At 54.1% G+C, this 230,148-nt stretch carries 203 protein-coding genes, 6 tRNA genes, 9 pseudogenes and 2 CRISPR repeat arrays; of the genes and pseudogenes, 131 read left to right on the top strand and 87 right to left on the bottom strand.

Annotated features, from left to right (window positions below; translation table 11 throughout):
* Positions 1-112: 112 nt before the first annotated feature.
* Together ACUTQ5_RS10140 and msrA are read right to left on the bottom strand one after the other, a co-directional pair.
* A complete protein-coding gene (locus ACUTQ5_RS10140) occupies positions 113-1,444 on the bottom strand; it encodes a hemolysin family protein (protein WP_445651158.1) in 1,332 nt (443 codons plus the stop codon).
* A gap of 176 nt (positions 1,445-1,620) precedes the next feature.
* Positions 1,621-2,262 carry a peptide-methionine (S)-S-oxide reductase MsrA gene (gene msrA, locus ACUTQ5_RS10145; RefSeq protein ID WP_445651159.1) on the bottom strand — a complete coding sequence of 214 codons (642 nt, stop codon included), beginning with the start codon at positions 2,260-2,262 and terminating at the stop codon, positions 1,621-1,623.
* Positions 2,263-2,549: 287 nt separating this feature from the next.
* On the opposite strand from msrA, the gene tamA reads away from it, so the two are divergent.
* From tamA to ACUTQ5_RS10160, 3 genes are read left to right on the top strand one after another with little or no spacing between them, the layout of a single operon-like run.
* A complete protein-coding gene (tamA, locus tag ACUTQ5_RS10150; protein WP_445651160.1) occupies positions 2,550-4,286 on the top strand; it encodes an autotransporter assembly complex protein TamA in 1,737 nt (578 codons plus the stop codon).
* Positions 4,283-8,101: an autotransporter assembly complex protein TamB gene (gene tamB / locus ACUTQ5_RS10155; RefSeq protein ID WP_445651161.1), complete on the top strand. Its 3,819-nt coding sequence runs from the start codon at positions 4,283-4,285 to the stop codon at positions 8,099-8,101. Before tamA ends, tamB begins: the two co-directional genes overlap by 4 nt.
* A gap of 2 nt (positions 8,102-8,103) precedes the next feature.
* The gene (locus tag ACUTQ5_RS10160; protein ID WP_061807503.1) at positions 8,104-8,451 is read left to right on the top strand and encodes a gamma-glutamylcyclotransferase family protein; all 348 of its coding nucleotides are present in this window, start codon (positions 8,104-8,106) and stop codon (positions 8,449-8,451) included.
* A gap of 52 nt (positions 8,452-8,503) precedes the next feature.
* On the opposite strand, the gene ppa is transcribed toward ACUTQ5_RS10160, so the two are convergent.
* Positions 8,504-9,034: an inorganic diphosphatase gene (ppa, locus tag ACUTQ5_RS10165; protein WP_153858279.1), complete on the bottom strand. Its 531-nt coding sequence runs from the start codon at positions 9,032-9,034 to the stop codon at positions 8,504-8,506.
* A 256-nt stretch (positions 9,035-9,290) separates the two neighbouring features.
* Between ppa and ACUTQ5_RS10170 the strand changes: the two genes are divergently transcribed.
* Entirely contained in the window at positions 9,291-10,844 is a 1,554-nt protein-coding gene (locus tag ACUTQ5_RS10170; protein WP_445651162.1) for a methyl-accepting chemotaxis protein, read from the top strand.
* A gap of 36 nt (positions 10,845-10,880) precedes the next feature.
* On the opposite strand, the gene fbp is transcribed toward ACUTQ5_RS10170, so the two are convergent.
* Positions 10,881-11,885 (bottom strand): class 1 fructose-bisphosphatase, encoded by a 1,005-nt coding sequence (gene fbp / locus ACUTQ5_RS10175; protein WP_445651163.1) that lies wholly within the window; start codon positions 11,883-11,885, stop codon positions 10,881-10,883.
* Positions 11,886-12,053: 168 nt separating this feature from the next.
* Here fbp and mpl point away from each other — a divergent pair, with 168 nt between their 5' ends.
* The gene (gene mpl, locus ACUTQ5_RS10180) at positions 12,054-13,433 is read left to right on the top strand and encodes a UDP-N-acetylmuramate:L-alanyl-gamma-D-glutamyl-meso-diaminopimelate ligase (protein WP_445651164.1); all 1,380 of its coding nucleotides are present in this window, start codon (positions 12,054-12,056) and stop codon (positions 13,431-13,433) included.
* A 191-nt stretch (positions 13,434-13,624) separates the two neighbouring features.
* On the opposite strand, the gene yhcN (ACUTQ5_RS10185) is transcribed toward mpl, so the two are convergent.
* From yhcN (ACUTQ5_RS10185) to argR, 3 genes are all read right to left on the bottom strand, one after another.
* Positions 13,625-13,888 (bottom strand): peroxide/acid stress response protein YhcN, encoded by a 264-nt coding sequence (gene yhcN, locus ACUTQ5_RS10185; protein ID WP_445651165.1) that lies wholly within the window; start codon positions 13,886-13,888, stop codon positions 13,625-13,627.
* A gap of 123 nt (positions 13,889-14,011) precedes the next feature.
* Positions 14,012-14,275, bottom strand: a complete 264-nt coding sequence (gene yhcN / locus ACUTQ5_RS10190) for a peroxide/acid stress response protein YhcN (protein ID WP_012004928.1) — start codon at positions 14,273-14,275, stop codon at positions 14,012-14,014.
* A 405-nt stretch (positions 14,276-14,680) separates the two neighbouring features.
* Complete coding sequence (gene argR / locus ACUTQ5_RS10195; protein ID WP_174354050.1) at positions 14,681-15,151, bottom strand: transcriptional regulator ArgR; 471 nt, start codon at positions 15,149-15,151, stop codon at positions 14,681-14,683.
* Between the two features lie 467 nt (positions 15,152-15,618).
* Between argR and mdh the strand changes: the two genes are divergently transcribed.
* Entirely contained in the window at positions 15,619-16,557 is a 939-nt protein-coding gene (mdh, locus tag ACUTQ5_RS10200) for a malate dehydrogenase (RefSeq protein WP_174354051.1), read from the top strand.
* 68 nt (positions 16,558-16,625) lie between these two features.
* Here mdh and ACUTQ5_RS10205 read toward each other — a convergent pair whose 3' ends face one another.
* Positions 16,626-16,886, bottom strand: a complete 261-nt coding sequence (locus ACUTQ5_RS10205; protein WP_153858274.1) for a helix-turn-helix domain-containing protein — start codon at positions 16,884-16,886, stop codon at positions 16,626-16,628.
* 181 nt (positions 16,887-17,067) lie between these two features.
* Between ACUTQ5_RS10205 and ACUTQ5_RS10210 the strand changes: the two genes are divergently transcribed.
* On the top strand, positions 17,068-17,418 hold the full coding sequence (locus ACUTQ5_RS10210) for a DNA-binding protein (RefSeq protein ID WP_445651166.1): 351 nt from the start codon (positions 17,068-17,070) through the stop codon (positions 17,416-17,418).
* Between the two features lie 49 nt (positions 17,419-17,467).
* Here ACUTQ5_RS10210 and ispB read toward each other — a convergent pair whose 3' ends face one another.
* The gene (ispB, locus tag ACUTQ5_RS10215; protein WP_012004932.1) at positions 17,468-18,439 is read right to left on the bottom strand and encodes an octaprenyl diphosphate synthase; all 972 of its coding nucleotides are present in this window, start codon (positions 18,437-18,439) and stop codon (positions 17,468-17,470) included.
* A 269-nt stretch (positions 18,440-18,708) separates the two neighbouring features.
* Between ispB and rplU the strand changes: the two genes are divergently transcribed.
* From rplU to cgtA, 4 genes are all read left to right on the top strand, one after another.
* Positions 18,709-19,020, top strand: coding sequence for a 50S ribosomal protein L21 (rplU, locus tag ACUTQ5_RS10220; protein WP_012004933.1), 312 nt, complete (start codon positions 18,709-18,711; stop codon positions 19,018-19,020).
* Between the two features lie 17 nt (positions 19,021-19,037).
* Positions 19,038-19,295, top strand: a complete 258-nt coding sequence (rpmA, locus tag ACUTQ5_RS10225) for a 50S ribosomal protein L27 (protein WP_004933559.1) — start codon at positions 19,038-19,040, stop codon at positions 19,293-19,295.
* A gap of 105 nt (positions 19,296-19,400) precedes the next feature.
* A complete protein-coding gene (locus ACUTQ5_RS10230) occupies positions 19,401-20,372 on the top strand; it encodes a DMT family transporter (RefSeq protein WP_445651167.1) in 972 nt (323 codons plus the stop codon).
* Positions 20,373-20,388: 16 nt separating this feature from the next.
* Entirely contained in the window at positions 20,389-21,561 is a 1,173-nt protein-coding gene (cgtA, locus tag ACUTQ5_RS10235; RefSeq protein ID WP_012004935.1) for an Obg family GTPase CgtA, read from the top strand.
* Between the two features lie 41 nt (positions 21,562-21,602).
* Here the strand turns inward: cgtA and pmrB are convergent, their stop codons facing one another.
* Genes pmrB through dacB form a run of 3 tightly spaced genes read right to left on the bottom strand, consistent with a single transcriptional unit; the run spans position 21,603 to position 24,765 of the window.
* Complete coding sequence (gene pmrB, locus ACUTQ5_RS10240; RefSeq protein WP_445651168.1) at positions 21,603-22,664, bottom strand: two-component system sensor histidine kinase PmrB; 1,062 nt, start codon at positions 22,662-22,664, stop codon at positions 21,603-21,605.
* Entirely contained in the window at positions 22,661-23,323 is a 663-nt protein-coding gene (gene pmrA, locus ACUTQ5_RS10245; RefSeq protein WP_012004937.1) for a two-component system response regulator PmrA, read from the bottom strand. The genes pmrB and pmrA overlap by 4 nt, the downstream gene beginning before the upstream one ends.
* Positions 23,324-23,331: 8 nt before the next feature.
* On the bottom strand, positions 23,332-24,765 hold the full coding sequence (dacB, locus tag ACUTQ5_RS10250; protein ID WP_445651169.1) for a serine-type D-Ala-D-Ala carboxypeptidase: 1,434 nt from the start codon (positions 24,763-24,765) through the stop codon (positions 23,332-23,334).
* Between the two features lie 256 nt (positions 24,766-25,021).
* Here dacB and greA point away from each other — a divergent pair, with 256 nt between their 5' ends.
* Complete coding sequence (gene greA / locus ACUTQ5_RS10255) at positions 25,022-25,498, top strand: transcription elongation factor GreA (RefSeq protein ID WP_012004939.1); 477 nt, start codon at positions 25,022-25,024, stop codon at positions 25,496-25,498.
* Between the two features lie 114 nt (positions 25,499-25,612).
* Here the strand turns inward: greA and yhbY are convergent, their stop codons facing one another.
* Positions 25,613-25,906: a ribosome assembly RNA-binding protein YhbY gene (gene yhbY / locus ACUTQ5_RS10260; RefSeq protein WP_004933536.1), complete on the bottom strand. Its 294-nt coding sequence runs from the start codon at positions 25,904-25,906 to the stop codon at positions 25,613-25,615.
* A 144-nt stretch (positions 25,907-26,050) separates the two neighbouring features.
* Here yhbY and rlmE point away from each other — a divergent pair, with 144 nt between their 5' ends.
* From rlmE to yedF, 19 genes are all read left to right on the top strand, one after another.
* On the top strand, positions 26,051-26,680 hold the full coding sequence (gene rlmE / locus ACUTQ5_RS10265) for a 23S rRNA (uridine(2552)-2'-O)-methyltransferase RlmE (protein ID WP_012004940.1): 630 nt from the start codon (positions 26,051-26,053) through the stop codon (positions 26,678-26,680).
* A gap of 56 nt (positions 26,681-26,736) precedes the next feature.
* A complete protein-coding gene (ftsH, locus tag ACUTQ5_RS10270; RefSeq protein WP_041415851.1) occupies positions 26,737-28,668 on the top strand; it encodes an ATP-dependent zinc metalloprotease FtsH in 1,932 nt (643 codons plus the stop codon).
* A 92-nt stretch (positions 28,669-28,760) separates the two neighbouring features.
* Positions 28,761-29,594 carry a dihydropteroate synthase gene (folP, locus tag ACUTQ5_RS10275; RefSeq protein ID WP_261092208.1) on the top strand — a complete coding sequence of 278 codons (834 nt, stop codon included), beginning with the start codon at positions 28,761-28,763 and terminating at the stop codon, positions 29,592-29,594.
* 7 nt (positions 29,595-29,601) lie between these two features.
* Complete coding sequence (gene glmM / locus ACUTQ5_RS10280; RefSeq protein ID WP_445651170.1) at positions 29,602-30,939, top strand: phosphoglucosamine mutase; 1,338 nt, start codon at positions 29,602-29,604, stop codon at positions 30,937-30,939.
* Positions 30,940-31,190: 251 nt separating this feature from the next.
* A complete protein-coding gene (gene secG / locus ACUTQ5_RS10285; RefSeq protein ID WP_012004944.1) occupies positions 31,191-31,526 on the top strand; it encodes a preprotein translocase subunit SecG in 336 nt (111 codons plus the stop codon).
* Between the two features lie 78 nt (positions 31,527-31,604).
* Positions 31,605-31,691, top strand: a tRNA-Leu gene (locus ACUTQ5_RS10290).
* 60 nt (positions 31,692-31,751) lie between these two features.
* Positions 31,752-31,828, top strand: a tRNA-Met gene (locus ACUTQ5_RS10295).
* 217 nt (positions 31,829-32,045) lie between these two features.
* Positions 32,046-32,498, top strand: a complete 453-nt coding sequence (rimP, locus tag ACUTQ5_RS10300) for a ribosome maturation factor RimP (RefSeq protein ID WP_012004945.1) — start codon at positions 32,046-32,048, stop codon at positions 32,496-32,498.
* A gap of 21 nt (positions 32,499-32,519) precedes the next feature.
* On the top strand, positions 32,520-34,028 hold the full coding sequence (nusA, locus tag ACUTQ5_RS10305; protein WP_112347918.1) for a transcription termination factor NusA: 1,509 nt from the start codon (positions 32,520-32,522) through the stop codon (positions 34,026-34,028).
* Positions 34,029-34,052: 24 nt separating this feature from the next.
* On the top strand, positions 34,053-36,740 hold the full coding sequence (gene infB / locus ACUTQ5_RS10310; RefSeq protein ID WP_261110114.1) for a translation initiation factor IF-2: 2,688 nt from the start codon (positions 34,053-34,055) through the stop codon (positions 36,738-36,740).
* 70 nt (positions 36,741-36,810) lie between these two features.
* Complete coding sequence (gene rbfA, locus ACUTQ5_RS10315; protein WP_085119479.1) at positions 36,811-37,221, top strand: 30S ribosome-binding factor RbfA; 411 nt, start codon at positions 36,811-36,813, stop codon at positions 37,219-37,221.
* Positions 37,221-38,165 carry a tRNA pseudouridine(55) synthase TruB gene (gene truB, locus ACUTQ5_RS10320; protein WP_445651171.1) on the top strand — a complete coding sequence of 315 codons (945 nt, stop codon included), beginning with the start codon at positions 37,221-37,223 and terminating at the stop codon, positions 38,163-38,165. The genes rbfA and truB overlap by 1 nt, the downstream gene beginning before the upstream one ends.
* 123 nt (positions 38,166-38,288) lie before the next feature.
* A complete protein-coding gene (gene rpsO / locus ACUTQ5_RS10325) occupies positions 38,289-38,558 on the top strand; it encodes a 30S ribosomal protein S15 (protein ID WP_012004950.1) in 270 nt (89 codons plus the stop codon).
* A gap of 255 nt (positions 38,559-38,813) precedes the next feature.
* On the top strand, positions 38,814-40,931 hold the full coding sequence (gene pnp / locus ACUTQ5_RS10330) for a polyribonucleotide nucleotidyltransferase (RefSeq protein WP_261110112.1): 2,118 nt from the start codon (positions 38,814-38,816) through the stop codon (positions 40,929-40,931).
* Between the two features lie 128 nt (positions 40,932-41,059).
* On the top strand, positions 41,060-41,944 hold the full coding sequence (nlpI, locus tag ACUTQ5_RS10335) for a lipoprotein NlpI (protein WP_445651172.1): 885 nt from the start codon (positions 41,060-41,062) through the stop codon (positions 41,942-41,944).
* A gap of 247 nt (positions 41,945-42,191) precedes the next feature.
* On the top strand, positions 42,192-42,266 hold the full coding sequence (yrbN, locus tag ACUTQ5_RS10340; RefSeq protein ID WP_223499600.1) for a protein YrbN: 75 nt from the start codon (positions 42,192-42,194) through the stop codon (positions 42,264-42,266).
* The gene (locus tag ACUTQ5_RS10345) at positions 42,256-44,211 is read left to right on the top strand and encodes a DEAD/DEAH family ATP-dependent RNA helicase (RefSeq protein ID WP_445651173.1); all 1,956 of its coding nucleotides are present in this window, start codon (positions 42,256-42,258) and stop codon (positions 44,209-44,211) included. The genes yrbN and ACUTQ5_RS10345 overlap by 11 nt, the downstream gene beginning before the upstream one ends.
* A gap of 293 nt (positions 44,212-44,504) precedes the next feature.
* Positions 44,505-45,719, top strand: a complete 1,215-nt coding sequence (gene yedE, locus ACUTQ5_RS10350; RefSeq protein ID WP_445651174.1) for a selenium metabolism membrane protein YedE/FdhT — start codon at positions 44,505-44,507, stop codon at positions 45,717-45,719.
* A complete protein-coding gene (gene yedF / locus ACUTQ5_RS10355; protein WP_012004955.1) occupies positions 45,716-45,955 on the top strand; it encodes a sulfurtransferase-like selenium metabolism protein YedF in 240 nt (79 codons plus the stop codon). Before yedE ends, yedF begins: the two co-directional genes overlap by 4 nt.
* A gap of 81 nt (positions 45,956-46,036) precedes the next feature.
* Here yedF and ACUTQ5_RS10360 read toward each other — a convergent pair whose 3' ends face one another.
* Positions 46,037-47,050, bottom strand: coding sequence for a luciferase-like monooxygenase (locus tag ACUTQ5_RS10360; RefSeq protein WP_445651175.1), 1,014 nt, complete (start codon positions 47,048-47,050; stop codon positions 46,037-46,039).
* A gap of 225 nt (positions 47,051-47,275) precedes the next feature.
* Between ACUTQ5_RS10360 and ACUTQ5_RS10365 the strand changes: the two genes are divergently transcribed.
* The 4 genes from ACUTQ5_RS10365 (at position 47,276) to ACUTQ5_RS10380 (ending at position 51,760) form a co-directional block, all read left to right on the top strand.
* Positions 47,276-48,247, top strand: a complete 972-nt coding sequence (locus tag ACUTQ5_RS10365) for an HlyD family secretion protein (protein ID WP_445651176.1) — start codon at positions 47,276-47,278, stop codon at positions 48,245-48,247.
* Positions 48,229-49,383, top strand: a complete 1,155-nt coding sequence (locus ACUTQ5_RS10370; RefSeq protein ID WP_445651177.1) for an ABC transporter permease — start codon at positions 48,229-48,231, stop codon at positions 49,381-49,383. Before ACUTQ5_RS10365 ends, ACUTQ5_RS10370 begins: the two co-directional genes overlap by 19 nt.
* Positions 49,380-50,519, top strand: coding sequence for an ABC transporter permease (locus ACUTQ5_RS10375; protein ID WP_445651178.1), 1,140 nt, complete (start codon positions 49,380-49,382; stop codon positions 50,517-50,519). Before ACUTQ5_RS10370 ends, ACUTQ5_RS10375 begins: the two co-directional genes overlap by 4 nt.
* A 101-nt stretch (positions 50,520-50,620) precedes the next feature.
* The gene (locus tag ACUTQ5_RS10380; protein WP_445651179.1) at positions 50,621-51,760 is read left to right on the top strand and encodes a ribosomal protein uL16 3-hydroxylase; all 1,140 of its coding nucleotides are present in this window, start codon (positions 50,621-50,623) and stop codon (positions 51,758-51,760) included.
* Positions 51,761-51,828: 68 nt separating this feature from the next.
* On the opposite strand, the gene ACUTQ5_RS10385 is transcribed toward ACUTQ5_RS10380, so the two are convergent.
* Positions 51,829-52,707, bottom strand: coding sequence for a U32 family peptidase (locus tag ACUTQ5_RS10385; RefSeq protein ID WP_445651180.1), 879 nt, complete (start codon positions 52,705-52,707; stop codon positions 51,829-51,831).
* 11 nt (positions 52,708-52,718) lie between these two features.
* Positions 52,719-53,714: a ubiquinone anaerobic biosynthesis protein UbiU gene (ubiU, locus tag ACUTQ5_RS10390; protein WP_261092220.1), complete on the bottom strand. Its 996-nt coding sequence runs from the start codon at positions 53,712-53,714 to the stop codon at positions 52,719-52,721.
* A 222-nt stretch (positions 53,715-53,936) separates the two neighbouring features.
* Between ubiU and ubiT the strand changes: the two genes are divergently transcribed.
* Together ubiT and ACUTQ5_RS10400 are read left to right on the top strand one after the other, a co-directional pair.
* Positions 53,937-54,458 carry a ubiquinone anaerobic biosynthesis accessory factor UbiT gene (ubiT, locus tag ACUTQ5_RS10395; RefSeq protein ID WP_135314875.1) on the top strand — a complete coding sequence of 174 codons (522 nt, stop codon included), beginning with the start codon at positions 53,937-53,939 and terminating at the stop codon, positions 54,456-54,458.
* The gene (locus ACUTQ5_RS10400; RefSeq protein WP_261132270.1) at positions 54,452-54,955 is read left to right on the top strand and encodes a GNAT family N-acetyltransferase; all 504 of its coding nucleotides are present in this window, start codon (positions 54,452-54,454) and stop codon (positions 54,953-54,955) included. The genes ubiT and ACUTQ5_RS10400 overlap by 7 nt, the downstream gene beginning before the upstream one ends.
* Here ACUTQ5_RS10400 and ACUTQ5_RS10405 read toward each other — a convergent pair.
* A complete protein-coding gene (locus ACUTQ5_RS10405) occupies positions 54,942-55,247 on the bottom strand; it encodes a GIY-YIG nuclease family protein (RefSeq protein ID WP_445651181.1) in 306 nt (101 codons plus the stop codon). The two genes, ACUTQ5_RS10400 and ACUTQ5_RS10405, sit on opposite strands and share 14 nt — an antisense overlap.
* Before the next feature lie 387 nt (positions 55,248-55,634).
* Positions 55,635-56,742: direct repeats of the CRISPR family, unit length 28 nt; unit sequence GTTCACTGCCGTACAGGCAGCTTAGAAA.
* A 183-nt stretch (positions 56,743-56,925) separates the two neighbouring features.
* Between ACUTQ5_RS10405 and ACUTQ5_RS10410 the strand changes: the two genes are divergently transcribed.
* The 10 genes from ACUTQ5_RS10410 to ACUTQ5_RS10455 all read left to right on the top strand — a co-directional run bounded on the left by ACUTQ5_RS10410 (position 56,926) and on the right by ACUTQ5_RS10455 (position 69,337).
* Positions 56,926-57,237, top strand: a complete 312-nt coding sequence (locus tag ACUTQ5_RS10410; protein WP_445651182.1) for a type II toxin-antitoxin system HigB family toxin — start codon at positions 56,926-56,928, stop codon at positions 57,235-57,237.
* The gene (locus ACUTQ5_RS10415) at positions 57,234-57,677 is read left to right on the top strand and encodes a helix-turn-helix domain-containing protein (RefSeq protein ID WP_445651183.1); all 444 of its coding nucleotides are present in this window, start codon (positions 57,234-57,236) and stop codon (positions 57,675-57,677) included. Before ACUTQ5_RS10410 ends, ACUTQ5_RS10415 begins: the two co-directional genes overlap by 4 nt.
* A gap of 338 nt (positions 57,678-58,015) precedes the next feature.
* A complete protein-coding gene (gene cas1f, locus ACUTQ5_RS10420) occupies positions 58,016-58,996 on the top strand; it encodes a type I-F CRISPR-associated endonuclease Cas1f (RefSeq protein ID WP_445651184.1) in 981 nt (326 codons plus the stop codon).
* Entirely contained in the window at positions 58,993-62,250 is a 3,258-nt protein-coding gene (gene cas3f, locus ACUTQ5_RS10425; protein WP_445651185.1) for a type I-F CRISPR-associated helicase Cas3f, read from the top strand. The genes cas1f and cas3f overlap by 4 nt, the downstream gene beginning before the upstream one ends.
* Before the next feature lie 29 nt (positions 62,251-62,279).
* A complete protein-coding gene (gene csy1, locus ACUTQ5_RS10430; RefSeq protein WP_445651186.1) occupies positions 62,280-63,644 on the top strand; it encodes a type I-F CRISPR-associated protein Csy1 in 1,365 nt (454 codons plus the stop codon).
* The gene (csy2, locus tag ACUTQ5_RS10435; RefSeq protein WP_445651187.1) at positions 63,632-64,555 is read left to right on the top strand and encodes a type I-F CRISPR-associated protein Csy2; all 924 of its coding nucleotides are present in this window, start codon (positions 63,632-63,634) and stop codon (positions 64,553-64,555) included. Before csy1 ends, csy2 begins: the two co-directional genes overlap by 13 nt.
* A 12-nt stretch (positions 64,556-64,567) precedes the next feature.
* Positions 64,568-65,569, top strand: a complete 1,002-nt coding sequence (csy3, locus tag ACUTQ5_RS10440; protein ID WP_445651188.1) for a type I-F CRISPR-associated protein Csy3 — start codon at positions 64,568-64,570, stop codon at positions 65,567-65,569.
* A gap of 10 nt (positions 65,570-65,579) precedes the next feature.
* Positions 65,580-66,134, top strand: a complete 555-nt coding sequence (gene cas6f, locus ACUTQ5_RS10445; protein ID WP_445651189.1) for a type I-F CRISPR-associated endoribonuclease Cas6/Csy4 — start codon at positions 65,580-65,582, stop codon at positions 66,132-66,134.
* 129 nt (positions 66,135-66,263) lie between these two features.
* A CRISPR array of direct repeats spans positions 66,264-67,853; the repeat unit is 28 nt; unit sequence GTTCACTGCCGTACAGGCAGCTTAGAAA.
* Between the two features lie 162 nt (positions 67,854-68,015).
* Positions 68,016-68,450 (top strand): YhbP family protein, encoded by a 435-nt coding sequence (locus ACUTQ5_RS10450; RefSeq protein ID WP_445651190.1) that lies wholly within the window; start codon positions 68,016-68,018, stop codon positions 68,448-68,450.
* Between the two features lie 248 nt (positions 68,451-68,698).
* Entirely contained in the window at positions 68,699-69,337 is a 639-nt protein-coding gene (locus tag ACUTQ5_RS10455; RefSeq protein ID WP_445651191.1) for an NAD(P)H-binding protein, read from the top strand.
* Here ACUTQ5_RS10455 and phnP read toward each other — a convergent pair.
* The 11 genes from phnP to phnF all read right to left on the bottom strand — a co-directional run bounded on the left by phnP (position 69,288) and on the right by phnF (position 77,726).
* Positions 69,288-70,070 carry a phosphonate metabolism protein PhnP gene (phnP, locus tag ACUTQ5_RS10460; RefSeq protein ID WP_445651192.1) on the bottom strand — a complete coding sequence of 261 codons (783 nt, stop codon included), beginning with the start codon at positions 70,068-70,070 and terminating at the stop codon, positions 69,288-69,290. The genes ACUTQ5_RS10455 and phnP overlap by 50 nt on opposite strands.
* Before the next feature lie 150 nt (positions 70,071-70,220).
* A complete protein-coding gene (locus tag ACUTQ5_RS10465) occupies positions 70,221-70,823 on the bottom strand; it encodes a DapH/DapD/GlmU-related protein (RefSeq protein WP_445651193.1) in 603 nt (200 codons plus the stop codon).
* A complete protein-coding gene (gene phnN / locus ACUTQ5_RS10470; protein ID WP_445651194.1) occupies positions 70,820-71,389 on the bottom strand; it encodes a ribose 1,5-bisphosphokinase in 570 nt (189 codons plus the stop codon). The genes ACUTQ5_RS10465 and phnN overlap by 4 nt, the downstream gene beginning before the upstream one ends.
* Positions 71,389-72,525, bottom strand: a complete 1,137-nt coding sequence (gene phnM, locus ACUTQ5_RS10475) for an alpha-D-ribose 1-methylphosphonate 5-triphosphate diphosphatase (RefSeq protein ID WP_445651195.1) — start codon at positions 72,523-72,525, stop codon at positions 71,389-71,391. Before phnM ends, phnN begins: the two co-directional genes overlap by 1 nt.
* Positions 72,525-73,229 carry a phosphonate C-P lyase system protein PhnL gene (phnL, locus tag ACUTQ5_RS10480; protein WP_445651196.1) on the bottom strand — a complete coding sequence of 235 codons (705 nt, stop codon included), beginning with the start codon at positions 73,227-73,229 and terminating at the stop codon, positions 72,525-72,527. Before phnL ends, phnM begins: the two co-directional genes overlap by 1 nt.
* Before the next feature lie 16 nt (positions 73,230-73,245).
* Positions 73,246-74,034, bottom strand: a complete 789-nt coding sequence (gene phnK / locus ACUTQ5_RS10485) for a phosphonate C-P lyase system protein PhnK (protein WP_445651197.1) — start codon at positions 74,032-74,034, stop codon at positions 73,246-73,248.
* Positions 74,034-74,894, bottom strand: coding sequence for an alpha-D-ribose 1-methylphosphonate 5-phosphate C-P-lyase PhnJ (locus ACUTQ5_RS10490; RefSeq protein WP_174354078.1), 861 nt, complete (start codon positions 74,892-74,894; stop codon positions 74,034-74,036). Before ACUTQ5_RS10490 ends, phnK begins: the two co-directional genes overlap by 1 nt.
* Positions 74,887-75,972 carry a carbon-phosphorus lyase complex subunit PhnI gene (locus ACUTQ5_RS10495; RefSeq protein WP_261152822.1) on the bottom strand — a complete coding sequence of 362 codons (1,086 nt, stop codon included), beginning with the start codon at positions 75,970-75,972 and terminating at the stop codon, positions 74,887-74,889. Before ACUTQ5_RS10495 ends, ACUTQ5_RS10490 begins: the two co-directional genes overlap by 8 nt.
* Positions 75,972-76,553 (bottom strand): phosphonate C-P lyase system protein PhnH, encoded by a 582-nt coding sequence (gene phnH, locus ACUTQ5_RS10500; RefSeq protein ID WP_445651198.1) that lies wholly within the window; start codon positions 76,551-76,553, stop codon positions 75,972-75,974. Before phnH ends, ACUTQ5_RS10495 begins: the two co-directional genes overlap by 1 nt.
* A 3-nt stretch (positions 76,554-76,556) precedes the next feature.
* Positions 76,557-77,000 carry a phosphonate C-P lyase system protein PhnG gene (gene phnG / locus ACUTQ5_RS10505; protein WP_012004979.1) on the bottom strand — a complete coding sequence of 148 codons (444 nt, stop codon included), beginning with the start codon at positions 76,998-77,000 and terminating at the stop codon, positions 76,557-76,559.
* The gene (gene phnF, locus ACUTQ5_RS10510; protein WP_445651466.1) at positions 77,001-77,726 is read right to left on the bottom strand and encodes a phosphonate metabolism transcriptional regulator PhnF; all 726 of its coding nucleotides are present in this window, start codon (positions 77,724-77,726) and stop codon (positions 77,001-77,003) included.
* 226 nt (positions 77,727-77,952) lie between these two features.
* Here phnF and ACUTQ5_RS10515 point away from each other — a divergent pair, with 226 nt between their 5' ends.
* On the top strand, positions 77,953-79,011 hold the full coding sequence (locus ACUTQ5_RS10515; RefSeq protein ID WP_445651199.1) for a permease: 1,059 nt from the start codon (positions 77,953-77,955) through the stop codon (positions 79,009-79,011).
* 50 nt (positions 79,012-79,061) lie between these two features.
* Here the strand turns inward: ACUTQ5_RS10515 and nrdG are convergent, their stop codons facing one another.
* The 3 genes from nrdG to ACUTQ5_RS10530 form a co-directional block, all read right to left on the bottom strand.
* Positions 79,062-79,526 (bottom strand): anaerobic ribonucleoside-triphosphate reductase-activating protein, encoded by a 465-nt coding sequence (nrdG, locus tag ACUTQ5_RS10520; protein ID WP_445651200.1) that lies wholly within the window; start codon positions 79,524-79,526, stop codon positions 79,062-79,064.
* A gap of 230 nt (positions 79,527-79,756) precedes the next feature.
* The gene (nrdD, locus tag ACUTQ5_RS10525) at positions 79,757-81,895 is read right to left on the bottom strand and encodes an anaerobic ribonucleoside-triphosphate reductase (RefSeq protein ID WP_445651201.1); all 2,139 of its coding nucleotides are present in this window, start codon (positions 81,893-81,895) and stop codon (positions 79,757-79,759) included.
* Between the two features lie 272 nt (positions 81,896-82,167).
* On the bottom strand, positions 82,168-83,076 hold the full coding sequence (locus ACUTQ5_RS10530) for a LysR family transcriptional regulator (RefSeq protein ID WP_445651202.1): 909 nt from the start codon (positions 83,074-83,076) through the stop codon (positions 82,168-82,170).
* 104 nt (positions 83,077-83,180) lie between these two features.
* Here ACUTQ5_RS10530 and ACUTQ5_RS10535 point away from each other — a divergent pair, with 104 nt between their 5' ends.
* Complete coding sequence (locus tag ACUTQ5_RS10535) at positions 83,181-83,705, top strand: NAD(P)H-dependent oxidoreductase (RefSeq protein ID WP_445651203.1); 525 nt, start codon at positions 83,181-83,183, stop codon at positions 83,703-83,705.
* A gap of 27 nt (positions 83,706-83,732) precedes the next feature.
* Here the strand turns inward: ACUTQ5_RS10535 and treC are convergent, their stop codons facing one another.
* Positions 83,733-85,397, bottom strand: coding sequence for an alpha,alpha-phosphotrehalase (gene treC / locus ACUTQ5_RS10540; protein WP_445651204.1), 1,665 nt, complete (start codon positions 85,395-85,397; stop codon positions 83,733-83,735).
* Between the two features lie 45 nt (positions 85,398-85,442).
* Complete coding sequence (gene treB / locus ACUTQ5_RS10545) at positions 85,443-86,858, bottom strand: PTS trehalose transporter subunit IIBC (RefSeq protein WP_445651205.1); 1,416 nt, start codon at positions 86,856-86,858, stop codon at positions 85,443-85,445.
* A 347-nt stretch (positions 86,859-87,205) separates the two neighbouring features.
* Here treB and ACUTQ5_RS10550 point away from each other — a divergent pair, with 347 nt between their 5' ends.
* Positions 87,206-87,592 carry an Exc2 family lipoprotein gene (locus ACUTQ5_RS10550; RefSeq protein ID WP_445651206.1) on the top strand — a complete coding sequence of 129 codons (387 nt, stop codon included), beginning with the start codon at positions 87,206-87,208 and terminating at the stop codon, positions 87,590-87,592.
* Between the two features lie 154 nt (positions 87,593-87,746).
* Here the strand turns inward: ACUTQ5_RS10550 and ACUTQ5_RS10555 are convergent, their stop codons facing one another.
* The 3 genes from ACUTQ5_RS10555 to treR form a co-directional block, all read right to left on the bottom strand.
* Positions 87,747-88,019: a colicin immunity domain-containing protein gene (locus ACUTQ5_RS10555; protein WP_445651207.1), complete on the bottom strand. Its 273-nt coding sequence runs from the start codon at positions 88,017-88,019 to the stop codon at positions 87,747-87,749.
* Complete coding sequence (locus tag ACUTQ5_RS10560) at positions 88,019-89,326, bottom strand: S-type pyocin domain-containing protein (RefSeq protein ID WP_445651208.1); 1,308 nt, start codon at positions 89,324-89,326, stop codon at positions 88,019-88,021. Before ACUTQ5_RS10560 ends, ACUTQ5_RS10555 begins: the two co-directional genes overlap by 1 nt.
* Positions 89,327-89,541: 215 nt before the next feature.
* Positions 89,542-90,489, bottom strand: a complete 948-nt coding sequence (treR, locus tag ACUTQ5_RS10565; RefSeq protein ID WP_445651209.1) for a trehalose operon repressor TreR — start codon at positions 90,487-90,489, stop codon at positions 89,542-89,544.
* 421 nt (positions 90,490-90,910) lie between these two features.
* Between treR and mgtA the strand changes: the two genes are divergently transcribed.
* Positions 90,911-93,619 carry a magnesium-translocating P-type ATPase gene (mgtA, locus tag ACUTQ5_RS10570; RefSeq protein ID WP_445651210.1) on the top strand — a complete coding sequence of 903 codons (2,709 nt, stop codon included), beginning with the start codon at positions 90,911-90,913 and terminating at the stop codon, positions 93,617-93,619.
* A gap of 516 nt (positions 93,620-94,135) precedes the next feature.
* Here the strand turns inward: mgtA and ACUTQ5_RS10575 are convergent.
* The 7 genes and pseudogenes from ACUTQ5_RS10575 to ACUTQ5_RS10605 form a co-directional block, all read right to left on the bottom strand.
* A pseudogene (locus tag ACUTQ5_RS10575) lies at positions 94,136-94,639 on the bottom strand (hypothetical protein); the annotation flags it as partial.
* Positions 94,640-94,979: 340 nt separating this feature from the next.
* Positions 94,980-95,147: pseudogene (locus ACUTQ5_RS10580) on the bottom strand (peptidase); the annotation flags it as partial.
* 406 nt (positions 95,148-95,553) lie between these two features.
* Positions 95,554-95,940, bottom strand: a complete 387-nt coding sequence (gene ridA, locus ACUTQ5_RS10585) for a 2-iminobutanoate/2-iminopropanoate deaminase (RefSeq protein WP_012004999.1) — start codon at positions 95,938-95,940, stop codon at positions 95,554-95,556.
* Between the two features lie 276 nt (positions 95,941-96,216).
* Positions 96,217-96,681, bottom strand: a complete 465-nt coding sequence (gene pyrI / locus ACUTQ5_RS10590; protein ID WP_445651211.1) for an aspartate carbamoyltransferase regulatory subunit — start codon at positions 96,679-96,681, stop codon at positions 96,217-96,219.
* 12 nt (positions 96,682-96,693) lie between these two features.
* Positions 96,694-97,629 carry an aspartate carbamoyltransferase gene (gene pyrB, locus ACUTQ5_RS10595; RefSeq protein ID WP_445651212.1) on the bottom strand — a complete coding sequence of 312 codons (936 nt, stop codon included), beginning with the start codon at positions 97,627-97,629 and terminating at the stop codon, positions 96,694-96,696.
* A gap of 303 nt (positions 97,630-97,932) precedes the next feature.
* A pseudogene (locus ACUTQ5_RS10600) lies at positions 97,933-98,082 on the bottom strand (iron chelate uptake ABC transporter family permease subunit); the annotation flags it as partial.
* A gap of 158 nt (positions 98,083-98,240) precedes the next feature.
* The gene (locus ACUTQ5_RS10605; protein WP_445651213.1) at positions 98,241-99,482 is read right to left on the bottom strand and encodes an amino acid deaminase; all 1,242 of its coding nucleotides are present in this window, start codon (positions 99,480-99,482) and stop codon (positions 98,241-98,243) included.
* A 192-nt stretch (positions 99,483-99,674) separates the two neighbouring features.
* Here ACUTQ5_RS10605 and ACUTQ5_RS10610 point away from each other — a divergent pair, with 192 nt between their 5' ends.
* Genes ACUTQ5_RS10610 through ACUTQ5_RS10620 form a run of 3 tightly spaced genes read left to right on the top strand, consistent with a single transcriptional unit; the run spans position 99,675 to position 102,432 of the window.
* Positions 99,675-100,538, top strand: coding sequence for a MurR/RpiR family transcriptional regulator (locus tag ACUTQ5_RS10610; RefSeq protein WP_445651214.1), 864 nt, complete (start codon positions 99,675-99,677; stop codon positions 100,536-100,538).
* A 38-nt stretch (positions 100,539-100,576) separates the two neighbouring features.
* Positions 100,577-102,016: an N-acyl-D-amino-acid deacylase family protein gene (locus tag ACUTQ5_RS10615; RefSeq protein ID WP_445651215.1), complete on the top strand. Its 1,440-nt coding sequence runs from the start codon at positions 100,577-100,579 to the stop codon at positions 102,014-102,016.
* Positions 102,017-102,033: 17 nt separating this feature from the next.
* Entirely contained in the window at positions 102,034-102,432 is a 399-nt protein-coding gene (locus ACUTQ5_RS10620; RefSeq protein ID WP_445651216.1) for a RidA family protein, read from the top strand.
* A gap of 275 nt (positions 102,433-102,707) precedes the next feature.
* Here the strand turns inward: ACUTQ5_RS10620 and ACUTQ5_RS10625 are convergent.
* Together ACUTQ5_RS10625 and argF are read right to left on the bottom strand one after the other, a co-directional pair.
* Positions 102,708-103,163: pseudogene (locus ACUTQ5_RS10625) on the bottom strand (ABC transporter substrate-binding protein); the annotation flags it as partial.
* A gap of 137 nt (positions 103,164-103,300) precedes the next feature.
* Complete coding sequence (gene argF / locus ACUTQ5_RS10630; protein ID WP_445651217.1) at positions 103,301-104,320, bottom strand: ornithine carbamoyltransferase; 1,020 nt, start codon at positions 104,318-104,320, stop codon at positions 103,301-103,303.
* 163 nt (positions 104,321-104,483) lie between these two features.
* On the opposite strand from argF, the gene rraB reads away from it, so the two are divergent.
* Together rraB and miaE are read left to right on the top strand one after the other, a co-directional pair.
* A complete protein-coding gene (gene rraB / locus ACUTQ5_RS10635; RefSeq protein ID WP_135314920.1) occupies positions 104,484-104,912 on the top strand; it encodes a ribonuclease E inhibitor RraB in 429 nt (142 codons plus the stop codon).
* Positions 104,913-104,955: 43 nt separating this feature from the next.
* Positions 104,956-105,720 (top strand): tRNA isopentenyl-2-thiomethyl-A-37 hydroxylase MiaE, encoded by a 765-nt coding sequence (miaE, locus tag ACUTQ5_RS10640; protein WP_445651218.1) that lies wholly within the window; start codon positions 104,956-104,958, stop codon positions 105,718-105,720.
* A 23-nt stretch (positions 105,721-105,743) separates the two neighbouring features.
* Here the strand turns inward: miaE and ACUTQ5_RS10645 are convergent, their stop codons facing one another.
* Entirely contained in the window at positions 105,744-107,351 is a 1,608-nt protein-coding gene (locus ACUTQ5_RS10645) for a GMC family oxidoreductase (RefSeq protein WP_445651219.1), read from the bottom strand.
* A gap of 351 nt (positions 107,352-107,702) precedes the next feature.
* On the opposite strand from ACUTQ5_RS10645, the gene ACUTQ5_RS10650 reads away from it, so the two are divergent.
* The gene (locus ACUTQ5_RS10650; protein ID WP_445651220.1) at positions 107,703-108,707 is read left to right on the top strand and encodes an acyltransferase family protein; all 1,005 of its coding nucleotides are present in this window, start codon (positions 107,703-107,705) and stop codon (positions 108,705-108,707) included.
* Between the two features lie 47 nt (positions 108,708-108,754).
* Here the strand turns inward: ACUTQ5_RS10650 and ACUTQ5_RS10655 are convergent, their stop codons facing one another.
* The 4 genes from ACUTQ5_RS10655 to pepA form a co-directional block, all read right to left on the bottom strand.
* Positions 108,755-109,258 carry a GNAT family N-acetyltransferase gene (locus tag ACUTQ5_RS10655; RefSeq protein ID WP_445651221.1) on the bottom strand — a complete coding sequence of 168 codons (504 nt, stop codon included), beginning with the start codon at positions 109,256-109,258 and terminating at the stop codon, positions 108,755-108,757.
* A 446-nt stretch (positions 109,259-109,704) separates the two neighbouring features.
* Positions 109,705-112,581, bottom strand: a complete 2,877-nt coding sequence (locus tag ACUTQ5_RS10660; RefSeq protein WP_445651222.1) for a valine--tRNA ligase — start codon at positions 112,579-112,581, stop codon at positions 109,705-109,707.
* A gap of 13 nt (positions 112,582-112,594) precedes the next feature.
* A complete protein-coding gene (locus ACUTQ5_RS10665) occupies positions 112,595-113,044 on the bottom strand; it encodes a DNA polymerase III subunit chi (protein WP_445651223.1) in 450 nt (149 codons plus the stop codon).
* A 210-nt stretch (positions 113,045-113,254) separates the two neighbouring features.
* Positions 113,255-114,766, bottom strand: coding sequence for a leucyl aminopeptidase (gene pepA / locus ACUTQ5_RS10670; protein ID WP_445651224.1), 1,512 nt, complete (start codon positions 114,764-114,766; stop codon positions 113,255-113,257).
* Between the two features lie 280 nt (positions 114,767-115,046).
* Between pepA and lptF the strand changes: the two genes are divergently transcribed.
* Positions 115,047-116,141 carry an LPS export ABC transporter permease LptF gene (lptF, locus tag ACUTQ5_RS10675; RefSeq protein ID WP_445651225.1) on the top strand — a complete coding sequence of 365 codons (1,095 nt, stop codon included), beginning with the start codon at positions 115,047-115,049 and terminating at the stop codon, positions 116,139-116,141.
* On the top strand, positions 116,141-117,211 hold the full coding sequence (lptG, locus tag ACUTQ5_RS10680) for an LPS export ABC transporter permease LptG (protein ID WP_445651226.1): 1,071 nt from the start codon (positions 116,141-116,143) through the stop codon (positions 117,209-117,211). Before lptF ends, lptG begins: the two co-directional genes overlap by 1 nt.
* Before the next feature lie 66 nt (positions 117,212-117,277).
* Here lptG and ACUTQ5_RS10685 read toward each other — a convergent pair whose 3' ends face one another.
* The 3 genes from ACUTQ5_RS10685 to ACUTQ5_RS10695 are packed head-to-tail and all read right to left on the bottom strand — an operon-like array spanning position 117,278 to position 120,444.
* Positions 117,278-118,666, bottom strand: a complete 1,389-nt coding sequence (locus tag ACUTQ5_RS10685) for a GntP family permease (protein ID WP_445651467.1) — start codon at positions 118,664-118,666, stop codon at positions 117,278-117,280.
* Positions 118,666-119,631 carry a D-erythronate dehydrogenase gene (denD, locus tag ACUTQ5_RS10690; protein WP_445651227.1) on the bottom strand — a complete coding sequence of 322 codons (966 nt, stop codon included), beginning with the start codon at positions 119,629-119,631 and terminating at the stop codon, positions 118,666-118,668. The genes ACUTQ5_RS10685 and denD overlap by 1 nt, the downstream gene beginning before the upstream one ends.
* Positions 119,632-119,676: 45 nt before the next feature.
* Positions 119,677-120,444, bottom strand: coding sequence for a DeoR/GlpR family DNA-binding transcription regulator (locus tag ACUTQ5_RS10695; RefSeq protein WP_445651228.1), 768 nt, complete (start codon positions 120,442-120,444; stop codon positions 119,677-119,679).
* A gap of 436 nt (positions 120,445-120,880) precedes the next feature.
* Here ACUTQ5_RS10695 and ACUTQ5_RS10700 point away from each other — a divergent pair.
* Positions 120,881-120,965 (top strand) — tRNA-Leu (locus ACUTQ5_RS10700).
* Positions 120,966-121,129: 164 nt separating this feature from the next.
* Positions 121,130-122,375 (top strand): annotated as a pseudogene (locus tag ACUTQ5_RS10705) (tyrosine-type recombinase/integrase).
* Between the two features lie 49 nt (positions 122,376-122,424).
* On the opposite strand, the gene ACUTQ5_RS10710 reads toward ACUTQ5_RS10705, so the two are convergent.
* Positions 122,425-124,797, bottom strand: coding sequence for a S8 family peptidase (locus ACUTQ5_RS10710; RefSeq protein WP_445651229.1), 2,373 nt, complete (start codon positions 124,795-124,797; stop codon positions 122,425-122,427).
* Positions 124,798-124,815: 18 nt separating this feature from the next.
* Positions 124,816-125,784 carry an AAA family ATPase gene (locus ACUTQ5_RS10715; RefSeq protein ID WP_445651230.1) on the bottom strand — a complete coding sequence of 323 codons (969 nt, stop codon included), beginning with the start codon at positions 125,782-125,784 and terminating at the stop codon, positions 124,816-124,818.
* A gap of 1,250 nt (positions 125,785-127,034) precedes the next feature.
* On the opposite strand from ACUTQ5_RS10715, the gene ACUTQ5_RS10720 reads away from it, so the two are divergent.
* The 10 genes and pseudogenes from ACUTQ5_RS10720 (at position 127,035) to ACUTQ5_RS10765 (ending at position 133,328) form a co-directional block, all read left to right on the top strand.
* Positions 127,035-128,531 carry an alanine/glycine:cation symporter family protein gene (locus tag ACUTQ5_RS10720; protein WP_445651231.1) on the top strand — a complete coding sequence of 499 codons (1,497 nt, stop codon included), beginning with the start codon at positions 127,035-127,037 and terminating at the stop codon, positions 128,529-128,531.
* 271 nt (positions 128,532-128,802) lie between these two features.
* Positions 128,803-129,038, top strand: a pseudogene (locus ACUTQ5_RS10725) (CopG family ribbon-helix-helix protein).
* Positions 129,039-129,168: 130 nt separating this feature from the next.
* Entirely contained in the window at positions 129,169-129,804 is a 636-nt protein-coding gene (locus tag ACUTQ5_RS10730; RefSeq protein WP_020825036.1) for a carbonic anhydrase, read from the top strand.
* 300 nt (positions 129,805-130,104) lie between these two features.
* Entirely contained in the window at positions 130,105-130,287 is a 183-nt protein-coding gene (locus ACUTQ5_RS10735) for a hypothetical protein (protein ID WP_445651232.1), read from the top strand.
* Positions 130,288-130,322: 35 nt separating this feature from the next.
* Positions 130,323-130,904 carry an RNase A-like domain-containing protein gene (locus tag ACUTQ5_RS10740; RefSeq protein WP_445651233.1) on the top strand — a complete coding sequence of 194 codons (582 nt, stop codon included), beginning with the start codon at positions 130,323-130,325 and terminating at the stop codon, positions 130,902-130,904.
* Between the two features lie 31 nt (positions 130,905-130,935).
* Complete coding sequence (locus ACUTQ5_RS10745; protein WP_445651234.1) at positions 130,936-131,229, top strand: contact-dependent growth inhibition system immunity protein; 294 nt, start codon at positions 130,936-130,938, stop codon at positions 131,227-131,229.
* Positions 131,230-131,655: 426 nt separating this feature from the next.
* A complete protein-coding gene (locus tag ACUTQ5_RS10750; protein WP_445651235.1) occupies positions 131,656-131,973 on the top strand; it encodes a hypothetical protein in 318 nt (105 codons plus the stop codon).
* A 202-nt stretch (positions 131,974-132,175) separates the two neighbouring features.
* On the top strand, positions 132,176-132,556 hold the full coding sequence (locus ACUTQ5_RS10755) for a putative T6SS immunity periplasmic lipoprotein (RefSeq protein ID WP_445651236.1): 381 nt from the start codon (positions 132,176-132,178) through the stop codon (positions 132,554-132,556).
* Positions 132,517-132,993 carry a putative T6SS immunity periplasmic lipoprotein gene (locus ACUTQ5_RS10760; protein ID WP_445651237.1) on the top strand — a complete coding sequence of 159 codons (477 nt, stop codon included), beginning with the start codon at positions 132,517-132,519 and terminating at the stop codon, positions 132,991-132,993. The genes ACUTQ5_RS10755 and ACUTQ5_RS10760 overlap by 40 nt, the downstream gene beginning before the upstream one ends.
* Positions 132,994-133,079: 86 nt before the next feature.
* Positions 133,080-133,328 carry a helix-turn-helix domain-containing protein gene (locus ACUTQ5_RS10765; protein WP_261119227.1) on the top strand — a complete coding sequence of 83 codons (249 nt, stop codon included), beginning with the start codon at positions 133,080-133,082 and terminating at the stop codon, positions 133,326-133,328.
* Positions 133,329-133,441: 113 nt separating this feature from the next.
* On the opposite strand, the gene ACUTQ5_RS10770 is transcribed toward ACUTQ5_RS10765, so the two are convergent.
* A complete protein-coding gene (locus ACUTQ5_RS10770; RefSeq protein ID WP_445651238.1) occupies positions 133,442-134,656 on the bottom strand; it encodes a hypothetical protein in 1,215 nt (404 codons plus the stop codon).
* A 318-nt stretch (positions 134,657-134,974) separates the two neighbouring features.
* Here ACUTQ5_RS10770 and ACUTQ5_RS10775 point away from each other — a divergent pair, with 318 nt between their 5' ends.
* The 5 genes from ACUTQ5_RS10775 to ACUTQ5_RS10795 all read left to right on the top strand — a co-directional run bounded on the left by ACUTQ5_RS10775 (position 134,975) and on the right by ACUTQ5_RS10795 (position 145,429).
* The gene (locus tag ACUTQ5_RS10775) at positions 134,975-137,338 is read left to right on the top strand and encodes a type I restriction-modification system subunit M (protein WP_445651239.1); all 2,364 of its coding nucleotides are present in this window, start codon (positions 134,975-134,977) and stop codon (positions 137,336-137,338) included.
* Entirely contained in the window at positions 137,338-138,702 is a 1,365-nt protein-coding gene (locus ACUTQ5_RS10780) for a restriction endonuclease subunit S (RefSeq protein WP_445651240.1), read from the top strand. Before ACUTQ5_RS10775 ends, ACUTQ5_RS10780 begins: the two co-directional genes overlap by 1 nt.
* Positions 138,699-141,947: a type I restriction endonuclease subunit R gene (locus ACUTQ5_RS10785; RefSeq protein WP_445651241.1), complete on the top strand. Its 3,249-nt coding sequence runs from the start codon at positions 138,699-138,701 to the stop codon at positions 141,945-141,947. The genes ACUTQ5_RS10780 and ACUTQ5_RS10785 overlap by 4 nt, the downstream gene beginning before the upstream one ends.
* A 115-nt stretch (positions 141,948-142,062) precedes the next feature.
* Positions 142,063-144,138: an McrB family protein gene (locus ACUTQ5_RS10790; RefSeq protein WP_445651468.1), complete on the top strand. Its 2,076-nt coding sequence runs from the start codon at positions 142,063-142,065 to the stop codon at positions 144,136-144,138.
* The gene (locus ACUTQ5_RS10795) at positions 144,131-145,429 is read left to right on the top strand and encodes an McrC family protein (protein WP_445651242.1); all 1,299 of its coding nucleotides are present in this window, start codon (positions 144,131-144,133) and stop codon (positions 145,427-145,429) included. Before ACUTQ5_RS10790 ends, ACUTQ5_RS10795 begins: the two co-directional genes overlap by 8 nt.
* 45 nt (positions 145,430-145,474) lie before the next feature.
* Here the strand turns inward: ACUTQ5_RS10795 and ACUTQ5_RS10800 are convergent, their stop codons facing one another.
* Both ACUTQ5_RS10800 and ACUTQ5_RS10805 read right to left on the bottom strand, forming a co-directional pair.
* Positions 145,475-146,593, bottom strand: a complete 1,119-nt coding sequence (locus ACUTQ5_RS10800; RefSeq protein WP_445651243.1) for an HNH endonuclease — start codon at positions 146,591-146,593, stop codon at positions 145,475-145,477.
* 243 nt (positions 146,594-146,836) lie between these two features.
* Positions 146,837-147,313 (bottom strand): ash family protein, encoded by a 477-nt coding sequence (locus tag ACUTQ5_RS10805; protein ID WP_445651244.1) that lies wholly within the window; start codon positions 147,311-147,313, stop codon positions 146,837-146,839.
* Positions 147,314-147,713: 400 nt separating this feature from the next.
* Between ACUTQ5_RS10805 and ACUTQ5_RS10810 the strand changes: the two genes are divergently transcribed.
* Both ACUTQ5_RS10810 and ACUTQ5_RS10815 read left to right on the top strand, forming a co-directional pair.
* The gene (locus tag ACUTQ5_RS10810; protein ID WP_445651245.1) at positions 147,714-148,271 is read left to right on the top strand and encodes a type IV secretion protein Rhs; all 558 of its coding nucleotides are present in this window, start codon (positions 147,714-147,716) and stop codon (positions 148,269-148,271) included.
* Between the two features lie 2 nt (positions 148,272-148,273).
* Positions 148,274-148,693, top strand: coding sequence for a putative T6SS immunity periplasmic lipoprotein (locus tag ACUTQ5_RS10815; RefSeq protein WP_445651246.1), 420 nt, complete (start codon positions 148,274-148,276; stop codon positions 148,691-148,693).
* A 49-nt stretch (positions 148,694-148,742) separates the two neighbouring features.
* Here ACUTQ5_RS10815 and ACUTQ5_RS10820 read toward each other — a convergent pair whose 3' ends face one another.
* On the bottom strand, positions 148,743-150,173 hold the full coding sequence (locus tag ACUTQ5_RS10820) for a 6-phospho-beta-glucosidase (protein ID WP_445651247.1): 1,431 nt from the start codon (positions 150,171-150,173) through the stop codon (positions 148,743-148,745).
* Between the two features lie 226 nt (positions 150,174-150,399).
* Positions 150,400-151,842, bottom strand: a complete 1,443-nt coding sequence (ascF, locus tag ACUTQ5_RS10825; RefSeq protein ID WP_445651248.1) for a PTS cellobiose/arbutin/salicin transporter subunit IIBC — start codon at positions 151,840-151,842, stop codon at positions 150,400-150,402.
* Between the two features lie 400 nt (positions 151,843-152,242).
* Between ascF and ACUTQ5_RS10830 the strand changes: the two genes are divergently transcribed.
* Positions 152,243-153,265: a LacI family DNA-binding transcriptional regulator gene (locus ACUTQ5_RS10830; RefSeq protein ID WP_445651249.1), complete on the top strand. Its 1,023-nt coding sequence runs from the start codon at positions 152,243-152,245 to the stop codon at positions 153,263-153,265.
* Positions 153,266-153,279: 14 nt separating this feature from the next.
* Here ACUTQ5_RS10830 and ACUTQ5_RS10835 read toward each other — a convergent pair whose 3' ends face one another.
* The 7 genes from ACUTQ5_RS10835 to ACUTQ5_RS10865 all read right to left on the bottom strand — a co-directional run bounded on the left by ACUTQ5_RS10835 (position 153,280) and on the right by ACUTQ5_RS10865 (position 160,491).
* Positions 153,280-154,011 (bottom strand): Fic/DOC family protein, encoded by a 732-nt coding sequence (locus ACUTQ5_RS10835; protein WP_445651250.1) that lies wholly within the window; start codon positions 154,009-154,011, stop codon positions 153,280-153,282.
* Complete coding sequence (locus tag ACUTQ5_RS10840) at positions 154,008-154,271, bottom strand: hypothetical protein (RefSeq protein ID WP_208905170.1); 264 nt, start codon at positions 154,269-154,271, stop codon at positions 154,008-154,010. Before ACUTQ5_RS10840 ends, ACUTQ5_RS10835 begins: the two co-directional genes overlap by 4 nt.
* 254 nt (positions 154,272-154,525) lie before the next feature.
* The gene (gene yjiA / locus ACUTQ5_RS10845) at positions 154,526-155,488 is read right to left on the bottom strand and encodes a GTPase (protein WP_445651251.1); all 963 of its coding nucleotides are present in this window, start codon (positions 155,486-155,488) and stop codon (positions 154,526-154,528) included.
* Positions 155,489-155,500: 12 nt separating this feature from the next.
* A complete protein-coding gene (locus tag ACUTQ5_RS10850; RefSeq protein ID WP_004953088.1) occupies positions 155,501-155,704 on the bottom strand; it encodes a YbdD/YjiX family protein in 204 nt (67 codons plus the stop codon).
* A gap of 215 nt (positions 155,705-155,919) precedes the next feature.
* On the bottom strand, positions 155,920-158,100 hold the full coding sequence (locus tag ACUTQ5_RS10855) for a carbon starvation CstA family protein (protein WP_445651252.1): 2,181 nt from the start codon (positions 158,098-158,100) through the stop codon (positions 155,920-155,922).
* 243 nt (positions 158,101-158,343) lie between these two features.
* Positions 158,344-159,054 (bottom strand): trehalose-6-phosphate synthase, encoded by a 711-nt coding sequence (locus ACUTQ5_RS10860; RefSeq protein ID WP_445651253.1) that lies wholly within the window; start codon positions 159,052-159,054, stop codon positions 158,344-158,346.
* A 63-nt stretch (positions 159,055-159,117) separates the two neighbouring features.
* Positions 159,118-160,491, bottom strand: a complete 1,374-nt coding sequence (locus tag ACUTQ5_RS10865) for a glutamine synthetase family protein (RefSeq protein ID WP_445651254.1) — start codon at positions 160,489-160,491, stop codon at positions 159,118-159,120.
* A 194-nt stretch (positions 160,492-160,685) separates the two neighbouring features.
* On the opposite strand from ACUTQ5_RS10865, the gene ACUTQ5_RS10870 reads away from it, so the two are divergent.
* Entirely contained in the window at positions 160,686-161,015 is a 330-nt protein-coding gene (locus ACUTQ5_RS10870) for a hypothetical protein (RefSeq protein WP_445651255.1), read from the top strand.
* A gap of 281 nt (positions 161,016-161,296) precedes the next feature.
* On the opposite strand, the gene yncE is transcribed toward ACUTQ5_RS10870, so the two are convergent.
* Complete coding sequence (gene yncE, locus ACUTQ5_RS10875; protein WP_445651256.1) at positions 161,297-162,373, bottom strand: 7-bladed beta-propeller protein YncE; 1,077 nt, start codon at positions 162,371-162,373, stop codon at positions 161,297-161,299.
* A gap of 339 nt (positions 162,374-162,712) precedes the next feature.
* Positions 162,713-163,495, bottom strand: coding sequence for a hypothetical protein (locus tag ACUTQ5_RS10880; RefSeq protein ID WP_445651257.1), 783 nt, complete (start codon positions 163,493-163,495; stop codon positions 162,713-162,715).
* Here ACUTQ5_RS10880 and ACUTQ5_RS10885 point away from each other — a divergent pair.
* Positions 163,492-163,779, top strand: a pseudogene (locus tag ACUTQ5_RS10885) (SDR family oxidoreductase); the annotation flags it as partial. The gene ACUTQ5_RS10880 and the pseudogene ACUTQ5_RS10885 sit on opposite strands and share 4 nt — an antisense overlap.
* Here ACUTQ5_RS10885 and ACUTQ5_RS10890 read toward each other — a convergent pair.
* Complete coding sequence (locus ACUTQ5_RS10890) at positions 163,772-164,590, bottom strand: AraC family transcriptional regulator (RefSeq protein WP_445651258.1); 819 nt, start codon at positions 164,588-164,590, stop codon at positions 163,772-163,774. The pseudogene ACUTQ5_RS10885 and the gene ACUTQ5_RS10890 overlap by 8 nt on opposite strands.
* A 123-nt stretch (positions 164,591-164,713) precedes the next feature.
* Here ACUTQ5_RS10890 and ACUTQ5_RS10895 point away from each other — a divergent pair, with 123 nt between their 5' ends.
* The 8 genes from ACUTQ5_RS10895 to ACUTQ5_RS10930 all read left to right on the top strand — a co-directional run bounded on the left by ACUTQ5_RS10895 (position 164,714) and on the right by ACUTQ5_RS10930 (position 173,970).
* Complete coding sequence (locus ACUTQ5_RS10895) at positions 164,714-165,592, top strand: helix-turn-helix domain-containing protein (RefSeq protein ID WP_445651259.1); 879 nt, start codon at positions 164,714-164,716, stop codon at positions 165,590-165,592.
* A gap of 289 nt (positions 165,593-165,881) precedes the next feature.
* Entirely contained in the window at positions 165,882-166,802 is a 921-nt protein-coding gene (locus ACUTQ5_RS10900) for a L,D-transpeptidase family protein (RefSeq protein ID WP_174354148.1), read from the top strand.
* A 575-nt stretch (positions 166,803-167,377) separates the two neighbouring features.
* The gene (locus tag ACUTQ5_RS10905) at positions 167,378-168,322 is read left to right on the top strand and encodes an Rpn family recombination-promoting nuclease/putative transposase (RefSeq protein ID WP_445651260.1); all 945 of its coding nucleotides are present in this window, start codon (positions 167,378-167,380) and stop codon (positions 168,320-168,322) included.
* 296 nt (positions 168,323-168,618) lie between these two features.
* Positions 168,619-169,026, top strand: a complete 408-nt coding sequence (locus ACUTQ5_RS10910) for an ExbD/TolR family protein (RefSeq protein ID WP_135314976.1) — start codon at positions 168,619-168,621, stop codon at positions 169,024-169,026.
* 1 nt (position 169,027) lies between these two features.
* A complete protein-coding gene (locus tag ACUTQ5_RS10915; RefSeq protein ID WP_445651261.1) occupies positions 169,028-169,774 on the top strand; it encodes an energy transducer TonB family protein in 747 nt (248 codons plus the stop codon).
* Positions 169,775-169,813: 39 nt separating this feature from the next.
* Entirely contained in the window at positions 169,814-172,057 is a 2,244-nt protein-coding gene (locus tag ACUTQ5_RS10920; RefSeq protein ID WP_445651262.1) for a TonB-dependent receptor family protein, read from the top strand.
* A 19-nt stretch (positions 172,058-172,076) separates the two neighbouring features.
* Positions 172,077-172,727 (top strand): MotA/TolQ/ExbB proton channel family protein, encoded by a 651-nt coding sequence (locus ACUTQ5_RS10925; protein WP_445651263.1) that lies wholly within the window; start codon positions 172,077-172,079, stop codon positions 172,725-172,727.
* Positions 172,720-173,970 (top strand): phospholipase D-like domain-containing protein, encoded by a 1,251-nt coding sequence (locus ACUTQ5_RS10930; RefSeq protein WP_445651264.1) that lies wholly within the window; start codon positions 172,720-172,722, stop codon positions 173,968-173,970. The genes ACUTQ5_RS10925 and ACUTQ5_RS10930 overlap by 8 nt, the downstream gene beginning before the upstream one ends.
* 34 nt (positions 173,971-174,004) lie before the next feature.
* Here the strand turns inward: ACUTQ5_RS10930 and ACUTQ5_RS10935 are convergent, their stop codons facing one another.
* From ACUTQ5_RS10935 to ACUTQ5_RS10945, 3 genes are read right to left on the bottom strand one after another with little or no spacing between them, the layout of a single operon-like run.
* Positions 174,005-174,133 (bottom strand): hypothetical protein, encoded by a 129-nt coding sequence (locus ACUTQ5_RS10935; RefSeq protein ID WP_445651265.1) that lies wholly within the window; start codon positions 174,131-174,133, stop codon positions 174,005-174,007.
* Positions 174,134-174,136: 3 nt separating this feature from the next.
* Complete coding sequence (locus ACUTQ5_RS10940; RefSeq protein ID WP_445651266.1) at positions 174,137-175,645, bottom strand: CoA-acylating methylmalonate-semialdehyde dehydrogenase; 1,509 nt, start codon at positions 175,643-175,645, stop codon at positions 174,137-174,139.
* Positions 175,646-175,660: 15 nt separating this feature from the next.
* Positions 175,661-177,001, bottom strand: a complete 1,341-nt coding sequence (locus ACUTQ5_RS10945; protein WP_445651267.1) for an aspartate aminotransferase family protein — start codon at positions 176,999-177,001, stop codon at positions 175,661-175,663.
* 135 nt (positions 177,002-177,136) lie between these two features.
* Between ACUTQ5_RS10945 and ACUTQ5_RS10950 the strand changes: the two genes are divergently transcribed.
* Positions 177,137-178,066 (top strand): LysR family transcriptional regulator, encoded by a 930-nt coding sequence (locus ACUTQ5_RS10950; protein WP_445651268.1) that lies wholly within the window; start codon positions 177,137-177,139, stop codon positions 178,064-178,066.
* Positions 178,067-178,200: 134 nt separating this feature from the next.
* Here ACUTQ5_RS10950 and ACUTQ5_RS10955 read toward each other — a convergent pair whose 3' ends face one another.
* Positions 178,201-179,328, bottom strand: a complete 1,128-nt coding sequence (locus tag ACUTQ5_RS10955; protein WP_445651269.1) for an iron-containing alcohol dehydrogenase — start codon at positions 179,326-179,328, stop codon at positions 178,201-178,203.
* A gap of 265 nt (positions 179,329-179,593) precedes the next feature.
* Here ACUTQ5_RS10955 and ACUTQ5_RS10960 point away from each other — a divergent pair, with 265 nt between their 5' ends.
* Positions 179,594-179,728: a hypothetical protein gene (locus ACUTQ5_RS10960; RefSeq protein ID WP_445651472.1), complete on the top strand. Its 135-nt coding sequence runs from the start codon at positions 179,594-179,596 to the stop codon at positions 179,726-179,728.
* A 70-nt stretch (positions 179,729-179,798) separates the two neighbouring features.
* A pseudogene (locus ACUTQ5_RS10965) lies at positions 179,799-179,945 on the top strand (FAD-dependent oxidoreductase); the annotation flags it as partial.
* Between the two features lie 118 nt (positions 179,946-180,063).
* Here ACUTQ5_RS10965 and hpaR read toward each other — a convergent pair.
* A complete protein-coding gene (gene hpaR, locus ACUTQ5_RS10970) occupies positions 180,064-180,519 on the bottom strand; it encodes a homoprotocatechuate degradation operon regulator HpaR (protein WP_445651270.1) in 456 nt (151 codons plus the stop codon).
* Positions 180,520-180,878: 359 nt separating this feature from the next.
* Here hpaR and ACUTQ5_RS10975 point away from each other — a divergent pair, with 359 nt between their 5' ends.
* From ACUTQ5_RS10975 to hpaC, 11 genes are all read left to right on the top strand, one after another.
* Entirely contained in the window at positions 180,879-181,511 is a 633-nt protein-coding gene (locus ACUTQ5_RS10975) for a fumarylacetoacetate hydrolase family protein (protein WP_445651271.1), read from the top strand.
* Complete coding sequence (locus ACUTQ5_RS10980) at positions 181,508-182,272, top strand: fumarylacetoacetate hydrolase family protein (RefSeq protein WP_445651272.1); 765 nt, start codon at positions 181,508-181,510, stop codon at positions 182,270-182,272. Before ACUTQ5_RS10975 ends, ACUTQ5_RS10980 begins: the two co-directional genes overlap by 4 nt.
* The gene (gene hpaE / locus ACUTQ5_RS10985) at positions 182,269-183,723 is read left to right on the top strand and encodes a 5-carboxymethyl-2-hydroxymuconate semialdehyde dehydrogenase (RefSeq protein ID WP_445651273.1); all 1,455 of its coding nucleotides are present in this window, start codon (positions 182,269-182,271) and stop codon (positions 183,721-183,723) included. Before ACUTQ5_RS10980 ends, hpaE begins: the two co-directional genes overlap by 4 nt.
* Before the next feature lie 357 nt (positions 183,724-184,080).
* Complete coding sequence (gene hpaD, locus ACUTQ5_RS10990; protein ID WP_445651274.1) at positions 184,081-184,938, top strand: 3,4-dihydroxyphenylacetate 2,3-dioxygenase; 858 nt, start codon at positions 184,081-184,083, stop codon at positions 184,936-184,938.
* Between the two features lie 9 nt (positions 184,939-184,947).
* Positions 184,948-185,334, top strand: a complete 387-nt coding sequence (locus tag ACUTQ5_RS10995; protein WP_445651275.1) for a 5-carboxymethyl-2-hydroxymuconate Delta-isomerase — start codon at positions 184,948-184,950, stop codon at positions 185,332-185,334.
* Positions 185,335-185,344: 10 nt separating this feature from the next.
* Positions 185,345-186,148, top strand: a complete 804-nt coding sequence (hpaH, locus tag ACUTQ5_RS11000) for a 2-oxo-hept-4-ene-1,7-dioate hydratase (RefSeq protein WP_445651276.1) — start codon at positions 185,345-185,347, stop codon at positions 186,146-186,148.
* 10 nt (positions 186,149-186,158) lie between these two features.
* Complete coding sequence (gene hpaI / locus ACUTQ5_RS11005) at positions 186,159-186,953, top strand: 4-hydroxy-2-oxoheptanedioate aldolase (RefSeq protein ID WP_445651277.1); 795 nt, start codon at positions 186,159-186,161, stop codon at positions 186,951-186,953.
* A gap of 30 nt (positions 186,954-186,983) precedes the next feature.
* On the top strand, positions 186,984-188,354 hold the full coding sequence (gene hpaX, locus ACUTQ5_RS11010; RefSeq protein ID WP_445651278.1) for a 4-hydroxyphenylacetate permease: 1,371 nt from the start codon (positions 186,984-186,986) through the stop codon (positions 188,352-188,354).
* A 141-nt stretch (positions 188,355-188,495) separates the two neighbouring features.
* On the top strand, positions 188,496-189,404 hold the full coding sequence (hpaA, locus tag ACUTQ5_RS11015; RefSeq protein ID WP_445651469.1) for a 4-hydroxyphenylacetate catabolism regulatory protein HpaA: 909 nt from the start codon (positions 188,496-188,498) through the stop codon (positions 189,402-189,404).
* A gap of 180 nt (positions 189,405-189,584) precedes the next feature.
* A complete protein-coding gene (gene hpaB / locus ACUTQ5_RS11020; RefSeq protein ID WP_445651279.1) occupies positions 189,585-191,147 on the top strand; it encodes a 4-hydroxyphenylacetate 3-monooxygenase, oxygenase component in 1,563 nt (520 codons plus the stop codon).
* A gap of 17 nt (positions 191,148-191,164) precedes the next feature.
* Positions 191,165-191,680, top strand: coding sequence for a 4-hydroxyphenylacetate 3-monooxygenase, reductase component (gene hpaC, locus ACUTQ5_RS11025; protein ID WP_445651280.1), 516 nt, complete (start codon positions 191,165-191,167; stop codon positions 191,678-191,680).
* A 39-nt stretch (positions 191,681-191,719) separates the two neighbouring features.
* Here the strand turns inward: hpaC and ampH are convergent, their stop codons facing one another.
* Complete coding sequence (ampH, locus tag ACUTQ5_RS11030) at positions 191,720-192,862, bottom strand: D-alanyl-D-alanine-carboxypeptidase/endopeptidase AmpH (RefSeq protein ID WP_261431783.1); 1,143 nt, start codon at positions 192,860-192,862, stop codon at positions 191,720-191,722.
* Between the two features lie 160 nt (positions 192,863-193,022).
* Positions 193,023-193,781 (bottom strand): FadR/GntR family transcriptional regulator, encoded by a 759-nt coding sequence (locus tag ACUTQ5_RS11035; protein ID WP_445651281.1) that lies wholly within the window; start codon positions 193,779-193,781, stop codon positions 193,023-193,025.
* A gap of 235 nt (positions 193,782-194,016) precedes the next feature.
* Here ACUTQ5_RS11035 and ACUTQ5_RS11040 point away from each other — a divergent pair, with 235 nt between their 5' ends.
* The 7 genes from ACUTQ5_RS11040 to fucP all read left to right on the top strand — a co-directional run bounded on the left by ACUTQ5_RS11040 (position 194,017) and on the right by fucP (position 200,300).
* Entirely contained in the window at positions 194,017-194,757 is a 741-nt protein-coding gene (locus tag ACUTQ5_RS11040; protein ID WP_445651282.1) for an SDR family oxidoreductase, read from the top strand.
* 165 nt (positions 194,758-194,922) lie between these two features.
* The gene (locus ACUTQ5_RS11045) at positions 194,923-195,768 is read left to right on the top strand and encodes a fumarylacetoacetate hydrolase family protein (RefSeq protein WP_445651283.1); all 846 of its coding nucleotides are present in this window, start codon (positions 194,923-194,925) and stop codon (positions 195,766-195,768) included.
* Positions 195,769-195,781: 13 nt separating this feature from the next.
* Positions 195,782-197,059: an L-fuconate dehydratase gene (locus ACUTQ5_RS11050; RefSeq protein WP_445651284.1), complete on the top strand. Its 1,278-nt coding sequence runs from the start codon at positions 195,782-195,784 to the stop codon at positions 197,057-197,059.
* Positions 197,060-197,073: 14 nt separating this feature from the next.
* Positions 197,074-197,937, top strand: coding sequence for an amidohydrolase family protein (locus ACUTQ5_RS11055; protein WP_445651285.1), 864 nt, complete (start codon positions 197,074-197,076; stop codon positions 197,935-197,937).
* Positions 197,915-198,691, top strand: a complete 777-nt coding sequence (locus ACUTQ5_RS11060) for an SDR family oxidoreductase (protein WP_445651286.1) — start codon at positions 197,915-197,917, stop codon at positions 198,689-198,691. Before ACUTQ5_RS11055 ends, ACUTQ5_RS11060 begins: the two co-directional genes overlap by 23 nt.
* Positions 198,688-199,047, top strand: a complete 360-nt coding sequence (locus ACUTQ5_RS11065; protein ID WP_445651287.1) for an L-rhamnose mutarotase — start codon at positions 198,688-198,690, stop codon at positions 199,045-199,047. The genes ACUTQ5_RS11060 and ACUTQ5_RS11065 overlap by 4 nt, the downstream gene beginning before the upstream one ends.
* A 23-nt stretch (positions 199,048-199,070) precedes the next feature.
* Positions 199,071-200,300, top strand: coding sequence for an L-fucose:H+ symporter permease (fucP, locus tag ACUTQ5_RS11070; protein WP_445651288.1), 1,230 nt, complete (start codon positions 199,071-199,073; stop codon positions 200,298-200,300).
* 17 nt (positions 200,301-200,317) lie between these two features.
* On the opposite strand, the gene ACUTQ5_RS11075 is transcribed toward fucP, so the two are convergent.
* Positions 200,318-201,391: a GGDEF domain-containing protein gene (locus ACUTQ5_RS11075; protein ID WP_445651289.1), complete on the bottom strand. Its 1,074-nt coding sequence runs from the start codon at positions 201,389-201,391 to the stop codon at positions 200,318-200,320.
* A 262-nt stretch (positions 201,392-201,653) separates the two neighbouring features.
* On the opposite strand from ACUTQ5_RS11075, the gene ACUTQ5_RS11080 reads away from it, so the two are divergent.
* A complete protein-coding gene (locus ACUTQ5_RS11080) occupies positions 201,654-201,938 on the top strand; it encodes a DUF1435 domain-containing protein (protein ID WP_037424165.1) in 285 nt (94 codons plus the stop codon).
* An 83-nt stretch (positions 201,939-202,021) separates the two neighbouring features.
* Here the strand turns inward: ACUTQ5_RS11080 and ACUTQ5_RS11085 are convergent.
* From ACUTQ5_RS11085 to ACUTQ5_RS11100, 4 genes are all read right to left on the bottom strand, one after another.
* Positions 202,022-202,108, bottom strand: a tRNA-Leu gene (locus ACUTQ5_RS11085).
* A 43-nt stretch (positions 202,109-202,151) separates the two neighbouring features.
* Positions 202,152-202,238, bottom strand: a tRNA-Leu gene (locus ACUTQ5_RS11090).
* Positions 202,239-202,272: 34 nt separating this feature from the next.
* Positions 202,273-202,359: transfer RNA gene (locus tag ACUTQ5_RS11095), tRNA-Leu, on the bottom strand.
* A gap of 72 nt (positions 202,360-202,431) precedes the next feature.
* On the bottom strand, positions 202,432-203,376 hold the full coding sequence (locus tag ACUTQ5_RS11100) for a LysR family transcriptional regulator (protein ID WP_445651290.1): 945 nt from the start codon (positions 203,374-203,376) through the stop codon (positions 202,432-202,434).
* 130 nt (positions 203,377-203,506) lie between these two features.
* Between ACUTQ5_RS11100 and ACUTQ5_RS11105 the strand changes: the two genes are divergently transcribed.
* Positions 203,507-204,499, top strand: a complete 993-nt coding sequence (locus ACUTQ5_RS11105; RefSeq protein ID WP_445651291.1) for an aldo/keto reductase — start codon at positions 203,507-203,509, stop codon at positions 204,497-204,499.
* Between the two features lie 62 nt (positions 204,500-204,561).
* Here ACUTQ5_RS11105 and rsmC read toward each other — a convergent pair whose 3' ends face one another.
* Complete coding sequence (rsmC, locus tag ACUTQ5_RS11110) at positions 204,562-205,605, bottom strand: 16S rRNA (guanine(1207)-N(2))-methyltransferase RsmC (RefSeq protein WP_445651292.1); 1,044 nt, start codon at positions 205,603-205,605, stop codon at positions 204,562-204,564.
* Between the two features lie 281 nt (positions 205,606-205,886).
* On the opposite strand from rsmC, the gene ACUTQ5_RS11115 reads away from it, so the two are divergent.
* The 13 genes from ACUTQ5_RS11115 (at position 205,887) to deoD (ending at position 218,514) form a co-directional block, all read left to right on the top strand.
* Complete coding sequence (locus ACUTQ5_RS11115) at positions 205,887-206,324, top strand: DNA polymerase III subunit psi (RefSeq protein ID WP_445651293.1); 438 nt, start codon at positions 205,887-205,889, stop codon at positions 206,322-206,324.
* Positions 206,269-206,712 carry a ribosomal protein S18-alanine N-acetyltransferase gene (gene rimI / locus ACUTQ5_RS11120; protein WP_445651294.1) on the top strand — a complete coding sequence of 148 codons (444 nt, stop codon included), beginning with the start codon at positions 206,269-206,271 and terminating at the stop codon, positions 206,710-206,712. Before ACUTQ5_RS11115 ends, rimI begins: the two co-directional genes overlap by 56 nt.
* A 167-nt stretch (positions 206,713-206,879) precedes the next feature.
* Entirely contained in the window at positions 206,880-208,469 is a 1,590-nt protein-coding gene (gene prfC / locus ACUTQ5_RS11125; protein ID WP_445651295.1) for a peptide chain release factor 3, read from the top strand.
* 677 nt (positions 208,470-209,146) lie between these two features.
* Entirely contained in the window at positions 209,147-209,761 is a 615-nt protein-coding gene (osmY, locus tag ACUTQ5_RS11130; protein ID WP_445651296.1) for a molecular chaperone OsmY, read from the top strand.
* A 157-nt stretch (positions 209,762-209,918) separates the two neighbouring features.
* On the top strand, positions 209,919-210,080 hold the full coding sequence (locus tag ACUTQ5_RS11135; protein WP_004857650.1) for a DUF1328 domain-containing protein: 162 nt from the start codon (positions 209,919-209,921) through the stop codon (positions 210,078-210,080).
* 58 nt (positions 210,081-210,138) lie between these two features.
* The gene (locus ACUTQ5_RS11140) at positions 210,139-210,324 is read left to right on the top strand and encodes a CsbD family protein (RefSeq protein ID WP_012005108.1); all 186 of its coding nucleotides are present in this window, start codon (positions 210,139-210,141) and stop codon (positions 210,322-210,324) included.
* A 10-nt stretch (positions 210,325-210,334) separates the two neighbouring features.
* On the top strand, positions 210,335-211,456 hold the full coding sequence (locus tag ACUTQ5_RS11145; RefSeq protein WP_445651297.1) for a patatin-like phospholipase family protein: 1,122 nt from the start codon (positions 210,335-210,337) through the stop codon (positions 211,454-211,456).
* Positions 211,453-212,229, top strand: a complete 777-nt coding sequence (locus tag ACUTQ5_RS11150; RefSeq protein ID WP_445651298.1) for a TatD family hydrolase — start codon at positions 211,453-211,455, stop codon at positions 212,227-212,229. The genes ACUTQ5_RS11145 and ACUTQ5_RS11150 overlap by 4 nt, the downstream gene beginning before the upstream one ends.
* 200 nt (positions 212,230-212,429) lie before the next feature.
* Positions 212,430-213,707: a NupC/NupG family nucleoside CNT transporter gene (locus ACUTQ5_RS11155; RefSeq protein WP_445651299.1), complete on the top strand. Its 1,278-nt coding sequence runs from the start codon at positions 212,430-212,432 to the stop codon at positions 213,705-213,707.
* 371 nt (positions 213,708-214,078) lie between these two features.
* Positions 214,079-214,858: a deoxyribose-phosphate aldolase gene (gene deoC, locus ACUTQ5_RS11160; RefSeq protein WP_445651300.1), complete on the top strand. Its 780-nt coding sequence runs from the start codon at positions 214,079-214,081 to the stop codon at positions 214,856-214,858.
* 69 nt (positions 214,859-214,927) lie between these two features.
* Positions 214,928-216,253, top strand: a complete 1,326-nt coding sequence (gene deoA / locus ACUTQ5_RS11165) for a thymidine phosphorylase (protein ID WP_445651301.1) — start codon at positions 214,928-214,930, stop codon at positions 216,251-216,253.
* A 194-nt stretch (positions 216,254-216,447) separates the two neighbouring features.
* Positions 216,448-217,671 carry a phosphopentomutase gene (gene deoB / locus ACUTQ5_RS11170; RefSeq protein ID WP_445651302.1) on the top strand — a complete coding sequence of 408 codons (1,224 nt, stop codon included), beginning with the start codon at positions 216,448-216,450 and terminating at the stop codon, positions 217,669-217,671.
* Positions 217,672-217,782: 111 nt separating this feature from the next.
* Positions 217,783-218,514, top strand: coding sequence for a purine-nucleoside phosphorylase (gene deoD / locus ACUTQ5_RS11175; RefSeq protein WP_012005116.1), 732 nt, complete (start codon positions 217,783-217,785; stop codon positions 218,512-218,514).
* 62 nt (positions 218,515-218,576) lie between these two features.
* On the opposite strand, the gene ACUTQ5_RS11180 is transcribed toward deoD, so the two are convergent.
* Complete coding sequence (locus ACUTQ5_RS11180; protein ID WP_445651303.1) at positions 218,577-219,269, bottom strand: YtjB family periplasmic protein; 693 nt, start codon at positions 219,267-219,269, stop codon at positions 218,577-218,579.
* A gap of 103 nt (positions 219,270-219,372) precedes the next feature.
* Between ACUTQ5_RS11180 and serB the strand changes: the two genes are divergently transcribed.
* The 3 genes from serB to nadR all read left to right on the top strand — a co-directional run bounded on the left by serB (position 219,373) and on the right by nadR (position 223,264).
* Complete coding sequence (serB, locus tag ACUTQ5_RS11185; RefSeq protein ID WP_261166102.1) at positions 219,373-220,350, top strand: phosphoserine phosphatase; 978 nt, start codon at positions 219,373-219,375, stop codon at positions 220,348-220,350.
* Between the two features lie 212 nt (positions 220,351-220,562).
* Entirely contained in the window at positions 220,563-221,948 is a 1,386-nt protein-coding gene (radA, locus tag ACUTQ5_RS11190) for a DNA repair protein RadA (protein WP_012005120.1), read from the top strand.
* A gap of 56 nt (positions 221,949-222,004) precedes the next feature.
* The gene (gene nadR / locus ACUTQ5_RS11195) at positions 222,005-223,264 is read left to right on the top strand and encodes a multifunctional transcriptional regulator/nicotinamide-nucleotide adenylyltransferase/ribosylnicotinamide kinase NadR (protein WP_174354206.1); all 1,260 of its coding nucleotides are present in this window, start codon (positions 222,005-222,007) and stop codon (positions 223,262-223,264) included.
* Between the two features lie 36 nt (positions 223,265-223,300).
* Here the strand turns inward: nadR and ACUTQ5_RS11200 are convergent, their stop codons facing one another.
* The gene (locus tag ACUTQ5_RS11200; protein ID WP_445651304.1) at positions 223,301-224,302 is read right to left on the bottom strand and encodes a zinc-binding alcohol dehydrogenase family protein; all 1,002 of its coding nucleotides are present in this window, start codon (positions 224,300-224,302) and stop codon (positions 223,301-223,303) included.
* Positions 224,303-224,399: 97 nt separating this feature from the next.
* Here ACUTQ5_RS11200 and ACUTQ5_RS11205 point away from each other — a divergent pair, with 97 nt between their 5' ends.
* Positions 224,400-225,311: a LysR family transcriptional regulator gene (locus ACUTQ5_RS11205; RefSeq protein ID WP_445651305.1), complete on the top strand. Its 912-nt coding sequence runs from the start codon at positions 224,400-224,402 to the stop codon at positions 225,309-225,311.
* Between the two features lie 268 nt (positions 225,312-225,579).
* On the opposite strand, the pseudogene ACUTQ5_RS11210 reads toward ACUTQ5_RS11205, so the two are convergent.
* Both ACUTQ5_RS11210 and ACUTQ5_RS11215 read right to left on the bottom strand, forming a co-directional pair.
* Positions 225,580-225,945, bottom strand: a pseudogene (locus ACUTQ5_RS11210) (IS3 family transposase); the annotation flags it as partial.
* A gap of 253 nt (positions 225,946-226,198) precedes the next feature.
* Positions 226,199-226,447, bottom strand: a complete 249-nt coding sequence (locus ACUTQ5_RS11215) for a bacteriocin (protein ID WP_445651306.1) — start codon at positions 226,445-226,447, stop codon at positions 226,199-226,201.
* A 215-nt stretch (positions 226,448-226,662) separates the two neighbouring features.
* On the opposite strand from ACUTQ5_RS11215, the gene ACUTQ5_RS11220 reads away from it, so the two are divergent.
* Positions 226,663-227,943 (top strand): HlyD family secretion protein, encoded by a 1,281-nt coding sequence (locus ACUTQ5_RS11220; RefSeq protein ID WP_445651307.1) that lies wholly within the window; start codon positions 226,663-226,665, stop codon positions 227,941-227,943.
* Positions 227,936-230,044, top strand: coding sequence for a peptidase domain-containing ABC transporter (locus tag ACUTQ5_RS11225; protein ID WP_445651308.1), 2,109 nt, complete (start codon positions 227,936-227,938; stop codon positions 230,042-230,044). The genes ACUTQ5_RS11220 and ACUTQ5_RS11225 overlap by 8 nt, the downstream gene beginning before the upstream one ends.
* The last annotated feature ends 104 nt before the right edge of the window (positions 230,045-230,148 follow it).

Here is a 230,148-nt window from a genome sequence, read left to right on the forward strand (position 1 = left end):
GAGCTGGCCGCCTAGCCGCAACTCGAAATTCATAGGGTAATAGTTAGAGCACCTGCAAAAGCTAAAATAATTGCGGCCCCGTTTGGGGCCGCTGATGTTTTACCGGTTGAGATCAGGCCGCGGAGGTTTCTTCCGGCGCCTTCGGCAGTACCGATGCCGGTTTGTCGCTCAACCGGGTTACCAACAGCTGGTCAATCTTGTAGCTGTCGATATCCACCACTTCAAACTTGTAACCGGCGTATTTGACGAAGTCGGTCCGTTTCGGGATCTTGCGCAGCATATACATCATAAAGCCGCCGATGGTTTCGTAGTTGCCCGCCTGCGGGAACTCATCAATGTGCAGCACGCGCATTACATCTTCAATCGGCGTACCGCCTTCAATCAGCCATGAGCTTTCATCACGCGCTACGATCTGCTCTTCCTGGCCCTGGCCTACCAGATCGCCCATCAGCGTGGTCATCACGTCATTGAGTGTGATGATCCCCACGACCAAGGCATACTCATTAAGAATAACCGCAAAGTCTTCACCGGCGGTTTTAAAGCTTTCCAGTGCTTCAGAGAGCGTCAGGGTATCCGGCACGATCAGCGCCGAGCGGATCTGCACGCCGCTGCTCAGCACTAGGCTCTGATTGCCCAGCACGCGGTTCAACAGGTCTTTGGAGTCCACGTAGCCGACGACTTGATCGATATTGCCATCACACACCAGGAACTTGGAGTGCGGATGGGTTGAGACCTTCTCGATAATGCTTTCTTCGGTCTCACGCAGGTCAAAGTAAACCACGCTTTCGCGCGAGGTCATCGATGAAGGGACGGTGCGAGACTCCAGTTCAAATACGTTTTCGATCAGCTCATGTTCCTGTTTGCGCAGCACGCCCGCCAGGGCACCGGCTTCAACCACCGCATAGATATCGTCGGAGGTGATGTCGTCTTTGCGCACCATCGGCAGTTTGAACAGGCGGAAGATCAGGTTTGCCATGCCGTTGAAGAACCACACCAGCGGCCGGAAAATCATGATCGAGAAACGCATCGGGTTGATGATCCGGACGGCAAACGTCTCTGGTGCAATCATACCGATGCGCTTCGGGGTCAAATCTGCAAACAGGATAAACAGACTGGTTACCAGCACGAATGAACAGACGAAGCTGGCCTGCTCTGCCAGTTCAGATGACAGAAAGCGATCGAACAACGGTTGGAAAGTAGGAGAAAAGGCTGCATCGCCGACGATACCGCCGAGAATGGCTACGGCGTTCAGGCCAATCTGTACCACGGTAAAATACAGCCCCGGGGTTTCCTGCAGTTTGAGGACTTTGGCGGCATTGACGTTACCTTCGTCAGCCATCATTTTCAGTTTAATCTTGCGTGACGCGGCCAGAGATATTTCCGACAGTGAGAAGAACGCACTCACTGCGATCAGAAAAAGAATCAGTAAAATACTGTTTAACATAATCTATCCATACGTGCCGACGGGATGACGGCGCTCTTGAGGAAGGGTAGTACATTGTAAAAAAAGTAGCGATAACAACCAGAAAGGAGGTTATCAGGCCGCAGATGCGGCCCGCACAGTATAGCAGCAGCTCTACCGGGGCCGCCAGTGGTTAAAAATTACCGCCAACCTGCGACTTAGCCCTGTGGGGGTAAACAAACACCTATGCCCCCCAGGCCACAGTATCCTTCGGGGTTTTTGTACAGGTACTGTTGGTGGTCGTCCTCGGCATAGTAGAACGGCAGTGCCGGTGCGATTTCGGTGGTGATGGTGCGTTTATCGCCAGCCTGGTCCATCGCCTGTTGGAAACGCTGCAGGCTGCTTTCCGCTTCGGTCTGCTGCTCTGGCGTCAGCGTATAAATCGCCGAGCGGTACTGAGTACCGACGTCGCCGCCCTGCCGCATGCCTTGCGCCGGGTCGTGGTTCTCCCAAAACACCTGCAGCAACTGTTTATAGTTGATGATTTTCGGATCGAATACTACTCGCACCACTTCAGTGTGGCCCGTTTGGCCGCTGCACACTTCGCGATAAGTCGGGTTTGGCGTATAGCCACCGCTGTAGCCTGCTGCGGTGCTGTAAACCCCTTGCTGCTGCCAGAACAAGCGTTCCACTCCCCAGAAACACCCCATGGCGAAGATCGCTACCTCCATGCCGTCCGGCACCTGGGTCATTGAGTGATTGGTGACCACGTTAAGCGTGGCAACCGGCATGGGCGTGGTGCGGCCAGGCAATGCGTTTGCCCGGTCGACGGTTTGTGTTTTATCAAAGAATGGCACCACGGTTGACTCCTGTTGTCACAGTAAGAATTGGCCTAAGAGGCGGCAGTTAAGTTGTATCTAACCGCAACTTTGCCCACAATAAGCTACATATTGAGATTATGTCTCAGATTAACGCAGTATTTAGAGCGCCAAAAGATAAGAATGCGCCAGTTTACTGCGGCAGTAAAACCGTAACATGCAGCGTCTGGAATAATGCTGAAAAGGGCCGCCGTCCTGATAGCGCGGAGTAGGCCCTGGCCCCAGAGTGAGTGTTATTTCAGGAAAGTAAAATAAATTAAGGAGAACACGTGCCACGATACCGTGCCCTGTGCTTTGTGTGTGCGCTGCTCGCCACGCCTGCGGCTTATTCGGCGAATGTGCGCCTGCAGGTTGAAGGACTTAGTGGGGAACTGGAAAAGAACGTCCGGGTGCGTTTGTCCTCCATCACGCCGGAAGAGGTCAGTACGAATGGCCGTTTTCGTGCCCGTGTAGATGAAGCGGTCCGCCAGGGGCTGCGAGCACTCGGCTATTATCAGCCAACCATCGAATTTACGCTCGATGACCGGCCAGGGCTGACTCGCCCGGTGCTGCACGCCAAGGTTAACCCTGGCGAACCGGTGCGAATTGCCAGTGCCAATATCGTGCTGGAAGGCGGCGCAAAAACCGATGAGGACTATCTGTCGTTAGTCAAAAAAGGCAAGCCGACGATAGGCGAGATCCTCAATCACGGCAAATACGACAGTTTTAAAGGTTCGCTGACCGGTCTGGCACTACGTAAGGGCTATTTCGATGCCGATATGACCAAAAGCCAGCTCGGCGTGGCCGAAGATCTGCACAAGGCCTATTGGGACATTGATTTCAACAGTGGCCAGCGTTATCGCTTTGGCCAGGTGAAATTCACCGGTTCGCAAATTCGTGAAGACTATCTGCAAAATCTGGTGCCCTTTCATCAGGGGGATTATTACAGTTCGGAAGATCTGGCCGAACTGAACCGCCGTTTATCCGCCACTAACTGGTTTAACTCGGTGGTGGTGTCCCCTGATTTCCAAGATGCCAAAGAGAACAAGATTTTGCCGTTAGATGCGTTGGTCACGCCGCGCACGCGTAACACCATCGAAACCGGTGTTGGTTATTCCACCGATGTCGGTCCCCGGATCAAAGGCACCTGGAAAAAGCCGTGGCTTAACGACCGTGGCCACAGTCTGGAAACCAGTGCCAGCATTTCGGCTCCGGAACAGCAGCTCGATTTGACCTATAAAATCCCGTTATTGAAAAATCCACTGGAGCAGTACTACCTGCTGCAGGGTGGTTTCAAGAACGTTGATCTCAACGATACCAAGTCCGTCACCTCAAAAGCGGTGGTTTCCCGCAACTGGGATCTCTCCAGCGGCTGGCAGCGGGCACTCAACCTGACTTGGCGTCTTGACCACTTTACTCAGGGTAACGTTACCAACACCACCATGCTGCTGTATCCCGGCGTTAGTGTTAACCGCACCCGTTCACGCGGTGGCCTGATGCCCACCTGGGGTGACAGCCAGCGCTATTCTATTGATGTGTCCGACAGCACCTGGGGATCTGACGTGGACTTTGCGCTGATGCAGGCGCAGAACGTTTGGATCCGCACCCTGGCCGACAAACACCGTTTTGTCGCGCGTGGGCAGGTGGGCTGGATTGAAACCAACGACTTTGAAAGAGTGCCGCCGGACCTGCGATTTTTCGCCGGTGGCGATCGCAGCATTCGTGGCTACAAGTACAAGGGCATTTCACCCCGCGACGACGACGGTAAGCTGACTGGCGCTTCCAAAATGCTGACCGGCTCGCTGGAGTATCAATATAACGTGACCGGTAAATGGTGGGGCGCGGTGTTTGTCGATTCAGGCGAAGCGGTGAACGATATCAAGCAGAGCGACTTTAAGACCGGTGCCGGCTTCGGCGTGCGCTGGCAGTCACCGGTTGGCCCGGTGAAGCTCGATATCGCCGCCCCGGTTGGGGATAAAGACACCCACGGGGTGCAGTTCTATATTGGTTTGGGGCCTGAACTATGAGCCTGATAAAAAAGATTTGCCTGGGTTTCCTGATTGTCCTGCTGTTGCTGATCGGCGGCGTGGCATACCTGCTCGGGACCACCAGTGGTCTGCATTTGGTTATCAACAGTGCGGCACGCTGGGTGCCGGGGCTGGATATTGCCAGCGTCACTGGCGGCTGGCGTGACCTGACGCTGAAAGGCGTGAAATACCAGATGCCGGGCGTGACGGTAAATGCCGGGCAGTTCCATCTGTCGCTCGATCTGGCCTGTTTTAAAAACAGCTCGCTGTGCGTTAACGCCCTGACCGCGCAGGACGTGGATGTAGTGGTGAAAACCAAAGAAATGACGCCGTCCGCACCGGTGGCAGAAACCAGCGAGCCCACGACCAACCTGAGCACGCCGTACCCTATCACTTTGCGCCTGCTGGCGTTGAACAACGTTAAGGTCAGCGTCGACGATACGGCCATTTCTCTTGGCGAGTTCCGTACTGGCGCACAGTGGCAAGAACGTGCTCTGACCCTGCTGCCAACTAAAATCAGCGGCTTGCTGATAGCCCTGCCGAAAACGCCGCAGAACCCACTGCCGGAGGCGGTGCAACCGGTGGTTGAGGTGGCGAAAAAGGTTGAGGAAAAAGCCAATCACCCCGAGAAGCCGGCCCCTCAGCCGGAAGAGAAGCCGCTGGGCGAAACCCTGAAAGAACTGTTTGCCAAGCCGCTGCTGCCGGATCTGCCGGACATTCGCCTGCCGCTGGATATCACCGTCAAGGAGATCAGCGGTGAACAGCTGCGACTGACCGGTGATACCGACATGTTGATTACCAGTCTGCTGCTGCAGGCCAGTACTCTGGATCAGCATATCCAACTGGACAACTTTGATGTGAAATCTCCGCAGGGCACACTGTCGGCTCAGGGGCAAGCTACGCTGACCGGCAGTTGGCCGGTGGAAATGGTGGCCAACAGCACGTTGAACATCGATCCATTGAAAGGCGAAAAGGTAAAGCTGAACATTGGCGGCGGGCTGCGTGAAGAACTCAAGGTAGCGCTCAACCTGTCCGGCCCGGTCGGCGCGCAGCTTGATCTGCAAACCCGGTTAGCCGAAGCCGGTTTACCGCTGGTATTGACGCTGCAAAGCAAACAGCTGAAATGGCCGCTGAGCGGTGAGTCGCAATACCAGATTAACGATTTCCGCCTGCGCTTCAATGGCAAGGCAACCGACTATGCGTTATCGACCCGCGCCAATATCAAAGGCAAGGACTTGCCCCCGGCGGTGCTGACGCTGGACGGCAAAGGAAATGTTGAACAGTTCAAACTGGATCGCCTGCGGTTGGCGGCCTTGCAGGGTAATACCGACCTGACTGCGCTGGTGGACTGGAGCAAGGCCATCAGTTGGAATTCACAGCTGACGCTGAGCGGCATCAATACCGCCAAACAGTGGCCTGAGTGGCCAGCTACGCTTACCGGCAAGATCACCACTCGCGGCAGTTTGCACGGTGGCAGTTGGCAATTACAGGTACCGGTGCTGCAGCTCGACGGTAACGTGAAGCAAAACAAGGTCACCGCGCGCGGTACGCTTAGCGGCAACGCTGCCGGCCAATGGAAAATTCCGGGTATCGATCTGACCCTGGGACGCAACCAGCTGAACGTCAAAGGGCAACTGGACGAGAAGAGCTGGAATCTGGATGCGAACATTGATGCACCACGTCTGGACGGCGCTTTACCTGGACTGGGCGGTACGGCGAAAGGCCTGCTTAAACTACGTGGCAACATGCAGGCGCCTCAGTTGCTGGCTGATCTGACCGCTTCTGGCCTGCAGTGGCAGGCATTGCGCCTCAACCGGGTGAAAATTGACGGCGACGTGCGTTCCAGTGACCAGATCCAGGGGCAACTGGCAGTACGTGTCGAACAGCTGAAGCAAGATGCGTTGGACATCAACTTGCTTCAGCTTACTGCCAAAGGCAGTGAGAAACAGCACCAACTGCAGCTGAAAATTGACGGCAAACCGGTCTCTGGCCAGTTGGCGCTGCAGGGCAGTTTCGATCGCGAGCAGCAACGCTGGCGCGGCAACCTGAGTAATACTCGCTTCGATACTCCGGTGGGCGAATGGCGGTTAACCCGCGCTATCGCACTCGATTATCTGAATACCGCACAGAAAATCAGTATCGGGCCGCACTGCTGGCAGAACCCGAATGCCGAGCTCTGCGTACCGAAAACCATCGAAGCCGGGCAGAGCGGACAGGCCAGCGTGGTGCTGAACCGCTTTGATCTGGCGATGATCAAGCCTTTCCTCGGGCCGGAAACGGCGCTGAGCGGCGTGTTCACCGGGCGGGCGGACGTTAGCTGGAAACCTGGCGGTGCGCTGCCGGAGGCGAAAGTCTCACTGGTGGGCAATGGGGTGAAGGTGGTACAGCGGGTACAGGGCAATGCGCTACCGATCGCCTTCGACAAGCTAAACCTTAACGCCGGGCTGACCAATGGCCGTGCGCAGGCCGACTGGTTGATCAAGCTGACCAATAATGGTCAGTTTGACGGTAACGTACAGGTTGCCGATCCGCAGGTGCGCCGCAATATCAGCGGTAACGTCAACATTACCAATATTTCACTGGCGATGATTAACCCGGCGCTGATGCAGGGAGAAAAAGCGGCGGGTATGTTGAACGCCAACCTGCGTCTGGGCGGTAGTGCTCAGAAACCTTTGGTTTATGGCCGCATGGCGTTGGACAAGGTCGATATTGACGGTCACTGGATGCCGTTCGACATGACCAACGGTCGTCTGGTGATGAACTTCGACGGTATGACCTCAACGCTGGAAGGACTGGTCAGCACCACCCACGGTCAGCTTAATCTGTTCGGTGATGCGGATTGGCGTGATATCAATGCCTGGCGTGCACGCATTACCGCCAAGGGCGATAAATTGCGGGTGACGGTGCCGCCGATGATCCGCATCGACGTTTCACCGGATCTGGTGTTTGAAGCCACGCCGCAGCTGTTCTCACTCAATGGTTCAGTAGACATTCCGTGGGCGCGTATTACGGTACAAGAGCTGCCGGAAAGCGCGGTCGGTGTCTCTTCCGACGAAGTGATGCTGGATGATCAACTTAAACCGATAACGCCGAAAACCGCAGGGATCCCGATCAACAGCAACCTGATGATCCACGTTGGCAACGATGTGCGGCTGGATGCCTTTGGCCTGAAAGCGCGGTTGAAGGGCGATCTGAAAGTGGTGCAGGATAAGAACGGCTTGGGCCTGAACGGTCAGATTGACATCCCTTCCGGTCGCTTCCATGCTTATGGTCAGGATTTGATTGTCCGCAAGGGCCAGTTGATGTTCTCGGGTCCGCCGGACCAGCCGTTGCTGAATCTCGAGGCGATCCGTAATCCGGACTCGACCGAAGATGATGTTACCGCTGGGGTACGCGTCACCGGGTTGGCGGATGCACCGAAGCTGGAAGTGTTCTCGGATCCGGCCAAATCTCAGCAGGAAGCGCTGTCTTATCTGCTGCGTGGCCAGGGATTGGGCAGTTCCGGTGCCGATGGCAACGCAATGACCTCAATGTTAATTGGGATGGGGGTTGCACAAAGTGGTCAACTTGTGGGTAAAATCGGCGAGGCATTTGGCGTAAGCAACTTGGCCCTGGATACTCAGGGGGTTGGCGACAGTTCCCAGGTTGTCGTCAGCGGTTATGTTCTCCCTGGCTTACAAGTAAAATATGGGGTGGGCATTTTCGACTCATTGGCCACACTGACGTTGCGTTACCGCCTGATGCCTAAATTGTATCTTGAAGCGGTGTCTGGTCTCGACCAGGCATTAGATTTGCTCTATCAGTTTGAGTTTTAGCGATGCGAATAATTGTCTACGGCAGTTTACGACGCAAACAGGGAAACAGCCATTGGATGACTAACGCCCAATGGTTAGGCGAGCATGAGCTCGAAGGCTATCAGATTTATAATCTGGGTCATTACCCGGCGGCGATCCCTGGAGAGGGCACGGTACATTGTGAGGTGTATCGCATCAACTCATCGATTTTGGCTGAGCTGGACGAACTGAAAAGCAACACCAAGGACTATAAGCGCGAGCTGATTCAGACGCCTTATGGAAGTGCGTGGATCTACCTGTATAAACACAGTGTGGACGGTTATCCGCGGATCAACAGCGGTGACTGGCTGAGGCGTCTCGACGAAAAGTAAAAAAAAACACCGCTCACTGAGCGGTGTTTTTTTATCGGACGGCGGCTAAGAATTACTTCTTGGCTGCACGTTCGAAAGAGGCAACGATTTCAGCTTTGGCAGCGGCAGCGTCTGCCCAGCCTTCCACTTTCACCCATTTGCCTTTCTCCAGATCTTTGTAGTGCTCGAAGAAATGAGAGATCTGGGCTTTCAGCAGTTCTGGCAGGTCGTTCACATCTTTGATGTGATCGTACTCTTTGCTCAGTTTGCTGTGCGGAACGGCAACCAGTTTCGCATCTTCACCGGCTTCGTCGGTCATCTTCAGGACGCCCACCGGACGGCAGCGGATCACTGAGCCAGGCTGCAGCGGGTATGGCGTTGGTACCAGCACGTCAACCGGATCACCGTCCAGAGACAGGGTGTGGTTGATGTAACCGTAGTTGCACGGATAGAACATCGCGGTGGACATGAAACGGTCAACAAACAGCGCGCCAGTGTCCTTGTCGATTTCATATTTGATTGGATCGGCATTGGCCGGGATTTCGATAACTACGTAGATGTCTTCTGGCAGGTCTTTGCCAGCAGGGACGTTAAGCAAGCTCATGTCGGTTTCCTTTAATCAAACCAGAAATGGAGTGGCGGCTATTATAGCGGACTCTTTTGTGATTTCCTGCCCTTTTCATCACCCAAGTCCCGGCAGACAGTCATCCACTGAATTTCCAGATTAATCCTCCAACGACGTTAAGTTTTCCCCGCGGTTGCCGATAACGTCATCAAATAATAATGAGTCGGCGAAGTCTGGCTCTGCGTTTTACCTCCTCTACGTTAGAACTCACTATTTCTGAAGCCGAGAAGAACTCATGTTAAAAAAGATTACGGTCAAGGCCGGGCTGATTGCCTTGCTGAGCCTGATGACGCTGCTGTTGATTATGGTCAGCACCATCGGCATCAATGCCATTAATGAAGGGTCGCGATCGTTACACACCCTGAACCAGATTTTAGGGCAAGAACTTGGGTCGCTGGCCAGTAGCTCCAACCTGACGCTACGCGCCAGAACGGCGGCCTCACTGGCGGTGCGCCAGCGTGAAATCGGCCAGCTCGAGGTGTCCGACGCCACTGTGGGGCGCATTTATGATTACCTCGCACAGTCGAAGCAGGAAATGGCGCGCTTTGTCAGCGTCGGCACTGTGACCGAACGTGGCCGCGAACTGTCCACTCGCCTGCAAAACAGTTACCGCGCCTATCTGGAACAGGGCGTCAGGCCGATGGCCGATGCCATCAAGGCCGGCAAAGTTGATGACTATTACGACATCCAGGAAACCAAAATCTCTGCATTGAGCATCGCCTTCGAAAAAGACCTCAGCGACTTCCACAGCTTTGCCATGAATATCGGCCAGCAGCGGGTGAACGAAGCGGAAAGCAACGCCAGTACCAAGATTACCCTGATCCTGATCGCCGGCCTGCTCAGCGTGTTGCTGGCGGTATTGGCCTGGTTCGCGCTGCGAGTGATCATTCTGCGTCCACTGGATGAATCTATCGCCCAGTTGGAATATATCGCCGGGGGCGACCTGACGCACGACATCACCGGCGAAGGGGAAACCGAAATGGGTCGTCTGATCCGTGCGATGCAGCGGATGCAGCAGGCGTTGGTCAGTTCGGTCAGCAAGGTTCGTGATGCCAGCAGCCAGATTGACACTGGTTCACGCGAGTTGGCCGCCGGCAACCTGCATCTGGCGCAGCGCACCGAAGAGTCGGCCGCTTCGCTGGAGGAAACCGCCGCCAGCATGGAACAGCTGACCTCGACGGTGAAAATGAACGCCGAGAATTGCGAGCAAGCTAATCAGCTGGCGCTCAGCGTCTCTGATATTGCCAATCAGGGTAGCGAGGTGGTTAGCCAGGTGATGGACAAGATGCAGGCCATTACCGATAGCTCACGCCGCATCGCCGATATTATCAGCGTGATGGACGGTATTTCGTTCCAGACCAATATTCTGGCGCTGAATGCGGCGGTAGAAGCGGCACGCGCGGGTGAACAAGGACGCGGCTTTGCTGTGGTAGCGGGTGAGGTTCGCAGCCTGGCTCAGCGTAGCGCTCAGTCAGCCAAGGAGATCAAAGGGTTGATCGAAGCGTCGCAGAACCGGGTGCAGGAAGGCGAGCAGATGGCCGAGTCCGCGGCGAAAACCATGAGTGGTATTACCGGTGAGGTAGGGCGTGTGACGGCGTTGATGCGGGAAATTTCTGCGGCTACACGTGAGCAAAGCAGCGGCATTGAGCAGGTCAATCTGGCGGTGGCACAGATGGATCAGGTGGCGCAGCAAAATGCGGCCTTGGTCGAGGAGTCGGCGGCGGCAACGCGTTCGCTGGAGGATCAGGCCCAGTTGCTGGCCCAGAGTATGGCGGCGTTCAAACTATAATGCAGGGGGCGACAGGCGCCCCCCACAAGGAACCTGTTATTCGTCCGGGTTCTCGGCGATAAAGCGCTCGGCGTCTTCCACCATGGATTTGGTGCCGACGAAGAACGGTGCACGCTGGTGCAATTTCACCGGGGTAATGTCCAGAATACGGTTTTTACCGTCGCTGGCTTTACCGCCTGCCTGTTCCGCCAGGAACGCCATCGGGTTGCATTCATACAGCAGGCGCAGCTTGCCTTGCGGGTGGCTGGCGGTGCTTGGATAAATATAGATGCCGCCTTTGAGCAGGTTGCGGTGGAAGTCGGCAACCAGCGAACCGATGTAGCGGGAGGTATAAGGGCGCTGAGTGGCTTCGTCCTGTTCCTGACAATATTTGATGTATTTCTTCACACCGCGCGGGAACTTGATGTAGTTACCTTCGTTGATGGAATACATATTGCCGGTAGCCGGGAAGCGGACTTTCTCGTGGGAAAGGCAGAACACACCCAGAGACGGATCGTAGGTAAAGGCATGCACGCCATAACCGGTGGTGTACACCAGCATGGTCGAGGAACCATAAACTACGTAGCCGGCTGCAACCTGGGCGCTGCCTGGTTGCAGGAAATCTTCTTCGGTCACGGGAGTGCCGACCGGGGTGATGCGACGATAGATAGAGAAAATCGTACCGACCGAGACGTTGACATCAATGTTGGACGAACCGTCCAACGGATCCATCAACACCACATACTTACCATTTTCAGCCCGCTCGCCGTCGAATATCACGATTTCATCTTCTTCTTCAGAAGCGATACCCGCAACTTCACCGCGCGCTTTCAATGCCGCTTTCAGCTTTTCATTGGCATACAGGTCCAGTTTCATCTGGACTTCACCCTGTACGTTGGAAATGCCGCTGGTACCGAGGATATCAACCAGACCCGCTTTGTTGATGTCGCGGTGGATGATTTTGGCGCCCAGTTTAATTGCAGAAAGTAACGCTGTCAGCTCGCCGGTGGCGTGAGAAAAGTCGTGCTGTTTCTCGACGATAAATTCGCCTAACGTTTTCATGACACAATCCCTGAATCTACGGATGGGTAGCGGTTTGTTAACAAACCGCCAACGTATTCGCGAGCAGTGTAGCCCAAAGATGAACGCTATTCATAGGCAAATCCATTTCTTCTGGACGATTCTGAGCGTTAGAATGTGCCAACATTCGACGTACTCTATGAGAAAACTATGCGCATTCACATTCTTGGGATCTGTGGCACCTTTATGGGCGGGCTGGCGGCGCTGGCTCGTTCGCTAGGGCATGAGGTGACCGGCTCTGACGCTAATGTCTATCCGCCGATGAGCACGCTGTTGGAGAAAGAAGGGATCGAACTGATCCAGGGTTACGATCCGGCTCAGTTGGATCCCGCACCGGATCTGGTGATCATCGGTAACGCCATGACGCGCGGTAACCCGTGTGTTGAAGCAGTACTGGAGCTGGGTATCCCTTACGTTTCCGGCCCACAGTGGCTGCATGATTATGTGCTGCGCGATCGCTGGGTACTGGCTGTTGCCGGGACCCACGGCAAGACCACCACTGCCGGCATGGCAACCTGGATCCTGGAAGCCTGCGGCTACCAGCCGGGCTTTGTTATCGGTGGCGTGCCGGGCAACTTTGACGTTTCTGCCCGCCTGGGGGGCAGCCCGTTCTTTGTCATCGAAGCCGATGAATATGACTGCGCGTTCTTCGACAAGCGTTCCAAGTTTGTGCATTACAGCCCGCGTACGCTGATCCTGAATAATCTGGAGTTTGATCACGCCGACATCTTCGACGATCTGAAAGCGATTCAGAAACAGTTCCACCATCTGGTGCGTTTGGTGCCAGGCAAGGGCAAAATTATTTTGCCTGACAACGACAGCCACCTGAAGCAGGTGATGGCGATGGGCTGCTGGAGTGAGCAGGAGCTGGTTGGGGAAGAAGGCGTATGGCGTGCACAGAAGCTGACGCCGGACGCCAGCCATTATGCGGTATTCCTTAATGGTGAGCAGGTGGGCGAAGTCAAGTGGTCGCTGGTCGGTGAACACAACATGCATAACGGTTTGATGGCCATTGCCGCCACGCGTCATGTTGGTGTGTTGCCTGAGGATGCCTGTCGTGCGCTCGGCGACTTTATTAATGCCCGCCGTCGTCTGGAGCTGCGTGGTGAAGCCAATGGCGTCACGGTATATGACGACTTTGCCCATCATCCAACGGCAATTCTGGCGACCCTGGCCGCGTTGCGTAGCAAGGTGGGCGGCACTGCCCGCATTCTGGCGGTGCTCGAACCGCGCTCCAACACCATGAAAATGGGCATCAGCAAGAACGATCTGGCCCCGTCGCTGGGCCGTGCCGATGAAGTCTTCCTGTTCCAGCCGCACCATATCCCCTGGCAGGTGGCGGAAGTGGCGGAAGCCTGCGTACAGCCAGCTCACTGGAGCGCCGATCTGGATACGCTGGTGGACATGATTGTGAAAACGGCCCAGCCGGGCGACCATATTCTGGTGATGAGTAACGGCGGCTTTGGGGGGATTCACGATCGGCTGCTGGAGGCGTTGGTCAATAAACCGGAGCCAAAAGCCACCTATTGATTTCCTGCTTTGTCAGCAATCCAAGGGCCGATAGCGGCCCTTTTTTACGCCCAGAAAAAAGCCCTCGCGAGCGAGGGCAACGGGGTTCGTCGGATAGGACGACGAATTCTTCAGAGAATTAATGCTTACGACAGAACTCGGCAGTGGCAGTGACGAGGGTAATCAGTTCGGTAAGCATGTCCTCTGAATTGTTATTTATAGATTTCGGCGGTCGCGTGCCAGTTGCCGTTTTCGTAGGCTTCGATCACGCGGTAGGCTTTAGCACCTTGTTTGTCGGCCTTGTCAGACAGGGCCTGACGAATGTCGGAAGGCGCGCCGGTAATGCCGCTGGCGGTAATGGTTCCGACAGACTGAAGATTGGTCGCTTGGTCATTAGTGATTAACGTAGCGGCAGAAGCCCCTAAAGAAACGACTGACAGCAGGCTAAGTGCGGCGAGGGTAGTTTTCATGCTCATGATATTAAGTCCTGTTGTGATAACCGCCTGGAAGGGCTTTTTCAGCGTTTTTATACTTGAAGGCCGTTATCGGGGTATTGGGTTCCAGAGTTTTATTGCCCGTTGCCGGGTAACGCCTTGTACTTATTTGTAAATTTCTGCGGTAGCGTGGAAGTTGCCTTCGTTGCGCGCTTCAATCACACGATAAGCGGTTGCCCCTTTGGCATCGGCTTTTTCAGACAGTGCCTGACGGATGTCTGAAGGTGCACCGGCAACGCCGCTGACGGTGATAGTGCCTGCAGACTGCATATTTGCAGCCTGATTTGCATCAACAGATTGTGCTGCAAATGCGCCGAAGGAAAGCATGGATAGAACGCTCATGGTTGCGATGGTAGCTTTAATTTTCATGTTCTCACCTTTTCGTATTCTTTTATCAGTTCCAATGAACTGTGATTTACGTCACGGAAATGAGTATACATCTAGTAACGCTAAAAATTAATAGTTAGCTAACAGTTCCTTGTGAAACTTTATTATGGCGTTCCTTATTTTTAATAACCAGATGGAATAAAAAACGCTTATAAAACGATCTTTCGATGTTAAATTTATGTAATTTCAATAAGGTAAGTGCTTTTGACCAAAAGTGCGGAAGATAACAGTAGCTATTACTGGTTACGGACCAATGTCATTGAAATGTGCTGCAGCACGACGAGATTCTGGTTTTAAACGTGGCAAGGAATGAGGGAAGGGTAAGGATAGGGTTAAAGAAGCGCTAACAAAACGCGACCGTTAGCCGTATTTTGTTAGCGCACTGCATCATAACTCTTGTTCGAACAGCGATAGGATGGCTTCGTATAACTGACGAGCGCTAAAGCTGCTGGCCGGGGTAACGAAAATAGTGTCGTCACCGGCGATGGTGCCGAGAATACCTTCTGATTTACCCAGCGAGTCCAGCAGGCGGGCAATTAACTGTGCGGCGCCGGGGCTGGTGTGGATCACCACTACGGCATCGTTATGATCGACATCCAGCACCAGGTTCTTCAGTGGGCTGGTAGTGGTAGGCACGCCGAGTTCGGCTGGAAGGCAATACACCATTTCCATTTTGGCATTACGCGTCCGCACCGCGCCGAACTTGGTCAGCATGCGCGATACTTTGGATTGGTTGATGTTTTCGAAGCCTTCTTCTTGCAGCGCCAAAACGATCTCGCCTTGAGAACTGAATTTTTCTTCTTTCAATAACGCTTTAAACGCCTTGATCAGATCTTCCTGCTTTGCGGGATTACGCATTTTGCACCGTGGAATGTTGACAATAGAAGTCATTATTATGCATATAAATGAATTTTTATGCAATAAAAGGACGTCCGGAAAAAATAATAATGGCCGGACAATGGGGAAAGGGCGACATTTTAACAAAATCTGTATCCCATGAATATGCCCTTTCCATGACCGAAGGATCCGTCCATGGTGGTAAAGAAAATGTTATTAAAATGATGTTGTTCTGATGTTATGTAAGGGTGTAATGTAACCGCCGGTTAACTTGCTCGTGAATAACCTCGCAGTATTTTTGATTAGTGTGCGCTATGCCCTTCATGAGTAAGCGATTTAATCTAAGATATGCGCTCGATATCGGCCGCTTTATTGCACCAGCTCTCAAACGGACTGTTAAGGGATTGTTTTTAAAGGTGTAATAATTTAAGGTCCGTACCCACATATTCACGGCGCTTTATATATTTAAGATAATAAAGGAGTATAGGATGAAAGTTGCAGTTCTCGGTGCTGCTGGCGGTATCGGCCAGGCCCTCGCCCTTCTACTCAAAACCCAGCTTCCTTCAGGTTCTGAACTCTCTCTCTACGACATTGCCCCCGTTACCCCAGGCGTTGCCGTCGACTTAAGCCACATCCCAACCGCAGTTAAAATCAAAGGCTTCAGTGGCGAAGACGCTACTCCAGCTCTGCACGGTGCAGACGTGGTACTGATCTCTGCCGGTGTTGCACGTAAACCAGGCATGGATCGTTCAGACTTGTTCAACGTGAACGCGGGCATTGTGCGTAATCTGATCCAGCAAGTGGCAACAACCTGCCCGAAAGCCTGCATCGGCATTATTACCAACCCGGTAAACACCACCGTGGCTATCGCAGCAGAAGTGCTGAAGAAAGCCGGCGTGTATGATAAAAACAAACTGTTCGGTGTGACCTCGCTGGACATTATCCGTTCCAACACCTTCGTGGCCGAGCTGAAAGGCAAGCAGCCGGAAGAGTTGAACGTACCGGTTATCGGTGGGCACTCTGGCGTGACTATCTTGCCGCTGTTGTCACAGATCCCGGGCGTAAGCTTCACTGACCAGGAAGTCGCTGATCTGACCAAGCGCATTCAGAATGCGGGGACCGAAGTGGTTGAAGCTAAAGCTGGTGGCGGGTCTGCAACTCTGTCAATGGGCCAGGCGGCGGCGCGTTTCGGTTTGTCTCTGGTTCGTGCGCTGCAGGGCGAAAAAGGCGTGGTGGAGTGTGCTTACGTGGAAGGCGATGGCAAATATGCCCGCTTCTTCGCACAGCCTCTGGTGCTGGGTAAGAACGGCGTTGAAGAACGCAAAGATATCGGTACTTTGAGCGCATTCGAGCAGAAAGCGCTGGAAGATATGCTGGATGTTCTGCACAAAGATATCGAACTGGGCGAAAAGTTTATCAATAACTGATCATTCAGTAGTGCATGAGTATGCATAGGCCGCCGGACAGTGTACCGGCGGTTTTTTTATGCCTGTAGCTATGTGCGGATGCGGGCTTTTCGATCCAGCAGGTTATGGGTATATGGGTCGAAATAACGGCTTGGCCAGATCTCCGCAGGATGAATGTTAAGGGCTTCAGCAATTAACCATTCCCCTTTTGGCCAGGGGCGCGACAGCGCGTTTGCTAGCGTTGACGAGCTAAGCCCTGCTTTGCGCGAAACCGCCGCCAGTGTTGTTCCCTTCTTACGTAGTGCCGCAATGATATCCGCCGGATGCCAGTCCTTGTTCCTTGAGTTCATGTTTACATTCCTTTTTTGATTAGCGAAAGTTCTGTTAGTGGTATAACTAACAGGTCAAGATTAATCGTTTGAACAACATGAAGCGCTTATACGGAAACTAGGATACCACCAAATTTCTAAAAAAATATCCAATAAATTTCCAAAAAAAGATATTTGCCGACTTTTCCCAGAGAACATGGCTATGAAAAAAGAGTGGTTTGCCGCCAAGGAACTGACAGGCGTGGCAGGATTACCCTCCTCACCACAGGGAATAAATTTGATGGCACGTCGTGAAGGCTGGATCAGCCGTCGGCGTAAAGGTGTGCAGGGGAAAGCGCTGGAATACCATATTGACAGCTTGCCTACGGGGACGCGTAATTTACTGGTATTAAAAGAAGAACCTGCGAGATATCAGGTTGAACGCAAGGATCCGCTGGCCGTGTGGATTGAGTACTACTACCACTTGACAGAGAGTGAACGTGAGAAGGTATTGGCGTTCCTGGCGCGAGAAGGGATCGCTAGCTTGCTGGCGCGTATTTCAGCACAGAAATGATCAGACCCGCAGTGCGGGTCTGTGGAAATAATAATAGGCTTTTAGTTTCTTAAAAATCGCGTTGAACCGCAAGGTGCGCTAATCCTTCCAGCGCGGAGCGATGTGGCGATTCCGGCAGAACCTGCAACGCGGCAATGGCCTTGTCAGCCTCTTCCTCAGCCCGTTGGCGGGTATATTCCAGTGAGCCGCATTGCTGCATGGCTTGCAACACCGGTTCCAGCAAATGACGGCCGTTACCCTGTTCAATCGCCCCGCGGATCATGGCTTTCTGCTCGCCTTCGCTGTTATGCATGGCGTGCAGTAGCGGTAATGTCGGCTTCCCTTCATTGAGATCGTCACCGGTATTTTTACCCAGGGTACTGCCGTCAGCGCTGTAATCGAGTAGATCGTCGATCAACTGGAAAGCGGTGCCGAGATAGCGACCGTAATCCTGCAGTGCTTTTTCTTCTGCAACGCTTGCGTCTGACAGGATCGCCGAAGATTGCGCCGCCGCTTCAAACAGGCGTGCGGTTTTGCTGTAGATCACCCGCATGTAGCTTTCTTCGGTAATGTCCGGATCGTTGACGTTCATTAACTGCAACACTTCACCTTCGGCAATCACGTTGACCGCCTCAGACATCAGTGCCAGCACGCGTAGCGATTCCAGACTGGTCATCATCTGGAAAGCACGCGTATAGATGAAGTCGCCGACCAGGACGCTGGCGGCATTGCCGAAGGCGGCATTGGCGGTGGCCTTGCCACGGCGCATATCTGATTCATCCACCACGTCATCATGCAGCAGGGTAGCGGTGTGAATGAATTCGATCAGCGCGGCAACGGTAATGTGCTTATCACCCTGATAATGCAGCGCCCGCGCCGCCAGAACGGCGATCATCGGGCGGATGCGTTTACCGCCACCACTGATAATGTAATAGCCAAGCTGATTGATGAGCGTGACATCGGAATTCAGCTGTTCGAGAATTGTTGCGTTCACGGCCGCCATATCTTGCGCGGTTAACTCGGTAATTTGCTCTAGGTTCATTGTATTTTTTTCAGCTGTGTTTCTCTTCACCGCGTTGAGATCGCTGCTCACATCGGTACATGGCGGTAACTGTCCCCCTGATTGTACTTGAAAAACGGCTCAGATAAACGCCATGAAAGGAACTGTGTTTTTTTTCTTCTTTTTTCTGCTTCTGGTCTTATTCTGCTCTTGTCATACGCTGGATTATTGCGTAGAATTCGCGCCCTATTGTGAATATTTATAGCGCGCTCTGTACTAAACAGTTGGGCACGCGGAAAGCGGAGTTTTATATGTACGCGGTTTTCCAAAGTGGTGGTAAACAACACCGAGTAAGCGAAGGTCAAACCATTCGCTTGGAAAAGCTGGACATCGCAACTGGTGAAGCAGTTGAGTTTGACCAGATTCTGATGATCGCTAATGGCGAAGATATCAAAATCGGCGTTCCTTACGTCGATGGCGGTAAGATCAAAGCTGAAGTCGTTGCTCACGGTCGTGGCGAGAAAATTAAGATCGTTAAGTTTCGTCGTCGTAAGCACCATCGTAAGCAGCAGGGCCACCGTCAGTGGTTCACTGACGTTAAAATCACCGGCATCAGCGCTTAAGTTAGGGGAGCAGATTAATGGCACACAAAAAGGCTGGCGGCTCGACTCGTAACGGTCGCGATTCAGAAGCTAAACGTCTGGGCGTAAAACGCTTTGGCGGCGAAGCAGTACTGGCAGGCAGCATCATCGTTCGTCAGCGCGGCACTAAATTCCACGCTGGTACCAACGTGGGTTGCGGCAAAGACCACACTCTGTTTGCTTTGAAAGACGGTAAAGTCAAATTCGAAGTTAAAGGCCCGAGCAATCGTAAATTTATCAGCATCGAAGCTGAATAATTTTTCGAGCCTTACTAAATAGATGTAAGCCCCGCAATTCGTTGCGGGGCTTTTTACATTTATGGGCTGCTCATGCATCGGCTCGTCAGCGCTGGCAAAGGTAAGATGGAAACAAAACAGCAGGTCGGAATTGGCATTTCTCTGGCGGTGACTACGGCAGTTTGCTGGGGTGCATTGCCGATTGCGATGAAAGAAGTGCTGGTAGTGATGGATCCGTTTACCATCGTTTGGTATCGATTTACCATGGCTGCACTTGGGTTGGGGCTGATTTTGGCCGTGCGCGGCAAGTTGCCGCCGGTGACCCTGTTCCGTCAACCGCGCTGGTTGTTGATGCTGGTCATCGCCACCGCAGGCCTGCTGGGGAATTTTATTTTCTTCAGCTCTTCGCTGCAGTATCTCAGCCCGACAGCATCACAGGTGATCGGCCAATTATCGCCGGTCGGCATGATGTTTGCCAGCGTGCTGATTTTAAAAGAGCGGATGCGTATCACTCAGGTGATTGGCGCGCTGATGCTGATCTGCGGGTTGCTGTTGTTTTTCAACGTCAGCCTGATTGAGATTTTCACCCGCCTGACAGATTACACTCTTGGGGTGTTGCTGGGGGTGTGTGCGGCAATGGTATGGGTCACTTATGGCGTTGCGCAGAAAGTGTTGCTGCGTCGATTAGCCTCGCCGCAAATTCTGGTAATGTTGTACACTTTATGTGCAGTGGCGTTATTTCCTTTGGCTAGGCCGGAGGGGATTTTTCAGCTCAGCGGCTGGCAATTAGCCTGTTTGCTGTTCTGTGGTGCCAACACGCTGATTGGTTATGGTGCGCTGGCTGAAGCAATGGCGCGCTGGCAGGCGGCACAGGTGAGTGCGTTAGTTACGCTGACACCGCTGTTTACCCTGCTGTTTTCAGATTTATTGGCGCTGGCCTGGCCACAGGTATTCGCCACCCCGACCTTAAATGTCGTTGGCTATGTCGGTGCTTTCGTGGTGGTAGCGGGCGCTATGTTTTCCGCAATTGGTCACCGTTGGTGGCCGCGACGGGCAGAACCCCGCCTGGTTGCTCCTTTGAAGCAACCCGGTGAATGATTTACGGAGACGGTAAATGAAGTTTGTAGATGAAGCAGCGATCTTGGTCGTTGCAGGTGACGGTGGTAATGGTTGCGTCAGCTTCCGTCGCGAAAAATATATCCCGAACGGCGGGCCTGATGGGGGTGACGGCGGCGATGGCGGCGACGTCTATCTGTTGGCGGACGAAAACCTCAACACGCTGATCGACTACCGCTTTGAGAAATCTTTCCGCGCTGAACGTGGCCAGAATGGTCAGAGCCGTGACTGTACCGGTAAGCGTGGCAAAGATATTACCATCAAGGTTCCGGTCGGTACTCGCGTGCAGGATCAGGGCACCGGCGAGATCCTCGGCGACATGACCCGTCACGAGCAGCGTCTGATGGTGGCGAAGGGCGGTTGGCACGGTTTGGGCAACACCCGTTTTAAATCATCCGTTAACCGTGCTCCGCGCCAGAAAACTCTGGGCACCGCCGGTGAGGCTCGTGACATCCTGCTGGAGCTGCTGCTGCTGGCAGATGTAGGTATGCTGGGCCTACCGAACGCCGGCAAGTCGACCTTTATCCGTGCAGTGTCTGCTGCAAAGCCGAAAGTTGCCGACTATCCGTTTACCACTCTGGTGCCAAGCCTTGGTGTGGTACGTATGGATCACGAGCAAAGCTTCGTGGTTGCCGATATCCCGGGGTTGATCGAAGGTGCCTCCGACGGCGCTGGCCTGGGGATTCGCTTCCTGAAGCATCTGGAGCGCTGCCGCGTGCTGTTGCACCTGGTGGATATTGCCCCGATCGATGAATCTGATCCGGTAGAAAATGCCAAAGTCATCATCAACGAGTTGAATCAGTACAGCGAGAATCTGTCGCAGAAGCCACGCTGGCTGGTTTTCAACAAGATTGATGTGATTGGTGAGGAAGAAGCTGCCGAACGTGCCAAGGCGATTGCAGAGGGCATGGGTTGGGAAGGCAAGTACTACATGATCTCCGCGGTCAATCGTGAAGGCGTCAACGCGCTGTGCTGGGACGTGATGAAGTTTATCAACACCCAACCGAAAGCGATGGCCATTGAAGAAAGCGCGCCGGAGAAAGTCGAGTTCATGTGGGATGATTATCACCGTGAACAGATCGCTGAAGTGGAAGCTGAAGCGGATGACGACTGGGATGACGACTGGGATGAAGAGGACGACGAAGGCGTCGAAATCATTTACCAGAAGTAATCTTGTGAAGATAGGGGCTCAGTTAACACTGGGCCCTTTTTTTATTTCAGGACGTTTTCCGGTAACCAGCATTGCGCCTTGAGTCCGCTGGTATCCTGACGGTTTTCCAGTGTTAAACGGCCCTGATGCAGTTGCACAATGCGAGTTACGATATTCAATCCCAACCCACTGCCGCCATAGCGTTGATCCATACGGCGGAAGGCCTGAGTGAGTTCACCCGCTATTTTCTCTTTGACGCCCGGACCTTCATCGATCACCTGTAGTCGGTAACCGTGTTCCTGCGCAGAAAGTTCTACCTGGATCCTACTGCCCTCAGGGCTGTACCTATGGGCATTCTCAACCAGGTTACGCAGCAGCAGGCGTAACAGTACCGGGTCACCATGTACCGGGGCAGCGGCAGGAAGGTGCCATTGCAAACTTTGCCCGCGTTGTGCGGCCAACTCCTCGAGCTCATCCCGCAGCGGTTGGATCACGTCGCTTACCCAATCGAAGCGTTGATAATGTCCACTGGCAAAATCTTGCCCGGCGCGTGCAAGCATCAGCAATTGTTCGACGGTGTGCATCAGTTGGTCAATGCGCTTAATCAGTGGCCCACTTTGCGGAACCCCCTGTTTTTCCATTAATTCCAGATGCAGGCGGATCCCTGCCAGAGGCGTGCGTAGCTCATGGGCGGCGTCGGCAGTAAACAGCCGCTCCTGCTGGATGGTGTTGTCCAGGCGTGAGAAAAGCTGATTGAGTGCGGTGGTGACCGCTTTCATTTCCAGGCTGTCACTGTTAAGAGGGAGCGGAGTCAGGTTATCGGCGGAACGTTTCTCCAGCCGCTGTTGCAGCTGATTGAGCGGGCGGATAATCCAGCTTATTGCCCAAAATGAGGCGAGCAGCGTCACGATCATCATGATCAATGAAGGGGCGAGCAGTGAGGCTATCGCTTCGGCGATTTCCGTATCGACACGCTCGGTGCGGACCTTGGCCGATAGCGTTTCATCCACCAGGAAACTGATTTGCTCCTGGCTTTCATGCCACAACCAAAAGGCACTGATAAGCTGGGTGACCAAAAGGATCAGCGCCAGCATCAACAACAGACGGCGGCGCATGCTGATCATGATGAGGACTCCAGGCGATAGCCGATACCGCGAACGGTGCGGATGCGATCTTTACCCAATTTGCGGCGCAGGTTATGGATATGCACTTCCAGCGTGTTGGAGCCCAAATCGTCCTGCCAGGTATAGAGATCCTGTTGCAGCAGCTCACGATTGACCGTTTGTCCGGCGCGCATCATCAGACGTGACAGGATGGCGAATTCTTTCGGGGTAACTTCCACCGGCTGTTGTTGAACATACACCTGCTGGCTGGAGAGGTTGAGTTGGAGATCATCCAACTGCATGAGATTGTCACTATGGCCCTGATAGCGACGGATCAGCGCGCGTACGCGCGCCTGCAGTTCAACTAACGCGAAGGGTTTCACCAGGTAATCGTCGGCGCCGGCATCCAGCCCATCAACACGGTCTTCAAGCGCATCGCGAGCGGTCAGGATCAGCACCGGTAGCTCGACTTGCTGACGGCGCCATTGCCGAAGCAGGCTGGCGCCGTCCATGTCCGGCAGGCCCAGATCGAGGATAATCATGCTGTACTGACTGGTAAGGAGCAGAGCATTGGCCTCCGCCGCCGTAGCGGCGCAGTCGCAGGCATAGCCCTCCCCAGCTAATGCCAGGGCCAGGCCTTGTTGCAGGAGCTCATCGTCTTCAACAATCAGCAGTTTCATCGTAACCCTCAGTTATTCTGGTAAATATCCCGGTACAGACGGCTTTCGAAACGCACCAGTGGGGCACGGCGCTGTTTCTGATCTTCCGGCGGTACGGCATAACCCGACAGATACTGTACGAATGCAAAACGCTGACCGCTGGCGGTAGTGATAAACCCGGCCAGGTTATACACGCCTTGCAGCGCCCCGGTTTTAGCGGAAACCTTCCCGTCGACACCGGCTTCATGTAGGCCACCACGGTAACGTAAGGTACCGTCGTAGCCAGACAGCGGCAGCATTGAAATAAAGTTCAGCTCACTGTCATGCTGCGCGATGTACTGCAACGCCTGCATCATGGTTGCCGGGGCCAGCAGGTTATGGCGTGACAGGCCTGAGCCGTCCACCACGATGCTGTTGCCCAAATCGACACCGGCTTTCTGACGAAGTACCTGACGCACGGCATCGGCACCGGCACGCCAGGTGCCCGGCACGCCAAAACGTTCATGGCCGATAGTGCGGAATACGGTATCGGCGATCATGTTGTCCGATTTCTTCAGCATGATCTTCAGCAACTCGTGCAGCGGCGCTGATTGAGCCTGTGCGATCACCGTTCCCTTCAGGCCTGGTTGGGTCTGACGCTTCAGGTGGCCGTCGAGCTGAATACCGGCCTGCTTCAGCTCATCTTTCAAAATAGCCCCGGCATAGCTGGCACCATCCTGAATGGCGAAGGCCAGCGGCAGCGGATCGCTGCGTTGGGTCAGACAGCCGGTCAGGGTAAAGCGATTCAACTCGCCCGGCACCACATCCAGCTCACAATATTGGGTATCTGCGGAGCCTTTGGCCAGTGTGCGCACCTGGCTGAACATATTGACCGGGTAATACGAGGCCACGCGGATAAAGGCCATATCGCCCGGATTTGGCGCGCTGTACAACGAAACTGAGAAGCAGTTACGATCGACTATCGCCGCCGCCGGTGGTGCGCTGAAGCACTGGGTCAGGTCGTTCCACGGCCAGCCGGGGGCTTTGTCATGGCTGGCGAATACTGAAGTATCAACCAGCACATCGCCGGTGATCTGGCGTACACCCTGCTTTTTCAGGATCGCCACCATGTTGCGCAGGCTTTGGCGCTTAAAAGTCGGATCGCCGCTGAAGCGGGCAATCAGGTTGCCTCGCAGCACGCCGTCACTGATATCACCCTGGCTTTCCAGCGTGGTGGTGAAGCGATAGTCGGGGCCGAGCTGCAATAATGCAGCCAGCGCGGTCAGCACTTTCTGGGTACTGGCCGGCAACGCCATTTGCTGAGAGTGATAATCGATGGTCGGTGCGTCTGCGCCGATCTTCTGAACTACCAGGGCAAGGTTGGCCCCATCAGGCAAATATTGTGTGTAATCTTCAACCGGGGCCGCATTCGCATTTAGAACAAATGCGCAAGCCAATGCACTGACAATTCGTGAAAAACGCATAATCTCGGGATAACAGCTGGATAACGTGCCGTCATACTACGGTGCATTCAGGGAAAAAGTAAACGATGACCCTCAAGGAACTCTAGGCTAAAATGCGTATCAAAATGCAAAATCGATCCTGACTTGGGCAACTGTTCCGAGTCAGGCTTCTTTTGTTTGTCGCCTGGATGCGGGGGGCATGTAGCCACCGTTTTTTCATTCGAACACGTCAGGATGACGGTTATTTGAACAGGAAAGATTTAGAGGTATTTAGCTTATGAAACAGATTCCGATGACCTTGTTTGGCGCTGAAAAACTGCGCGAAGAACTCGAATATTTGAAAGGCGTGCGCCGTCCGAAAATCATTGCGGATATCGCTGACGCCCGTGAACACGGCGATTTGAAAGAAAATGCAGAGTACCACGCCGCTCGTGAGCAGCAGGGTTTCTGCGAAGGGCGTATCCAGGAAATTGAAGCCAAGTTGTCCAACGCGCAGGTGATCGATATCACCAAGATGCCTAACAATGGCCGCGTGATTTTTGGCTCCACCGTATCGGTGATGAACCTCGATAGCGAAGAAGAAGTGACCTACCGCATCGTTGGCGACGACGAGGCCGATTTCAAGAAAAATCTGATTTCGGTGAATTCGCCTATGGCGCGCGGTTTGATCGGTAAAGAAGTTGATGACGTGGTAGTGATAAAAACCCCGGGTGGCGATGTCGATTATGAGATCTTGAAGGTTGATTATCTCTGATCGCTCTGCATTCGTTCAGAAAATCGCCAGGGTTTTGTAAAGAAAGGAAAAAGGCCGCACGCGGCCTTTTATCTGAATCAGGTGCATGGCACCTTTTCGTTAACCCAATGCTTATTAACGCGGTAGACTGATCTTGCGCTCTTTAGAAGGGCGGTAAAGAATAAGCGTACTGCCGATGACTTGCACGTTGCAGGCACCCGTTTCACGCACGATAGCGTCGGCGATCAGGGTTTTGGTTTCGCGATCTTCAGCAGCGATTTTTACCTTGATCAGCTCATGATGCTCCAGAGCCTGTTCAATTTCAGCCAGCACCCCTTCGGTGAGACCGTTATTACCCAGCATGACAACCGGTTTTAACGGATGCGCCAGGCCTTTCAGGTGCTGTTTTTGTTTATTATTCAGATTCATTGTCTTTTTTGCTTAAGTTGGGATTGAAAACGGTACATTCTACCGCCATCTCATGTATATCACCAAATCGGTCTTCACCGGTGTGAGTCTACGTGAGCTGCGAACCTGACATTAAGACTCTTTTTATGATAGTTGGAAAACGAGATGGCTAATAAAAAGCGTTCTGCTAGCTCCAGTCGCTGGTTACAAGAACACTTTAGCGATAAATATGTTCAACAGGCGCAGAAAAAAGGGCTGCGTTCGCGCGCCTGGTTTAAACTTGATGAAATACAGCAGAGTGACAAACTGTTTAAACCCGGCATGACCGTAGTGGACTTAGGTGCGGCACCGGGTGGTTGGTCGCAATATGTCGTGACCCAGATCGGCGGTTCCGGCCGCATCATCGCCTGTGATATTTTGCCAATGGATCCTATCGTTGGCGTTGATTTCCTTCAGGGCGATTTTCGTGATGAACTGGTGCTCAAGGCTCTGTTGGAACGAGTAGGTGAAAGTAAGGTTCAGGTGGTTATGTCTGACATGGCCCCGAATATGAGTGGCACCCCGGCCGTCGATATTCCAAGATCGATGTACCTGGTGGAATTAGCACTAGGAATGTGTCGTGATGTCCTCGCACCAGGCGGAAGTTTCCTGGTGAAGGTGTTCCAGGGAGATGGTTTTGACGAGTACCTACGGGAAATTCGCTCCCTGTTTACGAAGGTTAAGATTCGTAAGCCAGACGCTTCCCGCGCACGTTCGCGCGAAGTGTACATTGTAGCGACAGGGCGCAAGCTGTAGTACCCTAACGCTGTTTGTTAACACAGTTGTAATATGAGGTTAATCCCTTGAGTGACATGGCGAAAAACCTAATTCTCTGGTTAGTCATCGCGGTAGTGTTGATGTCTGTATTCCAGAGCTTTGGGCCCAGCGAGTCGAATGGCCGTAGGGTGGATTACTCTACCTTCATGTCCGAGCTGACCCAGGACCAGGTTCGCGAAGCGCGAATCAACGGACGTGAAATTAACGTTACCAAGAAAGACAGTAACAAATACACGACCTACATCCCTGTCAACGATCCGAAATTGCTGGATACGTTGTTAACCAAGAATGTGAAAGTTGTTGGTGAACCGCCTGAAGAGCCGAGCTTGCTGGCTTCTATCTTTATTTCGTGGTTCCCAATGCTGTTGCTGATCGGGGTTTGGATCTTCTTTATGCGGCAAATGCAGGGCGGCGGCGGCAAGGGCGCGATGTCCTTCGGTAAGAGCAAGGCCCGCATGCTGACGGAAGACCAGATCAAAACCACTTTTGCCGACGTTGCTGGTTGTGACGAAGCAAAAGAAGAAGTAAGCGAACTGGTGGAATACCTGCGTGAGCCGAGCCGTTTCCAGAAGTTGGGCGGCAAGATCCCTAAAGGTGTGCTGATGGTTGGCCCTCCAGGGACCGGTAAAACGCTGTTGGCGAAAGCTATCGCCGGCGAGGCTAAAGTGCCGTTCTTCACCATTTCCGGTTCCGACTTCGTGGAAATGTTCGTGGGTGTTGGTGCTTCTCGTGTGCGTGACATGTTCGAACAGGCCAAGAAAGCGGCACCGTGCATCATCTTTATCGATGAAATCGACGCCGTCGGTCGCCAGCGTGGCGCCGGCCTGGGTGGCGGTCACGATGAACGTGAGCAAACGCTGAACCAGATGCTGGTTGAGATGGACGGCTTTGAAGGCAACGAAGGCATTATCGTCATTGCTGCGACCAACCGTCCGGACGTGCTTGACCCGGCCTTGCTGCGTCCAGGCCGTTTCGACCGTCAGGTTGTTGTTGGTCTGCCAGACGTACGTGGTCGTGAGCAGATCCTGAAAGTGCACTCCCGTCGCGTGCCTTTGGCGCCGGATGTTGATGCTTCAGTACTGGCTCGTGGTACTCCGGGCTTCTCCGGTGCTGACCTGGCCAACCTGGTCAACGAAGCGGCACTGTTTGCCGCCCGTGGCAACAAACGCGTGGTGTCGATGGTTGAGTTCGAAAAAGCCAAAGACAAGATCATGATGGGTGCGGAACGTCGCTCGATGGTGATGACCGAAGCGCAGAAAGAGTCGACCGCGTATCACGAAGCTGGCCACGCCATTATCGGCCGTCTGGTTCCTGAGCACGATCCGGTACACAAGGTAACCATTATTCCTCGTGGCCGCGCGTTGGGGGTCACCTTCTTCCTGCCTGAAGGCGATGCAATCAGCGCCAGCCGTCAGAAGCTGGAGAGCCAAATCTCTACTCTGTACGGTGGTCGTCTGGCAGAAGAGATCATTTACGGGCCAGAGAAAGTCTCTACCGGTGCGTCGAACGACATTAAAGTGGCGACCTCGATTGCCCGCAACATGGTGACCCAATGGGGCTTCTCAGAGAAGCTGGGGCCATTGCTGTATGCGGAAGAAGAGGGCGAAGTGTTCCTGGGCCGTTCCGTGGCCAAGGCGAAACACATGTCGGACGAAACTGCGCGCATCATCGACCAGGAAGTTAAATCCCTGATCGAACGCAACTACATCCGTGCGCGAGCGTTGCTGATGGAAAACATGGACATCCTGCATTCGATGAAGGATGCACTGATGAAGTATGAAACCATCGATGCGCCTCAGATCGACGATCTGATGAACCGCAAAGACGTGCGTCCGCCAGCGGGTTGGGACGATGCGAGCAAAGGCAGCAACTCCGACAATGGCGGCACACCGAAAGCCCCTACGCCGGTAGATGAGCCACGCACGCCAAACCCAGGCAATACCCTGTCTGAACAGCTAGACAAGTAACTTTGGCTGTGTAATAACATCGAACCCCGGCATGCCGGGGTTTTTTATTGTCCGGCGGGCAGTGAACCAGACAACAGTAAGGTGGATTAGTAATGCAGTTAACCGTGCGAGACACGACTTTCGATCTTTCCCATCCGCGGGTGATGGGGATCCTCAACGTAACCCCGGATTCTTTTTCTGACGGCGGCCAACACAACACTCTAAATCAGGCGTTGTTACATGCCCATGCACTGATTTCGGCCGGTGCGACCATGATTGATGTGGGTGGCGAGTCGACCAGACCGGGAGCGGCAGAGGTTAGCGAAGACGAAGAGATCGCACGCGTAGTGCCTGTGGTGGAAGCCATTGCCCGGCGTTTTGAAGTCTTTATCTCGGTAGATACTTCGAAAGCCGGGGTGATCCGCGAGTCGGCTCTGGCCGGAGCGCATTTGATCAATGACGTTCGCTCGTTGCAGGAGCCGGGCGCGCTGGCTGCCGCCGCAGAAAGCGGGCTACCGGTGTGTCTGATGCATATGCAGGGTGAACCGCGTACCATGCAGCAGGCGCCGCACTATGATGACCTTATTGGTGATGTTAACGCCTTTTTCCAGCGACATATTGAGCGCTGTAATGCCGCCGGTATTACAAATCAGAAATTGCTGCTCGACCCAGGATTCGGTTTCGGTAAGAATTTAGCGCACAATTATCAGCTTCTGGCCAGATTGTCAGAGTTTCATCACTTCGGCCTGCCGTTGTTGGTGGGGATGTCGCGTAAGTCGATGATTGGACAACTGCTGAACGTGCCCCCCGATCAGCGGGTCATCGGCAGCGTGGCCTGTGCGGTGATCGCCGCCATGCAGGGCGCACAGATCGTCAGAGTGCATGACGTTAAAGAAACCGTCGAGGCGATGCGTGTCGTCGAGGCAACACTTTCAGCTAAGGGATGATAGAGACATGAGTGAACGCAAATATTTTGGTACCGACGGCATTCGTGGCAAGGTCGGTGATAGTCCTATTACCCCTGAGTTCGTTCTGAAGCTGGGCTGGGCGGCGGGTAAGGTACTGGCACGTCACGGCTCTCGTAAAATCATTATCGGTAAAGATACCCGTATTTCCGGCTATATGCTGGAGTCTGCGCTAGAAGCCGGGCTGGCCGCTGCGGGGCTGTCAGCTTCGTTTACTGGCCCGATGCCGACGCCGGCGGTAGCGTATCTGACGCGTACCTTCCGTGCTGAAGCCGGTATTGTGATTTCGGCATCACATAACCCATTTTACGACAATGGCATCAAGTTCTTCTCGATCGACGGCGCTAAGCTGCCGGATCACGTGGAAGAAGCGATCGAAGCCGAGATGGAAAAACCACTGACCTGTGTGGAGTCCGCCGAGCTAGGCAAAGCTAGCCGTATTATCGACGCTGCCGGTCGTTACATTGAGTTTTGCAAAGGCACCTTCCCGAGCGAATTGAGCCTGAAAGGGTTGAAGATCGTAGTCGATTGCGCCAACGGTGCCACTTACCACATCGCACCGAGCGTACTACGTGAACTGGGTGCCACGGTGATTGCCATCGGTGTTGAGCCGGACGGCATGAATATCAATGAAAAGTGCGGCGCGACTGATGTTCGTCAATTACAAGAGCGCGTACTGCAGGAAAAAGCCCATGTCGGCCTGGCATTTGACGGTGACGGCGACCGCGTGATGATGGTTGATCACCTTGGCAACAAGGTCGATGGCGACCAAATCCTTTATATCATCGCTCGTGAAGGACTGCGTCAGGGCCAGTTGCGCGGTGGCGCGGTTGGCACGCTGATGAGCAACATGGGGCTGGAATTGGCACTCAAGCAGTTGGGTATCCCATTTGCACGTGCGAAAGTCGGTGACCGCTACGTGCTGGAGAAGCTACAGGAACTGGGGTGGCGTATTGGTGCGGAAAACTCCGGCCACGTGATCCTGTTGGACAAAACCACCACGGGTGACGGCATCGTTGCCGGCCTGCAGGTGCTGACGGCGATTGTTCGTAACAGTATGAGTCTGCACGACCTGTGCAGTGGCATGAAATTGTTGCCGCAAATTCTGGTCAACGTGCGCTTTGCCGGCGAGCATAACCCGCTGGAATCCGAAGAGGTGCGCAAAATCACCGAGCAGGTTGAGGTGGAATTGGCCGGTCGTGGCCGCGTTCTGCTGCGCAAATCCGGTACCGAACCGCTGATCCGCGTGATGGTGGAAGGTGAAGATGAGCAGCAGGTGACTGCGTTGGCACATCGCATCGCCGATGCGGTGAAATCCGCTGGTTAATTGGCCATTGATGAGTTCGGGGGCGGCAGTTGCCCCCTAAAATCACAGCCTGCGAATTTTATTGGTGTTTTTTTCCGCAAACGCGCCGGTGGCTGCAAATTGCCCTTGCGTGGTTTGGCACCTTTGGTTAGTATTCACACCCGCTTCAGTGGGCAGTTTGGTATAACGCCTGCGACTTCTTGTTAGAAAAGAAGCCTATGGGGTGTGAAGCATTTGGCACGCGGTGAAGCCGCAAGGATACAGGTACAACTATGTACGAAGCTCTTCTGGTAATTTTCCTGCTGATCTCAATCGGGCTGGTAGCTCTGATTATGCTGCAGCAAGGTAAAGGCGCTGATATGGGAGCCTCATTCGGAGCAGGTGCATCTGGCACATTGTTCGGTTCGAGTGGTTCCGGCAACTTCATGACCCGCATGACGGCTGTGCTGGCGACGTTGTTCTTCGTCATCAGTCTGATCCTTGGCAATCTGAGCACCAACCAGACCAAGAAGGGCAGCGAGTGGGAAAACCTGGGTCAGCCAGTGAAATCTGAGCAGACTACCGCGCCGGCAGCACCAACCAAGCCGAGCAGCGATATCCCACAGTAAGCGCTAAGTAGTAACAGAGTTTGAAAACGGTTGTTGTTACCTCGATATAAATAACAACCGTTAGCAGTAAGAATCAGTACCGAGGTGGTGGAATTGGTAGACACGCTACCTTGAGGTGGTAGTGCCCTAACGGGCTTGTGGGTTCGAGTCCCATCCTCGGTACCAAATCCCAGAGATAACTTGCTATTTTGCGATTATCGGCGTAATATTTGCCACGTTTTCGGACGCGGGGTGGAGCAGCCTGGTAGCTCGTCGGGCTCATAACCCGAAGGTCGTCGGTTCAAATCCGGCCCCCGCAACCACTTTCCTTTAAGTGTTTATTTTCAAATACACTTTTCGATTGAAATCCGCTTTTCTCGATCAACATTTGAAAATGACACTTGCTAGAAAGTTGCACCGAAGCCGCTTAGCGGCAAACAGGGTCCAGTTGCATAAAGCCCCGAATTTTCGGGGTTTTTTGTTATTTGGCAACAGAATCACTGGGCTATTAGGCCCTTTTTTTATGTCTTGGGGGTGGGCTTGTCCACATTAGAGCAAAAATTAACAGAGATGCTTTCGGCACCGGTAGAAGCGTTGGGCTTTGAACTTGTAGGCATCGAATTTATTCGTGCGCGCCAATCGACGCTCCGTATCTATATTGATAGTGAAAACGGCATCAATGTTGACGATTGTGCTGATGTCAGCCACCAGGTCAGCGCTGTATTGGACGTTGAAGAGCCAATCACAGTCGCTTACAACTTGGAAGTCTCCTCTCCTGGCCTTGATCGCCCGATGTTCACCGCCGAGCACTATACTCGTTTCCTCGGTGACGAAGTCAGCCTGGTCTTGCGCATGGCCGTACAGAACCGTCGCAAATGGCAGGGCATCATCAAGTCTGTCGATGGCGAGATGATCACTGTTGCTGTGGAAGGGAAAGATGAAGTGTTCGCGCTGAGCAATATCCAGAAAGCGAACCTGGTACCCCACTTTTAAAGTTTGGATGAGGCAACTAGGATGAATAAAGAGATTCTGGCTGTTGTTGAAGCTGTTTCCAATGAAAAATCCCTTCCGCGTGAGAAGATTTTCGAAGCGCTGGAAACCGCATTAGCCACCGCCACCAAGAAAAAATACGAGCAGGAAATCGAAGTTCGCGTCAGCATTGACCGCAAAACTGGCGATTTCGACACCTTCCGCCGTTGGGTCGCTGTAGATGAAGTGACTCAGCCAACGCGTGAAATCACGCTGGAAGCTGCACAGTATGAAGAGCCAGGTATTGAGCTGGGCGGTTACATCGAAGATCAGATTGAATCTGTGACCTTCGATCGTATCACCACTCAAACCGCGAAACAGGTTATCGTACAGAAAGTACGTGAAGCCGAGCGCGCGATGGTGGTTGACGCCTTCCGCCAGCACGAAGGTGAAATCGTCACCGGTGTAGTGAAGAAAGTTAACCGTGACAGCATTGCGCTGGACCTGGGTAGCAACGCTGAAGCGGTCATTGGCCGTGAAGACATGCTGCCACGCGAAAACTTCCGTCCGGGCGACCGTATCCGCGGTATCCTGTACGCCGTTCGTCCTGAAGCCCGTGGTGCGCAGCTGTTCGTCAGCCGCTCCAGCGCTGAGATGCTGAAAGAACTGTTCCGCATCGAAGTACCGGAAATCGGCGAAGAAGTGATCGAAATTAAAGCGGCAGCCCGCGATCCTGGCTCCCGTGCAAAAATTGCAGTGAAAACCAACGACAAACGCATCGACCCGGTCGGCGCTTGCGTAGGTATGCGCGGTGCGCGCGTTCAGGCCGTTTCGAGCGAGCTCGGCGGTGAACGTATCGACATCATCCTGTGGGATGATAACCCTGCGCAGTTCGTCATCAACGCCATGGCGCCGGCAGACGTTGCCTCAATCGTGGTTGATGAAGATAATTGCACTATGGATATCGCCGTTGAAGCCAGCAATCTGGCACAGGCGATCGGCCGTAATGGCCAAAACGTGCGTTTGGCATCCCAGTTGTTAAAACAGCATCGTGACGATGACCGTTGGGAACTGAACGTGATGACGGCGGACGATCTGCAGGCCAAGCACCAGGCCGAAGCTCATGCCGCCATTGATACCTTCACCAAACATCTTGATATTGACGAAGATTTCGCCACCGTACTGGTTGAAGAAGGCTTCTCTACTCTGGAAGAGTTGGCTTACGTGCCAATCAAAGAGTTGCTGGAAATCGACGGTCTGGATGAAGATATGGTTGAAGCGTTGCGCGATCGCGCCAAAGCTGCATTGACCACGCTGGCCCTGGCACAAGAAGAAAGCCTGGGCGACCAAAAACCTGCTGACGATTTGCTCAACCTGTCGGGTCTTGAGCGCAGCATGGCCTTTAAACTGGCCGCGCGTGGGGTTTGTACGCTGGAAGATCTTGCCGAGCAGGGTGTTGACGATCTGGCTGATATTGAAGGGCTTAGCGATGAGCAAGCCGGCGAGCTGATTATGGCCGCACGTAATATCTGTTGGTTTGGCGACAACGCGTAATAAACTGTAGCAGGAAGGAACAGCATGACGACAGATGTAACCGTAAAATCACTGGCAGCAGAGATTCAGACTCCAGTTGATCGCCTGGTACAGCAGTTTGCTGATGCAGGGATTAACAAGTCTGAGACAGACTCTGTAACCCAACATGAGAAAGAAGCCTTACTGGCGCACCTGAACCGTGAACACGGTAGTGCACCGGGTAAGCTCACGTTGCAGCGCAAAACGCGCAGCACCTTGAATATTCCGAGCACCGGCGGTAAAAGTAAATCGGTGCAAATCGAGGTCCGCAAGAAACGCACTTATGTAAATCGCGATACGCCAGAAGCCCAACAGGCTGAAGCGGCAGAGCAGGCACAGCGTGAAGCGGAAGAGCAGGCACAGCGCGCAGCAGAAGAGCTGGCAAAACGCGAAGCAGAAGCAAAGCGCGCAGCCGAAGAGCAAGCCAAACGTGAGGCCGCGGAGATTGCTAAGCGTAATTCAGCGGAAAAAGAAAAAGTGACGAATCAACATACCGACGAAATGACCAAGCCAGCTCAGGCAGAAAAAGCACGCCGTGAAGCCGAAGCCGCTGAACTGAAACGTAAAGCGGAAGAGGAAGTACGACGCAAGGTTGAAGAAGACGCCAAACGCGTAGCGGAAGAAGCGCGCCGTATGGCCGAAGAAAAAGGCGAAGAATGGGCTGCTGCAGAGAAAGCTAGCGCAGCGGTTGAAACTGCCGATTATCATGTCACCACTTCCCAGCACGCCCGTGCTGCCGAAGACGAAAACGACGCCAAAGTTGAAGGCGAACGCCGCACCCGCACTCGTGGCGGCAAAGCGACCAAGCAGAAGAAAGGCAACAAACTTTCCGAGTCTAAAGCAGACCGTGAAGAAGCGCGCGCCGTGACCCGTGGTGGTAAAGGCAAGCGTAAGCCAAGTACTCTGCAGCAGGGCTTCAACAAGCCGGCTCAGGTGGTTAACCGTGACGTTGTGATCGGCGAAACCATCACCGTGGCCGAACTGGCTAACAAGATGGCGGTTAAAGGCTCTCAGGTCATCAAAGCGATGATGAAACTGGGCGCAATGGCCACCATCAACCAGGTCATCGACCAGGAAACCGCCCAGCTGGTTGCCGAAGAGATGGGCCACAAAGTTATCCTGCGTCGTGAGAACGAGCTGGAAGAAGCGCTGATGAGCGACCGTGATACTGGTGCTGCGGCTGAGCCACGTGCGCCAGTTGTGACCATCATGGGCCACGTTGACCACGGTAAAACTTCTCTGCTGGACTACATCCGCTCCACCAAGGTGGCAGCAGGCGAGGCCGGTGGTATTACCCAGCATATCGGTGCTTACCACGTAGAAACCGAAAACGGCATGATCACCTTCCTGGATACCCCAGGCCACGCAGCCTTTACTTCAATGCGTGCTCGTGGTGCTCAGGCAACAGACATCGTTGTTCTGGTCGTTGCTGCCGACGACGGCGTGATGCCGCAAACCATCGAAGCTATCCAGCATGCGCAAGCAGCGAAGGTACCTTTGGTGGTTGCAGTAAACAAAATTGACAAGCCGGAAGCCGATCCGGACCGCGTTAAACAGGAACTGTCCCAGTACGGCGTTATGCCGGAAGAGTGGGGCGGCGAAGCACAGTTCGTTCACGTATCTGCGAAAGCCGGTACCGGTATCGACGAACTGCTGGAAGCTATCCTGCTGCGCTCTGAAGTTCTCGAACTGAAAGCGGTACGCAGCGGCATGGCCAGCGGCGTAGTTATCGAATCCTTCCTGGATAAAGGTCGTGGCCCAGTTGCTACCGTGCTGGTACAGGAAGGTACGCTGAATAAAGGCGATATCGTTCTGTGTGGCTTCGAATACGGCCGTGTGCGTGCGATGCGTGATGAACTAGGCCACGAAGTGACCTCAGCAGGTCCTTCTATTCCGGTTGAGATCCTGGGCCTGTCCAGCGTTCCAGCTGCCGGTGATGAAGTGACTGTAGTGCGTGACGAGAAGAAAGCGCGTGAAGTTGCGCTGTACCGTCAAGGCAAGTTCCGCGAAGTTAAACTGGCGCGTCAGCAGAAATCCAAACTGGAAAACATGTTTGCGAATATGACCGACGGTGAAGTTTCTGAGCTGAACATCGTACTGAAATCCGACGTACAGGGTTCTTGTGAAGCGATTATGGATTCATTGCTGAAACTCTCTACCGACGAAGTGAAAGTGAAGATTGTTGGCTCTGGCGTAGGGGGTATTACCGAAACCGACGCCACGCTGGCAGCGGCTTCCAACGCTATCATCCTGGGCTTCAACGTCCGTGCCGACGCTTCTGCGCGCCGCGTGATTGAAGCAGAAAGCCTGGATCTGCGTTACTACTCCGTGATCTATAACCTGATCGACGAAGTGAAGCAGGCGATGAGCGGTATGTTGGCGCCTGAGTACAAGCAGCAGATTATCGGCCTGGCCGCCGTACGTGACGTGTTCAAATCACCTAAATTCGGCGCCATTGCAGGTTGTATGGTTACCGAAGGGAACATCAAACGTCACAACCCAATCCGCGTTCTGCGCGACAACGTGGTTATCTATGAAGGCGAGCTGGAATCCTTACGCCGCTTCAAAGATGACGTTAACGAAGTCCGTAACGGCATGGAATGTGGTATCGGCGTTAAGAACTACAACGACGTGCGCGTCGGCGACATGATCGAAGTATTCGAAATCATCGAGATCCAACGCACCATCGCTTAACGCTAGCACATCTGCTTAAGTCTGTTCTGGGGGGCCTTGTGCCCCCCGATTTGTCTGGAGAATCCCCAAAATGGCAAAAGAATTCAGCCGCGGTCAGCGCGTGGCACAAGAGATGCAAAAAGAGATTGCTATCATTCTGCAGCGTGAAGTCAAAGATCCGCGTGTCGGCATGGCTACCGTTTCTGGTGTAGAAGTTTCTCGTGATTTGGCCTATGCCAAAGTTTACGTCACCTTCCTGAACGTATTGACCGAAAACGCCGATCCGGATCTGGTGCCTAAAGGCATTAAAGCTCTGGAAGATGCTTCCGGCTACATCCGCACGCTGCTGGGTAAAGCCATGCGCCTGCGCGTAGTACCTGAGCTGACCTTCGCTTACGATAACTCCCTGGTTGAAGGCATGCGCATGTCCAACCTGGTGACCAACGTAGTGAAGAATGACGCCGAGCGCCGTTCCGCATCAGGCGATGACGAGGAGGCTTAATGAGTCGCCCTCGTCGCCGCGGCCGTGATATCCACGGTGTCCTGTTGCTGGACAAACCGGAGGGCCTGTCATCCAACGACGCCCTACAAAAAGTAAAGCGCCTCTATAACGCCAATCGCGCGGGCCACACCGGTGCGCTCGACCCGCTGGCGACCGGCATGCTGCCGATTTGCCTCGGTGAGGCGACCAAGTTTTCACAGTTCCTGCTCGACTCCGACAAACGCTACCGCGTGATTGCCCGGCTCGGTCAGCGTACCGATACCTCGGATGCTGACGGCCAAATTGTGCAGGAGCGGCCGGTGAGTTTCACCCAGGTGCAGCTCGATGCGGCGCTGGACAGTTTCCGTGGCGATATTAAGCAGGTGCCTTCGATGTACTCGGCGCTGAAATACCAGGGCAAGAAACTCTATGAGTATGCTCGCCAGGGTATCGAAGTGCCGCGTGAAGCGCGTAGCATTACCGTTTACGAACTGCAGTTTATTCGCTGGGAAGGGGATGAGCTGGAGCTGGAAATTCACTGCTCAAAAGGCACTTACATCCGCACCATCACCGATGACCTCGGTGAGCTGCTGGGATGTGGTGCGCACGTGATCTATTTGCGTCGTCTGCAGGTGGCGACCTACCCGACCGAGCGCATGGTCACGCTGGAGCAGTTGAACGAATTGCTGGAGCAGGCCCATCGGCAGGGAATCGCCCCGGCCGAGCTACTCGATCCGTTGTTGATGCCGATGGACAGTCCGGTGGAGAACTACCCGGAAGTGAATCTGCTGCCCGTTGTTGCCGGTTACGTTAAGCAAGGGCAACCGGTTCAGGTTGCTGGTGCACCTGCCTCGGGCATGGTCCGTATCACTGAAGGTGAAGAGCGTAAATTTATCGGCGTCGGTGATATTGCCGATGACGGTCGTGTGGCGCCGCGCCGCCTGGTAGTTGAATATTTCGACTAAGGGTAGAAAACGCACTGCCTTGCGATCGCACTGCGCTAAGGGTAGAATGGCGCAGCTTATGCATTGGGTTGCTGAATTAGAGATCGGCGCCTGTATTTATTATCTATAATCTGGAGTAAGACAATGTCTCTAAGTGTTGAAGCTAAAGCTAAAATCGTAGCTGATTTCGGTCGTGGTACTAACGACAGCGGTTCTTCCGAAGTTCAGGTTGCCCTGTTGACTGCGCAGATCAACCATCTGCAAGGCCACTTCTCAGAGCACAAAAAAGATCACCACAGCCGTCGTGGTCTGCTGCGTATGGTTTCTCAGCGTCGTAAGCTGCTGGACTACCTGAAGCGTAAAGATGTAGCACGTTACACCAGCCTGATCGAGCGTCTGGGTCTGCGTCGCTAATCAAGCGAGTTTCAGTGGAAAGGGGCCTATTTTGGCCCCTTTCTTCTAGGAAGCATAAGCAAATCAGGTTAATGTATTACTGATGTTTCCAAACAGGCTCTTCCGTTACAGAGGTTCGCGCGGCTAATGAGAGGCTTTGTCTCAGGCTTGAGATAAGGATTGTCATTAGTCGCGAGGATGTAGTGAGAAGGCAAACCGAGTCACTGGCGTGTCGAGTCGACAATACGATTGCGCGCCTAATCTAAGGATATAATTTTGCTGACACCGATCATTCGCAAATTCCAGTATGGCCAGCATACCCTCACTATTGAGACTGGTATGATGGCTCGTCAGGCCACTGCTGCCGTTATGGTGAGCATGGATGACACCGCAGTATTCGTTACCGTAGTTGGCCAGAAAAAAGCCAAACCAGGCCAGAGCTTCTTCCCACTGACGGTTAACTATCAGGAGCGTACCTACGCTGCTGGTCGTATCCCGGGTAGCTTCTTCCGTCGTGAAGGCCGTCCGAGCGAAGGTGAAACCCTGACCTCCCGTCTGATTGACCGTCCGATCCGTCCACTGTTCCCGGACAGCTTCCTGAACGAAGTTCAGGTGATCGCGACCGTTGTTTCCCTTAACCCGCAGGTTAACCCGGACATCGTTGCGATGATCGGTGCCTCTGCCGCCCTGAGCCTGTCCGGTATTCCGTTCAATGGCCCAATCGGTGCTGCGCGCGTGGGTTACATCAACAATCAATACGTGTTGAACCCAACCAGCGATGAGCTGAAAGAAAGCAGCCTGGACTTGGTGGTTGCCGGTACCGCTGGCGCAGTACTGATGGTTGAATCCGAAGCTGACGTTCTGAGCGAAGATCAGATGCTGGGTGCGGTGGTATTTGGCCACGAGCAACAGCAAATCGTTATCGAAAACATTAATTCCCTGGTTGCCGAAGCCGGCAAGCCTAAGTGGGACTGGCAGGCACCTGCAGTCAACGAAGCGCTGCACGCGCGCGTTGCAGAACTGGCAGAAGGCCGCCTGGGTGACGCTTATCACATCACCGAAAAACAAGAGCGTTACGCTCAGGTTGATGCGATCAAGAGCAGCGTTGTTGAAACCTTGCTGGCCCAGGACGAAACCCTGGACGTGTCTGAAATTCAGGACATCCTGGGTAGCGTTGAGAAAAACGTCGTTCGTAGCCGCGTACTGCGTGGCGAGCCGCGTATCGACGGCCGTGAAAAAGACATGATCCGTGGTCTGGACGTACGCACCGGCGTACTGCCGCGTACCCACGGCTCCGCGCTGTTCACCCGTGGTGAGACTCAGGCACTGGTTACCGCAACGCTGGGCACCGCCCGTGACGCGCAGAACCTGGATGAGCTGATGGGCGAAAAGACCGACAGCTTCCTGTTCCACTACAACTTCCCTCCGTACTCCGTTGGTGAGACCGGGATGGTAGGTTCGCCAAAACGTCGTGAAATTGGTCACGGTCGCCTGGCGAAACGTGGCGTATTGGCTATGATGCCTAAGCCAGAAGATTTCCCGTACACGGTACGTGTGGTTTCTGAAATCACCGAATCCAACGGTTCTTCTTCCATGGCTTCCGTCTGTGGTGCCTCTCTGGCACTGATGGATGCAGGTGTGCCAATTAAGGCCGCCGTTGCCGGTATCGCAATGGGCCTGGTGAAAGAACAAGACAACTTTGTTGTTCTGTCCGACATTCTGGGTGACGAAGATCACCTGGGCGACATGGACTTCAAAGTAGCCGGTAGCCGTGACGGTATTACCGCGCTGCAGATGGACATTAAAATTGAAGGCATCACCCGCGAAATCATGCAGGTTGCTCTGAACCAGGCTAAGGGCGCGCGTCTGCACATCCTTGGCGTGATGGAACAGGCTATCAGTACCCCGCGTGGCGATATCTCTCAGTTTGCACCACGTATCCACACTATCCGCATCAACCCGGACAAGATCAAAGATGTGATTGGTAAAGGCGGTTCTGTCATCCGTGCGCTGACAGAAGAGACCGGCACTACCATTGAAATCGAAGATGATGGTACAGTTAAAATCGCTGCTACCGACGGTGAGAAAGCGAAATTCGCTATCCGTCGCATCGAAGAGATCACTGCCGAGATCGAAGTGGGCCGTATTTACCAGGGTAAAGTTACCCGTATCGTTGATTTCGGCGCATTCGTGGCGATCGGCGGCGGTAAAGAAGGTCTGGTGCACATCTCTCAAATCGCTGACAAGCGCGTTGAGAAAGTGACCGACTATCTGCAGATGGGTCAGGAAGTACCGGTTAAGGTACTGGAAGTTGACCGTCAGGGCCGTGTGCGTCTGAGCATCAAAGAAGCGACTGCCCCAGAAGCAGGTTCACCTGCGCCTGAAGCAGAATAACTGTATAGATAGATTTACAGCTCCCGGCCATGAGGTTGGGGGCTGTTCATATAACGCGGGCAGGATGTCTGCGTATTTGCAAACGGATGAAAGGATGTTCATCCAATGTTTGTCTTCGGGAGTGGGAAATGAAGCCTTTCTTGCGCTGGTTTTACGTTGCGACAGCACTCATGCTGGCAGGATGCAGCAACCATGATTGGCGTAAAGACGAAGTTTTGGCTATCCCGTTGCAGCCAACACTGCAGCAGGAAGTGATCCTGGCGCGCATGGAACAAATACTTGCCAGCCGGGCACTGACGGACGATGAGCGTGCGCAGCTTTTATATGAGCGTGGAGTGCTGTATGATAGCCTCGGGCTACGTGCACTGGCGCGCAATGATTTCTCGCAAGCGCTGGCGATACGTCCTGATATGCCAGAAGTTTTCAACTACCTGGGCATTTACTTAACGCAGGCAGGCAATTTTGATGCTGCCTATGAAGCGTTTGATTCTGTACTAGAGCTTGATCCAACTTACAATTACGCGCGTTTAAACCGGGGCATCGCTCTTTATTATGGCGGCCGCTTCCCGTTGGCGCAGGATGATCTGCAGGCGTTTTATCAAGACGACCCAAACGATCCCTTCCGTTCGTTGTGGCTTTATCTTGTGGAAAGAGAAATCGATCCCAAGAAGGCTGACGTAGCGCTCCAGCAGCGTTATGACAAAGCGAACCGAGGGCAATGGGGATGGAATATTGTCGAATTCTACCTGGGCAACATCAGTGAAAAAACGCTGATGGAAAGGCTCAAGGCAGATGCAACGGATAACACTTCGCTCGCTGAGCATCTCAGTGAAACTGACTTCTATTTAGGTAAGCATTACCTAAGTCTGGGGGACAAGGACACCGCTTTGGCGCTGTTCAAACTGACGGTTGCTAACAACGTTCATAACTTCGTTGAGCACCGCTATGCATTGTTGGAATTGGCGCTGTTGGGCCAAGAACAAGACGACCTATCGGAATCGGACCAGCAATAGCTGACGAACACCTCTACCCAATAGATTTCAAATTGCGGCAAGGCGGCAATCGAACGAATCCCTGGGAGCTTAGTTCACTAAGTGACGAGGGTGAGGGAGAGCAGCCAACACAGCGGCGGTTTGGAAGATGAAGGGTAATCAGCCTGATATACATTGGTTTTATTGCCAAAGTTATCGTCTTTACGGGCGAGGGCTTTTTTGTTCGTTTTATAATCTAATTTGAGCCGGTTCACACTTTTCAATGAAAATGACTGAAAATTTTCTCGACGAGTTATGTAGACTGGCTGCCATTATTAATGAGGCACGTGTACATGACTACTGAGCTTGAAACCTCTTTTGCTGACCTGGGGCTGTCTGCTCCAATCATTTCTGCCCTGACCGATCTGGGCTACGAAAAACCGTCACCGATCCAGGCAGAGTGTATTCCTCACCTGTTGAACGGCCGTGATGTGCTGGGCATGGCGCAGACCGGTAGCGGTAAAACTGCAGCATTCTCGCTGCCACTGTTGCACAACCTGAAAGCCGATCTGAAAGCACCGCAGATCCTGGTATTGGCACCGACCCGCGAACTGGCGGTTCAGGTTGCTGAAGCAATGACTGATTTCTCCAAACACATGCATGGCGTTAACGTTGTGGCCCTGTACGGCGGCCAGCGTTATGACGTGCAGCTGCGCGCTCTGCGTCAGGGCCCGCAAATTGTAGTAGGGACTCCAGGCCGTCTGCTGGACCACCTGAAACGCGGCACGCTGAACCTCTCCAGCCTGAGTGGCCTGGTGCTGGATGAAGCCGACGAAATGCTGCGCATGGGCTTTATCGAAGACGTAGAAACCATCATGGCGGAGATCCCGGCTGAACATCAGACCGCGCTGTTCTCTGCAACCATGCCGGAAGCGATCCGTCGCATTACCCGCCGCTTTATGAAAGAGCCGCAGGAAGTGCGTATCCAGTCCAGCATCACCACCCGTCCGGACATCAGCCAGAGTTACTGGACTGTGCAGGGCATGCGTAAAAACGAAGCGCTGGTGCGTTTCCTGGAAGCTGAAGACTTTGATGCGGCGATTATTTTCGTTCGTACCAAAAATGCGACCCTGGAAGTGGCTGAAGCGCTGGAGCGCAGTGGCTACAACAGCGCCGCTCTGAACGGTGACATGAACCAGGCTCTGCGTGAGCAAACCCTGGAGCGTCTGAAAGGTGGCCGTCTGGATATCCTGATCGCGACCGACGTTGCTGCTCGTGGCCTGGACGTTGAGCGTATCAGCCTGGTGGTAAACTATGATATCCCTATGGATTCCGAGTCTTACGTTCACCGTATCGGCCGTACCGGTCGTGCTGGTCGTGCCGGTCGCGCACTGTTGTTCGTAGAAAACCGCGAACGCCGCCTGCTGCGCAACATCGAACGCACCATGAAGCTGACCATTCCAGAAGTTGAACTGCCAAACGCAGAACTGCTGGGTGAGCGTCGTCTGGCCAAGTTCGCCGCTAAAGTACAGCAACAGCTGGAAAGCAGCGATCTGGACATGTACCGTGGCCTGCTGGCTAAACTGCAGCCGGGCGAAGAAGAACTGGAAATGGAAACGCTGGCTGCAGCACTGCTGAAAATGGCACAGGGCGAACGTCCTCTGATCCTGCCACCGGACCCAGTGTTCAAGCCACGTCAGCGTCGTGAGTTCAACGACCGTGACGATCGCGGTAGCGACCGTCGTCGTGACGCGCGTCCAGACAGCCGTGACGGTGGCGCTGAGCGTCCACGTCGTGAACGTCGTGACGTTGGCGAAATGCAGCTGTACCGCATTGAAGTGGGTCGTGATGATGGCGTTGAAGTTCGTCATATCGTTGGCGCGATCGCTAACGAAGGCGACATCAGCAGCCGTTACATTGGTAACATCAAACTGTTTGCCGGGCACTCTACTATCGAGCTGCCAAAAGGTATGCCGGGCGAGATCCTGTCTCACTTCACCCGTACCCGCATCTTGAACAAACCGATGAACATGCAACTGCTGGGCGATGCACAGCCGCATGAACGTCGTGAGCGTCCTGCCGGTAACGGTGAACGTCGTGGCGGTGGTCGTCCATTCAACGGCGAACGTCGTGAAGGGGCAAACCCAGGTCGTCGTTCTTTCGGTGATCGTCGTGAGGGCGGTGCTGCTGCACCTGCTGGCAACGGTGGCGAGCGTCGTGGCGGTAACTTCAACCGTGACGGCCAACGCGCACCACGTCGTGATGACGCCGCTCCGGCTGCACCACGTCGCCGTTTCGGTGATGCATAACATCTAATTTGACCGTTCGCGGTTAATCGGACTAAAGACCAGCCTTCGGGCTGGTTAGTTTGATGACAAACACCCGAAAAACGTGGTTTTCGGGTGTTTGGGATAAATCAGAAGACATAATTCTTTGTTTTTATTAGCCCTTAAAACTGGACTTTAAACCGCAAAGAACTTTGTCAGTAATCTGACCAGCCTTCGGGCTGGTTTTTTTATGCCTGAAACTCACCGTTAAGTGGAGGAAAATGGCGTATCATTTATAAGGTTTTTTCTTATGGATACTACGCACGGGAGATGCCATGAGTTGGCAGCAGTTCAAGTCTCAATATCTGGTGCGCTTTTGGGCACCTTTACCCGCAGTGATTGCCGCCGGGATCCTCTCAACCTACTATTTCGGTTTGACCGGGGCCTTCTGGGCGGTGACCGGTGAATTCACCCGCTGGGGCGGTCATATATTGCAGCTGTTCGGGGGGCACCCTGAGCAGTGGGGGTACTTCAAGGTTATCGGGCTTGAGGGGACACCGCTGCAGCGCATCGACGGCAGGATGATCATCGGCATGTTTGCCGGCTGCATCGCCGCCGCGCTGTGGGCTAACAACATCAAGCTGCGCCAGCCACAGAACCGTATCCGCATTGTGCAGGCGCTGCTGGGCGGTATCATTGCCGGTTTCGGTGCGCGTCTGGCGATGGGGTGTAATCTGGCGGCATTCTTTACCGGTATTCCGCAGTTCTCGCTGCACGCCTGGTTCTTTGCCCTGGCGACCGCCGCCGGCTCTTATTTTGGTGCCAAATTTACCCTGTTGCCGATGTTCCGCATTCCGATCAAATTACAGAAGGTGAAGGCGGCTGCGCCGCTGACTCAAAAACCGGAGCAGGCGCGTCGCCGCTTCCGTTTGGGCATGGTGGTTTTCTGTCTGGCAATCGCCTGGTCGCTATGGACGCTGTTTGACGCGCCGAAGCTGGGTATTGCCATGTTGTTTGGCATCGGTTTTGGTCTGCTGATTGAACGGGCGCAAATTTGTTTCACCTCGGCGTTTCGCGATCTGTGGATCAGCGGGCGCACCCATATGGCGAAGGCCATTATTCTCGGCATGGCTGCCAGCGCCATCGGCATTTTCAGCTACGTTCAACTGGGTGTGGCACCGAAGATCATGTGGGCCGGTCCTAATGCCGTGCTTGGTGGGCTATTGTTTGGTTTCGGCATAGTGTTGGCCGGTGGTTGTGAAACCGGCTGGATGTACCGCGCGGTCGAGGGGCAGGTGCATTACTGGTGGGTAGGGTTGGGCAATATCATTGGTGCCACGCTGCTGGCTTATTATTGGGATGATTTGTCCCCGACGCTGGCCACTGACTACGACAAGGTCAACCTGCTGGAAACCTTCGGCCCGGTCGGCGGCCTGTTGGTGACCTACCTGCTGCTGGCATTGGCGTTTGGTGCCATGCTGTGGTGGGAGAAACGCTTTTTCCGCGCCAAGCCCGACGCGCAGGTGGTTAATTTAAGGAGTGTGTCATGAAGCAAACGGCGATAGTGCCGGATTACCGGTTGGATATGCTGGGTGAGCCTTGCCCTTACCCGGCGGTGGCGACGCTGGAAGCGATGCCACAGTTGAAGCCGGGGGAGATCCTCGAGGTGATCAGCGATTGCCCGCAGTCGATCAACAACATCCCGCTTGATGCGCGCAACCATGGCTACAAGGTACTGGATATCCAGCAGGATGGTCCCACCATCCGCTATTTGATTCAGCGCTAACCTGTCAGGGGCCGCATTGTACAGCCCCTTTTTGCAAGGCGGGCGTGAAGGGAAATGATTGCCCTGCGGCCCGCCGTTGGCTTACCCTTTCGCCAGCGTGTCTTTTACTCCGGCGACAATTTCAAACGAATGCAAGCGTGCCTGATGGTCAAAGATCTGGCCGTTAACCATGATTTCATCCGCACCGGTTTCGTTCAGCAGCGTCTGCAACCCATTACGCACGGTAGTTTCATTGCCGATGACTGACATGCGCAGTGCCTGATCAACCCCGTATTGTTCCCCGGCGGTCCACAGCGCGTGGATATTGTCCACCGGTGCCGGCAGCGGGCCCGGCGAACCACGGCGCAGATTGATAAACTGCTGCTGCATCGAGGTAAACAGGAAGTGTGCATCGGCATCACTGTCGGCGGCCACCACGTTGACGCACACCATGGCGTGCGGCCGTTGGCATTGCTCGGAAGGCTTGAAGTTGTCGCGGTACAGGTTAAATGCCTGGAACAGCATCTCAGGGGCAAAGTGGGAAGCGAAGGCAAACGGCAGGCCAAGCTGGGCCGCCAATTGTGCGCTGTACAGGCTGGAGCCCAGCAGCCAGATCGGCACGTGTAACCCCTGGCCGGGTACCGCCTGCACCGACTGGCCCGGTTGTACTTCACCGAAGTAATGTTGCAGTTCCTGCACGTCGCGCGGGAAGTTATCCACTTCACCGGATAGATGACGACGCAATGCCATCATGGTGCGTTGGTCAGTACCGGGCGCGCGGCCCAGGCCCAGATCGATACGCCCAGGGTACAGCGACTCCAGCGTGCCGAACTGTTCGGCAATCACCAACGGCGCATGGTTAGGCAGCATCACGCCACCGGAGCCGAGACGGATACTCTGGGTACCGGCGGCCAGATAGCCCAGCAACACCGAGGTTGCCGCGCTGCCAATGCCGGTCATATTGTGATGTTCTGCCAGCCAATAGCGTTGATAGCCCCATTTTTCGGCATGTTGTGCTAAATCTAAAGAGGCGTGAAAAGCGTCACGGGGTTTGGCCCCTTGCGGAATGGGGGATAAATCCAGTACCGAAACCGGCACCGCAGTTTTTTCAGTCATGATATCGTCCATCAAAGAGTTGATCGCTTAAAGGGCGATTGCAGGATTCTGCAAACTACAAAGCAAAATGTGCTTTTAGTGTTAAAAGCATAATCCAATTTATGGTTATAAAAGAGGATATATGTGCTTGCCATATCCTTATGAGAAAAAAGGTTTTTTTTGGGGCCGATTGAAATATGGACGTGATGAATCCACCTGCCGCTTATCGCTCAGGGAGCTGAGAGAATGAAGAAAAAGACGTTGTTTACCTTATTGTTGATGGTGGTGGCGATCGCCATGGCGATCTTGTTCCGGGCACATAATCAGGATTTGTTATTGCAGGGGGAAGTGGACGCGCCGGAGGTGATCGTGGCCTCCAAGGCCAAGGGACGGGTAGTTGAACGCCTGGTTGAGCGTGGTGACGACGTGAAAGCCGAACAGGTGATGATTCAGCTCGATAGCCCGGAACTGATGGCCCAGCTACGTTCCGCCCAGGCGTCGCGCGATGAGGCCAAAGCGCAGCTCGACCAATCGCTGCACGGCACGCGTGAAGAAAGCATCCGTAATCTGCGTGCCAACCTGGCGCAGGCCGAGGCGCAATACCGCAACGCGCAGAACGACTATAACCGTAACCTGAGCGTTTCCGGCAAAGGTTATATTTCGAAGTCCGAGCTGGACAGCTCGCGCCGTGCGCGCGACACCGCATTCCAACAGGTACAGGCGGCCAAGGCCAACCTGGACGAAGGCACGAATGGCGACCGTATCGAACTACGGCAGCAATATGCCGCGGCGCTGCGGGCGGCGGAAGAGAACCTGCTGGAAGTGAAAGCCCAGACCGACGATCTGCGGGTTTTAGCCCCGGTGGCCGGTGAAGTGGGGCCGATCCCGGCGGAGGTCGGGGAATTGTTGAATGCCGGCAGCCCATTGTTGACGCTGATCCGCGTTCCGGATGCCTACTTTGTCTTTAACCTGCGCGAAGACATTTTGGCTCATGTGCGTAAGGGCGATAAGGTGCAGATGCGGGTACCGGCGCTGAAGGACAAAATGATTGAGGCAGAGGTGCGTTACATCGCGCCGCTGGGCGATTACGCCACCAAACGCGCCACTCGTGCTACCGGTGACTTCGATCTGAAAACCTTTGAAGTGCGTCTGTATCCGTCACAGCCGGTGGAAGGCCTGCGCCCAGGGATGAGCAGCTTATGGCTATGGAAAGAGTAAGGGCCGGCTGGCGCTGCTTCAGTCACGCGTTTGACAACGAGTGCCGTGTCGCCTTCCGCAGCCCGGTAATACACTGGCTGAGCTGGATTTTCCCGCTGATGCTGTTTGGCCTGGTCAGCAGCAACTTTTCGGAAGGGACCTTGCTGGATCTGCCGGTGTCGGTGGTGGATAACGATCACAGCTCGTTGTCCAAGTCGCTGACGCGCCGACTGGATGCCGGCTCTCATGCTCACGTCGAGTTGTATGACGGCGGGCTGAATGAATCGCTGTATCGTCTGCGTAGCGCGCAGGATTACGCGCTGTTGTACGTACCGCCGGACTTTGAAGCCAATGCGCTGGCGGGTAAGCAGCCGAGCGTGGTGATGTATTACAACGCGTTGTTCTACGGGGCTGGGCTGTATTCCACTCAGGATTTCAGCGGGCTGATGGCCGAAATCAATGCCGGCTACCGCAGCATTATCGCCGCCGAGATGGGCAAGACGCTGCCGCCATTGGCGAACGTGACGCTGTCGTACGGCAGTTTATTCAACGCCAGCGGCAGTTATATTTATTACCAGCAGTTTGCCGCGACTATCCATTTGCTGCAGCTGTTTGTGGTGACGTGCATGATTTACGTGTTGGCACGCAGCAAATCACTGTTGAAGGCCCGGCCATTCGGTCTGGCACTGCTGGGTAAATTGGCACCATACACCCTGTGTTTCACCAGCCTGTTGATGGTTGAAATTGCCGCGCTGGTGGGTATTTTTGACGCCCGCGTCAGCGGCAATCCACTGTTTATGTTGATGATAGCCTTCTTTTACGTGATGGCAGCGCAGAGCATCGGTCTGCTGTTGTTTACCTTTACCAGCAGCATTATCACCGCCTACAGCCTGATCGCCATCCTGGTCAGTATTGCGTTGACCTTCTCGGGTATGGCGGTACCGGAATTGTCGATGCCGTTGCCGGCGCGAATTATCTCCAATATCGAACCCTTAACCCACGCGCTGTACGCGATGTTTGACGTATTCCTGCGACAGGTTCCGGCCAGCGCCATCTTCAGCGTTTGCGCGTTACTGTCCGTCTACCCGTTGGTAACGGCATTCCTGGTGCGTAACCGGCTGTTGGCGCGGCTGCTGAAGGAAGGGGGGGCAGGATGAAAATCTACTGGCAAACCTTCGTTCGGGTGCTGCTTGGCATGCTGGAGAGGCCGATGTGGTTGATGCTGATCCTGTCGCTGTGCGTCATGAGCATGGTCTATGCCAACCGGACGGTGTGGGATCTGCCGGTCGGCGTGATTGATCAGGACCACAGCACCGCCAGCCGCCAATTGATCCGCCAACTGGACGCTACCTCTAAAATATCCATCGTGACTTACGACAGCCTTGAGCAGGCGAAGCTAGATCTGGGCTGGCGCAAGCTGTTCGCGGTGATCATCATGCCGGTGGATCTGGAGAAGAAGATCCTGAGTGGCCAAAATATCGTGGTGCCGGTCTATGGCGATGCCACCAACCGGCTGGCCAACGGCCAGATCCAGCAGGACGTGGTTGCGGCCTATCAGCAACTGCTGAACCAGTACAACAACGGCTTACTGCTGCGCAGCGGTTTCAGCGAACGTCAGGCGCAGGTGATCCTGACGCCAATACAAGGGCAAACGCTGGACGTGTTCAACCCGGGGATCAGCTTTGCGGCGATCATCTTCCCCGGCTTGCTGGTGATGTTGTTACAGCACTCGTTATTGATTGCCTGCGTCCGCGTCAGCATTGCCATGAAGAGCATCCCCGGTGGCAAGCCACCGTTGGCGGCCCATTTGGGCGGGCTGACGGCGCTGCTACCGATCTGGCTATTCCTGTCCATCGTGCTGTTTGTACTGTGGCCGTGGGTGTTGGGCTATCGTCAGACGGCGGGCATTGCAGAAATTTTGTTGCTGACCTTCCCATTCCTGTTGGCGGTACTGGGGCTGGGCAAGTTGGTCACCGAATGCTTGCGCAGTGTAGAGATGATTTACCTGACGCTGGCGTTTATCACCACGCCGATATTCTACCTCTCCGGTACCATCTGGCCGCTGCAGGCGATGCCGGCCTGGGTGCGGGCGATTTCCTACTGCATTCCCTCCACCTGGGCCACCAAGGCCATTGCCGGGGTTAACCAAATGGGCCTGTCGCTCAATGAAGTCTGGGGTGACGTGGTGATGTTGCTGGTGTTGGGGATTATTTACACCCTGCTGGGAGTCGGGGTGGGCTTCATGCGTAACAGCGTGGCGCTGCGTAACCTGCTCCGCAAACGGGCAAGTTAATTCAGGGGGCCTGAAGCCATATTTCCTTGACCCTTAACAAGGTGTGCAGGCCCGCGCTCTCGCATAATCACGCCCGTGGATCCTCTTACTGGTGTGATGATATGGCTTACCAACTGAACCTGAACTGGCCCGAATTTTTAGAGAAGTACTGGCAGAAAAAACCTGTGGTTTTGAAAAATGCCTTCCCGAACTTTGTTGACCCTATCACGCCAGACGAACTGGCAGGGCTGGCGATGGAGCCGGAAGTAGACAGCCGTTTGGTCAGCCAGACAGAGGGGCAATGGCAGGCCAGCCACGGTCCGTTTGAACATTTCGATGACCTCGGCGAAACAAACTGGTCCTTGCTGGCGCAGGCCGTAAACCATTGGCATGCACCCTCAGCCGAGCTGGTGCGCCCGTTTCGCGTTTTGCCGGACTGGCGTCTGGATGACCTGATGATCTCCTTTTCGGTGCCGGGCGGCGGTGTGGGGCCACACATCGACAACTACGATGTGTTTATCATTCAGGGGATGGGCAGCCGTCGCTGGCGCGTAGGCGATGCCTTACCGATGCGCCAGTTCTGCCCGCATCCGGCGCTGCTGCACGTCGATCCGTTCGAGCCGATCATTGATGAAGATCTGGAGCCGGGCGACATCCTGTACATCCCACCGGGTTTCCCGCATGACGGCTTCACCCACGAAACTGCGCTCAACTATTCCGTGGGTTTCCGTGGGCCAAACGACCGCGACCTGATCAGCAGCTTTGCCGACTACGCACTGGAAAACGATCTGGGTGGCATGCATTACAGCGATCCTGATTTAACCCTGCGTGAACATCCGGGACGGGTAGAGGAATGTGAACTTGAGCGCTTACGCACAATGATGATCGAAATGATCAGCAAGCCGGAAGACTTTAAGCAGTGGTTTGGCCGCTTTGCCACCACGCCGCGTCATGAGCTGGATATCGCCATGGCGGAGCCGCCGTATGAAGCGCAAGAGGTGCTGAGTGCGCTGATGGAAGGGGAAACTCTGACTCGTTTGAGCGGCTTGCGTGTGCTGCACATCGGCGACAGCTTCTTTATCAACAGCGAGCGTCTGGACACCGTAGATGCACGCGCAGCCGATGCGCTGTGTCGTTATACCGAGCTGGGCCGGCAGGAATTGGGTGAGGCACTGCAAAACCCGGCGTTTGTGGCGGAGCTGACGGAGCTGATGAATCAGGGTTACTGGTTCTTCAAAGAGTCGTTGCCGCTGCCTGCTTAATTGCCGGGTGTCGTTACGCTTACCCGGCCTGCAAACATTCCGTTGCCTGCCTGTGGCAGGATGTTTGATTACGGCACCAGTTCCAGACCGGCAACCCGCCGCCAGTAACCGTTGCAGTCGGCCTGATCGGTGAGCGTTAACGGCTGTGTGCCTTGCTCATTGGTGCGGAAGCGCTCGACCAGCGCCAGCGTCTCCGTGCCCTGTGGCGAAAGACGCACAATGTCCACCAGCCCCTGCATACTGGTCAACTCGTTGCCCAGGTTGTAGCAGTAGCCGCTCATGGTCTGAATGCCGTTCAGCACAAACACCTGCTGCTGTTCCTGTGACCGCATCACTCGTCCCTGTGGGTATTTGATGCAGCAGGTTTCGCATTCGTCCTTGGCACGGTCTTCTGAACGTGCGGTGAAGCAGCGCGCCGAATAGGCCAGCGGCAGGTGACCGTAGCTCAACACTTCCACCTCAAACTGCTGGCGGAAACCCAGTTCGTCGCACTGTTCCAGCAGTTTGGCCAGCCAGTCGCGAGACAGTTCGACCGGCATGCACCAGCGCGTCATGCCCTGGCGATGCAGCAGGCGCAAGGTGTAGGCGTTGTAGCAGTTCAGCGCATGACCGGCAACAAACGGCAGGCTGCGCTCGGCCGCCATGTTCACGGTACCCAGATCGTTGGCTTCAATCAGGAATTCCCCGTTTTCCACATAGCGCTTCAGTTCGTTCAGTTCGGACGGTGCCTGCAGCAGTGCCAGAGTGGAGAGAGCCACCTGTTTGCCGCTGCGGGCAATCTCTTGCGCCAGCGCCAGCCAGTCGCCGACCTTCATTTCGCGCCGCTTGGTGCAGACGCTCTCACCGAGGTAAATAATCTCCGCGCTGCTGCTTACCGCCTGGCGGTAGAACTCTTCGACCTCGGTTTTCGGCCAATAATACTGCACCGGGCCTAATGCGTATTTCATATTTCCTCCTGCTACTGCCATTTACGGTGATAAGCACCGAGCGTGGTTTGAGTGCCTTCGGACACCGCACCCAGGGCTTCCATCCAGCCGGCGTCGGCCTGATAGGCGGCCGGGTCGGCCTGGCAGCGGTCGATGGCCTGCCGCCAGACACGGGCCACCTGACTCACGTAGGCCGGGCTGCGTTGGCGGCCTTCAATCTTCACCGAGGCGATATTGGCAGCCAGCAGTTCCGGCAGCAGTTCCAGCGTATTGAGGCTGGTGGGTTCTTCCAGCGCGTGGTAGCGCACGTCATCGACCAGATAGCGGCCCTTGCACAGCGTGGGGTAGCCGGCATTTTCATCGTCACGATAACGGTCGATAAGCACGCCATTCAGGCGTGACTCCATGCCCTGCGCCGTTTGCTGCCAGCGCACGTAGCGTGCCGGTGAGCAGGCCCCGACGGTATTGGGGGACTCGCCGGTCAGATAAGAGGAAAGGTAGCAGCGCCCCTCGGCCATAATGCACAGGCTGCCGAAGGCGAAGACTTCCAGCGGCACCGGGCTGGTACGAGCCAACTGCTTGACCTGGTGCATCGACAGCACGCGCGGCAGCACTACCCGGCTGACATCGAAATGGCGCTGGTAGAAGCGGATCGCTTCTTCGTTGGTGGCGGACGCCTGCACCGAGACGTGGCGCTCCAACTGCGGGTAACGTTCAGCGGCATATTCCAGCATCGCCAAATCAGCCAGGATCAGCACGTCAGCCCCCAGTTGTGCCGCCATATCTACCGCGCGCTGCCAGCGAACATAGCCGTCAGGGTGGGCGAAGGTGTTGATGGCGATATGCAGTTTGCGGTTATGGCGATGCACATACTCGACCGCTTCCTGTAGCTTTTTCTCGGTAAAGTTGAGGCCGGCAAAGTGGCGGGCGTTGGTATCATCTTTCAGGCCGATATACACGGCGTCGGCACCGTTATCCACCGCAGCCTTCAGGGCCGGCAGATTACCGGCGGGACAAAGCAGCTCCATAGATTTATCCTGACTCCAAGGGTTGCCGGTGACCCTTTCAACCGGCAAACGCTAATCGGGAGGCAATTTTAGTGAAAGTCTGCTTAACAGGTTTTGATTTGAGGCAGCTTCTGGCGTATTGATAAAGCTGGCGGTGAAATACACTATTTGTTGATATAGAGCGCGGCAGCCGCGTATCACTGTGGCAAAATAGCGTATCTGTGTTGAAAGGAGTGAACGACAGTGTTGGAACAATTAAGAGCGCGCATTGTGCGCCAGGGGCCGTCGTTGCTGCGTGTACCGCTAAAATTCACGCCGTTTGCCTTGCAGCGTCAGCTTCTGGAACAGGTACTGGGCTGGCAATTTCGTCAGGCGCTGGCAGATGGCGATCTGGAATTTCTCGAATCGCGCTGGTTGAAGATCGAAGTTCGCGATCTGGCGCTACACTGGTTTATGACGGTAGAAAACGACAAACTGGTTGTCAGCCAACACGCCGAAGCTGATGTCAGCTTCAGCGGCGACGCCAACGATCTGATTCTGATCGCAGCGCGTAAGCAAGATCCCGATACGCTGTTCTTTCAGCGTCGGCTGCAGATTGAAGGGGACACCGAATTGGGCCTGTATGTAAAAAATCTGATGGACGCCATCGAGCTGGAAGCCATGCCTGCGCCGTTGCGCATTGGCCTGCTGCAACTGGCCGAGTTTGTGGAGGCAGGGCTGCAGGAGGGCACGGTGCAAACTTCCCGTGTGCCAGCAACATGTTAATTCGTGTAGAAATTCCGGTAGATGCGGCGGGCATTGATGCCCTGCTGCGTCGCGCCTTTGGGCGAGATGATGAAGCCGATCTGGTGCAGCAACTGCGCGAAGACGGCCTGCTGACGCTGGGCATTGTCGCCACCGACGACGAAGGCGGCGTGGTGGGTTATGCCGCGTTCAGCCCGGTGGACGTGGCCGGTGAGGATCGCCAATGGGTCGGTCTGGCACCGCTGGCGGTGGACGAAAGTCTGCGTCGTCAGGGGCTGGGCGAAAAGCTGATATACGAAGGGCTGGATGCGTTGAACGAGTTCAGCTATGCCGCGGTAGTGGTGCTGGGTGAACCGGCTTACTACGGGCGCTTTGGCTTTAAACCGGCCGCTGCCTATGGTCTGCAATGCCGCTGGCCAGATACCGAGGCCGCGTTCCAGGTTTACCCACTGGCGGAAGATGCATTGGTCGACGTTGGCGGGGCGGTGGAATACTCCGCGCCGTTTAACCGGCTTTAACCGCAACCTCCGGCAGTAAATAATCCAACGAAAGAGGCGGGTGATTCACCAGCCTCTCTTTTTGCGTTTTGCTCAGTTGCTTGACCCGATATTCCAGCCTCAGCGCTTTTGAGCGATCCCCCGCCTGACAGTGAAACGCCAGCACCAGTTGACCTTTCCCCCGCAGCGCCTTGGCTCCTTTGCCTGCCTGATGCTGCGCCAGCCGCCGCGTTACGTCGGTAGTTATGCCGGTATACAGCATGCCGCTGGGCATGCGCAGCATATACAGGTGCCAGACACTGGTGTTTGTCATATAAGTTTCCGCAAAGAATTGAGCGTTACTATATACCCGTCATCTTTCAAGTTGCAGCGTTGTTATCTGCGCTCAGTTATGTGGCCCGTCCATGGGCCACACCCCTAAGGGGGCCGCTGCGAGCAGCGTTCAAATCTGCTCCCGGCAGATTTGTCACCCCAGTGACTTACTTGAGTAAGCGCCTGGGGATGAGCGAGTTGGCCGCCTAGCCGCAACTTGAAAGCTATAGGGTATAGGCAACCCGGCCTTATCGCTGAACCCTTTTTTTAGGCCATGACTTAATTTATTGATTTTAAATATTTTTAATTGAGTAAGGAAAAAAAGCCTTTTTGACGAATTAGCGATGTTATTCTTCAATAATCAGCTTATTAGCGTTAGTCTTCAACAGTTCACTGCCGTACAGGCAGCTTAGAAAGATCGGCGGTACAGAGGGGTACAGCTCCTGGAGTTCACTGCCGTACAGGCAGCTTAGAAAGTTAAATATTGGGCGCGTCTCTACTGCCCTGAGTTCACTGCCGTACAGGCAGCTTAGAAAAAAGTAACGACGGTGCCCTGCCGTTCTTCGCTGTTCACTGCCGTACAGGCAGCTTAGAAAAGAGACAGGGTTATGACACTGTATCCGAGATCGTTCACTGCCGTACAGGCAGCTTAGAAAACTTTGGAAAACAGCGCCGAAACAGCAGATTGGTTCACTGCCGTACAGGCAGCTTAGAAATCAAAATCCTGAAACTCGGCACCAGCCATTACGTTCACTGCCGTACAGGCAGCTTAGAAAGTATGGCCCCTTTAATACACCACTGATTAATGGTTCACTGCCGTACAGGCAGCTTAGAAAAGTGGTCTTCAATTGCAGCGCCAAGGCGTTGCGTTCACTGCCGTACAGGCAGCTTAGAAAGGCATCGATGCAGGGTGTGACACTGAAGGGGGGTTCACTGCCGTACAGGCAGCTTAGAAAGGCACTGCTGGCGCTGGCGGGGCGGTGTAGACGTTCACTGCCGTACAGGCAGCTTAGAAAAACAATATCGTCGAGGATTATTGGGCTGATGGGTTCACTGCCGTACAGGCAGCTTAGAAACACAGAACCAGAGTGTGACGCTATGAAAGTTAGTTCACTGCCGTACAGGCAGCTTAGAAATCAACTACGATCACCTGCGTTGTACCTAGTCTGTTCACTGCCGTACAGGCAGCTTAGAAACGTATTATAGATTAATTTACCTTCACACCTCAGTTCACTGCCGTACAGGCAGCTTAGAAAAACAACAGAATCATCCGCAAAATCATCAATCCGTTCACTGCCGTACAGGCAGCTTAGAAAATTGTGGATTATCTAACAATTGAAAGGCGTGAGTTCACTGCCGTACAGGCAGCTTAGAAAGGCTAGAGTGGTGTGGCGACGCAAGGCGCAGTGTTCACTGCCGTACAGGCAGCTTAGAAATGCCTGCGACAATTAGAGCCACCAGCAACAGAGTTCACTGCCGTACAGGCAGCTTAGAAACTCTAGGGTGCAGTCAGTGGACGGATATTCCATGCGTTATTGATACCAAACAAACGGCTATGCAGGGTGTGAGGGGAAAGAGGGAAATCGTGCCCGTGCGGCAAACATCTGTTTTCAAATTGAAAACAATTCCGTCAGAGGCTACAATGTTTTCAAGATGAAAACAGGGGCGAGGGATCCGCGGTGCATGTGATCAGCAGACAGCCATTTAATGAGGCTGCCGGGAAATACCCTAATAGCGCGTTAGCGCTTCTGGATCTGATGAGGGTTCTGGAAAAAAAGATCTTCAACAGCCCGGATGAGATGAAAAGAGCGATCCCTTCACTGGATAACTTCAAGTACCGCAAAAAGTGGTGGATCATCGATGTATCCGGTAACACGTTGCGGCTTATTGCCTTCATTGACTTTGAAAAGCAAAAGGTTTTTGTTAAACACATTGCGACTCATGCCGAATACGACAAGTTAACCAAGTATTATAGGGAGCATAAAGAATGACTGTTGCAACTCATATTGACGCCGCCAGTGCCGAAGGCATGATCGCGACATTTGCCAACGCGGTGAAATGCATTCCTTTGATGACGGGTAATAAAAGCGAGGCTGAATATAAAAAAGCCCTTGAGCTGATTGAATATCTTGTCGATCGCGGGGAGTTGAGCAACCCGCTTTTTGAACCGCTTGCGGCCAAAATTGCAGAATATGAAAACAGTGCCCCGGAATTTGAGGCGTTTAACCGCCGCTTGGCAAAGATCCCTACCGGTGTCGCTGCGTTGCGTACACTGATGGATCAGCATGGTTTAAAAGCTGCCGATCTGGAAGATGAGCTGGGGTCTAAAAGTAATGTCAGCAACATTCTCAACGGTCGCCGTGCGTTGACTGTTCAACATATTAAGATGCTGGCGACACGTTTTAACGTCCCTGCTGATTTGTTTATTTGATGGGCAGGGCAGGGCAGGTTCCCGGTGACCTGCCTGGCTCTGAAATCAAGAAACGGCGCCTGTGGTGCCGTTTCTGTCCCCATTTGCCCTGTCCGGTATTTCGCTGTCCCTGTTTCTTACCGGGCAGGTTGCCGGAATATCGCTCCTGAAAATCAGCGCTGAACCAACTAATAACCAGGGTTACAGGCAGAATAATTCCCATCAAAAATGATATTTTGTCGGTTGGTAACGGTTTTTCTATTTTTTGTATGATAAGAACGTAAATTGTTCAGTTAGTCGGTGATGTATTTGCTCTATTGAACAATTTATAATCATTTAAATTATGGATAATTCAAGACATGAATGACTCATTCTCACCGTCCGACTTAAAAACAATCTTGCATTCCAAAAGAGCCAATATCTATTACCTGCAATATTGTCGTGTTCTAGTCAATGGCGGGCGAGTTGAGTATGTCACCGATGAGGGGAAACAGTCCCTTTATTGGAATATCCCCATTGCCAATACCTCTGTTGTCATGCTCGGGACGGGGACTTCAATCACACAAGCAGCAATGCGCGAATTTGCCAAGGCGGGGGTATTGGTTGGCTTCTGCGGCGGTGCCGGCACACCTTTATATGCGGGCAATGAAGTGGAAGTTGCCGTTTCCTGGTTATGTTCACAAAGCGAATATCGACCAACAGAGTATTTGCAACATTGGGTAAGTTTCTGGTTTGACGATAACCAGCGCTTAGCCGCGGCGATAGCTTTTCAACGTGTACGCATTGAGCAGATAAAAAGACACTGGTTAAACATCAGAATGGAGCGGCAAACCGGTTTTGCCATAGACGAAAGCCGTTTGCTGGCCTTATTAGATAAATATGAAAATAATCTGACAGCCTGCCGTAATAGTACCGATTTACTCACGCAAGAAGCAGTGATGACCAAGGCATTGTATAAACTGGCTGCCACAGCGGTGGGATACGGTGATTTTACCCGTGCCAAGCGTGGCGGAGGCGTAGATATAGCAAACCGTTTTCTGGACCATGGCAATTATCTGGCCTATGGATTGGCGGCTGTGGCAACCTGGGTCATCGGGTTGCCGCATGGGCTAGCAGTGCTGCATGGCAAAACGCGCCGCGGTGGCTTGGTATTTGACACCGCAGATCTGATCAAAGACGCGTTAGTATTACCGCAGGCGTTTATTGCCGCGATGCAGGGGGAAGAGGAACAAGAGTTCCGTCAGCGCTGTATCAATGGTTTTCAAAAGGCAGATGCTCTGGATGTCATGATTGAGGCACTGCAAACGACTGCCCAGCAGTTAAGTCAGGTGGGGCGGTGAATATACTTTTGGTTGCTCAGTGTAATAAACGTGCCTTAACGGAAACTCGTCGGATATTAGATCAATTTGCTGAGCGCAAGGGCGAACGCACTTGGCAAACCGCCATCACCTTCGAAGGTTTGAATACCCTGCGTAAACTGTTGCGAAAAAGCGCACGGCGCAATACGGCGGTGGCTTGCCACTGGATTAAAGGGGCTAATCAAACAGAATTACTCTGGATTGTCGGTAATCAACGTCGTTTTAATCCCGAAGGCGCAGTCCCCACTAATACGACCGAACGTGATATTTTGAAAAGCCACAGTGAAAACCAATGGCACAATTTGGAGAGCATCAGTTTACTGGCCGCAATTGCGGGTTTATTCCATGATTTCGGCAAGGCTAACCAGTTATTTCAGAATGGTTTGCGTGGTGCTGGCAAAAGCTTCCAGCCCTATCGCCATGAGTGGGTATCATTACGGCTATTTTGTGCTTGGGTAGGTAACCGAAGCGATCAAGAGTGGCTTACTGCCCTGGCAATGATCGAGGAGCGTGATGAAAAGTTGATGCTGGAAAGGCTGATAAAAGATGCTATCGATGAATTTATAAATCCTTTCATATCACTACCTCCGCTGGCAACCACGATTGCCTGGCTGATTGTTTCCCACCACCGTTTACCGGCTTATCCAACGCGCGTTGAAGGGATGCCGCCCTCATTGAAGACGATAGACAGTTGGTTAACGCAGCAACTCACCGCAGAGTGGAACTCGACCAATCACCAGATTGAAGGCTGGACACCCGATGAACGCCATGCTGTGTGGTTTTTCCCTCATGGCACCCCGATGCGCAGTAATATCTGGCGGGAAAAAGCGCATAAATTTGCTAAACGAGCGTTGCTGCAGTCCTCGTTGATGGATTTTGGCATATTGGAACAACGCTTCACCAGTCATATGGCACGTCTGGTGTTGATGCTGGCGGACCATCACTACTCATCGTTACCACCAACGACGGGTTGGCAAGATACCGGGTATCAAGCCTATGCCAATACCGAACGCAAAACCGGTGAATTGAAGCAACAACTGGACGAGCACAATATCGGCGTGGGGCAAAATGCACTGTTACTGGGGCGTAGCCTGTCGCATCTCAGAGCAACGTTACCGGCCATTACGCGCCATAAAGGGTTTAAACAGCGCAGTAAAACCGAAAAGTTTCGTTGGCAGGACAAAGCTTACGATCTCACGTATGCGGTGCGTGAACGTTCGTTTAAGCAGGGTTTCTTTGGCGTTAATATGGCTTCCACCGGTTGCGGAAAAACCTTTGCCAACGCGCGCATTATGTATGGTTTAGCCGATGAGAAGGCGGGGTGCCGCTTTTCTGTTGCATTAGGGTTACGGACCTTAACGCTACAAACTGGCGATGCGCTTAAGGCCAAACTCACTCTGGAAGATGACGATCTGGCGGTGTTGGTAGGTTCTGCGGCGGTACGACAATTACATCACCTCAATAATGATAAATTGGAGCGGCGTGGTACTGGCAGCGCTTCGGCAGATGAGTTGTTCGCGGAGCATCATTATGTCAGTTACGGTGGCAGCCTGGACGATGGGCGTTTAAGCCGTTGGCTGCAAGATAGCGACAAATTGCATAAATTACTGAGTGCACCGGTATTGGTGACCACCATTGATCACCTGATCGGCGCGACGGAAGGCGTGCGCGGCGGTAAGCAAATAGCGCCGATGCTGCGTTTGTTGACCGCTGATTTAGTGCTGGATGAGCCAGACGATTTTGATATTGCCGATCTCCCTGCGCTATGCCGTGTGGTCAATTGGGCAGGTATGTTAGGTTCCCGCGTCTTGCTTTCTTCTGCAACCTTACCGCCTGGGTTGGTTCAGACACTGTTCAATGCTTATAAATCTGGGCGAGCAGATTATCAACAGGGATGTGGCCTGCCCGGTATGCCGTTAAATATTTGCTGCGCCTGGTTTGATGAGCATGATGCCGTACAGCATGATATTCAGGAGGCAAAAGGTTTTATAGCGGCGCATGAAGCCTTTGTCGGCAAGCGAGTGGCAAAATTGCAAAGTGTGCCGGTACTACGTCGTGCGCAGTTGGTAGCCGTTCAACCGACAAGCCTGCGTGAAAGCGCGGTATTGGATGGGGTCACGGAAACGCTATTCGCGTCGATGCAACAATTGCATTCACGCCATCATCAAAAGCATTCAACGGGTAAAACTGTCTCATTGGGTTTGATCCGTATGGCTAACATCAATCCGCTAGTAGCAGTAGCACAGCGATTATTAAATACAGCGGCGCCCGAGAATACCCGCATCCATTATTGCGTCTACCACAGCCAGCACCCGTTGGCGATGCGTTCGTATATAGAACAGCGGTTGGATGAAACCTTGACGCGTTATTCCGAAGCTGCACTTTGGCAAATGGCGGAAATTGATCGTGCTTTGGCGAAGTATCCGCAGCAGCATCATCTGTTTGTGGTGCTGGCTACCTCTGTTGCCGAGGTCGGGCGCGATCATGATTACGATTGGGCTATTGCCGAACCGAGCTCAATGCGCTCGTTGATCCAATTGGCAGGACGTATCCAACGCCACCGGCAGCAACCTTGCGAGTATCCGAACCTGCATATTTTGCAAAAAAACGTTAAGGCACTGAAAGGAAACCAACCGGCGTATTGTCGGCCGGGGTTTGAATCGGCGACCTATCAGCTCCAGTTACTAAAGCATGATTTGGCGGAAATATTACGCCCTGAACAATATAAAGTGATTAGTGCGATCCCTCGGGTTCAGGAGGCATCGGTACTCAAGCCGCACGATAATCTGGTCGATCTGGAACATTTCTGCCTGAGAACGGTTTTACAGGGGCGAAAGCAGCTTGATAAATACTATGCCGCGCTTTGGTGGCGCCAACAGGCAACCTGGTGCGGTGAGCAACAGCGTTTGACACCCTTTCGCCAGTCCACCGAGGAGGAACCACACTACCTGTGGATAGCGGACGAAGGGGATTCGCCGTGCTTTAAATTCCCGGATATCGTTCCTGGCCAATGGAAAGCCAGCGATAACATTCGTCAGGTTGAAGTGACCTTCGCTGAAGGCGTAAGTGCCTGGCTCGCCGCAGACTACTCCGGTCTCTATCAACAACTGGCCGAGAGGCTGGATATGGAGCTGGCAGAGGTTAGCCAGAAATTTGGTGAAATCAATCTGAGGAAAGAGAAGGCCGATCAATGGCGTTTCCACTCGCTGCTAGGGGTGTTTGGCGCACTTGAGTAGGACGGAATAACGTTGTAATAAGGAGGCGTATGAGTAACAACGGATTTAGCGAGTTGATCGTCGAATATATCGCCAGCCGCAAACAGCCCAAGCTGGAAGCGCTGGAAAAGGATCTTGCGAAAAAGCTTGCCGGGCTGACTGAAGCTGAAGAGATCGCGGTTGCCAGGCAAAGCGCTTTGGAACAGCGGCAAGAATTAGAGAAAAATTATACTCCACGCCATTGGCTGACCGACGCCGCCAACCGTGCAGGGCAAATCAGCCTTGTCACTCACGCACTAAAATTTACCCACAGCGACGCCAAAGGCAGCAGTATTTTTGCTGCGGATAGCGCATCACTCACTACAGATCGGCTTTCGAGCGCGAGCTTATCCCAACCGGCTATCGATGCCGTAGGCAATGCCGCAGCGCTGGATGTAGCGAAGCTACTGCAACTGGAATATGAAGGCGAATCGCTGATTGCGTGTTTGAGCCGTGGCGATAGCACCCCGTTAGCGGCGTTTGCCGAAAGCCCGCAGCAACTGGAATTGTGGGTTGCGGGTTTCAAACAGGTATTAGCGAATAAAAACCTCTCCTCCCATACCTTGGCTAAACAGCTCTATTTCCCTGTAGGGCCAGATGAGTATCACCTGCTGAGCCCGTTATTCTCCTCGTCGTTGGCGCAGGCGATGCACCAGCGCATCAGCGATGCGCGTTTCAGTGATACAGCCAAAGAGTGCTACCAGGCCTTTAAGGCCACTGAGTGGTATCCGGTGCCGCGGGTGATTTACCCCAAAACCGCGGTGTTAAATATGGGGGGGACCAAGCCACAGAATATTTCCTACCTTAACAGCGTGCGTGGCGGTCGTGTCTGGTTACTGCCGTGTTCTGCGCCGGAATGGTTAACCGTCAGCAAGCTGCCGTTAAACCAAAACTCTATTTTTCAGGAACGTAAAGCGTTCTCCGCGTTGGCGAGGGATGCAGTGTGGCAGCTAAAACAGTATCTGCGCGATGTGAACAAGTCTTCAGAGAATAATGCAGAGATCCGTCAGCAGCGTGGCGCTTACGTCGATGCGGTTATTGATATTCTGTTCAGTTATGTGGCTGGTATTCAAAACCGGGAAGACTGGCAATGCTGGAGCCAGCGTGAAGCGTGCCAACTTTCCCGCGCGCAACAGTTGTGGCTCGATCCCTGGCGGACTAATGAGGATGAAGGCTTTCGCTTTGAACGCGAAGGCGGTGGGTGGAAAAAAGAGGTCGCTCTGGATTTCGGTGTTTGGCTCAATCACCAGCTAAAAAGCGAAGAGATGAAATTCAGTGAAATTGAACGGCGCGAATGGTCGACAGCCCCCTTGTTTAAACGTCGCCTGCGTGAATTTGAAGCAGAGTTTAAGGGGGGCTTCGCATGGGAGCTTTAATCGTACTGCGCCATATTCGGGTTGAGAACGCCAATGCCATCGCCGGGCTGACCTATGGTTTCCCGGCAATCACCCATTTCCTTGGCTATACCCATGCGTTATCCCGCAAGTTGCAGCAGAACCACGGTTTGACCCTGACGGGCTGTGGCGTCATTTGTCATCAGTATCAGCTCCACGCTCATTCCTCCGGGCGTGATTATGCTTTTGCGTTAACACGTAATCCCTTGACTAAAGAGGCTAAAACGGCGGCGTTCAATGAAGAAGGCCGGATGCATATGACGGTATCCTTGCTGATCGAGTGTCATGGAGCCATCGCTAATGGCGATGAGGGTGCCAGAGCTCTGGAAGCGCACCTCGCCGATTTGTGCCCAACTCAGCGTTTGGCCGGTGGTGTGATTACCGATATCAATGCGATCAAAGTTATGGGCACCCCTGAAAAGCCAGCGGACTTGCGCAGGCTGATGCGTCGTTTGCTGCCTGGTTTTGCCTTGCTTGATCGCAGCGAACTGCTGGCCGACCATTATCAAAGGCTGCGGGAGTGCAATCCGCAGGCCACGCTGTTGGATGCCTGGCTGGATTTTGCCGCTGTGAAATATCAACCGGTTAGTGAACAAGAGCCTCAATGGCATTATGTGCCGAAACCGGCTTCCGGTTATTTGGTCCCGATGCAAACCGGCTATCGAGGGATCTCTTCGCTCTACGCACCGGGTGAGGTGGCAAAAACGCGCGATCCTTCAACATCCTTCCGTTTTGCCGAGCCGGTTTACGGTATTGGCGAGTGGCGGAGTCTGCACCGTATTACCGATCTGAATCAGTTGTTATGGCAATACCACCATCAAGACGATGACTACCTATGTCGCAGTGCCGTACCTGCCGCGATTGAAACTTACGAATTTAACGATGAAGAATAATTTAAAGGATTAATGAATATGGCTACTGTAAAGACCGCTTCTGTATTGGCATTTGAGCGTAAATTAGCAAACTCTGACGCCATTATGTACGCCGGTAATTGGCAACAATCTGAATGGACACCGATTGTTATTCAGGAAAAAGCCGTGCGTGGCACCATTTCTAACCGTTTAAAAAATGCTATCGCTAGCGACCCCGCCAAATTGGATGCTGAAATCCAAAAGCCTAATTTGCAGCGGGTGGATGTCGCAGCTTTACCGTTTGACGCCGATACCTTGAAAGTGAGTTTTACCCTGCGGGTGTTGGGTAATTTGGTTCAGCCATCGGTCTGTAACGATCAGGATTACCAGGCTGAATTAGCGAGTGTGATTCAGGGATATATCAAGGAACACGGGTTTAAAGAACTGGCAGGACGCTATGCCGAAAATCTGGCGAACGGGCGCTTTTTGTGGCGTAACCGCGTTGGTGTTGACGAAATTGCTATTACCGTTAAGGGCAAAGAGAAAACCTGGCATTTTAACGCTACCGATTACAATTTACGTGAATTTAGCCAACCGGATAAGGCACTGGCTGAATTGGCCAAGGAAATTGAACAGGGCTTGTCTGGAGAAAGTTTCTCATTCTTCAGCGTTGATGCTGAAGTCCGACTGGGTAAAGGGCAGGAAGTTTTCCCTTCTCAAGAATTGGTTTTGGACAGTAACAGCAAGAAAAGCAAAGTGTTATATCAGGTAGAGGGTATTGCCGCCATGCACTCACAGAAAATTGGTAATGCATTGCGCACCATTGATAGCTGGTACCCCGAAGCTGAAACGTTGGGGTTGGGGCCGATCGCAGTGGAACCTTATGGTTCAGTTACCAGTCGTGGACAAGCCTATCGTCAGCCAAAACAGAAAATGGATTTCTACACCTTACTGGATAATTGGGTCACTAAAGGCAAGGTCCCCGATGTGGCGCAACAGCACTATGTGATGGCGATTTTAATCCGTGGTGGCGTGTTTGGCGAGAAGGGTGAATAAGGGGACTGGCATGGATCATTATCAGGATATTTGCGTATTACCCGATCCTGAATTCAGCGAACCTATGTTAATGGCGGCTCTATTCGCCAAGCTTCACCGGGCGTTGGCTGCCGATGGTCAGGGCAAAATCGGCGTCAGTTTTCCAGATATGCAACGCACGCCGGGTGCGGTGTTGCGGTTACACGGTGGTCATGAGGCGCTGAATGAGCTTCAGAAAAGCGGCTGGCTGAAAGGATTACGCGACTATACCGGCGTCGGTGCCATCCAGGCCGTGCCGGCTGGTGCTCAATATCGAACGGTCAGCAGAGTTCAGGTCAAGAGTAGCGTAGAACGACTACGCAGAAGGGCGGTCAGCAAAGGTTGGTTAACAGAGGAACAGGCCAAAGAAAAGATCCCGCGGGCTAATGAACAACGCTCTTCACTTGCGTTTATTGCGTTGAAAAGCCTCTCGACAGGGCAAAGTTTTCGTCTGTTTGTAAAGCAGGGAGAACTGAGGGAAACGCCGGTGGAAGGAAGGTTCAGTTTTTACGGTTTAAGCCCCTCCGCCACTATACCGTGGTTCTGACCCTCTTTTTTCAGGCAGAGATAACTGATTGATTTCATTATCTCTGCCTCACGTCAAAAAATTAGGGTAAAACTATCAAGAAACCACTATTTTCTTTAATAATCAGTTTGTTAATGAGGTTTATGTACAGTTCACTGCCGTACAGGCAGCTTAGAAACACATAGAGCCAGAAATATTCCCATCTGGATAGTTCACTGCCGTACAGGCAGCTTAGAAAACCTGGCCCTGATCCCCGGTACGGATTTTACGGTTCACTGCCGTACAGGCAGCTTAGAAAAACAACCTCGCCATAGTTAGTGGTTTTGGTTTGTTCACTGCCGTACAGGCAGCTTAGAAAATCCTGAGGTGGTGGAAATACAGGGTGTGTTTGTTCACTGCCGTACAGGCAGCTTAGAAAGACAACGATAAATAGCGCATTCTGCGGTGTAGGTTCACTGCCGTACAGGCAGCTTAGAAAAATCTTGAACTGTGGATGAGCAACAACCGCGAGTTCACTGCCGTACAGGCAGCTTAGAAAATCACAGGGCAAACTGACTACACCAGCAACGCGTTCACTGCCGTACAGGCAGCTTAGAAAAATTCCGTCTGCAGTACAACGAGGAGACCGCCGTTCACTGCCGTACAGGCAGCTTAGAAACACCAAGCAGGCGCAGGAAGTTGATATTTCGCGGTTCACTGCCGTACAGGCAGCTTAGAAACATCTTTAACTATATTGAAAGTAGGGTTTATGGTTCACTGCCGTACAGGCAGCTTAGAAATATAAACTATGATTCCTTTAATATGTTTAAAAGTTCACTGCCGTACAGGCAGCTTAGAAATCACCTTCTGCCTGCTCAGTCCTGACGGGTGAGTTCACTGCCGTACAGGCAGCTTAGAAAAATCCACCTGGCTTTTTCCAGTGGCTGATCCGGTTCACTGCCGTACAGGCAGCTTAGAAATGAATAACCTTGATGCCGCGCTGTAATGCGTCGTTCACTGCCGTACAGGCAGCTTAGAAATATGGCATCGCAACGATGTTTGCCGCGGTTGGGTTCACTGCCGTACAGGCAGCTTAGAAAATACCCCCGCCGCCAGGGCAGCGACGGCAGCAGTTCACTGCCGTACAGGCAGCTTAGAAAAGCGGGAAGGGCTTGCGCTCATCGGTCACAACGTTCACTGCCGTACAGGCAGCTTAGAAACATAAATTCCGCTCGAAACAAATCCCGCCAGTGTTCACTGCCGTACAGGCAGCTTAGAAAATTGCAAATTTGGCGCAGTGGTTACTGGCAAAGTTCACTGCCGTACAGGCAGCTTAGAAAAAAGCATGGGCATGCAGGTACAGCCGATGCAAGTTCACTGCCGTACAGGCAGCTTAGAAAGAGATGCAGCGCCACTAATGCGCGGCATGCTGGTTCACTGCCGTACAGGCAGCTTAGAAAATCACGCCCAGCACTGCGAGTGTGGACTCTTAGTTCACTGCCGTACAGGCAGCTTAGAAATGGCGACCCGAACGCCGTCCCGCCATTGGCACGTTCACTGCCGTACAGGCAGCTTAGAAACACCCAGGCGCGATAGACCGGCCGGCTATGTTGGTTCACTGCCGTACAGGCAGCTTAGAAAAGCAGGGCGGATACGTACTCTTGCGAGTAGAGGTTCACTGCCGTACAGGCAGCTTAGAAAAAGTTACAGTCACAAGTAATCGGAATCCTCCCGTTCACTGCCGTACAGGCAGCTTAGAAAATCGAACAAGGCAAGGGACAAAAAGCCGCTAAGTTCACTGCCGTGGGGTCAGTCCAATTTGATTGATTAATCATACTGGTGAGGTGGTGGCATTATCGTTATTTGTGACCGTCCTCAACAACGCAGGTAAGATGACGCGAGCAAAGGCAAGGAGAATCGACGTTGAACACGACTGAAGAGCAGCAACAAATTGCGCATTTCCTCAGCAAACAACATGTGCTGACACTGTGCGCTGGCAACGGCATGGACATGTGGTGTGCCAACTGTTTTTACGTCTTTGATACCGAACGCATGTCGCTGTGGCTAATGACCGAAACCCATACCCGCCACGGCGAGTTGATGCTGCAAAATAGCCGGGTGGTCGGTACCATAGCGCCAAAACCGAAGACCATCGCGTTGATCCGCGGCGTGCAGTATCGCGCCGAAGCGGTGATGCTGAGCGGTGATGAAGAGCAACTTGCACGGGCACGCTACTGCAAGCGTTTCCCGGTAGCCAAAGTGATGAAAGCGCCGGTTTGGCAACTGAGCCTGCAAGAAGTGAAGATGACCGATAACACCCTCGGCTTCGGCAAGAAACTGCATTGGACGCGGACCTGACGCAATAAACTCTAGCCTATAGCTTTCAAGTTGCAGCTAGGCGGCCAGCTCGCTCATCCCCAGGCGCTTACTCGAGTAAGTCACTGGGGTGACAAATCTGCCGGGAGCAGATTTGAACGCTGCTCGCAGCGGCCCCGTTAGGGGTGTGGCCCATAGACGGGCCACATAACTGAGTGCAGGTAACAACGCTGCAACTTGAAAGATGACGGGTATATACTTTTCATAGAGAGCATTCGGCGGGAGGGTATATGGCACGGGTATTCATGGTAGGGGCTACCGGGTTGGTGGGGCGCGAGCTGTTGGGCATGCTGCAGGCCAATCCGCAGGTCACGGCGATCGTGGCACCGACGCGTAAGCCGCTGCCGGCGCATGAAAAGTTGGAGAACCCGGTGGGTGATGACCTGTTTGCGCTACTGACAAAGCAGGAGCAACCGGTCGATATGGTGTTCTGTTGTCTGGGGACCACGCGGCGTGAGGCGGGCAGCGACGCCAATTTTCACTACGTCGATTACACCCTGGTAGTGGAAAGTGCGTTGACCGGTCGGCGTCTGGGGGCGCAGCACTGTCTGGTGGTCAGTGCGCTGGGGGCCAGCACGCGCTCGACCTTCCTTTACAACCGGACCAAGGGTGAAATGGAACAGGCTCTGCGTGAGCAGAACTGGCCACGTCTGACACTGGTGCGGCCATCGATGCTGCTGGGCGAACGCGCTTCACCACGTTTGCTGGAACGCCTGAGCGCCCCCTTGTTCAAGATGCTGCCCGGAAAATGGCGGGGTGTCGCCGCCAAAGATGTGGCGCAGACCCTGTTGGAGCAGGCGTTCAGCCCCGGTAACGGCGTTAAGGTGCTGGAATCCGATCGACTGCATTGTTACCACAGTGCACGCTGAGATTATCGAACGCCATCTCCAGACCCGGCGGCAGTTCGTTGTCCATCAGCCACAGATCGAGATGATGACTGATGTGCGTCAGCAGTGTGCGGTCGGGTTGCAAGCGTTGTTGGATTTCCCGTGCGCGGGTCAGATCGTTATGATTACGCGGTGCTTGCGGCTGGGGTGGCAAACTGCAGTCGAGCACCATTAAATCCAGGGTTACTGCGCGCAGAAAAGCCTCGGTATCCGGCGGTAAACCGACGGTATCGGTCAGATAGGCCAGCGATTTCCCTGCGGCCTGGATCAGATAACCCAGAGTGAGTTTCGAATGTTGCAGCGGCAGCGGGGTGATGCACAGCCCGCCCAGTTCAACCGTTTCAAAGGGTTTTAACGGCGGCTGAAACGCCAGAATACCCGGGTGTTTGAACAAGTCGTCACAGCCCTGTTCATCGGCCGGGCCATACACCGGAATAAAATTTCCGCAGCCCCAGCGCAAAGGAAATAACCCCTGGACGTGATCCATGTGGTAATGTGTCAGTAAAAAACGTTGAATTTCCCCCGCCGAAAAGCGCCGTTCCAACGACGGTAATCCCGCATCCAGCAAGGTCGTTTCCCCCTGAAATTTAAGCATTGCGCTGCAAGGCCTGCGCCGGAATGCCGGCTCGCGCCGCGCCCGCTGACAGACCAGACAATCACAGCCGAACACCGGAGTCTGCTGGGCACCGCCGGTGCCGAGAAACGTCAATTGCATGAGTTGCTCCTTTACCCTTCGCCTTTCACACCGCAGCGTTGTTGGCTGCATACGCGCACCTCAGTCGCTTACTTGAGTAAGCTCCTGAGGATTCACGCATTTGCCGCCTAGCTGCAACGCGAAATTCATTGGGTAAGATTAATAAGGGCCTTAAAGATACTTCTCCGCAAAGGCGTTGATATCGCGGAAATCCGCCAATCGTTCCTGTAATGTCTGATGATCCCAGTGCCACCACTGGCTGCGTTCAATACGTTCGATCAGTGCGTCGTCAAAACGCATGCCGATCTTTTTGGCCGCCACGCCGGCGACAATCTCATAAGGGGCCACATCCTTGGTTACCACCGCCGCGCTGCCGATCACTGCGCCGTTGCCGATGTTGACGCCGGGCATCACGATGGCGTTATGGCCGATCCACACGTCGTGGCCGATGCTCACGTGGTGTTCGCGCCGCCAGTCGAAGAAGGCTTCATCATCTTCCCCCAGATCGTACTCTGAAGCGCGATAGGTGAAATGGTGCTGGGCGATGCGCTGATAGGTGGGGTGGTTGCCGGGATTAATGCGTGCGTAAGAGGCGATCGACACGAATTTGCCGATGGTGGCGTAAAAAATCTGGTTATGTCCGGCGGTGTAGGAATAGTCGCCCATTTCGACTTCTTCGAGGATCGCATCGTCGGCCAGATGAACATACTGGCCGAGGCGGCTGCGGTTAAGCGTCACGTTGCCGCCGATTCTCGGCTGCGCCAAATCACTCATGGCAGGGCATCCTGTGGTTGTTTGGCTGAAGCGGGCAGCAGCGCCAACAGCGCTGCCAAAGTGTCTTCAAGGTTGCCGTCGTTATCCAGTCGGCAGCAAATGGCGGGCAGCTGTTGCTGATATTCCGCTGCCCGCGCCAGCCGCTGCGCTATCTGATCGGCGTTTTCACGCCCGCGATTTTGCAGGCGTTGGCGCAGAATATCGCTGCTGACCTGCAGGCACACCGGCAGCAGCTGCGTACCGTAGCGTTGCTGTGCCTGTGCCAGATGAGCACGGGATCCGTTGACCACCACGTCGATCCCCTGCAGTAACCACAGATCGACCTCGATGCCAAAGGCGTAATGGTGCTGATGCGCCTGCCAGTCGAGGGCAAATAACCCTTTGGCGCGGCGGCGCAGGAACTCCGGTTCGCTAAGCGCAATATGGTTCTCGCAGCCGGCGTCTGCCGGCCGGGTGATATAGCGGTGCGCCACCAGCGGGGCGCTATCCACATCGGCGCGCAGTGCGGCCAACAGACTGTCCTTGCCTGAGCCGGACGGCCCCATCAGATAGATAAGCTGCGCCATCAGAATACCTGCTTGCCCTGGCGCCACACGTTGTGCACGTAAACGTGCTCGCCGTGCGGTCGTACCAACACCAGATCTGCCCGCATGCCTTCGGCGATGGTGCCGCGATCCTGCAAATTCAGCGCCCTGGCCGGGTTGCGGGTGATCATCTGCACTGCCTGCGGCAGGTTGTAATCGTTGCGTTCGTCGGCCGCAATGCGAAACGCCGCATCCAACAGGCTGGCCGGGTAATAGTCGGAGGACAGGATATCCAGCACGCCCAACGCCGCCAGGTGGTGCGCTGCTACGTTGCCGGAATGTGAGCCGCCACGCACGATGTTCGGCGCGCCCATCAGCACCTGCAATCCTTGTTGGTGCGAAGCCAGGGCGGCGTCTTCGGTAGTGGGGAACTCTGCAATCACGCTACCCAGCGCGCAGGACTCGCTGACGTGGGCGGCGGTAGCATCGTCGTGGCTGGCGAGCGAAATTTTACGCGCCCGGCAATGGGCGGCAATGGCTTCGCGATTCGGCGTAGCCCAGCGGGCAGAAAGCGCAACCTGGTGCTCTTCATACTCGCTCATCTGCTGGTCGTTGAGGTGATATTTGCCCTGATAATACTCACGGTATTTTTCACGCGAGGCGAACTGGCGCTGGCCCGGCGAATGATCCATCAGCGACACCAAAGACACCCCAGGCTTGTCCATCAACTGTTCGAACAGCGACAGGGTGCTCTCGTTGGGCAGTTCGCAGCGCAGGTGCAACCGGTGTTCGGCGCGGTTGACCCCGGCGCGCTGGCTGTGGATCACCGCGTCGATCATTTTTTGCAGGTTTTCCAGCCGGTGGCCGCCGTCGCGAACGTCGCCAATGGCCACCGCGTCCAGCACGGTGGTGATGCCGTTGGCTACCATCAGCGCATCATGGCTGCTCATGGCCGAATGCGCCGGCCAGTCGACGTTCGGGCGCGGGGTGAAAAACTTGTCCAGATTGTCGGTGTGCAGTTCAATCAAGCCCGGCAGCAGCCAGCCGCCTTCACCGTTCAATGCCTGCGGCAACTGGCTGGGCGTATCGGCAAAGCTGCGGATCATGCCGTCGCTGATTTCCAGCGATCCTTCGACCGTTTGATCTTCCAGCACCAGTTTCACGTTATTGATGATCATCAGAGGATCTCCAGCGCCTGTGGCACCTGCATGTCATATAACCGGTCGGCGACCTGCTGACGGACGCCTTCATCATGGAAAATGCCGACGATCGCCGCGCCACGTTGTTTGGCCTGTTCGATCAGCGCGACCACGGCCGCACTGTTACGGCTGTCGAGGGAGGCGGTGGGTTCGTCCAGCAACAGGATCGGGTAATCGACGATAAAGCCGCGCGCGATGTTCACCCGCTGTTGTTCACCACCGGAGAAGGTGGAAGGGGCCAGTTGCCACAGGCGTTGCGGTACGTTGAGCTGGTTGAGCAGCGTCTCGGCGCGTTCGCGGCATTCGGCGCGGTTGACGCCCTGTTCCAGCAGCGGCTGCATCACGACGTCCAGCGCGCTGATACGCGGGATCACCCGCAGAAACTGGCTGACCCAGCCGAGGGTGTGGCGGCGGACCGCCAGGATCTGGCGTGCTTCGGCCTGCACCATATCCAGCCATTCACCCTGGTGATTAATCCAGATATGGCCGCTGTCAGGCAGATAATTGGCATACAGTGAGCGCAGCAGCGTGGATTTCCCGCTGCCGGAATGCCCGTGCAGCACCACACATTCGCCGCTGCTGACCGTCATATTGGCATCGTGCAGTACCGGCAGTTGCGTGCCGTGCTGCTGGTGGAGCACAAAGGTTTTGCTGAGGTGTTCAACCCGGATTTGAATAGTCATTTGTCATTACCTTGCGTTACGACAGCACCGAAGAAACCAGCAGTTGGGTATAAGGATGGTGCGGATCGTCCAGCACCCGGTCGGTCAGGCCGCTTTCCACCACCTCGCCCTGTTTCATCACCAGCAGCCGGTGCGCCAGTAGGCGCGCCACGCCAAGATCGTGGGTGACGATCACCGCCGCCAACTGCATTTCCACCACCAGCGTGCGCAGCAGATCGAGCAGACGTGCCTGTACCGAAACGTCCAGCCCGCCGGTGGGCTCGTCCATAAACACCAATTTTGGGTGGGTCACCAGATTGCGGGCAATCTGCAACCGCTGTTGCATGCCACCGGAGAAGGTGGTCGGCAGGTCATCCAGGCGCGATACCGGGATCTCGACGTCTTCCAGCCATTGGCCGGCCTGACGGCGAATGTCGCCGTAGTGACGCTGGCCGATAGCCATCAGGCGTTCACCGATGTTGCCACCGGCAGAAACCTTGGGGCGTAGCCCGTCGAGAGGATGCTGATGCACCACGCCCCAGTCGGTACGCAGCAGGCGGCGGCGATCGCTTTCCGCCATCGCGTACAGGTCGTGCTGTTGCCCGGCCTGCGGGCGGTAAAGGATCTGCCCTTGTTGCGGCACCAGCCGGGCGGAAATCGACTTCAGCAGGGTAGTTTTACCGGAACCGGATTCGCCAACGATGCCCAGCACTTCGCCGGGATAGATATCAAAAGAGACATCGCTAAAGCCCTTGCCCGGTGCGTACAGATGGGTGAGGTTAGTCACCGACAGCAGCGGCGTGGTGCTCAGAGGGGTGGAAGCCATCAGTGCTGCGCCTCTTGCGAAGGTTGCGCCAGCTGTTGCTGGCAGTAATCGGTGTCGGAACAGACGAACATGCGGTTGCCCTGATCGTCGAGCACCACTTCATCGAGATAGCTGTGGCGTGAACCACACAGGGCACAAGGCTCGTCCCACTGCTGCACGGTGAAAGGATGATCGTCGAAGTCCAGGCTCTCCACCTTAGTGAACGGCGGCAGGGCATAGATGCGCTTCTCGCGCCCGGCCCCAAACAGCTGCAGTGCCGGCATCATGTGCATTTTCGGGTTATCGAATTTCGGGATCGGCGACGGATCCATCACGTAGCGGTCATTGACCTTCACCGGATAGGCGTAGGTGGTGGCGATATGGCCGTAGCGCGCGATGTCTTCATACAGTTTCACCTGCATCACGCCGTATTCTTCCAGCGCGTGCATTTTACGGGTCTCGGTTTCGCGCGGTTCGATAAAGCGCAGCGGCTCCGGGATCGGCACCTGATAAATCAGGATCTGGTCTTCACGCAGCGCGGTTTCCGGGATGCGGTGCCGGGTCTGGATCAGCGTAGCTTCCGGCGTGCGCTCGGTGGTGGCGACGCCGGCAACGCGCTGGAAGAAGCGACGGATGGAAACCGCATTGGTGGTGTCATCGGCTCCCTGGTCGATCACCTTCAGCACGTCGGCGCGGCCAATCACGCTGGCAGTCAACTGAATGCCGCCAGTGCCCCAGCCGTAGGGCATGGGCATCTCACGCCCGCCGAACGGCACCTGATAGCCAGGGATTGCCACCGCCTTCAAAATTGCGCGGCGGATCATGCGTTTGGTCTGTTCGTCTAGATAGCCCAGGTTATAACCGGTTAATACTTCACTCATCGCGGGCCTCCTGACGTTCGCTGAATTCCTGCCGCAGGCGTTTGAGCAATTCCAGCTCGGCCTGGAAATCGACGTAGTGCGGCAATTTAAGGTGGGAAACAAAGCCGGCGGCTTCAACATTATCGGCGTGGGCCAGCACGAACTCTTCATCCTGCGCCGGGCTGGCGATGCCTTCGTTGTACTCGGGGCTTTGCAGGGCGCGATCCACCAGCGCCATCGCCATCGCCTTGCGTTCGGCACGACCAAACACCAGGCCATAGCCGCGGGTGAAATGCGGTGGTTGGTCGACCGGGTCAATAAAGCCGTTGACCATTTCACACTCGGTCAGCAGGATCTCGCCGATATCTACCGCGAAACCCAGCTCTTCAGGTACTATCTCCGCCGAAACATAGCCAGTACGTATCTCACCGGCGAACGGGTGGGTACGGCCGTAACCACGCTGAGTGGAGTAGCTCAGTGCCAGCAGGAAACCTTCGTCACCGCGCACCAACTGTTGCAAGCGTGCCGAACGGGAACAAGGGTAAACCGGCGGATTGCGGGTGATGTCATCTGGCGCGCTGCCGTCATCCTGTTCCGCCAGCGCCAGCTGCTGCTGACTGAGTAAGTCGAACACATGGGCACAGTTTTCCGGCAGCGGTTCGTCGGCCTGTGGCGCGCGTGGCGCTTCGCCTTCGGCCAGCAGGGCAAAGTCCAGCAGCCGGTGGGTGTAATCGTAGGTCGGCCCCAGCACCTGCCCACCGGGCAAGTCCTTGTAAACCGCCGAGATACGGCGTTCCAGCCGCATATTTTCGGTCGCCAATGGTTCACTGACCGCTAGCCTTGGCAGAGTGGTGCGGTAGGCGCGCAGCAGGAAAATGGCTTCGACCAGATCGCCGCTCGCCTGCTTAATGGCCAGCGCCGCCAACTGAGGATCGTAAATACCCCCTTCGGTCATTACCCGATCTACCGCCAACCCCAATTGCTGTTCAATCTGCTGGGTACCGAGCGCCGGTACGCTGTCGTCGCCACGCCGCAGTTGTTCCTGTAACTGATGGGCTGCCTCAATGGCTTTTTCGCCCCCTTTAACGGCAACGTACATCAGCACACCTCCACATGGGTGGTCCGTGGCAGCGCCAGCAGGCGCTCACCGCAGGTCAGCAGGAAATCCAGCCCCAGCGGGAAACGCTGTGGACGGTTAATCAGGTAATCCAGTAAGGCTTGCGGCAATGACGGCGAGATAACCCGTTGCTGTTCAATGCCGGGACCGGTCAGGCGCAGCGCAGTGCCCTGTTCCAGACTGTCGAGCTGGACAACTACCGTGGCGCTGAACTCGGGGGAGATCTCGCTGCCGTGCGGTAAGGCCTGCAAATCAGCGGCCTGCAATTGCGTATCGAACAGGGCAAAGCACACTTCTTCGCTGTTATTGGCCAGCGGTGCACCGCTGTGGAAGCGAATGTTTGTTAGCACTTGCTCACATTCTAACGCCAGAGACAGTTGAATCGGCGTTTCCTGGTCTGCCAGGGTCAACAGTGCGGCGGTGCTGGCGGCGTTCAGCGCGCCCCAGGCCGGGCTTGTCGACAGTGTGACGATATGGCCCGGTTCACTTAATGCTTTAAGGATCAGGCGGAAAGCCTGTTGCGATTGTTCAATCGGTTGTGCAAAACCTGTCAGTAGGCTCATTGGTTAATCCCCTCGCACCAGCGTAAAGAAGTCCACCCGGCTGGAGGCTACCGCCCGAGCGCGAAGCTGGCGTTGTTCATGTTGCAAGGCCGCCAGTGGCTCAATCAGTTGCTGTTGCAGCAATTCGGCCTGCTCCGGCAGCTGCAACAGGGCATCCGCCAGCGCACAGAGTTCGGCATGGGCCTTGTCACGTCCGGCAATATAGCTGTAGCCGTAACCGCCGTTTTCCAGCTGCACCACCGCGCGGGTAACGGTCATGTCGCCCAGCACAAAGCGGCGGCCGGTGGCGCCCATACGGCCCTGTAACTGCGCCAGGCCAATCTCCGGCGCGCGAATGGTTTGGTAGCGCGGGCTGAGGTTCAGCGCCTGCCAGTGGCTGCGCAACTGGTCCGGCTGGCTGTGCGCCAGTACCGACATCCAGCGTTGTCTCGGCTGTAAGGCTTGCATTCAGTGCTCCATGGTCAGTTCAATCATGTCGGCGCGCGCCAGGCTGACGGAGTATTCCGCCACGCTGTCACTGCCGCTGCAGACGTTGAGGGTGCGCACGCACAGCAGCGGCGCGTGGGTAGCTATTTCCAGCAACCGACTCTCTTTGGCCTGCGCGCGGCGTGCGCTGATGCGCGTCTGCTTGCGGGTCAGCGGCTGGTGGATGTTGAGTTCGATAAATTCATGTAATGAGCCGCTGTGGAACTGCTGCAGCGCCGGCCACCAGTCCAGATCGGGCAGATAATGGTCGATCAGGCTCATCGGCACGCCGTTGACCCGGCGCAGGGTGCGCAGGTGGATCACCGTTTCGCCTTCTTCACGCGACAGTGCACTGGCCACATGTCCATTACACGGGCGTAATACTGCGAGTAAGCGCTCACTGGTGGGGTGACTTCCCTGCTCGCACAGGTTCTGGCTAAAGCGGGTATTGGCATGCAGCGGATAGTCATAGGGGCGCATCAGCACCAGAATGCCGATGCCGTGTCGACGTTGCAGCCAGCCGCGCTCCACCAATTGGTCGACCGCACGGCGCAGGGTATGGCGATTAACCTGATAACGCTCTGCCAGCTGTTGTTCGGAAGGCAGATAGTCACCGCAGCGGTATTGGGTACGCAGCTCTTGTTCAAGCTGCGCGGCGATTTGTTGGTAGCGGGTGGGGTATCTGGTCGGATGTCTAGATAAGTCCATCATAATGAAAACCTCGGCGTGCCGAATACCCATTTGCAGGATGCTGATGGTTGGCGTTGCATGGTCTGTACCCTTTGGTGAAGTTGGCGTTATTCTGCCGGGGTTAAATGACAATCTGGTTACGCGTCAGTGGCGAACAGATGAACTATTTGGGACAGGCTGATGATGCGCTCGGGGCTGCGGCGCGCTAAGCTGACGTCATTGTTCACCGAACCGAGCCAACCCCATGCCACAGCCTCTGACCGCAACCGAACACCGCAGCCGCCCCTGGCCGCTGTGGAAACCGATCCTGTTTCTGCTGGTGGTGGCCGTTGGCCTCTACTACGTCAAATGGCAACCCTATTACGGCAAGGCTTTTCTGGCGGCGGATACTCACTCGATCGGCAAATCGATACTGGCTAATGGCGACAGCAGCCCCTGGTTGGCAGCCTGGCACTATGCACTGGTCTATTTCACCGCGGTGTGGAAGGCGGCGGTGCTCGGCGTGGTATTGGGCTCGCTGGTGCAGGTGTTAATCCCACGCGACTGGTTGGTGCGCACCCTGGGCCACCCGCGTTTCTCCGGCACCTTGCTCGGCGCGGCGATCGCACTGCCGGGCATGATGTGTACCTGCTGTGCGGCACCAGTTGCCGCCGGGTTACGCCGTCAGTCGGTATCCAGTGGTGCGGCGATGGCATTCTGGCTAAGTAACCCGGTGCTGAACCCGGCGACGCTGATTTTTATGGGCTTCGTGCTTGGCTGGCAGTTTGCCGCTATTCGGCTGGTGGCTGGGGTGATTATGGTGTTGGGCATTGCCTGGCTGGTGCAACGCGCGACCGCCAACGACCCGCAACCCGCCGCACTGCAAATGCCGGTGATACCGCTGGAAAAAACCGGGGCGCAGCCCTTTTTTAGCCGCTGGCTAAGGGCGCTGTGGTCGCTGTTTTGGTCGACCATTCCGATCTACATTCTGGCGGTACTGGCGCTGGGCGCGGCACGCGTGTGGCTGTTCCCGCATGCTGACGGCGCGATAGACAACAGCCTGCTGTGGATTATTGGGCTGGCGATCGCCGGTTGCCTGTTCGTGATCCCCACCGCAGCGGAAATCCCGATTGTGCAGACCATGATGCTGGCGGGCATGGGCACCGGCCCGGCGCTGGCGCTGCTGATGACCCTGCCAGCGGTCAGCCTGCCTTCATTGCTGATGCTGAACAAAGCCTTTTCCGCCAAGGCTCTGTGCCTGACCGCCGCGCTGGTGGCGCTGTGCGGCGCACTGACCGGCGTGGTGGGGATGGGGCTGGTGTAGGTGGACGTGGCATCTCCCTCTCTTGGGGAGAGGCCGGGGTGAGGGGATGATCAACGCAGCTTATGCACCACCTGATTGGCGCTGCCGCGCCAAATCAGCGCCGGGTCTTTTAAATCCTGCACAAACTTGCCGTCAATCAGCACGTTAATCCGATCCACCACCTGCATTTGCTGTTCATCCAGCTCCGCCAGTCGGTAACCGGTCCATAGCCAGATATCCTTGCCGGGGCACTCGGCATGTACCCTTTTCACCAATTGCAGCACCGCCGTGATATTGGCCGGATGCAGCGGATCCCCGCCGGAGAGCGACAGCCCCTGGCGCGGCACGCGCGTATCGTTCAGATCGGCAATCAACTGGTCTTCCATCGCCTGGGTAAAAGGCTGGCCGGAGTTGAGCCGCCAGGTGCTTTTGTTGTAGCAACCGGGGCACTGGTGTACGCAACCGGCAACAAACAGCGTGCAGCGGGTGCCGGGGCCGTTGACCACATCGATAGGGTAGTACTGGTGATAATTCATCTGAGGCCTGCCCATCAGGCTATTTTACTGGCCATTTTGCCTCCGGGTAGTGTTCACAAAATGCATGCATTTTGAACGCCCTCATAGAGGGCGGCCCGTAGGGTGAGCAACGCGAATAATATCCTCACGTACTGCGTGTACGCTCCGGTTTGTGCGCGCTGGCCGAAGGCAAACTGGTTGCGACAATCACGCCTGATGAACAGGCTTCTGCATAGGCTGCACGGCGTTTTTCAGCCGAGCTGCCCGTTGCCGAGGTGTTTCACCCGACGTTTCACTTCTTCCTGCTTACCGGCGTTGAACGGCCTGGCGTCCGGACTGCCGAGGTAACCACATACCCGGCGAGTGACGGAGACCTTGGACGGTTCGTGATTGCCGCATTTCGGGCAGGTAAAGCCCTTGCTGGTACAGGCAAACTCACCGGTAAAGCCGCACTCGTAGCACTCATCAATTGGCGTATTGGTACCGTAATAAGGTACGCGGCTGTAGCTGTAATCCCACACATCTTCCAGCGCTTTCAGGTTGTGCTGCAGGTTCGGGTATTCGCCGTAACAGATGAAACCGCCGTTGGCCAATGGGGGGTAAGGCGCTTCAAAATCCAACTTGTCGTAAGGATTAACCTTTTTCTCCACGTCGAGATGGAAGCTGTTGGTGTAATAGCCTTTGTCGGTGACGCCCGGCACCACGCCGAAATCGGCGGTATCCAACCGGCAGAAGCGGTCGCACAGGTTCTCGCTCGGCGTGCTGTACAGGCCGAAGCCATAACCGGTCTCTTCTTTCCAACTGTCGGTGGCGGCCCGCAGGCGGGCAACAATGGCAACCGCCTTGGCGCGCAGTGCTTCGTCGTCGTAGACGTGCCGTTGGTCACCGAACAGTGCGTTGATGGTTTCATGCAGGCCGATATAACCCAGCGAGATTGACGCGCGGCCATTTTTAAAGATGTCGGCGATATTGTCGTCCGCCTTCAGGCGTACACCGCAGGCACCTTCCATATACAGGATTGGCGCGACCCTGGCCTTGATGCCTTCCAGCCGGGCGATGCGCGTCATCAGCGCCTTTTTCGCCAACAGCAAACGTTGGTCAAGCAACTGCCAGAAGCGGCTTTCATCCCCGACCGCTTCTAGCGCAATGCGCGGCAGGTTCAGGCTGATCACGCCGATATTGTTGCGGCCGTCGTGCACCAGTTCGCCATCTTCTTCATAAGTACCGAGGAAGCTGCGGCAGCCCATCGGGGTTTTGAACGAGCCGGTGACTTTCACCACCTGATCGTAATTGAGGATGTCCGGGTACATGCGCTTGCTGGCGCACTCCAGTGCCAGCTGCTTGATGTCGTAGTTCGGATCGCCGTATTGGTGATTAAGGCCGTCGCGGATGGCGAACACCAGTTTGGGGAATACTGCCGTCTTGCGGTTCTTGCCCAGCCCTGCGATGCGATTTTGCAGGATTGAACGCTGGATCATCCGTGATTCCCAGCTGGTGCCCAGGCCAAAACCGAAGGTCACGAACGGCGTCTGCCCGTTGGCGGTGTGCAGGGTGTTGACTTCATATTCCAGCGACTGGAAGGCGTCGTAACACTCTTTCTCGGTGCGTGCCATGGCGTAGCCTTGCGCATCCGGGATCTGCCATTGTTCGGCGACCTGCCGATGTTTGGTGAAGCTTTCGCTGACGAACGGTGCCAGGATCTCGTCGATGCGGTTAATGGTGGTGCCGCCATAAATATGGCTGGCAACCTGCGCAATGATCTGGGCGGTGACCGCAGTGGCGGTAGAGATAGACTTCGGAGGTTCGATCTCGGCGTTGCCCATCTTGAAGCCGTTAGTCAGCATGCCTTTCAGGTCGATCAACATGCAGTTGAACATCGGGAAGAAGGGTGAGTAATCGAGATCGTGGTAGTGGATTTCGCCGCGCTCGTGGGCCAGCACTACGTCACGCGGCAGGATGTGTTGCTTGGCATAATGCTTGGCGACGATCCCGGCCAGCAGATCGCGCTGGGTGGGGATCACTTTGCTGTCCTTGTTGGCGTTTTCGTTCAGCAGCGCCATGTTGCTTTGCTCCACCAGGCCACGGATCTCCTGGTTCAGCCGACCGCGCAGTTCACGCGCTACGTCGCGATCGTGTCGATATTCAATATAGGCGCGGGCCAGCTGCTTGTATTCACCGGCCATCAGCTGATTTTCTACCGCCTGCTGAATTTCATGGATATCAACGCGCTGCTGCTGTGACATCCGTTGAGCGACTACGCGGGCGACGGTAGCGCAGTAGTCGGCATTGACAATACCGACGGCCAGCGCGGCGCGCTCGATAGCTTGCCCAATACGTGCCTCGTCAAAAGGTACCTGACAACCGTCCCGTTTAATCACTACTGGTTTCACGTTGTTACTCCTTGTTCCCCGAGGGAGCGCAGATGCCCGGCAGGCTAAAAGCCGTTGGGTATCGGTATGATTTCGGCTTATCCACAGGGCAATGCCGCAGCGCACAAGGGCTGAGGCGACGTGTGGATGATTTTGTGGATAAATACTATATATGGGTTCTAGTGTTTCTCAACACACTATATATAGATATTGGCGAGATTCTTTTGACGTAGAACAAGGAAATGGAAAGAGCGGGCGTTAGCTGTACAAGCCTGAATTTTTGGCCTGAAAAATCAGGCCGGGCGGTGACGGAAATGCTCGAGCAGGAACTCAACCCAGACGCGCACCCGTGGCGGCAGATCGGCGGAGGCATAATACAACCAGAGCTGGGTCGGCCGCGGCCAGCAATCCGCCAGCACCGGCTGCAGGGTGCCTTGTGCAAAATGAGGCTCCGTATACCAGCGCGCCAGGCAGACGATGCCCAGCCCGGCCAGAGCCGCATCCAGCAGCATCTCCGGGCGGCTGGCAACCAGACGGCCCTGCAGCTCCAGCGTTTTGGCTTCGCCGTGCTGTTGCAACGGCCATTTTACACTGCGACCGGTGGCCGGGTTGCGGTGCAACAGGCAGTTGTGCTGCAACAGATCTGGCGGATCCTGCGGCATGCCATGTTGCGCCAGATAACCGGGCGAGGCCGCCAGCACCATCTGCATCGGGTACAAGGATCGCGCCACCAACCGGCTGTCGGGGTCGACCCGGCTGCCAATCCCCACATCAAAGCCTTCCCCCACCAGATTGACCACTCGTGCATCCAGCGAAAGATCCAGGTCGATCTGCGGGTAGCGCTCAAGGAACTGCGGGATCAACGGCATCAGCATCTGGCGGCCGAAACCGGGGATCATGCTGACGCGTACCGTGCCGGAAGGGGTTTGCTGCGGGCTGCCGGCGGTTTCCAGCGTGGCGGACAGTGCCTGCCATAAGGGGGCCACTTGCTGTAACAGCGCCTTCCCTTCGTCGGTCAGTACCACGTTGTGGGTGTTGCGCTGGAACAACCGCAGCGCCAGCTTTTCTTCCAGCACGCGGATATTTTTGCTGATGGCCGCCGGCGTGACACCCAGCTGGCGTGCGGCGGCGGAAAAGTTCTGCGCCTGGGCGGCGGCAAGAAATGCCGGCAGCAGACGGTGGACATCAAAGGGAAGCGACATGATGGTTGATACTTTCAGTTGAAATTAAAGTGACAACCAACAGCCTACACCCGGTGCGTGGGAAATGGAAAAATGCGTTATCAAATTTTAATCAAGGATCTCTTATGTCGCGCATTTTAGTCTTAACCGCCCACCGTTTTCCCGATGATTCACGTATCAACAAAGCGTTGATAGAAGCGCTACGTCCTTTGCCAAACGTGACTGTTCATGAGCTGATGCGAGCTTACCCGGACTATCAAATCGACGTGGCGCGTGAGCAGGAGTTGCTACAGGGTCATGATGCGGTAGTGATGCTGTTCCCGTTCTACTGGTACAGTTCCCCGGCGATCCTCAGCGAATGGCAGGATGCGGTATTAACCCACGGTTTCGCCTACGGTAGCGAAGGCACTAAACTGCAGGGCAAACCGCTGCAACTGGTGGTCACTACCGGCGGCAATCAGCAGGCTTATACGCCAGAAGGTTATAACCGCTATCCGGTGGCAGATTTGCTGCGCCCATTCCATGCGATGGCCAACCTGACCGGCATGGATTACCTGTCGCCGTATCTGGTTCAGGGGGTGTTTGATATCAGTGAGGAGCGTCTGGCACAAGAGGCTGCCGGCGTGGCGGCACTGCTGAAAAAACTGTAGGGCGCGGCAAGCCACGCCCCGACAGCATTAGTCTTCCAGCAACCACCACACCGCTTCGAACGGTCGCAGGGTGGTGGCCTGCGGCTGGGCAGGTGCATCGGCGTAGTTGCTCATCAGCGGCCGCCACAAAACAGAAGGCTCGACGCCTTCTGCCTGCCAGGCCAGCGGCTCGCGACTGAGGTTGGCCGCCACCAGCAGGCGTTGACCGTTCCAACGACGTTGGTAGCACCACAGCGCCGGGTGGGCAGGGGCCAGATCCTGATAGTCACCGTGAGTCAGCAGCGGATACTGCTTGCGCAGGGTGATTAACTGGCGATAGGCGTAAAACACCGAATCCAGATCGGCCAGCGCCGCTTCGGCGTTGATCTGCGGGTAGTTTTCCGCACAACTGATCCACGGCGTGCCCTGGGTGAAACCGGCGTTTGGCGCGCAGCTCCACTGCATTGGCGTGCGGCCGTTATCGCGTGATTTGCTGGCCAGGATCGCCAGCAGCTCGGCGTCACTTTTCCCCTGCGCACTGAGTTCGGCGTACATGTTCAGACTTTCCACATCGCGATACTGTTCTATGGCGTTAAAGCCCGGATTGGTCATGCCGATCTCTTCGCCCTGATAAATATAAGGCGTGCCCTGCATGCCATGCAGCGCCATCGCCAGCATCTTGGCGGCCGGCACCCGTAGTTCACCCTCATCACCGAAGCGTGAAACGATGCGCGGCTGATCGTGGTTACACCAGAACAGCGCGTTCCACGCCTGGTTATGCATCCCCTGTTGCCAGTGGCGGAAAATCTGTTTGAGTTCGACGTAATCCGGCGCCGCCAGCGTCCATTTTTCGCCATCGGCATAGTCCACCTTCAGGTGGTGGAAGTTGAAGGTCATCGACAGCTCTTCGCCGCTTTGCGCCGCGTACTGCCGGCAATGTTCCAACGTGGTGGAGGACATTTCACCGACGGTCATCAGGCCACGCGGCTGGAACACGTCGCGGCTCATTTCCTGCAAAAATTCATGAATGCGTGGGCCATCGGTGTAGAAACGGCGGCCATCACCCTGGCTGTCGGACGGGAAATCCTGCTGCTTGGAGACCAGATTGATCACGTCGAGGCGCAGACCGTCGACGCCTTTGTCGGCCCAGAACTGACAAACCTTCTTCAACTCTGCGCGTACCGGTGGGTGCTCCCAGTTGAGATCCGCCTGCTCGGTGGCGAACAGGTGCAGATAATACTGGCCGCTGTCGGCGTGCCACTGCCAGGCGTTGCCGCCAAACTTGGAGCGCCAGTTGTTCGGCAGGACGTCGCCTTCGCCGTCGCGCCAGACATAAAACTGGCGGAACGGGCTGTCAGGATCCTGCGAGGCTTTGAACCACGGGTGCTCGGTCGAAGTGTGGTTGAACACCATGTCCATCACGATGCGGATGCTGCGTTGGTGGGCGGCGGCAATCAGGCGGTCGAAATCCTCCATGGTGCCGTAGGCGGGGTCGATGGCGCAGTAGTCTGCCACGTCATACCCGTTGTCCACCTGCGGTGAGACATACACCGGCGTCAGCCAGATGGCGTCGATGCCCAGTTCCTGCAGATAGTCCAGCCGCTGCGTCACACCGGCCAGATCGCCGTAGCCGTTACCGGTGCTGTCCTGAAAACTCTTCGGATAGATTTGATAGATGACGCCGTTCTGCCACCAGGGGATTGGATTGCTCATATAAATACCTTAACAGGCCCGGCGCACCAGGCCCCTACATTTCAATCAGACCGGCAGCTCACCGCGGCTGGCCTTGCGTTTGTAAACCATGATGGTCAGTACCAGCGGGATCACCACCGCCACCAGGATCGCCACCGTGTAAATCATCCAGAACTGCGGTTTGATTGACAGAATGCCCGGCAAACCACCGACGCCGATACCGTTAGCCATCACGCCGTCCAGGCCGCAGATCAGCCCGGCAAAGGCGGAGCCGATCATTGCGCACAGCATTGGGAAGCGGTATTTCAGGTTGATCCCGTACATCGCTGGTTCGGTGACGCCGAGGTAGGCGGAGATGGCCGCTGGCACCGAGATTTCACGCTCGTTGGCCTTGCGGCTGACAATAATGATGCCCAACACCGCCGAGGCCTGCGCAATGTTGGACAGCGCAATCAGTGGCCAGACCGGGGTGCCGCCCATGCTTTGGATCATCTGCATATCTATGGCCAGCGTGGTCTGATGCACGCCGGTAATCACCAGCGGTGCATACAGGAAACCAAACAACGCGGCCCCAATAGGGGCGAAGCTGCCGGTCATCACGGCTTTCACCGCCCAGGCTACGCCATCGCCAATCATACGGCCGAATGGCCCGATAAACGCGTGCGCCAGGAACACCGCCAGCAGCAGGGAAACTACCGGCACCACCACCAGATACAGGTAATCGGGCACGATCTTTTTCAAGCGGGTCTCAATCCAGCCCAACGCCATACCGGCCAGCATGGAAGGGATCACCTGTGCCTGATAGCCGACTTTCTGAATGGTGAACCAGCCGAAGTTCCACACCTCCGGGATCTGCTGACCGAGCTGATAGGAGTTCATCAACTGTGGTGAAACCAGCGTGACGCCCAGCACGATGCCGAGTACCGGTGTGCCGCCCATTTTTTTTACCGTTGACCAGCAAATGGCGACCGGCAAGAACATGAAGATGGCTTCACCGAGCAGCCACAGGAAGTCGTAGATGGTTTTCCACGCCGGATGCATCTGCGCCAGCGTTTGGCCGCCGGACATCGGGATGTCGCCAATGACGTTGCGGAAACCGAGGATCAAACCGCCGCTGATTAAAGCAGGCAGCAGGGGGAAGAAGATTTCGGCGAAGTGCGAGATGGCGCGTTCGCTCCAGGTCATGTTCTGGCGTGCTGCGACCTTGGCCTGCTCTTTATCGGCTTCATTAACGCCGGTGGTGGCGATCAGGGCCTGGTAGTAATCCCCGACCTCGGGGCCGATCACCACCTGGAACTGCCCGGCGTTGGTGAAGCAGCCTTTGACCATTGGCAGCTCTTCGATTTCATTCGGTTTGGCCAGAGCTGGGTCATTGAGAACAAAACGCAGCCTGGTAATGCAGTGGCTGACGGTAGCGATATTCTCGCGCCCGCCCACCAACACAATCAGGCGATCGATATCCTGCTGTTTTACTTTGCTCATTATTAGATACCTTTCTTGGTATGGGACTGCCGCAGAGGTGTTGTTGGAGTAATGATCAAAGCTTAGTCACTCCGCTTTTTTTATGGAATGGGAACGTTCCCGGTTTGGGGCGAGGATCACAAAACGATAAAAAAATGACCATTTATACAGCAGGGAATTTTGCGAGACGGCCGAAACATCCGGAAATATTATCTTGAACTAGCGGATTGGCGGCTATACTGTCACCCTTAACAATCAATAAGTTGATTGAAATTAGCGCGACTCGTTAGTCCAATACGTTATATGAGCGTCGCTACCACGTACTTTTTCAAGGAAGAATGATGACGTTGACATTGCCCCGGATCCTTATGGTTTTCACCGCGCTGTTGCTGAGTGCCTGTACCAGCCAAAAAAGCAGCCCGGAACGCCATGCCCGGCATGCGATTTATCAAATGGCGCGAGAGGATTTTTCCCCAGAAATGCGAACCCAAATTCCGGACTCGATAAAAGCCTCTATTCCGTTCTTTGACCAGTTTTATCAAATGGGGAAAGCCGATCGGGCCAAGGGATTGACGCGCCAGCAGGCAGAGCAGCAGGAAGCCCATTTCCGCAGTCCTGAATTCCTCAGTGATTTGGGGCGGAAGGGGAAATTTATCAATCAGGAATATTCCGTGGATAACCCGCAGAAACAACGCCAGATCCTGCTGGATTCCGCCGTGGCCACCTACTGGGATGGCTATGAAGGGCGGCCGTGAGGGGTAGTGCTGATATATCATCCATTTATCTCTTCATGGAATATTGATGGTACAGGTAAATAGATAGAGTAATACGACGGTATTAATAAAAAGCCCAACAAGTGAGAGTTTGTTGGGCTTTGGTTAAGATAGAGTTATAAGAAAGATCGATGGATTAAATTAGGTGAAATTTTTCCAGGGTCTCTTTTACTTCTCTCTTTAACCCATCAGAGTCCAATTCACTTTCTCTTCGTTCTGGATTGGAAGTATAGCAGTCAGCAAGGATAAAAATCTCAGATGCACACTCACCAACATCTTTACTATCTTTGGCTAACAGTCCTGCCTTCCCTTCTTCTCTCCATAACTTAAAGAATTGTGACTCGAAATCATCAGCAGTTAATTGCGATGATACTAGCCTTTTGGCCAACTCAATTAACTTTAGACTCATTATAAAACTCCTGTGTTAATATATCCGTTATATTGTGGTGAACCAGGAATTAAATTCCATCCAGAAACAAACTCGCCATCCTTATCGAGAACGACGACATTGTTTGTTTTAGTATTAAAGAACACCTTAGATCCCTTTTCCCGTCGATAAGTTCCTTTTTCCACAGTGTCTCTATCCTTTAAGTGTGCTTCAACTGCATCACGATATTGAGTCAACGTTACTCTATTTTTTTTTGTATCGGCAATACCAAAATCACTGGCGTGCTTAAATTTCTTGTCCAACTGCTTGCGGGTAAAGCGGCCAGAGTCCAACGGCTCACTGAGCATCACATAGATAGCTTCAACGCCGGTGCCGCTGGCGTTAGGCTGCCAGTAGATAAAGTCCTGGAAACCGTCCCATTCAGCCACCGGTGTGGTGGTGGTCACAATGTTCTCAACCGGTTTGATTACCGTGCCGGTATGCACTGGCGTGGTCGGAACGGGAGCCGGATTACCGGTGGTCGGCGGGGTTGGTGGTTTGACTGGCGCCGGGTTAATCAGAATGGTTCGCGATGGCGCGCCCGCCACTGCCGGCACCGTGATCCTGTCCAACCCGCTCGCCTGGTCACGTACTGGCGTCAGTACCTGTACCGCTTTAGGCACGCCCGAGTTGCCGGTGCTCAGCAGTTGCAGTGCCAGATGGCCGTTCTCCATCACCAGCCGTCCCCGCACCGGCATCTCAACGCTGTCAGCGCCCGGTTGCAGCCCTGGGGAGCCTCCCACCACGGCACTCACTGGGTAGGAGAACAACACCGGAACATCCCGCCCGGGAACCCTGTCACTGTCTAACCCGACATCGCGAGGCCAGAAGCCCATCACCAGAACACCAAAACCGGAGCCTAATGTGTTCACCGTCGCTATCCGCCGGAGTTCGGCCCAGCACCTGGCAAGGAACTTCAGTAAGCTGTCGCTTCCTTCAACAACGCCACTGCCTGCCACGGACAACTGCACCATCCCCGGATAACGGCCCAACATCATAGTGCCCGGCGCACGCAGCGCAGCTTCTGCCGCCGCGAGGCTATCCGGCGTAAAGACCGGGCAGGCCATCGCACCGGTCAGTGTAGATAGGGCGGCAGCGATTTCTTTTGGTATGGCCATACAGGCTGCCACGCCATTTTTATCCCCCCGATCCATCACCCAGCTCCAGGAGCTGCCAATTTTCGCCAGATAGCAGGCTTTGGTTTGTGAGTTAAACAAGAATTTCCCGTTGCCAAGATAGACGTAGAGGGGCTTACTATTAATCTGATTATTTTCCTTTTCTTCAGCCATGATAACGTTCCTTTTTTGTTGGCTATCCATACAGAAAGAACTGTATGGATAATCAGGAATCTATCTATGCGAACCGAAAGCAGCAAGCAGAAAACGTCACCCTTTGTTGTGTGGTGGCGGATACAAAATAGCGATGAAGTGACGCTCACTGGGTGTGAGTATCAACAGGGGATTTCAGGCTGAAGGATATGGGGAGCTAAACAACCAACCCGCCTTCAGGCGAGTTGGCTTGGCACGATAATCTGGCGGATGCCTTGTTCGCCGCTGAGCTGCCCCAGCAGCTGTTGGGCGGCCTGCAGCCCGGCCGTGCCGTAGCCCAGATCAACCGAAAAAGTTTCGGGGAACAAGAAGTTAAGCAGCGGGGTATTACCGATACCGCACACCTGCAGCGGGGCAATATGCTGCTGTTGCAGGTATTTGATGGCACCGAGAGCGATGGTGTCGGAGGCACACACCAACGCGGTGGTTTGCGGGTCGATGACCGAGGCGGCCAGTTGGAAACCACTCTGATAGCTCAGTTCGCCCAATGCCACGCTTGGGATGAGTTGCTGTTGCTGACAGGCGTCGAGGTAAGCCTGGTGGCGGCGCATACCGGTGGTGGCATCCGACAACTGCACCCCCAGGTAGCCGATATGCCGATGGCCCTGTTGTTGCAGGCGTTCCATCAGCAGCCGCACGGCGCCGTCGTCATCGTAGCAAACCGAGGAAAAACCGTCGTATTCACGCGCCAGCACCACCATTTTATCCTGCCATGGGCTGAGCATCGCTGCCGTAAGATCGGTGAAACCGAATAGGATCACCCCGTCGACGTTGCGCTGTTGCAGAACGTGCAGATGCTCTTTCACCAGGCGGGTTTCAAACTGGCTTTCCATCACGATAGGATCGAAGCCGTGCTGATAGAGCAGCGGCAACATGGTGCGTACTGCCTGGTTTTCAGACGGCGAGTCGAGACGGGAAACGATAATGCCGACCACTTTGTCGCTCTGGCCGCGCATGGCGCGTGCCGACTTGGATGGGGTGAACCCCTGCTGACGGATCACCGCTTCCACCCGTTCGCGGGTCTGCGGGCTCACGCTGCCTTCGTTGTTCAACACGCGTGATACGGTGGATTTACCTACGCCGCTCAGGCGTGCGATGTCCTTGATGGTCAGCCGGTTTTGCATGGTTTAATTTTCATTGAGGTTAAAAGGCGTAAACTGGCGGCCTACGCTGAATGCCCGTCAGCATAGCCTATTTTCCGCAACGGATCTTGGCGCTGTGCAGGGATTTACGTACCGCGCTGAACGGCCGCTCTTGTCGTTTGTTCTTTTCATTTACCGGAGGTTATCACCTATATGGATCCCGATCCGACCCCGTTAGACACCCACTCGGTGATCCGGTAAAACCTGCCCGCTTTGCGCTGCTGTTTTACCGGTGAAGTCATAAACGGTAACCGGTAGCGCGCGCCCGTCGTTCGCTCCTGCTGCTATTAAAAATGTAAGGATCTGCCCCGGCAGAGGCTTTTTGGCGTGTCTGAAAGCCTGGCCGGGGAGGATCTCGTGTTCACCCATTGCCGTGAGGCAATGGGCGACGAGGTGCAAAAAAATGAAACTGAAAAACATCCCCCGTCAGCTGCTGGGCCTGCTCAGCCGCAATTTACCGCGCCGTTTGGTGCACCGTGACAGCCTGTTGGACGGCCTTGGCGGCAAAGCGCAGGGGTTGCCCGCCGGTTTGGCAGAGCAAAGGCTGGAATGCGCAGCCGCGAACACCACCGAGCTTTATCTGCGTTTCCAAAGCCATCCGGAAGGCATAACCGCCCATGAGGCGGAACGGGTACGCGAACGCTGCGGTGAGAACGTAATTGACGATCAGCAGCAAGAGGCCTGGTGGCAGCACCTGTGGCACTGCTATCGCAATCCGTTCAACCTGCTGTTGACTGCTCTGGGCATGATTTCTTATGCCACCGAGGATCTGACCGGCGCACTGGTGATCGCGCTGATGGTGGTGATCTCCACGCTGCTGAATTTCATTCAGGAAGCGCGATCCAACAAGGCGGCGGATGCGCTGAAGGCGATGGTCAGCAATACCGCCACGGTGATCCGTAGTGACGCATTGACCGGTAAAAGCGGGCATCTGGAGCTGCCGATCTCGCAACTGGTGCCGGGCGACATCATCAAGCTGGCGGCGGGCGACATGATCCCGGCGGATCTGCGCGTGCTGTCGGCAAAAGATCTGTTTATCAGTCAGGCGGCGCTGACCGGTGAGTCCCTGCCGGTGGAGAAAATCGCCGAGCTGCGCGAACAGGTGGAAGATCCGCTGGAATGCCAAAACCTGTGCTTTATGGGCACCAACGTGGTGAGTGGCACCGCGCTGGCGATGGTGATTGGCACCGGCGGCGACACTTATTTCGGCCAACTGGCGCAGCGCGTGATCGGTCAGGATCAGCAACCCAATGCCTTCCAAAGCGGGATCAGTAAAGTCAGTTGGTTGTTGATCCGTTTTATGATGGTGATGACGCCAATTGTGCTGCTGATCAACGGCTACACCAAGGGCGACTGGTGGGAAGCGGCGCTGTTCGCGCTGTCGGTGGCGGTAGGGTTGACCCCGGAAATGCTGCCGATGATTGTCACTTCTACCCTGGCCAGAGGGGCGGTGAAACTGTCCAAACAGAAAGTGATCGTCAAACGCCTGGACGCTATTCAGAACTTTGGCGCCATGGACATTCTGTGTACCGACAAAACCGGCACCCTGACCCAGGATAAAATCGTGCTGGAGCGTCATACCGACGTGTTCGGCGTCGCCAGCGATCGGGTGCTGCATTACGCCTGGCTGAACAGCTTCTACCAGACCGGGTTGAAAAACCTGCTCGACGTGGCGGTGCTGAGCTGCGCGGAGCAGAGCCAACAGCCGGAAGCCTTGCAGCATTACCAAAAAGTGGATGAGATCCCGTTTGATTTTGAACGCCGCCGGATGTCGGTGGTGGTGGCCAAAGACGCGCAGTATCACGAGTTGATCTGCAAGGGCGCGCTGGAAGAGATGCTGGCGATTTGCAGCCATGTGCGGCAGGAAGATCAAGTGATCCCGCTGACCGAGACGTTGCTGGCACGCATTCGTCGCGTTACCGACGATCTCAACCAGCAGGGGCTGCGGGTGGTGGCGGTGGCCAACAAGATCCTGCCGGCGCGGGTCTATGAATACGGTGTGGCCGACGAATCGGATCTGATCCTCGAAGGTTATGTGGCCTTCCTCGATCCGCCAAAAGAGAGTACAGAACCGGCGCTGGCGGCGCTGAAAAACAGCGGCGTGACGGTGAAGATCCTCACCGGCGACAACGAGTTGGTGGCGGCCAAGGTATGTAAAGACGTCGGGCTGGCAGCGGATCATGTGCTGCGCGGCAGTGAGATCGAACAGATGGACGACCGGCAACTGGCGCAGGCGGCGGTGCGTACCACGGTGTTCGCCAAGCTGACGCCGCTGCATAAGGAACGTATCGTCAAGCTGCTGCGTCAGCAGGGTCATGTGGTCGGCTTTATGGGCGACGGAATTAACGATGCTCCGGCGCTGCGTGCGGCGGATATCGGGATTTCAGTGGATTCTGCGGTGGATATAGCCAAGGAAGCCGCGGATATTATCCTGCTGGAAAAAAGCTTGATGGTGCTGGAGCAAGGGGTGATTGAGGGGCGTCGCACCTTCGCCAACATGCTCAAGTACATCAAGATGACTGCCAGTTCCAACTTCGGTAACGTTTTCAGCGTGCTGATCGCCAGCGCCTTTTTGCCGTTCCTGCCGATGTTGCCGTTGCATCTGCTGATCCAGAACCTGATGTATGACATTTCGCAGATCGCCATTCCGTTCGACAACGTCGATGACGATCAGATAACTCAGCCGCAGCGCTGGAACTCCGGCGATATTGGGCGTTTTATGGTGTTCTTTGGACCGATCAGTTCGATTTTCGACGTGCTGACCTTTAGCCTGATGTGGTGGGTGTTTAAAGCCAATACGCCGGAAATGCAGACGCTGTTCCAGTCCGGCTGGTTCGTTGAAGGGCTACTGTCGCAAACGCTGATTGTGCATATGATCCGCACGCGCAAAATTCCGTTTATCCAGAGCCGCCCTTCGTGGCCGCTGTGCATCATGACCCTGCTGGTGATCGCCACCGGTATCGGCCTGACCTTCTCGCCGCTGGCCAGTTTCCTGCAGTTGCAGGCGTTACCCCTCGGCTACTTCCCATGGTTGGTGCTGATCCTGTGCGGTTATATGGTGCTGACCCAGTGTGTGAAAGGCTGGTTTGTGCGCCGTTACGGCTGGCAGTAATCTCTCAAGCCCTCTCTGCGCTATGGGAGAGGGCATCTGTGATCCACCCCGTCGGCTCACATTCATTCGCTTTTTCGGCTGCCATTCACCGTCATTTTATGATGTGAAGTTGTAGACAACCTGCACAATGACACCTTTTTCGCTCTTTAAGGTTCTTACCATCACGGTTTCCGTGAGATCTGTGCCGCGCCAGCATACATTGTCAATATTGCAGTTGCCCTGGCGTTCGTAGCCGATTGATGTCAGGTAATCGTCAATTTTATGGGTATCCTCGGCACCGTAAAATTTCACTGCATACACATGCGTTGCAGGGCCCGTGATGTTGGCGAAATCGAAGTCATAACGGGGGTAATACGGGGAATTTTTCTCAGAATCTCGGGCGTATAAAAATCATATTCCCGTTTATTCTGTTCGGTATAGTGCGCGCTGCCGGCAAACTCCATCTGCATATAGGGCCAGATATACGCGAGCGCAGCAGCACTCACGATAGCAACGACGCTGAGTAGCTTAAGTGATCTACGCATAGGGTAATGTTCCCCCTTTCGCTTTATCAATGTATGAGCCATCAGCGCTGGCGATACCAACGATTCCGGAATGGAAGTCACTCCAGGGTCTGACTGTCTTCATAAAATTCGGCAGAATGCCTCTACGTGGCTTGGCGTTGGGGAACTTCTCAGGGGCGGGGAATAATAGTGGTGAAAAGGAATCGTTTTTCCAGGAGCCGATCTTCCCGTAGTGATCCCATCTTTTTAGCGCTTGGGCCTTACTGACTGGCCGCAACATTTCAAAGGGATTTTGAATGGACACAACGCGATAAAAGCCCAGCAGATCCGAAACCAAATCCTCTCCGCTGAATCCACTGTCTGTAATGATATTGATTGGGAATGAGGCTTGGAGTCCTTCAAATTTTCGGGCCAACGACATCATCATCGCAAGTGCAATGCTCTGGCGTTCGAAATACGAACGGCCTCTTTTAATACGCCAGGTAATAAATTTACCCATTTTTATGGTGTAAAACGGATCAACCCATAGGGACTGCCATATTCCCGGCCATCAATGATGTCGTTACGCTTACTCATCCTTGACCCTTTTTCCTGTTTGATTAACTGATGAATTTTAACATGTCAGCCGATCATTACATGGCGGGGATATCCTTTTAAGAAAAGTAGCCGAAGTAGCATCCATTACGCGTTATGGATGCCAGTCTGTGCAAAAACAGGTTTGATGCTGGATTTCGCTCCTCTGGCAGAGAGAGACGAAGTGGTGATTGCGGCGGGCTACCCGCTGGAGGCGTTGTTGCGTGCCTGCGCGATCGAATAAGGGAGGATTTAGGGCTCAGTATACTGAGCCCGAAAACAACTTACAGCTGCAGCGGCGGTAACTGTTTAAAAATGCTGACCAGTCCTTCACCCCAGCCTTTGCGGATGGCGTTGAAATGCGGATGATCTTCGGTGATGCGGTATTGTTGTGCGCTGCTGAAACTGTCGTGCGGGTAGATCACCACGTTGAGCGGCAGGCCGACCGATAGTGGCAGGGGCGTGTTGAGTGGCACAACTGACCAAATTCCAGGTGGCGAAGATGGTAGCTTCCGTCGGGCTGTAGTAATCCACCTACGGGTAGCTCACCCCGCTGAGGCTGACCGGGTTGAGCTTTTCCCCTGTGGTAAACAGGTAACGTAACGCCAGGTTTTCCGGCTGTGGCGCACTGACAATTTCAGCCACCAACACCGTGGGTACAAAGCATGGGTGAGCTGGCGGTGGGCGAAGAAGTCGAGCAGGGCAAAAGGCTGCAAGCGGGTCTTTGCCGCCCAAATTTCCCACTGCGCCACGTCAAAACCAATACCGGCTATCAGCGTTGAACGGCTTGTGCGGTTCATGGAAAAATAAAAACGGCCAGCCGATGGCTGACCGTTGGGCGCGTGTGTGGTCGTGGAATTAACGACGAACGGCGATGGCTTCGATTTCGATTTTCACGTCTTTTGGCAGACGGGCCACTTCGACGCAAGAACGGGCCGGGAACGGCGCGTTGTGCTCAGTGAAGAAGCTTTCGTAAGCGGCGTTAACGGTGGCGAAATCGTTCAGGTCTTTGACGAAGACCGTGGTTTTCACGATGTCGGCGACTTTCAGGCCGGCAGCTTCAACGATTGCTTTAACGTTTTCCAGTGACTGGCGTGCCTGAGCGGCCACGTCGTCGGCAACGGCACCGGTTTTAGGATCGACCGGGATCTGACCGGAAGTGATGATCATGCTGCCCAGATCAACGCCCTGCACGTAAGGACCAATGGCTGCCGGGGCGAGTTCAGTGCTAATGTTACGTGACATTTTTTCTCCTGATATATACCCGTCATACTTGAAGCTGCCTCTGTGTTGGCAGCGCTCACCCACCCGAATCACTTACTACAGTAAGCTCATCGGGATGAGTTCCCTTGCCGCCTTGACGCAACTCCAATTATTTAGGGTATACCATTTGTCTTTCAAAACGCAGCGTGGTCGGCTGCGTGTGCTCGCCGTAGGGGCGAACAAATTCGGCCCTACGGCATTCCATTATAGGGAGTGTCGAGCAGATTAACAGCGCCGTTCCCGGTCAATAGGCATATTTCAGTCTGCCTGCAACACCACCTGATGTTCGAACTCTTTCTCGCAGTAGCGGCACTTCAGATATACGTTGCCGTTGTGGGATTTCACGCTAAAGCTGGAGGACACCGGCTCACTACGGCTGATGCAGTTGCTGTTCGGGCAGGTCAGCACGCCGTCGATATGGCCCGGCAGGCTGAGGGGCAGTTTGCGCACCACTTCGTAATTGTCGATGCGGTTGACCGTGGCTTTGGGGGCGTACATCGCCAGCTGGTTGGCCTGTTGTTCGGTCAGGAAGGTGTTCTCGATTTTGATCAGGTCTTTGCGGCCCAGCTCGCCTGAAGGCAGGTTCAGGCCGATGGTAATGCGCTGGTCGGTGGCGGTCAGCTTGAACAGCGTCAGCAGCTTAAAACCTATCTGCGCCGGAATATGGTCAATCACCGTACCGCACCTGATCGCTTCAACCTGCAGTTTGTTATCGTGAGTCATGACGGTTCCCCCTTAAAGAGCCAAATCTGCGTTTAATACCAGCGCCAACAGCGCCTGACGGGCGAAAATGCCGTTGCCCGCCTGCTGGAAGTAGTAGGCGTACGGCGTTTTATCCACGTCGGTGGTGATCTCATCAATGCGCGGCAGCGGGTGCAGCACCTTGAGGTTGTCACGTGCCCCGGCCAGATCTGCCGCGCGCAGTACGAACTGCGCTTTCACGTTGGCGTATTCGGAAGGATCCAGGCGCTCTTTCTGCACCCGGGTCATGTAGAGAATATCAAGCATAGGCACCACTTCTTCAATGCTGCTGTGCAGGCTGTATTGAATGCCTTTCTCTTCCAGCATCTGCAGGATGTAGGCTGGCATCGCCAGCGCGTCCGGGGCGATGAAGAAGAAGCGGTTACCTTCAAACTTGGCCAGCGCCTGCGCCAGCGAGTGTACGGTGCGACCGTATTTCAGGTCGCCGACCATGGCGATATTGATGTTGTTCAGGCGGCCCTGGGTTTCCTGAATGGTGAACAGGTCGAGCAGCGTCTGGGTCGGGTGCTGGTTGGCACCGTCGCCGGCGTTGAGCACCGGAATACCGCCGGAGAACTCGGTCGCCAGCCGCGCCGCGCCTTCCTGCGGGTGACGCATCACGATGGCATCGACGTAGGTACCAATCACCGAGATGGTGTCGGCCAGGGTTTCACCTTTCTTGCCGAGCGAGGTATTGCTGCCGTCGGCGAAGCCCACCACCGAAGCGCCCAGACGGTGCATCGAGGTTTCAAACGACAGGCGGGTACGGGTGGAGGCTTCAAAGAAGCAGCTGGCGATCACCTTGTGCTTTAACAGCTCGGGTTGTGGATTGGCTTTCAGGCTGGCGGCGGTGCGCAGCACCAGCTCCAGATCCTCGCGGCTGAGATCGTTAATAGAGATGATATGTTTGTGATACAGCGGGTTGGCCATTTTTCACTCTCCTCGACTCGTGCCCGCGGCGCGGGACTTTTCAGGCAAAAAAAAGCCCCTCAACGAGGGGCTTGAAACGATCGGTTTAGCAACAGGAGAAACAACGGCAGTTGGCTGCCGCTTGGCAGTCGGTTTTGTCGGTTATGGCTAACAAAACAAGCGTCGTTTTTCATGCTTTCTCCTGGCAAATTGTCGCGCATTATACTCGCGCGTTTGATCACTGCAAGCGCTAAAGCGCCGATTTGTGCCCTTTCGCAATCGATTGGCTGGTGGCCTTTAGAGAAAGACCGTATCAATTGACGATCACTGGGTTCGTCGTAGCAAAATAGCCAGCACGAAAATACCACCGAGACCGGCAGTAATAATGCCGATAGGCAGTTCCTGTGGCGCGGTAATGACTCGGCTGAGCAGATCGCTGGCAGAGAGCAGTATGGCGCCCAATACGCCCGCCAGCAGGCCATCCAGCGATCGCCAGCGCAAGGCAATAGAGCGGGAGCGCTGCCGGGGTTTGATGGCCGATAAGGGCTTTCCCTGGGCCGGCCAGGGAAAGATTCTGCACCGATAAAAGACTGTCGGTGGGCAGGTTATTCATCAGGCTTCCTTTTCCGTTATCAGAAAAATGTCTCAATGGTTTCTATAACGTTGTAATTATCGTCAATCAAAAACAGTGTTTTCCATTTATCAAAGGTCAAACACGGGTGAGACGTGGCGAACACCAGAATATCACCGACCTGCACCGGGAACTCCGCCGGGCAGCTTAACATGGCGTGCTGATCCATGATGCCATGGGTTATCAGGTGCTGCGTGTCGCTTTGCTGGCGAACCCCGTTGCGGTAATGGGCTATCGGTTGCGGCAGACCGGCGTCGAAGGCGGCATCTCGTTTGCCGAAGTTGACGATAACCCGGCCCGGCTCAGGCACTGATTGCACCAGCGCCACCAGTTCCAGTGCCGAGGTTAATTCCCCCGCCAAATCACAGGCGTAGCTGTCACGGGCCAACACCGCATTTTGCGCGTCCTGGTAAATTCCCTGATCGTGGGTGATGTAGCAGCCGGGGCGGATCACCACGCGACAGTTTGCCGGCAGCGCCTCTTCACTCCAGACGTTACAAACCACGTCATACCAGGAGGAACCGGCACCGGTCAGGATCGGTTGCTCAACGTTCAACAAACCTTGCTGGTGTAGCCTGCGCAGCAGCCCAGCGGCTTCACGCAGGAATTGTTCGATTTTGCTCTGGGCGTCGTCGCCGTGCATCACGCCTTCATACAGCTCGATACCGTGCAGACGCAAACCCGGCAGCGCGGCTATCTCCTGTGCCAGCTGCTGCGCCTGCGCCACGCTGCGGCAACCGCAGCGCCCGCCGGGGACCCCTAACTCCACCAACACATCCAGCGTTTGCCCGCGCTGGCTGAAAAAGGCCGCGAGAGTTTGCGCATTGTTCAGGCTGTCGATACAGCAAAAGAAACCGCTAGCGGGGTGCTGTGCCTTGAGTTCGGCGATCAGTTGCATATTGGCCTTACCGACCAGTTGGTTCGCCATCAATACCCGGGGTACGCCGGCTTCCATGGCCACTTTTGCCTGCCAGGCGGAGCCGACGCCAATGGCCCAGGCCCCTTGCGCTACCTGACGCTGGAAGATCCACGGCGTCATGGTGGTTTTACCGTGTGGGGCTAAAGAGACGCCGCGCGCATCGGCATAGTTTTGCATCCAGGTAATATTGTTTTCCAGGCTGCTGCGCTTGATGGCGGCGGCCGGCAGGCAGACATCTTCATTGAGCAGGTTAGCCGGACCGTTCGGGGCGCTGTGCATCACGGCGGCCTTGTGGGTAACGGTGAAATCTGTTTGGTATTTCATAACATTATCCTTTAGGTGCTCTATCTTTTTTGAAATGAGTATCGTTACTAAAATTATTGATTTAAATGATTTTTAAATATTAATTATTGTGAGTTGGGTACAAAGTATCATTTTTAGAACTGTTTTTTGTGTAGTCTTCCACTGTTTTCTTGCATTGTAAATGACAAAATTTAACCACTATGAGGTCAGGCGATGGGTGTTGAAATCGACATTATCTCGCGCATTACGGAGCGTTTTATTGAGCTGAGCAGCACCGAAAAACGTATCGCACAATTCATTCTGGATGATGCGGAGACGGTGACCGCCCTGCCGATTGCCGAATTGGCCCGGCAGGCCAACGTTAGCCAGGCCTCGATCACGCGCTTCGCCAAAACGCTGGGTTGCCGGGACGTGCGGGACCTTAAGGTCAAGCTGGCGCAGTCGTTGGCGGTGGGGCAACGTTTCATTCACGAAGAGCCGGACCTTGAAGGAATTCAGGGGATTTATGAAAGCATTATCAATGTCCTGAATATTAATCGGCGGACCCTCGATGACGCCGCGCTGGCCAAGGCGGTGGAGTGGCTCAGCGACGCGCGGCAAATTCTGGCCATTGGCATGGGCGGCGGCTCGACCATTTGTGCCGCTGAAGTACAGCACCGGCTGTTTCGTCTGGGGTTACCGGTGACGGCACAGAGTGATGGCTTGCTGGTGCGCATGATGGCGGCGGCGGTGAGCAGGCAGGATGTGATCGTGGCGCTGTCACTGGGCGGCTACACGCAGGAAGTGGTGGAAAGTGCCGCCATCGCCCGCCAGTACGGAGCTAAAGTGGTGGCGATTGCCCCTGCCGGAACGCCACTGGCGGCGCAGGCTGACGTGCTGCTGGCGTTGGTGGTGCAGGAAAATGATTACATCTACAAACCCAGCAGCTCGCGCTACGCCATGCTGGCGATGGTGGACGTGCTGGCGACAGCGCTGGCCATAGCGAATAAACGCCAGTCCAGGGATCGGCTACGCCGCATCAAGTTGGCGCTGGACAGCCATCGCGGGGGGGCCGATCGGCAGCCGCTGGGTGACTGAGCCGGATCCCACAGACCCTAACGGAAGGATGATGATTCATGCGGTATCAGTATCTGTTTAAAAATGTCACGGTGATCGACGGCAGCGGCGGGCCACAGTATCGGGCGGATGTTGCGGTCAAAGACGACCGCATCGCGGCGATTGCGCCTGTCATCGAGGCTGACGCCGAGGTGGTGATAGAGGGGCGCGAACGGGTATTGTCGCCAGGATTTATCGACGTACATACTCACGACGACACCAACGTGATCCGCATGCCCGAGATGCTGCCGAAGATATCCCAGGGGGTGACAACGGTGATTGTCGGCAACTGCGGCATCAGCGCCGCCGGGGCGGTGATTAAAACCAGCGTGCCCGACCCGATGAACCTGCTGGGGGAAAAAGAGCATTTCGTTTACCCAACGATTGCCGATTATCGTCAGCAGGTCGAGGCCGTCACACCGGCGGTGAATGTGGCGACGCTGATCGGGCACACCACGCTGCGCAGTAACCAGATGGACGACCTGTTTCGCCCGGCTAATGCCGAGGAAATCGGCGCCATGCGTGAGCAGTTACGCATGGCATTGCAACAGGGTGCGTTGGGGTTGAGCACCGGCCTGGCCTATGCCTCGGCGTTCTCTGCCCCCACGCAAGAGGTGATGGCACTGGCGGAAGAGCTGGCGGGTGAGCAGGGAATTTACACCACCCATTTGCGCTCGGAGTTTGAACCTATCCTCGAGGCGATGGATGAGGCCTTCCGCATTGGCCGCCACGGCCGGGTGCCGGTAGTGATTTCGCATCATAAATGCGCCGGGGCCAAAAACTGGGGCCGCACGCAGGAAACGCTCAAGCTGTTCGACAAGGTGCGCCAGACGCAGGACGTGTCCTGCGACTGTTACCCTTATTCCGCCAGTTCATCGACACTGGATTTAAAACAGATCACCGATGAGTTCGATATCGTCATCACCTGGTCTGAAACGCACCCGGAGATGGCGGGGCAATCCTTGCGGGACATCGCCGGGGCCTGGTCAATGAGCCTGCATGAGGCCGGCAGGCGGCTGATGCCAGCGGGGGCGATTTATTACAATATGGACGAGCAGGATGTACGCCGGGTGTTGAGTTATCCGTTGACGATGGTGGGGTCGGATGGCCTGCCGAACGATCCGATGCCGCATCCGCGCCTGTGGGGAGCCTTCCCGCGCGTGCTGGGTCATTACAGCCGTGACGAAGGACTGTTCCCCCTGACCGTGGCGGTACACAAAATGAGTGGCATGTCCGCAGCGCGCTATCAACTGCCGCAGCGTGGGCTGATCAAAATGGGGTACTACGCCGATCTGGTATTGTTCGATGCGTTGAAAGTGAAAGACAGCGCGACGTTCAGCCAGCCCCAACAACCGGCCGCCGGGATTGACGCGGTGTGGGTGAACGGCGTACTAAGTTATCAACATCAGGCCGTGACCGGCCTGCGCGCCGGGCGGTTTTTGTGCCGCCAGGGCAAATAAATCGACAGGAGCAAGGTATGACAATCAAAAGATACGGTATTGATGGTGGCACCGGCACGGGGGGGCAACACCTGCCCTTTTCCAGAGCGGTAGAAGCTGGTGGTTGGCTGTATATCTCCGGCCAGACACCGATGAAAGACGGTGAAGTGGTGGAGGGCGGCATTATCGAGCAATCGCGCCTGGCGATCCAAAACTGCCTGGATATTATGCAGGAAGCGGGATATGGCCTGGAGGACGTGGTGCACGTTAAGGTCATTCTGACCGATGCCCGTTACTTCCAGTCATTCAATAAAGTGTTCCGTGAGTTTTTTTCCGCGCATCCCCCGGCGCGTATCTGCGCGGTGGCCGATTTAGTGGTGGATTGCAAAGTTGAAGTGGATCTCACCTGCTATAACGCTGCACGCATTGCCCGCTAGTGGGTAATGAAACTGTCATGACTTGTGATGGTTTCATTGTTTGTTGCATTGCAAGAAGAGGCGGCATTGGCCGCCTCAGACTGATGACAAACCTCATTCTTGCCCAGAGCGAGTAGAGGCCGATAAATAAAAATCAGGAAAATCAATTTATTGATTTTCGGCTGCTCACCACAAAGCAGGAAAAACCACGCTTTTTCCTGCTTTGTCAGCAACCTAAGGCGGCATTGGCCGCCTCTTCATATCCCCGCGCTTAAAGACGCTTCCTTTGCTGCTCCTTATTTGCTGATGCGATCGTAATAGACCATGTCGGCATTCAGACCCTGTTGATAGCTTTTGACGTTATCGCGCAGCACCACTTCGGTTTTTGCCTGACTGATAAACACATACGGCGAGTTGCGTTGCAGTTCTTGCTGCATGGTAGTGTACAGCGCGGTGCGCTTGGCGGGATCGGCTTCGGCCACCGCCGCCAGCGTTTGCTGGTTCAACTGTGGGATCTGCCAGCCGTTGAGGCCTGCGACCGTGCTGGTCTTGCCGTCGTTATAGGCGAAGGCGCTGGCATTGGAGTGGGCGTCGAAATAGTCCGGGATCCACAAACGGATAGCGGCCTGATGCTGGCGGGCGCGCACCCGTGAATAGACCTGACTACCGGTGGCCGGCAGCAGTTCCAGTTTCACACCGCCCTCGGCAAAGCTGGCCTGCAACGCCTGGGCGATGGTGATAAACGGCGTTTTCGCCGCCAGAATGCCACGGTAGAGTCTTTGTCGGCGGCTGACAAAGGCCAATCGGCTCTTTGATATGCTTAAAATATATTAGACGGAAAAGGCGGGGGGACGCAGCGTGCTGGATCACTGCGCCCCGGCAATGCAGATTAAAATGTTTCGCTCAGGGTGGCGACCATCACCGCCTTGATGGTGTGCAGACGGTTTTCCGCCTGATCGAACACCACGCTGTGCGCGGACTCGAACACTTCATCGGTAACTTCCATGCCGCCGTGCAGTCCGTATTGTTCCGCCATCTGTTTGCCGAGGGTGGTTTGGTCGTCGTGAAATGCCGGCAGGCAATGCAGGAATTTGACGTTCGGGTTACCTGTCAGTTTCACCATCGCCATATTGACCTGATAGGGTTTCAGCAGCGCGATCCGCTCCTGCCAGGTTTCTTTCGGTTCGCCCATCGACACCCATACGTCGGTGTACAGGAAGTCCGCGTCATTCACCCCTTCGGCAATATCCTCGGTCAGGGTGATCTTGGCCCCGGTCTGTTTGGCTAATGCCTGACACTCTGCCACCAGCTCCGGCTGCGGCCAGCAGGCCTTCGGAGCCACCAGACGCAAATCCATCCCCGCCAGTGCGGCGGCTTCCAGCAGAGTGTTGCCCATATTGTTGCGGGTATCGCCGAGGTAGGCGAACTTCACCTCGCTCAGCGGCTTGCCCGGCAGTTGTTCCTGCACCGTGAGCAAGTCAGCCAGCAATTGGGTTGGGTGGAACTCATTGGTCAGCCCGTTCCACACCGGCACGCCGGCATGCTGGGCCAGGGTTTCCACCAGATGCTGGCCGTAACCGCGGTACTGAATACCGTCATACATCCGGCCCAGCACGCGGGCGGTGTCTTTCATCGATTCCTTGTGGCCAATCTGGCTACCGCTCGGGCCGAGATAGGTGACCTGAGCACCCTGATCGAAAGCGGCAACTTCGAAAGAGCATCGGGTACGGGTCGAGTCTTTTTCGAAGATGAGCGCGATGTTTTTGCCCTGCAGGTGGCGTACTTCCTTGCCTTGCTTCTTGGCCTGCTTCAAATCGGCCGACAGTTTCAGCAGCGCCTGCAGTTGTGCCGGGGTGAAATCCATTAACCTCAGGAAGTGACGTTTGTAGAACGGGTTTATGCTACTCATAGGCGTATATCCTTACCTCTCAAATTGAATTTAAATTCACTTTATATGTATGAATATTCAAATTCAACCCCGCAGTGGAAATCTTTCACGTTTATCGTGGAAGCAATGCCGACGGTATGTGAAAATAGGCGCAATACAGGCCATTTGACTTGAGGATATAGGCATGGCAAACAGCGAACAGCTAGACGAACAACGTGAAGAGACCCGCCTGATCATCGAAGAACTGCTGGAAGACGGCAGCGATCCAGAGGCGCTCTACACCATCGAACACCATCTCTCTGCCGAAAAGTTTGAAGTGCTGGAGAAAGCCGCTGTCGAAGCCTTCAAGTTAGGCTTTGAAGTGACTGACGCCGAAGAGCTGGAAGTGGAAGACGGTAGCCTGGTGATGTGTTGTGACGTGATCAGCGAAGTGGGTCTGAACGCCGAAGTGATCGACGCTCAGGTCGAGCAACTGGTGGCGCTGGCGGCACGTTGCGGCGTTAACTACGACGGCTGGGGCACCTACTTCGAAGATCCGAACGGTGAAGAAGGTGACGATGATGAAGAAGAAGGTGACTTCATCGACGAAGACGACGACGGTAAACGCCATTAATTAACTCTGTGGGCCAACATCCGTTGGCCCCTGATAAGAACACATGAAATACCAATCCCTGCTAGCCCCGATTTTAAACTTCCTGCACTGTGAAACCCCAGACGCCTGGATTGACGCTGCGCGCCGCCCGGAAAACCTGCCGCTGTTGCTGACTGACCATATGGTTTGCGAGCTAAAAGCCGCACAGACCGGCATGTGGCTGATCCGCCGCTACGTGGCTGACAAGGAGAGCGGTGACGCGCTGCTGGCGTTACTCAGGCCCTACGAGGCATTTTTGCATGAAGCGCAGGGCCTGCCGGAAGCGCTGTTCCAGCAGAACAATTTCACCCGCAAGATCCTGCCAAAAAATGGCTCGGCCTACGGCCAGGATCTGGCGGACAGAATGGTGCTGCTGATCAAAGAAGAACTGCATCATTTTTCGCAGGTGCTGGAGATCATGCTGGCACGGCAGATCCCGTATAAGAAAATCACTGCCAGTCGCTATGCCAAAGGTATGATCCGTGAGATCCGCACCCACGATCCAGCCACGCTGATTGATAAACTGATTTGCGGCGCTTATATCGAAGCACGTTCCTGCGAACGTTTCGCCCGCCTGGCACCGCACCTGGACGACGAACTAAACCGCTTTTACGTTTCGTTGCTGCGCTCCGAGGCGCGTCATTACCAGGACTACCTGACATTGGCCGAACAGATAGCCGGTGGCGATATCAGCGAGCGGGTGGCCCACTTTGGCCGCATAGAAGCGGCGCTGATCCAAACCCCGGACAGCGAATTCCGCTTCCACAGCGGCGTGCCTGCCATCGCCTGATTGCCGTGCGCCTGTGGATAATTTTATTCCGGCGCGCCCAGCAGCAAATCCACCGCTTTTTCCGCCAGCATGATGGTCGGCGCATTGGTATTGCCACTGGGCACCTGTGGCATCACCGAGCAGTCGATCACCCGCAACCGTTCAAATCCGTGTACCCGTAGTTGTAAATCCGTCACCGAGTCCTGCGGGGATTGGCCCATGCGGCAACTGCCCACCGGGTGATACACCGTTTTGCAGAAGTTACGCACGAACTCCTCCAGTTGCGCTTCGTCATTCAGCCACTCCGGCTGTGGCATCAGCAGATCTTTGATGAGCGGTTTGAGGGCGGCGGTTTGTAGAAAACGCAGGCCGAACTTCACCGCGCGTACGCTGCCGGCCAGATCTTCCGGATGACCCAGATAGTTGGCGTGCAGCTTCACCGGATTTTTGGGATCGCGGCTGCGGAGCAGCACTTCACCGCGCGCCTTGGGTTGCAGATAGCCAACCTTGAGCGTGAAGCCGTGGATATTGGGCAGCGGTTCACCGGGCACCTCGTCCCAGCTGTCGAGCATCGGCAGGAAGTGGATCTGCACGTCCGGCCGGCCGTCGCCCAGGCTGTCGGTGAAGGCGGCCCCTTCCAGCACGTTGGAGCTCAATACGCCGCTGCGAAACGCCAGCCATTGGCTGCCGTGGCGTAGCGCCTGCAGGCCGCGATCGGCACCGTACAAACTGATCGGCTCGTGGGTACTGACGTTGATCGACATATGTAGGTGATCGTGAAAGTTCTTGCCGACCGGCAGATCTGCCAGCGGTTCGATACCCAACTGTTGCAGGTGTTCGCGTGGCCCGATGCCGGACAGCATCAGGATTTTCGGCGATCCTACCGCGCCGGCGCTGAGGATCACTTCCTGGGCTGCATGGGCCGTGACCTCGGCACCGCCGCTTTGGCTATACACCACGCCAGTAGCGACGTTGTTGTCGAATACCACCCGGTGTACCAGCGCATTCAGTTTCACCACCAGCCGTTGTTCATTTCGTACGGCTTTCAGATAAGTGCGTGCGGTGCTGGCGCGTTCGCCGTTGTGGGTGGTGGTTTGGTAGAAACCGACGCCGTGCTGGCTGTCGCCGTTGAAATCGTTGCGATAGGGCAGATCAAGCTCCTGACCGGCGCGGATGAACGCCATGCTGAGCGGGTGACGGTAGCGGTTCTCGCTGACCGGCAGCAACCCCTCGCCACCATGATAGCTATCCGACAGGCTTTCGTTGGCCTCGGCGCGTTTGAAGTAGGGCAGTACGTCCTGATAGCCCCAGCCGACGCAGCCATAGCGTTCGGCCCACTCGTCGTAATCCTGTCGCTGGCCGCGAATATAGATCATGCCGTTGACCGAGCTGCTGCCGCCCAACACCTTGCCCTGGGCTATCTGCATGCGGCGATTATTGGCATGCGGCTCCGGCTCGGTTTCATACGGCCAGCTTTTTTTGGCGATGATCTTCGCCACGCCGGCCGGCATCTTGATGAACAGGTTATTGTCGTCGCCGCCGGCTTCCAGCAGCAGTACCCGCGCCTGGGTGCGGCGGATCAACTGCGCCGCCAGTACACAGCCGGCAGAACCGGCACCGACAATGATGTAATCAAAAGCGTTTTCCGACATGACTGCTCCCTGTGCGATTGCGGCATGAGCCGATGTTGGCAGAGTAGCGCAAGCGGGCGGCAGGTCAATTTGTAATCATTAATTTGTTAATAAATATCACAAAAAATATTTTTATTTTCTATCATGTTAATGATTTTTATGGATAAAAAATAACGTAATCATGTTAATTTTTTGTTGTCATTTTTCTGCGGGTACAGGCTGAAGGGAAAAAATGCGTGATATAAACAAAGGGCGCATTGTTTCTTAAAGGAATATTAATTATGAGACTTATCCGAGCAGGAAAGAGAGTGTCAGAGCAAAAATGCTGCTATATGATGCCCCAATCTATTATCGGATAAGATATTAAGAAATATGGAAATTTCGATTAATAAATCTAATTATTTAAAAGGGATTGCCATCATTCTGATGTTAATCCACCACCTGTTTGCCTACCCAAGCCGTATTAGCCCGGATATCCCGATTTATCATATTGTTAACAGTGTCGATATTGAGATGTTTGTTGGCCTGTTCGGCAAGATTTGCGTGTCGATGTTCCTGTTTTTATCCGGCTACGGGTTCTCGCTAAAAAAAGAAGTTACGTTTAAATATATCTGGGGCAAGCTGAAGAACTTATATATCAGCTATTGGATAGTGCTGTTTATCTTTGTGCCAATTGGCATCATTTTCTTTCCGGGCGAAAGATATTCTCTGTCGCCGTCGCTGTTTTTCGAAAACCTGATGGGCATAAAATCCACTTATAACAGCGAGTGGTGGTTCTTTAAACTCTACGTGTTGTATGTGCTTTCTTTGCCGTTGTTATCGCGGCTGAATATTGGCCCGTTGCTGGGGCTGCTGTTTCTGGCGGCGCTGTGCGGCAAGGGGCTGCAGTATGTTGACTGGGCACCCGAGGTGTTGATCGAATATTGCACCTGGTTGCTGCCGTTTGGCTTCGGTATGGTGTTTGGCCGTAGCCAGAAAATGGCGCCGAGCTCGTGGCTGGTGAAACTGATTGCGGCCCTGAGCCGTACCCATCCGCTGATCTTGCTGATGGTGACGGTGGCGGTATTTATCGTCGCCCATAATCCTGGGCTGCTGCTGGTGACGCCGCTGTTTATTATTGCGCTGATGAATACGGCAGATGGCCTGGGCAGTTGGGTGAACCGGGTGGTGGGCGAGTTGGGTAGGCATTCGATGTACATGTGGCTGACCCACAGCTTCTATTGCTATTACTTTACCCAGAAGCTGATCTTTGCGCCACGCTATACGCTGCTGATCCTACTATTGTTAATTGCCGTATCCTACCTGACCAGCCTGGTGCTGAGCCAGATTGAGTTGGCTATCAAGGGCGGGGTGACGGAGAGGGTGCGATCCCAGTAGGGGCGCTGCATGCTGCGCCCGTTATTACCGCGGGCGCAGTAGCAAGATTACAGTGTCTTCAGCATGGTGACTTCGCAGTCGACGTGGCCGGTGGTGCCCATCGGCTGGTCGATATGCTCAAAGCCCAAATGCTCATACAGGCCGATAGCCTGGGTCAGACTGGCGGTGGTTTCTAAATAACAACAGCGGAAACCCTGTTGACGGGCGAACTCCAGTGCCTGCAGCGCCAGGCGTTTTGCCAAGCCCTGGCCACGTAAAATTGGCAGGAAATACATTTTCTGCAATTCGCAAATATCCACGTCACCGCCCTGCAGCGGCGCAACACCGCCACCCCCGGCAATCTGGCCGTCGACTTCTATCACCCAATAAGCGCTGCGAGGCAGGCTGTAGAGCTGATACAAGACGTCCAGATTGGGGTCGGAAACGGTATAGCCTTTGTCCGCCGTCAAACCGTGTTCGGCAGAGACTTCGCGAATGACATTGGCAATAGCGGCATTATCGTCAGCCGTTATTGGGCGCACCAGAAGACGTACTGGGGTTGCTGTTGTCATGTTTACACTCGCCATAAAAAGAACCTTAGTGGTTCCGAAATTTCATTTTTGTTGCAGACAAAAACGCGCCGGAGTTTTATCCCGGCGGCGTCCATGCAGCATTAATATACCCGTCATCTTTCAAGTTGCAGCGTTGTTACCTGCACTCGCTCACCTAGCTGCAACTTGAAAGCTATAGGGTAGCCTTTGTAATAACATCTTAAGCGGGCCAGATGCAACGGCGATAAAAAAACAGCGGGGAAATCCCCGCTGTTTCAGACTTATGACAAACCTCATTCCTACCCAGAGCGAGTAGAGGCCGATAAATAAAAATCAGGAAAATCAATTTATTGATTTTCGGCTGCTCACCACAAAGCAGGAAAAACCACGCTTTTTCCTGCTTTGTCAGCAACCTAAAACAGCGGGGAAATCCCCGCTGTTTTCAGCTGTTGCAGTGAACCGACAGATTACAGCGCGGCGATGGTTGCCTGCTGTTCCTGCAGCTTCACTTTGCCTTCTTTGCAGGCAGTCAGACGTTCGCGCTCTTTGGCGACTACGGCTTCTGGCGCACGCGCCACAAAGCCTTCGTTAGACAACTTGCCTTCGATCGAAGCGATTTCTGCATCCAGCTTGCTCATCTCTTTCGACAGACGCGCGATCTCGGCGTCCTTATCGATAAAGCCGGCCATAGGGATCAGCAGCTCGGCACCGTCCACCAGTTTGGTGACAGATAACGGGCCTTTGTCACCGGTAGGCAGCAGGGTGATCGACTCCAGACGTGCCAGACGCTGAATAAAGCTCTGGTTCTCCTGCACGCGGCGCTCTGCGTCTGCATTGCAGTTGCGCAGCAGCACTTCCAGCAGTTTGCTCGGGGCGATGTTCATCTCGGCACGAATGTTACGCACCGCGGTGATCGCCTGCTTGATCCACTCGAGATCGTTCAGCGCTTGCGTATCTTCCAGCGCGGCGTCGTACTCTGGGAACGGCTGCAGCATGATAGTGTCTGCGGTTTCGCCGGTCAGGGTTTTCACGCGCTGCCAGATGGTTTCGGTAATGAACGGGATCACCGGGTGCGCCAGGCGCAGCAGGGCTTCCAGCACGGTGATCAGCGTATGGCGGGTGCCGCGCTGTTCCGCTTCGCTGCCGTTAGTCACGACCGGCTTGGTCAGCTCCAGATACCAGTCACAGAACTGGTTCCAGGTGAACTCGTACAGAATGTTGGCCGCCAGATCGAAGCGGTAGGTGTCCAGCGCTTCGCGGTATGCCTTCACCGTACGGTTGAATTCAGCCAGGATCCAGCGGTCCGCCAGCGACAGCACTTTCTCGCCGCCGTTAAAGCCACAGTCCTGGCCTTCTGCGTTCATCAACACAAAGCGGCTGGCGTTCCACAGCTTGTTACAGAAGTTGCGGTAGCCTTCCAGACGCTTCATGTCCCAGTTAATGTCGCGGCCGGTAGAAGCCAGCGCCGCCAGGGTGAAGCGCAGAGCGTCGGTACCGTGCGGTTCGATACCGTTCGGGAACTGCTTTTCGGTGCGCTTGCGGATTTTTTCCGCCAGCTGTGGCTGCATCATGTTGCCGGTGCGTTTTTCCAGCAGGTCTTCCAGCGAGATGCCGTCAACCATGTCCAGCGGGTCGATCACGTTACCCTTCGACTTGGACATTTTCTGCCCTTCGTCATCGCGGATCAGGCCGGTCATGTAGACAGTCTTGAACGGAACCTGTGGCTTACCGTTTTCATCTTTCATAAAGTGCATGGTCAGCATGATCATGCGCGCAATCCAGAAGAAGATGATGTCGAAGCCGCTGACCATCACGCTGGTCGGGTGGAAGGTTTTCAGCGCGTCGGTTTGCTCTGGCCAGCCCAGGGTGGAGAAGGTCCACAGGCCGGAAGAGAACCAAGTGTCCAGCACGTCTTCGTCCTGGTTCAGCACCACGTCAGGGCCCAGGTTATTCTCGCTACGCACTTCTTCTTCGCTGCGGCCAACATAGACTTTGCCGTTCACGTCGTACCAGGCCGGGATACGGTGACCCCACCACAGCTGACGCGAGATACACCAGTCCTGAATGTCGCGCATCCAGCTGAAGTACATGTTTTCGTACTGCTTCGGCACGAACTGGATCTCGCCTTGCTCAACCGCTTCCACCGCGACTTTCGCCAGCGGAGCGGTACGCACGTACCATTGGTCGGTCAGCATAGGTTCGATCACCACGCCGCCGCGGTCACCGTAAGGCACCGTCAGGTCGTGTGGCTTGATTTCTTCCAGCAGGCCCAATTCTTCAAAGGCGGCGACGACCGCTTTACGCGCCGCGAAGCGCTCCAGACCACGGAACTGGGCCGGGATCTCGTTGCAGTAGTCGGTGCAGATTTCGCCCAGGGTGTTGAACACTTCCGCTTCCTGACGGATATCGCCGTCGAAAGTCAGGATGTTGATCATCGTCAGGCCGTGACGTTTACCGACTTCGTAGTCGTTAAAGTCGTGCGCCGGGGTGATTTTCACGCAGCCGGTGCCTTTTTCCATATCGGCGTGTTCATCACCGACGATGCGGATACGGCGGCCAACCAGCGGCAGAATAACTTCTTTGCCGATCAAATCTTTGTAGCGCGGGTCTTCCGGGTTTACCGCTACGCCGGTATCACCGAGCACGGTTTCCGGACGGGTGGTGGCGACCACCAGGTAATCTTTGCCCTCGGCGGTTTTGGCACCGTCGGCCAGCGGATAGCGCAGGTGCCACATGGAGCCTTTGGATTCGCGGTTTTCCACTTCCAGATCGGAGATGGCGGTGCGTAGTTTCGGATCCCAGTTCACCAGACGCTTGCCACGGTAGATCAGATCTTCTTTGTGCAGACGAACAAACACTTCGCGTACCGCGTTGGACAGGCCTTCATCCATGGTGAAGCGCTCGCGCTCCCAGTCCACGGAGTTGCCCAGACGGCGCATCTGACGGGTGATGGTGCCGCCGGATTCTGCCTTCCACTGCCAGATTTTGTCGATGAACGCATCGCGGCCATAGTCATGGCGGGTTTTGTTTTCTTCTGCGGCGATCTTGCGCTCAACCACCATCTGGGTGGCGATACCAGCATGATCGGTACCGGCTTGCCACAGGGTGTTTTTGCCCTGCATGCGCTGGTAACGGATCATGGTGTCCATGATGGTCTGCTGGAAGGCGTGGCCCATGTGCAGGCTGCCGGTGACGTTCGGCGGCGGGATCATGATGCAGAAGCTTTCCTGGCTGGTATCACCATTTGGCTTGAAGTAACCCTGGTTTTCCCAGTGATCGTACAGCTTCTGTTCGATCTCTTTCGGGTCGTAGGCGGTATCGAGGTGACTGTTTGTCTTTTCCATTTTATATCGTTGTTCAGTGAGTTGGCGGCGTGGCCGTGGTCAGATGGAAGCCGACGCTGCGATAAGCTTTATATCGGTCGCGCGCCAACTGTTTTAAGGTGTCTTCGTATGGGACGAAGTCTACCACTTCATGGAAAGCAGTAGCAAAATCTGCAAACTGCGGCAGCAGGGCAATCAGCAGGTCACGCGGGGCGTTGCCGCGTTTGCCGGGCCAGCACAGTTCAACCGGGGCGCCATAATGCGGGCCTTCACCGGCCAGGTTGTGTGGCACGAACTGGTGCGGATCGCGCTGCCATAGCGCTTCGTCCAGCCGTTGGGCCTGTTCCTGGCTTTCGCAGGCGATCAACACCCGTTTGCCGGAACGGAAGCCGTTGGCAGCAACGGCGCAGGCCACGGCCTCATGCGCGCTGAGCGCACCTGCCGGTTCCGCGTGTTCGATAAGATAGAACGTTGCCTGCTTCATATAACCCCTTCATCTTTCAAGCTGCAGCTGTGTTGGCTGCCCTCCCTCACCCCAGTCACTTACCGGTGTAAGCTCCTGGGGATTCTCTCGGTTGCCGCCTTGCTGCAACTCGAAAGCTATCGGGTTTATAAAATTGCGCACCATTACTAAAAATACAAGGGTACAGCATGCTGTACCCTTGAGGGATTATACCTGAATTACCGCTCAGATTTAATCGTCGCCGTTCAGGCCTGCACGGTTCAACAGGAACTGCGCCAGCAGCGCGACCGGGCGACCGGTGGCCCCTTTGGCCTTGCCGGAACGCCAGGCGGTGCCGGCGATGTCCAGGTGCGCCCAACTGTACTTGCGGGTAAAGCGCGACAGGAAGCAGGCTGCGGTGATAGCACCACCTGGACGGCCACCAATGTTCGCCATATCGGCAAAGTTGGAGTCCAGCTGCTCGTAGTACTCGTCGGACATCGGCAAGCGCCACGCGCGGTCGCCGGCCTGTTCGGACGCGCCGATCAGTTCGTGCGCCAGCGGGTTGTGGTTCGACATCAGGCCCGTGATGTGGTGGCCCAACGCGATCACGCAGGCACCGGTCAGGGTGGCAACGTCAATCACCAGCTCTGGATCGAAACGCTCGACGTAGGTCAGGGTGTCGCATAGCACCAGGCGGCCTTCGGCGTCGGTGTTCAGCACCTCGACGGTCTGACCGGACATGGTGGTCAGCACGTCGCCCGGACGATAAGCGCTGCCGCCCGGCATGTTTTCACAACCGGCCAGCACGCCGATCACGTTCAGCGGCAGGTTGAGTTCTGCCACCACACGCATCACGCCGTACACGGTGGCTGCACCACACATGTCGTACTTCATCTCGTCCATGCCATCGGCAGGTTTGATCGAGATGCCGCCAGCATCGAAGGTCAACCCTTTACCCACGAGCACGATCGGCTTAGCATCTGGGTTCGGATTGCCCTTATATTCCATCACCGACATCAATGACTCGTTGCGCGAACCTGCACCAACCGCCAGATAGGCGTTCATCCCCAACTCTTTCATCTGTTGTTCGCCGATGACGCGGGTGGTGATGTTGGTGCTGAAAGCGTCCGCCAGTTGACGAGCCTGCGAAGCCAGATAACCGGCGTTACAGATGTTCGGCGGCATATTGCCGAGATCTTTCGCGGCTTTAATGCCTGAAGACACCGCCAGACCGTGCTGGATCGCACGTTCACCGCTGGTGAGTTCACGACGGGTCGGCACGTTGAACACCATTTTACGCAGTGGACGACGCGGCTCCACTTTGTTGCTTTTCAGCTGATCGAAGGTGTAAAGCGTTTCTTTAGCGGTTTCTACCGCCTGACGCACCTTCCAGTAAGTGTTACGGCCTTTCACGTGCAGCTCAGTCAGGAAGCAGACCGCTTCCATGGAGCCGGTATCGTTAAGGGTATTGATGGTTTTTTGAATCACCTGTTTGTATTGGCGTTCATCGAGCTCGCGCTCTTTGCCACAGCCAATTAACAGGATGCGTTCGGAGAGAATGTTAGGTACATGGTGCAGCAGTAACGTCTGCCCGACTTTACCTTCCAGTTCGCCACGGCGCAGCAAAGCGCTGATATAACCATCACTGATTTTGTCGAGTTGTTCTGCGATAGGGGACAAGCGGCGCGGTTCGAAAACGCCGACTACAATACAGGCACTGCGCTGTTTTTCCGGGCTACCGCTTTTTACACTGAACTCCATGCACTCTCCTGAATCTTAAAGACAAAGGCGGACGCTACGGCTAGAATGACGCACTCCGTAACGATCTCCGGCCATCGAGTTAACTAACTATGTTAACCTGAACGGCGTAAATTGCTCTGTTTTGGCGACTATAAGCAAGTTCCTATAGGACACCCAAATGCTAGATGTTGTAATACTATTTTAGCTGTGTCTGTTGCCATATGATGAGAATAAATGGCGGATTAGCGATGAAACTATCGATTTTCCTGCAAAAAGACAAGTTTTCACAGGCGTAATAAGCGTGATCATCATAAGATATCTGGTACGGGAAACGCTAAAGAGCCAAATCGCTATCCTGTTCATCCTGCTTCTGATCTTCTTTTGTCAGAACTTAGTCAGGGTGTTAGGTGATGCGGTGGACGGCGATGTCCCGACAAATTTAGTTCTTTCTTTGCTCGCATTGGGTGTGCCGAAGATGGCGCAGCTAATCCTGCCGTTAAGCCTGTTTCTCGGCTTATTGATGACGCTTGGGCGGCTGTATACCGACAGCGAAATCACCGTGATGCATGCCTGCGGGCTGGGTAAACGCACCCTGATCATCGCGGCCATGGTATTGGCACTTTTCACCTCCGTTATTGCGGCGGCCAACGTGTTCTGGGTCGGGCCCTGGGCCTCGCGCTATCAGGACGTGGTGGTTTCCGAGGCCAAAGCCAACCCAAGCATTGCCGGGCTGGCAGAAGGGCAGTTCAAGACCTCGCAAGACGGCAACGCGGTGCTGTTTATCGGCAACGTTAAGGGCAGCACCTTCAACAATGTGTTTCTGGCGCAACTGCGGCCGAACGGCAACCAACGCCCATCCGTGGTGGTGGCCGAACACGGCCAGATCAACCAATTGAAGGATGGATCGCAGGTGGTGACGCTGGATAAAGGCACTCGCTTTGAAGGCACTGCGATGCTGCGTGACTTCCGTATTACCGACTTCAACGACTACAAGGCGGTGGTCGGCCACCGGGCGGTCGCCGTGGACGGTAATCAGGCCGAGCAGATGTCGATGAAGACGCTGCTGGAGTCTGACGATCCGGACGCACTTGCCGAGTTCCACTGGCGCCTGACGCTGGTTGTGTCTGTGGTACTGATGGCCTTGCTGGTCGTGCCGCTCAGCGTGGTGAACCCACGACAGGGCCGCGTGCTGAGCATGCTGCCGGCTATCCTGCTGTATTTGATATTCTTCCTGCTGCAGACCTCGCTGCGTTCTAACGCCGGTAAAGGCAAGTTGGACCCGATGCTGTGGCTTTGGCTGGTCAACGCCCTGTACTTTGCGCTCGCGCTGGCGCTGAACCTGTGGGATACCGTGCCGATGCGTAAGCTGCGCGCACGCCTGAGAGGAGCGGCCTGATGTTTGGTGTTTTAGACCGATATATCGGTAAGACGATTTTCAACACCATCATCATGACGTTGTTCATGCTGGTGTCGCTTTCCGGCATCATCAAGTTCGTCGACCAGTTGCGCAAAGTGGGCCAGGGTGACTATACGGCACTGGGCGCCGGGATGTTTACCCTGCTGAGCGTGCCGAAGGACATCGAGATCTTCTTCCCGATGGCGGCCTTGCTGGGCGCACTGCTCGGGCTGGGGCAACTGGCGACACGCAGTGAACTGGTGGTGATGCAGGCGTCTGGTTTTACCCGCATGCAGATCGCCGGATCGGTGATGAAAACCGCCATTCCGCTGGTGCTGTTGACCATGGCGATTGGCGAGTGGGTAGCACCGCAGGGCGACCAGATGGCGCGCAACTACCGTGCACAGCAGATGTACGGCGGCTCGCTGCTTTCCACCAAGAACGGCCTGTGGGCGAAAGACGGTACTGACTTTATCTACATCGAACGTGTTGCGGGCGAGAAAGAGCTTTCCGGCGTGAATATCTACCACTTCAACGACCAGCGCAGGCTGGAGACGGTGCGTTATGCCGCCAGCGCCAGTTTTGAAGACGGCGTATGGAAGCTTTCGCAGGTGGATACCTCTGACCTGAGCAACGAAAAGCAGGTCACCGGCACCCAAACCCTGACAGGCGAATGGAAAACCAACCTGACCCCGGACAAGCTGGGTGTGGTCGCGCTGGACCCAACCTCACTCTCCATCAGTGGCTTGCACAACTATGTGAAGTACCTGAAACAGAGCGGCCAGGAAGCCAATCGCTATCAGCTGAACATGTGGAGCAAGGTATTCTCGCCGCTTTCCGTTGCGGTGATGATGCTGATGGCACTGTCGTTCATCTTCGGGCCGCTGCGCAGCGTACCGATGGGCGTACGCGTGGTGACCGGTATCAGCTTCGGCTTCCTGTTCTATGTATTGGACCAGATATTCGGCCCGTTGAGTTTGGTGTACAACATGCCGCCGGTACTGGGCGCGTTGCTGCCAAGCATACTGTTCTTGTTGATCAGTGTGTATATGCTGCTAAAACGCAAGTAGCGGAACGAGAGCGTTGATTGAGAAGGGTGCAGCCAGCGATGACTGCGCCCTTGCTGTTTCTGGCGGTTATAACACCCAGTCCAGCACCACCACGCCGCATAGGCTGATGGCCCAGGCAATCGTGGTAGGTACCGACCACACCATCATCTGCTGACGGACATCGGTGATCCCCATCATACGGTTAACGACCCAGAACATGCTGTCGTTGAAATAACTGAAGAACAGCGCTCCCAGTGTGGCAGCCTGCGCGGCTGCCAGCATATTGATACCTGGCAATTGGCTGATTATGGGGGCGGAGATGGACGCGGCGGTGATCATTGCTACAGTGCCAGACCCCTGGATCACCCGCACCAGCGTGGCGATCACAAATGGGATCAGCACCGGCGAGATCGGCAGATTAGCGACGTGTTGGGCCAACTGGGTACCTGCGCCGCTTTCGCGCAGCACCGCCCCTAATGCACCGCCGGCACCGGTCACAAGCAGAATGATGCCTGCGGTTTGTAGCCCTTCCTCCAACCTTTCCAGCGTGGTGTTTTTGTCAACCTTCGGCATTAGTGTGTACACCGCCAGCAGTGTGCTGATCGCCAGTGCAATCATCGGCGCGCCGAGGAAGGCGAACATTTGCCCCCAGAGGCTGTCAGGCAGCCAGCTCAGTCCGTCGGTTTTTGCCAGCATGTTGTTCAACGCATTGATGAAAATCAGTACTATCGGCGCGACAATCGGCAGTAGCGATAAGCCCAGCCCCGGCAACGGCTTACCTTCTTTTTCCGCCAAATAACGCTGGTGCGCAGCCTGTAAATCTTGCGGTTCGTCATCAAACCCCGCCGGCTGAAAATCGGGGTAGCGCTTACCCAACCAACGGGCATAGAACACCACGCCGATCACGCAAGGGATCGCCAGCACCAGCCCAGCCAGCATCATCGCCCCAATATCCACCCCGAAAATGCCCGCTACCCCGAGCGGACCTGGCGTTGGCGGCACTGCATGGTGAGTGATGATTAAGCCCCCGGCCAATGCCACACCGAGCGTCAGCACGTTACGTTTACCTTTCTTTGCCAGCGCTTTCACCAACGGGTAGAGGATCACAAAAGCGGAGTCGACAAAGATCGGGATACTGACGATATAGCCGGTGATGGCAAGCGCCCATTCCTCGCGTCGTTTGCCCAGCCACTTGATAAAGCTGTAGGCGATCTGCTCTGCGGCGCCGGACACTTCCAACACCCGGCCCATCATCACCCCCAAACCAATGACAATGCCGATACTGCCGAGCGTAGAGCCGAAACCTTTACTGATGGCTTCTACCGTTTGTAGCGCGCCCAGACCGCCGCTGATACCGGCGATAGAGGCGGCGATCAGCATCGCCAACAGCGCATGCACCCGGGTACGTAGCACCAGAAAAATCAGCACAAACACGGCCACCACCAGCCCGATGATTGGAGTATAGAGCGCCATAATCAACCCTCTCCTTGCGACATGTCGTTACGGATAAAGGCACGGATCACCTGCTGGAAGGATTCATTGGTGCTAAAGCCGAGAGCAAGTGCGCGCTGCGTATCAAAATTGCTGGGCCAACCGGCGACAATGCGGTTGATGCGCTCGTCTTTCTCAAAGCGAACGCGGGCGCTGACCTGTTCACCGGCCACTTCGCGCAGTGCATCTAACATGTGCTGCACCTTGATGCTGATGCCGGGTAGATTGAGGGTGTGAGTTGTGCCAAATGCGCTCAGGGGCAGGGTAGCTGCGTGGATGAGATTGCGCACAACCGTCCCGGGGCTGGAGAGCCACAGTGGCAGTTCCGGCGAGACAGGACAGACGGCGATTTCCCCTTGCAGGGGTTCGCGGATGATGCCGCTGGCGAAGGACGAGGCGGCCTGATTCGGTTTGCCCGGACGCACGCTGATGGTCGGCAGGCGCAGCACCCGGCCGTCGACAAAGCCCTTGCGTGTATAGTCGTTGACCAGTAGCTCACACATCGCCTTTTGTGCGCCGTAGGAGGACTGTGGTGCGACTGCACAGCCATCATCTACCACTGGGGGTAATTCACCGCCGAACACCGCCAATGAACTGCTGAAGATCAATCGTAGCGCAGGTGCATGTTGGCGCGCAGCCTCCAGCAGGTGGCGGGTGGCATCGAAGTTAACCTGCATGCCGAGATCAAAATCATTCTCTGCGTGGCTGCTGACGATTGCCGCCAGGTGAAACAGCACCGAACAGCCGCTGTCGATCAGGCTATTTGCTGCCTGCGGATCGGTAAGATCGATCGCCAAGCAACGCACTCGTGGGTCATTGCCCGGTGCTTGCGGCAGGTGGATGTCGGCCAGCACCAACTGACTGACGGTAAGAGGACTCTCGTTTTGCAATAACGCCTTGGCCAGCCGCTGGCCCAAAAAGCCCGCGCCGCCGGTAATAATTATCTTCATGTTGTGATCCTTTTGCCCTGTAGGGGGGGTGGTTGTTAGCTGTTATTAGAGGGTGATGCTGTGTAGATGTAGCCCACGTTCCCTGAGCTGTTGCTGCACGGCTGGCGGCAGCGCGGCATCGCAGAGGATATCGTCGAGTGCCTCCAGCGGGCAGACGCGGAACATGCCGTATTTGCCGAACTTGCTGCTATCGGAGACCAGCACCCGACGGCGGGCAACCTCCAGCAACGCTTGTTTGACCAACACTTTTTCCTCGTGCGGCGTCGATACGCCGTGTGCCAGATCCCAGGAGCTGCTGCTGATAAAGGCGATGTCGATATTCAGCGTGTGCAGCAGCATGGCGGCGCTGTTGCCGACGCAAGAGTAGTTGCGTTGGTCGACCTGACCACCGGTGTGAAACAGGTTCAGCTGCGGCTTATTCATCAGGTGCTGGATGATGGAGAAATCGTTGGTGACGATGGTCAGGTTGAAACGCTCTGCCAGGTTGCGGGCGATTTCGAAGGTGGTAGTACCGGCATCCAGATACACCACCTGCCCATCTTCCACCAGAGATGCTGCGTATTTGCCTATCTCGCATTTGTGACGGTGGTGCAGCCGAGCCTTCTCGCTATAGGCCAGTTCTTGGCGCAGTGTGTCGCTCAGACGTACACCGCCACTGACGCTGACCACTTTGCCCTGTTCCTCCAGCACGCGGATATCCCGGCGCACTGTCATATGCGAGACACTCATCAGCTCGGCCAGCGCGGGGATAGCCGCCAGTTGGTATTCATGCACGTGGCGATAGATAAAATCACGGCGTTCGGAAGGGATCATCAGTACTCCTCTGCCGGGCTGACAGTGGCAGGGCACCACAGCACAGGCGTTGTTATTTTTTGTTATTGAGCTGAATTTTTAACCATCTGAATTCACAAATAAACGATAGTTGTCACAGATGCAATGATGGTTAAAGGACATCATTTAGGCTTTTAAATTGAATTTTTTCAATGTGTTATTTATTATCTTTGCGATAGGGTGAAGGAACACAATCTTGTGATAAATAATGTTACGAGTGGAAGGGATTGTGAGTGGTGTGTGACAACTGCGGGTGCAAGGGTACTGAAGGGAAGTGATTGTGCGACGGTAGCAGATAATGGCTCAATATGGCCCATCGGCGCTTTTTTCAGCACTTAACTCATTGAACCACGGATAAGTGTTGCACGTGGATCGCTGAAAGGTATAATGCACCCGTTTTCCGCATACTACTTGCAGTGCCGAAGTGGCGAAATCGGTAGACGCAGTTGATTCAAAATCAACCGTAGAGATACGTGCCGGTTCGAGTCCGGCCTTCGGCACCATTAGTATGTTCGAGAACGTCCGTAACAGTCCGTAAGTTACTAAAATTAAAGCCGAAAGGCTTTTTTTTTGGTCTGAATCCGTCCGAGCACATCCGTTGCAATCCGGGTATCGGTGGGGGCATAATTGGGGGCATCTACACTTCGATTGAAAATGTGCCCCCAAAATGAAGCTCAACGCCCGCCAAGTCGAGACCGCAAAGCCCAAAGACAAAACCTACAAAATGGCCGATGGTGGCGGTTTGTATCTTGAGATCACCGCGAAGGGATCCAAATACTGGCGCATGAAGTACCGACGACCTAATGACAAAAAAGAAGATCGCTTAGCATTTGGTGTGTGGCCGACAGTTACCCTTGCCGAAGCTCGTGGAAAACGAGATGAGGCCAAAAGGTTACTGGTGCAGGGAGTAGACCCAAAAGCCGAGCAGAAGGAAGCACAGGCCGAAACGGCAGGGGCATATACTTTCGAAACCATCGCCCGAGAATGGCATATCAGCAACAAGCGCTGGAGTGAGGATCACCGTTCGCGAGTGCTCCGCTATCTGGAACTGCATATTTTCCCGTATATTGGCGCTGCTGATATTCGTGGTCTTAAAACCAGCCATCTCTTAGCACCGATCAAGGTTGTTGATGCCACTGGCAAGCACGATGTTGCTCAGCGCCTACAACAGCGTGTTACGGCTATCATGCGTTTTGCTGTCCAGAACGATTATATCGATTCGAACCCTGCCGTTGATATGGCTGGAGCGTTAACGATAACCAAGGCTCGACATTATCCGGCTCTGCCTCCACACCGTTTTCCAGAGTTTCTTACACGTCTTGGTGCCTACCGTGGGCGTCAGATGACGCGTATCGCTGTAGAGCTTTCATTGCTTACCTTTGTACGTTCTAGTGAGATGCGTTTTGCTCGCTGGAATGAGTTCGATTTTGATAAGGCTTGCTGGCGCATACCTGCAAAGCGGAAAGAAATAGAAGGTGTACGTTATTCCCATCGTGGGATGAAGATGAAAGAAGAGCACATTGTTCCGCTAAGTCGTCAGGCGTTGCCCTTGTTGGAGAGGTTGAAACAGCTAAGTGGTGATAACGAGCGACTTTTCCCCGGCGACCACGATCCCAAAAAAGTCATGAGCGAAAACACGGTGAATAATGCGCTGCGTGCGATGGGATACGATACTAAATGGGCACGGTTTTAGGACGATGGCACGCGGTGCTTTGGGTGAGTCCGGGTTATGGAGTGATGACGCGATAGAACGTCAGCTAAGCCATTCTGAGCGTAATAATGTGCGTGCTGCTTACATCCATACCTCTGAGCACTTGGATGAGCGTAGATTGATGGTTCAGTGGTGGGCTGATTATTTATATGCGAATAGTGAAGAGTCTGTATCAGCATTTGATTACGCAAAAGACAATTAACTTGTATTAATTTAGGAGTGATAGGCAACATGAGTTGCCTATCAAATAATTAAACGCGATTTCTGTTTTGGATTCTTGGTTGAACTCTTGGTTGGATCCTTTGCTGAATGGTTTGATAAATATTTATATCCTGAGAATGTGTCATCTCTACTACAATGGCATAACGTTGTGTTTGGATAAAATCAGCCCAGCCAGCTTGACATCTTACAACTAAATAATACGTGTTGCCGTAATTTTTCATGGCGCGTTCATATGTAACTGATGCTGTTTGAACTGTGCTAAAGTCTCTTGAGTTTGCCCCTGGTTTAAGATCGCAATTATTGCTTTGCGACATTTCTGAGGTTATTCCATCCTCGCCCCTTACTTTGAAAAAATCAAAAACCTCATTCGCTGACTTTCCACGAATCAATCTGAAATTCATTTCGCAGCCGAGATAATCCTTTCTCGTATGCCTTACTGGAGGATCAAATGTAAGCGTTATCTTTATTTTTTTCTTGCCGGTTGTGTTTTTGAATGTATCTGTTACCGGTATTTCATATACAGCAAAGTAATCTGTTCTTAATGAATCTTGAGCATAGAGAACCACTCTATTATCTTCGGATGAGATAAGGTTTTTTAGCTTTGGAACTCCCTTTCCATATATATTATTCCTAGAGTTATCATCTAATGTGTTAATTCTTTGCTGGTTTAGCGTTGGATGATTTGATGAGTTTACTAAAAGAGCTCTGAGCAAGTTAGCCGTACAATCTGGGATTTGTTTTAATAATATTGCAGCTTTATTGGCTACCATAGGGGCGGCAACGGATGTACCAGAAGATGTTTTAAATAAAGTGGTTAGGAACTGATTATTAAGACTTATCATTCCCGCCTCAGGGATATTCCCACCAGAACGTATGCCGGGTATTGCAGAATCGTAAATTGCCGTGCCACCATAATCTACAATATCAGGTTTACATATTCCTAATACCCCAGGGCCAGTACGTGTGAAAATGGAAGGTTCATCTATTTTAGCTGTGGGTTGAACCCCTACGTACGGGGCTAAGTTTGGCGGCAAACCATCACCATTAGATAAAGAGCCCACGGTCAATACATTGACCGCGCCAGCAGGCTCAAGGAATTTGTTTTTTTCATCTAAAAGAAAGTTTGGATACTCATTAATAGCATCTTCTGGATTTCCACCCCACGAATTACCATTGCCAGCTGAAACTATAATTAGAATATCAAGGTTGCGTGCTAAATCGTCGAGTATTGATGCCCATTGACCATTTCTTTTACCGTTAAATGGTGCTTTAGGATCCCCAAGAGAAATGTTAAAAATTCGACAACCGAATTTTTCATGAAGTTCATTGATCGCCTGAGACATTAATTTTGGGATTACAATTTCATCAGGGAATCTCCCTATGTTATTTACTACTTTTGCAGAGCAAATTTTAGCATAGCGAGTCAACTGGTTACCATTACTGAGTTGATAACGAAAATCACCAAATGCTGCTATTCCGGCTACTGAAGTCCCATGTCCCCAAACATCTTCTCCTTCATCCTGTAGAAACGATATTCCACCAATTAGTGCACCATTTAGGAAAGGATGATTGTTAACACCACTATCGATTATCCCTATTACGGGCAAGTTCTCATATGCATCATTAACTTCAGGAGCATTCTCTAGATTTATGTCTAAGTACGTACTGGTTTCCATATCAGGCGATGGCGGTAAGTCAATTGTGTAGATCTCAGGTATTTCGAGTATTTCATTTAAGCATTCAAGGTTACATTTTATTCTTAAAAGTGAAATAGAAGGACCGATATAAGAGTCAATGAATTCCCCATTATTCTCAATAGCGATATTCTTTATCGATTCTATTTTTGCCTCTCGTTCTACTCTTCCTCCAAAATCCCATAGTTCGACATCAATAATATAGTTTTCATTCTCATCAAAGTCATCTAAAGAGGCGAATCCATCCTCTTTTAGCCTTATTCCTATTCTATCGCTTGTAGTAATTGTTTCAATAGATGTTAAATTACCTACAAAATTATTGTAGGCCGGATTCTTTTGATTTGCAGGAATGGGGCCAGAATACGAATTAATTCTTTCTTTTAGAGATTGTAGAGAGTCGTTTGAAGAAAAAAGAACTAAAGTTTTGTCTTCATCATGCGAAAGAACATGTAATCCTAGTCTTTCCCAGTCCTCATCGGCTGCCGACCCCTCGTATTTAACTTTCATGACTAATGATGGATCGATATTACCGGGTCTTCTCTTACTCCTAATATAAGCTACAGCACTATCGATCTGATTTATAAGAGAAGTACCGTGTGTAGCTCTTTGCTGATTGCTACGGTTAGGTGCTGAACCAAATCCAGGTTTTTTTCTTCTTTCGAATTGCTGTGGCATCTTAACGAGACGCAAATGTTCATACTCTGCCATTTTTATTCTCCATTTACATTAACGCATTTTATCAACACCACTATTTCTGCGATATTCATCATTAATCGCGTCAACTAAATAACGTTCACTTAATGTTTTTTGCTTCCCTATTATCATGGTTTTTATCGCTTGATTAAGTACCCTCTCTAAACTTGAGAAGCTCATATCAGTCAATTTTGTTATGAAATCCTCTGGATTGAAGTCGTAGTGAATATTTTTTAGCCTGCTCTTTAAGAATTTTTTGATCATCCCTTTATCAGGGTTTTTAAACCAAACAACCTCATCGAAACGTCGCCATATTGCAGGATCAATGCTTTTATCAAGATTGGTTGCAGCTATCATAAAGCCTTTGGGGGCTAATCTTTCTATAAATAGCAAAAGGCTATTAACAACTCTCTTTAATTCATTATGCTCATTTCCATCTTCACGTGAGCGCGCAATTGCATCAAATTCATCTAAAAAAAGAACACAAGGCTTATTATTTGCAAACTCAAAAATAGAACGAATGTTGGTGGCGGTCTCTCCCAAATAAGATGATATCAATTTATCTAATTTTACTATAAACATAGGAAGACCAAGGGTAGACGCGAAAACTTCAGCGCTAAGCGTCTTACCACAGCCAGGGGGACCGCAGAAAAGGAGTTTAGTACGTAATGATAGCCCATTTTTGCGTATTGTTTCGGCGTATCTATATTCTTCGATTAACCCTTTAAGGATTCTGACATTTTCGAATGAAAGAACTAATTCTTTATGTGAGTTACTAGGCTCAACTCTTTCGACGAAATCATTTGTACCTTCAAGAACAGGTGAAAATTTTTCCAAGCCTTTCAAAGAGTAGTTCACACCTATAGCTTGGCTATTTTCAAGTGTCCTTCTTAAACTATTAGCTAAAACTTTATTATTCTTTTTTTCTTCTTCACTAATGATTTTTTCAGCTACCGAGCGAAATTCTATGTCGTTGCCGTAGCTAGCCAAAAGTTTTTTCATTAACTCGCCTCTGGCCATTTTCAATCCTTCTAAAAAATATGCTGAATAATTAATTTGTTACACAAGGCTTTTGTAGCCTGAGAAACGTCACCGAGAGTATACCACCAAGTCAAAGTAGTTAACGATAGCTTACCCACACACTTAGATTCCATGTCTATTAAATTCCTGTCATGGTGCGCAATGCTATCCCCAGATCTCCTGTGCGCTTGATGAGTCGTCTTTCATGCAGGTACATGAGAGGCCGTAGCACTGGGGGGAGGTGAGAAGTGCATTTTCTTGCATGTGGTTTTATGCATCTTTAGCATGTTTTTTACGCTGGTAACATGATTCATGCAGTATAATCATTCAGCCTTGCCGCTACCCCCTACTAATGCATCAAAAGAAGCGTACCCAGCGGCCTGTCACCTTGTGATAGTGCCAGCACTTTACTGAGCTAGATCGCAGTAAATACATATCTCAGCGACACGCTGACGCACTAAACGAAAAGTGGCTCAAACCTCTGCGCGCGCAATACTCCCTCGCCTACGCGCTCTGACTTTATCAAGCACATTTCATGCATGATGCAGAGGCCCTGTAAGCCCTTGTGGCGCGGGGTTTCGGCTGTTTTGAGAGGCTGGGGATTCATGCAAAATCATGCACCCTATGCATGCACGCGCAGTTTGAGGCAGGCTAGCCAGAAAAAAGGCTGTTTTCGGGCTTGGGGGAACGGTAAAGCCCCGCAGCAAAATCAGCATTGCAGCGGGGCCAGTTCAATCAGTGAAGTATCTGATTTCGGCTATAACGGCGGTAGCGATTTAATGTCCTTTTTTCCGGCGGCGGTAAATCCAAACTATAGGGCAGGATCGTCTACCGGGGTGGGGTCAGTCCAAACTATAGGGCAGGATCGTCTACCGGGGTGGGGTCAGTCCAACTGCTCCCACCGTCTGATCCCTCAGAGGGGAGCGCTTAATAGCGATATGGGTATTAATTAACCGATTGGTTTGGCAGTGGCTGCCATTTTAAGTTGGTCGTAAGGTTGGATATTCAGATAAATTGTTTAAATATGCGAGGTATTCCACATCGTTACGCTTGCAAACGTCGGGTTTTTGCGACAGGTTACAGATGTGTGAATTAGTTACTTGATGTAACTATACAAATCAGTACAGAATAAATCTCACGCTCGACGGCGCATATAGCATATAGGCAGTAGCCCAGTATCAGGCAGGTGAACGGCCAGTATTACCTGGGCATCAACTAAGGGGTTGGATTGCATGAATGAATTTGTCAATGCCGTCAACGGCGTGATCTGGAGCCCAGCGCTCATCTATCTGTGTTTGGGGACAGGCCTCTACTTTTCTTTGCGTAGCCGCTTTCTGCAACTGCGTCACCTGAAGGGCATGGTGCGTTTGATATTCCAGGGCAAAGCCAACGCCGCCGGGGTTTCTTCATTCCAGGCGCTTTCCATGACTCTGGCGGGGCGAGTGGGGACCGGTAACATCGCCGGGGTTGCTACCGCTATTACCTTCGGTGGGCCGGGAGCGTTGTTCTGGATGTGGATGGTTGCCTTCCTCGGCGCGAGTTCAGCGTTTGTGGAGTCGACATTGGGCCAGGTCTATAAAGAGAAGCTCGATGGGGAATACCGCGGCGGCCCGGCCTTCTATATCGAGAAAGGGCTTGGCATGAAGTGGTATGCCTGGGTTTTTGCCATCGTTACCATTTTTTCCTGCGGCGTGCTGTTGCCGGGCGTGCAGGCCAACTCCATCGGGGCCAGCCTGGATGTCGCGTTTGGGATAAGCCCCAATGTGACGGCCGCGTTGTTGGCAATGCTGTTGGGCTTCATTATTTTCGGCGGTGTTAAGCGGATTGCGAGTTTTGCCGGCACCGTCGTGCCGTTCATGGCGCTGGGTTATATCATTGTGGCTTGCGTGATTGTCGCGCTCAATATCGAGCAACTGCCGGGCGTTATTCTGTTGGTCTGGAAAAGCGCGTTTGGTCTTGATGCTGGGTTTGGCGCTATTCTGGGGCTGGCTATTATGTGGGGGGTTAAGCGCGGAGTGTATTCCAACGAGGCGGCACAGGGGACTGGCCCGCACGCGTCTTCCGCCGCAGCGGTCAGCCACCCGGTGAAACAAGGGCTGGTGCAGGCGTTCTCTGTCTATATCGACACATTGTTCGTCTGCTCCGCCACCGGTTTCATGCTGCTCATTACCGGTTTGTATAACGTTCAAGGGGCCGATGGCGGTGCTCTTTATACAGGGGTAGCCGGCGTTGCCGCCGGTCCTGGGTATGTGCAAACTGCGATGGAGAGCATGATGCCCGGTTTCGGCAGTTACTTTGTCGCTATTGCGCTTTTCTTCTTCGCCTTCACCACCATCATTGCCTACTACTATATTGCCGAGACCAATATCGCGTACCTCAACCGGAAGATACATCGCCCGTGGCTTACCTTTGTGCTGAAAATCGGGTTAATGGCATCCGCCGTTTACGGCACGGTTAAGACGGCTGACCTGGCATGGGGGTTGGGGGATATTGGCGTGGGACTGATGGCCTGGCTCAATATCGTTGCCATTTTGCTGCTGCGGAATAAGGCGTTCATCTGCCTGAAAGATTATGAAAAGCAGTTGGCTGAAGGTGTCGACCCAGTATTTCACCCTGAGAAGCTCGGAATCAAACAGGCGGACTATTGGGTAGATAATCGGGCCGAGGTGAACCTGATGCGTGAGTCAACGGGAAATATTGATGAAAACTCAGGGCTTTCCGGCAGATAGTGCATCATGGCGCGAACAGGTTCCTGATGTTTCCTGATACAGCGTATTCAAACCGGCTTAGGCCGGTTTCAGACTGATGACAAACCTCATTCCAGCCCAGAGCGAGTAGAGGCCGATAAATAAAAATCAGAAAATCAATTTATTGATTTTCGGCTGCTCACCACAAAGCAGGAAAAACCACGCTTTTTCCTGCTTTGTCAGCAACCTAAAACCGGCTTAGGCCGGTTTTTTTACCTACAGTTCATGCCATTCGCCATACGACACGCAGGCACTGTCCCGAAAACGATATCGTGGCGAAACACTATCTTGGGATGCTGTCGTCGAAAATCTGGCTATTGAGTTGGATCGCTCTAAAGCTGGATTATTAAAGAAGCCTTGACCCGCATGCTGGCCGAAAGAGAAGGGCGTCACCAGAGCATCCAGGTCGGTCTTGCTGATGTGGAGGCCGGTCGTGTAGTGAGTCATTCGGACATAGTGGATTTTGCCAATCATTTAAAGAAAAGCTGATAAATGGAAATTTACTGGGCGCTTAAAGCTCAGCATGACCTGGAACGCGCCTTTTTTGCCTACGAGATGCTGGACTAACGGGAAGTGATGCTTATCATGTTATCGAGACTACCGATCCAGAGAGCGTGCTATGCAACATATCATTGAAGGTTTCCTCAGCTTCCAGAAAGAGATTTTCCCTCAGCGTAAGGAACTCTTCCGCAGCCTTGCCTCCAGCCAGAACCCTAAAGCGCTTTTTATTTCGTGTTCTGACAGCCGCCTGGTACCCGAGCTTGTGACTCAGCAAGATCCGGGGCAACTTTTCGTTATCCGTAACGCAGGCAACATCGTTCCTTCCTTTGGCCCGGAACCGGGCGGGGTGTCGGCGACCATCGAATACGCGGTTGTGGCGCTAGGCGTCACGGATATCGTGATTTGCGGCCACTCGAACTGCGGCGCCATGAAGGCGATAGCGTCTTGCCAGTGCCTTGACCCGATGCCGGCTGTGGCCCATTGGCTGCACTATGCGGACGCGGCCAAAGCGGTGGTAGAGAAGAAAACCTGGGATAACGAAATCGACAAAGTTAACGCTATGGTCGAAGAGAACGTAATAGCCCAGCTAAATAATATTAAGACTCACCCGTCGGTTGCCGTGGGCTTGCGCAACAATGGCCTGCGTCTGCACGGCTGGGTGTACGACATCGAAAGTGGCGAGATTCGCACGCTGGATAAAAATACGAAGAATTTCGTGTCACTGGCAGATAACCCTGAAGTTCACTTCGAATAAAGTGATGCCTGGCCTTGGCCATGAAATTGAATCCACGCTTCGGCGTGGATTTTTTTTAGGGTAGATATCTCCGCACTGGATATCAGCAATGAATCCCGGCAGGTTTCGCAGTATACAGATGTGCGGTTCGACAATATTAAGACCCGGCTGCGGACCACCCATGCGAAGAGCATCGACGGAGGAATTCTCGACGAATTGGGTAGTTCCATGGCGCACTTCAAGACGGGATTGATGGCATAACGTACAGAGATAATTTACCATCGCTATACAGGTGCTTTTTCTCAATGGATGAGGTTTCTCATGGATGACGGTTTGGTTGTTGCATTATCGCCAGTCCAACTGGCAGCGGTGATTTCAGATAAATCAGTTACAGAAGGCGAGACACTCAGCAATCGTTTGTGGGGAAGCCTGGAGTTGGTTTTAGGTGCGCTTGAAATGGCAGGTGCGACAGCGCTTGCGCCGCGCCAGAACCAACGGGATTAACAAAGGTAGGCTGTGTTGCCGTTGGCGCCCATAGTATGGATACAGTCAAAACGGCTGCTGATAAAGTGATTACAGGACTGAGCACACGCAGTGCGACACATCGTTCAGCAGAAGCCCTGGCTAAGAAATTTGGCGCTGATGAAGATACTGCATTCAAAATAGGTCTGGCTGTGGATGTCGCTGTACCTCTGGGGTTTGCAACGGCAATGGGGGCCGCCAGAGTAGTTTCAATCCGCTATGGGAGAATTAGCCTTGCTTCACATGAGTCCTTAACTGGCATGAAACCGGGGGGACATACCATTGCAAGACATGTAGGTAAATCTCCAGAAGAATTATTGCAACGTTTAGCCAGCAGTCCTGGTATGCAATCGGCCTCTACGTTCACCGACTTACGGACTGCAGAGAAAGCCATAAGCCAAACATTAAAAACTAATCGGCAGGCTATTAAACAATGGGCTGGTTATCCATCATCAGCAAATGTTCTTGAGTTAACTCACAGTACAGGGAATACAGTCGGTTTTGGTTTTCGTCAAGGGAGTACAGTCAGACTGACGACAAGTGGCGTGCGTGTAGTTTTATTGAAAAAATGTATAACGGTCAACCTTATTATATCCTGACAGCATATCCGATAATTAAATAAGAGTTCATATGAATACAAACTTTATCCATCTTGGCGTTTTGGTTCGTGTATTTTTTGGTCAGGACTATGATTTATTTGGTGAGACAGTAGATGAAATATTCACCGCCTACAAAAATACAGAAAATCCACAAACTGTTCAAAAAACAATTAATGAAGCAAATGATTTGTTAAAATTATTTTCTGATGAGAAAGAGTTAGAGTCAGTTTTTGCTGAGCTTACTGATGGAGAATTTTCCCCCGCTGCCTGGGGGCTTACTCCACAGTCTTTCCTCAAAAAAGTTGTTGATATTTTGAGTGCCTAGAGGAGGTCTTGGCTAACTATTCACAATCTACCAATCATACACTTGCTGTATATTTATGTGTTGGCAGAATAGCACTGAGGCTATCTCGATGGAGAGAAAAGCGGCAACGCCTTACCGCCTGTCTAAATGAGCATAGAGGTGATCTCATTGAATTTTTTAGCACAATCAGTAGATCACAAAACGCTATGCCTGTCTTTTTTCTGGGGCTCCCTCAGACCTAAAGGTGGTTTTTTGTGCGTGCGATCTCATTTTGCCAAATGCCCCTCACTTTTCTTTCAAAATAACTCAGCCTGTTCAACCCGCATGTACGCTGCCATTGCGGGAGCCAATTGAGGGCTTTCTGATAACTCCCTCAGGCTTATCTTATTGACGTAATAGGCTAAAAAAGAGTTTTATCTCTCCTTCTTTTGATCGGGGAGTTCCAGGATGGAACAGAAACAAGAAGGGATAAAACAGGTGTTAACGTCTGGCGAAGTTAATCTGGCACGTTCGGTGTTTGGCAACTCGATTTTCTATAACAGAGTGCGGGTTCACTGTGACAGCTATCTGCCGTTTGGGTTGCAGAATCAGCTTACCGCGATGAGTCCCAATGGAGAGCTATACTTTCGTAAAGCCTTATATAACCGTAATTATGCGAATGAGGATCTTGAAGCGCAGCACCTTTTCATTCATGAGATGGCACATGTTTGGCAGCATCAAAGAGGCATGTGGGTGCGCACCCGGGGCTTCTCAGTTGGGCGGTAAGTTATCAATACCGGCTCGATAAGCCGCAGCTAAGCCACTACAGCATGGAGCAGCAAGCATCGATAATTGCAGACTATTTCGTTCTCAAAAGATTTGGTATGAATGCCTTCTTCGGTTTGCCAAATAGGAATCACATAGGGATAGTGGACAGAAATACATTGTCAAAATTTCAACCAATAATCAGAAGCGCAGGGCTGCCATTATGAGTAAATACTTATTACTTCTTCTGCCTCTTTTTCTCTCAGGCTGCCCCATGGGGGATAGATTCAACTTATACCCAGCGCAAAGCAAGGTTGTAGCCGGTAAAGTCTGCGTTTTTTTTGATGAGAAAGAAATAGTAAGAAAAGAGTCTATTTTAAAGATAGCCATCTGGAAACATGGTAGTGATGACTACGTTTACGAAAAATCATATGCCTACAGCCCTGTGGCTTTGGAAGCCGGGAAGTGTGTCCCAGGCATCGGCGAGTTTAATTTTATCGCCGGCGAAGGGTATACCGTTCTGGTTAGAACACCGCTGAACTCATATCGTTCCAGCTTTATCGTATGGGCAAAGGGCGAAAATATTTTTTTGAAGCCGAATTAGATTTCAACGAGATGCTGATACGAATTATTGCTTTATTGACTTCAGCTTTGTTGCTCTCTGGCTGTATGCATATGAAGGATCCAAGGCCCAAGAACTACACGGCCAACGTCACTACCTTTGATAATCAAGTTTGTGTGCTGGTTCAACCTGAAGGGGATGAGCGGTTATCTGGCGTTATTATCGAGGAGTTCGGCAATGCCAATCATATCTTTGGCAAGAATTTCTCTAATAACAAGATGCCTGCAGTGGCATCGAATAAATGCATTCCTGACTTTAACTACAAATTCGAAGGCGGGAAGTCTTACGGGATTTCGGTGACTTTGCTTTCGCAGGATAAACGACGTAAGGGTATTGAGCCTGCTGCCAAGGTGTTTGGGGCTGGGTTTGGTGTGCGAAATGATAATGGGGTAATTAAAGTGATTCCTACTAATCTGTGATTGAGAATGTTATCCCCTTAAAGGGGTAGGACTTGATTTATCCCTTTAAGGGGATAATACTCATTTCATCCGCTTGGGGGGATAAAATGAAAATTACCTCGGCAAAGATGTTGGCGCATGCGCTACGCAACGAGCGTAAGAAGCGTAACCAAAGCCAAAGTAAAACCGCTGACAGCGTTGGGTTAAAACAGGCCACGGTTTCCGCGTTTGAAAACAACCCGGACGGCACACGGCTGGAGACGTTATTCAAACTGCTTGCTGCGCTGGATTTAGAGCTACAAGTGACTCCGCGCGGCAAGCCGGTCGATCCCAAAACCTGGGATCAGGAGTGGTGAGCATGGAAAAGCTACGTGTGGCGCTAAATGGGGCTGTTGAAGGTCAGCTCTCCTAAAAGTATTAATGGAGAGCTGGGAGAATAGAGTTTATTTCAACGAATGGAGCATTTTTATCATCGAGTTATTTTTGGTTTTTTTAATTTATCGTAATAGATTGGCTCTGAAATTGGTGAGTCCCATATACTGATGTCTTTTTTATTAAATGGGATGCAATCCATAGCAATATTTTTTAAATGGTTTGTTTTTTTATCGTGCTCCTTGGTGTTATCTATTGTCAGCTTTAAGCTTTCCTTTCTGGCATGGATGATTGTAGTCGGGCAGATTAGTTGTGTGTTGCCTAAGGTGAAAATGCTAACGCCAGTGATAAAGAACCTATTAGGTATCTCTTGAAAGTATCTCGTGTTCCACAATTGTCCATTAAACATAGCGTGCGGATGGATATTTTCTTTAATATAAAAATCATGAGCACGCCAGTCGCTGATGCCTGATAGGTTCATTGTCATATTTATAATCATATTTGGTATAGGGCGAAATATCATAGATAAAAAAACTAAAGTTGTAATAATTGATATCAAAATGATAGTTATAGCACGAAATAAATCGCCATTTTTCTTCTCATTGATGTAAATCGCACCGGGTAAAATGCTTAATGTGGAGAATGCTATGGCGACAGCAGTCAGTAAACTTATCTGGGCGAAATCGCTACTACCTTCCGTGAACTCCAACTGATTTAAGAAAAACGAAAGTGGGAGCATTTGCACAACTGCAGGAGTAAGAAGCAGTAATGGCAATAGTGTTTTTGTGGAGGTTTTCTCTAAATTTCCTTTGGCCTCATTGTTATTCTGAAGGTAATGTTTCATTGGGTCTAAAATATTCTTTTTAGTGATGTAAAAACTAAATAATACGGATGCTATCAGAAAGGCTATAGTGGTTAAGTGTCCGTTCAACTTAAAGTAATAATAAGAAAAAAAACACAGGGACAATAAAAAACATAATCCAAGGCTGTTCAGTAGACCAGTAATGGAAAAGCCATGGGTTATTTTATTGTGTTTTACTAAGTCCTTTTCATAGTGGGAGAATATAAGTACCATCATAAATGACGATGAAAATATTAACATACTAAAACCTAAGAGTGATAGTATGGCGAACCCAAATATGAAAGCTATAGCCGAGCTGGCACTAGTTGCGTCATAGAATATATCTAATCTGTCTAAGTTAGATAGATATAGCCATATTACTGCAAGAGTTAACCCTGTCATAAATGCCGATGATGAAATTATGGATAGGATGAATTTCTTGCTTGGGATTTTAAAGTGGCTGTTTTTCACTATATGACTTCCTTATCTGCTTTTGTCCAATAAATGTACAGCTCCTGTTATGCTACAAATCAATTTTAATATCAAATGCTCTATGTTTTTTACATTTATTGATTATTAATTTGCTAATTATATAGGTAATACCGAAATGGAATTATTTCTTATTCGATATGAAGTTATGTTTAGAAGCGTGCATTAGAGCGAGTTTGCCTGCTTCTTTAGCCAGTGCCGGTTGACAGGTAAAAACCACTACGCACTGATGTCACAGCAAGCTGTATTGATTCATGTATAATCTACCCATCTTTTTGCGCCCCTATTCAGGTTGTTGATATGGCTAACACAAACTTCTCTCAAACTGCTGCTTTCATTTGGTCGGTAGCCGACTTGCTTCGCGGTGATTTTAAGCAATCCCAGTACGGGCGGGTGATTTTGCCTTTTACGCTGCTGCGCCGTCTGGAGTGCGTGTTAGCGCCGAGTAAAGATGCCGTTGTGGCACAAGCGGAAAAGTTGAAGACCAGCCCGTTGCCGGAAGAAGGCAGGGATAAGTTTCTGTTACGTGCGACCAATGGCCTTTCGTTCTTTAATACCTCGCCGATGGATCTTGGCAAGATGGGGCAGAACGATATCAAAGCTAACCTGGAGAACTACGTTCAGTGTTTTTCCAAGGACGCGCGGGAAATCTTTGAGCACTTCAAATTTAGTGAATTTGTCAGCCTGTTGGATGATGCCAACCTGTTGTACAAGGTGGTTAAAAAATTCGCCACTACCGAGCTGAGCCCAAAAGCCATTTCTAACCATGATATGGGCCTGGTGTTTGAAGAGCTGATTCGCCGTTTTGCGGAAAGTTCGAATGAAACTGCCGGGGAGCACTTTACCCCGCGCGATATCGTGCGTTTAACCACTTCGCTGGTGTTTATGGAAGATAATGACGCCTTGTCGAAAGACGGCATCATCCGCACCATTTACGACCCAACAGCCGGTACCGGCGGTTTCCTTTCCTCTGGCATGGAATACGTGCACGAGTTGAACCCGAACGCAGTAATGCGTGCCTTCGGCCAAGAGCTAAACCCAGAGTCTTACGCCATCTGTAAAGCCGATATGCTGATCAAAGGGCAGGATGTCAGCCGTATCAAATTGGGGAATACGCTTTCCAACGACCAATTACCGCAGGACCAGTTCGACTACATGCTGTCTAACCCACCCTTTGGCGTGGATTGGAAAAAGATTGAAGGTGAGATTAACGACGAGCATCAGCAGAAAGGCTTTAACGGGCGCTTTGGCCCAGGCTTGCCGCGTGTCTCTGATGGTTCGCTGCTATTCCTGATGCACCTGATCAGCAAAATGCGTGATAGCCGTAACGCCGATGGCTCTGTGAGCAATGGCGGGCGAATCGGTATTATCCTCAACGGTTCCCCGTTATTTACCGGCGGGGCGGGCAGCGGTGAGAGTGAGATTCGCCGTTATATTCTGGAAGCCGATTTGCTGGAAGGCATTGTCGCGCTGCCAACAGATATGTTCTACAACACCGGCATTGCGACCTATGTGTGGATCCTGTCGAATAAGAAGGCGGCCGAGCGTAAAGGCAAAGTCCAACTGATTGATGGCACCCACCTGTGCGGCAAGATGCGTAAGTCATTAGGTTCTAAACGTAACCTGATGGGCGAGGACGATATCACGCTTATCACCCGCACCTTTGGTGACTTTGAAGTGGTGGATGCGACTGCTCTTGAAGATTTAGGCCTGGAAAAAGCGCCGGAGCAGAAATCTAACCGTGGCCGCCAATCGGCAACGGCGAAAACCGAAGCGCCAAAAACCTTCGCCAGCAAAATCTTTAACAGCACGGATTTTGGCTACCGCCGCCTGACCATAGAACGCCCGCTGCGTTTGTCTGCACAGGTCACTGATGAGGCCATTGCCACACTGCGCTTTGCTCCGAAGCCGTTTAATGCCCCCATGGAACGTCTGTATGAAGAGTTCTTCGCACAGTGGCAAAACGATAATTACGGGGACTTTAGCGAGCTGGAAGTTGAAGCCCGCGCCATTATCAAAGCGGAATTTGCTGAGCTGAAAGAGAAGCAAATTAAAGACCTGCTGGACAGCAAACTGTGGCTGGCACAGCGTGCCTTAATGGATAAAGCACAGCAAATCCAAACGGCGTTGGGGGCTAAAGCGGGCGGTAAATCACAGGTTAGCGATGACTTTAATGAGTTCCAACTCGCACTAAAAGGCGCAATTAAAGCGGCAGGCGTGAAGCTGGATACCAAAGAGAACAAACAGTTTATCGACGCTATCACCACCAAAAATCCCGCTGCTGAACCGGTAGTGAAAAAGGTGCTGAAAGAAGCCGCCCAGCCGTTGTACGGCGCGTTTGAATACCAAGGCAAAGTGGTGGAGTTTGAACAGGACGGCGAACTGCGCGATAACGAAAACGTGCCATTAAATCCGGTTGTTTCCACCAGCGATTTGATCGAGAACTACTTTAAAGCCGAAGTGCTGCCGCACGTAGCCGATGCCTGGATTAATGCCGATAAGCGCGACACTAAAGATAACGAAGTGGGTATTGTCGGCTATGAGATTCCATTTAACCGCCATTTCTATGAATATCTGCCACCGCGTCCATTAGAAGAGATTGATGCGGATCTGGACGCCGTCAGCGTCGAGATTATGAAGTTGCTGCAGGAGGTACATTCCTGATGACTAAATATCAAGCTTATCCGGAGTATAAGGATTCTGGGGTTGATTGGTTGGGGGGAATTCCTGACCATTGGAGAATACGGAGAATAAAAGAGGCTGCTTATGTGATTAGTGGATTTCCATTTAATTCATCGCAGTTTCACCCTACCGAGGGGGTCCCGCTTGTTCGTATTAGAGATATCAATACTAAACGAACTGAGGTTTTTTTTAATGGATATGTTCCGAATGAAGCGAAAATTAACACTGGAGATATTCTTATTGGAATGGATGGCGATTTCAATGTTTCCTGGTGGAGTAATGGTGAGGCTGCTTTAAATCAACGGGTGGCTTGTATTAGGGCTGACTCAAATGCAATGGCGAAGTTTTTTTTCTATTTGATGCCATTCAATATGAAAATTATAAATGAGTTGACCTATTTTACAACTGTTAAACATTTATCAAATGTTGACATATTGAAAACTATCTTTGCACTCCCGAGTAAAGATGAGATTAGTTTAATTGTTCGTTTCCTCGATCATGAAACCGCAAAAATCGATAGCCTGATCGAGAAGCAGCAACAACTGATTGAACTGCTAAAAGAAAAACGTCAGGCGGTGATTAGCCATGCGGTTACTAAAGGGCTAAACCCTGATGCGCCAATGAAAGATTCTGGCGTTGAGTGGTTGGGGGAAGTACCGAAGCATTGGCTAAAGCAAAAGTTAGTTAATGTTGGTGATGGATCGAGAGGATGTTTTGTAAATGGGCCATTTGGTAGTGATTTGTTAGCTAATGAACTGCAAGATGATGGGGTGCCAGTCGTATACATAAGAGACATTAAACCAACAGGTTATTCTCGAAAAAGTACTGTATATGTTACGCCAAAGAAGGCAAAACAACTTGAAGTTTGCAAACTGGAACCTAGTGACGTGATAGTTTCTAAAGTTGGCGATCCTCCTGGAGATGCATGTGTTTACCCTTTCGGAGAACCGAGTGCGATAGTTACTCAGGATGTAATTAGAATAAGAGTAAATACAAGTCGATTCAGCTCAATGTTTATTGCCTATCTTTTGAACTCTGATTTTGGACGCATGGTCGTTAACGATATAAGTGTTGAAGGCACAAGAAAAAGAGTTTCACTGGGAGACTTTAAAGCTACTAAATTTGTTTTCCCTCCCTTACAAGAAGCTTTAGATATTGTGGATTATCTAAATGGTGAGTGCGAAAAAATAGACTCAACTATTGCAAAAGCAAATCGCGCAATAGCTTTGATGCAAGAACGCCGCACAGCCCTTATCTCCGCGGCCGTCACCGGCAAAATCGATGTCCGTAACTGGGTCGCACCAGAAGCCGAAAAAGCAGAGGTATCACAGGAGGCTACCGCATGAGTATGGACACCACCAAAGAGGCAATCTTCCAAAATGAGATGATTGCTCAAATGGTTGCCAAGGGATGGATTGTCGGCAAACCTGACGGTTACGATCGCGAACGTGCTTTGTACTCGCAGGATGCGATTACCTTTGTGCAAAACACCCAGCCGCTGGATTGGGAGAAATTTGCCAAAATTTACCCGACCGATACCGAGCGCCATTTCCTCGATGCGTTGGTGGCCCAACTAAAAAAAGCGGATAACAACGCCACCGATATGCTTTCGCGCACTTACGGCACGCTGGGCGTATTGCGCCACGGAATCAAAAGCCATAATGCGCGTTTTTCCCTGTGCCAGTTTAAGCCCGAACATAATCTCAACCCGGAAACGCTGGCGCGCTATCAGCAGAACATCTGCCGCATTGTGCCGGAACTGGTTTATAGCCCCTATGCCACCAAAGCGGCATTTGATGAAACAGGGGCAAAAGCCAAGAATTGGCGAATCGATCTGGTGCTGTTTGTTAATGGCTTGCCGATAGCCACGCTGGAGCTGAAATCTGAGTTCAAGCAGGCGGTACAAAACGCGATTAAACAATATAAGAAAACGCGTTTGCCAAAAGATCCGGTTACCAACAAGCCGGAGCCGCTGCTCACCTTCAAGCGTGGTGCGCTGGTGCACTTTGCCGTCAGCCAGTATGAAGTGTTTATGGCGACCAAACTGGCGGGTGATGACACCTTCTTCCTGCCGTTTAACAAAGGTTCCCAAGCCGGCGGTGCGGGGAACGATATCCCTGAAGACCCCAATCGCTATGCCACCGACTACCTGTGGAATGAAGTTCTGCTGCCAGACAACCTGCTGAAAATTCTCGCCAGTTTTGTGCATCTGCAAATCGAAGAAAAAGAAGAGTGGAACGGGCTAAAAGGCAAGAAAGAGAGTCTGATTTTCCCGCGTTATCACCAGTGGGACGTGGTGAATAAACTGATTAGCGCGGCCACGGTGGAAGGAACGGGGCATAAATACCTTATCCAACACAGCGCCGGTTCCGGGAAATCGAACTCTATCGCCTGGACGGCACATCAGCTTTCCACGCTGTATGACGAGAAAGGCGAGAAGCAGTTCCATTCAGTGATTGTGGTCACGGACCGCACAGTACTGGACGATCAGCTTCAAGACACCATTTACCAGTTTGAACACGCGGACGGCGTGGTCGGGCGCATCAATAATAAAGAAGGCGATGGTTCGAAGTCGGAGAAACTCGCCAACGCGCTGGAAAACTCACAGCCGATTATTATCGTTACCATCCAGACCTTCCCGTTCGTGCTGAAAGCCATAGAAAACAGCGTCAGCCTCAAGCAGCGTAAATATGCGGTGATCGCCGATGAGGCGCACTCATCGCAAAGCGGCTCCACGGCGCGTCAGTTGAAAGAAGTGCTGATGACGGAAGAGGCGGATGATGATGTCGAGTTGTCGTCGGAAGATATTCTTGATGCTACCGTCGCCTCGCGCAAAGGTAGCAGCAATCTTAACTACTATGCATTTACCGCCACGCCAAAAGCCAAAACCCTCGAGTTGTTTGGCCGTCGTCCTAACCCTCTTGAACCGGCATCGAAAACCAATAAGCCAGAAGCTTTCCATGTTTACTCTATGCGTCAGGCAATTGAAGAAGGTTTTATTCTGGACGTGCTGAAGAATTACACCAACTACAAAGTGGCATACAAGCTGCTGCAAAAGTTGGACGATCCCGATCGAGAAGTCGACAGCAAAAAAGCCAAAATCAAACTGAACCAGTGGGTGACGCTGCACGACCATAACGTTGCTCAAAAAGTAAAAGTGATCGTTGAGCACTTCCGCAAGCATGTGATGCATTTGCTGGGTGGGCAGGCCAAAGCGATGGTGGTGACCAGTTCACGTAAAGCGGCGGTGCGCTATAAGCTGGCGTTTGATAAATACATTGCCGAGAATCACTACGCGAAGATTAATGCGATGGTGGCGTTTTCTGGCGAAGTGGAGTTTGTTGAAAATGACCACAATAGCCTTGCGCTGCTGAATCAAAAGTTTACCGAAATGAATATGAACCCAGGGCTGAAAGGCCGGGACATGCGTAAAGCTTTTGATAGCGAAGACTATCAGGTGATGCTGGTGGCAAATAAATTCCAGACCGGCTTTGACCAACCAAAATTATGCGCCATGTATGTGGATAAAGCGCTTGGCGGTGTGGAGTGTGTACAAACGCTGTCGCGTCTCAACCGTACTTATCCAGGCAAAGCGCAGTCGGGCACTTTTGTGCTGGATTTCTATAACGAGCCAGATGAGATCCTTGCCGCTTTCCAACCTTACTACCAAACGGCAGAACTGGCGGATGTCAGCGATCCCCAACTAGTCTTTGAATTATTTGAGAAACTGCGTACCAGCGGCATATTCCTGTGGAACGAAGTCGAACAGTTCTGCGAGGCTTTCTTTACCAAAAACAAATCCAATGCGGCGATCAGTAATATCTGCAAGCCGGCCGTTGAACGTTGGAAGAAGCGCTATACCTCGGCTATCGATGCCTACGTGCTGGCAAAAGAGATCTTTGAACGCACGAAAAAAACCAACGATGTGGTGTTGATCACCAATGCTGAAAACAGCTTCAAAGACTGCAAACAAGAAAAAGACAAGCTGGATATCTTCAAAAAAGATCTCGGCAGTTTTGTCCGTTTCTACGAGTTTATGTCGCAAATCGTTGAGTACGATGACAAGGATCTGGAAAAACTGAGTCTGTTTTCCCGACATCTACGTCCGCTGTTGCACGAACAGCGTATAGAAGAAGATGAGATTGATTTAAGCAATGTGGATATGAGCCATTACCGTCTCTCGAAAATCCACGAACAGCATCTCAAGCTTCAGGAAGATGCCGAAGACTATAAAATCGAGCCGGGTAATGACATCGGCACAGCCAAGCCGAAGGATAAGAAAGAAGAGTTCCTGTCGAACATTCTGGCGCGCCTTAACGACCTGTTTATGACTGATAATCTCAGTGATAAAGACATGATCAACTACGCGTTTACCGTACGCGACAAGCTATCGGAAAACCAAGCGGTGATGACGCAGATAGCCAACAACACCCGCGAACAGGCCATGCTGGGGGATTTCCCAAAAGCCATTGATGATGCGGTCATGGACAGTAATGAAGCTCAGCACGAAATGATGGTGCAGTATCTGTCCAACCCAGAGCTCGCCAAGGGATTTGCCCGCGTGGTGTTTGATATGCTGAAAGGCGCTTAAGATTGATTAGGCAGTGGCTAGCAGCCTTGATGTTAACGTCTTGGCTGCCGTAGTTTTGTAGTAATAGTACCGGTTTTCTTTCAAATAAAAATGTCACCGTACAGGAACTATCGTGATGGATATCGTTGCCGATGTTGAAGCAGGTAAGCTGACTCTCAGTGAATTGATTAACTCTCTGGCCGTATACAAAGATTATTCTCATTCAGAGTGGAATAGCCGTTATCGTGAATTTACGGCATTGCTGCAACAAACCCAGACATTTTCAGAGCCGGAGACGGATGATCTGGTTAAACGGCTTTGGTATGAGCGTGATAACGGAATTGCCAGTATCCGCCAGGGTGTTCCGTCGTTGGCCGAGTTCCAGCAAAGTCTCCCATTACTCAGAAAACTGACCGAGCGTATTCATCGTCAACCCGACGAACAAACTTACCAATATGTAGAAGCTGCCTTGCAGCAAGCCAAGGAGACTGGGCAGCTCAAGCGGATGTATTGGAGTTTGAGAAATCGCGTCTTTGCTGCCTTTACTCCGGCAACCTGTACCAGCACGGTAGACGAGAATGCGTTTACCAAAACCGCGATGTTTTTGAATGAGCAATTCTCGCTTGGCCTGACGCTTGCTGGCGATTGGCTGCAGAAAAACCATGAATTGAAGGGCGCGATTAACAGGCAACTGCCAGATGCGGACCCTTACTATGTGAACATGGCGATCTGGCATCTCTATGAGCTGCTGCGTGAGCGTGACAGCGAGCAAAAACAAGAGAAAATGGTTAGCAGCGCAGTCACGGTGAGCAATGAAGTGGTGAGCGTGACGATACCGCAGCATTCACCCGTCAATATGATCTACTTTGGCCCTCCGGGAACCGGGAAGACCTTCATCTTGCAGCAAAAAATGAAGGAGTACACCACGCAGGCCGCTCCCGCCGATTATGATGCCTGGCTAGATTCTCGCCTTGAATCACTTAACTGGATGCAGGTGACAGCGCTAATCTTATTGGATCTGAAGAAACGCGCCAAAGTTCGCCAATTGACTGAGCACCAGTGGTTCCAACGGAAAGCCTTATTGAATGGTCGCAGCAGTAATTTATCGCAAACGGCTTGGGCCACGCTGCAATCTTTTACCGTGCCGGAATCCACCACGGTTGAATATAAAAACCGCCGTGAGCCTACGATTTTCAATAAAACGGCCGAGAGTGAGTGGTTCTTGGTTAAGTCGCAGCTAGAGCAAGTGGAAGATCTTGTTTCACTCTATGATGAGTTAAAACAAGGGCCGCAAACAGCGGAGGCCATTCAGCGGTTTGCCGTGGCCACCTTCCATCAGTCTTATGGCTATGAAGAGTTCATTGAAGGGATGCGCGCGCGCGCCGACGAGGGCGGAAATATCTCTTATCCTATTGAGCCCGGTATTTTCATGCGGTTATGCCAACGTGCTAAAGCCGATCCGGCGCATCGCTATGCCATTTTTATTGATGAGATCAATCGTGGCAATATCTCCAAGATTTTCGGTGAGCTGATTTCGCTGATTGAGATCGACAAGCGCGCCGGTATGAGCAATGCGATGAGCCTGCAGTTGTCTTACAGCGGCCAGACATTCAGTGTGCCTGGCAACGTCGATATCGTTGGGGCAATGAATACCGCAGACCGTTCGTTGGCGTTGATGGACACGGCATTGCGCCGTCGCTTTGACTTTGTCGAGATGATGCCGGACCTTTCATTGCTCAGTGGGGCCACAGTAAAAGGTATTGAGCTTGAATCGTTATTAGAGAAACTGAATAGCCGAATCGAGGCGCTTTACGATCGTGAGCATACGTTAGGGCATGCGTTCTTTATGCCGGTAAAAAAAGCCTGCGATGCGAAGGATGAAGAGAAGGCATTTAAACAGCTGAAGGCGGCATTCCAGAAAAAGATCATTCCTTTATTGCAGGAATATTTCTTCGACGATTGGAACAAAATACGGTTGGTGTTGGCGGATAATCAGAAGCAAGACGATAACCTACAGTTTGTCATTGAGAAAACCGACGATCTAGACATGCTGTTTGGTGCTGAACACGCTTTACGGCGTCACGATCAGCAATCAACAACCTACCAATTACAAGCTTTTGATGAAGAAGTCTGGAATATGCCCCAGGCTTACCGTGCAATTTATCAACCCGAAGAAGCTGCCCCTGTTACACAGGCTGCGCAAAATGGGTGAGGTGATCTCTGTTTTTGAGTATGACCTGTTAGGTGTTGAAAAAGAAACGCCGGCGGGTGCTGTTCCTCTTCCTCGTGAGGTATTCCATTATTTAGAATCGCTTAGCCTGACCAGCGAGAAGGGGAGCCAACTGCTCAAACTCACCTCACGCTCTGGGTGCCGGTTGCTTCAAGTACAGAATTACGCAGGGATATTTTATACCCCCTATGGCCTGCAGCTTGAAGTTTTGCCCAAGATAGGCAAAAACCTTTCGCGTGGGCACGCACGTGAAACTTTGCTGATTATGCTGAGCCATCTGTCTGGTTTTCGGCATATCCAAACTCAGCAGGCTTCAGTTCATGCGCAACGAATGCCTTTGCTAGAGATTTTTATTAACCAGTTTTTGCATAGCGTTAGCCAACTGCTTAAGCAGGGCCTGCGCTCAGACTATGTGAATGAACAGGGTAATTTACCCTTCATGAAAGGCAAGCTGATGCTGTCCGCTCAGTTGCGGCATAACATTGTGGATCGTCATAAATTCTGTGTCGATTACGATGACTATTTGCCCGACTGTGCTGCCAATAGGCTCTTACACTCAGCACTTCATAAGCTAGGCAGCCTTAGTCTGTCATCAGAGAATCAGCGCTGGCTACAGGAAATGCGCTTTGCTTTTGATGGGGTTCCGTTTAGCCGAGATATTGATGGGGATATATCGAGCCTGCGCCTGGATCGCAGTATGGGTCATTATCATGAACCGCTTGCATGGGCGCAATTGATATTGCACGGAATGAGCCCGAGTGCTTTGCAAGGGGATGCTAAAGCCTTATCGCTGTTGTTCCCTATGGAGGCAGTGTTTGAGTCTTTTGTCGCGCAGACTCTTGCTGATGAGTTGCCACACGGCTTCAAATTGAAGCCGCAGGCTGCGAGCTATTCGTTGGTTAAACATGGTGAGAGGGACTGCTTTAAGCTGCGCCCAGATTTGTTGATTCAGTCACGCCATCCGGTAAAAACCACGATGGTGTTGGATACCAAATGGAAGTTGGTGAATAGAAATTCTCAGGAGAAACCCCTTTACGGAATAGCGCAATCCGATTTCTATCAAATGTTTGCATACGGCCAAAAGTATCTTGATGGCGACGGTGACATGTATTTGATCTACCCGGCACACGATGACTTCAATCATCCGATACCGCAGCATTTTGCTTTCTCAGATACATTGCGGTTATGGGTGGTACCTTATCGGATCACAGCAAAGCGTGGTCAGAGGATGATGTGGGGGAAAGATGATCCTTTTCTAGACCCGTCTCTTTAAACACCACCCCCGAACACTTCTACTCAAATAGTTTTTGAATAATGGCTATTTAAAGCTCGCCTCTTTCAGCTCTAATTTCACCATCAAAGTCTGGTTCAGCGCTTTCCCATCAACCCCACTGTGTATCCTGCGGTGGCATGTAGGGCAGATAGCACCCACCCACTGAGGGTGATCGGGGCCTTCATCGGCTAAGCGTTTTGTGTGGTGAGGCTCCAGGTAGGGTTCGCCATTCTTTTTCTGGAACGGGGCTGGTTGCTCGCATGATTCACAGATGCCGCTAGCGCGTTGCAGCACGTATTTTTTTACGTCCTCGCTGCGCTTGAACCAGGAATTCTTGCTGTCACTCTCTTTGCGCTGGCCTGTCATCATGGATGATTTTATCGCCTTGGCACGCAGCTGTTCGAGCGTTTCTTTCTTTTGTACTACTTCTGATGCAGTGGTGTCATTGTCAACGTCTTGAGCAGAAGATACCCGGAATAAGTTAAAAACGATCCCTTGCCTCATGTTTTTAGCGGTATCTAGACAATGGGTGTAATTCCATGAATCGCACTCAAACAATCCAACAAATTTTACGCCAGTACGTTTTTTATTATATTCAAATAAAAGTATATCCCTACCATTATCTTTATGGTCTCGGACGTGTTTATTACCGTTGGTAAACGCCATATCACCGTTTTGACCTTCTCCCGTGTAGGAGAAGTGGTCGTCGGTAGACCATCCATCTTTGTACCCATGAGTTTCGCCAATCTCACCAGTAAAAATGAAGATCACGGGGAATTCTTTTGGTGTGGATATTCCACCCTGCTCTTGTCCACCGTAGAGGTCGTGGATCGCCTTGCGTTTGTAAACTTCCCCTTTAACTAAATGCTCAAGAGGATGTGGCGTTTCTACGATCTCGAAACCGAGGTTTTTAAGCGCTTGGATAGCGCTCTTAGCACCACTGTTAGAATTTATTTTTTCGAATGGTATTCCGAACTGCTCAATATAAGCTGCCGCGACGATACCTTTGATATCGTACTTTGCGTTATTATAAAGAAGCTCACATTTTTTAATTCGTTTGACTTTGTATTTTTCTAGGAAGGCATCACGGCCTAGTAATTTATATTCTTCGATGGCTTTTAAAACAGCATCTTTCGAAGATAACGTCTCTATCTTAGTAGGCAAAACCATCCCCTCATTGCAGAATAGATTCTGATCAATGCGTTTGCGTACTGCCAGCGGCCATGCGTCGTCACCCAGCAGTTAACTCATCGATTTATCGAATGCGTTAACTATGCCAGGTCACGGGGGAAATGCCTACCTTCGTGAATGTGTTTATCGTGATGTGTCAGTCAGATCTATGAGATTTACCGGAGTGATAAGAACGGCACAAAACTAATACCGTTCTTATTATTTACTTTTACCTTATCAGCTCTGGCATTCCATCTCGCGCAGCGCGCGGCCATAGAGGTTGCACAGCGCAGGCACCAAGTGAGCCGTTGCGTTGAGGTAATGATTCAGCTGTTTCCACTGGATGTCATCGGGTTGCGGGTGCTTTTGCATAAGTTCACCAAACAGCGACAGGCCGTGGCAGAGCCCTTCGGCCTGTTCGGCGGAGAGGGCGGCAAGGTCTAGGAGTTGTGTCGAGTCTAAGGTACTGAGATCGAGCTGGTTGAACAGTTGGCGATAGAGGGTGAGGGTACTTGGCGCTGCTTCAGAAGTTTTCGTTGAGGAGGTGTTTTCCATATCGGTCATTTCCATTGGGGGAGAAATACCGCTACCAGAAGAGACGCTAAACTCGGGGGTGGTAGCTCGAGCGGCGTTAGCGTAACCGGCCCCAACGGATCCCGGCCTTCCCGGAGGAAGCACCACCCGAGCCACCATTGTTTGGGTGCGCATCGGCATGCCCGAATTTATACCATATTCGAGCAGGGTTGGGGGATTCGGAACGCTAACTCCGGCTGCGATTGTGCCGCAGCCAGGAGACTATAGCGCTGTTGGAAAAGTGAAAAAATAACCTGTATGAAATTACAGTAAACTATCTGCCAAATATGGAATACGGCTCGCAGTTAATGATGCCACATTTTTATATTTATTTGCTTGGTGAATATATTTGTTTTTATCAAAAGTAATAATTATTAAAACGCAGGGCGTAGAAATTATTAGGAAAATGGTTGTCATTAATTAATATGATTAATTCATTGATAATGTATGTATTTATTCTAATGGATAAATATATCATCTGGACTGTGTGAAAAATGATCGTTAATATTCCGTTTCCATATAGTCATAGGGAATTTGACTTATGCTAACTACAGAGCAAAAAAACCAACAGGTGGAAGAAGGTACGTTACGTCTAATGACGCTTGGCGAGATCACCATGGCTCGCCGGGTTTTCGGTAAATCAGTCACCTACAGCCGTGTATGGGTTCATTGTAATAGTTACTTGCCGTTCGGCCTGCAAGGTAAGCACGTTGGCATGTCGCCCAACGGCGAGATCTATTTTCGTAAAGAGGAGTACGAAGTAGACTTCTCTCGGATAAAGAAGTATGAAAAACAGCATTTATTTATCCATGAACTGGCTCATGTCTGGCAGCACCAGCATGGTCAATGGGTACGCCTTAGGGGCGCTTTTAGCTGGGCAGCTAATTACAACTATAGATTGGATGTGAATAAGACACTCACAAACTACTCTTTGGAACAGCAAGCTTCGATCATTGCAGATTACTGGCTATTAATATGTTATGGCTATGATACTTGGGGAGATGGTCTTGGGTGGCTTGTGAAGTATGTTGGTCCTCAAGATAGCGCCATTCGTTTCAAGTATGAGCAGGTCTTGGCCAAATTTCTACGTCAGAGGTAATAATGAAACGGATTTTTATACTTGCGTTACCTTTCCTGCTCGCTGGCTGTCCGTCGATAGCCGATCGTATTCCTGTAGACTACCCCGCAACCATTAGCCTGCGCGCCGGCGCAGTGTGCGTGACCGTGATGCCGGAAGGGGATGAGAAGTTAGCGAGCATCTCGATTTACCGACTGGATGATGCGGAGCATCGTGATTTCAAATTCTTCGACCCGCTGCGCGATATCACGCTTAATCAGTGCGTCCCTTATGAAGACTACGTATTTGTGCCAGGGCAGGAATATCATTTCTCAGTGAAACTGTTATCCCCCAAAAAGCGACTGGCGGGGGTTTTTCCCTCTGCGCGTAAGTTCGAAACCACATTCGCGCTCAGTCAGGTGAACGGGGCTTTGCAGGTTGAAGCACTTCCCAATCTGCGTTAAGCCAACCGCAGGAACCTGAGGATCTCAGGCCCCTTGTCGCCAACCCAACCTACCCCAAATCCGCCCCATTGCTCGCAATCACCTTCTTATACCACCAGAAGGATTTCTTGCGCGTGCGGGTGAGGGTGCCGTTGCCGTTGTCGTCGCGGTCGACATACACCAGGCCGTAGCGTTTGCTCATTTCGCCGGTTGAGGCCGCCACTAGGTCTATGCAGCCCCAGGTGGTGTAGCCGATCACCGGCACGCCGTCGGCGATGGCGTTGGCCATGGCGCGGATGTGTTCCCGCAGGTAGCTGATGCGGTAATCGTCCTCAATCTCGCCTGCGGCATTAAACTCGTCGTGTGCGCCGAGGCCGTTTTCCACCAGGAACAGCGGTTTTTGGTAGCGGTCGTACATCATGTTCATGGTGATGCGCAAACCCAGCGGATCGATGCCCCAGCCCCAGTCGCTACGCGGCACGTGAGGGTTTGGCAGCGATTTCACCACGTTGGCGGCGCTGCTGTTGTTGTCGTTCATATCGGCAGAAGCGCAGCGAGAGGCGTAATAACTGAAGGAGACAAAATCGACGGTGTTCTTCAGGATTTCTGTGTCTCCCGCTTCCATTGCGATGCTCACGCCTTTCTCGCGGAATACTCTGGCGGAGTAAGAGGGGTAAGCGCCACGGGCCTGTACGTCGATAAAGAACAGGTTCTCGCGGTCTTTCTCCAGCGCGGCCCACACGTCTTCCGGCTTGCTGGACCACGGATAGAAATTGCCGCCCGCCAGCATGCAGCCCACCTGGTTGGCGGGGTTCACCTCATGCGCGATGCGGGTCGCCAGCGCGCTGGCCACCAGTTCGTGGTGCGCGGCCTGGTATTTCACCTGCTCGGGGTTTTCGTCGGCCTCGAACACCAGCCCGGCGCCGGAAAACGGGCTGTGCAGCAGAATGTTGATTTCATTGAAGGTGAGCCAGTATTTCACCAGCCCGTCGAAGGCTTCGAAGCAGGTGCGGGCATAACGGGTGAAAAACTCCACCATCTTGCGGTTGCGCCAGGAGCCGTATTCGGTCACCAGGTGCATCGGCACGTCGAAATGACACAGGGTCACCAGCGGCTCGATGCCGTATTTGCGGCACTCTTCAAACAGGCTGCGGTAGAAGGCAATGCCTTCCGGGTTCGGCGTCAGTTCGTCGCCATTCGGGTAAAGCCGGCTCCAGGCGATGGAGGTGCGGAATACGCTAAAGCCCATCTCTGCCATCAGCGCAATGTCGTCGCGGTAGCGGTGGTAAAAATCAATGGCGTCGTGGCTTGGGTAAAACTCGTCTTCACGCAGGGTAAAGCGCTTCTCCAGGCCGAGTTTTACCGGTATGCGGTTGGGGCCGTGCGGGATCATGTCGACCGTGGTCAGCCCTTTCCCGCCCTCCAGATAACCCCCTTCAGACTGGTTGGCGGCCAAGGCGCCGCCCCATAAAAACCCTTGCGGGAATGTTGAATCAGACATGCAATCCTCAATAATTACCCGTCATACTTGAAGCTGCCTCTGTGTTGGCTGCGCTCAGTTACGTGGCCCGTCCATGGGCCACGCCCCTTCGGGGCCGCTGCAAGCAGCGTTCAAATCTGCTCCTGGCAGATTTGTCACCCGAATCACTTACTTGTGTAAGCTCATCGGGATTCGCTCTCTTGCCGTCTGAATGCAACTCCAATTATCTAGGGTAAAAAATAGTGTGTTAATGGGTCGCGTTAGCGGTATTCGCCGCAGGCGCGGTTGTCGTTGGGGCCTCTTCGCGTTCCGGGATGTCTTCGAAGCCCAACAGCAGCGTGAGCACGAACGACAGCACCACGGCAAGCATCATCACGCCGCCGACCCAGACAATGCTCATCGGGTTGGTCGGGTCGAAGAACTGTACGCTGGTGAACAGGCCGGGCGAAGCCATCGAATGGCTGGCTAATCCGCCAATGCCGGCGACGGCCCCGCAGATAAAGCCGCTGATCAAACTGGCGATTAACGGGCGTTTAAGCCGCACCGCCACGCCATACAGCGCCGGTTCGGAAATGCCCGCCACAATGGCGGAGGCAGCGGCGGCCAGTGCGGTCTGGCGCAGTTCGCGGTTTTTGGTTTTGAACGCCACCGCCAGCGAAGAGCCGCCGAGCGACAGGTTGGCACCAATCTCCGAAGGCATCACCATGCCCTCTTTGCCGGTCTCGGCGATGGTCTGAATAATGGTCGGCGTGAACACGCGGTGCATGCCGGTCATCACCAGCAGCGGCCAGATGGCGCCCATAATGGCGACGGAAAGCCAGCCCAAATAGCCATGCACGGTGTACACCAGCGCCGAAATACCGCTGCCGATCCAGATGCCCAGCGGGCCGATAAACACAATCGCGATCGGCGCGGCGATCAGTACAATCAGCATCGGTTTGAGGAAGTTCTTGGTCACCGCCGGGGTGATGCGGTCAACCCATCGTTCGATATACGACAGGATCCAGGTCATCACCAGTGCCGGGATCACCGTATAGGTGTATTTCACCGCCGTCACCGGGATGTAGGCGAACTCCACGGCCTGGCCCTGCGCCGCCTTGGCCATCAGATCGATAAAGTTGGGGTGCAGCAGCACGCCGGCAATGGCGATCGCCAGCGACATGTTGGTTTTGAACTTCAGCGCCGCAGAGGCGGCGACCATCACCGGCAGGAAGAAGAACGCGCCGTCGCCGATCACGTTCAGGATGATCAGGGTCGAGGAGCCTTTTTCGAACACGCCGGCCATATCCAGCATCATCGCCAGCAGCTTCACCATCGAGCCGCCGATAATCGCGGGGATCAACGGCGACATGGTGCCCACCAGCGCATCGAGAATGCCGGCACCGATGCCTTTCAGGGTGATTTTGCGTTTTGCGGGCGCGGCGGCGGGGGCGTTACCCGGCAGACCGAGCGCCAGCACCGCCTGATAAGCCTTCGAGACTTCATTGCCGATGATCACCTGGCATTGCTCGCCGCTGTGCACCACGCCCAATACGCCATTAATGGCTTTCAGCGCCGGGGTGTCGAGCAGCGCCTTGTCTTTCACCACGAAACGCAGGCGGGTCATGCAGTGGGTCACGGCTTCGATATTGGTGAGGCCACCCAGCGCATCCACGATGGCGGGTGAGATCTCTGCGTAGTTCTTCGGCATGGAGTATCGTCTCTTAGATTATGGGTATACCCGTCATACTTGAAGCTGCATCTGTGTTGGCTGCGTTACTCGGCAAAGCCTCGCCCCGTTGGGGCCAGCGCAAGCGCTGTTCAACAAAACCCTTGGTTTTGTTGTGATGCTGCTCCAATTATTTAGGGTATAAGTACGCGCCTGGGCGATCCGCCGTTCCATCTGAATGAAACGCCCATAAGAAACCGGTTTCATAAAATCATGATTTGATCTTTATTTCTTGGCAAGAATTATGATTTTTTGGTTTTTCATTTCGTGATGTTGATCGCTTTTGCTTCAGGGGCAACGGCAGAAGCGGGCGTGAAACCATTTCAAACCGGGGGCGTCTTGGGTAGACTGCGCTGACTCAATCGACTTTGACGGCGCAGAGATGGCAACAATACTTGAGGTAGCTAACAGGGCGGGCGTTTCTAAGGCGACGGTGTCCCGCGTGTTGTCCGGCAGCGGCTATGTCAGCCCGGAGAAGCGTGAGCTGGTGGACAAAGCCATCGCCGAGACGGGTTACCGGCCCAATCTGCTGGCGCGCAATCTGGCGACCAAAACCACCCAGACCATCGGGCTGGTGGTGACCAACACGCTGTACAGCGGTAACTACTTCAGCGAGCTGATGTTTCAGTCGGCACGCACCATGGAAGAGCATGGCCGCCAGCTGATTTTGGCGGACGGCAAGCACACCGCCGCAGAAGAAAAGGCCGCCATTGAATACCTGCTGGATATGCGCTGCGACGGCGTGATCATCTACCCGCGCTTTCTGTCGATTGCGGAAATGGACGAGATCATCTCCCGGCACAAGCAGCCGATCCTGGTGATCAATCGTCGGCTCAGACTTAACGACAGCTACTGCATCTTCAGCGATCAGCACGCCGCCAGCGCGACGGCGGTGCAGCAACTGATCGAATGGGGGCATCGCGATATCGCTTTTATCACCGGCTCACTGGATTCCCCTACCGGGCTGGAGCGGCTCTCCGGCTATAAATCCGCGCTGGCGGAACATGATATTGGTGTTAATGATGCGCTGATTGTCGAAGGGAAGTGGAACGCGCAAAGCGGTATGGCGGCGGTCGATACGCTGTTGGCCGGCGGCCACGCCTTTAGCGCGATGGTTGCCAGCAACGACGAAATGGCCATCGGCGCCATCAAGCGGCTGACGGAATGTCAAATCCCGGTGCCGTCCGCCGTCTCAGTGATCGGGTTCGATGATATTCCGTTGGCGCCTTATACCATCCCTTCGCTGTCCAGCATGAAAATGCCGGTGACCGATATGATCAAGGAAACCATTCATCGGCTGGTATCGATGCTGGACGGCGGCGAGTTGAGCAAACGTCCGATCTTCCCGGCGAGCCTGATCCTGCGCGATTCGGTGGCGGCGGGGCCGTATTTTCAGGTGGGGTGAGTGGTAGGGTGATCTTATTGTTTGTCACGGTACGTCATATAAATTTTTTGTACCTCAGGATCATCCATACTGCCGTATGAGATATTTTCTTTATCTAAACCGTCCAATCCTTTGATTCCACCGATGATTTTTGGCCAGTCATCGCGGCTTGATATGTCTACAACAAAAGGTGTTAGATAATGATCAAGATGTTTCTGAGAGGGGTCTCCGATCTCGTTAGTCAAAGCCCGGAGGTAGTCATCTTTACGGGTCTCCGACCAGTTAATACTGAACCCGGCACGGAAGCTGAGCTCCATAAACACCAGCAAAATCGTGCGACCATTACCGTCGAGAAAAGGATGTGCGAAAGCCAGTAATCCCATTACTTCCCCTGGTCGTTCCCTGAAGCGCTCCTTGTCCGCTGCAAGGTGCAGCGCATAATCAACCGCCATACGGATGGAATCGGGGCGTTCAAAGACGGTATGGCGTAAATTATCCGGTGAGCCCTTGAAGACGGCCAGATGAGGTACAAGCTCATTTCGGTCCTTTCCCGCCCAAGGGTAGAAGTCAGAGAAAAGTGTTTCGTGAACTTGTAGAACAGATTGGTAGTTGATGGGGTTCGTTTGGGCGAGATAACTTAGGGCGTCTTCGATGCTTAATTCGAACGAAAGATGTTCCGCTCTTTTTATTTCATCAGGCTCTTTGAGCGCCAGGCTATTCTGAAGATAGCCTGCAGTATCAAAGTCACCGAACGGATCAAAAATCATGCTCTGAATTTCTTACGGGCATTCCTTTGTTCAAGAAAGTAACGCCCCTGAAGGTTGAGTATTTCAGACTTGGTAAGAACACCCTTCCGTTTAAGATTAACCAGTAATTGCTCAACGTCATCCAATTCGACAGCGTCGTCAGCCAGACCGGTAATGGCAACCGCCATACGGCTCATGCCGTCGCGGTAATCTGTAATATCATGATCGTTTGCAAGTTTATGAACATAACTTGCAACGCTAACAACAGTTCTTTGGGTCATTGGGGCATCCTCAGTTCTTGGCTATATTTTAGCATGCCAATACAGCCATGTCGCTAAAGTGCAGCGCGTTCCGGTTCTATATAACTGAGTTTACTACCGCTGCACCCTAAGCTTGAGGCGGGTGGGAGCCATTGCAGGTTAGCCGCCCCTTGAGCGCAGGGGGTCACGGCGTGTCGGCGTTCTGTATGGCTCCCGCCTGTAGCGCTATCAGGCGCAGTTCTTTAGGTTGCCCCCATTAATGCGGCTTTTCACTCTCAACCCAACGTAGCAAACCGTCCCCGGATCTCCTCCTCCGGCAAATCTAGCCCAATAAACACCAGCGTACTACGGCGCTCTTCCTCGGGTGGCCACTCGCGATCCCAGTCGGCGTTATACAGCCGTTGCACTCCCTGGAACAGCAGGCGGCGCGGCTCGTCACGGATCGACAAAATTCCCTTATAACGCAGCAGGCTGTCGGCGTACTCCAGCAGCAGGCCTTCCATCACTTCGGATATCTGCATCAGTTCCAGCGGCTGGTCGTGGTACACCACAATCGACTGAATGTTGTTTTGCGCCTGCGGAATGCGGCGGAACAGCGGCGTCGGCGGCGTCAGGTTCAGCTTGTCGTTCAACACAAAGCCTTCGATGTCGAACAATACGCCAAGATCGATATCGCCGTGCGTCACTTTATACACCGGTGCGCGGGCGTTCATCTGCTGCAGGCGTTGCATCAGGGCTTCACAGTCCGGTGCCACGTCAGTTTTGGTTAGCAGAAGACGGTCGGCGTAACCCACCTGTGCCTGTGCGATGCTGAACTGATTGAGTTGTTGGTCGGCGTGTGCGGCGTCCACCAGGGTGATGATGCCGTCCAGCAGGAAGCGTTCGCAGAGGATCTCGTGCGAGAAAAAGGTCTGGGTGATCGGGCCGGGGTCGGCCATGCCGGTGCATTCAATGATCAGCCGGTCGAACTCCAGTTGGCCCTGATCGACGCCGTCCAGCAAGTCCAGCAGCGCGTCGGCCAGTTCGTTGGACTTGCTGCAGCAGATGCAGCCGTTGCTGAGCGTGGTGATGCGGCTGGCGCGGTCGCCGATCAGCGCGTTGTCGATCGGCACTTCGCCGAACTCGTTTTCAATCACGGCAATCTTGTAGCCATGTTCGGCGTTGAGAATATGGCGGAGCAGGGTGGTTTTACCGGCCCCCAAAAAGCCGGTCAGAATGGTGACTGCGATGGGTTTCATTGCGGATCCTTGTTAACAACAGCGCATGCCGCCTTTGCCGTCGCCGCCGTAGCGGGCCTGCTGGCGTTCGCGGAAAAACTCTTTATAGGTCATCACCGGCTTGTCCGGATGGTTGTCTTTCATATGCTGGACGTAGGTATCGTAGTCAGGCACGCCCACCAACATGCGCGCCGCCTGCCCGAGATATTTACCCGCCTGGCCGAGATTTCCGAACATAGTTTCTTACTCCCAAATACCCTGCTTACCCTTCGTCTTTCGAACCGCAGCGGTGTTGGCTGCACTCCCGAACCCCAGTCACTTACTTGAGTAAGCTCCTGGGGATTCGCTCATTTGCCGCCTTGCTGCGGCCCGAAATCCTTTGGGTACCGGTTAACTTTCATGTCGGTACTGCATAACTGATTTCATTATGCAGGGTATCCGTTAAATCGCCATCAGTGCTGCGGCGAAACTTTGACCTCCCCCTCAGTTACGCCGTTGGCAGGCGCTTCTTCAGGCACCGGCACGTAAGGGGTTTCCTGGTCGCTGCGGTTCGGATTTTTGTGCGCTGCCATGGCGGTTTTCACCCCATAGAAAATGATGCTGTACACCACCAGCAGGAACAGAATGCTCAGCCCGGCGTTGGTGTAGTTGTTCACCACGATATGGTTCATGTTGGCGATCTGCTGGGCGGTCAACTCGGCACCGCCTTCAGCGATTTTGCGCTTGTACTCGCCGGCCTGGAAGAAGAAGCCTTCCAACTGCGGATTGTTGCTGAACAGCTTCAGGCCCAGGGCGTAGGTGGTACAAATCAGCAGCCAGACGGCTGGCAGCACGGTGACCCAAATGTACTTGGTGCGTTTCATCTTAATCAGCACCACGGTCCCCAGTACCAGCGCCACGGCGGCCAGCATCTGGTTGGAGATGCCGAACAGCGGCCACAGGCTCTTCACGCCGCCAAGCGGATCGACTACTCCCTGATACAGCAGGTAACCCCACAGTCCGACACAACCAGCGGTGCCGACAATACCGGCGACCAGTGAGTCGGTTTTTTTCAGGAATGGCACAAAGTTGCCCAACAGGTCCTGCAGCATAAAGCGGCCGGAACGGGTGCCTGCGTCCAGCGCGGTCAGGATGAACATCGCTTCAAACAGAATACCGAAGTGGTACCAGAAGCCCATATTGGCGCCAGGAATGATCTGGTGGAACACGTGGGCGATACCCACCGCCAGGGTTGGTGCGCCACCGGCGCGGTTCAGTACTGAAGGTTCACCGATGTCTTTGGCGGTTTGCAGGATCTGTTCCGGACTGATGACAAAGCCCCAGGAACTGACGGTCGCCGCCGCATGCGCAGTTACATCACGCAGAGAGGCCATGATCATCGGGGCGTCTTCGGTACCCAAACGATGCAGGTCCGGCATGGTGATGCCCAGTGCTGCCGGCGGGGTGTTCATGGCGAAGTACAGGCCTGGCTCGATAATCGAAGCTGCCACCAGCGCCATGATGGCGACGAAGGACTCCATCAGCATCGCGCCATAACCGATAAAGCGCGCGTCTTTTTCATTGGCTAACAGCTTCGGCGTAGTGCCGGAGGCGATCAACGCATGGAAGCCGGAGACCGCGCCACAGGCGATGGTAATGAACAGGAACGGGAACACCGAGCCTTTCCACACCGGGCCGGTGCCGTCGATAAACTGGGTCATCGCCGGCATTTTCAGCTCAGGGTTGAGGATCACGATACCAATCGCCAGCCCGACTATCACGCCGATTTTCAGGAAGGTCGCCAGATAGTCACGCGGCGCCAGGATCAGCCATACCGGCAGTAGAGCGGAGATAAACGCATAGCCAATCAGCGTATAGGTGATGGTGGTGTCTTTAAAGGTCAGCGCGGGGCCCCAGAACGGGTCTTGGGCAATCACGCCACCGAACCAGATCGAGAGCACCAGCAGCAGAATGCCAATCACCGAGATCTCACCGACCCGGCCGGGGCGCAGGAAGCGCATGTAAATGCCCATAAACAGGGCAATTGGCACGGTGGAGCAAACGGTGAACACGCCCCACGGGCTTTCCGCCAGCGCTTTCACCACGATCAGGGCCAGCACCGCCAGAATAATGATCATAATCAGGAAGCAGCCAAACAGCGCGATGGTACCCGGTATCGGCCCCATTTCCTTTTTGATGATCTCACCGAGCGAAGCCCCGTTGCGGCGTGAGGAGATGAACAGCACTAAAAAGTCCTGCACTGCCCCCGCCAGCACCACGCCGCCCAACAGCCACAGCGTGCCGGGCAAATAGCCGACCTGCGCCGCCAGCACCGGGCCGACCAGCGGGCCTGCGCCGGCAATGGCGGCGAAGTGGTGGCCGAACAGCACGTACTTGTTGGTCGGCACATAGTTCAGGCCGTCGTTGTTGGCCACCGCCGGGGTGGCGCGGAAGGCGTCCAGCTTCATCACCTTGGTGGCGATATACAGGCTGTAATAACGGTAAGCCACCAGATACACCGCCACCGATGCGACGATGATCCACAATGCGCTGATGTGTTCGCCCCGACGCAGCGCCACCACACCCAGGCAGGAAGCGCCGAGTATCCCCAGCAGCATCCAGGGTATGTGTTTTAAAATCCCCTCTCGGTTCATTGAGATGTCCTTCAGTTAAAATCTGCAAAAAATGAGTAAGTTAATCCGCTTATAAGATGTTTAGGCGCGTGGCCCGGGTGCGGATAACGGTCGGGTATAGGTATAGGAACAGCTCATCATTGCGGGTCGGGGCAGGGGAAGACATCTGAATTTCAGTCAGCGGTGCTATAGGGAAGCTAAGCGGTCAAAATCCCGGGGTGAACGGTTGGGCGCTGTGCGGCAACGCCAACCGGGCGGCGATGTTCAGTAGATGTTGCGGGCGTTGATCCCGGCCGGGAAGATGCCGGTAGCAAAGATTTGGCCATTAACCTGTAGCCGATCGTTGGGTAGCATCTCGACCGGATATTCATTTGTCAGATAATTGAGGAAGTTATTACGGTCATCGAGCGACTGAAAGCCGATCAGGTCGTAGAAAAATAGCGACTCGATTAACCCCTGGTGCTCGGGGATCTGCCTGAGCAGCCACGCCGAAGGGAAGGGTAAGTGGAAGAAGAACGCGCAGGGGTTCAACAGCCCCTGTTCTTTCAACGCCTGGCCGCAGGGCAGCAACTGATAATCATCAATGCAGATGATGTCGTTCGGGCACACGTACTCGCAGGCGATATCGGCGAAGTGCTGGTTGAGCTGCCGGTAAGCCCGATAGTTCTCCGGGGTGAAGTGCGCCTTCTCCGGGTGATTATGGAACACCGGCCACAGGCCATCGTGGTAGTAGCCCTGATAGTGGAAGTGAAACTCTTCGGTGGACAGCGGAAAGGTCACTTGCTGATAGCCGCTGCGGTGCTGATGGCTGATCGGGCGCAGCGGTGCGGCACCAAAGTTCTGCACGTCGCCGTTCCAGCCCAGCCACAGGCCTTGCTCATTATCGCTGGTGTCAACGGGCGATAGGGCCTGCGAGGCGCAGGTCAAATCTTTGCTGTCACACTGCTTATTCGAGATCAAAACCAAACGAGACATGTTTTGTTCCTTGTTCAATTATGGGGCGAATATATTCGCCCGATGAATGCAGAACCCGGCGGGTTAAAGCATCCAACTGACTTCCGCTGCGGTAACCAGCCCTTCAAAGCGGCGCAGTTCGGCGGTTTTGCAGGTGTACCACAGGGTGCAAAATGCCGGGCCAAGCAGCTCGCGCAGCGGCTGACAGCGACGAAACAGCGTAAGTGCCTCCCGCTGGTTGAGTGGCAGTGGTGCGGCGCTGTCGTTTTCGTAGCCGTTGGTGCTCGGGGGCAACGGCAGGGGCTGTTCCAGCCCGTGCAACAGGCCGCCGAGTATGACGGCCACCGCCAGATAAGGATTGGCGTCGGCACCGGCCAGCCGGTATTCGATACGCTGGTTGGCGCTGTCGGCACAGGGCAGGCGTAGCGCGACGGTGCGGTTGTTGTGCCCCCAGGAGGCACGCAGCGGCACATGCATACCGGGGTGAAAACGGCGGAAGGCGTTGACATTCGGTGCCAGGATGGCCATCGAGGCCGGCATCAATGCCAACATTCCGGCCATCGCCTGTTGCATGTTGTCGCTCAGTTCGCCTGGAGCGCCGGTCAGTAGGTTGTTGCCCTGCTCATCCTGGAGGCTGATATGAAAGTGCAAACCGCTGCCGGCGGATTGCGCGCAGGGTTTGGCCATAAAGCAGGCGTGCTGGTGGTGTTTTTCCGCTATCTGGCGCGTTAGCCGTTTCAGGGCCAGCACCTGGTCGCAAGCTTCCAGCACCCGGGCACTGTGGTGCAGGTTCAGTTCGTACTGACCGGAAGCCGCCTCGGCCACCACGCCGGTTAGCGGCAGCGCCTGCAGTCTGGCCTGATGTTCGATGTCATTGAGCAGTGCATGGTGGCGCTCTGGGGCATCGACAGAAAAACTTTGCGTCGGGCACTGCCCGGCATCGGCGGGTTGTTGTCGCGGGTCATGCAGATAAAACTCCAGTTCTGCCGCGATCACTGGGTAGTAGCCCTTGGCCTGCAGGCGTTTGAGTATCTGTTGCAGTACCACGCGCGGTTCCAGTTCGCACGCCTCACCCTCGGCATTTTTCATCGTCAGCAGCAACTGGGCGTGGTGCTGTGGATCACGGGCGCAGGGGCGTAATGTGCCCGCTACCGGCAGGCACAACCGGTCCGGTTCCCCGGCCTGCTGACCCAGTCCGCTTTCTTCAATTACCTGGCCCGCAAGATCCATGGCATAGATCGACAGCGGGAAATAACAGCCCTTTTCCAGCGTGAATAACTCGGCGACCGGCAGCCGTTTGCCACGGAATTGACCGTTTAAATCGTTGAGATAAATATCGACGTGTTCAGTATCCGGATAACGCTGTAAATACTGTTCAACTTCCTTGCCAAATGGGCGTGGCTGCGTAGCGGTAATATCCGCCAGCATCGGGTTGAAACCAATAATATTAGAGTACATGAAACATCCGTCTCGTGAGGCCATATTGGCGATGTAATGATGTTATCCGTGCCCCTAAAAGCTGTCTGTAAAAACGCCGTAACTTTATTTCTGCCCGGAATAAAAAAACTGTAAATAATGCGTCGCCGTCTGATGGCTGAATAATAAATAGCCACATATACTGCGAATCATTGGGTTATTCAGGAGAGAAGTTGATGATCAGAACCTTAATCGTATTTATCGCCGCTATCACGGCGTTCAACGTCGCTGCGTCGTCGGAAGCTGCCTGGGCCAGTGGCGATAAAGCGCTGCAAGCGGCCTGTCTGAAAACTAGCGGACTGAAAGGCGCCAAAGCCGTCGGTAGCATTATTCATTATGGCGACGACATCGGTTACTCGGCGCTGCTGATTAGTGGCCGCTACCCGCAGGCGTTTATGCACAACAAACCGGGCAAGGAGCTGTGTCTTTACCAGCGTGCCACCAAAAAAGTGGTGATCCAGGACGCCGATGGGCTGGTGGGTAAGGTGCAGACAACGGACTATTAATGGCTAAATTTTCGACAATGGCGTTGTGTTTATAGACTGCAGTCTATATGCCGGACGGCAAGCACGTCGGGTTTAAGGTTTAGACTGATAAAAGGGGGGCCGTAGCGCCCCCCCAGACTGATGACAAACCTCATTCCAGCCCAGAGTGAGTAGAGGCCGATAAATAAAAATCAGGAAAATCAATTTATTGATTTTCGGCTGCTCACCACAAAGCAGGAAAAACCACGCTTTTTCCTGCTTTGTCAGCAACATAAGGGGCGCTATAGCGCCCCCTGTCGGTGTTATTTCAAAGCGATGCGGATCACGTCATCCGGCGCCGTGGCTTCTTTCTCACGGCTGGAAGCCTGCTTGACGCTGACGTACAGCGTCTGGCCATCCGGTGACAGCGCCAGGCTGTTCGGGTGGGTCGGCGTCTTGATGGTTTGCAGCAGCTTGTAGCTCTTGGCGTCAATCACGCTCACTTCACCCGCCTGGCGATGGGTCACGTAGACTTCATTGCGCGCCGGGTTGAACAGCACCGCCAGCGATTCCGGCACGTCAATCTTGCTCAGAATTTTGCCGTCGCGGGTATCGACAACCAACACCTGCGCTTGCTTGGAGTCGGTGATAAAGGCGCGGTGAGTGGCCGGATCCAGGCTGATGTTCAAGAAGAAGTGTTCTTTGGACTCATCGAGCTTCTTGCGGCTGACCACCTTGTTGGTTTTGGTGTCGATAGTCACCAGTTCGCCGTCGGCGTTGGTTACGTACAGACGGCCGGCAGCGGCGTCCAGCGCCAGGCCGGTGCCATATTTACCGGTCTCGGTGATGGTGGTGCGCAGGGTCAGATCCTTGCCGTTCACCACCCAAACCACGCTGGATTCACCCAAGCCGGTGATATACAGGGTATCGGTGGTGGCATCGGCGACCAGCTCTCGTGGTGCCAGGGGTTTTACCGTCTCGGAGCGCTTGCGCGCGTCCAGCACCAGGCGGCCTTTCACTTCACCAGTTTTACCATCAATGGCGGTCACCGAGTTGCTGGTGGTGTTGCCAAAGAACAACGTGTCGGTCTTGCTGTTAATGGCTGCGCCGAAAGGTTTGATGTCGTTGTGAATGATCTGGGTGATATCCAGCGTCTGTGGATCCAAACGATAGACTACGCCCCCTTTATCCAGTTTGCGGCTTTGCGAAGTGGCCAGATACAGCGCGTTCTCGCCCTGGCTGTAGACCATCTCATAAGCGCCTTTAGCGACCGGTTTACGCAGCAGTTCTGGCTCGCCCTGGGCCAGCAGCGGGGCAGAAAACAGCATAGAAGTGAGTAGTAACAGTGGGAAAGCGGTGCGTGTGCCGAAACGGCGGTTGGGAGTTGTTGCAGAGTTCATAACCTCTCCATGGAGTTAAAAAGCTTGTCGCCGCAGAGCCGTTGCCCTGAGGCCAAGAAAGCTCAACATTGAATTAAGGGTAAAGTCCTGCCGGTCGCGTCGTGGCGCATCGGGTTTTATGTTTGAGAATAGTAATCATTATTTATTGAGAATGGGAGTTATTTCAATGCAGGATGGGGTGAAAATCACAGTGTGGAGGATTGGCGGGCAGCCATTTCTCGTTCGATAGCGGCGGCCAGCCCAGTCCGCAGGCGCCGACTGGGCGATGGTTGTTGAATATCACTGTGATAAAAAGTGTCAGAACGGGAATGTGCTTAAGGCTTTCTTCATTATAGATTTCTAACTTTTTGTATTATTTATAAAATAAATAAGAATGCACATAAGAATCAAGATCGCACCCTGAAGCATTATAGTAAAATAATCAGAAGCCGCACTACTGGCAGCAGAACCGAGTGCTCCACCTGCCGCAGCTCCTTCTACCCCACAAGCCAGTGCACCGACACCAGCAGTTACGGAGCCGAGTACTATTGCACATGCACCCATACCTATGGCGGTGCCAAACCTTCCGCCTATAATCCCGGCTGAAGTACTCGCAGCAAAATTGCTGTACCCCTTAACCGCAATCTTGGTGCATTCCTGCTTCCGGCCGCTGGTGCAGGCATTATAAACGTCATTGGTGGTATTCAACCCACTGAGGCCGATGCCAACCCAGCCGCCGGCTTTCATAAATTTCGCGGCGCGGCTGGCGCTGTCGATATAGTTCGAATAGCCCTTAATCGCGCCGACTCCGGCGGTACTCCATTCATGTACCAGTGATTTGCTGGAAAGCCCCAGAGCATGCTTTATCTGGCTATATTCTTTCATATTGAGCTGGGCGCGGGTAAGGCGATTGAGTAATGGTTTTAATGTACCAAACAGTCGTGCTCGTTCCACCTGAAACTGGGTGCCGATTAGCGCACCGCTCATGCGGAATTGATTCTGGTAGGTTTTTTCAATGTCGACCAGGATGTTTTTGATCTGGCCAAAGTAACGTTCACCGGCATCAGAAGCCAGCCCGATAACGGTATCACCGGGCGAACAACGGTACGCAGGTTGAACCCAACTCGCCCATCTGTTGTTCACACAGCGCCATTACCTGCAACGCCATCTGCCCCGGTTGGGAGCTGACGCCGCTGGTGCAACAGCAAATTGATCAGCGGATTGCCGCCGGCACCGATCCACAGCAGGCGCGTGATGACCTTTTGGCGGAGAAACAGCCCTCGCTGGAGTTTGTGACGCCGGAGCAGTTGGGCGAACTGGCGCTGTTTTTGTGCAGCGACGCCGCCGTGCAGGTGCGGGGTGCCGCCTGGAATATGGATGGCGGCTGTTGGCGCAGTAACTTTGTGGCCGGTTTCGGTACTACATGACGATCCCGGCCCCTTGTGCCCGGTCCGCCGCGTTTTTCTCTGCCAGATAGCGCGCCGGCGGTTTACCCACCGCTTTTCTGAACATGGTGACAAAACCGCTGGCGCTTTCATAGCCCAGATCCAGCGCCACCCGTTGCACGCTGTCACCCTGGGTCAGCCGTTGCAACGCCAGCACCACGTGCAATTGTCGCCGCCAATGGCCAAAGCTCATGCCCATTTGTTGTTGCAGAGTGCGGTTGAGCGAGCGTTCGCTCATGCCGATACGCTGCGCCCACTGGCCGAGTGTTGCCTTGTCCGCTGGGTCGGCCAGCAGCCGCTCCGTTAACTGGCGAATGCGCGCGTCGTTGGAGACCGGCAGGTGCAGGTTCTCAACCGGTGCCTTGACCAACTGATCCAACAATACGCCGGCCAATCGTCCTTCCGGGCCTTGTTGGTCGTACAACTGTTCGAACCCGCAGGCCTGGAACAGCAGTTCACGCAGCAGCGGGGACACCGCCAGCGTGCAGCAGTGGGTCGGCAACCCGGCGATAGCATCCTGATCGACAAACAGGCAGTAGCACTCGCTGGCACTGGCCCCTTGGGCGTTATGCAGCACATTGCTGGGCATCCATAGCGCACACTGTGGCGGCACCAGCCACAGACCGTTTTCCACCTCGCAACGGACCATACCACGCACCGTATAAATCAGCTGTGCCTTGCGGTGCCGGTGATGAGTGATCTCCCAATCTTTATCAATGGTGGAACCCTGCACGGCAAAAATGGCGCGCGGCACCTGATCGATATCGAAACGCGGCTCGGTGATAAAGGTCATGAGAATAATTCTCAGTTTGGCGGAATTGAAAAATATTATGTCCTGATTGTGCAATGTGGTCTAGCACCGCTACCGCTACAGTGAGCGCTGGTTTTAGCACTCTCAGGAGATAAGGTGGCGCCTATGTATCAACAACAGGTTATTACGGCACTGCTGGCCTGGATCGAGCAGAACCTCGACCAGCCGCTGACGCTCGACGATATTGCGGCCAAATCAGGTTACTCAAAATGGCACTTGCAGCGGTTATTCAAAGAGTTAACCGGTGAGATCTTGGGGACATACGCCCGGCGCAGGAGGCTGACGGCCGCCGCGCGTGAACTACGGCTCACCAACCACGGCGTGGCCTTTATCGCTGACAAGTATCAGTTTGATTCCCAGCAGACTTTCACCCGCTGTTTCAAAAAGCAGTTCGGTATGCCACCGGCCGGTTATCGCCGCAGTGCGGACTGGCCAGGGCAGGGGATGCAGCCTCCGCTGCGGCTGATGGATGCGCCATTGCCACAGGCGGAGCTCGTTACGCTGCCGGCAATGCAATTGATTGGTCACACCCAGCACCGCAGTTGTACGCTGGGGCAGTTGCTGCATTTGAAAAACGAGCTGCGTCAGCACGCCTGGCGGCAGATGATGCCGAAGGAAGCCGAAACTTTGGCGGTGGTCTATGGCCTCACCAGCTTGGAGGCTGACAGCAGGCTACGCGGCAGGCAACGGATGGCTTATACTCTGGCGCTCGCGGACGAACGGGCAGAAGGCGAAAGGGTAGTGATCGAGCAGGGCGACTACGCCAGCTTTGCCTATCAGGGGCAGGTTGAAGAGTTACAAAACTTTATCGCCCGGCTGTATGACACCGCGATACCCATGATGAAAGCAATCCGGCGGCCGGGTAAGGATATCGAACGTTTTTATCCCGCGTCGGGTGGCGTTTGCAGCGCAGGCGGTACGGCAATCCGCTGCGAATATCTGATCCCTATCCGCCTGATGCCACCGCCAATCGCCGCGCTTTAGCGGCGGTTTTCACAGTTATTCCTCTTGGTGCCGCACCAGGTTACAAAAAAGTTCGATATTGCGCCGGTAATGTTTCACACTTAGGTCGATGTGCACATATAATGCGCATCCGGTCATACCCTTCGCCTTTCAAGCTGCTGCGTTGTTGGCTGCGTGCGGTCACCTTGGTCACTTACCTGAGTAAGCTCCCAAGGATTCGCGCACTAGCCGCCTAGCCGCAACCTGAAATTCTTTGGGTAGAGAGGGCCGAAATAACCTATAACTGCCAGTGGCCACAACCAACACGAAGATGAAAATGAGCATTCGCGCGTTACTAACCCTGTTTACGGCACTGGTGGTATTCAGCCAAGCTGCCTTCGCCGTTGTCTATCCTTTACCCGCTAAAGACAGCCGTCTGGTGGGGGAGAACATCCAAATCACCGTACCGGAAGACAGCAAGCTGCCGCTGGAGAGCTTTGCCGCTCAATACCAGATGGGCCTGAGCAATATGCTGGAAGCCAACCCGGGTGTGGATCCGTTCCTGCCGAAACCCGGCAGCACCCTGACCATCCCTCAGCAGTTGATTCTGCCTGACGCTCCGCGTGAAGGCATCATCATCAACAGCGCCGAGATGCGTCTGTACTACTACCCGAAAGGCACCAACACGGTGATCGTGCTGCCAATCGGTATCGGCCAATTGGGTAAAGATACCCCGCTGAACTGGACCACCACGGTACAGCGCAAGAAAGACGGCCCAACCTGGACGCCAACCGCCAAGATGCGCGCAGAATACGCCGCTGACGGCGAGATCCTGCCAGCGGTATTCCCGGCCGGTCCTGACAACCCGATGGGGCTGTATGCGCTGTACGTTGGTCGTCTGTATGCGATCCACGGTACCAACGCTAACTTCGGTATCGGTCTGCGCGTGAGCCACGGCTGCGTGCGTCTGCGTGCTGACGACATCAAGTTCCTGTTCGACAACGTGCCTGTCGGGACTCGTGTGCAATTCATCAACGAGCCGATCAAAGCCAGCGTCGAGCCGGACGGTTCCCGTTATCTGGAAGTGCACAATCCGCTTTCTGCTAACGAAGAGCAGCTGAAGTCGAAAGATCCGGTGCCGTTGACCATCTCTGCGCCAGTAGGCAAAGTGATGATGGACCCAGCCGTTAACCAGAGCGAAGTGGACGCGGCGATGAAAGCCCGTTCCGGTATGCCGGTTAAAGTGAACTGATTACATCAGTGCTGCAAACAAGACGCCTTCGGGCGTCTTAGGTTGCTGACAAAGCAGGAAAAAGCGTGGTTTTTCCTGTTTTGTGGTGAGCAGCCGAAAATCAATAAATTGATTTTCCTGATTTTTATTTATTGGCCTCTACTCGCTCTGGGCAGGAATGAGGTTTGTCATCAGTCTGAGACGCCTTCTGGCGTCTTTTTTTATGGTTGTTATTTGAAATTAAAATATTTATTTCTCAAGTAAGTAAATTGTCGCCCGGTGGAAAGGATAGTTAGAATTTAAATATGTCGGAGTTATATTTCAAAGATGTATTACTATTAGTGGGTATTTTTGGGGCGATGTTTTGAGGCAATAATTAACCTGTTTTTAAATAATATAAGTGCGCTGAAATAATCCTATTAATATATTTATTTTCAGAATGTTTATCTAAATTTTATTAAGTTTTTAATTTTAATTCATAGCCTTATGTTGTGTTGAGTCCTGTATTGCACGTTCATCTTACCATGATTGCTAATATAACCCGGCCGTTGCTTGTGATAATGTGAAATTAAATAATACTCAAAGGCTATCAGGGAATGAAAAAGAAAAACAAAACGCCAACGCCGCATGATGCGGCATTTCGTCAGTTTTTGACGCAGCCGGAGATTGCCCGCGATTTTATGGAGCTCCATCTTCCGCCAGAACTGCGTGCCATCTGCGACCTCAGTACGTTGAAACTGGAATCCGGTTCTTTCGTTGAAGATGACCTTCGCCAGTATTTCAGCGATGTGCTCTACAGCCTGAAAACCATTACTGGGGATGATGGTTATATCCACGTCCTTATTGAGCATCAGTCTACACCCGATAAACACATGGCTTTCAGGCTAATCAGGTATGCAATAGCGGCCATGCAGAGGCATTTGGATGCCGGTCACAAAAAACTGCCGTTGGTGATACCTGTCCTGTTTTATACCGGCAAACGCACTCCTTATCCTTATTCCACCAACTGGCTGCGGGAGTTTTACGATCCGGAACTGGCGGGAAAACTCTATACAGCCGAATTTCCGCTGGTCGATGTGACGGTTATCCCTGATAACGAGATCATGGACCATCGCAGCATGGCCGCACTGACCTTGCTGCAGAAACATATTCGGCAGCGAGACCTGGCAGAGCTGATTGACAAACTGGCCACTATCCTGCTGAGTGGCTATCTGTCTTCGCCACAGGTGATTTCGCTGGTACACTATATTCTTCTGGCCGGAGAAGTGGCCGATGCTGAAGCCTTTGTACGCGAATTGGCACTGCGGGTACCGCAACATGAGGATGAACTAATGACTATTGCACAACAGCTTGAGCAGAAGGGCATCGAGAAGGGTATCGAGAAAGGTATCGAGAAAGGTATCGAGAAAGGGCGTCAAGAAGGCGTGCTTGAAGGAAAGCTTACCGTTGCCCGCGCCATGCTGGCGAATGGCATCGACCAGGACGCGGTAATGAACATGACCGGTTTGACGGCCGACGACCTGGCACAAATCCGCCATTAATTGTGTGAACCCCTCATCCAACGTCCTGATGCAAAAGCACGGTCTGAAGATCTTGCTATAAAGTGTCAGGATAATCACAACTTACCTGCCTATATATTAACCGCTATAAATTCCATTCCGTCATTATTCCATTAAAAATCATATCCAATTAACCAGTTATATAACTCCCCTGACCCGTTTTCATTTGAGAAAATCATCTCAAATAATGTGCGTTGTGAAAATAAGATCACACAAGCGTAACAAAAGGTAAACATAGGCTCTCTATATTGGCTGCTTTGCTTTTGGGAGGGAGTGCCATGCGTAACTGGAACGAGCCGAAGAAGAACAAAGCGCACATCGAACTGATCCCGATGATCGACGTGATGATGTTTTTGCTGGTGTTTTTTGTGTTGATTAGCCTGAACGTGATCCCGGCCCTCGGGCTGAAAACTCAGTTGCCGTCCGCCGGTAGCGCCCAGCAGTTGAAACCGCAGAAGAAAGCAATCATTACGCTGGGTGCCGAAGATCAACTGCAGCTCGACGGCCAACCGGTCGCGCTTGGCGCTCTGGTCAATACGCTAAAACAGCAGCAGCAGGAGAACCAGACCACCACCATCATCGTCAACAGCGACAAGGGCGTCGCGGTAGAGCGGCTGGTGGCGGTGATGGATAACCTGCGTCAGGGCGGTTTCTACTCTGTCTCTATCGCCACACGGAAGCTGTGACATGTATCTGCTCTATCGTTCACGTCACCTTTTCAGTGGGTTACCGGCGCTGATCGTCGTTGGCTGTGTGCTGTTTGCCAGCCAGCAGGCGGCGCTGAAAATTCAGCCGCGCTATGACGAAACGGCCATGGAGCTGGCATTGGTCGAGCCTGAACCTGCGCCGGAACCTCAACCGGAAACATCACCGGAGCCGCAACCCGAACCTCCGCCACCGGAACCAGAACCTATTCCCGAGCCTGTGGTGCCGGCCCCGGAGCCGATTATCGAAGCCAAACCGGTGCCCAAACCACAGCCGAAACCCAAGCCCAAGCCGGAAAAAGAAAAAGCCAGGCCGGTGGAGAAGGCTAAACCTGTCGCGGCCCCAACAGCACCAAAAGCGCTGGTCAGCAAACCGGTGGCACAACCCGCTCCGGTCGCCCCGGCGGCGCCGAAAGTGAATACGCAGGCGATCGAAAACGGTTATCTGCAGGCGTTGCGTCATGAGCTGGAGCAGCGCAAGCGTTACCCGAGTGGTCGGCAGGCGTCACTTGAGCGGCCGCAGGGCAACGTCGAGGTCTGGCTGGAAGTCGATCGTAGCGGTCGGGTGCTCTCGTCCGGCATCGCCAATAAAGCGGCCAGCATGCTGCTCAACCGTGCGGCGCTTAGCAGTCTGCAAAGTATCAGCCAGGTGAAGCCGTTCCCAAGCGGGGCTTTCAACGGGCAAACAACAAAACGATTTTCAGCCACGTTCAATTATCAGGCGCCTTGACGCCTGGCATAACAGTTTGATTTTTATGGGAAGGGAACAATGAAATCTTTCAATCGATCTGGGCTTTATCTGGCGGTGATGTCGGCGATGCTGCCGGGCGCGGCGATGGCGGCGGACACCACCGACGTCGGTACCATCAGCGTGAAAGGGCAGTCGCTGGGCGGCGGTATGATGGTGCAGGACGACAGCGCCAAGGCGCGCTCCACCGTCACCAAAGAGGCGATGGACAAAATGCCCGCCGCGGCCAATGCCATCGACAAACTGAAATACACGCCGGGCCTGAACGTCAACAGCAACGACGCCAGCGGCCTGAGCGGCGTCGATTACACCATGCGCGGCATGAACTCTGATCAGATCGGCCTGTCGATGGACGGTATCCCGATCAACGACTCTGGCAACTATGCGGTTTACCCGAACCTGCTGGGCGACTCGGAGAACCTGGAGGAAGTGTTCGTCACCCAGGGTTCATCCGAGGCGGATGGTCCGCACATTGGTTCCAGCGGCGGCAATATCGGCATGGTGACGCGCCGGCCGGCAAAAGATTTCGGCGGCTTCGTCAAACAGACGCTGGGCAGCAACAACCTGAGCAAAACCTTTGCCCGTCTGGAAACCGGCGAGTACAACGGTTTCAGCAACTGGATCTCCTACTCGCACACCGAGGCGAAAAAATGGCGCGGTGAAGGGCGCGAATATTCCAACAAGTTCGAGATGAACTCGCTGTACGAAGACGGCAACGGCAACAGCAGTAACCTGGTCATGAAGTACAACCGCCAACAGAACGTCAACTACAACACCCTGAGCAAGGCGCAGTTCGAAAGCGACGGGCGCCATACCGACTACGCGACCACGCCGGAATACAACAGCAAGGGGCAGTTGAACAAGTACTACAAGCTCAATCGCAACCCGTTCGATACCTTCACGCTGTCATTCACCCAAAAGTTGCAGCTGCGCGACAATCTGTCGCTGACCCTGCAGCCGTATTACTACTGGGGCAACGGCGGCAGCTTCACCGGCCAGACGGCGTCGGTGCTGTCCAAGACGTCGGACAAGGCAGGGCAGTACGATCTGAGCAATTTGCAGTCCAACACCTATTACCGCCCGTCATGGACCCAGACCTGGCGTCCCGGCATCACCACCAAGCTGAAGTGGGACATCAACGACCAGCACAGCCTGGATATCGGCTACTGGTATGAACGTGCGCGCCAGTTGCAGACCCAGCCGTTTATCAGTATCAAGGACGACGGTAACCCGGCGCAGATTTCAGGCAAACCGGGCGGTTCCGATCAGGTGCAGGACGCCAACGGCAATACCGTGCAGGGCCGTAACCAATACACCATCACCCCGGCGCAGAAAGTGTGGCTGCAGGACACCTGGTACGCCACGCCGGACTGGACCTTCGTCGGCGGGCTGGCCTATCAGTACGTGGAACGTAAAGGGGACAACCGGGGCAGCCTGTACAACGCGCCGGAGAAGCGCGATGCCACTTACCACGAGTTCCTGCCGAACTTCAGCGCCAGCTACAAGCTGAACCAGGAAAATCAGGTGTTTTATAACCTGACGCGCAACATGCGTACCCCACCGAACTATGTGCTGTACAACGTCGGCGACTCGATCAGCACCAAGCCGGAGCTGAGCTGGAACCACGAGCTGGGCTGGCGTTTCCAGCAGGAAGACATGCTGATGAGCGCAACACTGTTCTATATGCGCTACAGCGACCGTCAGGTCTCCACCACCAACGCGTCCGGCGACTACGAGATGATGAACATCGGCAACGTGGAGAACAAAGGGCTTGAGCTGGAGTGGAGCGGCCAACTGCCGCACAACTTTAACTACTACACCTCTTACACCTATACCCAGTCGAAGCAGAAGAACGACATCGTCAGCAACGGCGGGCTGCCGCTGCCGACGTCCGGCAAAGAAGTGCCGAACGTGCCGAAAAACCTGCTGAACATGACGCTGGGCTACGACGACGGCCTGTATTACGGCAGCGTCAGCGGCAAATACGTCAGTTCGTTCTACGGCGATCTGACCAACGACGAGAAGATCGGCGGCCGCACGGTGTTCGATCTGGCGGCGGGGGTGCATTTGCCGGTGGACAAGAAAATCATCAAAAGCGCGGCGTTGCGTTTCGGCGTCAGCAACCTGTTTGACAAGGAATACCTGACCTCGGTACGTACCACCACCTTCAACGCCGCGCCTTATGGCGGCGTGAAAGCCAGTACGCCGTATTACAACGTCGGGGAAGAGCGCACCTTTAGCGTGTCGCTGGAAGCCACCTTTTAACTAATTTGAGGGGTATGTTATGAATGCCAATTTATTGCACGACATTATTTTCTACGTGATGTACGCCGCGCTGGCGATTGCGCTGGTGATCATTGTTGAGCGCGCGCTGTATTTCGCCTACACCCAGCGCCAGGCCCGTCGGTTGGAGCAGGCGCTGACGCCGGACGTGCATCGCGCCGCCGATCTGCCGGATGAAGTGACACAGCGCAACAGCCTGCCGCTGGCGGTGATCGCACCGGTACTGGAGCAGAAGCACCGCGCCGGTGACCGCGAAGCGATAGGGGATCTGGTCGACGCGCAGTACCTGTTGAGCAAACCGCTGATGGCGCGTGGTCTGTGGCTGCTGGAAACCATCGTCACCGCCGCCCCGCTGTTGGGGCTGTTGGGCACGGTGATGGGGATTATCGAAACCTTTAAGGCGCTGGCCGCTTCCGGGGTGTCCGAACCTAGCCTGGTATCCGCCGGCATGGGTACCGCGCTGTACGCCACCGGGCTGGGGATCGCCATTGCGCTGTTGTGCCTGGTGGGCAACAACTACCTGCAAAGCCGCATGGAGCGCATCAACGAACTGCTGAAAGTGTTGTTGATCCGTGCCGGGGCACCGGCCAGCCGCCCGGAAAACGGCAGTCGCGAGCAATGGGTTGACAGTGAGGCTCCGCGCTATGCCTAATGGCCATCAACCACGGCGGCCATTAGGTCGCCTTTACACGGCGTTATGGGGTGGCTGTCTGTTGATGTTGAGCCAGAGTGCGACGGCGCGTTTTGATATTCCCGGTTACGAGCTGGTGTATACCGCGCCGGTGGAAACCGCTTTGCAGGCGGATGACCTGCGTAACACCGCGCAGGTGTGGCAGCAGATGTTCGATGTGGCGAAAACCCGCATCGATCTGGGTCAGTTCTACGTGGCGAACCAACAGGGTTCGCTGCTGGATGGCGTGCTGCAACACTTGAAGGCGGCGGGCGAACGTGGGGTGAAAATCCGCTTTCTGATGGAAGAGAAGGGCATCCGTATCTCTACCCCCGAGACGCTGGAACAGCTTAAGGCGATCCCTAATCTGGAACTGCGCATTATTCCTTATCAACGGCTGAGCGGCGGTATTTTGCATGCCAAATACCTGCTGGTGGACGGTGAGCAGGCATTTGTCGGCAGCCAGAATTTTGACTGGCGTGCGCTGGCGCATATCCATGAAACCGGGCTGCGCATTAGCGATGCTGGGGTGGTCGGGCAGATCCAGGCGATCTTCGAGCAGGATTGGCAAGCTCAGGCTTTGCTGACGGCGGATAAGCCAGTGTCGCCACTGCCTTACCGGCCGAGTCCCGAAACGCTGCAGGGTAACTATCTGGTCGCCAGTCCGCGCGCCTATAATCCGGCTGGGGTGATTGACTCGCAGGTGGAGTTGCCGCGCTTGCTGGCAACCGCCAAACAGCGCGTACGGGTACAGGTGATGGACTACGCGCCACTGTCCTTTGGCCCGGAACACAGCCGACCTTACTACGCGGTGATCGACAATGCCCTGCGCAGCGCCGCCGCCCGTGGTGTGAAGATCGAGCTGATGGTCGCCAACTGGAACACCAAAAAACCGGATATCGCCTGGCTGAAAAGTTTGGCCCTGGTGCCTAATGTGCAGATAAAGATCGTCACCATTCCCCCTGCCAGCAGCGGATTCATTCCTTTTGCACGGGTGATCCACAGCAAGATAATGACCATCGACGGCGAAACGGCGTGGATCGGCACCAGCAACTGGACCGGCGGTTATCTGGATAACTCGCGCAATCTGGAACTGGTGCTGCACAGCCCGGTGATGAGCCAGCGAGTGGATAAGCTCTACAGCCAGCTATGGGACAGCGTTTACGCCGAACCGCTCAAGCTCGATTATGACTACCCGGCTCCCAAACCGGGCGGTGAGTCCTGACTGACTCAGGGCGCGCTATGCCGCGCCCCCACTCTTAACCTCGCCAGTCGGCTTGTTCCAGCGGGGCAATGACGAAGATCGAACTGGCCGGTGTGACGCCGGAGGCGGTGATCATCACCACGTCGAGGACGCTGAGATTGCCTTTGAATTTATGTTCTGTCATGGCTCAATCCTGCCCGGATGGGAAACTGAAGCTGGCATATTGGGCATCGCTGGAGGATGGCCAGCGCTGGGTGATGGTTTTGCGTTTGGTGTAAAAGCGCACCGCATCCGGGCCGTAGGCGTGCAGGTCACCGAACAGCGAACGTTTCCAGCCGCCAAAGGAGTGGTAGGCCACCGGTACCGGCAGGGCGACGTTAATCCCCACCATGCCGACCTGAATATGGCTGGAGAAGTAGCGCGCTGCCTCGCCGTCTCGGGTGAACAGGCAGGTGCCGTTGCCGTATTCATGGGCATCAATCAGCGCCATCGCTTCTTTCAGCGAGCCGACCCGTACCACGCCCAGCACCGGGCCGAAGATCTCTTCCTGATAAATTCGCATGCCGGGCCGCACATGGTCAAACAGCGTCGGGCCGAGGAAATACCCCTGACTGAGCAGCCCGCTGTCGTCCCGCACCTGTAGCTCGCGGCCGTCGACTACCAGGCTGGCACCTTCCTCAACGCCCTGGCTGATATAGCTTTTCACCTTCTGATAATGATCGTGAGTGACCAGCGGCCCCATGTCGTTGCGGCTGTCGCTGCCTGCGCCCACTCGCATGTTGATCATTTGCTGTTGCAGCCCGGCGAGCAGTGCGTCGGCGGTGTCATTGCCCACGGCCACTACCAGCGGGATTGCCATACAGCGCTGCCCGCAGGAACCGAAGGCCGCCCCCATCAGCGCGCTGACGCTCCCGGCGATGTCGGCGTCCGGCAATACTACCGCGTGGTTTTTTGCCCCGCCCAAGGCCTGCACCCGTTTGTTTTGGCCGCAGCCGGTGTGATAAATATGCTCCGCTACCGGCGTCGATCCGACAAAACTCACCGCTTTAACGCGTGGGTCGTGCAGCAGGGTTTCTACCGCCTCGCGGTCGCCATTGACCAGATTCAGCACGCCCGGTGGTAGCCCGGCCTCTGACGCCAGTTGGGCGATATACAGCGTGGAGGAAGGCACGCGCTCCGAGGGTTTCAGCACAAAGGTATTGCCGCACACCACCGCCATTGGCCACATCCACAGCGGTACCATCGCCGGGAAGTTAAACGGCGTGATGCCCGCCACCACCCCCAGCGGCTGGAATTCGCTCCAGCTGTCGATACCCGGCCCGGCGTCCTTGCTGTGTTCGCCTTTCAGCAGCTCCGGCGCATAGCTGGCGTACTCAATATTTTCGATGCCACGCTGCAGTTCACCCATGGCGTCGCTGAGCACCTTGCCGTGCTCGGCGGTAATCAACTGACAGATGTGGTCGGCGTGCTGCTCCAGCAATGCTTTCAGGCGGATCATGATCCTGGCTCGCTTCAGCGGCGGGGTATCGCGCCAGGCCGGGTAGGCCTGCTCGGCAGCATCGATGGCGCTTTCCACCGTGGCCCGGTCGGCCAGCAACACTTCCTGTTGTGACTGCCCGGTCGCCGGATCGAATACCGGCTGGCTGCGGCTGCCGCCGATGGCGGACTGACCGTTGATCCAATGTGCAATAGGCATGGCATTCGCTCCTGATTATTCGGTTGCGTTGATGGCGTCACCCAGGGCGTTGAGCAACGAATCGATCTGCGCCTCGCTGCTGATAAACGGTGGGGCCAGCTGCAGGGTGTCGCCGCCGTAGCGGACATAGAATCCTTTTTCCCAGCAGCGCATCGCCACCTCATACGGCCTGCGGGCCACTTCCCCCGGCCGTGCCGCCAGCGTGATGCCGGCGGCCAGACCAAAGTTGCGAATGTCGGTGACGTGGCGGCAACCCTGTAAACCATGCACCGCCTGTTCGAAGTAGGGGGCCAGTGCCTGCACTCGCTCAATCATCTGTTCGCGTTCAATGATATCCAGCGTCGCCAGTCCCACGGCGCAGCTGACCGGATGGGCGGAATAGGTGTAGCCGTGCGGGAACTCAAGCAAGTACTCGGGTTCATCGGTGGCCATAAAGGCCTGATAAATCTCTGGCCGTACCACCACCGCACCCATAGGCTGCGCGCCGTTGGTCACCTGTTTGGCGATATTCATGATGTCCGGCGTGACGCCGAAGGCTTCGGCACCGGTCAGGGCACCGCAGCGGCCGAAGGCAGTGATCACTTCGTCAAAAATCAGCAGGATATTGTGTTGAGTGCAGATCTCGCGGATGCGTTGCAGATAGCCGACCGGTGGCACAATCACCCCGGCGGAGCCGGAGAACGGCTCGATAATCACCGCAGCGATGGTCGAGGCATCGCGCAGCGTGATGATCCGGTTCAGCTCTTCCGCCAGTTCGGCCCCCTGTTCGGGCATGCCGCGTGAAAAGGCATTACCTGCCAGCAGGGTATGCGGCAGATGATCCGCTTCGGCGCTGGCACCAAAGGCTTTCCGGTTTCCGGCGATACCCCCTACCGCAATGCCACCGAAGTTAACGCCGTGGTAGCCCTTTTCGCGGCCGATAAAACAGGTTTTGCCTGCCTGACCTTTGGCCCGCCAGTAGGCGCGTGCCATTTTTAACGAGGTGTCCGCCGCTTCAGAGCCGGAGCCGGTGAAAAACACATAGTCCAGCCCGGCAGGCGTCATGGCTTTAATCTTGTTGGCCAGTTCGAAAGATAATGCATGGCCAAACTGAAACGCCGGGGAATAATCCAGCCGGGAAAGTTGTCGGTAGGCCGCCTCGGCAATTTCCGTGCGGCCATGACCCAAGCCGCAGCACCAGAGTCCGGATAAACCGTCAAAAATTTTGCGGCCGTCCTGGCTGGTATAATAAACGCCTTCCGCGTGGCTTATCATTCGTGGGTTGGCTTTAAAATTGCGGTTGCCGGTAAAGGGCATCCAATGAGCGTCTAACCATTCACGTTCGGGTTTATTTTCAGGGTGATTTAAATCAGCCATTTTTCCCTCCGGGCGGGAGAATCGATGAGGTTAATTAAATAACCTGGCGTGTTAATGAATTGTTGCTTTAAATTGACTATGTGCCGCTTCTTCACTAATGTGAATAATCAAATATCGAAACTTACTTAAGGTTTTATGCAAGTAAAAAAGCGTGCGATTTTAGGGCAGTTGTCGGATATGGATCTGCGCTTGCTGCGGGTGTTTAAGGTGGTGGTCGACTGTGGTGGCATGAGCGCCGCCGAACTGGAGCTGAATATCAGCCTGTCGACCATCAGCAAACATATCAAGGATCTGGAGCAGCGGCTGGGGTTGACGCTATGCCGCCGCGGGCGCGAGGGGTTTGCGGTCACTGACGAAGGGCTGCTGATTTACCAGGAAACAATCAATCTGTTGGCGGCAACCGAGGCTTTTCGCCGAGGGGTGGATGACGTACACCAGCGCCTGGGCGGGCAACTGCACGTGGCGATATTCGACCATACCGTCAGCAATCCGCAGGCGCATATTGGCCGGGCGATTGCGTTATTTAGCGAGCAGGCACCGGAAGTGTCTTTGCAAATGTATGTGGAGCCAATAAATACCATTGAACGCGGCGTTATTGACGGTCAATTTCAGATTGGCATTATTCCCATGCACCGCAGTGCGGAAAGTTTATCTTATAGTTCATTATTTAGTGAGAGGATGTTCTTATATTGCGGCGCGCAACATGAGTTATTTTCCGCTAATCACGACGCGCTGAATTGGGATCTGTTGCACAATTATGCCTTTGCCGGCTTGGGCTATCACTCGCCGAATATGGAACTGAGTCTGCAGCAGCATTTGCAGCGCAAGGCGACGGGCTTTGCCCAGGAATCTATCGCCACCTTAATCCTCTCCGGCAAGTATGTGGGCTTTCTGCCCGACCACTATGCGGCGTTTTTTGTCGCGCAGAATATGATGCGGGCGATCAAACCGGCGTTGTTCCGTTACCATTGCGAGTATTCCAGCGTACTGCGGCGTTCACCCAGCCCTCAGCGGGTCGTCAAGCTGTTCCACGAATGCCTGCTGATGACCCATGGAACAGCCTAATGTTTATTGCTCTTTCTTCTTGCCAAAAATCTTGATTAGCACGCCGACCAGGATGCCGATGGCGATACCGGTGAAAATCCAGCTGATAATACCCATTTCCTATCTCCCGCTATTACTTTGATCGAATTATATAATCATTCAACGCGGAAAGCGCCTTCGATCATTAGCTGCCGCTGCGGCGCGCTGTAGTCGAGCAGTGAGTTTTTGCTGTTGGATTTTGCCAGCGTGACCGCCAGTTCGTCGGCGGTGATCGGCAGATCGTCCTGCCAGAAGCTGGCGATGGCGTTACGGGTAATAAAGTCGATCAAATAGCGCTCAGGGCTGTCTTGTTGGTCGGGGAACAGGCGGGCGGCAAGTTCGGCCATCAGGGCTCGTTGCTGTGGTTGGTCGCTTTGCGCCAGCAGTTCGAGGAACGGCAACAGCAGGCGGCCGCAGACCTGGCCGTGGTGATAATCACGCAAGGCGCCTATCTCGCCGGCAATGCCGTGGATCACCCCCAAACCTGCGGCGCTCAGCGTCAGTCCGCCAAGGTAGGAGGCCTGTAAAATGTCCTCGCGTGCCTGGGCACTGCGGTTGAGTGTTGGCCAGGCGAGCAGGAAATGGCGAATGCCGGTCAGCGACATTTCGCGCGTCATGGCGTTGGCGGTTTTGGACAAGTAGGCTTCGAACAAATGAGTGAAGGCGTCGATGGCACAATAGGCCAGCACCTTGTCCGGCGCGCCTTCCAGCAATTGCGGATCCAGAATGGCGGTATGCGGCACAAAGTTGTTATGGCGCAGCGAGGCTTTCACCTTGCCCAATTGAGTGTCGGTGATCACCGCGTTCTGGGTGACTTCGCTGCCGGTACCGGCGGTGGTCGGAATGGCGATCAGCGGCAGCGTGGCTCCGCTGATTTTGGTGTCGCCGATCTTTTCCATATAGCGCAGGGTCGGCAGCGGGTGCTCCACCAGGGCAGCGAACGCCTTGGCGGCATCCAGCACGCTGCCACCGCCGATGGCGACGACACGCTGCGCTTTTCCGCGCCAGCGTGCCACCCAGGCGTCAATCTCTTGCGGTGAGGCCTCGTGGCTGACGATCTCGGTGCCAATCAGCAGTGGCGTTAGTGCATCAGTCAGAGAAGAGTACACCGCGCCATTGAGGAACGAACGGCAGCTAAACAGCAGCGTCGGTTGCGGTTCAGCGGTCAGTAGCGGGATCAGTTGGCTGATACTGCCGTGGCCGAACCAGGTATGGCGGTTGGCTATCGTCAGGCTGGTCGTCATGGTCTCTCCTTGGCGCGCGAAAACTCCAGCATAATCCAGCCTCTGCGGCTGAACCACTGCTTTTCACTGCCTGAAAGGCCTTCCATTAATATATTAATCCAGCGTCTCTGAACCAGACGGCAATAACCGGGCGAAGGTGTAATTTGTTTAACATGTAAACAATTGTGCTTTTGCATTTGCGCTATTGAGTGTTTTCTATAACAAGCAGGCCAAGGCATAGCCGAAATAAAGTTATTGTTAATTTATTAATAATTGCGAGGCGAAGATGAATATTCAGGTCGAAAGATTATCGGCAGTGATCGACGCGGTGGCGACGGCATGCTTCCATCCCAGCCTGCTGCTGGCCACACCGCTGCGTCGCAGCGCCTGGGTGTTAATTATTTGTTGCGAATGTCCCTAAGGGGACATAGTGGCCACCGGGCCGCTTGCTGATAATCCGATGACAGAGCTGGGTCATCGGGAGTGCGGCAGTGAATAATGATATCGAATCCTTAACCTATTACGCGGCAACCAAAAAGTACGATCTGCGCTTCCCGACGCTGGAAGAGGATCTGGACGTTGACGTGGTGATCATCGGCGGTGGCTTCTCCGGCATCAATACTGCGCTGGAGCTGGCGGCGGCCTATATCGCCGGCTAAACGCTGGTGGTGGATAGCGGCGCATGACTACCCGAGGCTCATCCGTAAGAGACGAACAGGTTCGTCCCGATTTATACGGGCGCAGCAGGCAGCGCTCCTAAAGCTTTTTAGTTGGATGGGCGGTCACATTGGCGGGCAGTTGGTCGCCAAGCCGGATCAGTTCGTCCAGCAAGGTCATCAGTTGGCCCATTTTCTGCTGTGAAAAGGCGGCTTCAATCTCACCGTAGCCCTGTTCCACCTGATGGCGGGCCACTTCATATAGTTCCTGGCCCTGCTGGGTCAGCGACACATACAGCTTGCGCTGATCGTTAACCGGCTTCAGGCGGAAGATCAGCTTGTCGCGCTCCATGCGCGACAAGATGCCGGTCAGGCTGGGGCGCAGAATGCAGGTTTCTGCCGCCAACTCGTGGAACTCAATTGAACGGCTGTTGGCCAACACGCGAATGATGCGCCACTGCTGCTCGGTCAGATTATGGCTTTTCAGGATCGGGCGAAAAAAGCCCATGGCGGTTTCACGCGCTTGCAGCAGGGCAATGGTTAAGGACTCATGCATAGATTTGGCCTTGGCTATAAAGGTGTTCGTTATTCTGGCATTTACTGTTGTGGCTCAGCAGGTGGCCGTACGGACACTGCAATACCCCCATCGGTAAATCCTGATTTTATTAATAACTTAATAGTAGCCAAGTTTACCCGGATGGATAAAGCGAAAACGCATCTGCAGCGGTAAAAATCACCTAAAAATGATTAATTCGTTGAATAATCACACCAATGTTTATGGGGTGTGAATATTTTGTTATCACGATCACAAATCAATCCACCCGCGTTGCGTAAAAGCTGAACAGTGTATAAAAGTATTTATTAACATATTAATGAATACAGAATTGCCCTGTTGTGTCATTGAAAGGAGTTTGCATGAAAGGCACCGTATTTTCCGTCGCGTTGAATCACCGCAGCCAGATAGACGCCTGGGATCAGGCGTTTCATCAGCCGCCGTATAAAACCCCGCCCAAGACCCCGGTGTGGTTTATCAAACCGCGCAATACCCACCTCGCCAACGGCGGGGCGATCCCGTTCCCGGCCGGTGAGAAGGTGCAGAGCGGCGCTACGCTGGCGGTAGTGATCGGCAACACCGCCCGCAAGGTGCCGGCCGAGCGGGTGGCGGACTATCTGGCCGGTTATGCGCTGGCCAACGACGTCAGCCTGCCGGAAAGCAGCTTTTACCGCCCGGCGATCAAGGCGAAGTGCCGCGACGGTTTTTGTCCGCTGGGGGATATCGGCCAGCTGTCGGCAACCGGCAAGCTTGAGATCGTCACCGAAATTAACGGCGTGGAGCGGGATCGCTGGTCGACGGCCGATCTGGTGCGCTCGGTGCCTGAACTGATCGCCGCCATCAGCGATTTTATTACCCTGCAACCGGGCGACGCGGTACTGATCGGCACGCCGCACCAACGGGTGGAGATCAAACCTGGGGATGAAGTGACGGTACGCGCCGCCGGTCTGCCGACCCTGACCAACCGCGTGACGCAGGCAGGAGCATTATCATGAGACACGCCCGTATTCGCCATTATGGCCAGATCGTTAACGCCCGCGTGGATGACCAGCTGCGCGTTACCCTGCCGGACGGCACTGTGTTGCAGGAGCGGGACGTCGAGTGGCTGCCGCCGGCGCAGGGCACGGTGTTTGCCCTGGGCCTCAATTACGCCGACCACGCCAGCGAGCTGGAATTCAAGGCGCCGGAAGAGCCGCTGGTGTTCCTGAAAGCGCCGAACACCCTGACCGGCCACCGCCAGGTGTCGGTGCGCCCGGCCGGCGTGGAATACATGCACTACGAAGCCGAGTTGGTGGTCGTGATCGGTAAAACCGCCCGCAACGTCAGCCGCGAAGACGCCATGGACTATGTGGCCGGTTACACGCTGTGCAACGACTACGCCATCCGCGATTATCTGGAAAATTACTACCGCCCGAACCTGCGGGTGAAAAGCCGCGACACCCTGACGCCCATTGGGCCGTACATCGTCGATCGCGATGATATTGCCGATCCGCACCGCCTGGCGCTCAGCACCTACGTCAACGGCGAGCTGCGCCAGCGTGGCAGCACCGCCGACATGATTTTCGATATCCCTTTTCTGATCGCTTACCTGAGTGAATTTATGACGCTGCAACCGGGCGACATGATCGCCACCGGCACGCCGAAAGGGCTGGCCGACGTGCAGCCGGGCGACGAGGTGGTGGTGGAAATCGAGGGCATCGGCTGTCTGGTTAACCACATCATTAGTGAAAAAGATTACGAGGAAAGCCTGAGATGAAAACCATCAACCATTGGATCAACGGCAAGAACGTCGCCAGCAAAGACTATTTCACCACCACCAACCCGGCCAACGGTGAGGTGTTGGCGGAAGTGGCATCCGGCGGGCAACTGGAAATCGACCAGGCGGTGGCTGCCGCCAAGGCGGCTTTCCCGAAATGGGCCAATACGCCAATGAAAGAGCGTGCGCGCCTGATGCGTCGCCTGGGCGAACTGATCGACGAGAACGTGCCGCAGATCGCCGAGATGGAAACCGCCGATACTGGCTTGCCAATCCACCAAACCAAAAACGTGCTGATCCCGCGTGCCTCGCACAACTTTGAGTTCTTCGCCGAGATCTGTCAGCAGATGAACGGCCGCACCTACCCGGTGGACGACAAGATGCTCAACTACACGCTGATTCAGCCGGTCGGAGTGTGTGCGCTGGTGTCGCCATGGAACGTACCTTTCATGACCGCCACTTGGAAAACCGCGCCTTGTCTGGCGCTGGGCAATACTGCGGTGCTGAAAATGTCCGAGCTGTCGCCGCTGACCGCCGATCGTCTGGGCGAACTGGCGCTGGAAGCCGGTATTCCGGCTGGGGTGCTCAACGTGGTGCAAGGTTATGGCTCTACCGCCGGGGATGCGCTGGTGCGCCATAAAGACGTGCGCGCCGTTTCCTTTACCGGCGGTACCGCTACCGGCCGCCGGATTATTGAAAGCGCCGGGCTGAAGAAGTTTTCCATGGAGCTGGGCGGCAAATCGCCGGTGCTGATTTTTGAGGATGCCGACATCGAACGCGCGCTGGATGCCGCGTTGTTCACCATTTTCTCGATCAACGGTGAACGCTGCACCGCCGGGTCGCGCATCTTTATTCAGGAGAGCATCTACCCGGAATTCGTCAAACGCTTCGCCGAGCGCGCCAACCGCCTGCGGGTGGGGGATCCACAGGATCCCTACACGCAGGTCGGGGCGTTGATCAGCCCGCAGCACTGGGAAAAAGTTTCCGGCTATATCCGCCTTGGCATCGAAGAAGGGGCAACCCTGCTGGCCGGCGGCCCGGATAAACCGGCCGGTCTGATCCACGGCAACTTCCTGCGCCCGACGGTGCTGGCGGATGTCGATAACCGGATGCGCATTGCGCAGGAGGAGATTTTCGGGCCGGTGGCCTGCCTGCTGCCGTTCAAATCAGAAGAAGACGGCCTGCGCATGGCCAACGACGTGGAATACGGCCTGGCGTCGTATATCTGGACGCAGGATGTGAGCAAGGTACTGCGTCTGGCCCGCAATATTGAAGCGGGCATGGTTTTCGTCAACACCCAAAACGTACGCGATCTGCGCCAGCCCTTTGGCGGCGTGAAATCCTCCGGCACCGGCCGCGAAGGCGGGGAATACAGCTTTGAAGTGTTCGCCGAGATGAAGAACGTGTGTATTTCCATGGGTGATCACCCGATCCCACGCTGGGGCGTTTGAGACAGATATAGGCAGGCTATTTTACTTGCCACTTTGTGGTTGGGCAGTGCTCAGACAAAGGTTTTAACCTTTGAACGCACATGGTGCGGCCCGGAGGGTGAACGTAGTGAATCATCCTCACGTACTACGTGTACGCTGCGGTTCTTGCGCGCTGTCCGCCCGCAAATTGGCTGCGACAATAACGTCTGTTGATACCGTTCCCGTATTTTAGAACTGAAAAATATCGCCAAAATCATTGGAGTTGCATCAAGGCGACCAGAGCGGGAATCCCCAGGAGCTTACTTAAGTCAGTGACTGGGGTGAGCGCTCGCAGTCTACACAGAGGCAGCTTCAAGGATGAAGGGGATAGGAGGTTGTATGGGTAAGTTAGCTTTAGCCGCCAAGATTACGCATGTTCCATCGATGTATCTGTCGGAAATGCCTGGAAAAAACCACGGGTGCCGCCAGGCGGCGATCGACGGTCACAAAGAGATCAGTGCGCGCTGCCGTGAAATGGGCGTCGACACCATTATTGTGTTCGACACTCACTGGCTGGTGAACAGCGCCTATCACATCAACTGCAGCCCGCATTTCGAAGGGCTGTATACCAGCAATGAACTGCCGCACTTTATCCGCGACATGACCTACGAATACGAAGGTAACCCGGCACTGGGTCAGTTGATTGCCGCTGAAGCCTGCAAACTCGGGGTACGCGCCAAAGCGCATGAGATCCCAAGCCTGAAGCTGGAGTACGGCACGTTGGTGCCGATGCGCTACATGAACAGCGACAAGCATTTCAAAGTGATCTCGATTTCGGCGTTTTGCACCGTGCATGACTTTGCCGACAGCCGCCTTTTGGGTGAGGCGATCAAAACCGCGATTGAGAAATACGACGGGACGGTGGCGGTATTGGCCAGCGGTTCACTTTCACATCGTTTCATCGACGACCAGCGTGCCGAAGAGGGCATGAACAGCTACACCCGCCAGTTTGACCAGCAGATGGATGAACGGGTGGTCAAGCTGTGGGAAGAAGGGCGCTTTCGCGAGTTTTGCGAAATGCTGCCGGAGTACGCCGACTACTGCTACGGCGAGGGCAACATGCATGACACCGTGATGCTGCTTGGCCTGCTGGGCTGGGACAACTATGACGGCAAGGTGGAGTTTGTTACCCCGCTGTTTGCCAGTTCCGGCACCGGGCAAGTCAACGCCATTTTCCCGCTGCCGGCCGAAGCCTGAGGAGTATCCATGCCCCATTTTTACGCTGAATGTACCGACAACATTCGCCGCGAGGCGGATTTGCCCGCGCTGTTCGCCAAGGTCAATCAGGCACTGGCGGACACCGGTCTTTTCCCACTGGCCGGGGTGCGCAGCCGTGCCATCTGGCTCGATACCTGGCAGATGGCCGACGGCCAGCGGGACTACGCTTTCGTGCATATGACATTGAAGATCGGCCACGGCCGCAGTCAGGAAAGCCGTGAGCAGGTGGGGGCGATGCTGTTCACCCTGATCACCGAGCACTTCGCCGAACTGATGGCCAACCGCTTTCTGGCGCTGTCGTTCGCCATGGAAGAGCTGCATCCGGTGCTGAACTACAAGCAAAACAATGTCCACGCGCTATTTCGGAAAGAGTAAGGGGCCGTCCATGTTGAATAAAGAGTTGGTGAGCCGTGCGGTGCAGCGTTTGCATCAGGCGGAACAGAACCGCGAGCAGATCCGTGCGTTGTCACTGGATCACCCCGAGATCACCATCGAAGACGCTTATGCCATTCAGCGGCAGTGGGTGGCGCTGAAAATCGCCGAGGGCCGCATGCTTAAGGGCCATAAAATCGGCCTGACGTCACGTGCTATGCAGGTCAGTTCGCAAATCACCGAACCGGATTTTGGCGCGCTGCTGGATGACATGTTTTTCAACGACGGCAGCGATATTCCGATCGATCGCTTTATCGTGCCACGCGTCGAGGTTGAACTGGCATTTGTATTGGCCAAACCGCTGCGCGGACCTAATTGCACGTTGTTCGACGTTTATAACGCGACTGATTACATCATCCCGGCGCTGGAGATCATCGATGCGCGCAGCCATAACGTCGATCCGGAAACTCAGCGCCCGCGCAAGGTGTTCGACACTATCTCCGATAACGCCGCCAATGCCGGTGTGGTGATGGGGGGGCGGCCGATTAAACCGGATGCGTTGGATCTGCGTTGGATCAGTGCGTTGTTGTACCGCAACGGGGTGATAGAAGAATCCGGCGTGGCGGCGGCGGTGTTGAACCATCCGGCCAATGGTGTGGCCTGGTTGGCCAACAAGCTGTTCCCGTATGACGTGGAGCTGGAAGCCGGACAGGTGATCCTCGGCGGCTCCTTTACCCGACCGGTGGCTGCACGACGCGGTGATACCTTCCATGCCGATTACGGCCCGATGGGCTGCATTAGCTGCCGGTTTGTTTAGGAGAAAATCAATGTTAATCAACGCGTTCAAGCAGGCTCTGCAGGAAAAACGCCCGCAGATCGGCCTGTGGTTGGGGCTGTGCAGTAGTTACAGTGCCGAACTGTTGGCCGGCTCCGGCTTTGACTGGTTGCTGATCGACGGCGAGCACGCGCCCAACAACGTACAAACGGTGCTGGGCCAGTTGCAGGCGATCGCGCCTTATCCGAGCCAACCGGTGGTACGCCCGGCGTGGAACGACGCGGTACTGATCAAGCAACTGTTGGACGTCGGTGCCCAGACGCTGCTGATCCCCATGATTCAAAACGCTGAACAGGCGCGTGAAGCGGTGCGTGCCACCCGTTATCCGCCACATGGGATACGCGGAGTCGGCAGTGCGCTAGCGCGTGCGTCACGCTGGAACCGGGTGCCGGATTATCTGCAACAGGCCGACGCACAGATGTGCGTATTGGTGCAGATTGAAACTCGTGAGGCGGTGAAAAACCTGGACGAGATCCTGCAGGTGGAAGGGGTCGACGGGGTGTTTATCGGCCCGGCAGATCTCAGTGCCGATATGGGTTATGCCGGTAATCCCCAACAGCCGGAGGTGCAACGCACCATCGACGATGCCATTGCGCGCATCAGCGCTGCCGGCAAGGCGCCGGGCATTCTGACCGCCAATCCTGAGCTGGCGCAGCATTATCTGGCGTCAGGCGCGCTGTTTGTCGCGGTAGGGGTGGATACCACCCTGTTGGCGCGGGCGGCGGAGTCCCTGGCCGGTCGTTTTAAGCAGGAGCGGCCACCCGTGCAATCCCCAAGCGTTTATTAGGTTGCCGGACGCAACCTCACTGGAGACACCATGAGCAACGTCGATTCGCTGCCGCCGGTCAACCCGGCGCAGCAACATAAAGCGTTAACCGCCACCGAACAATCGGTGATTAAAAAGTTATTTCGGCGACTGATTATTTTCCTGTTTGTGCTGTTTGTTTTCTCTTTCCTCGACCGCATCAATATCGGTTTCGCCGGGCTAACGATGGGCAAGGATCTCGGTCTCAGTTCGACCATGTTCGGTCTGGCAGCGACCCTGTTCTACGTCACCTATGTAATTTTCGGTATCCCGAGCAATATCATGCTGGGGATCGTCGGGGCGCGGCGCTGGATCGCCACCATCATGGTGCTGTGGGGCATCGCCTCAACCTGCACTCTGTTTGCCACCGGGCCAACCAGTCTGTATGTGCTGCGGATGATCGTCGGCATTACCGAGGCCGGCTTCCTGCCGGGTATTCTGGTGTATCTCACCTATTGGTTCCCAGCGTTTTACCGCGCCAGGGCCAACGCGCTGTTTATGATCGCCATGCCGGTGACGATGGCGATCGGCTCGCTGGTGTCCGGCTATATTCTGGCACTGGACGGGCTGATGAACCTTAAGGGCTGGCAATGGCTGTTCCTGGTAGAGGGTATTCCGTCGGTACTGTTGGGGGTGGCGGTATGGTTCTACCTGGACGATACCCCGGCCAAGGCCAAATGGCTGACCGACGAAGAAAAAACCAGTCTGAAAGCCATGATGGACGCCGACAAGCTGCAACTGGTGCAGCCCAATGGGCCAGGCAGTCATCGGGCGATGCAGCAGCGCAACCTGTGGCGGGAAATTTTCACGCCGATCGTGCTGATGTACACGCTGGCCTATTTCTGCCTGACCAATACCCTGAGCGCCATTAACATCTGGACACCGCAGATCCTGCAGAGCTTCAACCAGGGCAGCAGTAACATTGTGATCGGTATTCTGGCGGCGATCCCGCAAATCTGCACCATCGCCGGGATGATCTGGTGGAGCAAACGCTCGGATCGGTTGCAGGAGCGAAAATACCACACCACCCTGCCGTATCTGTTTGCTGCCGCCGGTTGGCTGCTGGCCTCAGCGACCGATCACAGCATGATCCAACTGCTGGGGATCGTCATGGCGTCAGTGGGGTCGTTCACCGCTATGGCCATCTTCTGGACTACGCCGGATCAGTCGATCAGCCTGGAGGCGCGGGCGATCGGGATCGCAGTGATCAACGCCACCGGCAATATAGGATCGGCGGTCAGCCCGCTATTGATTGGCTGGTTCAAGGATCTGACCGGCAGCTTTAACTCCGGGCTGTATTTCGTTGCGGCGCTGTTGATAGTGGGGGCGCTGATCGTCTGGCGTATTCCGATGCAAGGCTCGCGTCCACGGGCCACGCCATAAGCTTTACTTGCCATTTTGGCCTAGGGCAGTGCTCGGAACCCTTACGTACTGCGTGTACGCTCGGGTTCCTGTGCGCTGTCCATGGCCAAGCTGTCTGCGACAATGACGCCTAATAAAGGCTTATCACTGATCTCATCGCTGATGGAGGATGATGTGCAGAAAAGTACCGGTTTTATCGCCAATATCGATATCTGCAAAGAGTACGATGCGCGTTATGCCACCGATGAAGTGCATTACGAAACCTTTGCCGGGCTTGCGGCCTTTTTTGGTCGCGATATGCAGGTGCACTGGCACGATCGTTACTTCCAGGTGCATTTTCTGGAGACCGGCAAGATTGAGCTGCAACTGGACAGCCAGCACTATTCGGTGCAGGCACCATTGTTTATCCTCACGCCGCCCTCGGTGCCGCATGCGTTTTTCACCGAGCCGGACAGTGACGGCCACGTGCTGACAGTGCGTCAGGAGTTGATCTGGCCGCTGCTGGAACGGCTGTACCCTGGCAGCAACCTGGCGCTGGACATGCCGGGTATTTGCCTATCGATGGCCGATGCACCGCAAGAGCTGACGGCGCTCAGCCATTACTGGGCGCTGGTCCGCCGCGAATTCAGCCAGCGCCTGGCCGGTCGCGAACAAACGCTGGCGCTGCTGGCGCAGGCGGTGTTCACCCTGCTGTTACGCAATGCATCGCTGGAAGACTCTGCCGCCAGTGGAGTACGTGGTGAGCTGAAATTATTCCAGCGTTTCAACAAGATGGTGGACGAACGCTTCCGCGATCACCTGCCGGTGCCGGACTATGCCCAGGCGCTGGGCGTCACCGAGTCACGGCTCAATGACCTGTGTCGGCGTTTCGCCAATCAGCCTCCCAAACGACTGATATTCGATCGCTTGTTGCGTGAAGCCAAACGCATGCTGCTGTTTAGCGCCTGCACGGTGCATGAAACCGCTTATAGCCTGGGTTTTAAGGATCCGGCTTATTTCGCCCGTTTTTTCAATCGGCTGGAAGGTTGTTCCCCCTCGAGCTACCGCGCCGCACAACATCCCCTTTCGTAAGCTGGATCACAGTTTGCAGCGATAGTGGCTAAGCTTGCCTGAAAAGTACCGGCGATTGCCGCAAAAGTCTCTTCTCGAAATCGGCGTTGGGGGCTTCAATTAAGCAACCAAAAGAAAACATTATTTTAACAAGTGGCCGGGTCCGCCGCCCATAAAATGCCGATTACGAGGAAGACTTAAATGAAACCTGAAGACTTTCGTGCTGACAACAAACGCCCGTTCACCGGTGACGAATACCTGAAGAGTTTGCAGGACGGCCGCGAAATTTATATCTATGGCGAGCGGGTGAAGGACGTTACCACCCATCCGGCATTCCGTAACGCGGCGGCCTCGGTCGGCCAGTTGTACGACTCGCTGCACGATCCGGTCAGCCAGGACCGTCTGTGCTGGGGCACCGATACCGGCAACGGCGGCTACACCCACAAATTCTTCCGTTACGCCCGCAGCCCGGATGAGTTGCGTCAACAGCGTGATGCCATCGCCGATTGGTCGCGTCAGAGCTATGGCTGGATGGGGCGCACCCCGGACTACAAGGCGGCTTTCGGATCTGCGTTGGGCGCTAACCCGGCGTTTTACGGCCAGTTCGCCGACAACGCGCGCCACTGGTACAAACGCATTCAGGAAACCGGTCTGTATTTTAACCACGCCATCGTCAACCCGCCGATCGACCGCCACAAGCCGGTCAACGAAGTGAAAGACGTATTTATTCAGGTGGAAAAGGAAACCGACGCCGGCATTATCGTCAGCGGTGCCAAGGTGGTCGCCACCAACTCGGCGCTGACCCACTACAACTTTATCGGCTTCGGCTCGGCTCAGGTAATGGGTGACAACCCGGACTTTGCGCTGATGTTTGTCGCACCTATGGATGCCGAAGGGGTGAAGTTGATTTCTCGCGCCTCCTATGAACTGGTCGCCGGTGCCACCGGATCGCCATTCGATTATCCGCTTTCGAGCCGTTTTGATGAGAACGATGCGATCCTGATTATGGATCATGTGCTGATCCCATGGGAAAACGTGCTGATCTATCGCGATTTCGATCGTTGCCGCCGCTGGAGCACCGAGGGTGGTTTCGCCCGCTTGTTCCCGCTGCAGGCCTGTGTTCGTCTGGCGGTGAAGATGGACTTTATTACCGCGCTGCTGCAAAAGAGCCTGGCCTGCACCGGTGTGCTGGAGTTCCGTGGCGTTCAGGCCGATCTTGGCGAAGTGGTGGCCTGGCGCAATCTGTTCTGGTCGCTGACCGATGCGATGTGCGCCGAGGCTACCAAGTGGGAAAACGGTGCCTATTTACCGGATTCCGCCGCGCTGCAGACTTATCGCGTGATGGCGCCGATGGCCTACGCCAAGGTGAAGAACATCATCGAAAAGAACGTCACCAGCGGCCTGATTTACCTGCCGTCCAGCGTGCGCGACATGAATAACCCGGAAATCGACAAATATCTGTCCCGCTATGTACGTGGCTCCAACGGGATGGATCATGTCGAACGCATCAAGATCCTCAAACTGATGTGGGATGCGATCGGCAGTGAGTTCGGCGGCCGTCATGAACTGTATGAGATCAACTACGCCGGCAGCCAGGACGAGATCCGCCTGCAATGCCTGCGTCAGGCGCAGGGATCCGGCACCATGGGCAAGATGATGGAAATGGTCGACAAATGCCTGTCCGACTATGACCAGCACGGCTGGAAAGTGCCGCATCTGCATAATAATGACGATATTAATCAGTTGGATAAACTGCTTAAGTGATCCGAAAGGAGGTTTGTATGTCTCAGGAAAATGAACACCGTCTGCTGTTTCGCGACGCCATGGCCAGCCTGTCCGCCGCGGTGAATATCGTCACCACCGACGGCCCGGCAGGACGCTGCGGTATTACCGCCACCGCAGTGTGCTCGGTGACCGATACGCCGCCAACGCTGCTGGTGTGCATTAACCGCAACAGCGCGATGAACCCGGTTTTCCAGGCCAACCAACGGCTGTGCGTCAACGTGTTGAATCATGAGCAGGAGCTGATCGCACGCCACTTTGCCGGTATGACCGAGGTCAGCATGGAAGAGCGTTTCCGTCTGGATGACTGGCAGAGTGGCGCACTGGGGCAGCCGGTGTTGCGTAACACGCTGGCCAGCCTGGAAGGGGAGATCGAGCAGATCCAAAGCATCGGCACCCATCAGGTGTATCTGGTGCAGATCCGCAAGATCGTAGTCAGTGCCGCCGGTAACGGCCTGATCTACTTCAAGCGTAACTTCCATCCGGTGATGCACGAAAGGCTGGCTCTGGCCTGAAGATTGTGGGGGCGCAGTTCACTGCTGCGCCCGATAACATCAACTTTTATTCGCCGCCAAATCACTCACCAGTCGGTTCACCGGATCGCTCATGTTGGTGAACTTGCTCAGCTCCGAGCGGGTCACCACCACAAATACCCCAACGTTTTTCTGCGGGATCATCGCCATATAGGTAATAAAGCCACCACCACCACCGGTTTTCTGAATAATCCCCGGCAGTTCGCCGTTCGGTGCCATATACACCCAGCCCAGACCCAGCGCACTGGCTTCACCCGGTACGTCCATGCCTTTTAGCGACACTAGATCGTTGCGCTGGAAGTACATGGTCTGTTCGCTGGCGGCGGTCGATTTACGTGCCCCCGAGACGTTGGAGCTAAGGAATTGTTGCATCCAGCGCTGCATGTCGCGTGGGGTGGAGTAAACGCCACCGCTACCGGCCGCGGCGGTGGTATCACGGCAGGCACTCGGGCCGGCGGAAGCCACCATCAGGCGTGAGCACTGTTCGGCACTTGGGGTCAGAGTGGTGTCAACCATGCCGAGCGGCGCGGTGATTTTTTCCTTCAGCAGCGCGGTGTAAGGCTTGCCTGCTGCACGCGACAGCGCATCCGCCAGCAGATCATACGCCAGGTTGGAATAGGAGGCGCGCACGCCCGGTGGCACCGTAACATTGGCATGTTCCAGCCACTGCCAGCGCTGTGCTTTGGTCGGCCAGGTAAAGACCGGCGTTTTCGGCGGCTTCTTGCCCGGCTGTTCACGCGGCAGGGCGCTGGTGTGGGTTGCCAGGTTCAGCAAAGTGATCGGTTGGCGAGCGTTATAAGCCGGTACGTAAGCCCCCTGTGGGGCATATTTGCGCAGCGGATCGTTGAGTTTGACCCGGCCTTCCGCCGCCATCTTGACCATCACTTCACTGGTCATCAGTTTGGTGATGGAGGCGATGCGGATCAGCGAGTCCGGGCGCGGACGCAGGTTATTACCCGGTTTGGTATCACCGAAACTGCGGTTAACCACCTGGTTACCGTCGATCACCACTAGCGCCATACCGGTGGCACCGCTGTTATAGAAAATATGTTCGGCATACTGGTCGACGATTTGCGAAGCCAGCTGCGGGGCGGCGGCCTGCGCGGCCAGCGGGGCGGCACAAAGGCCGAGCGCCAGCAATGAAGCGGAGAAAGAGTTCTTCAACGGTGGTTATCCATTTTAAAAGGCAACAGGGAGAGGCCGTGGCCGCAGTATGACCCGGTCTTTTCTGTTGTCAGTGTAATGTGCCTCGGCCCTGGCTGCATGTGGAAAAAAGAGCGGTTTGATAAATAATTTTCTGCCGCCCTGGTGTCGCCGGATCGCCCTATTGCGCGCGGGTGAAAATGGCTATCACTTCGTCCAGATGGGCTTTCATCGCTTTACGCGCACCGCGCACGTCACGCGCCTCGATCGCCGCCAGAATGGCCTGATGTTCCTGTTCGGAGCGGTGTGACATATCGTCCGGCGTATAGTTGCGTTGCAACACGCGGAACATGCTGCCATATCGGTGTCCGAGCAGGTGGCCGATGATAAATGCGTAGGCCGGGTTGCCGCTGGCCTGGGCGATGCGGATATGGAACAGGCGGTCGCCGGGGTGGGTGGCCGAGCCTTCACGGTTATCACGGCAGTTTTGTTCGTAGGCGGTACGGATACCCGCCAATTCCTGTTCGGTAGCATGGCGTGCCGCCAGCGCGGCGGTTTCCGGTTCGATCAATAAACGGGTTTGCAGCAACGAAAATGGCGGCAGTTCGGCATTAAAATCCAGCTCGATATTCAACTCATCGTCGATTTCCGCCCACTGACCGCGCCCGGCCTGTGCCATCACCGGCTCCTGCGAAACCATGGTCGGCGTTTGTGCCCGGACAATCACCCCATTGCCGACTTTGACATCCACCAGACCAATCACTTCGAGCGCGATCAGCGCCTCACGCACGGAGGCGCGGCTGACCTGTAACTGCTGGGCCAGATCGCGCTCGGACGGCAGGCGGCTGCCTGGAGGAAATTCGTTATTATCGATGAGCCGCTTCAATTGGTCGGCTATCTGTCTGTAAATACGTGGGTTTTCCAGTCGGGTGATCGGCATTTTTTACCTTGGTCTGTCCGATGTTAAGTGATGTTGCGCACAAATATTGCTCAAGCCGCTTGAGTAATGGTTAATCAAGTGTAAAAAAATGGTTAATCAAAATGCTGTTTTAAGTGTGTCTCATCACATTATCACCAAACCATAACGCGTAAAGCGTCTTTTGTCATGTTAAAGGCCTGACCTTTAACCGCCTTTAATGGCCTGACCATTAGGCCTTTGGGCCAAGGGAGATAAAATGAATTTAACCGGAAAACGCGTACTGATCACCGCTGCGGGTCAGGGGATTGGCTTTAGCACCGCGAGACTGTTTGCCGATGCGGGGGCCGAGGTGATCGCCACCGATATCAACACCGACCAGCTGCAGGGGCTGGCCGGTATTCAGCCGATGACGCTGAACGTCACCGATCCCGTAGTGATCGCTGCGGCTGCGGAAACTCTCGGACCTGTCGACGTGTTGTTCAATTGTGCCGGTGTGGTGCATAGCGGCTCGATCCTCGAGTGCAGCGAACAGCAGTGGGCGTTCGCCCTCGATCTGAATGTGACGGCGATGTTCCGCATGATCCGTGCCTTTCTGCCCGGCATGCTGGCACGCAAAAACGGTTCGATTATCAATATGTCGTCGGTCGCCTCCAGCGTGAAGGGGGTACCGAACCGCTTTGCCTACAGCGCCACCAAGGCGGCAGTGATTGGCCTGACGCGGTCGGTAGCGGCGGACTACGTCACCCAGGGCATCCGTTGCAACGCCATTTGTCCCGGTACGGTGGAATCGCCGTCGTTGCGCCAGCGCATAGCCGAGCAGGCACGCGAGCAGGACCTTAGCGAAGAAGAGGTGTATCAGGCGTTTGTTGCCCGTCAGCCGATTGGCCGCATCGGCACCACCGACGAGATTGCCCAGTTGGCGCTGTATCTGGCGTCCGACGCCAGTTCCTATACCACAGGTACGGTACAGATTATCGATGGCGGTTGGAGTAACTGAGGAATAGGCCAGCAGGCTGTTGCGTTTGCCATTTTGAGATTGGGCAGTGCTCGGACTCCTCACGTACTCCGTGTACGCTCCGGGGCCTGCGCGCTGTCCGCACTCAAACTGCCTACACTCACGACGTCTGGTGACCCATTCCTCCACTTTCCTGGAGAGGACTGAATGAAACTTTTACGTTATGGCGTACCGGGGCAGGAACGCCCAGGGATATTGGACACTGAGGGTCAGATCCGTGACCTCTCGCAGCACATCGCCGATCTCAGTGGTGACGCACTGTTGCCTGCCACGTTGGACCAACTGCGCGCGCTGGACATCAATCAATTGCCGAAGGTGGCTGGACAGCCGCGTTTGGGGGCCTGTGTGGGCCACATCGGCAAGTTTATCTGCATTGGTCTCAATTACGCCGACCATGCGGCGGAAACCGGCGCAGCGATCCCCTCTGAGCCAGTGGTGTTCAGCAAGTGGACCAGTGCGGTGGTCGGGCCGAACGATCGGGTGCAGATCCCGCGAGACTCGCTCAAGACCGATTGGGAAGTGGAACTGGGGGTGATCATTGGTCAGGGCGGGCGCTATATCAGCGAGCAGGACGCGATGCAGCACGTTGCCGGTTACTGCGTAATTAACGACGTCTCGGAGCGTGAATTCCAAATCGAACGCGGCGGCACCTGGGACAAAGGCAAGGGGTGTGACACCTTTGGCCCCACCGGCCCCTGGCTGGTGACTGCCGATGAAATTGCCGATCCCCATAGCCTGAATCTGTGGCTGGAAGTGGACGGCAAACGCTATCAGGACGGCAATACCCGCACCATGATTTTCCGCATTCCACAAATTATCAGCTATCTGAGCCGCTTTATGAGCCTGCAACCGGGTGATGTGATTTCTACCGGCACGCCGCCGGGCGTCGGCATGGGGCAAAAGCCCACACCTCTCTACCTGAAGGCCGGGCAGACGATGCGTCTGGGCATTGAGGGATTGGGTGAACAGCGTCAAACAACCGTACAAGCCTGATGGGGAGCATGCCATGACCACAATTACCGCACTGCGGGTTGAAGATATCCGCTTCCCCACCTCGCTGGCGCTGGAGGGATCCGACGCGATGAATCCGGATCCGGACTATTCGGCGGCTTACGTGATCCTGGAGACCGATCGCGACGATCTGACCGGCCACGGGCTGACCTTTACCATTGGCCGCGGCAATGAGATTTGCTGCGCGGCGATCCGTGCGCTGGAGCATCAGATCGTCGGGGTCCGGCTTGAAGAGATCACCACCGATATGGGGGCCTTCTGGCGGCGTTTTACCGGTGACAGCCAGTTACGCTGGATCGGCCCGGACAAGGGAGCGATCCACCTGGCGACCGGAGCGGTGATCAACGCGGTTTGGGATCTGTGGGCCAAGGCCGAGGGTAAACCGGTATGGCGGCTGGTGGCAGAGATGACGCCAGAGGAGCTGGTGCGCTGCATTGATTTTCGCTACATCACTGACTGCATTACGCCACAGGAAGCGCTTACCCTGCTCAAACAGCGGGCGCAAGGCAAGGAGCAGCGCCTGGAAAGGCTGCTTCAGGACGGCTACCCCTGCTATACCACCTCTGCCGGTTGGCTGGGTTACCCGGACGATAAGCTGCGCCGGTTGTGCCAGGAAGCGGTCGACGCCGGTTTCTCCTACCTGAAGCTGAAGGTCGGGCGCGATCTGGAAGATGATATCCGCCGGGTGCGCATCGCCCGCGAGGTGATCGGCCCCGATCGTCAACTGATGATCGACGCCAATCAGGTATGGGAAGTCAACGACGCCATTCCCTGGGTGAAGCACCTGGCGTTCGCCAAACCCTGGTTTATCGAAGAGCCGACCAGCCCGGATGATGTGGAAGGACACCGCCGTATCCGCGAGGGGGTGCATCCGGTCAAGGTGGCCACCGGCGAGATGTGCCAAAACCGCATCCTGTTCAAGCAGTTCATTATGCGCGAAGCGATTGACGTGGTGCAGATTGACGCCTGCCGTCTCGGTGGGGTCAACGAAGTGCTGGCGGTGATGCTGATGGCGGCCAAATACCATCTGCCGGTGTGTCCGCATGCCGGTGGCGTGGGGCTGTGCGAATACGTTCAGCATCTGTCGATGATCGACTACCTGTGCATTGCCGGTACCCACGATGGCCGGGTGATCGAATACGTCGATCATCTGCATGAACATTTTGTCCATCCCTGTGAGGTCAAGGGGGCGGCCTATATGCCACCGCTCAATCCCGGCTATTCGATTGAGATGCATGTGGCGTCGCTCGAACAGTACCGGTTCCGCGGTTGAACGGGAAACACGCCATGCTGCGTATCGATGCTCACCAACATTACTGGCATTACCATCCGCAACGCTATCCGTGGATCAGCGAGCAGATGACGGTGTTGCAACAGGATTTTGGCCCAAAGCAGCTCGCCCCCCTGCTGCAACAGCAGGGTTTTGACGGTGCGCTGGTGGTGCAGGCCCGGCAGTGCGAGCAGGAAACCCAGACGCTGCTGACACTGGCGCAGCAAAGCTGTGGTGTGTGCGGGGTGGTGGGTTGGCTGGACATCACCGCGCCGCAGCTACCGCAGCGGCTTGAGGAATGGCGCCAACAACCGCTGCTGCGCGGGTGGCGTCATCTGGTGCAAGACGAGCCGCAGCCGGACGCCTGGCTGGCGCGATCGGAGGTGCGACGCGGTATGCAGGCGTTGCAGCGACAGGGGTACGTTTACGACATTCTGGTCACTCATCGGCATTTGTCGGCGGCGGCGCAGTTTGCCGCTGAACACGACGATTACTGGCTGGTGCTGGATCATCTCGGCAAACCGGATATCGCCCAGGGGGCAGAACATTGGGCGCAGCAAATCAAACCCCTGGCAGCGTTGCCGCACGTGGTCTGCAAGCTTTCCGGGTTAATCACCGAAGTGCCTGGCGGCGATTGGCAGGCCTCTCAGCTATTGCCATTTTTTGAGGCGGCGCTGGAGGTGTTCGGTCCACAACGGCTGATGTTCGGTTCTGACTGGCCGGTGTGCCTGCTGGCGGGTGATTACGGCCAGGTTTATCAACTGAATGAGCAGGCCATCGCCACGCTGAGTCCTTCGCAGCAGGCGGAGATTTGGGGGGGCACGGCCTGCCGAATTTATGGGTTAACGGAGTCGGGTTATGGATCTGTATCTGAAAGATAAGGTGGTGATTGTTACCGGTGGCGGCTCCGGCATCGGTGCGGCTGTTTCCCAACTGCTGGCTGAAGAAGGGGCAATCCCGGTGATGGTCACTAACGCCATGCCGGAGGCCGAGTTTCTGGCGCAGCTGCGTCGCTTGCAGCCACGGAGCACGGTGATTATCACCGATTTGTGTGAAGAACAGCAGTGCCGGCGGGCGGTGGCGCAAACGCAGGAAACCTTTGGCCGTATCGATGCCTTGGTGAATAACGCCGGGGTTAACGATGGGGTAGGGCTGGAGGCCGGGCGTGAGGCCTTTGTCGGATCGCTGGAGAAAAACCTGATTCATTACTACCTGATGGCGTACCTGTGCCAGTCGGCGTTGCAAGCCGGCAAGGGGGCGATCGTCAATATCGCCTCCAAGACTGCTCTGAGCGGGCAGGGTGGCACCAGTGGCTATACCGCCGCCAAGGGCGCGGTGCTGGCATTGACACGCGAGTGGGCGGTGTCGCTGCGCCATGAAGGGGTACGGGTCAATGCGGTGGTACCGGCGGAGGTGATCACGCCGCAGTACCAACGCTGGATCAATACCTTTGAGCAGCCGGAGCAGCAGCTCGAGAAAATTACCGCGCGCATTCCTTTCGAACAGCGGATGACCACACCGCAGGAAATTGCCAACACTGTGGTGTTTTTGATTTCCTCGCGTTCGTCGCACACCACCGGACAGTGGCTGTCGGTGGACGGGGGTTATCTGCATCTTGACCGGGCGATCACATGAGTGGCGTGACGGGGACGGGGCAGCGCTTCTGTCAGGCGCTCGATCTGGTCGACTCACCGGCATTGATCGAGGAATACCTGGCCTATCACCAACGCATCTGGCCAGAAATTGCCACTCACCTGCGTGAGCACGGCATCCTGGATATGGAGATTTACCGACTGGGTACCCGGCTGTTCATGATTGTTGAAGTCAGTAGCGGATTCAATGCCGAGCGGTTTGACGCCGCCGGTTTGAGCAATCCCCACGTGCAGCGCTGGGAAGCCCTGATGTGGCACTACCAGGTGGCCACCCCCTGGACGCCGCAAGGCGAAAAATGGGTGGTAATGGAGCGGATATTCTCTTTGAAACAACAATAACTTACCCTACCGAGGATATATCAATGCTTGCTGAAAAAACTGCTGCCCCACCTCAGGTGGGTGCCAAGGCGACGGCCAATCTGCGCTGGGCTTTTATCCTGGTTACCAGCCTGTTCTTTATGTGGGGGCTGTCATATGGCCTGCTGGACGTATTAAATAAGCACTTTCAGGAAACGCTGCACGTGACCAAGGCGCAGTCGGGATTATTACAGGCAGCGTATTTCGGTGCCTACTTCCTGGTGGCGCTGCCTGCCGGCTATTTTATGGATAAAAAAGGCTACAAAGCCGGCATTCTGATCGGACTATGCCTGTATGCGCTGGGGGCATTGCTGTTTGTGCCGGCGGCTTCCGCCAACAGTTTTGGCATGTTCCTGTTCGCACTGTTTGTCATTGCCTGCGGGCTGGGTTGCCTGGAAACCGCCGCCAACCCTTACGCCACGGTATTGGGGGACGCACAGGGAGCGGAAAGACGCTTGAACCTTTCCCAGTCGTTTAACGGGTTAGGACAGTTTATCGGCCCGATGATCGGCGGCACGCTGTTTTTCTCTGCTACCCAGGGTGCTGGCAGCGGTGACCAAAGCGCGGTGAAGATGACCTATGTGGCGATCGCCGTGCTGGTGTTGCTGATTGCCTTTTTGTTCAGTCGCACCCGGTTACCGGACATTCGCGAGGAAGAACGGCCGGAGCACGGTGAAATTGCTCAGGGGTTGTGGCAGCACAAGCACTTTGTTGGCGGGGTGATCACCCAGTTCTTCTACGTGGCGGCACAGGTCGGTGTCGGCGCCTTCTTTATTAACTACGCCACCGAACACTGGAGCGACGTTTCCAACCAAAGCGCGTCCTATCTGCTCTCTATCGCCATGATTTGCTTTATGGTCGGGCGCTTTTTCAGTACCTGGCTGATGGGCAGGGTCAAACCGGCCACGCTGTTGATGGTTTACTCGCTGGTCAACATTGTGCTGTGCGGGGTCGTCATGCTCAGTATGGATGGCATCTCGGTGGTGGCGCTGATCGCCGTATTCTTCTTTATGTCGATCATGTTCCCGACCATTTTCGCCCTCGGGGTGAAAAACATGGGTAAACACACCAAGCGCGCCAGCTCCTTTATGATCATGGCGATTGTTGGCGGCGCCATCATGCCTTACTTTATGGGGGCGCTGGCGGACAGGTACAGCACGGCGTTGTCGTATTGTCTGCCACTGCTGTGCTTCGCCGTGGTGTTTGCTTACGGCTTGCAGCAGCGCCGCCGCTAAGCTCACAGCCCGCCGGCTTAGCCAGCGGTGGGCTGTATGATTTGGGCCAGTTTAATGTTATTGCGGCCGCTGTTTTTTGCTTGGTATAACGCGGCGTCGGCCGCCCGGATTGCCGAGGCGACATCCAGCTCGTGCAACACGGAAATTCCGGCACTGAGCGTGACCGTGGTGGTTTCAAACTGATTAAAGCGATGTGGGATTTTTAATCCCTGCACCCGCTGACGCACCCGCTCAGCCACCTGAGTGGCATAATCCTCGCTCACGTTGGTCAACAGCACCAGAAACTCTTCCCCACCGTAACGCACCACGATATCGCGTGAACGTACCGAATCGCGGATGGTGATGGCGACCTGCACCAGCGCCTGGTCACCCATGGTGTGGCCATAATTATCGTTATAAGCCTTGAAGTGATCGATATCGAGCAGTAGAACGAAATGGCTTTCTGACGCGGCTGCCGGCAACATATTGATTTTATTCTCCATGCCACGGCGGTTATAAAGCCCGGTTAAGGGATCGATCATGCTTAAATTGCTGAATCTGTCCCGTTCGTTATACAGATTAGCCACCAGCGTTTGAGTAAAGTGTTCACTGCGTTTAAGCATCAGGTGGTGGATAGAGAACGCGATAATCGGCAATACCGTGGTGAATACTATCCGCATGGTATTGTGCATACCGTCCAGTAATAGAATGACTAATGCGGACGGAACGGCGTGCAGGCAAAAGGCGATAAAGTTATCGGTTAAGGCAATGGCGCTGATAAAGAACATACTGAACAGGCTAATTAATAGAAAACTTTGGTTGTTCGGCGCACAGTGCTGACTTTTAAGGTAAATATGCGTTGCCCACAGCAGACCAAGAACGCAGGAAAATAGATTCAGTTTTCTGACATATAACCGCGGAGACTGGAGGGTAAATAATAGTGCCGCCAGACAAAATAGCGGTATACCTAATAAAGGCAGGGTAAAAGTGGGTTTGTTTTGAAACGGGACTAATAATGTAAATACGGAAGAGGCAGCGTTCATCAATAAAAATAAAAATAATGATAAGCGGTGTTTGCTGTTCAGCAGTTCCTGATAAGAACGCGCGTTCATCGGAGTTCACTCTTTACAATATCGATCTTTCGAAAAGGTAAGGTTGCGAAAAATTCTGTCGGTGGGAATTAAACACTCACATTGTATGGTTGTAGATTGTGATTATTAACATGCGAATTAGACTAAGAATTTTCTTATGGCAAATTATCATTTTTCAACCGCTATGTCATCCGCGTTTGAGCGCCGTGGCGGAAATGATGCGCAGTGAAAAAAAATGTTATATGATATTAGTTATCATTATCACTTGAAGGGTAGGGTTATCATGATTGCAGCCATGATTACCGCGTGTGGGTTGTGGGGCGTCAGTTGGTGCCTGGGTAACCGTTTGGCCAGCGCCTGGGGCGTTTTACTGCCCTGCGCCTTGATGCCGTTACTGGCATTGATCAACCTGGATATGATGCAATTGCGCACGCTGATTGTGATTGCCATGCTGGCCACCCTGGTGATGCTGTTCAATAGTCGCTGGCGTCACTACCTGCTGCTGCCTTCCTGCATGGCGCTGGCCGGCGGACTGGCTGCTATCGGTCTGAACTTCAATCTGGGCTGAAAACGCAAAAACCACGCTTTCGCGTGTTCATCATCGTTCAATTGGGGATTGCTTTGGGGATATTACCGGAGAGAGTTATCGATTGGTGCGAAGAGAGGGACTTGAACCCTCACGTCCGTAAGAACACTAACACCTGAAGCTAGCGCGTCTACCAATTCCGCCACCTTCGCACAGCCGATATCTTTATTTTGCTTTCGATTTATATCACCAGCTTGGTGCGAAGAGAGGGACTTGAACCCTCACGTCCGTAAGAACACTAACACCTGAAGCTAGCGCGTCTACCAATTCCGCCACCTTCGCATTGATGCTGTGCAATATAAATCATGTGGTTATTTGGTGCGAAGAGAGGGACTTGAACCCTCACGTCCGTAAGGACACTAACACCTGAAGCTAGCGCGTCTACCAATTCCGCCACCTTCGCATTCCAAGAAACATTACCGGAGTAACGTACCACGGAGGCGAATTCTAGAGATTTTGGTGGGGACGTCAATAGTTATTTCCCCTGTTTGCGGGTGTTTGCTGGAAAAACGTCCGTTTTGGGCGGTTGATACTGTTCAAACAGCCAAATCAGCCAGTCAATCAATACTCTGACCCGGGGCGCAAGGAAACGACCGGGGGGATACATGATGTAAATTGGCATTGGCGGCGGCGGGGTTTCCGCCAACACTTCGACTAATTCCCCCTTCTGCAACCAGGGGGCCAGCGAGTAGTGTGCCGCCTGTATCAGACCCATGCCAGCGCGACAGCCGCTGGTGTAGGCATCGGCACCGCTGACGCTCAGCCTGGCGGGCAATTCGCGCAATTCCACTTTGCCGTTGCGGCAAAACTCCAGCGGGTAATTACGATTACTGGCGAGGGAAAAATAGCCTACCGTCTGATGCTGCTGCAACTGGTCAATCGACTGGGGGACGCCGAACGTGGCCAGATAGCCGGGAGAGGCGCAGGTTAACTGGGGCAACATGGCGATGCGCCGTGCCACCAGGCTGTCATCTTCGGTTTCCCAGGCACGCAGTACACAATCGACTCCCTCGCGCAGCAGATCAACATGAGTATCGTTGGCGCCCAACGCCAGAGTCAGATCCGGATAGCGTTGGTAAAAGTCATCCAGAGCGGGGATCACGATTTCACGCGCCAGCGAATGGGGCATATCAATGCGTACCTTGCCAGAAGGCTGCAGTTTATGGTGGCTGAACAGCGTGTCTGCTTCTTCCAGCGCTCCCAGCAACTGCACGCAGCGCTGATAATAAAGCGTGCCTTCGCTGGTCACCTGTACCTGACGGGTAGTGCGGATCAACAAACGGACGCCGAGGCGCTGCTCGAGCCGTTTGAGCGCATTACTGACCGTGGCACGCGGTAACTGCAAACGCTCGGCTGCGCGGCTGAAACTGCCCAGTTCGACGATGCGGGTGAAAATGCGCATGGCCTGGATCTGATCCATTTTGCCGCTCCGTATTGTTAGCGATTTTTGAATAGTGATGTGCAATCTGCATTATTTATCTTTTCAGGGTAAACAACCAGACTCAGTTGTACCAGCACTCCGCTGATGAAAACCGCATGAGGGCAACACAATGCAACAACGTCAATTAGGTCCCAATGGCCCGACCGTTTCTGCCCTGGGGCTGGGCTGTATGGGGATGAGTGATTTCTATTCGACGGCTCAGGATGAGAAAGAGGCTATCGCCACACTGCACCGGGCATTGGAGCTGGGGGTCACCCTGCTCGATACCGCCGACATGTACGGCCCGCACACCAACGAACAGCTGATTGGTAAAGCGATCAAGGGCAAACGGCAGCAGGTCTTCCTGGCCACCAAATTTGGCATCCTGCGCGATCCGGCCGATCCCGACGCCCGGGGCGTCAGCAGTCGGCCGGAGTATATCCGTCGTTCGGTAGAAGGCAGCCTGCAGCGGCTTGGGGTTGAGGTGATAGATCTTTATTACCAGCATCGTGTGGATCCAGAAGTGCCGATCGAAGAGGTGGTGGGCACAATGGCAGACCTGATCAGCGAAGGTAAAATCCGTTACATCGGGTTGAGTGAGGCTTCGGTCGCTACGCTGGAGCGTGCGCATAAGGTGCATCCGATAACCGCATTGCAGACCGAGTATTCAATGTGGACGCGTGATGCTGAACAAGGGGTATTGGCGGCCTGTGAACGTTTAGGAATTGGTTTTGTACCTTACAGCCCGTTAGGGCGAGGTTTTCTTACCGGAGCTATTCAACGGCCGGAAGATCTGGACGCCGACGACTTCCGCCGCAGCAACCCGCGTTTCCAGGGGGAAAACTTTGCCCGCAATCTGGAACTGGTGGCGAAAGTGACTGAATTGGCCAAACAGAAAGGCGTAGCACCTTCACAGCTGGCATTGGCGTGGGTATTGGCGCAAGGCGAACATATTGTGCCGATCCCGGGGACCAAGCGCCGTCGTTATCTGGAAGAGAACATTGCGGCGGTCGAACTGACGCTGAGCCAGACGGAACTGGCGGCGATTGAGGCGGTGTTCCCGTTGCAGGCGGCGGCAGGCGCACGCTATGGCGCAGAATCGATGACCTATATCAACGGATGAAAAAAAGGGCGCGGCGTGTGAACGCTGCGCCCTGATCCCCGATTTTTGCGGGTCGGAGTGACTTATTTTTTCTTTTTCGGATCGCGTGGCGGACGGCCGACCGTCGCCTGATACACCTTGAAGCGGCCGTTTTGTGCCAGCACTTCATGGCTGCCGAAGGTGGCGTCCAGAATATCCGGGTAAGGCAGGAAGGCGTTGGCCACGATGCGCAGACGACCGCCGATAGGCAGGTGCTTTAACGCACCGCGGATCAGGGTTTCCGCCGCCGTCAGGCTGGTTTGCAGCCCGTCATGGAACGGTGGGTTGGAGATGATCAGGTCGAAACGGCCGGTAATGTCGGAATAGACGTTACTGACGATCACTTCGCCTTCAATGCCGTTGGCGGCCAGCGTCGCGCGGCTCGATTCAATGGCTGCGGCGTTGACGTCGCTGAGGGTCAGCTTCATTTTTGGCGACAGTTTGGACAGCACCGAGGCCATCACACCGGCACCGCAGCCCACGTCCAGCACTTTGCCTTTCATGTGTTTATCCAGCGTTGACAGCAGCAGTGAGCTACCGACATCCAGCGCGTCGCGGCTGAACACGCCCGGCAGGGTTTTCACTTCCAGATCGTGCAACTGATAGCTTTCCCACCAGTCTTCCAGGTTGAATTCGGTCTGGGTGTCCAGGCGACCGTGATACAGGCCACAGCGGCGGGCGCTGTCGATTTTCACAAGCCGGGCGTAGTCTTCCACCATCTGATCGGCGCTGCGCACACCGCTGCGGTTCTCACCGATCACGAACACGTCGACACCTACCGGCAGCAGTGCCAGAATGTTGCACAGCTGGAATTGCGCTTCCTGTTTGCTCTTCGGCCAGTAGTAGATCAGCGTATCGCACTCGGCGACGAACGCAGCGTCTACGGTCAGGCCGTACTGCACGTTGTCACCCATCGCCCGGTTCAGTAACTGCCAGTGATGGTATTGCTGGGTATGGACACGCACATCCGCGGCCTCAAATTGGGCCGGCAGGGCGTCCTGCAGGTCACCGGCGAACAGAACGCGGCGTTCGATAAACTCATCACTGTGGCGCAGCATGACTTCACTGGCGGGGGTTAATGCAGACATCAGGTTTTGGCTCCTAGAAATTAGACCGGGGATTATAGAGCTTTGTGGCGATATGTTCGACGGGTTTATGCCCAATAGCTTTCTGGCTCCAGCAAGGCGGCGATCGAGAGAGCTCCCGGGAGCTGAGATAACTCAGTGACTGGGATGAGCGAGGGAAGCCAACGCCGCTGCTGCCTGAAAGATGAAGGGGATGTTGGCGCAGGCCGCGCGGGTTTGTTAGCATAGCGCGGCGCATGGCAGGCATGGCGCACCACAACGGGTAGATCCTGACAGGAATCGGAATGGCATCAAAACGCGACTGGCTGTTACAACAACTGGGTATTACGCAGTGGACATTGCGCCGCCCGGGCGTGTTGCAGGGCGAAGTGGCAATCAGTCTGCCGCCCGAGGTGCGTTTACTGGTTGTGGCGCAGGCCTTGCCCGAGCATAACGATCCGCTGTTTTGCGACGTGCTGCGCAGCCTGGGGCTGACCCCGGCGCAAATCTATGGTCTGACGCCGGATCAGGTGGCGATGTTGCCTGAGGATACCAAATGCAACAGTTGGCGGCTGGGCGTTGCACCGCAGCTTGCGGTGGCCGGCGCGCAGCTATACAGCCCGGCACTGGCCGAGCTTTCTCTCGATGCGAGTGCCAAACGCGCACTCTGGCAGCAGATTTGTCATCATGAACAAGATTTCTACCCTGACCGCGGCCGACCTGGCCACAGCCTTCACGATTGAGCAAGCCAGCCACGCCTTTCCCTGGACACAAGCTACCTTTGCCAGTAATCAGGGCGATCGCTACCTTAATCTGAAACTGGAAGCCGACGGGCAGATGGCGGGATTTGCCATCACCCAAATCGTGCTGGATGAAGCCACGTTGTTCAATATCGCCATTCATCCCGATTGGCAACGCCAGGGTTTTGGCCGTCAATTGCTGGAAGCGCTGATTGAACAACTGGAACCCCGTGGCGTGTTTACGCTGTGGCTGGAAGTGCGTGCCTCTAACCGTGCGGCCATCGCGCTGTACGAAGATCTCGGCTTTAATGAAGTGACCATCCGCCGTAACTATTACCCTGCTGCCCATGGGCGCGAAGACGCGATCGTGATGGCGCTGCCGTTGGCATAGCGAACATCTCGGTCCTAACTTTTCCGCTGGTAAAAGCATTGATTGTCACCGGTTGGTAAATCAGCGAAAATGCCCGGCTATTATCTTTTATTTACCGCTTTGCCTGGCGCCGTGCGCGGCGCGTTCTGATGCTTTCGCAGGGCGGACTAACTGTAGAATCTGAAAACATGCCTCCTAGTGAATTTGCCCGCGAAGTCTCGAAAAGAAGAACTTTCGCCATCATCTCGCACCCCGATGCCGGTAAAACGACCATTACCGAAAAGGTGTTGTTATTCGGACAGGCTATCCAGACCGCCGGTACGGTAAAGGGCCGCGGCTCAAGTCAGCATGCGAAATCCGACTGGATGGAAATGGAAAAGCAGCGTGGGATCTCAATCACCACCTCGGTGATGCAGTTTCCGTATCGTGAATGCTTGGTTAACCTGCTGGATACCCCGGGGCACGAAGACTTCTCTGAAGATACCTATCGCACCCTGACCGCAGTCGACTGCTGTCTGATGGTGATCGACGCCGCCAAAGGGGTTGAGGATCGTACCCGCAAGCTGATGGAAGTTACCCGTCTGCGCGATACGCCGATCCTGACCTTTATGAACAAATTGGACCGCGATATCCGCGATCCGATGGAAGTGATGGATGAAGTGGAGCGCGAGCTGAAAATCGCCTGTTCACCGATCACCTGGCCTATCGGCTGCGGCAAGCTGTTTAAAGGGGTTTATCACCTGTACAAGGATGAAACCTACCTCTATCAGACCGGTAAAGGCCACACCATCCAGGAAGTGCGTATTGTCAAAGGGTTGGATAACCCGGAACTGGACGCCGCCGTGGGTGAAGACCTGGCCGCGCAGCTGCGTGAAGAGCTGGAACTGGTACAGGGCGCATCCCACGAGTTCGATCATGAAGCTTTCCTGAGCGGTGAGTTGACGCCGGTATTCTTCGGTACCGCTTTGGGTAACTTCGGTGTGGACCATATGCTTGACGGCCTGGTGGCCTGGGCTCCAGCGCCGATGCCGCGTCAAAGCAGCACGCGTGAAGTGGTAGCGGCGGAAGAGAAATTCAGCGGTTTCGTGTTCAAGATCCAGGCCAATATGGATCCTAAACACCGTGACCGCGTGGCCTTTATGCGTGTGGTCTCCGGCCGCTACGAGAAAGGCATGAAGCTGCGCCAGGTGCGCACCGGTAAAGACGTGGTGATCTCCGACGCCCTGACCTTTATGGCGGGTGACCGTTCGCACGTCGAAGAGGCTTATCCGGGCGATATTATTGGTCTGCATAACCACGGCACCATTCAGATCGGCGATACCTTCACCCAAGGTGAAGACATGAAATTCACCGGTATTCCGAACTTCGCACCGGAGCTGTTCCGTCGCATTCGTCTGCGCGATCCGCTGAAGCAAAAACAGCTGCTTAAAGGCCTGGTGCAACTTTCTGAAGAAGGGGCGGTGCAGGTATTCCGTCCGATCGCCAGCAACGATTTGATCGTCGGTGCGGTCGGTGTGCTGCAGTTCGAGGTGGTGGTTGCACGCCTGAAAAGCGAATACAACGTGGAAGCCTTGTACGAGTCGGTCAACGTTTCGACCGCCCGTTGGGTGGAATGCAGCGATGTGAAGAAGTTTGAAGAGTTCAAGCGCAAGTGTGAGCTTAACCTGGCACTGGACGGCGGCGACAACCTGTCTTATATCGCGCCAACCATGGTTAACCTGAATATCACCCAGGAACGCTACCCTGAAGTGGTGTTCCGCAAAACACGTGAGCACTAACAGAACAGCAGAGCGCCTTAGGGCGCCCTCAGACTGATGACAAACCTCATTCCTGCCCAGAGCGAGTAGAGGTCGATAAATAAAAATCAGGAAAATCAATTTATTGATTTTCGGCTGTTCACCACAAAGCAGGAAAAACCACGCTTTTTCCTGCTTTGTCAGCAACCTAAGGGCGCCCTGACTCATCCCCCTCCACAGTCTGCTAATTAGTTAACCTCTCTCACCAGTTATTGCATTTCTCATTGCTAACCGTTTTGCCGGGCAGCGCCTGCTTTTTTTGCTATATGGTCTATATTTAACAGGGCATAACCTATCAGGTAAGCGTAATTCACTGCTTTTTTTCATAACTGCAGTGAGTTATTCGGAGCTGTTGCCAATCAGAGACAGTGTGATGTCATGTAAATCAATAACATAGCGGCAACATGGATTTTACTGATGTGTTTTGTCGTCAATAGGCGACATTTATTAGCGTAAAATCTAAGCGTTATTAATTTTGTTATTGATTTTAAATGATTTTTTAAGATTGGCACAGCCGTTGCAATACTCCTGATGTGGCAACAATCGTTTAGCGTGAATGTTTGAACGTATAGAAATCGTGAAGTATTACTGAGTGGGCCGCGTTATGGCGGCTGAAGGATCCGTAACCATTTTGGATCCACAACCAAAGGAAGAGATCGATGAAAAATACTAAATTTGCACAATCACTGATGGCTGTTGTTTTGGGTTCCGTTCTGGTTAGTGGCAGCGCGCTGGCTGAAGACACCATGCTCAATAAAGCGTCAAGTGCCGCTGATAGCGCGGGTGCCAAAATCGATAGCTCCATGAAAAAAGTTGACGGCTACATGGATGACAGCGCAACAACGGCTAAAGTTAAAACTGCGTTGGTTGATGACAAAACCATCGCCAGCTCTGATATCTCGGTGAAAACTGAAAAAGGCACCGTCACCCTGAGTGGTTTCGTCGGCAGCCAGGCGCAGGCCGAGCACGCGGTTGAAGTGGCCGGTAAGGTGGAAGGCGTCAAATCCGTCAGCGACAAGCTGCACGTGAAAGACGAAAGCAAGCAGTCCATAAAGGCCTATGCCGGTGATACTGCGACGACCAGCGAACTGAAGGCCAAACTGCTGGCCGATGACATTGTTCCGTCGCGTAACGTGAAAGTAGAAACCACCGACGGTGTGGTACAGCTTTCCGGTGAAGTGAAAACTCAGGCGCAGTCAGAACGTGCTGAAAGCATTGCCAAGGCTATCGACGGTGTGAAAAGCGTTAAAAACGACCTGGTCGTTAAGCCATAAATTTTTTAGCAAGCGTAACAACAAGCACCAAATCCTGGGTTAGCCGTGAGGCTAGCCCAGGATGCACCATCAAAAAAAGAAACTGACCTGTAGTCTGGTTGCGCCCGAGAAGGGCACGGATTGCGATGCGTTTTTTCACTATGGTAAGGAGAAGCTTATGTTTCGTTGGGGCATTATCTTTTTAGTCATCGCATTGATTGCTGCAGCATTAGGTTTTGGTTCACTGGCGGGTACCGCCGCCTGGGCTGCAAAAATCGTCTTCGTCGTAGGGATCATTCTGTTCCTGGTCAGCCTGTTTACCGGCCGCCGACGCCCTTAGCTTTATCCTCAAAGTGTAACAAAGCTTAATCTGTTTTCTCGCAGTAGGGAGGTCAGTCATGAACAGCGACATTATCCTCGGACGCTGGAAACAGCTGAAGGGCCGGGTGTGTCAGAGGTTGGCGCAGTGGTCTGACAGCGACTGCATCTGGCTGATGGGCAGCAATGATTGCCTCTCTGGTGTACTGCAAGAGGATTACGGAAGAGAGCAAGACAAGGTATCCTCGGGTAAAACGTCTCACTGAGGATGCAGGGTTGGGATACAGAATACCCATCACGCTCGGCAATATCGAACCGCTGGCGTATAAACCTTACCGGCCTGGTAAAATGGCGCTGGTATGTGAAGGGGGCGGGCAGCGCGGCATTTTTACTGCCGGCGTGCTGGACGAATTCCAGCGTGCCCGTTTTAATCCTTTTGATCTGATGATCGGCACTTCTGCCGGCGCGCAAAACCTCTCGGCTTTTATTTGTGGCCAGATGGGCTACGCGCGACGGGTGATCACCCGCTACACCACTTCCGCTGAATTCTTTAACCCGTTGCGCTTTGTGCGCGGCGGGCATCTTATCGATCTCGACTGGCTGCTCGATACCACTACCCAACAGCTACCGCTGGCGATGGACGTTGCGGAAAAAAGCCTGATTGATGGCCGTGAATTCCTGATGTGTGCCTGCCGCAGTGATGACTTCGAACCGACCTACCTGCCCGCGCAACGCGAAAGCTGGCTGCCGGCCATCAAAGCATCCAGCGCCATCCCCGGTTTTTATCGCATGGGCGTGGAGTTGGACGGCGTCAGCTATCAGGATGGCGGCATCAGCGATGCGATCCCGGTTGAAGAAGCCTATCGCCGTGGCGCGGATACCATCGTGGTGATCCGCACCGTGCCGTCGCAGATGTACTACACGCCGCAGTGGATGAAACGCATGGAGCACTGGCTGAGCGAAAGCAGCCTGCAGCAGATGGTGCGCATCCTGCAACACCACGAGCAAAGTTACCACCGCATCCAGCAGTTTATTGAGAAGCCGCCCGGCAAGCTGCGCATCTTCGAGATTTTCCCGCCGAAACCGTTAGCCAGTAATGCTCTGGGGAGTCGTGTCACGTCGCTCAATCAGGACTATCACCTGGGCCGTAAGTGCGGGCGCTACTTCCTGGCGACCGTTGGCCACTGGCTGGTAGAGCAGGACAAACTGGACGGCATGAAGGTGACAAAGGCGCTGTCACGCCGTTTGATCCAACCGGAAAACGTGATCATGCCTTCACCGATCATTACCGACATCAGCCATCCGCGTGATCTTGCCAATCCGTCGGAAGCCAAGTTGGCGGCGATGGACATTATTTTGCCGGGCGAAGTACCACCGGGCGAGGGGGGCCTGCTGTGATGCACGACTTCACCGACACCCACTGCCATTTCGATTTCCCACCCTTTAGCGATCATGAGCCTGAAAGCCTGGCACTGGCGGAGCAAGCGGGTGTGCGAAGGATTATCGTACCTACGGTGACCGCCGATCGTTTTGTGCGGGTGTTAAAGCTGGCACGCGATTATCCACCGCTGTTTGCCGCCCTGGGGCTACACCCGCTGTATATTGCCAAGCACCATGAACCGGAGCTGGAGCAACTGGCAGAATTCCTGGCCAGCCAACCGCCGAAGCTGGTGGCGGTGGGGGAGATTGGCCTCGATCTGTATATGGCAAACCCGCAGTTCGAACGGCAACAGCGGGTGTTAACCGCGCAATTGAAGCTGGCAAAGCAATATGATTTGCCGGTGATCCTGCATTCGCGCCGCAGTCACGATCAACTGGCGGCAATGCTGCGTCGCACCGAAGTGCCGCGGCGTGGTGTAGTACATGGCTTTGCCGGCAGCCTGTCGCAGGCGCAGGCGTTTATTCGCTTGGGGTATTACATTGGCGTAGGGGGCACCATCAGCTATGAGCGGGCGCAGAAAACCCGCAATGTGATGGCCCAACTGCCACTGACCTCGCTGTTATTGGAAACCGATGCGCCTGATATGCCGCTGGCCGGTTACCAGGGCCAACCCAACCGCCCCGAGCGCGCGGTGGAAGTGTTCCATGCGCTGTGCCAACTGCGCTGTGAATCCCCGGATGAGATTGCCGCCCATCTGCAACACAACACTCACGCCTTATTTACTCTCTGAGCGTTAAAATGCGACTTAAACGTGATGAATGTCACGTTATAAGATTTTCATTTGCTTCCTGTTGTATACATTTGTGACATAAATCGGTGCGGGTATCCTCTCGCTCCGTATAATCGCACCCCGAAATCACTCATAAGCAACCCTCGCGGTACAACCGGACAGGGATGCATTTCTTTTTTTTCGCAACAGGGATATTTTTCATGCAACTCATCATGAGCCTGGTCGGCATGGCGGTGCTGATCGCCATCGCCGTGCTGCTCTCCAGCAACCGCCGCGCGATTAAGTTCCGCACCGTTGGCTGGGCATTCGTTCTTCAGGTCGCCATCGGTGCGCTGGTGCTGTATGTCCCGGTGGGCCGCGCCATTCTTGGCGGTATGTCGGCGGGCGTGGCTAACGTGATTGCCTACGGTAATCAGGGGATCTCATTTATCTTCGGCGGTCTGGTTTCCGACAAGATGTTTGAAGTCTTTGGCGGCGGCGGCTTCGTTTTTGCGCTGCGCGTCCTGCCGGTGATCGTGTTCTTCTCCTCGCTGATTGCGGTGCTTTACTACCTCGGTATCATGCAGCTGGTGATCCGCGTGCTGGGCGGCGGCGTGCAAAAATTGCTGGGTACCTCGCGGACGGAATCACTATCGGCTACCGCCAATATCTTTGTTGGCCAGACCGAAGCTCCGCTGGTGGTGCGCCCGTATATCGCCACCATGACCCAGTCTGAACTGTTTACCGTGATGTGTGGCGGCCTGGCCTCGGTGGCCGGTTCGGTGCTGGCAGGCTATGCCCAGATGGGCGTACCGCTGGAATACTTGATTGCCGCTTCGTTCATGGCCGCACCGGGTGGCCTGCTGTTTGCCAAGTTGATGGTGCCGGAAACCGAAAAAACCCACGACAAGGACGATGCGACGAAGTTGATCGCGGAAGAAGACCGCCCGGCCAACGTGATCGACGCAGCGGCTTCCGGTGCAGCTTCCGGTATGCAGTTGGCGCTGAACGTTGGCGCAATGCTGTTGGCGTTTATCGCGTTGATCGCTCTGTTGAACGGTATTCTCGGCGGTATCGGCGGTTGGTTCGACTATCCGCAATTGTCGCTGGAGCTGATCCTGGGCTGGGTGTTCTCACCGATAGCCTTCCTGATCGGCGTGCCCTGGCATGAAGCGATGACCGCCGGCTCGTTTATCGGCCAGAAAATTATCGTGAATGAATTTGTTGCCTACATGAACTTTGGCGCTTACCTACGTCCGGACGACGTGGTGGCGGCAGAGGGGCTGCAGGTGCTTTCAACCCATACCAAGGCGCTCATCTCCTTTGCCCTGTGCGGCTTCGCCAACCTGTCATCGGTGGCGATCCTGCTCGGTGGTCTGGGCAGCATGGCACCGAATCGCCGTCACGACATCGCACGCTTCGGTCTGAAAGCCGTGGCAGCGGGGACGCTCTCCAACCTGATGAGCGCAACCATCGCCGGGTTCTTCCTGGCGCTGTAAGCCCGGACTGTCCTGCATAGGGCAACAGGCTCTATTGCAGGACAGCGCCTATACTTCTAGCACGGGCACAGGATGTTGTGCTCGCTGTCTTTGCCCGTTTCTTTAGCGAATTTGTGAACGATATCGCGTTATTTTGTGATGTTCTTCACATATAATTCCTGTCTGTTACAGAGTTATTTCATATAGTGTGACTGTGATAGCGAATAGCCCCAGGCGATCGTGTTCAAATAGCTATTACTGACCCTGCGCGATGCGGAGGGTATGTGCGGTGAGAAGGATCTCAGTTGCCGATGGGGGAACCCGTTCCCCAGCGCTATCTTCAAGGAACCAAGTCCGCTCGCCAACACTCAGGTTCTCAGTTGGAGAGTTTTATGACCGAATTAACCGCAGCAGCGCAACGTGCGCTGACCTTAATGGATTTAACCACGCTGAACGATGATGACACCGATGAGAAAGTCATCGCGCTGTGTCGTCAGGCGAACAGCCCGGCCGGACATACCGCGGCCATCTGCATTTACCCGCGCTTTATCCCGGCGGCGCGCAAGGCCCTGCGTGAGCAGGGGACGCCAGACATCCGCATTGCGACCGTCACCAACTTCCCGCATGGCAACGATGATATCGAGATTGCGCTGGCGGAAACCCGTGCGGCTATCGCTTACGGTGCCGATGAAGTGGACGTGGTGTTCCCTTATCGCGCACTGATCGCCGGTAATGAGCTGGTCGGTTTTGAGCTGGTGAAACAGTGCAAGCAGGCCTGTCTGGCCGCCAACGTGCTACTGAAAGTGATCATCGAAACCGGTGAGCTCAAGCAGGCCAATCTGATCCGTAAGGCTTCGGAAATTGCCATCAATGCCGGCGCGGACTTTATCAAGACCTCAACCGGTAAAGTGCCGGTCAACGCGACGCTGGAAAGCGCCGAGCTGATGATGTCGGTGATCCGCGATCTGGGCGTCGCCAAGACGGTGGGTTTCAAGCCGGCCGGCGGTGTGCGTACGGCGGAAGACGCACTGCATTACCTGCAACTTGCCGATCGTATTCTGGGTGAGGGCTGGGCTGACGCGCGTCATTTCCGCTTCGGGGCTTCCAGCCTGTTAGCCAGCCTGTTGGCGACGCTGGGCCACGGTGCCGAGCCATCTGGCAGCGGTTACTGATCGATTCCGTCGGCAAGGCGTGAAATGGCGCCTGCCCGCACTCTACATTAGCTAAAACAGGGGGATGCCTTGTTCCTGGCGCAAGAAATTATTCGTAAAAAACGTGACGGTCAGCCGTTGAGCGAAGCGGAAATCCGCTTTTTCATCAATGGGATCCGTGACAATGTGGTTTCCGAAGGGCAGATCGCAGCCCTGGCGATGACCATCTACTTCCACGACATGACCATGCCGGAGCGCGTGGCGCTCACCATGGCGATGCGTGATTCCGGCACCGTGCTGGACTGGAAAAGTCTGTCGCTGAACGGCCCGTTGGTCGACAAGCATTCTACCGGCGGTGTGGGCGACGTGACTTCGCTGATGCTCGGCCCAATGGTGGCGGCTTGCGGTGGTTATGTGCCGATGATTTCCGGCCGTGGCCTGGGGCATACCGGCGGTACGCTGGACAAGCTGGAGGCGATCCCGGGCTTTAATATTTTCCCGGACGACAATGCCTTCCGTAAAATCATCCAGGACGTCGGCGTGGCGATTATCGGCCAGACCAGTTCGCTGGCACCGGCGGACAAGCGTTTCTACGCGACCCGTGATATCACCGCCACGGTGGATTCTATCCCGCTGATCACCGCCTCGATTCTGGCGAAAAAGCTGGCCGAAGGGCTGGATGCGTTAGTGATGGATGTGAAGGTCGGTTCCGGCGCCTTTATGCCAACCTACGCATTGTCGGCCGATCTGGCACAGGCGATTGTCGGTGTGGCTAACGGAGCAGGCTGCAAAACTACCGCACTGCTGACTGACATGAACCAGGTACTGGCTTCCAGCGCCGGTAATGCGGTCGAAGTTCGTGAAGCGGTGCGTTTCCTGACCGGTGAATACCGTAACCCACGCCTGCTGGAAGTGACGATGGCACTGTGCGTGGAAATGCTGCTGTCCGGCGGCCTGGCGAAAGATGATGCCGATGCGCGTGCCAAGCTGCAGGCGGTGCTGGACAATGGTAAAGCGGCGGAAGTGTTTGGTCGCATGGTGGCGGCGCAACAGGGCCCGATCGATTTCGTCGAGCGCTACGACAGCTACCTGCCGGCCGCCACCCTGAGTAAACCGGTTTACGCCGAAAAACAGGGTATCATCAGTGCGATGGATACCCGTGCGCTGGGCATGGCGGTGGTATCGCTGGGCGGTGGTCGCCGTCGTGCGACCGATAATATCGACTACAGCGTCGGCCTGACCGGCATGGCGCGTTTGGGCGATAAAGTCGATACCCAGCAGCCGCTGGCGGTGATCCATGCCAACGACGAAGAAAGCTGGCAGCAGGCGGCCGAAGCGGTACGCAGTGCGATGGTGCTGAGCGACAAGGCGCCGGAAGCGACGCCAGTGGTTTACAAGCGCATCACTAAAGAGTGATTCCCTTCGTCTTTCAAGCTGTAGCGTTGTTGGCTGCACGCGCGCACCCCAGTCACTTACTTGAGTAAGCTCCTGGGGATACACGCGCTAGCCGCCTAGCTACAACTCGAAATCCATTGGGTATAAATTTAGAGAATTAAGGGCGATTGCAGTTTTGCAGCCGCAATAGCGTGAGAACACGCAGGAGAGTACAGATGAAACGCACATTTATTATGGTTCTAGACTCATTCGGTATTGGCGCAAGTGAAGATGCGGCGAAATTTGGCGATCAGGGCTCCGATACTCTGGGCCATATTGCCGAGGTTTGCGCGCGCGGTGAAGCCAACGTTGGCCGTCAGGGCCCGTTGACCCTGCCTAACCTGAGCCGTCTGGGCCTGGGCAAAGCGGCGGAAGAGTCCACCGGTACCTTCCCGCAGGGGTTGGATCGCAATGCAGACATCATTGGCGCCTATGCTCACGCCAGCGAACTCTCCTCCGGTAAGGATACGCCGTCAGGCCACTGGGAAATTGCCGGCGTGCCGGTGTTGTTCGACTGGGGCTATTTCAGCGACGAGCACAACAGCTTCCCGCAGGAGCTGCTGGACAAGCTGGTTGAGCGCGCCAATCTGCCGGGTTACCTCGGCAACTGCCACTCTTCCGGCACCGTGATCCTTGACCAGTTGGGCGAAGAGCACATGAAAACCGGCAAGCCGATTTTCTACACCTCTGCCGACTCGGTCTTCCAGATTGCCTGTCACGAAGAGACCTTCGGCCTGGACCGTCTGTATGAGCTGTGTGAAATCGCCCGTGAAGAACTGACCGAAGGCGGTTATAACATTGGCCGCGTGATCGCGCGTCCATTCCTGGGCGACAAGCCGGGCAATTTCCAGCGTACCGGCAACCGTCATGACCTGGCAGTAGAGCCACCGGCGCCAACCGTGCTGAAAAAGCTGGTGGACGAGAAGGGCGGCGAAGTGGTGTCTATCGGTAAAATCGCCGACATTTACGCTAACGTGGGCATCACCAAAAAGGTCAAGGCGACCGGTATCGACGCGCTGTTCGACGCCACCCTGCTTGAAATGGAAAAAGCCGGCGACAACACCATTGTGTTCACCAACTTCGTTGATTTTGACTCCTCTTACGGCCACCGCCGTGACGTTGCAGGCTATGCCGCCGCGCTGGAGCTGTTCGACCGCCGCCTGCCGGAACTGCTGAAACTGGTTAAAGATGAAGACATCATTATCTTCACCGCTGACCACGGCTGTGACCCAACCTGGCCGGGCACCGACCACACCCGCGAACACATTCCGGTGTTGATTTACGGCCCGAAAGTAAAACCAGGCTCGCTGGGTCACCGTGAAACTTTCGCCGACATCGGCCAGACTGTTGCCAGCTATTTTGGCGTGTCGCCGATGGATTATGGCAAATCCATGCTCTAAGCCCCGTATTTCAAGCCGCAGCGTTGTTGCTACGCGCCTAGCTGCAACTCGAAATTCAAGGCTTAGATGTTTGATGTTTTTATTAAATATGATTTCTGAAGGAAGACAATTATGGCTACGCCGCATATTAATGCTGAAATGGGTGATTTCGCTGACGTAGTACTGATGCCGGGCGATCCGCTGCGTGCAAAATACATCGCGGAAACTTTCCTGGAAGGCGCGGTGGAAGTGAACAACGTGCGTGGCATGCTGGGCTTCACCGGGACTTACAAAGGCCGCAAAATTTCCGTAATGGGTCACGGTATGGGTATCCCGTCCTGCTCCATTTATGCGCGCGAACTGATTGCCGAATTCGGCGTGAAGAAGATCATCCGTGTGGGTTCCTGCGGCGCGGTGCGTGACGACGTCAAACTGCGTGACGTGGTGATCGGCATGGGTGCTTGCACCGATTCCAAAGTGAACCGTATGCGTTTCAAGGATCATGACTACGCGGCAATCGCCGACTTTGACATGGTGCGTAACGCAGTAGACGCAGCGGCAGCGCAGGGTATCCCGGCGCGCGTAGGCAACATCTTCTCCGCTGACCTGTTCTACACGCCAGATCCGGATATGTTCCAGGTGATGAAGAAATACGGCATCCTGGGTGTGGAAATGGAAGCGGCCGGTATCTACGGTGTGGCGGCTGAGCTGTACGAAGAGTTTGGCTGTAAGGCACTGACCATTTGTACCGTTTCTGACCACATCCTGCGTCACGAAGCGACTACCGCAGCAGAGCGTCAGACCACCTTTAACGAAATGATCGTTATCGCACTGGAATCTGTACTGCTGGGCGACAAAGAGTAATATCCAGCGGGCGCAGCATTCTGCTGCGCCCCTGTAGCAATCTATTCACCAGCCTGTGGTCATCAGATTTTCTTCTCTTCTTCTTTATTCGCATCCGGCCGTTCGTCATCATCGTCATTTTCTACCGTGTTACCTTCCTCCAATGGCGTATTGGCGGTCAGAAGATACGGTGATTGCTGCCAGCGGCTGCGGCGGTGTTGCAGCAGGGTTCGCGCCAGAATAATACCTATGGCCAGAGCCAGCAGGATCATCAGGCGCAGCAGGTTGGTGGTGTTGTCCACCTGTTTGGATTCGGTCGCCAGTACGTGGGTGTCCAGCGTGATGCGGATAAAGCCGATTGGACCGTCTTTGCCCTGAATCGACTCGACCAACTGATGATTGAAGTAGCTGCCAGCGCGTTTACCGTCGAGCGACAAACGATCGCGTATACTTATCTGTTCACCGGCGTGGGAAACCAATGTGCCGTTAAGCTGATAGACGCTGGCGTCCAGAATGCGGCTGCCCCCGGTGAGTTGTTTGAGGATGGCGTCAATGCGCTGGTTATCGACGTCGCTGTCGTCGTCCATCAGCGGTGCCAGGCTGGAGGCCACCTGTTTGGTCAGCGTTTGCGCCAGTTCTTCCACCTGTTCGGATCGCGCCAGTTGATGACTCAGGCTAAAATAGGACGCGCCCTGCATCAACAGTACCAGCAAAGCCAGGCAAATCAGGATAATAGCGGTGCGGTGCAGGCGAAATTTCAGTTTAGCGCGAGCCATGCAGGTTCCTTGGGCATTTGGGACACTTTATGTTGCCAGAAGCAATGGCGATAGGATAGCTTGATGCGTCGTTTTATCATGCAGTGTTTTTCAGGAGTTAAGGATGTCGAATAGTCTGACCTATTGCGATCTCCCGGCAGAGATCTCTCAATGGCCGGGTCTTCCCCTTTCGCTGAGTGGTGACGAAGTGATGCCGCTGGATTATCGGGCGGGTCATACCGGTTGGCTATTATATGGCAGAGAACTGAACAAAACGCGTATTACCGATTTCCAGCGCAAGCTGGGGGCGGCGATGGTGATTGTTACCGCCTGGTGCGTTGAGGACTATCAGGTGGTGCGTCTGGCAGGCACTCTGACGGCGCGTGCCAAGCTGTTGGCGGTGGAGAGCGGGCTGGATGTGGCCCCTCTCGGCAAAATCCCTCATCTGCGCACCCCTGGGCTGCTGGTGATGGATATGGACTCTACGGCGATAGAAATTGAATGCATCGACGAGATCGCCAAACTGGCGGGCGTCGGGGAGCAAGTGTCTGAAGTCACCGAACGCGCGATGCGGGGGGAACTGGACTTCACCGCCAGCCTGCGCCAACGCGTCGGCACGCTGAAAGGCGCCGATGCCAATATCCTCAAGCAGGTGCGCGATGAGCTGCCGCTGATGCCTGGGCTGGTCAACCTGGTGCGCAAGCTGCAGGCGATGGACTGGCACGTGGCGATCGCTTCCGGCGGTTTTACCTATTACGCCGAGTACCTGCGCGATAAACTGAAACTGGTGGCGGTGGCGGCTAACGAGCTGGAAATTCGCGACGGCAAGCTGACCGGTGAAGTGCTCGGACCGATAGTCGACGCGCAGTTTAAAGCCGATACGCTGGTCGCACTGGCAGAAAAACTGGGTATTCCACCACAGCAAACCGTGGCTATCGGTGACGGTGCCAACGATTTAAAAATGATGCAGGTTGCCGGGTTGGGCATTGCCTATCACGCCAAACCGAAAGTCTATGAGAAGGCGCAGGTATCGATTCGCCATGCTGACCTGATTGGCGTGCTGTGTGTACTGACCGGCAGCCTGAAACACGAAGTTCGCTAAACCCGTCATACTTGAAGCTGCCTCCGCGTTAGCTGCGTGCGCTCACCCCAGTCACTTACCTAAGTAAGCTCCTGAGGATTCCCGCACTGGCTGCGTTACTCGGCCAGGCCTCGCCCCGTTGGGGCCAGCGCAAGCGCTGTTCAACAAAACCGTTGGTTTTGTTGTGATGCAACTCCAATTATTTAGGGTATAAAAAATGATTGAGGTAATACGTGGCAAAAGCAGCAAAACGGGCGTTTGTATGTAATGAGTGCGGGGCCGATTATCCGCGCTGGCAGGGGCAGTGCAGCGCTTGCCACGCCTGGAACAGCATTACAGAAGTGCGTCTGGCTGCGGTGTCTTCCTCTTCTCGCAATGAGCGCCTCAGCGGCTACGCCGGTGATGCCGGTATCAGCAAGGTGCAAAAGCTGTCGGACATCAGTCTGGATGAGCTGCCGCGTTTCTCCACCGGTTTCCTCGAGTTTGACCGGGTGCTGGGCGGTGGGGTGGTGCCGGGCAGTGCGATCCTGATCGGCGGTAACCCTGGTGCCGGCAAGAGTACGCTGCTGTTACAGGTATTGTGTAAACTTTCCGAGCAGATGAAAACCCTGTACGTTACCGGTGAAGAATCATTGCAGCAGGTCGCGATGCGCGCTCACCGTCTCGGCTTGCCGACCGGTGGCCTGAATATGCTGTCGGAAACCAGTATCGAGCAGATCTGCCTGATTGCCGAGCAGGAACAGCCGAAACTGATGGTGATCGACTCCATTCAGGTGATGCACATGGCGGATATTCAGTCTTCGCCAGGCAGCGTGGCACAGGTCCGTGAAACCGCCGCTTACCTGACGCGCTTCGCCAAGACGCGCGGTGTGGCAATTGTGATGGTGGGCCATGTCACCAAAGACGGCTCATTGGCCGGGCCGAAAGTGTTGGAACACTGTATCGACTGCTCGGTGCTGCTGGACGGTGACGCCGATTCGCGTTTTCGTACCCTGCGCAGCCACAAAAACCGCTTTGGTGCGGTGAATGAATTAGGCGTTTTCGCCATGACAGAACAGGGCCTGCGTGAGGTCAGCAACCCATCGGCCATTTTTCTCAGCCGTGGCGATGAGGTCACCTCCGGTAGTTCGGTAATGGTGGTCTGGGAAGGCACGCGGCCGTTACTGGTAGAAATTCAGGCGTTGGTAGATCATTCTATGATGTCCAACCCGCGCCGTGTGGCCGTTGGCCTGGAGCAAAACCGGTTAGCGATCTTGCTGGCGGTGCTGCACCGCCACGGCGGGCTGCAGATGTCCGATCAGGATGTGTTTGTTAACGTGGTCGGCGGGGTGAAAGTCAGTGAAACCAGCGCCGATCTGGCGTTGCTGATGTCGCTGGTTTCCAGCCTGCGCGATCGCCCGCTGCCAAACGATTTGGTGGTGTTTGGCGAAGTGGGGCTGGCGGGGGAGATCCGTCCGGTGCCGAGTGGCCAGGAACGTATTTCCGAAGCAGCAAAACACGGCTTCAAGCGCGCCATCGTGCCACATGCCAACGTACCCAAGAAACCACCGGCCAATATGCAGGTGTTCGGCGTGAAGAAATTGGCGGACGCATTGGACGTGCTGGAACAGTTTTATTAATTGCCACGCGGTGCGCAGATTGTGCTATTTTGTTTAGCATATTAAACGGAGGGGTTATGCGGCAATTCGATTACCTGAAGGCGTCGATTAAGCAGAAGAACTGTACCCTGCAACAGGTGGCGGATGCCAGTGGCATGACCAAAGGCTATCTCAGCCAGTTGTTAAACGACAAAATCAAAAGTCCGAGCGCCCAAAAACTGGAAGCGCTGCACCGCTACCTTGGCCTGGAGTTTCCACGGCGTGAGAAAAAAGTCGGCGTGGTGTTTGGTAAATTTTACCCCTTGCACACCGGCCACATTTACCTGATCCAGCGCGCCTGCAGCCAGGTAGATGAGCTGCACGTGATCCTGTGTCACGACGAACCCCGCGACCGGGAACTGTTCGAGAACAGTTCGATGTCGCAACAACCGACGGTTAGCGATCGTCTGCGCTGGCTGCTGCAAACCTTCAAGTACCAGAAAAACATCCATATTCATTCCTTCGACGAACAGGGCATTGAACCCTATCCGCACGGCTGGAACGTCTGGAGCGACGGGGTGAAGGCTTTTCTGGAACAGAAAGCCATAGTGCCGAGTTTTATCTATTCCAGCGAAGCGCAGGATGCCCCGCGCTACCGTGAACATCTGGGGATTGAAACCGTTCTGATTGATCCCGAACGTTCATTTATGAATATCAGCGGCCGCCAGATCCGTCAGGATCCGTTCCTTTATTGGGATTATATTCCGACTGAAGTGAAGCCGTTCTTTGTTCGTACCGTGGCAATCCTCGGCGGTGAGTCGAGCGGCAAATCGACGCTGGTTAATAAACTGGCAAACATCTTTAACACTACCAGTGCCTGGGAATATGGCCGTGACTATGTGTTCTCGCACCTGGGTGGCGATGAAATGGCGCTGCAGTATTCCGACTACGACAAAATTGCCCTTGGGCAGGCTCAGTACGTCGACTTTGCGGTGAAGTACGCCAACAAAGTGGCCTTTATCGACACCGACTTCGTCACCACTCAGGCCTTCTGCAAAAAGTATGAAGGGCGTGAGCATCCTTTTGTACAGGCGCTGATCGACGAGTACCGGTTTGATCTGGTGATCCTGCTGGAAAACAACACCCCCTGGGTGGCGGATGGCCTGCGCAGCCTGGGTAACCCCAGGGATCGCAAAGTGTTCCAGCATTTGTTGGAAGAGATGCTGCGGGCTAATAACATCGAGTATGTACACGTGGAGTCCAGCGACTATGACGAACGCTTCCTGCGCTGCGTTGAGCTGGTTAAACAACTGCTGGCGGCGGATGCCAGTCGGCTGCTCGGTGTTGCGGCGGTATAAGTCATCGGGGCGCAGCAGGCTGCGCCCCGTCTGTCATCAGTAAACAATCACCAGTTTGCCCTGCATATGCCCGTCGAGCAGTTTTTTATGCGCGGCGGTCAGGGTCTCTACCGTCAACCCCTGCAAGGTTTCGCTCAGGGTGGTGCTCAGTTTCCCTTCATCCAGCAGTTGCGCCACTTGCTTGAGGATCTCACCCTGTTGGGCGATGTCTGGTGTGGTGAACATGCTGCGAGTAAACATCAACTCCCAATGCAAAGCGGCACTTTTCAACTTCAGCGCATTTTGGTCCAACGGCTGTGCATTTTCGACGATGGTGCAGATGTGGCCCATTGGCGCAATCAGATCGGAAATCGCTTTCCAGTGACCGTCGGTGTCGTTCAGGCAAAGAATATAATCCACATTCTCAATGCCCTGCTGTGTCAGATTGGCTTTCAGATCGCGGTAGTCCACCACCAGATCGGCACCGCGCTCCCGGCACCAGGCCGCTGACTCTGGGCGTGAGGCGGTCGCAATCACCTTCACCTGACTGCGCTGCGCGGCAAAGGGGATCGCCAGCGACCCTACGCCACCGGCACCACCGATAATCAACAGGGTTTTGCCGGGTGCGGCGTCCTGAATTTTCAGGTGTTCGAACAGCGCTTCCCAGGCGGTCAGGGCGGTCAATGGCATGGCAGCGGCTTCAGCCCAGTTCAGGCTGCGTGGCTTATGGGCGGTAATACGCGAGTCAATCAACTGATGGGTAGTGTTGCTGCCTGGACGGGTGATATCACCGGCGTACCAGACTTCATCGCCGGGTTTGAAACCGCTGACGCTGCTGCCCACTTCGACCACGATACCGCTGGCATCCCAACCGAGAATACGGGGCTGTTGCAGGCCACTTTTTTGCAGGCCGGCATGGACCTTGGTATCCACCGGGTTGACCGACACCGCTTTGACTTCAACCAATAAATCGTACTGGCCTGGAGTGGGTTTTTCCGGGGTGATTGCAATGAAGTTGGCGGGATTTTTTGGGTCTACGGCAATGGCTTTAATCGGCATGACTGTGCTCCTTTCGAATGTATATCTCAGTGTAGACCTGTTGGCAGTGGATGATAAGATGGACAATAGATAACTAAGTGTTCGTTTGAGGTGAACAATGAGGTTTAAACAACTTCAGGATATGGCGTTGTTTGCGCTGGTAGCCGAATGTGGCAGCTATACCGCCGCCGCCAAACGGGCTGCCTTGCCAAAGTCCAGCGTCAGCCAGCGTATTAGTCAGTTGGAACAGACGTTGGGCCTGCGGCTGTTGAACCGCACCACCCGTCAGCTCAATCTGACCTTTGCCGGCGAACGCTATCTTGAGCATTGTCAGGAGATGCTGTCCGCCGCCGAACGGGCCGATTTGGCACTGCAACGGCTGCGTGACAACCCCAGTGGACGGTTGCGCATCTCGACCCCCGCCGGGTTGGGGGCGACCTTGCTGGCGCGGTTGGCGGCGGATTTCCAGAGGCAATATCCGGATGTCTCGCTGGAGGTGTCGGTATCTGATGCCATGGTGGATATGGTGCTGGAGGGGTTTGATGCCGCGTTGCGAACCGGTAAGCCACAGGATTCTTCACTGATTGGCCGTCGTTTGGGGCATGCGCCACGTTATTTACTGGCGTCACCGGCCTATCTGGCTCAGTCCCCGCAGATTGTCGATCCGCAACAGTTGCAGCAGCACTGCTGTATTGCACACAGCTCCTGGCCGGTCTGGAGCCTGCGCCGGGGTGACGAGTATTTTCGTTGGCAGCTGCCGATGCGGCATGTTACCGATAATCTGCTGTACGCGCGGGAATGTGCGATTGCCGGTGCGGGTATCACCATGCTACCGGCCTTTCTCAGCCGTGAGGTGGTGGCGCAAAAACAACTGGTAGAGGTGTTGCCGGAATGGCAGGCGGAAGGTAATGAGCTGTATTTGGTTTATCCAAGCCGTAAGCTGAATTCAGCGGCGTTAGCCTGTTTTATCGATGTGGTATTGCAACACCCGGTGTTTGTCGATTATGCCCGAGAGCTGGCGTGTGACTAGTCCTGATATAGGTTGACACTTTTCAGCTTTATAACGCCCGGTGAACTTCATCGGCGCAAGCCAATAGCAAGCATAATGATGAAAACTGACACTGACATTATTACTGTCTGAGTGATGCACCAGCGGCGCTGCCGGCCAGCGCCATTTTGAACGCGCCGGCGACATGCCGGGCGGCTGGCTATCACCTGATTGCCTCCTGCTTTCAGCAAGTTGGGATGGCGGTAAAAACGATGATGGCTGTGCGTTATTGTGAGTCGCGGCGCTTGTGTTTGCGCGATAAGGCGGCCAACTGCTTTTTTGTCAGAGTGGCTCCGAACTCGGTATTCATCACTTTCACGACCGTTTCAAAGAACTGGGCTTTGACTTGCGATTCAGCCAGTTGCTGTTCGAGTTCTTTAATTCGCTGTTCGGGGGGCAGGGGTAACGTAGGCATATTGTCTCCGCACAGTCTGGTAGAAGAGGAGGTGCGCCAGTCGAGTTGGCCATATTTACGCAGCCAGTTCATGACGGTATGACTGCCCTGGATACCGTAGCGGTCTTGTGCCTGACGGTAAGTCATCTCGACTTGTTCGACGACGGCCAATTTAAAGGATAGAGAGTAATCGCGTTGTGTGCGTTTAACAGACTGGTTCATCACATTTTCCTCAGTGCGTGAGTAAAATGTGTCAACGCTATTCAGGACGGGTCACCACCTTGAACCTGTGCAGGGCTCAGGCTTCTCACGGATTTTGTGTACTCTCCGGTTCTTCTGCGCTGTCCGTGTTCAAATTGGCTGCAACAATGACGCCTATTGGGATAGGCGCTAATTAATTATTAAATATAGTGAATATTCAAGTTTTTTATTAACAAAACAGGTGGCCTTGGCCACCTGGAGTTAATTATTTTTTTTAGCTAAAGAGGCTGGCGTTTGATTTAATAGAAAGATCAGCATCGATATTCATCTCATTACACCATGATTTATAGGCATCAGGCGCATAGGATACCGCTGCATAAAACCAATTCAGGCTGTTATCATTCATGCCTTTCATGAAGCCAGAGAAATTGTCATTAGGTGACGGGATGTTATATTTCTCCAGCATCTGTTCAAAGGTGCCGCCTGATATTTCTTGCAGTTCATTTTCATTTAAAGTACGCATTTTAAAAATCTCCATTTTTTAATTTAAAATCAAGAAAAATCTTGGTTGGTATTAACCTTACACCCTGTCAAGACAGGGAAAACACTACTTTACCAATAACAAGAAGTCAAGTATGTTAATTGTTGTTTAATTGATTTTTATATAATGATGAATAATCATTAAACCAAATAATAAAATAAAAATCATTTGCTTCGTGAATATAATGGGGTTGATTTATGGGTCTATTTAGAAAAGAGGCTGTTGATTATAAAAATTCAAAATGGAAAGGTAAAGCCTTACTTATTTCAGGGGTAAAGCCAATTTTTTTATTGCTAATTTCTTTGTTTTTTTTAATTATTCTAATATTTTTCCTAAAATTTGGGGATTACACTAGACGGATAAATGTTGCTGGCGAAGTGACAACTCTTCCGCGTAACATAAATATCTTCGCTTCACAACAAGGATTCATTTCTAAAAAATTTGTTAGCCCAGGTGATATTGTCAAAAAAGGTCAGCCTTTATACAAGATAGATGTTAGTCGAGTCACAGAGTCAGGGCGGCTTAGCGTAAACACCCAGGAAGCGATAGAAAAGCAGTTGGAACAAAATAGGAGTATTATAGAAAAACTTCAGAGCAACAAAGAAAAAACGCTAGAAAATCTCACGAAAAAAAAACAGCAGTATGAAAAATCTCAAAAACAATCAAAAGCGCTTGTTGAAGACGCGAGGAAGGGGGTTGAAGATGCCCGTAAGACAATGCAATCCTATCTTGGCTATCAACAACGAGGTCTCATTACCCGGGATCAGCTTAGTAGTCAAAGATACTCTTATTATCAATTACAAAGTAGTTTTCAAAATTTATATAGCCAACAGATTCAAGAAGAATTACAAATCACTAGCCTAACAAATGAATATGCCATTCAAGCAGCTGATTTTGATAATCGTATTTTACAGTATCGCTCACAGAACAGTGATTTACAAAAACAGTTAATGGAGGCCGGTGCCAGTGGTGAGCTAGTTATCATTGCTCCTACCGATGGCCAGATAGAGTCCCTTAGTGTCACATCTGGGCAGATGGTGAATGCTGGTGATAGCTTGGCACAGTTATCACCCAGTGGGAATTCGACCTATTATCTTATTTTATGGTTGCCGAATAATAGTGTTCCCTATATATCCAAAGGGGACTCTGTCAACATTCGTTACGATGCATTTCCTTTTGAAAAATATGGCCAATTCCACGGGGAAGTTTACAGTATTGCTTATGTGCCGGCCTCTTTGCAAGAAATGGCCACGTATGGTAATAATCCTATTTCTCAAGCTAAAAGCACTGAATCTTATTATAAGGTTTTGATCTCCATAGATAAAAATATCTTTAAATTTCAAAATGAAGAATTTCGCATCACTAACGGTATGAATGCACAAGCTACACTGTTTCTTGAAACTCGCCCTTTATACCAATGGATGTTCTCACCGTTTTACAAAATGAAAAACAGTGTTATGGGACCGATTAATGAATGATATGAATTTTGAGACTCTCAGGGAAAGACTAAACTTTAATTTCCTACGTAAAGTACCACAAATTTTGCAAACTGAAGCTACGGAGTGTGGTTTAGCCAGCTTAGCTATGCTATGCCATTACCATGGTCTAAAAATTGACTTATTTAATCTACGTCACCAATTCGGCATTTCATCACATGGTGCAACATTAAATACGATCATTGACATAGCGAGCTCACTTAACATGCGCTCACGCGCTTTATCACTGGATATTGACGAGCTCGGTGAGCTAAAAATGCCCTGCATTCTACATTGGGATATGAACCATTTCGTTGTATTAGTTGCAGTACGCCGCAAACAAGTGATTATCCATGATCCTGCCTTTGGCCGTCGTGTATTGGGTATGCAGGAAGTCTCTCAGCATTTTACAGGTATTGCATTAGAGCTATGGCCAGGCAATGAGTTTACGCCCTTAAAAAAAATCTCTCGCTTGCGGCTTCGGGCACTTTTAGCCAATATTACAGGGTTGAAAGGGACATTAGTTAAAATATTTTCCCTTTCGATTATGGTAGAAGCTATTAACCTATTGATGCCTGTGGGGACTCAGTTGGTTATGGACCATGTTATTGTTGCAGGAGATCATGGGTTACTGGCTTTAATTTGTCTAGGGCTATTATCTTTTATTCTATTTCGCACGGCAGTTTCAATGCTACGTTCATGGACTTCAATCGTTATGGGAGCCCTTATTGATATCCAGTGGAAAGCAGGGGTGTTTAACCATTTGACGAGGCTCCCTCTTGCTTATTTCGAAAAGCGTAAGCTAGGGGATATTCAATCTCGTTTTGGTTCGTTAGACGCTATCCGCACAACCTTTACCGATAGCATAGTCAGTAGCATTATCAACAGTATCATGGCAGTTGGCGTATTGATAATGATGCTACTTTATGGTGGCTGGCTTGTCTGGGTCGTTTTGGGCTTCACTCTGCTTTATGTGATTTTACGGTTAGCAACTTATCAACGTTATCGTCAAGCTTCTGAAGAAAAACTGGTTAAAAATGCCAAGGCCAGTTCCCATTTTATGGAAACACTGTATAGCATCAGTACATTAAAAGCGCTTGGATTAGCGGAGAATCGCTCTCAAACCTGGTTAAACCTAAATGTCGATACAACCAATGCTGACATCCGGCTCACTAAATTAAATATGTTCTTTGGTGGTATTAACTCATTCATTACGAGTGTTGACCAAATATTAATTTTATGGCTAGGTGCCACACTCGTTATTGAAAATCAAATGACGTTAGGCATGTTTGTTGCCTTCAATGCTTATCGTGGTCAGTTCTCCGAGCGGGCCAGCAGCTTGATTGATGTTATTTTGCAACTGCGTATGCTCAGCTTACATAACGAGAGGCTATCAGATATCGTTTTGACGGAGCCAGAACAACATAAAAATAGCCATGTTTTGTTCCCCGAAGGGAAACCCGTAGATTTTGAAGTGCGTGATTTATGTTATCAGTATGATAATCTCTCCAGGCCAATTATTAACCAGTTAAGTTTTCGCATAAAAGCCGGAGAAAGCGTGGCCTTTGTTGGCCCCTCCGGTGTAGGTAAAACAACCTTGATGAAATTGATGGTTGGTCTGCTTTCACCTAACTCAGGAACCATATTTATCGATGGTTTGGATATTCATTCCGTTGGCGTAAATAATTATCGCCAGTGTATCTCCTGTGTTTTACAGGATGACAAGTTACTCGCAGGTTCTATTGCGGAAAACATCTCCAGTTTTTCAGCTAATCCTGATATTGAATGGATAAAAACCTGCGCTCAGTTCGCGAATATAAACCAGGATATTCAATCCATGCCAATGGGCTATGAAACTTTAATTGGTGAACTAGGAGGAAGTTTATCTGGGGGGCAAAAACAACGTTTGTTGATTGCGAGAGCTCTCTACCGCCGTCCCAATATTTTATTTATGGATGAGGCCACGAGCCATTTGGATATAGAGAATGAAAGCAGTATTAATGAGGCTATCGCTACATTAGATATTACGCGTATTATCATTGCACACCGGCCATCAACCATCGCCTCGGCTGATCGGGTGATCCCATTACTGCCCTCTCATTAAACAAGGGTTATTTAATTCGCTCTTCTTTGAGGCCGCTTTTACTGCTAGCGGCAGAGCGAATAACAAAAAGGCGCCGCATGCGGCTAATGCCGATCAGTTAAGGA

The organism is Serratia sp. NA_112.1, from assembly GCF_052691715.1.

What these genes read in the sequence shown, in the direction of transcription:
- ACUTQ5_RS10140 (WP_445651158.1), bottom strand. Translation starts at nt 1,444, where the DNA reads ATGTTAAACAGTATTTTACTGATTCTTTTTCTGATCGCAGTGAGTGCG.
- tamB (WP_445651161.1), top strand. Translation starts at nt 4,283, where the DNA reads ATGAGCCTGATAAAAAAGATTTGCCTGGGTTTCCTGATTGTCCTGCTG.
- ACUTQ5_RS10160 (WP_061807503.1), top strand. Translation starts at nt 8,104, where the DNA reads ATGCGAATAATTGTCTACGGCAGTTTACGACGCAAACAGGGAAACAGC.
- ppa (WP_153858279.1), bottom strand. Translation starts at nt 9,034, where the DNA reads ATGAGCTTGCTTAACGTCCCTGCTGGCAAAGACCTGCCAGAAGACATC.
- ACUTQ5_RS10170 (WP_445651162.1), top strand. Translation starts at nt 9,291, where the DNA reads ATGTTAAAAAAGATTACGGTCAAGGCCGGGCTGATTGCCTTGCTGAGC.
- fbp (WP_445651163.1), bottom strand. Translation starts at nt 11,885, where the DNA reads ATGAAAACGTTAGGCGAATTTATCGTCGAGAAACAGCACGACTTTTCT.
- mpl (WP_445651164.1), top strand. Translation starts at nt 12,054, where the DNA reads ATGCGCATTCACATTCTTGGGATCTGTGGCACCTTTATGGGCGGGCTG.
- yhcN (WP_445651165.1), bottom strand. Translation starts at nt 13,888, where the DNA reads ATGAGCATGAAAACTACCCTCGCCGCACTTAGCCTGCTGTCAGTCGTT.
- yhcN (WP_012004928.1), bottom strand. Translation starts at nt 14,275, where the DNA reads ATGAAAATTAAAGCTACCATCGCAACCATGAGCGTTCTATCCATGCTT.
- argR (WP_174354050.1), bottom strand. Translation starts at nt 15,151, where the DNA reads ATGCGTAATCCCGCAAAGCAGGAAGATCTGATCAAGGCGTTTAAAGCG.
- mdh (WP_174354051.1), top strand. Translation starts at nt 15,619, where the DNA reads ATGAAAGTTGCAGTTCTCGGTGCTGCTGGCGGTATCGGCCAGGCCCTC.
- ACUTQ5_RS10205 (WP_153858274.1), bottom strand. Translation starts at nt 16,886, where the DNA reads ATGAACTCAAGGAACAAGGACTGGCATCCGGCGGATATCATTGCGGCA.
- ACUTQ5_RS10210 (WP_445651166.1), top strand. Translation starts at nt 17,068, where the DNA reads ATGAAAAAAGAGTGGTTTGCCGCCAAGGAACTGACAGGCGTGGCAGGA.
- ispB (WP_012004932.1), bottom strand. Translation starts at nt 18,439, where the DNA reads ATGAACCTAGAGCAAATTACCGAGTTAACCGCGCAAGATATGGCGGCC.
- rplU (WP_012004933.1), top strand. Translation starts at nt 18,709, where the DNA reads ATGTACGCGGTTTTCCAAAGTGGTGGTAAACAACACCGAGTAAGCGAA.
- rpmA (WP_004933559.1), top strand. Translation starts at nt 19,038, where the DNA reads ATGGCACACAAAAAGGCTGGCGGCTCGACTCGTAACGGTCGCGATTCA.
- ACUTQ5_RS10230 (WP_445651167.1), top strand. Translation starts at nt 19,401, where the DNA reads ATGGAAACAAAACAGCAGGTCGGAATTGGCATTTCTCTGGCGGTGACT.
- cgtA (WP_012004935.1), top strand. Translation starts at nt 20,389, where the DNA reads ATGAAGTTTGTAGATGAAGCAGCGATCTTGGTCGTTGCAGGTGACGGT.
- pmrB (WP_445651168.1), bottom strand. Translation starts at nt 22,664, where the DNA reads ATGATCAGCATGCGCCGCCGTCTGTTGTTGATGCTGGCGCTGATCCTT.
- pmrA (WP_012004937.1), bottom strand. Translation starts at nt 23,323, where the DNA reads ATGAAACTGCTGATTGTTGAAGACGATGAGCTCCTGCAACAAGGCCTG.
- dacB (WP_445651169.1), bottom strand. Translation starts at nt 24,765, where the DNA reads ATGCGTTTTTCACGAATTGTCAGTGCATTGGCTTGCGCATTTGTTCTA.
- greA (WP_012004939.1), top strand. Translation starts at nt 25,022, where the DNA reads ATGAAACAGATTCCGATGACCTTGTTTGGCGCTGAAAAACTGCGCGAA.
- yhbY (WP_004933536.1), bottom strand. Translation starts at nt 25,906, where the DNA reads ATGAATCTGAATAATAAACAAAAACAGCACCTGAAAGGCCTGGCGCAT.
- rlmE (WP_012004940.1), top strand. Translation starts at nt 26,051, where the DNA reads ATGGCTAATAAAAAGCGTTCTGCTAGCTCCAGTCGCTGGTTACAAGAA.
- ftsH (WP_041415851.1), top strand. Translation starts at nt 26,737, where the DNA reads ATGGCGAAAAACCTAATTCTCTGGTTAGTCATCGCGGTAGTGTTGATG.
- folP (WP_261092208.1), top strand. Translation starts at nt 28,761, where the DNA reads ATGCAGTTAACCGTGCGAGACACGACTTTCGATCTTTCCCATCCGCGG.
- glmM (WP_445651170.1), top strand. Translation starts at nt 29,602, where the DNA reads ATGAGTGAACGCAAATATTTTGGTACCGACGGCATTCGTGGCAAGGTC.
- secG (WP_012004944.1), top strand. Translation starts at nt 31,191, where the DNA reads ATGTACGAAGCTCTTCTGGTAATTTTCCTGCTGATCTCAATCGGGCTG.
- nusA (WP_112347918.1), top strand. Translation starts at nt 32,520, where the DNA reads ATGAATAAAGAGATTCTGGCTGTTGTTGAAGCTGTTTCCAATGAAAAA.
- infB (WP_261110114.1), top strand. Translation starts at nt 34,053, where the DNA reads ATGACGACAGATGTAACCGTAAAATCACTGGCAGCAGAGATTCAGACT.
- rbfA (WP_085119479.1), top strand. Translation starts at nt 36,811, where the DNA reads ATGGCAAAAGAATTCAGCCGCGGTCAGCGCGTGGCACAAGAGATGCAA.
- truB (WP_445651171.1), top strand. Translation starts at nt 37,221, where the DNA reads ATGAGTCGCCCTCGTCGCCGCGGCCGTGATATCCACGGTGTCCTGTTG.
- rpsO (WP_012004950.1), top strand. Translation starts at nt 38,289, where the DNA reads ATGTCTCTAAGTGTTGAAGCTAAAGCTAAAATCGTAGCTGATTTCGGT.
- nlpI (WP_445651172.1), top strand. Translation starts at nt 41,060, where the DNA reads ATGAAGCCTTTCTTGCGCTGGTTTTACGTTGCGACAGCACTCATGCTG.
- ACUTQ5_RS10345 (WP_445651173.1), top strand. Translation starts at nt 42,256, where the DNA reads ATGACTACTGAGCTTGAAACCTCTTTTGCTGACCTGGGGCTGTCTGCT.
- yedE (WP_445651174.1), top strand. Translation starts at nt 44,505, where the DNA reads ATGAGTTGGCAGCAGTTCAAGTCTCAATATCTGGTGCGCTTTTGGGCA.
- yedF (WP_012004955.1), top strand. Translation starts at nt 45,716, where the DNA reads ATGAAGCAAACGGCGATAGTGCCGGATTACCGGTTGGATATGCTGGGT.
- ACUTQ5_RS10360 (WP_445651175.1), bottom strand. Translation starts at nt 47,050, where the DNA reads ATGACTGAAAAAACTGCGGTGCCGGTTTCGGTACTGGATTTATCCCCC.
- ACUTQ5_RS10365 (WP_445651176.1), top strand. Translation starts at nt 47,276, where the DNA reads ATGAAGAAAAAGACGTTGTTTACCTTATTGTTGATGGTGGTGGCGATC.
- ACUTQ5_RS10370 (WP_445651177.1), top strand. Translation starts at nt 48,229, where the DNA reads ATGGCTATGGAAAGAGTAAGGGCCGGCTGGCGCTGCTTCAGTCACGCG.
- ACUTQ5_RS10375 (WP_445651178.1), top strand. Translation starts at nt 49,380, where the DNA reads ATGAAAATCTACTGGCAAACCTTCGTTCGGGTGCTGCTTGGCATGCTG.
- ACUTQ5_RS10380 (WP_445651179.1), top strand. Translation starts at nt 50,621, where the DNA reads ATGGCTTACCAACTGAACCTGAACTGGCCCGAATTTTTAGAGAAGTAC.
- ACUTQ5_RS10385 (WP_445651180.1), bottom strand. Translation starts at nt 52,707, where the DNA reads ATGAAATACGCATTAGGCCCGGTGCAGTATTATTGGCCGAAAACCGAG.
- ubiU (WP_261092220.1), bottom strand. Translation starts at nt 53,714, where the DNA reads ATGGAGCTGCTTTGTCCCGCCGGTAATCTGCCGGCCCTGAAGGCTGCG.
- ACUTQ5_RS10400 (WP_261132270.1), top strand. Translation starts at nt 54,452, where the DNA reads ATGTTAATTCGTGTAGAAATTCCGGTAGATGCGGCGGGCATTGATGCC.
- ACUTQ5_RS10405 (WP_445651181.1), bottom strand. Translation starts at nt 55,247, where the DNA reads ATGACAAACACCAGTGTCTGGCACCTGTATATGCTGCGCATGCCCAGC.
- ACUTQ5_RS10415 (WP_445651183.1), top strand. Translation starts at nt 57,234, where the DNA reads ATGACTGTTGCAACTCATATTGACGCCGCCAGTGCCGAAGGCATGATC.
- cas1f (WP_445651184.1), top strand. Translation starts at nt 58,016, where the DNA reads ATGAATGACTCATTCTCACCGTCCGACTTAAAAACAATCTTGCATTCC.
- csy1 (WP_445651186.1), top strand. Translation starts at nt 62,280, where the DNA reads ATGAGTAACAACGGATTTAGCGAGTTGATCGTCGAATATATCGCCAGC.
- csy2 (WP_445651187.1), top strand. Translation starts at nt 63,632, where the DNA reads ATGGGAGCTTTAATCGTACTGCGCCATATTCGGGTTGAGAACGCCAAT.
- csy3 (WP_445651188.1), top strand. Translation starts at nt 64,568, where the DNA reads ATGAATATGGCTACTGTAAAGACCGCTTCTGTATTGGCATTTGAGCGT.
- cas6f (WP_445651189.1), top strand. Translation starts at nt 65,580, where the DNA reads ATGGATCATTATCAGGATATTTGCGTATTACCCGATCCTGAATTCAGC.
- ACUTQ5_RS10455 (WP_445651191.1), top strand. Translation starts at nt 68,699, where the DNA reads ATGGCACGGGTATTCATGGTAGGGGCTACCGGGTTGGTGGGGCGCGAG.
- phnP (WP_445651192.1), bottom strand. Translation starts at nt 70,070, where the DNA reads ATGCAATTGACGTTTCTCGGCACCGGCGGTGCCCAGCAGACTCCGGTG.
- ACUTQ5_RS10465 (WP_445651193.1), bottom strand. Translation starts at nt 70,823, where the DNA reads ATGAGTGATTTGGCGCAGCCGAGAATCGGCGGCAACGTGACGCTTAAC.
- phnN (WP_445651194.1), bottom strand. Translation starts at nt 71,389, where the DNA reads ATGGCGCAGCTTATCTATCTGATGGGGCCGTCCGGCTCAGGCAAGGAC.
- phnM (WP_445651195.1), bottom strand. Translation starts at nt 72,525, where the DNA reads ATGATCATCAATAACGTGAAACTGGTGCTGGAAGATCAAACGGTCGAA.
- phnL (WP_445651196.1), bottom strand. Translation starts at nt 73,229, where the DNA reads ATGACTATTCAAATCCGGGTTGAACACCTCAGCAAAACCTTTGTGCTC.
- phnK (WP_445651197.1), bottom strand. Translation starts at nt 74,034, where the DNA reads ATGGCTTCCACCCCTCTGAGCACCACGCCGCTGCTGTCGGTGACTAAC.
- ACUTQ5_RS10490 (WP_174354078.1), bottom strand. Translation starts at nt 74,894, where the DNA reads ATGAGTGAAGTATTAACCGGTTATAACCTGGGCTATCTAGACGAACAG.
- ACUTQ5_RS10495 (WP_261152822.1), bottom strand. Translation starts at nt 75,972, where the DNA reads ATGTACGTTGCCGTTAAAGGGGGCGAAAAAGCCATTGAGGCAGCCCAT.
- phnH (WP_445651198.1), bottom strand. Translation starts at nt 76,553, where the DNA reads ATGAGCCTACTGACAGGTTTTGCACAACCGATTGAACAATCGCAACAG.
- phnG (WP_012004979.1), bottom strand. Translation starts at nt 77,000, where the DNA reads ATGCAAGCCTTACAGCCGAGACAACGCTGGATGTCGGTACTGGCGCAC.
- phnF (WP_445651466.1), bottom strand. Translation starts at nt 77,726, where the DNA reads ATGGACTTATCTAGACATCCGACCAGATACCCCACCCGCTACCAACAA.
- ACUTQ5_RS10515 (WP_445651199.1), top strand. Translation starts at nt 77,953, where the DNA reads ATGCCACAGCCTCTGACCGCAACCGAACACCGCAGCCGCCCCTGGCCG.
- nrdG (WP_445651200.1), bottom strand. Translation starts at nt 79,526, where the DNA reads ATGAATTATCACCAGTACTACCCTATCGATGTGGTCAACGGCCCCGGC.
- ACUTQ5_RS10530 (WP_445651202.1), bottom strand. Translation starts at nt 83,076, where the DNA reads ATGTCGCTTCCCTTTGATGTCCACCGTCTGCTGCCGGCATTTCTTGCC.
- ACUTQ5_RS10535 (WP_445651203.1), top strand. Translation starts at nt 83,181, where the DNA reads ATGTCGCGCATTTTAGTCTTAACCGCCCACCGTTTTCCCGATGATTCA.
- treC (WP_445651204.1), bottom strand. Translation starts at nt 85,397, where the DNA reads ATGAGCAATCCAATCCCCTGGTGGCAGAACGGCGTCATCTATCAAATC.
- treB (WP_445651205.1), bottom strand. Translation starts at nt 86,858, where the DNA reads ATGAGCAAAGTAAAACAGCAGGATATCGATCGCCTGATTGTGTTGGTG.
- ACUTQ5_RS10550 (WP_445651206.1), top strand. Translation starts at nt 87,206, where the DNA reads ATGGTTTTCACCGCGCTGTTGCTGAGTGCCTGTACCAGCCAAAAAAGC.
- ACUTQ5_RS10555 (WP_445651207.1), bottom strand. Translation starts at nt 88,019, where the DNA reads ATGAGTCTAAAGTTAATTGAGTTGGCCAAAAGGCTAGTATCATCGCAA.
- ACUTQ5_RS10560 (WP_445651208.1), bottom strand. Translation starts at nt 89,326, where the DNA reads ATGGCTGAAGAAAAGGAAAATAATCAGATTAATAGTAAGCCCCTCTAC.
- treR (WP_445651209.1), bottom strand. Translation starts at nt 90,489, where the DNA reads ATGCAAAACCGGCTGACCATCAAGGACATCGCACGCCTGAGCGGCGTA.
- mgtA (WP_445651210.1), top strand. Translation starts at nt 90,911, where the DNA reads ATGAAACTGAAAAACATCCCCCGTCAGCTGCTGGGCCTGCTCAGCCGC.
- ridA (WP_012004999.1), bottom strand. Translation starts at nt 95,940, where the DNA reads ATGTCACGTAACATTAGCACTGAACTCGCCCCGGCAGCCATTGGTCCT.
- pyrI (WP_445651211.1), bottom strand. Translation starts at nt 96,681, where the DNA reads ATGACTCACGATAACAAACTGCAGGTTGAAGCGATCAGGTGCGGTACG.
- pyrB (WP_445651212.1), bottom strand. Translation starts at nt 97,629, where the DNA reads ATGGCCAACCCGCTGTATCACAAACATATCATCTCTATTAACGATCTC.
- ACUTQ5_RS10605 (WP_445651213.1), bottom strand. Translation starts at nt 99,482, where the DNA reads ATGAAATACCAAACAGATTTCACCGTTACCCACAAGGCCGCCGTGATG.
- ACUTQ5_RS10610 (WP_445651214.1), top strand. Translation starts at nt 99,675, where the DNA reads ATGGGTGTTGAAATCGACATTATCTCGCGCATTACGGAGCGTTTTATT.
- ACUTQ5_RS10615 (WP_445651215.1), top strand. Translation starts at nt 100,577, where the DNA reads ATGCGGTATCAGTATCTGTTTAAAAATGTCACGGTGATCGACGGCAGC.
- ACUTQ5_RS10620 (WP_445651216.1), top strand. Translation starts at nt 102,034, where the DNA reads ATGACAATCAAAAGATACGGTATTGATGGTGGCACCGGCACGGGGGGG.
- argF (WP_445651217.1), bottom strand. Translation starts at nt 104,320, where the DNA reads ATGAGTAGCATAAACCCGTTCTACAAACGTCACTTCCTGAGGTTAATG.
- rraB (WP_135314920.1), top strand. Translation starts at nt 104,484, where the DNA reads ATGGCAAACAGCGAACAGCTAGACGAACAACGTGAAGAGACCCGCCTG.
- miaE (WP_445651218.1), top strand. Translation starts at nt 104,956, where the DNA reads ATGAAATACCAATCCCTGCTAGCCCCGATTTTAAACTTCCTGCACTGT.
- ACUTQ5_RS10645 (WP_445651219.1), bottom strand. Translation starts at nt 107,351, where the DNA reads ATGTCGGAAAACGCTTTTGATTACATCATTGTCGGTGCCGGTTCTGCC.
- ACUTQ5_RS10650 (WP_445651220.1), top strand. Translation starts at nt 107,703, where the DNA reads ATGGAAATTTCGATTAATAAATCTAATTATTTAAAAGGGATTGCCATC.
- ACUTQ5_RS10655 (WP_445651221.1), bottom strand. Translation starts at nt 109,258, where the DNA reads ATGACAACAGCAACCCCAGTACGTCTTCTGGTGCGCCCAATAACGGCT.
- ACUTQ5_RS10660 (WP_445651222.1), bottom strand. Translation starts at nt 112,581, where the DNA reads ATGGAAAAGACAAACAGTCACCTCGATACCGCCTACGACCCGAAAGAG.
- ACUTQ5_RS10665 (WP_445651223.1), bottom strand. Translation starts at nt 113,044, where the DNA reads ATGAAGCAGGCAACGTTCTATCTTATCGAACACGCGGAACCGGCAGGT.
- pepA (WP_445651224.1), bottom strand. Translation starts at nt 114,766, where the DNA reads ATGGAGTTCAGTGTAAAAAGCGGTAGCCCGGAAAAACAGCGCAGTGCC.
- lptG (WP_445651226.1), top strand. Translation starts at nt 116,141, where the DNA reads ATGTTTGGTGTTTTAGACCGATATATCGGTAAGACGATTTTCAACACC.
- denD (WP_445651227.1), bottom strand. Translation starts at nt 119,631, where the DNA reads ATGAAGATAATTATTACCGGCGGCGCGGGCTTTTTGGGCCAGCGGCTG.
- ACUTQ5_RS10695 (WP_445651228.1), bottom strand. Translation starts at nt 120,444, where the DNA reads ATGATCCCTTCCGAACGCCGTGATTTTATCTATCGCCACGTGCATGAA.
- ACUTQ5_RS10710 (WP_445651229.1), bottom strand. Translation starts at nt 124,797, where the DNA reads ATGGCAGAGTATGAACATTTGCGTCTCGTTAAGATGCCACAGCAATTC.
- ACUTQ5_RS10715 (WP_445651230.1), bottom strand. Translation starts at nt 125,784, where the DNA reads ATGAAAAAACTTTTGGCTAGCTACGGCAACGACATAGAATTTCGCTCG.
- ACUTQ5_RS10720 (WP_445651231.1), top strand. Translation starts at nt 127,035, where the DNA reads ATGAATGAATTTGTCAATGCCGTCAACGGCGTGATCTGGAGCCCAGCG.
- ACUTQ5_RS10730 (WP_020825036.1), top strand. Translation starts at nt 129,169, where the DNA reads ATGCAACATATCATTGAAGGTTTCCTCAGCTTCCAGAAAGAGATTTTC.
- ACUTQ5_RS10735 (WP_445651232.1), top strand. Translation starts at nt 130,105, where the DNA reads ATGGATGACGGTTTGGTTGTTGCATTATCGCCAGTCCAACTGGCAGCG.
- ACUTQ5_RS10740 (WP_445651233.1), top strand. Translation starts at nt 130,323, where the DNA reads ATGGATACAGTCAAAACGGCTGCTGATAAAGTGATTACAGGACTGAGC.
- ACUTQ5_RS10745 (WP_445651234.1), top strand. Translation starts at nt 130,936, where the DNA reads ATGAATACAAACTTTATCCATCTTGGCGTTTTGGTTCGTGTATTTTTT.
- ACUTQ5_RS10750 (WP_445651235.1), top strand. Translation starts at nt 131,656, where the DNA reads ATGGAACAGAAACAAGAAGGGATAAAACAGGTGTTAACGTCTGGCGAA.
- ACUTQ5_RS10755 (WP_445651236.1), top strand. Translation starts at nt 132,176, where the DNA reads ATGAGTAAATACTTATTACTTCTTCTGCCTCTTTTTCTCTCAGGCTGC.
- ACUTQ5_RS10760 (WP_445651237.1), top strand. Translation starts at nt 132,517, where the DNA reads ATGGGCAAAGGGCGAAAATATTTTTTTGAAGCCGAATTAGATTTCAAC.
- ACUTQ5_RS10765 (WP_261119227.1), top strand. Translation starts at nt 133,080, where the DNA reads ATGAAAATTACCTCGGCAAAGATGTTGGCGCATGCGCTACGCAACGAG.
- ACUTQ5_RS10775 (WP_445651239.1), top strand. Translation starts at nt 134,975, where the DNA reads ATGGCTAACACAAACTTCTCTCAAACTGCTGCTTTCATTTGGTCGGTA.
- ACUTQ5_RS10780 (WP_445651240.1), top strand. Translation starts at nt 137,338, where the DNA reads ATGACTAAATATCAAGCTTATCCGGAGTATAAGGATTCTGGGGTTGAT.
- ACUTQ5_RS10785 (WP_445651241.1), top strand. Translation starts at nt 138,699, where the DNA reads ATGAGTATGGACACCACCAAAGAGGCAATCTTCCAAAATGAGATGATT.
- ACUTQ5_RS10790 (WP_445651468.1), top strand. Translation starts at nt 142,063, where the DNA reads ATGGATATCGTTGCCGATGTTGAAGCAGGTAAGCTGACTCTCAGTGAA.
- ACUTQ5_RS10795 (WP_445651242.1), top strand. Translation starts at nt 144,131, where the DNA reads ATGGGTGAGGTGATCTCTGTTTTTGAGTATGACCTGTTAGGTGTTGAA.
- ACUTQ5_RS10805 (WP_445651244.1), bottom strand. Translation starts at nt 147,313, where the DNA reads ATGCCGATGCGCACCCAAACAATGGTGGCTCGGGTGGTGCTTCCTCCG.
- ACUTQ5_RS10810 (WP_445651245.1), top strand. Translation starts at nt 147,714, where the DNA reads ATGCTAACTACAGAGCAAAAAAACCAACAGGTGGAAGAAGGTACGTTA.
- ACUTQ5_RS10815 (WP_445651246.1), top strand. Translation starts at nt 148,274, where the DNA reads ATGAAACGGATTTTTATACTTGCGTTACCTTTCCTGCTCGCTGGCTGT.
- ACUTQ5_RS10820 (WP_445651247.1), bottom strand. Translation starts at nt 150,173, where the DNA reads ATGTCTGATTCAACATTCCCGCAAGGGTTTTTATGGGGCGGCGCCTTG.
- ascF (WP_445651248.1), bottom strand. Translation starts at nt 151,842, where the DNA reads ATGCCGAAGAACTACGCAGAGATCTCACCCGCCATCGTGGATGCGCTG.
- ACUTQ5_RS10830 (WP_445651249.1), top strand. Translation starts at nt 152,243, where the DNA reads ATGGCAACAATACTTGAGGTAGCTAACAGGGCGGGCGTTTCTAAGGCG.
- ACUTQ5_RS10835 (WP_445651250.1), bottom strand. Translation starts at nt 154,011, where the DNA reads ATGATTTTTGATCCGTTCGGTGACTTTGATACTGCAGGCTATCTTCAG.
- ACUTQ5_RS10840 (WP_208905170.1), bottom strand. Translation starts at nt 154,271, where the DNA reads ATGACCCAAAGAACTGTTGTTAGCGTTGCAAGTTATGTTCATAAACTT.
- yjiA (WP_445651251.1), bottom strand. Translation starts at nt 155,488, where the DNA reads ATGAAACCCATCGCAGTCACCATTCTGACCGGCTTTTTGGGGGCCGGT.
- ACUTQ5_RS10850 (WP_004953088.1), bottom strand. Translation starts at nt 155,704, where the DNA reads ATGTTCGGAAATCTCGGCCAGGCGGGTAAATATCTCGGGCAGGCGGCG.
- ACUTQ5_RS10855 (WP_445651252.1), bottom strand. Translation starts at nt 158,100, where the DNA reads ATGAACCGAGAGGGGATTTTAAAACACATACCCTGGATGCTGCTGGGG.
- ACUTQ5_RS10860 (WP_445651253.1), bottom strand. Translation starts at nt 159,054, where the DNA reads ATGTCTCGTTTGGTTTTGATCTCGAATAAGCAGTGTGACAGCAAAGAT.
- ACUTQ5_RS10865 (WP_445651254.1), bottom strand. Translation starts at nt 160,491, where the DNA reads ATGTACTCTAATATTATTGGTTTCAACCCGATGCTGGCGGATATTACC.
- ACUTQ5_RS10870 (WP_445651255.1), top strand. Translation starts at nt 160,686, where the DNA reads ATGATCAGAACCTTAATCGTATTTATCGCCGCTATCACGGCGTTCAAC.
- yncE (WP_445651256.1), bottom strand. Translation starts at nt 162,373, where the DNA reads ATGAACTCTGCAACAACTCCCAACCGCCGTTTCGGCACACGCACCGCT.
- ACUTQ5_RS10890 (WP_445651258.1), bottom strand. Translation starts at nt 164,590, where the DNA reads ATGACCTTTATCACCGAGCCGCGTTTCGATATCGATCAGGTGCCGCGC.
- ACUTQ5_RS10895 (WP_445651259.1), top strand. Translation starts at nt 164,714, where the DNA reads ATGTATCAACAACAGGTTATTACGGCACTGCTGGCCTGGATCGAGCAG.
- ACUTQ5_RS10900 (WP_174354148.1), top strand. Translation starts at nt 165,882, where the DNA reads ATGAAAATGAGCATTCGCGCGTTACTAACCCTGTTTACGGCACTGGTG.
- ACUTQ5_RS10905 (WP_445651260.1), top strand. Translation starts at nt 167,378, where the DNA reads ATGAAAAAGAAAAACAAAACGCCAACGCCGCATGATGCGGCATTTCGT.
- ACUTQ5_RS10910 (WP_135314976.1), top strand. Translation starts at nt 168,619, where the DNA reads ATGCGTAACTGGAACGAGCCGAAGAAGAACAAAGCGCACATCGAACTG.
- ACUTQ5_RS10915 (WP_445651261.1), top strand. Translation starts at nt 169,028, where the DNA reads ATGTATCTGCTCTATCGTTCACGTCACCTTTTCAGTGGGTTACCGGCG.
- ACUTQ5_RS10920 (WP_445651262.1), top strand. Translation starts at nt 169,814, where the DNA reads ATGAAATCTTTCAATCGATCTGGGCTTTATCTGGCGGTGATGTCGGCG.
- ACUTQ5_RS10925 (WP_445651263.1), top strand. Translation starts at nt 172,077, where the DNA reads ATGAATGCCAATTTATTGCACGACATTATTTTCTACGTGATGTACGCC.
- ACUTQ5_RS10930 (WP_445651264.1), top strand. Translation starts at nt 172,720, where the DNA reads ATGCCTAATGGCCATCAACCACGGCGGCCATTAGGTCGCCTTTACACG.
- ACUTQ5_RS10935 (WP_445651265.1), bottom strand. Translation starts at nt 174,133, where the DNA reads ATGACAGAACATAAATTCAAAGGCAATCTCAGCGTCCTCGACGTGGTG.
- ACUTQ5_RS10940 (WP_445651266.1), bottom strand. Translation starts at nt 175,645, where the DNA reads ATGCCTATTGCACATTGGATCAACGGTCAGTCCGCCATCGGCGGCAGC.
- ACUTQ5_RS10945 (WP_445651267.1), bottom strand. Translation starts at nt 177,001, where the DNA reads ATGGCTGATTTAAATCACCCTGAAAATAAACCCGAACGTGAATGGTTA.
- ACUTQ5_RS10950 (WP_445651268.1), top strand. Translation starts at nt 177,137, where the DNA reads ATGCAAGTAAAAAAGCGTGCGATTTTAGGGCAGTTGTCGGATATGGAT.
- ACUTQ5_RS10955 (WP_445651269.1), bottom strand. Translation starts at nt 179,328, where the DNA reads ATGACGACCAGCCTGACGATAGCCAACCGCCATACCTGGTTCGGCCAC.
- ACUTQ5_RS10960 (WP_445651472.1), top strand. Translation starts at nt 179,594, where the DNA reads ATGAATATTCAGGTCGAAAGATTATCGGCAGTGATCGACGCGGTGGCG.
- hpaR (WP_445651270.1), bottom strand. Translation starts at nt 180,519, where the DNA reads ATGCATGAGTCCTTAACCATTGCCCTGCTGCAAGCGCGTGAAACCGCC.
- ACUTQ5_RS10975 (WP_445651271.1), top strand. Translation starts at nt 180,879, where the DNA reads ATGAAAGGCACCGTATTTTCCGTCGCGTTGAATCACCGCAGCCAGATA.
- ACUTQ5_RS10980 (WP_445651272.1), top strand. Translation starts at nt 181,508, where the DNA reads ATGAGACACGCCCGTATTCGCCATTATGGCCAGATCGTTAACGCCCGC.
- hpaE (WP_445651273.1), top strand. Translation starts at nt 182,269, where the DNA reads ATGAAAACCATCAACCATTGGATCAACGGCAAGAACGTCGCCAGCAAA.
- hpaD (WP_445651274.1), top strand. Translation starts at nt 184,081, where the DNA reads ATGGGTAAGTTAGCTTTAGCCGCCAAGATTACGCATGTTCCATCGATG.
- ACUTQ5_RS10995 (WP_445651275.1), top strand. Translation starts at nt 184,948, where the DNA reads ATGCCCCATTTTTACGCTGAATGTACCGACAACATTCGCCGCGAGGCG.
- hpaH (WP_445651276.1), top strand. Translation starts at nt 185,345, where the DNA reads ATGTTGAATAAAGAGTTGGTGAGCCGTGCGGTGCAGCGTTTGCATCAG.
- hpaI (WP_445651277.1), top strand. Translation starts at nt 186,159, where the DNA reads ATGTTAATCAACGCGTTCAAGCAGGCTCTGCAGGAAAAACGCCCGCAG.
- hpaX (WP_445651278.1), top strand. Translation starts at nt 186,984, where the DNA reads ATGAGCAACGTCGATTCGCTGCCGCCGGTCAACCCGGCGCAGCAACAT.
- hpaA (WP_445651469.1), top strand. Translation starts at nt 188,496, where the DNA reads ATGGAGGATGATGTGCAGAAAAGTACCGGTTTTATCGCCAATATCGAT.
- hpaB (WP_445651279.1), top strand. Translation starts at nt 189,585, where the DNA reads ATGAAACCTGAAGACTTTCGTGCTGACAACAAACGCCCGTTCACCGGT.
- hpaC (WP_445651280.1), top strand. Translation starts at nt 191,165, where the DNA reads ATGTCTCAGGAAAATGAACACCGTCTGCTGTTTCGCGACGCCATGGCC.
- ACUTQ5_RS11035 (WP_445651281.1), bottom strand. Translation starts at nt 193,781, where the DNA reads ATGCCGATCACCCGACTGGAAAACCCACGTATTTACAGACAGATAGCC.
- ACUTQ5_RS11040 (WP_445651282.1), top strand. Translation starts at nt 194,017, where the DNA reads ATGAATTTAACCGGAAAACGCGTACTGATCACCGCTGCGGGTCAGGGG.
- ACUTQ5_RS11045 (WP_445651283.1), top strand. Translation starts at nt 194,923, where the DNA reads ATGAAACTTTTACGTTATGGCGTACCGGGGCAGGAACGCCCAGGGATA.
- ACUTQ5_RS11050 (WP_445651284.1), top strand. Translation starts at nt 195,782, where the DNA reads ATGACCACAATTACCGCACTGCGGGTTGAAGATATCCGCTTCCCCACC.
- ACUTQ5_RS11055 (WP_445651285.1), top strand. Translation starts at nt 197,074, where the DNA reads ATGCTGCGTATCGATGCTCACCAACATTACTGGCATTACCATCCGCAA.
- ACUTQ5_RS11060 (WP_445651286.1), top strand. Translation starts at nt 197,915, where the DNA reads ATGGATCTGTATCTGAAAGATAAGGTGGTGATTGTTACCGGTGGCGGC.
- ACUTQ5_RS11065 (WP_445651287.1), top strand. Translation starts at nt 198,688, where the DNA reads ATGAGTGGCGTGACGGGGACGGGGCAGCGCTTCTGTCAGGCGCTCGAT.
- fucP (WP_445651288.1), top strand. Translation starts at nt 199,071, where the DNA reads ATGCTTGCTGAAAAAACTGCTGCCCCACCTCAGGTGGGTGCCAAGGCG.
- ACUTQ5_RS11075 (WP_445651289.1), bottom strand. Translation starts at nt 201,391, where the DNA reads ATGAACGCGCGTTCTTATCAGGAACTGCTGAACAGCAAACACCGCTTA.
- ACUTQ5_RS11080 (WP_037424165.1), top strand. Translation starts at nt 201,654, where the DNA reads ATGATTGCAGCCATGATTACCGCGTGTGGGTTGTGGGGCGTCAGTTGG.
- ACUTQ5_RS11100 (WP_445651290.1), bottom strand. Translation starts at nt 203,376, where the DNA reads ATGGATCAGATCCAGGCCATGCGCATTTTCACCCGCATCGTCGAACTG.
- ACUTQ5_RS11105 (WP_445651291.1), top strand. Translation starts at nt 203,507, where the DNA reads ATGCAACAACGTCAATTAGGTCCCAATGGCCCGACCGTTTCTGCCCTG.
- rsmC (WP_445651292.1), bottom strand. Translation starts at nt 205,605, where the DNA reads ATGTCTGCATTAACCCCCGCCAGTGAAGTCATGCTGCGCCACAGTGAT.
- ACUTQ5_RS11115 (WP_445651293.1), top strand. Translation starts at nt 205,887, where the DNA reads ATGGCATCAAAACGCGACTGGCTGTTACAACAACTGGGTATTACGCAG.
- rimI (WP_445651294.1), top strand. Translation starts at nt 206,269, where the DNA reads ATGAACAAGATTTCTACCCTGACCGCGGCCGACCTGGCCACAGCCTTC.
- prfC (WP_445651295.1), top strand. Translation starts at nt 206,880, where the DNA reads ATGCCTCCTAGTGAATTTGCCCGCGAAGTCTCGAAAAGAAGAACTTTC.
- osmY (WP_445651296.1), top strand. Translation starts at nt 209,147, where the DNA reads ATGAAAAATACTAAATTTGCACAATCACTGATGGCTGTTGTTTTGGGT.
- ACUTQ5_RS11135 (WP_004857650.1), top strand. Translation starts at nt 209,919, where the DNA reads ATGTTTCGTTGGGGCATTATCTTTTTAGTCATCGCATTGATTGCTGCA.
- ACUTQ5_RS11140 (WP_012005108.1), top strand. Translation starts at nt 210,139, where the DNA reads ATGAACAGCGACATTATCCTCGGACGCTGGAAACAGCTGAAGGGCCGG.
- ACUTQ5_RS11155 (WP_445651299.1), top strand. Translation starts at nt 212,430, where the DNA reads ATGCAACTCATCATGAGCCTGGTCGGCATGGCGGTGCTGATCGCCATC.
- deoC (WP_445651300.1), top strand. Translation starts at nt 214,079, where the DNA reads ATGACCGAATTAACCGCAGCAGCGCAACGTGCGCTGACCTTAATGGAT.
- deoB (WP_445651302.1), top strand. Translation starts at nt 216,448, where the DNA reads ATGAAACGCACATTTATTATGGTTCTAGACTCATTCGGTATTGGCGCA.
- deoD (WP_012005116.1), top strand. Translation starts at nt 217,783, where the DNA reads ATGGCTACGCCGCATATTAATGCTGAAATGGGTGATTTCGCTGACGTA.
- ACUTQ5_RS11180 (WP_445651303.1), bottom strand. Translation starts at nt 219,269, where the DNA reads ATGGCTCGCGCTAAACTGAAATTTCGCCTGCACCGCACCGCTATTATC.
- serB (WP_261166102.1), top strand. Translation starts at nt 219,373, where the DNA reads ATGTCGAATAGTCTGACCTATTGCGATCTCCCGGCAGAGATCTCTCAA.
- nadR (WP_174354206.1), top strand. Translation starts at nt 222,005, where the DNA reads ATGCGGCAATTCGATTACCTGAAGGCGTCGATTAAGCAGAAGAACTGT.
- ACUTQ5_RS11200 (WP_445651304.1), bottom strand. Translation starts at nt 224,302, where the DNA reads ATGCCGATTAAAGCCATTGCCGTAGACCCAAAAAATCCCGCCAACTTC.
- ACUTQ5_RS11205 (WP_445651305.1), top strand. Translation starts at nt 224,400, where the DNA reads ATGAGGTTTAAACAACTTCAGGATATGGCGTTGTTTGCGCTGGTAGCC.
- ACUTQ5_RS11215 (WP_445651306.1), bottom strand. Translation starts at nt 226,447, where the DNA reads ATGCGTACTTTAAATGAAAATGAACTGCAAGAAATATCAGGCGGCACC.
- ACUTQ5_RS11220 (WP_445651307.1), top strand. Translation starts at nt 226,663, where the DNA reads ATGGGTCTATTTAGAAAAGAGGCTGTTGATTATAAAAATTCAAAATGG.
- ACUTQ5_RS11225 (WP_445651308.1), top strand. Translation starts at nt 227,936, where the DNA reads ATGAATGATATGAATTTTGAGACTCTCAGGGAAAGACTAAACTTTAAT.